We start from the raw sequence: 224,293 nt of genomic DNA on the forward strand, positions 1-224,293 counted from the left end.
TACAAGCAGGGGGTCGCAGGTTCGAGCCCTGCTGGTCCCACCATTTGCGGCCTGGTAGTTCAGTTGGTTAGAATGCCAGCCTGTCACGCTGGAGGTCGAGGGTTCGAACCCCTTCCAGGTCGCCAAATTAAATAAGCGGGAATAGTTCAGTGGTAGAGCGCAACCTTGCCAAGGTTGAAGTCGCGAGTTCGAATCTCGTTTCCCGCTCCATAATGATTTGGGTGCATAGCTCAGCTGGATAGAGCAACGCCCTTCTAAGGCGTGTGTCCGGGGTTCGAATCCCTGTGCGCTCATTAAGAAAAGTTTACTATATTTATAGTAAACTTTTATATTGTTTAAAAAGACACAGGATACATGCATGTCACCTGTGTCTTTTTCTTTATAAATATAAAATTATATAAGAGTTACATTATATTCATTAATATTGTAATCATATTAATGGTAATGTATAATAGTCTACAAGAAGTTTATAGAAAGATTTATTGCATAGATTTAATTAATTAGTAAATAGGCTCATATACATTATACTGTATACTTTATAGTACTAAGATATTAGAATACTATTTAAATTTATAAATTAATTTCTTATACTGAAAAAGAACGATGAAATCTACTATGAAATACTAGAGATTCTAAATACTTGATAATATAGTGCTTGTAGATTATTGTATTAAATGAATTGTTATACTTATAAGTAATATATCTATGACTTTGAAATAGATAAGTTGTTTTAATTATTTTTATAATAAAAGATAATTTCTAGAAAAGATACATAATAAGATATTAATAGAACTTGATATAAATTATTTATAAGGTAAATTATTAGTATAAGATAAAAATAATATTACTAATATAATATTAATAGAAATATAGAAATAATGTTACAATTTTATATAATTAATAAATAGATTATTAAATTTATTGTAGCAAACATATATTGAAAAATAATATGTATTTTGAAATAGATTTTATAGTATAAAATTGCATCAAGGCGCGAGTACTATTTTGTATTCGCGCCTTGATGATTTGAATTATTTAAACTAGATTTAACTTTAATAAAAAATATATATTTAATGAGCAATATTTTTAATGTATTTAGAGATTATTTAACAATCTCAATCTATAAAAATAGAATTATTTACACAAAAGTTAAATAGTTTGTATAGAGTTAGATTTATATAGTATAATACATAGTGTAAATAATTAAGAAGTTATCGAACAGGAGGATAAAACTGTGTTAGATATAAATTCTTTTTTAAATGAATTTTTTAATATAATATTAAGAATGAGTATATATGATTTAATTGACATATCCATAGTAGCATATATTTTTTACAAAATATTTATGTTTATAAAAGATACAAGAGCAGAACAAGTATTTAAAGGTATAATATTTCTTTTGCTAGCAACTCAACTTAGTAACACTTTTAAATTGCATACCGTTTATTGGATATCTCTTAAGGCTCTGGATTATGGAGTTATAGCAGCTCTTATAATTTTTCAGCCAGAATTTAGAGCAGGACTTGAACATATAGGAAGAGCAAAGTTTAATTTATTTGGAAAAAATGTAAATACTTCAGAAGAAACTCTTAATAGAACTATAGAAGAGATTGTAGAAGCTTTATATTCACTTTCTAGACAAAAAATAGGAGCTCTTATCATAATGGAGAGAGAAACCAGAATAAGTGATATAATAAATACAGGAACTATAATTGATGCTGAAATTTCTAGGCAATTATTGATAAATATATTTATACCAAATACACCATTACATGATGGCGCTGTTGTAATTAGAGATTCTAAGGTAAAGGCAGCTGCATGTTTCTTGCCGTTGACAGAGAGTAAAGATTTAAGTAAAGATTTAGGCACTAGACATAGAGCGGGAATAGGTGTAAGTGAAGTATCTGACTGTATAACACTAATCGTATCAGAGGAAACTGGAGGCGTATCAATTGCTAAAGCTGGTAAGTTATATAGAGATATTTCTAGAGAAAGAATGATGAATATATTACGTAGTAATCTAAAAACGAATACGGAAACAAGAAGTTTTTTCAAAGGTGGTATATTTAAATGATAAATAGACTAAAAAATAATACCAAAATAAAAATAATATCATTTTTAAGTGCAATTGCTTTATGGATGTATGTCATGGCTGTAGTTGACCCTGAAGAAACTAGAGGGTTTGAAGATATACCTGTATCTATAAGTAATATGAGTGATTTAAATGATAAAAATCTTGTTATATATCCAGACGAAAAATTAACAGCAGATGTGTATATAAAAGGTAGTTTATCAAAGGTACAAAAAGTTAAAAAAGAAGATATACATGTATATGGAACTGTTGAAGACCCAATACAAGGTAAGAAGGAAGTATATTTAAAAGCAAATATTCCTCAAGGTGTTACTTTAGAATTTAAGCATGACGTTTTAATAGTAAATCTTGAGAAAAATATAAAAGAAAAAAGAGATATAAAGGTAGAAGTAAGTGGAAATTCTAAAAGAAATATAGATAAAATTGAACTGAATAAAAATTATGTCGATATATCGGGTCCAATGAGTCTAGTTAAGGAAGTTAAGAATATAAGAGCTAATCTAAATGTAGGTAATGAGACAGAAGATTTCTCTAAAAAATTGGATTTAATACCTTTAAATAGTGATGGAACTAAGGTTGAAGGTGTGACACTAAGTTCAAATTCTGTAACAGCAAGTGTACAATTATTAAAAGAAAAAACTGTACCAATAAGAGTAGATTTAAAGGATAATAATCAAGATAATAATACATTGAAAAATTATAAATTAAGTAAAGATGAAGTTAGCATAAAAGGTAAAAAAGAAAGTATAGACAAAATAAATTATATTAAGACAAAACCTATTGATTTAGTTGATTTAGCTAATGGAGAGGAAAAAGAAGTGAGTCTAGAGATTCCAGAAGGAATAACTATTGATGATAGCTCTATAACTATAAAACTAAATGAAACAAAACAATTAAATGCTGAGTTTGTATATAGTTCAGAAGATATTATGTTAAGAAATATTCCAGCAAATATGGACAATCCGAGTATAATTTTTACTGGAGATATTCAAGTTGTTGTAGAATCAACAGAAGATTTAAGTAAGCTAAATAAAAAAGATATTTCGTTATATATCGATTTATCAGAAGCACCTACTGAAAATGGTAAATATAAAATAAAATATGAAACAACATATCAATTTAAAAAAATAAATATAGAACCTAATATTGTTGAAGTGGAATGAACAAATATTTTGAATATTTAGTTGTTACAAGATGCGACAAAAAAATCTATAAAATTAAGTTTGTTAATTTTATGTTTTTGTTGCATCTTGTTTATTTTAGTTATATTATAAAATAAGGACAATGAGATATTTGTTAAATCTAAAAAGTGTTAGATATATGAAAAAAGACTGATAAATAGATTTAAATAAATATTTTTGAATTAAATATTTCAATTATCCCTAGGAAAACGTTGCTGAACGAGTTATAATTTAATTGAGATATAAAAGTTCTATTTCAAAAAATTCAAGATGAGGTGGAAATGCATGAGAAGTTTTGAAGAAGTAATTAAGTTTGCAAAAGAAAGAGGACCTAAAACTATATCAGTAGCATGTTGTCAAGATAAAGAAGTTTTAATGGCAGTTGAAATGGCTAGAAAAGAAAAAATAGCAAATGCCATTTTAATAGGTGATATAGAAAAGACTAAAGAAATTGCAAAAAGCATAGACATGGATATCGAAAATTATGAAGTAATAGATATAAAAGATTTAGCAGAAGCATCTCTAAAATCTGTTGAATTAGTTTCACAAGGAAAAGCCGATATGGTAATGAAAGGCTTAGTAGACACATCAATAATACTAAAAGCAGTTTTAAACAAAGAAGTGGGTCTTAGAACTGGTAATGTATTAAGCCACGTAGCAGTATTTGATGTAGAGGGGTATGACAGATTATTTTTCGTAACTGATGCAGCTATGAACTTAGCTCCTGATACAAATACTAAAAAGCAAATCATAGAAAATGCTTGCACAGTAGCACATTCATTAGATATAAGCGAACCAAAAGTTGCTGCAATATGCGCAAAAGAAAAAGTAAATCCAAAAATGAAAGATACAGTTGAAGCTAAAGAACTTGAAGAAATGTATGAAAGAGGAGAAATCAAAGGTTGTATGGTTGGTGGACCTTTTGCAATAGATAATGCAGTGTCTTTAGAAGCAGCTAAACATAAAGGTATAGATCATCCTGTAGCAGGAAGAGCTGATATATTATTGGCTCCAGATATCGAAGGTGGCAATATATTATACAAAGCTTTAGTATTTTTCTCAAAATCAAAAAATGCAGGAGTTATAGTTGGAGCTAAAGCACCAATAATATTAACTTCTAGAGCAGATAGTGAAGAAACTAAGCTTAACTCAATAGCCTTGGGCGTTTTAATGGCAGCAAAGGCTTAAATTTAAGGGGGAAATAGGCAAATGAGCAAAATATTTAAAATCTTAACAATAAATCCTGGTTCGACATCAACTAAAATAGCTGTATTTGATAATGAGGATTTAGTATTTGAAAAGACACTAAGACACTCTTCTGAAGAAATAGGAAAGTATGAGAAGGTTTCAGACCAATTTGAATTTCGTAAACAAGTAATAGAAGAAGCATTAAAAGAGGGTGGAGTAAAAACATCTGACTTAGATGCTGTAGTAGGTAGAGGTGGTCTTCTTAAGCCTATAAAAGGTGGAACTTACTCAGTAAGTGATGTTATGATAGAAGATTTAAAAGTAGGAGTTTTAGGAGAACATGCTTCAAATTTAGGTGGTATAATAGCAAAACAAATAGGTGATGAAGTTAATGTTCCTTCATACATAGTAGACCCAGTTGTTGTGGATGAACTAGAAGATGTTGCTAGAATTTCTGGTATGCCTGAAATAAGTAGAGCAAGTGTAGTACATGCTTTAAATCAAAAGGCAATAGCAAGAAGATTTGCTAAAGAGATAAACGCAAAATATGAAGATATAAATCTTATAGTTGCACATATGGGTGGAGGAGTTTCTGTTGGAGCTCATAAAAATGGTAGAATAGTAGATGTTGCAAACGCATTAGATGGAGAAGGTCCTTTCTCTCCAGAAAGAAGTGGTGGATTACCAGTAGGAGCATTAGTGAAAATGTGCTTCAGTGGAGAATACACTCAAGACGAAATTAAAAAGAAAATAAAAGGTAATGGTGGATTAGTTGCATATTTAAATACTAATGATGCTAGAGAAGTTGAAGAAAGAATTGAAGCTGGTGATGAAAAAGCTAAATTAGTATATGAAGCTATGGCATATCAAATCTCTAAAGAAATAGGAGCTAATGCAGCAGTTCTTAAGGGAGATGTAAAAGCAATATTATTAACTGGTGGAATCGCATATTCAAAAATGTTTACAGATATGATTGCAGATAGAGTTAAATTTATAGCAGATGTAAAAGTTTATCCAGGTGAAGATGAAATGATTGCATTAGCTCAAGGTGGACTTAGAGTTTTAATTGGTGAAGAAGAGGCTCAAGTTTATGATAACTAATGATAAAAGAATAAGAATCATAACAGGTCACTATGGAAGTGGTAAAAGTGAATTTGCGATGAACTATGTTGTTAAATTAAGAGATATGGTTTCTGGCAAAGTTGCTATAGCTGATTTGGATGTGGTGAATGTATACTTTAGAACTAGAGAAAAGAAAGAGTTAATGAAATCTTTAGGTATACAACCAATAGATAGTTCAATTAATGCTCCAACATTAGATTTACCAGCAGTATCAGCAGAAGTAATGTCACCTATGGTTGATCATTCATACAATTCTGTTATAGACTTAGGCGGAGATAATGTAGGTGCTAGAGTTATAGGAAGATTTAGTCATTTATTAAAAGAAGGCGACTATGACATGCTTTTTGTAATAAATGCAAATAGGGAGAAAACTCAAACTTCTGAAGAAGTTATCCAATATATAAAGGAAATAGAAAAATCTTCTAAACTAAAGGTAACAGGTCTAATTAATAATACTCATCTTATTAGATTTACTACTATTGATGATGTATTAAGAGGTCAAAAAGTTGCAGAAGAAGTTTCTAAGGAGTGTAATATACCTATAAGATATGTTGCATGCTTAGAAAATCTTGTTGAACAATTACCAAAAGATTTAGAAGGAGAAATTTTTCCAATAAAATTATATATGAGAGAAGACTGGATGTAGTTTGAGCTCAAATATATAGAAAGTTTAAGGAGGCTTAGGTAAATGGCTAAAGGAAAAGTATCTTTTAATCAAGAACGTTGTAAAGGTTGTGGATTATGTGTTGAAGCATGTCCAGTAAAAATCATACAATTAGACTCAAACACAATAAACAAAAAAGGGTATAACCCAGCAACTGTTTCTGAAATGGAAAAATGCATAGGATGTGCAAGTTGTGCGACTATGTGTCCAGATGTAGTTATAACAGTAGAAAGAGATTAATTTAAATTAATATTTAAGGGGGAATTTTAATGGCTAAGATACTTATGAAAGGTAACGAAGCATTTGGAAAAGCAGCTATAGAAGCTGGTTGCAAATATTTCTTCGGTTACCCAATAACTCCACAAAGTGAATTACCAGAATATTTATCAAGAGAGTTACCTAAAATAGGTGGAGCGTTCGTTCAAGCTGAATCAGAAGTTTCTGCGATAAACATGGTTTATGGTGGAGCAGGTGCAGGAGCAAGAGTTATGACTTCTTCATCTTCACCAGGAGTTGCTTTAAAACAAGAAGGTATAACATATGCAGTAGGAGCAGAAGTTCCTTGTGTTGTACTTAACGTAATGAGAGGTGGTCCAGGACTTGGAAGTATACAACCTTCACAAGCTGACTACTTTATGTCTACAAGAGGTGGAGGAAATGGAGACTACAGAACTCCAGTATTCGCACCAGCTACAGTTCAAGAAGCTGTTGACATGATAATGGAAGCTTTTGATGTTGCAGATTACTACAGATCACCTGTTATGGTAGTTGCAGATGGTATGATAGGTCAAATGATGGAGCCAGTTGAATTCAAAGCTCCTGAAAAGAAAAGAGAATTGCCTCCTAAAGATTGGGCAACTGTTGGAACTAAAGGAAAAAGAGTACCTAATGTAATAAACTCTTTATACTTAGAGCCAGAAGTATTAGAAGATCACTGTTGGCACTTAGAAGCTAAATTCAATGAAATGGAAAAAAATGAAGTACAATATGAAATGTACAAAACAGAAGACGCTGAATTTATATTTGCAGCTTATGGAACTACTTCAAGAATAGTGAAAAGCGCAATTGATATATTAAGAGAAGAAGGAATAAAAGCAGGTCTTATAAGACCTAAAGTATTATGGCCATTCCCATTTGAAGCATTTGATCAAATCCCTAGTGCTAGAAACATATTAACTGTTGAAATGAGTATGGGACAAATGGTGGAAGATGTAAAAATGGCAGTAGAAGGTAAATTACCAGTTTACTTCCATGGAAGACCAGGAGGAATGACTCCAACACCAGCAGAAATAGTTGAAAAAGCTAAAAAAATTATTGCCGGAGAATTGGTTGCAGGAGGTGCTAGATAATGGCTGTTGTATTTAAGAAAACTGAAGGGTTACAAGATACTCAAACTCACTACTGTCCAGGATGTACACATGGTATAATCCATAGATTAGTTGGTGAAGTATTAGAAGAATTAGGAGTATTAGGTGATGCTGTAGGTGTTGTTCCAGTTGGATGTTCAGTTTTAGGATATAAATATTTTAACTGTGACACTCAAGAAGCAGCTCATGGTAGAGCACCAGCTGCTGCTACAGGAATAAAAAGAGTTCATCCTGAAAACACAGTATTCACTTATCAAGGTGATGGAGACTTAGCTTCAATCGGTACTGCTGAAATAGTTCATGCAGCTGCTAGAGGAGAAAAAATAACTACTATATTTGTAAACAATACAACATATGGTATGACTGGTGGACAAATGGCTCCAACTACATTAGTTGGACAAAGAGCTACTACTGCTCAATCAGGAAGAAATGCTGAAACTCAAGGTTATCCAATAAGAGTAAGTGAAATGTTAGCTACATTAACAGGAGCTGTATTTGTAGAAAGAGTAGCAGTTGATACTCCAGCTCATGTTAGACAAGCTAAAAAAGCTATAAAGAAAGCATTCCAAGTTCAACAAGCAGGATTAGGATTTGGAATAGTAGAAGTATTATCTACTTGTCCTACAAACTGGGGACTAGCTCCAAATGATGCTTTACAATGGTTAAGAGACAATATGATACCATACTATCCATTAGGAAATTTCAAAAATGTTGAAGTTGAGGAGGTGAAGTAAATGTCTACAGCTAGAGTAATATGTGCAGGCTTCGGAGGCCAAGGTGTTATGTCTATGGGACAATTACTTACTTATGCAGGAATGTTAGAAGGTAAAGAAGTTTCTTGGTTACCATCTTATGGACCAGAAATGCGTGGAGGTACAGCAAACTGTGCAGTAACTGTATCTAGTGAACCAGTTGGTTCTCCACTTATAACAAATGATGCAACTGCAGCTATATTATTAAATATACCAGCATTTGAAAAATTTAAAGATGATGTTGTACCTGGTGGAAAAATAATAGTAAATAGCTCTTTAATAAAAGAAAAAGTTGAAAGAACAGATGTAGATGTTTATTATATCCCAGCAAATGAATTAGCTGTTGAATTAGGTAATGATAAAGTTGCTAATATGATAATGCTAGGAGCTTACTTAAAAGTAGCTGATACAGTAGATATAGAGTCTGTATTAGAAGCATTTAAAAAAGTTTTCGGACCTAGAAAAGAAAAATTTGTTCCATTAAACAGAGCAGCTTTACAAAAAGGTATGGATGCTACATGTTGCGGAGCAACTAACTAATAAAGAAAAAAGATGTCAAAAAAAAGACAATAGAATTATTTCTATTGTCTTTTTTGCTGAGAAGTATTAAAATATTTTTATGACTGAAATTAAGAATATAATAGTATTTTATGAATTATAAAAATATAATACAAATTACAAGCTTTTCAATTATGAAAGGAGAATATTTAGTGAGAAAGTATTTTGGAACAGATGGAGTTAGAGGAATAGCAAATACAGAATTAACATGTGACTTAGCATATAGACTTGGTAGAGCTGGTGGATTTGTTTTAGCTCAAGGAGACCATAGAGTAAAAGTAGTAGTAGGTAAAGATACTAGAATATCAGGAGATATGCTGGAGGCATCTTTAATAGCAGGTCTTATGTCTGTTGGATGTGATGTTATTACTGTTGGAATAATACCAACCCCTGCAGTTGCATATTTAACTAGAAAATATGGTGCTGATTGTGGTGTGGTTATATCTGCATCTCATAATCCTGTTGAATATAATGGAATTAAATTCTTTAATAAGAATGGATATAAATTGGATGATGAAATAGAATTAAAGATAGAAGAATATATAGATGACATGGCTAAAGTAGATTGTATGCCAGTTGGTGAAAATGTAGGACGAAGATTACATGAGCATTATGCACAAAGAGATTATGTAGATTATTTAAAATCAATAATTAACACTGACTTTAGAGGATTAAAAGTGGTTTTGGACTGTGCTAATGGTGCATCGTATAAAGTAGCACCAATAGTATTTGATGAATTAGGAGCAAGTGTAATTTCAATAAATAGTTCACCAGATGGAAACAATATAAATTATAAATGTGGCTCTACACATCCAGAACAACTTCAAAAGGCTGTTTTGGAACATAATGCTGACTTAGGTCTTGCGTATGATGGAGATGCTGATAGATTAATTGCAGTAAATGAAGAGGGTCAAATTGTTGATGGAGACCATATAATGATATTGAGTGCTTTAAATTTAAAGAAAAATAATAAATTAGCACAAGATACTTTAGTAGTTACAGTTATGAGTAATATAGGATTAACAATAGCTGCAAAAGAAAATGGAATAAAATTATCTACTACAGCAGTTGGAGATAGATATGTTTTAGAAGACATGGCTAAAAATGGATATAATCTTGGTGGAGAACAATCTGGACACATGATATTCTTAGATTACAATACTACAGGAGATGGAGTTCTTAGTTCTTTAATACTTGCAAATATAATATTGCAAGAAAAGAAACCTTTATCAGAACTTGCATCAATAATGAGTCAATATCCACAAGTACTAGTGAATGCAACAATAAAAAATGAAAATAAAACCAAATATATGGAATATCCAGAAATAAAAGCTGAAATAGAAAGAATAGAATCTATTTTAGATGGAAATGGTAGAGTCTTAATAAGACCATCAGGAACTGAACCATTAGTTAGAGTTATGTTAGAGGGTAAAGAGGAAGGTCAAATAAAAGAATTAGCAACAAATTTAGCTAATCTTATACAAGAAAAATTATCGTAATTTATAAGGGTATTCTCAGATATAAACCCTGAGGACACCTTTCTAAGCGCCAGAACTTAGTTATAGGCACAAGAATTAAGTATTATTGGAACTAAGTTGACGAGGTCAGAGTTAATCGAATTGTCGGCGGATGCTCTGCGGTGTGTTTACCATCGAAAGACTTCTTTAAATAATAGGAGTAATCCTATGGACAAAGGGAAGCCAAAGTAAACTTATATGACCTAACTCTTAAAATATATAAATAATATTTTTAGGAGGACACAAATAATGTGTGGAATAGTTGGATATTTAGGAAGTAGAAAGGCAGCAGAAGTTATCATAGAGGGGCTTTCTAAGCTAGAGTACAGAGGTTATGACTCAGCAGGTGTAGCAGTTAATGGTTCTAATTGTGATGAACTTAATATTAGAAAGTTCAAAGGTAGACTTTCTGTGCTTGCAGAAGATTTAGAAAAAAATCCTATTGATGGAAATTTGGGAATAGGACATACAAGATGGGCAACTCATGGAGAACCATCTGATGTAAATTCACATCCTCATTTTAATCAAGCTAAAACAATAGCAGTTGTTCATAATGGGATAATAGAAAATTATATGGAAATCAAAGAAGAATTAATTTCTGAAGGTGTTAAATTTGAATCTCAAACAGATACAGAAGTAATAGCACATTTAGTAGATAAATACTATGAAGGTAACTTATTAGACGCTGTATATAAAACTATATCAAAATTAAGAGGAGCTTATGCATTAGGTGTTATATGTAAAGAACATGGAAATGAATTAGTTGCAGTAAGAAAAGATAGTCCTCTTGTAGTTGGTGTGGGTGAAGGCGAAAACTTTATAGCATCAGATATACCTGCTTTATTAAAATATACTAGAGATGTTTATTTCTTAGAAAATGGAGAGATAGTTCACCTAAAAGATGAAAATGTAACAATTTATGACTCTAATAGAAATGTTGTAGAAAAAGAAGTATTCCATGTAACATGGGATGTAGAAGCTGCATCTAAAGGTGGATATGATTACTTTATGTCAAAAGAAATACATGAGCAACCAACAGGAGTTAGAGAAACTCTAGAAAGAAGACTTGATGATAATGGAAATATAATTTTAGATAGTATAAATATTTCTAAAGAAGATTTAGATAAAATAAATAAAGTTTATATAGTAGCTTGTGGAACGGCATATAATGCTGGATTACTTGGTAAGTATGCTATAGAAAAATTTGTAAATATACCAGTAATAACTGATATAGCATCAGAATTTAGATATAGTGACCCATTTGTAGATGAAAACTCATTAGTAATATTAGTTAGCCAATCTGGTGAAACAGCAGATACTTTAGCAGTACTAAGAGATTCAAAAGCTAAAGGAGCAAGAATACTTTCAATAACTAATGTTGTAGGTTCATCTATAGCAAGAGAATCAGATGATGTTTTCTATACTTGGGCAGGACCTGAAGTAGCAGTTGCATCAACTAAGGCATATACAACTCAAATAACTTCTTTATATATGATAGCTTTAGATTTTGCTATTAAAAAAGGAACAATAACTAGAGAGTTTTATGATGGTATGATTACTAAGATGAAAGAAATACCATCAAAAATACAAGAAATATTAGATAATGAAGAATATATAAAAGAAGTTGCTAAAACAGTTGTTAGCTCTGACCATGCTTTCTATTTAGGAAGAGGTATAGACTATAGTTTAGCAATGGAAGGTTCATTAAAATTAAAAGAAATATCATATATACATGCAGAAGCTTTTGCAGCAGGAGAATTAAAACATGGAACAATAGCATTAATAGAAAAAGGAACTCCTGTAATTGCTATAGCTACTCAAGAAAAATTATTTGAAAAAATGGTTTCTAATATGGAAGAAGTAAGAGCAAGAGGAGCTTATGTTGTAGCAATTGCTCAAAGTCATAATAAAGACGTTGAAAAAGCTGCTGAAAAAATAATTTATATACCAAACTCAGATGATATTTTATCACCAATATTAGCAGTTGTACCAATGCAATTACTTGCTTATCATGTTTCTGTATTAAGAGGTTGTGATGTAGATAAGCCAAGAAACTTAGCTAAATCAGTAACAGTTGAATAAAAATATATTAAAAAGTGCATAGATAATATCTATTAGAAAAAACTCATTCTATTTGTTATAATTTTATAGAATGAGTTTTTTATTATAGAAAAAAGCTATTAATCAATATGGAGGTGTATTTGTATAAAAGAGGTAAAGTTAAAATTAGAGACGTTAAAAAAAATCGAAAAAAATAACAATGATTGTATAAATTGCAAAAAATGTTTTAAGGTATGTCCTATGATGAAAGAATTTGGAGACTCACCAAGAGAACTTATGATAGACATTTTGCAAAATAAATCAATAAATAAAAATATACCATATTCTTGCATGTTATGTGGAATATGCAAGGTAGAGTGTCCAAAAGATATAGATTTAAAAGAAATGTTTTTTGATGTAAGGAAAGAAATATTTCATAGCAATCAAAAAGAATTAAATGATATAGGATATAGAACAATAAAATTTCATCAAACTAATAGTTTCTCTTCATTATTCTCAAAAAAATTTATTAAAAAAAACACCAAAAAGATTTTTTTCCCAGGATGTAGCCTTTCTAGCTATAGTAGTGACTTAGTATTAGCAACATATAAATATTTAGAAAATCATATAGAAAATATATCCTTAGCTTTTGAATGTTGTGGCAAGCCAACTTTAGCTATGGGAGATACAAATAAATTTGATAAATACTATTCTAAAATAGACAAGCTATTTAGAGAAAATGATATAGACGAAGTAATCGTAACTTGTCCAAATTGTTTTAATACTATAAGAAATAATAGTGATATAAAAGTGACTTCAATATGGGAAGTGATAAAAGAATATGGACTTCCAGAAAATCTAAAAAATCATTATGATGATTTAAATCAGGAATTTTTATTACATGACCCATGCCCTATAAGAAATGAGCATAATATACATGAATCAGTCAGATATATACTAGGTTTTATGGGAATAAAAATAATTGAATTTGAAAAAAATAGAGAAAACACAGAGTGTTGTGGCTCTGGAGGTATGGTAAGAGTTACTAATAATGAAGTTGCTATAAACCAGACCAAAAATAGAGCAAATAATGAAAAAACAGATTATGTAATCTCATACTGTCAATCTTGTTGTGAGTCTATGTTAATGGCAGATAAAAAAGTACTACATGTATTAGATTTAATTTTTGATGTTGATGTTATAAACAAAAATAAATTAACCCAGAAAAAAACATCATCTATTAAAAAATGGAGTACAAGGTATAAAGGAATAGAAGTAGCAAAGAAGATGAATATAGAAACTTAATAAATTCCCATAAAAAGTATATAAGCTAATGAAAGGAAATAATATGTTAGATACACATGCAAGAAAATATGTAGAGCCATTTATAATCAAAGGAGCAGAGTTCTTTTTAAAACTTAAATTAACTCCAAATAACGTGACAATAATAGCACTTATAGTTGGAATATCTACGTCTTTATTTATATATCTCGATATGAAAGTGCTAGCAATAATTACATTATGGGTTTCAGGATACCTAGATGCTGTAGATGGTGATATGGCGAGAAGTAGTAATAAAACATCCTTATTTGGAACATTAATGGATATTACTTTTGACAGAATAGTAGAAATAAGTATGATTTTAGTATTTGGCTTGAAGATGATTGATGTAAGGTTAAATCTAATGATTCTTTTAAGTAGTATTCTTATGTCAATGACTATATTTTTAACTGTTGGGGCCTTAACTGATAAAAAAGGTATGAAATCATTTTATTATCAAGCTGGTGTAGCTGAAAGGAGTGAGGGATTTATACTTTTTACTTTGATGATTTTATTTCAAAGTTATATTGGAACGATAGCAAATCTATTTTCTATAGTCGTTTTATTTACAGCAGTTCAAAGACTACTAGAAGCAAAAAAAATATTATAAATTAATTTTTGAGAGGGGAAAAAATGAAAAAGAGGATATTAACAATATTATTATGTTTAGGGCTTGTATTTGGATTGATAGGGTGTTCAAATAACGATAAAAAAGAAGAGCCTCAAAAAGATATATTAAAAAGTAGCAATGAAGAGATTTTAAAATCTGCAAAAGGTACAACAGTTAACTTTTATGGATATGGTGGAAATGAAGTAATGAATAAATGGTTTGATAGTTATGTAATTCCAAAGATGAAAGAAGACTATGACATAACTGTAAAAAGAGTAGGAATGGATATAGAAAACATTCTTAATAAACTATTGTCAGAAAAACAAGCTGGAAATGCTAAGGGTACTATAGATGTGGTTTGGATAAATGGAGAAAACTTCAAAACAGCAAAAGAGAATAAATTGCTATTTGGACCTTTTGTAGAGAAACTTTCTAATTATGAAAAGTATGTTGATTCATCTTCTGAAGATATTACTACAGATTTTGGAGTTAAGGTAGAGGGGATGGAAGCTCCTTGGGGTAAATCTCAATTTGCAGTTGTAACAGACACATCTAAGATTAATACAAAAATAACTGATGCAAAAACACTAAAAAAAGTAATTGTATCTAATCCTGGAAAATTTACCTATCCAGCCCCACCAGATTTTACAGGAAGTGCATTTGTCAGAAATATAATATATGATGTAGTAGGATATGATAAAGTAAAAAATTTACCAGAAGATGAAGCTAAAGTAAAACAAGTCATACAACCCGCTATGGAGTATCTTAAAGAAATAAAACCATACTTATGGAATAAAGGTAAAACTTATCCTGCGACATCTTCTCAGTTAGATAATATGTATTCAGATAATGAAACCTATTTTACAATGACTTATGCTCCCAATGTATTATTAGGAAGGATAGAAAGTGGAGAGTTTAGCAAATCTACAAAAGCAATAGAATTTGAAAAAGGAAATATAAGTAACACACATTTTGTTGCTATACCAGATAATTCTCAAAATAAAGAAGGTGCAATAGTGTTAATAGATTTTTTGATGAGTATAGATGCACAATCCTCTAAGACAGAAACTAAAAATTGGGGAGATACATCTGTTTTAGATATGAAGAAGATTCCAGGTGAAGATGTTAAGAAATTTAGTGAAACTATAGTATTAAAAAATTCAGTTCCAGAATTAAAAGCGGGAATAGTTCCAATAATAGAAAAAATATGGACTAAAGAGGTACTAGAAAGTGAAAAGTAAAATAATTAATGATAAAATAATTCCATATTTATTAATAGCACCTGTATCTATCATCCTGATACTTATAATGGGTGTAGGAATTATAAATTGCATCTCACAAAGTCTAGGATTTTTTCCTCAGATTGGTCTTGAGCAAATTACATTAAATTATTATAGAGAAATTTTTAGAGATTCTAATTTTTTAGAATCTCTTATCTTTAGTTTGAAGATTTCTTTAGTGTCATCAATTTTGGCTATTATTATAGGTATACTTTTAGCATATATAATGTCTCAAAATAAATTTTCTAAAGTTAGATATATGATTCTAAATGTTCCGCTAGTAGTTCCACATATAATAGCTGTATTATTGGTATTTATAATATTTTCTCAAACAGGTATAGTTTCAAGAGTATTTTATTTTTTCAATATAATAAAGGATTCATCTGAATTTATACCAATGGTTTCTGATAAAAATGGAATAGGGATAATTTCAGTTTATTTGTGGAAAGGAATACCATATATAACACTAATGGTTTATAATATATTGAAAAATATAAATGATAATCTACAACAAGTGTCTATAAATTTAGGTGCAAGTAAACTTCAAACGTTTAGATATATAGTGTTGCCGCTTGCTATGCCTACAATAATTTCTTCATTTATAATAATTTTTGCCTTTTCATTTGGTTCTTTTGAAGTACCTTTTTTAATAGGTGCATCAACTCCAAAAGCATTACCAGTTCAAGCATATCTGAGTTATTCTAGTTCAGATTTAATGCAAAGACCAATCTCAATGTGTATCAATGTTGTATTATCTGGAATAAGTTTTATACTATTAATAATTTATGATAGATTTTTTAATAAAATATCAAAATATAATGTATAGGAGTATCTATGAGTAAAAAATTTAATATAATTCTTAATATCATGTTTGTAGTTATTATAGCTCCTATAATATTATTGTCAATATGGGGAGTTGTAAATACATGGCCATTTCCAAATCTTTTACCTAAGGAATTTTCATTAAGAGGATTTAGATATATTTTGGATATAAATAATCTGAATATCATTTTGAGAAGTATTATAATATCAATAACTGTAGTCTTAGTTACTATTTTATTAAGTATACCAGCATCTAAAGCGTTAGCACTATACGATTTTAAAGGAAAAAGGTTTTGTGAGTTACTGATATTGTCTCCAATTATAATTCCACTAATATCTGTTGCTATGGGCATACATATAGCATTTATTAGAATAGGTCTGGCCAATAATATTTTGGGAGTAATTATTATAAATATACTTCCATGTATACCATATTCAGTTCGAATAATAACAGATGTTTATAAATTAATAGGTGATAATTTAGAAATACAAGCGAAAGTACTTGGAGCAAGTAGATTTAATACATTTAGATATGTAACTTTCCCTTTGATTTTGCCAGGGATATTGGGTGCATCAAGTATGTCTTTCATAATATCCTTTAGTCAATATTTTTTGACTCTTCTTATAGGCGGAGGTAGTGTCATAACTTATCCAATGATTATGTTTCCATATATACAAAGTGGAGACAGGACAATCGCATCTTTGTATAGTATGCTCTTTTTAATAATAAGTTTATTTATCTTGATAATAATAGAATACAATGTAAAAAAGAACTATAAGCATATTCAAAATACAAGGCTATTTTAGTATGATTGGAGGTGTAATAATTGTCATCAGTTAAACTTATAAATTTATGTAAGAGTTTTAACAAAATCAAAGTTTTAAACAATATGAATTTAGATATAAAAGAAGGAGAAATAGTTTCTCTTTTAGGTCCATCAGGTTGTGGAAAAAGTACTACTCTAAAATTAATTGCTGGTATTTTACATCCTGATTGCGGAGATATACTTTTAAATAATGAATCAGTATTAGATATACCTATAGGAAAAAGAGATACTGTAATAGTTTTTCAAGATTATTTATTATTTCCACATATGACTTTATATGAAAATATAGAATTTGGTCTTAAAATGAAAAAAATAAATAAGAATATAAGAAAAAGTAAAGTAAACGAGCTTATAAATTTAGTTAAGTTAAAAGGATATGAAAATAAATATCCAAACGAACTCTCAGGAGGACAACAACAACGTGTTGCAATAGCAAGGTCTTTAGCAATAAATCCAAAGGTACTGTTATTAGATGAGCCATTTTCAAATTTAGATATTAATTTACGCAATGAAATGAGGGAATTTGTATTAGGATTACAAAAACATCTAAAGATAACAACGATATTAGTAACACATGACAAAGAAGAAGCGTTAATGATGAGTGATAGAATAGCAGTTATGTTAAATGGTGAGGTTAAACAATTCGACACACCTGATAATCTTTATGAAAATCCCAAAAGTAAAGAAGTTGCAAATATATTTGGAGAAAAAAATTATTTAATCGGAAATATAAGAAATGGAGAATTTGTAAATGATATAATTTCTATTAAATTAGATAAATATAAAAATATAAATATAGATAATGTAGAGTTAATGATACCAAAAGAAAGTATAATCCTAAAAACGATTGATAATGATGTAGGAAGACAAGGGTCTATATTAAAAAAAAGATATGCAGGAGATAAAGTTTACTATGATGTAGATATTGATGGAACGGTATTAAAAGCTAGTAGCAACAATAATTTATATGAAATAAATGAAAAGGTAGATGTGTTTATGGAACAAAGAAAAATTCTATTCTTTCCTGTTGAACTATAGAAAAAAACTATGGCTGTAAACAAGTAAATAAGTATCAAATATATTTTAATTTTGTTATAATGAATTCGAATACTATAATAAAATAAGATTTTATATCAAAAAAGGGAATATTTTTAATATTTGGAGGGTAATTTTATGAAATTTAGTAAAAGATTTAAAGTTTTAGCTATTGGTTTAACTTTAGTATTAACATTAGGGAGTGTAGTTGGTTGTGATTCTAAAGAATCAGAAAAACCAAAAGAATCTTCTCAAAGTCAAGATAAGGCTAGTTATAAAGAAGCCACAGGTGAAGAGGCTGTAAAAATGATGAAGAAAAATAAAGAATTATTGATATTAGATGTAAGAGGTGCAGAGGACTATGCTAAAGGTCATATTATAAATGGTATAAATATATCAGTAGATGATTTAGAAGATAAATTAAGTGCTTTAGAAGGATATAAGGATAAAACTATATTAGCGTATTGTAACTCAGGTAAAAAAAGTGCAAAAGCTGCTGAAATATTAGTAAAAAATGGATTTAAAGATGTTTATAATGTAGAAGGTGTGAAAGATTTTGATTATGAATTAGTTACATATAATGATATAACTGCGCCTGAAATGTTAAAGTTAATAAGCGAAAATAAAGATTCTATAGTAATAGATGCTAGAAAGTCAAAAGAATTTGAAACTGGACATTTAAAAGAGGCTATCAATATACCATTAGAAGACACAGAAAAGAAAATGGGAGAACTTGATAAAAATAAGGATATAATCTTATACTGTAGAACTGGAAATAGAAGTGGGCAAGCAGCTAAAATACTTTCAGAGAATGGATTTACAAAAGTATATAATTCAGTTGATGGTGTGGATGAATATGATTTTGATTTAGTTAAATAGATTTAAAATAATAAAAGATTGATTAGAAATCGGAGTACAAATTATGTCGAAGAAATTAAGAGAAGAAATAGAAGAAGGTTTTTGTGCTAATGTTAAATCAATTTCTACAGAAGATTTGAAAGAGAAAGTACAAGATGAATCTTGGGTTATAGTTGATACTCGTTTAAATGATGCATATAATGGCTGGAAATTAGATGGAGTAAAAAGAGGTGGGCATATAAGAGGAGCAGTAGATTTTTCTGCGAATTGGTTATATGTAGACTCAGATAAAAAAGACAAAGTATTAGAACAAGCACTAAAAACAAAAGGTATTGATTTAGATAAAAATATAGTACTATATGATGCTAATGGAAAAGATGCTTTACTTGTAGCTACTTACTTATCTAAAAAAGGATATAAAAATCTATATAAATATGATATTAAACAATGGGCAAATAATGAAAATCTTCCAATGGAAAGATATAAAAATTATCAAATGATAGTACCTGCTTCCATAATAAAAGATATCTTGGATGGAAAAATTCCAGAGACATTTGAATATTCTAAGAATATAAAAATGATTGAAGCAAGTTGGGGAGAAGAAAAAGAATCTTATGCAAAAGGGCATATACCTACAAGTGTTCATATAAATACTGATATTATAGAACCTCCTCCAACATGGATGCTTACTAACAATGATAATTTGGCCAAATTTGCTTTAGACTATGGATTTACAAAAGATGATACTGTGATAGTTTCAAGTAGCGCATCTATGGCTTCTTATAGAATTGCTATTATATTACGATATATAGGAGTAAGAGATGTAAGAGTTTTGAATGGTGGAATAAACTCATGGTTATCAGAAGGATATGAGCTGGAGTTAACTAGCAATCCAAAAAGTTCATGTACTACTTTTGGAGCAAATATACCAGCTAATCCACAACTAATTGTTAGTATACCAGAATTAAAGCAAAAACTAAGAGATAAAAATAAATTTACATTAGTGGACAATCGTTCTTGGGATGAACATATAGGTAAAATATCTGGATATAGCTATTATGATAAAAAAGGTCGTATACCAGGAGCCTTATATGGTCATGCAGGTAGTGACAGTGTATCACTAGAAGAGTATCGTAATATAGATAACACAATGAGAAATCAATATGAAATATTGGCAATGTGGGATAAAGAAAATATAGATACTAATAAACAACTTGCATTTATGTGTGGCAGTGGATGGCGTGCTGCAGAGGTATTAACATATGCAAATGTTATGGGATTTGAAAATACTTCTCTCTATAGTGATGGATGGATGGGATGGAGTCTTGATGATTCAAATCCAATTGAAACAGGAGATTCAAAATAGAATTTTGTAAAAAATATAATATAATTGTTTAAAATGAAGGTATATTCAGTTTATTAAGTTGAATATACTTTTGTTATGTTTTAAAATATAAACATAGTTAGAATATGCTTATATGGATGTGCACTTATTTAAACATATTATTAGCAATATAGAATTATAAAATTATATATTATGAGGTGTGAAATATGATTAGTAAAGATGAAAAAGCAAGGTTAAAAGCTGAAGGTATATTAGCCCAAAGCCAAGAAGGGTATTTCTCAATAAGAATATTGAGTAGAGCGGGAAACTTTACAGCAGAACAGCTTATCAACTTATCAAAGTTATCTGAAAAATAGGGTAGAGGTTATTTAGGTGTTACTACTAGATTAGCTGTTGAAATACCATGGATAAAGTATGAAGATATAGATTTAATGAAGGAAGATTTAAAAGCTGTAGGGCTAAAGCATGGTGGTACGGGTAAAAAAGTAAGACCATTAGTTGCATGCAAAGGTACTGTATGTCAACATGGAATATATGATACACAAGAATTATGTGGAAAGTTACATGATTCATATTTTGGATATGATTTACCATCTAAAACTAAAATTACACTAGTTGGATGTCCAAATAACTGTGCAAAAGCAAATACTAATGATGTGGGTATAGTAGGTCAAGTATACGTAAAATTTAATGAAGATAAATGTAAAAATTGTGGATTGTGTACATCATCTTGTAGACAAAAATCAGTTTATATGGAAGATAAGAAATTAGTGTGGAATAAAGAAGAATGTGTAAATTGTGGAAAGTGTGCTCAAGCATGTCCATTTGGAGCTATGGAAGTTGATAAAAAAGGACTAGCTGTTTATCTTGGTGGTAGAATGGGAAGAGGCTATAGATTTGGAGATAGACTTAGTAATTTGTATACAGAGGATAATATAGAAGAATTAGTGCAAGATGTATTTTATACATATAAACAATTAGCAAGTCCAGGAGAAAGAATAAGTAAAGTATTAGAGAGAATTGGAATCGAAGAGTTTGAAAAACATTTATTTAATATAAAATTACAAAATGCATAAAAATACATATTGATAAAGTATATCTCTCTTAAATTTGTTAATAATTCTGTTATAGAGAAAAACAAATTTAAGGGGGATTTTTATTATGAAGATAATAAAATTAGTTGTAAGTTTTTTTATGTTAATGGCTATAGGCATGACAATATCTTATGCAGATGCAAATATAAATACTAGATATAATAAATTAATTAGTGCTCTTGAAACTTCAGAAGCCGATTTTAAATATTATAATATAAAAATTAATTCTGTTATAAATTACAATTTATCAAATAAAGAATTACATAATATTTTTCTAGAAATAATTAACAATCTAAAGTTAGATGAAAAAGGAATAAATTGGAACCAAAAAGGGTATGGCGATGAAATACAATTATATGCTACTATAAAAGATAGCGATAAAGAAATTTCTATAAAAGGAATAAATAAAAATAATAAAGAAAGCTACATAATAGTTGACATATTGGACAACAAAGTATATAAACATAAAGAGGATATTTATAGTAGTGTAGAAAACGTGTTAAATAAATATTCATCTCAAGTAGATGTATCTGCTTGTATTGTTGGAGAATACACAAAAAGGTTACAAAACCACAAATATGATGATATTTTACAAAAAATATTATATAATATGAGTGCTAAGCAAATAGATAAAGTGAAAGACGTAAACTTTTTATCTATAACAGCATATAGTAAAGTATTAAATGATGATGATTTAGAATATTTAGGGGAAAAAATCAATTTAAATATAGGAATTAAATATAATGAGGACGATGGAAAAACACTCATATATATTGCCACACCAATTATAAAATTAGATTATTAATTATGAGGAGATCAGAAAATATGGCTAAGATAATAGTAAAAAAGAGTAATCCACTTAAAGGTAGTGTTAAAATAGATGGCGCAAAAAACGCAGTTTTACCAATAATAGCAGCAACTTTATTAGCAAACGGGAAATCAACTTTAAATGGAGTTCCAAATTTAAGAGATGTTCATGTTATATCAGATTTATTAAGACATGTAGGAGCAGAAGTTGAATATAAAGAAAATACACTTACTGTTGACGCAAGTAATATAAGAACTTGTGAAGCTCCATATGAGCTTGTAAGAAAGATGAGAGCTTCTTTTTTGGTTATGGGACCATTACTTGCTAGATTTAATAGTACAAAAATTTCTATGCCAGGAGGATGTGCTATAGGAACGAGACCTATAGATTTACATTTAAAAGGATTTAAAGCTTTAGGTGCAAAAATAGAAATGGACCACGGTTTTGTTGAAGCAGCAACAGAAAAATTAGTAGGAAATAAATTGTATTTAGATTTCCCATCTGTTGGAGCTACTGAAAATATAATGATGGCAGCTTCTTTAGCAGAAGGAACTACAATAATAGAAAATGCAGCAGAAGAACCAGAAATAGTTGACTTAGCTAATTTCTTAAATGAAATGGGAGCAGATGTTAAAGGTGCAGGTACTAACACTATAAAGATAAAAGGTGTTAAGGAGTTAAAAGGAGCAGAACATAATGTAATTCCAGACAGAATAGAAGCAGCAACTTATATGGTTGCAGCAGCTATGACAAAAGGTGATATAACAGTTGAAAATGTTTTAATGGAGCATTTAAAGCCAGTTGTAGCTAAATTAAGAGAAGCTGGTTGTGAAATTACAGAGATGGACAATTCTGTTAGAGTAGTAGGTCCAAAGGTATTAAAGCCAATAGACATAAAGACTTTACCACATCCAGGGTTTCCTACAGATGTGCAAGCTCAATTTATGGCTATGCTTACTGTAGCTAATGGAACTGGTGTAGTTATAGAAACTGTTTTTGAAAATAGATTTATGCATGTTGCTGAATTCAATAGAATGGGTGCTAATATAAAAATAGACGGAAGAAGTGCGGTTGTTAATGGAGTAGATGAATTACACGGTGCAGCAGTGAATGCTACTGATTTAAGAGCAGGAGCAGCGCTTATTTTATGCGGTCTTATAGCAGAAGGAGAAACTCAAATAGGAGAAATATACCATATTCAAAGAGGTTATGTTGATATAGATAAAAAGATAACAGCATTAGGTGGTCAAATCAAAATAGTAGAAGATTAATAATCGGTTTAGATAAGTAAGTTATAAATTGATAGGGTTGTTCATATACTTAAATACAAGGTTTTAAAAGCTAAGGAGGAGAGTATATGAAGAACCCATTAGTTGTTTTGTTAGGATTTGTAACTTGCTCTGTGTTAGTCCCTTCATTGATAACTTTAGTTTCTTACAAAAATGTGGAGCTAACTGAAAAACCAGAGAAAGTAGTTTCCATAAACAAAACCATTAAAAAAAATGATATTAAAAATGAAGGTAAGAAAGAAGATAAAAAGGTAGTAAACTATGAAACTGTAGACAAAAAAACACCAGTTATAAATGTCTATAATCACATGTCAGGTAAAGTTGAAAAAATGGACATGGAAAACTATTTATGTGGAGTACTAGCTGGTGAGATGTCCTCGGATTTTGATATAGAGGCCTTAAAAGCCCAAGCTGTAGCAGCTAGAACGTATGTAGTATATAAGCAAGAACATGGGAAATCAAGTAAACATAAAAATGCAGTGGTATGTACTGATTATAAACACTGTCAAGAATACAAGAGTTATGCGACTCTTAAAAAGTTGAATGGTGAAGAATGGATTAAAAATAAGTATTCTAAAATTAAAAACGCAGTTAAAGGCACTAAGGGGCAGATAATAACTTACAATGATAAGGCTATACTTCCTCTTTATTTCTCTACCTCATCAGGGAAAACAGAGAATAGTGAAGAGGTATTTTCATCAAAATATCCTTATTTAAAATCTGTAGAAAGCCCATATGATAAGTATTCTCCCAAATTTGCATCAACACTTAAAATAAGCAACACAGATTTTGTTAAGAGCCTTAGAAAGTCTTATAGTAGCATTGTGATAGATGTAAATAATTTGAGTAAACAAGTTGCAATAACTGAAAGAAGCGATGCTGGAACTGTAGAAAAAATAAAATTAGGAAACAAAGAAGTCACAGGAAAAGATGTGAGGACTGTTTTTAACTTAAATTCTGCAAACTTTGATATAAAATTTGGAGAAGGATACATAGATTTTGTAGTAAAAGGATATGGTCATGGAGTTGGTATGAGCCAATGGGGAGCTGAAGGTATGGCAGAAGAAGGCTATAAATACTATGATATATTATCACATTACTATACTGATACAAAAATAAAAGATATATACTAATAATTGTATAAAATACCAAAAACACGTCAATAATCCAAATGTAGAAATATATTTGGAGGTGCGAAATGAAGAAAAAACTGTTAGAAAAAGATGGTTTTTATTTATCTTTATTTGTATGTGTTTGTTTATTAGCAGTAGGTGGAGTTTGGTTTACAAATAATAATGTAGATAAATTAGCTTCTAATAAAGGCATGATAGAAAAATCTAATAAAGATAGTGAAGAGGAAATACATTTAATTGAAAAAGATAAGAAAGATGCTATCCCTACTGCGACAGATTCAAAACAAAACTTAGAAAAAGCTAAGGCAAAAGAAGAAAATAAGTCAAGTACAACAAAATTAAATTACATTGGTGATAAGATAATAAGAGAATATTCAGAAAAAGAACCTAGTTATTCTAAAACATTGGATGTTTGGGAAACTCATAAAGGTATAGATGTTAGTTGTACTAAAGGTAAAGAAATAAAATCTCTATTAAACGGAATGGTAGTAGATGTATTTGATGATGAAGAATATGGAAAATCAGTAAAAATAAAAAGCGACAATAATACTGTAGTAGTATATTCAAATCTAGATGAAAATGTTAGTGTTAAGAAGAATCAGAAAGTAACAGAAGGACAATCATTAGGGACTGTAGGAAGTACTTCTCAGATAGAAAGTGAAGAGGGTATACATGTGCATTTAGAAGCATATAATGGAGAAAAATCTATAGACCCAATGAGTCTAATTAAGTAAAAGTATAACAAGTTTAATCATATTTGGTTAAGCTTGTTATATTTTTTGGTGTTTTTACATATATATCATTAAAGCTATTATGTGAGGGGGGTAATCTTTGAGATCTCATATAGAGGAAAGAGCCATAGTGGTAGCAAAATATATACTTGAAAAAAACACTACAGTAAGACAAACAGCCAAGACATTTGGAGTAAGTAAGAGTACAATTCACAAGGATGTTACAGAAAGATTAAAGGAAATAAATCCATCCCTTGCCAAAGAAGTTAAAAGTGTGCTAGACAAAAATAAATCAGAGAGACATATTAGAGGGGGATTAGCAACGAAATTAAAGTATGAGAAGGAACATAAAAAAATGTAGGTTAAAAACCTACTTTTTTTATTACATTAAATTATTGTAAGAAATATATTATATAATTATAAATAGCAAAAGAATAATACTCTCAAAACATTTATTTTCTCTTGATTAAAGCGAGATTTTTGTATATGCTTTATTATAGGAGTATTAATAAATAGGCTTATAATATAATCTAATATATAAATGAAGGAGTTGAAAAAATGGCTGGAGCTGATATAGGCATAGATTTAGGTACTGCAAATGTACTTGTTTATGTTAGTGGTAAGGGAATCGTTTTAGAAGAACCATCTGTTGTTGCAATAGACAACAGAACAGATTCTGTTTTAGCTGTAGGAGAAGAGGCTAAAAAAATGATAGGAAGAACACCAGGAAATATAGTTGCAATAAGACCTTTAAGAGATGGTGTAATTTCAGATTATGATGTAACTGAGAAGATGTTAAAATCTTTTATAGATAAGATAGTTGATAAAAAGGGATTTGGAAGATTTTTCATGCCTAGAATTATGGTATGTGTGCCAACAGGTGTTACAGAAGTAGAAAAGAGAGCAGTAGAGGATGCTACTAGACAAGCTGGGGCTAGAGAAGTGTATATCATAGAAGAGCCAATAGCAGCAGCTATAGGAGCTGGTGTAGACATATCACAACCTAATGGTAATATGATTATAGATATTGGTGGAGGAACTGTAGATATAGCCGTAATATCACTAGGGGGAGCAGTTGTAAGTGAATCTATAAAAGTTGGCGGAGACCGATTTGATGATGCTATAGTTAAGTACATGAAAAAACAACATAATCTTCTTATTGGAGAAAGAACCGCAGAAAAAATTAAGTTTGAAATTGGTTCTGCATTTAAGAGAGAAGAAGAAAAGTATATGAAAATAACAGGAAGAAATCTGATTACAGGTCTTCCTAGTTCTATAACTATAAACTCAGCAGAAATGTTAGAAGCCCTTAGAGAATGTGTTGAACAAATAGTTGTTGCAACTCATGCTGTTTTAGAAAAAACACCACCTGAATTAGCAGCAGACATAGGTGATGTTGGTATAATAATGACTGGCGGAGGCTCATTATTATATGGATTAGATAAGATAATAGAACAGAGAACAGGAATAACTGTTACAATAGCAGATGAACCACTATCTTGTGTTGCGAAAGGAACAGGGATTGCCTTAGGCTCAATAGATTTACTTGAAACAGGTGGGTCTTTCAAAAGAAAATAATTAGGAGAGTTTAAAATGTTAAATATAGATGAAATAAAAGAACTAATACCACATAGATATCCATTTTTATTAGTAGACAAGATTACAGAGTTAGAAGTTGGAAAAAGAGCTGTTGGTATAAAAAATGTAACAGTTAATGAACCATTTTTTCAAGGTCATTTTCCAAATTACCCATTGATGCCAGGAGTGCTGATAGTAGAAGCTCTAGCACAAGTGTGTGGAGTAGCAATGATGTCTTTGGAAGAAAATAAAGGGAAATTAGGTGTATTTGCTGGTATTGATAAAGTTAGAATCAAGAGAGAAGTAAGACCAGGAGATACATTGACTATGGAAGTTGAAATGACAACGCTTAGAAGAAATATAGCAAAAGCAGATGCTAAAGCTTATGTTGGTGAAGAACTTGTCTGTAAAGGTGAGTTAATGTTTGCTCTAGTAGAGAAATAAAATTTTTAAGAATGAAAAGCATTAAATAAAATAGAAGAATAAATATCAAAATAAAAAGGTAGATAATTTGGAGTATTTATTAAATTAAATACTCTATAGTATCTACCTTTTTAATACAAAAATTTTTATCAGTTACCTTATATAAGATTTAAGTAGATACCAATAGTGCTAAGGCTATTGTTTCAGCTAAATCTAGTATAAAGCTAAGACGTATATTATTAAATGAAAGTCTGTTATTTTCATCAATTTTATCTACAATTCCTACTATAGAATAATTTCCTATTTGAGGTAGTTTTTTTCCCACACCTTTTCCGGGCAGGATAGGTCCTTCTCTAATCTGTATATTGCCTATGTTACTCTGTGACCCCAAGCAAGCATCTATAGCCAAGAAGTTACCTTGCATATGTGTATTTTTTATAGTATCTAAAGACTCATATATATTTAAGGCGTGAATAGGGTTATCTAGTGTACCGTAAACGGGGTATTTAAATTTACTGTTTTTAAGTATTGTTCCAACTAAAGGGCCTAAAGTATCACCTATAGCCCTGTCTGTTCCTATGCAAACAACAATCGTATTTTCATTAATTATGGTTTTGAGAACTGAACTTAGCATCTGTATAACATCATCATCGCTGTAATTTACTTTAGCTAAATACAATAGGAACACCCCCTTCAAAAAAATATATGAATAAAAAACACTAAAAAGACCTAACTTTAAATTTCAGATAGAGATAATATTTTATTTGTCTCACAAAAAAAGTAATGGCAAAAATATGACTAAAAATCTTGACAAAATTTAAAAAAAATAGTAAGCTAATAAAGTAAAATAAAACTTAAATCTTGATTACCTTATCAAGAGCGGCTGAGGGATAGGCCCTGTGAAGCCCAGCAACCACCCAAATGGGAAAAGGTGCTAATTCCTACAAGACAAAAGTCTTGAAAGATGAGGTCAGTTAATTAGTATGCGATTACGATTATTAACCTCTTCTTATAAGGAGAGGTTTTTTATTTTGAGTAAAATTTCTAAGAATTGAAGATAAGGTAAAACCTATAATAAAAATTAAGAATGAATAAGGAGGAACAAAAATGGCAAGACATTTATTTACGTCAGAATCAGTTACAGAAGGACATCCTGATAAGATATGTGACCAAATATCAGATTCAATATTAGATGCATTGTTAGAAAAAGACCCACAATCTAGAGTAGCTTGTGAAACTACAGTAACAACAGGCTTAGTTTTAGTAGCTGGAGAAATAAGTACATCTGCTTATGTAGATATACCTAAATTAGTAAGAGAAACAGTAAAAGAAATTGGATATACAAGAGCAAAATATGGATTTGACTGTGACACTTGTGCAGTTATAACTTCTATAGATGAACAATCTGGAGATATAGCTATGGGAGTTGATGAAGGTCTAGAAAGTAAGACTGGAGAAGAAATAGAACAAGAAATAGAAAAAGTAGGAGCTGGAGACCAAGGTATAATGTTTGGATTTGCATGTAATGAAACTCCAGAATTAATGCCACTTCCAATATCATTAGCTCATAAATTATCAAGAAGACTTACAGAAGTTAGAAAGACAGGTTTAGTTGATTATTTAAGACCAGATGGAAAAACTCAAGTTACTGTTGAATATGAAGGAAATAAAGCTGTAAGAGTACATACAGTTCTTATATCAGCTCAGCATTGTGAAACAGTATCAAATGATAAGATAAGACAAGATTTAATTGAGCATGTTATAAAATCAGTTATACCAGCTGAATTACTTGATGAAGATACTAAAATTTATATAAACCCAACAGGCAGATTCGTTATAGGAGGACCTCAAGGGGATACAGGTCTTACAGGAAGAAAAATAATAATAGACACTTATGGTGGATATTCTAGACATGGTGGAGGAGCTTTTTCAGGAAAAGACCCTACAAAAGTTGATAGATCTGCTGCTTATGCTGCTAGATATGTTGCTAAAAATATTGTTGCGGCTGGACTTGCAGATAAATGTGAGATAGAACTTGCATATGCTATAGGTATAGCTAGACCATTATCTATATTTATAGATACTTTTGGGACAGGTAAAGTTTCAGAAGAGAAGCTTGTTGAACTAGTAAACAAACACTTTGATTTAAGACCAGGAGCAATAATAAGAGATTTAGATTTAAGAAAGCCTCTTTACAAAAAGGTTGCTGCTTATGGTCACTTTGGTAGAACGGATATAGATTTACCATGGGAAAGAACTGATAAAGTAGAACAATTAAGAAAAGATGCATTAGGTGAATAATGCTTAGATAAGAAGCTGCTAGAATGTAATTTTAAAATTACGTTTTAGCAGTTTTTTATTTTATGATTAAATATATTTAATAAATACTAATTTTCAATCATATAATAAATAAACATTATTTAGTGAGATTAATATATTTCATTATATAATATTGCATTAAATTAATACATAGTAGAAGGAATATGTTAAAAACTGGTTAAGATTTCGTTAAGTAATGTTAAATAATTCAAAAAATATTGAAAAGCATCAATAATACAACTAATATAGTCTTAATAAACTTACATTAAATTTTACTTATTAAAAAATTTATTTTATTTAGGAGGGAGTAGTGTGTATGTCGGATAAAATAAACATCAAAATGGTTATAAGTTTTGCTGGAGCATATGTAGCGACTGTAATAGGTTCTGGATTTGCAACTGGTCAAGAGATAGTACAATTCTTTACGTTTTATGGGTATGCTGGAATTATAGGAGGAATAATATCTATGGTATTATTCTCATGGTTTGGAGCAGAAGTTATAGAAAAAGGGAGAGAATTAAAGCTTAAAGAACCAATAAAGATTTATCAGGTATATTGTGGAAAATATCTTGGTACATTTTTTGAGTGGTTTGGACCATTGTTTTTGTTTGGTACATTAGTAATAATGATTGCAGGAGCAGGAGCTACATTATCAGAGTATTATGGTCTAAATCCATATGTAGGTAGAATTGGTATGGCAATCGTTTCCCTAATAACTGTATCTCTAGGTTTGACAAGGATTTCAAAGATACTAGGTAATATAGGTCCTATAATAATAATATTTACACTTTTAGTAGGAGCAATTAGTTTATTTAGTAATATTGGTGCTTTATCAAATGCAGGAGCTATAATTGATAGTCTAAACGTTAAAACTGCTACATCAAATGGATATTTCTCAGGTGTACTTTATACTTGCTATAATGTAATAATAGTAATAACATTTTTAACTGGAATGGGAGCTTCAGCAAAAAATAAGAAAGATGCTGTATGGGGAGGTATAGTAGGTGGAGTAGCCCTTATGGCAGCTGCTATAATGATGAATCTAGCATTACTTTCAGATGTAGGAAATATATACACAAAAGAAATACCAGCTCTTTATTTAGCTGACAAGATATCTCCAATTATAGGTATTTTATTCTCAGTAGTACTTTTATTAGGAATATATACTACAGCTGTACCATTATTATGGTCAGTAACTAATAGATTTGTGGAAGATGACCATCCTAAATTTAAAATAATAACAGTAGTAGTAAGCATATTAGCATGTATAGGAGGATTATTACCATTTGATAAGCTTGTAGGGACATTATATCCATATACAGGTTATATGGGAATTTTAATTTTACTATGTATGCTTTATCGAAGAATTACCAAAACTGAAGGATACAAGGAAAATAAATCTGAGGTAAATTAATATCAAAATAAATTTGTGAAATTTAATCTATGTTTTAGAAGTAAGCTGGTTGAAATAAAATAATTATTTATATATGGTACCTTTACTTTAAGGTACCATATTTTTAGGGTGCAGATTTTTTTTGTTTCTGATAAAATGTATAATAGTTAGAAATTAAGTTAAGTATAAAAATATAGAAAAATTTTCTGATAGAATCCTATCATAGAACTTAATATATTTAAGTATACTAACATACGAACGGAACAATTATTAGTATTTTTAGGAGATAAAAATGGAAAAATTAGAAGGAATGATAAGTGAGATAGTCTTTAAAAATGAAGATAATGGCTATACAATAGCTCATCTGGTAAATGAAAATGATGAAATTGTTGTTGTAGGATGTATGCCTACTTTAGCAATGGGAGAGAGTATAGAGGTTGAAGGTAAATGGGTAAACCACAAAATTTATGGAACTCAATTTGAAGTGAATAGTTTTATGCCAGTGACACCATCATCTTTGGAAGGAATTTATGTTTACTTATCTTCTGGTATGATACATGGAATTGGCGAAAAAATGGCTAAGAGAATAATTGATAAGTTTGGTGTTGACACACTAGATATAATACAAAACTACCCAGAAAAATTACAAGAAGTAGAGGGGATAGGTAGTAAAAAGGTAAAGCAAATAGTAAAGAGTTATGAAGAAGATAGAGAACTAAGAAACATAATAATTGAACTATCTCCTTTTGGAATAACACCCAATTACTGTCTAAAAATATATAAAAAATATAAAAGTAGTGCAATAGAAATTATAAATAAAAATCCATATCAGCTTGCTGAAGACATAAGAGGAATAGGGTTTAAAGTAGCTGATAGTATAGCTAATAAAATTGGTATAGATAAGAATTCTAAAGATAGAATATGCCAAGGAATATTATATACCTTAAATAAATCACTAAGTAATGGGCATACATATTTGCCAGAACATATTCTAATACAAGATTCGGAAAAATTGTTGGAGCTAAGTGGAGACATAGTAAAAGAATGTGTAATGATGTTGGTATATAATCAAAAAATACATATAGAAAAAGTAAATAATGAAAATCTCATATATCTTATGCCCTACTATTTGTCTGAAAATGGAGTATGTAGTCAAATAGTAAAATTGTCGCAGTATGAATTTGAAGATTTGAATATAGATATAGAAAATGAAATTAAAATTTTAGAAGATGATAAGAATATTAAGTTAGCAGAGAAGCAAGTTTTAGCAGTTAAAGAATCTGTGAACAGTGGCGTATTAATTATAACTGGTGGGCCAGGTACTGGAAAAACTACCACTATTAATGCAATTATAGATATATTTGAAAATAATGGGAAAAGTGTAACTTTAGCTGCTCCAACGGGAAGAGCAGCTAAGAGAATGAGTGAAACTTCTAATAAAGAAGCAAAGACTATACATAGATTATTAGAAATGGGATTTTCAACAGATGATGATTTAACATTTTTTAAAGATGAAGAAGAACCAATAAATTCAGATGTAATAATAGTCGATGAAGTATCAATGGTAGATATTATCTTAATGTATAATTTACTTAGAGCAATAAAATTAGGAACAAGAGTAATATTAGTTGGGGATAGCGACCAATTACCTTCTGTAGGTGCAGGCAATGTACTTAAGGACATGATAGATTCAAATATTATAAATGTAGTCAAATTAAATGAAATATTTAGACAAGCTCAACAAAGTATGATAATTGTGAATGCGCATAAGATAAATAATGGAGAACCACTTCATTTAAATACAAAGGGAAAAGACTTCTTTTTTATAAGAAAATCAACAAATGAAGAGATATTAAATGAAATAATAGGTTTGGTAAATGAAAGATTACCTAAATTTTATAATGTCGATAAACTAAAAGATATACAAGTGTTATCTTCAATGAGAAAAGGAGAACTAGGAGTTACCAATCTTAATATAGAGTTACAAAAGTATCTTAACAAAAAGGAGAAGTTTAAAGTAGAAGAAAGTTTTTCTAAAAGGTTGTTTAGAGTTGGTGACAAGGTAATGCAAGTAAAAAATAATTATACAAAAAAGTGGGAGACAGAAGACCAAAAGGAAAGTGGGGAAGGTATATATAATGGAGATATAGGCTATGTATATCATATAGATAAGGATAAGAAAACTATTTATGTACTATTTGACCAAACTAAAATTGTATCATACTTATATGATGAATTAGATGAGATTGACCATAGTTTTTGTACAACCATACATAAAAGTCAAGGAAGTGAATTCCCAGTCGTAGTGATACCAATAACTTGGGCTCCTCCTATGTTACTAAGTCGTAATTTATTATATACAGCAGTGACAAGAGCAAAAAAATTAGTTGTGTTAGTTGGAGATGTGAAATATTTGGAATATATGATAAAAAATAACAGAGTAAATCAAAGATATTCAAACTTAGGATATAAGTTAAACAAATTCAAACAAGAAGGGCTGTTGATAGAGTAAATATGAAAATATGCAATGATAATTTTATTAAGAGTCTTAGAAATCTAATTAATAAATGTCTGGATTTTATTTATCCTGAAAATATAAATTGCATAATTTGTGATAAATCAATAAAAAAAACTAATACCTATTCAGTCTGTAAAAGTTGTTTTAATGAAATGAATTTTATACTAAATGGGTGTATAAAATGTGGAAAGCCAATCATACATCATTCACTTGAAAAAGAATTTATTGAAGGATGTAGCTATTGTTTTGATAAAAGTTTTTATTTTGACAAGTCAATCTCCTGTATTGAATACAATGATATAACTAAAAAAATAATATTAGGATTAAAGTACAATCAAAAAACATTTATGGCTAAATACATAGCGCAAATAATGAAAGAAAAGTTGGATTTAGAAAATGTGAAATTTGATTATATATTATTTGTTCCACTTCATAAGAAAAGACTTAATAAAAGAGGATTTAACCAAGCACAAAAAATAGCTTTGAGTTTGAGTAAAATAATCAATGTTCCAATGTTAGATTGTATATCCAGGGAAAAAAATACAAGGATGCTTTATAAGTTAAGTAAACAAGAGAGAAAAAAGGAATTAAAAAATGTGTTTGTTGTTAACAAAAATATTAAATTAATAAATAATAAAAATGTACTTTTGATAGATGATATATTTACAACTGGCGTGACAACAAATGAAATATCTAAGATTTTAAAGTTATCTGGTGTTAATAAGGTTTTTGTAATGACGTTGCTTACAAGAGCAAATGACAACTACGTTATGGAATAATCTTATATATTGACAATTTTACTTTAAAATATTAAAATGAATAAGTGATATTTAGGTCTGTGGTTGAAAGTCCAAGCCAGTCGCAGGCAAAAGGATCCACGTAAGTTAACACTAAAAATTGGGTTAATGAGCATGGTGCGGCTTAGAAGTAAGACCTACCGATAATAAAATCGAGAGAGAGTAGTAGTGCGGCGAACCCAAGCGAACCCTCCAGTAGGCGAGTGTGGGGTCAAAGACCAGGTCAGCTAAATATCATATTAAAAGAGAGCTAGCATAATGTTTTTATGTGTAGCTCTTTTTTATATATAATAAATTTAGATTGAATCATAAAGAGGTGATATATATGAACAAAAGACAAGAGAACTTGTTGACAGTATTGCTATTGAAAGAAGAATTTATAAATATCAATGATATTGCTAACGATTTTGAGTGCTCGGAGAGAACAATAAGAAATGATTGTAAGTACATTGATGAATGGTTGTCTACTTTTTGTAGTGCTTATATTAAAAGAAAGCCTAAAATAGGAATTAAGTTTAGTGGAGATGATACAGATAAAATAATAGTAAATCAGAAGTTAAGAGGTGAAGTTAAAAGAGTAAATAGTGAACTCCATAAACAAGTTGAGATATTGAATCTATTACTTTGCAATAATAAGAAGATTACCTTAAATGATTTGTCCAATAAATTGTATATAAATAAAAATATTGTTAGGGAAGAAATAAATACATTATCAGTAGAATTAAGTAATTATAATTTGAAAATTTCAACTAAAACGGGCAGTGGTATATGTATTGAGGGAAATGAGAAAGACATAAGGATAATGTTAGTGGCATTTTTATTTAAATATATAGATAAATACAGACTAAACATGGATGAAATAGAATATTTCCATATAGTAGACATAATAGTTGTCAAAAATATAATGTCTATAATAGAAGATAAAATGGATATAAGACTTACAGATGTTTCATTCAGGCAATTGATGTTATTTTTACTTATAAATATCATACGAATAAGGTTGGGGAATTCTTTTGAAATAGTAAATATTAAAAAAGAATTAAAGTTAGAAATTCTTATATTAGATATAGAAAATGAGTTGAAATCCAGTCTATCTATAGTATTAAACCATGAAGAAAAATTATTTATAGAATCACTAATACTTGGCATGAATAAACAAATAAATAGTAAAGATACTAAAAAATCACTATACCTTAATGAAGAATTATCAGAGTATACAAAAAGAATTATAAATCTGGTATCAGAAGAATCGGGTATAAACTTTAATAATGATATATTGCTTTATGACCAATTAATATGTCACTTAAATGTTACAATGCACCAAATGCAAAGTAACGTTTATTTGGAAAATCCACTTTTAGATAATATAAAAAATAAATTTTGTTTTTTATTTACAGTAATTTCAAATTCAATAGGAATTGAGCAAAAAGGAACACAAATAACTGAAGATGAAATAGGTTATCTTACTCTTCACTTTCAAACATCTTTAGAAAGAAAAAGTAATAAGAGAGAATCAACTAAAAAAGCAAGTATCGTGTGCCCATTTAGTTTTGGAGTAAGTATGTTACTAAAAGTAAAGATAGAAAAGAGATTTAATAATATAGAAATAGTTGAAACACTAAGGGAAGAAGATTTAAGAAGAGATAACTTCAATAAAATGATAGATTTTATAATTGCATTTCAAGAATATGAAAATGTACAAAAGCCAATTTTTATAACAACACCACTATTTACTGATGAAGATGAAAATAAACTCAAAGAATTTACCAACAAAATAAAAGAAAAAGATACATCATATAAACTTATGAATAGATTAATGATGTCTGATTATTTAATAAGAGAGCTAGAACATAATGATATTTATGAGGCTATAGCATACTTAACTAATTTATTAATCGAAAAGCATTATGCAGATAAAGAATATTTAAATTCTATTATAGAGAGAGAAAAGGCATATCCAACTAATGTTGGGAAAGGAATATTATTTCCTCATGGAGATATGAAGTATATAAAACAATCTGTCTTATGTTTTGCAAGATTGAAAACACCAATAAAAATTAGAAATGGAAAATACATAAAGATTATACTTTTATTAGCTTATAAAAAAGAGGATGATAGAAAAGTATTTAGAGAATTATTCAAAGAAATATCTAAATTGACAGAAGATGAAAATATGCTTGATGTGCTAAGTAATTGTGATATTAAAAATATAAAAAATATTCTTATATAAATTTATATCAAAATGTGAATAAGCACAAAATTTTCCATGTAGTGGAAAAAGTTGTGCATGTTTTTTTGTTTTTATAAGATATTATATATCTATCAGATAGAAATCAGTTAAAAGTAGACAAGTAATTTAGGAGGAAGAAATGGAAGAAATAGTATTAAAGATTATAATTCATGCTGGAAATGCAAAATCTATGCTTTATGAAGCTCTTGATTGTGCAAAGGAAAACGATTTTGAAAAGGCTGATGAATTAATCGAAAGTGCAAATGAAGAAATATTAAAAGCACATAAAGTACAAACAGAACTTATACAAAAGGAAGCAGGAGGAAATAAATCAGATATATCTATTTTACTAATTCACTCTCAAGACCATTTAATGACTTGTATGAGTGAAAGAAACCTTATAAAAGAAATGATAGTGCTAAGAAAAGAAATTCAAAAATTAAAATAAAAAGTAATTAAGGGGGATTTAAGATAATGAAGAGAAAAGTATATTTATTTTGTAGTTTTGGTATGTCAACAAGCTTACTTGCAGGAAAGATGCAGAAAGTAGCAGATGATCACAATTTACCAATAGAAGTAGAAGCATTTCCAATAGCAGAAATTGATAAGATAGTTGCAGAGAAGAATCCAGATTGTATATTGTTAGGACCTCAAGTTAAATACATGCTAAAGGAGTTAAAGCCAAAGTTTGAAGCTCAAGGAAAACCTGTGGATATAATAAACGAAACTGATTATGGAACTATGAATGGAGAAAAAGTACTAAAGCTTGCTATAAAATTAATAAAATCTAAACAAGCTTAAAATATAGTAAAAAGATACTGAGAAATGAGGGTGGATAGATGAATAAATTGGAAAGAATACTTATGCCGTTAGCTGAAAAAATAGGTAAAAATAAATTATTAATTGCAATTAGAGATGGTTTTTTAGTATCATCACCATTATTGATAATAGGGTCATTATTTTTATTAGTAGCAAACTTCCCAATAAAAGGATGGGACGAATTTGTAGGTCAAATTTTTGGTCCAGATTGGGCAGTAAAATTACAACAGCCAACTATAGCGACTTTTGAAGTAATGACTTTACTTGCAGTTTTAGGAATTGGTTACTCTTATGCTAAACAAATAGATGTAGACCCAATTGCATCAGCAGCAGTTGCAATAGTCGCCTTTTTTATAGTTACACCATTTGTAATACCATATACACCAGAAGGAACAAAGTCAGTCTATATGGTAACTGGTATCCCATTAGGTTGGATGGGTTCTAAGGGAATGTTTGTAGGAATGATAACCGCAATAACATCTGTTAAGTTATTTGCAGTAGTTGTCAAAAAAGGGTGGACATTGAAGATGCCAGATGGAGTTCCTCCAACTGTTTCAAAATCATTTGCTGCATTAATACCAAGTGCAATAGTTATGGTAGTTTTCTTTTTAGTTAAGATTGCTTTTGAAGCTACACCATATGGAAGTATACATGAATTTATATTTAAGTTTTTACAAATGCCATTATTAAAATTAGGAAATAGTTTAGGTGCTATGGCAATAGCTTATATATTCTTACATTTATTCTGGTTCTTTGGAATAAATGGTAGTAGTGTTGTTGGAGCTGTCTATAATCCAATATTAAAAATTTTATCAGCTGAAAATTTAGCGGCTTTTCAAGCTGGTTCAAAAATACCAAACATAATAACTGGTCAATTCCAGGATATGTTTGCAACATTTGGTGGGGCAGGTAGTACACTATCCTTAATTATAGCTATGTTACTTATATGCAAAAGTAAACGTATAAAATCAATGGGTAAATTATCAATTTTACCAGGGATATTTGGAATAAATGAGCCATTAATATTTGGTCTACCAATAATGCTTAACCCAATATTATTGATACCATTTGCAATAGTTCCAACAATAAACATAATAATAGCCTATTTCTGTATGTCAGCAGGATTAGTACCACTTACAAATGGAGTTCAATTACCATGGACAACTCCAATTATATTCTCTGGATTTCTAACAACAGGATGGCAAGGTGCTTTATTACAAATAATACTTCTTGTACTAGGAATATTTATGTACATGCCATTTATAAAGATGTTAGATAAACAATATTTAAAAGAAGAAAAAACAAATGTTGAAGAGGAAGATGATGATATATCTTTTGATGATTTAGTATTATAGGAGGAAAATTATGAAGAAAATAGTTATGATATTGGATCAAATACAAGCAGGTGCAGGTGGGAAAGAAAAAAGCAATATACCTCCTGCTGGAAAATCAAGTCCATTAGGTCCAGGTGTAATGATGGAACCATTTTTAAAAGAATCTAAAGTAATAGCGACACTTTTCTGTGGGGATGAATTTTTTATAAACAATGAAGAAGAAGTGACAAATAAAATGATAGCTATGGTTAAAAAGTTAAATCCTGATGTAGTAATTTGTGGACCAAGTTTTAACTATGAAAATTTTTCTAAGATGTCAGCAATATTATCTAAAAATATAAATAATAAAACAGATATACCAGCTTTTGCAGCTATGTCAGAAGAAAATACATACGTAATAAACGAATACAAAAATGATATATGTATAGTTAAGACACCTAAAAAAGGTGGAATTGGTCTTAATGATTCACTAAACAATATATGTAAATTAGCAAATTCAATAGCAAATAAAGAAGACATAACTTTAATGAAAGAAGAATTTTGTTATTAATTAACACTTTACTAGGGGACAGGTTTAAGTAAAATATTATTTACATTAAAGTATGTGGATAGAGTTTCTATAATTAAGGAGGGATTTTCTGATATGTGGGGAATGATAGCAACATGGAGAATGGCTATAGAAGGAATCACTGAAGCATCAGAACATTTAGAAAAAGGAATGGAAGCAGGAGATGCTGTAGAACTTGCTGTAAGAAGAGTCGAAGATTATCCATTCTATAAATCGGTTGGATATGGAGGACTTCCAAATGAAAATTGTGAAGTAGAACTTGATGCTGCATTTATGGATGGAAACACATTAGATATAGGAGCAGTTGCAGGTATAAGAGATTATTCTAACCCTGTCAGCATAGCTAGAAAACTAAGTTATGAGAAAGTGAATAATTTCTTAGTTGGAATAGGAGCTGAAGAATATGCCCATAAAAATGGATTTGAAAGAAAAAATATGTTAACAGATAGAGCGAAACTACATTATAAGAAGAGAAAAAAAGAAACTTTAGATAAAGGATTAAGCCCATATGCTGGTCATGATACTGTTGGGATGATATCTTTAGATAGAGATGGAAAGATGTGTGCAGCAACCTCAACAAGTGGTCTATTTATGAAGAAAAGAGGTAGAATAGGAGATTCTGCACTATCTGGTTCGGGGTTTTTCGTTGATAGTAACATAGGAGGGGCTACAGCTACTGGTCTTGGAGAAGATTTGATGAAAGGGTGTATATCATATGAGATAGTTAGACTTATGAAAGAAGGAAAACATCCACAAGAGGCATGTGATATAGCAGTAAATGAGTTAGATGAACAACTTATCAAAAGACGAGGAAAAGCTGGAGACTTATCATTAGTTGCTATGAATAATAAAGGAGAATGGGGAGTAGCTACAAACATAGCTGACTTTACATTCTCAGTAGCTACTAAAGCAGAAGCACCTACAGTGTATATATCAAATAGAATAGATGGTAAAACTATACATAAGGTTGTGTCAAACGAGTGGATGGAAGCATATGAAGCTAGGATAAAGGCTCCAATAGAAGTGAGTGAATAAAGTTTGTATTTATGCAGTAAAGTAGAGTCTTTAATATTTAAAAGGAGATTTTTATGAATATTATAAACAATAAAGTAGACGAGATAAAAGAACATTTATTAAGTGATATTGTAGATATTGTAAAAATACCTAGCGTTGAAGGGGAGTCAGAAAATGACTTCCCTTTTGGCGAAAAGGTAGGAAAAGCACTCAATAAAGCACTAGAAATTTCAAGAAAATTAGGATTTAAAGTTAGAAACTTAGACAATTATATTGGTTATGCAGAATATGGAGATAGCGAAGATTATATCTGTGTAATTGGCCACATAGATGTAGTACATGAAGGGGAAAATTGGATATATCAACCTTATGGAGGAGAAATATATAATGGAAAAATCTATGGTAGAGGGGTATTAGATAATAAAGGACCTATAATGTGTGCTTTATATGGATTATATGTTATTAAGGAATTAGGTTTAAAGTTAGATAAAAAAGTTAGGATAATTTTTGGCACAAATGAAGAAAGTGGATTTAAAGATATACCATATTATTTAAAAAAGGAAAAACCTCCTATAATGGGGTTCACACCAGATTGTAAATATCCTGTTGTATATGGTGAAAAAGGTATGGCGAAAATTATAATCAAAAATAACTGTAACTATAAGGAAGATACATTTCTAAGCTTTATAGAAAATATGTCTGAAAAGGTGATTGTCACAAATCAAGAGTTACATAAAGAGAATAGTTACATAATACTGGAGATAAAGGTAAAATATGAATTTAGTTATAAACTAGAAGATGTCTTAGATGAAATAAAATCTAATTTTCCCAATGGTACAGAGATAGAAGTAATTTCTAATTTTAATCCTGTATATTTTGATAAGGATAGTGAGCTTGTTAAAAAACTTCAAATAGCTTATGAAAGAGTAACATCATTAGATGGTACTCCAGTAACAACTAATGGAGGTACATATGCAAAAGTAATGCCAAATATAGTTCCATTTGGACCTTCGTTTCCAGGACAAAAAGGAATAGCACATAATCCTGACGAATATATGGATATAGATGATATAATCTTAAATGCAAAGATATTTTCAAATGCAATATATGAATTAGCAAAGGAGTAGTTATGCTAGAGATAATAGGAATGACAGTAGAAGACGCTAAGATTATAGAAGATTGTGGCGCAGATAGAATAGAATTAGTTAGTGCTTTAACTGAAGGAGGGCTAACACCAAGTTTTGGACTTATAGAAAGTGTTGTTAACAGTGTAAAGATACCTGTGAACGTAATGATAAGACCACATGCTAAAAGCTTTGTATATAGTAAAGAAGACATAAATATAATGTTAAAAGATATAAATACAGTCAAAAAGATTGGAGCTAATGGAGTTGTATTTGGAATGTTAGACAAGAATAATAATATAGATGAAGAAAATTTAAATTTTTTGTTGCAATATTGCGATAATCTTGATGTTACATTTCATAGAGCAATAGATGAATCAAATACAATAGAAAGTGTTAATCTTTTAAAGAATTATGACAGAATTACAAATATATTAACGTCAGGGGGAAAGGGAAGTATAAGAGAGAATATAAAAATTATAAAAGATATGATGCTTAACTCTAATAATATAAAAATTCTTTTAGGTGGAGGTCTTAATTTTAATAATATAGTTGAAATAAAGGGAGTAACTAAGGCAAATAATTTTCATTTTGGTACAGCTGTTAGAATAGATAAAAATCCATTTGAAGATATAGACAGACAAAAGCTAAAACAATTAGTGGATATAATTTCGAAATAATATAAACATATATAATTTATATAACTTATTAGATTAAATAAAGAGTGTTAGTCAATTGTAGTTTGGGTATATGAATATTATGAGTATTGATTAAGAAATTATTGTTATGATGCTTTACTATTTTTAGATAATTTTGAAGTTAAACTAAATAGTGAAAGAAAAAATGAAATATGGAGGTCTTAGAAGGTGGATAACTATGAAAAATTTATAAAAGTTAAGTAACATATAATACATATAATTTCCTAAAATTACCACTTTATGACATGAATTCACATATTAATAAACAATTATTGGAGATATTTGTGGATAGAAAGGATAATAAAAATAGCTTTAAATACACAGGAACAAGAGTTATTAACAGTTTTATCCACATTATCCACAGGGTATTGTTATAATATTAATCCACATAAGCATTAAGGTGATTAAAAATGAAAAATAATTCTATCAATTGAATAGAAAAAATCACAAAAGTTAATAATAAAAGAAGGATTATGAGATTTCGTGTAGAATATATTATTAAGTATAAATTTTCTTATACTGGCATAATTGAAGGGAGATGTACTTATGAACATAATTATATCTGGAAAACAAATCGAATTAACTGATGCAATAAAAAATAAAATCGAAAGCAAGTTAAGTAAGTTAGATAATTACATTCATCCAGACACTGATGTAAAGGTTACAGTAAGTGCTAAAAAAACAAGACAAAAAATAGAAGTAACAATAGCTACTGTAAATGGTCCTATAATTAGAGCAGAAGATATGCAGGAGAATTTATACACAGCTATAGATGTTGTATATGATAAATTAAGCAAACAATTAAAAAAATATAAAAAGAGATTACAAGATAAGCATCAAGACAATAAGAGTATAAGATTCCAAGATGCAGAGATAAATCTAGCAGATGAACAAGAAGATTATGAAGATGAAAATCAAGATATAGTAATTCAAAGACGTAAGAAATTTAGTGTTAAGCCAATGAGCGAAGAAGAAGCTGTATTACAAATGGAATTAGTAGGACATGATTTCTATATGTTCAAGAATATAGATTCAGATGAAATAGCTGTAGTTTATAAACGTCATAATGGCGGATATGGTATAATAGAACATGAATAAAGCAATTTAGATTTAATCATATTAGCTATCGATAAATTATTTATCGATAGCTTTTTAAATTAATATTAAAAGTATAGTTTTTATGGTAAAATGAATAATAGTACAATAAAGAACGAGGAGAGATGTAAAATATGAGCTTTATGGATAGTTTATTCAACATGGCAGATAAAAAAGAATTGAAAAAGTTCAATAAGACTGTTGATATAATAGATTCATTAGAACCTAAATTTGAATCTATGGCAGACTCGGAACTTAAAAATATGACAAATACATTTAAAGAAAGATTAGAAAATGGAGAAAGTATAGATGATATACTTCCAGAAGCATTTGCAGTAGTCAGAGAGACTTCTAAAAGAGTATTAGGTCTTAGACACTACAGAGTTCAAATGATTGGAGGTATAGTATTACATCAAGGAAGAATAGCTGAGATGAAAACAGGTGAAGGTAAAACTTTGGTTGCAACTGCTCCTGTTTATTTGAATGCTCTTACTGGAAAAGGTGTACATGTTGTAACGGTAAATGATTATCTTGCAAAACGTGATAGAGACCAAATGGCAAAAGTTTATGAGTTTTTAGGAATGAGTGTAGGTGTTATTGTACATGGTCAAAATCCAAAAGTTAGAAAAGAACAATATGATTGTGATATAACTTATGGTACAAATAATGAATATGGATTTGACTATTTAAAAGACAATATGGTAATACACAAAGAGCAAAGAGTTCAAAGAGGATTAAATTATGCGATAGTGGATGAGGTCGACTCTATACTTATAGATGAGGCTAGAACACCACTTATTATATCTGGTCCTGGAGATAAATCAACTCACCTATACTCGGATGCAAATACATTTGTGTTAACTTTAAAACCTGATGACTATGAATTAGAAGAAAAAGATAAGGCTGTATCTCTAACAGCATCAGGTATACAAAAAGCAGAAGTATATTTTAATGTTGATAATATAACAGATATATCTCATACAGAGTTATATCACCATATAAATCAGGCTTTAAGGGCACATGTAATAATGAAAAAAGATGTTGATTATGTTGCTAAAGATGGAGAAATAGTAATAGTTGATGAGTTTACTGGTAGACTTATGTTTGGTAGAAGATATTCAGAAGGCTTGCATCAAGCAATAGAAGCAAAAGAAGGTCTTAAAATACAGAGAGAATCTAAAACACTAGCTACTGTAACATTCCAAAATTACTTTAGAATGTATAAAAAACTTTCAGGTATGACTGGTACAGCAAAAACAGAAGAAGAAGAGTTTAAAGCAATATATAAAATGGATGTCTTCCAAGTGCCTACTAATAAGCTTATGGTGAGAGAAGACTTGCCAGATTGTGTATATAAAAGTGAGATAGGTAAATTTAATGCTGTAGCTGAAGAAATAATTGAAAGACATAAAGTTAATCAACCAATACTTGTAGGTACAGTTTCGATAGAAAAGTCAGAACTACTATCACAAATATTAAAGAAAAAAGGTATTAGACATGAAGTATTAAATGCTAAACACCATGATAAAGAAGCAGAAATAATAGCTCAAGCAGGTAGACTTGGAGCTGTTACAATAGCTACTAACATGGCTGGTCGTGGTACTGATATAGTTTTAGGTGGGAATCCAGATTTCTTAACTAAGAGAGAAATGAGAAGAAATGGATTTAAAGAAGATGTAGTAAATAGAGTTGATACTCCAATAGAAGGAATACCTGTGGCAGGAAATGAAATTTTATTTGAAGCTAGAGCAGAGTACGAAAGATTATATAAACAATTTAAGCAACAAACAGAAGACGAACAAAAACAAGTAGTAGAAGCAGGTGGACTTGCTATAATTGGTACAGAAAGACATGAATCTCGAAGAATAGATAACCAGTTAAGAGGTCGTGCTGGTCGTCAAGGTGACCCAGGTAGCTCAAGATTTTATATAGGTCTTGATGATGACCTTATGAGATTGTTTGGAAGCGATAGAATATCTGGAATCGTAAATAAAATAGGTCTTGAAGAAGACATGCCTATAGAACATAGAATATTATCTAAGTCTATTGAAGGTGCACAAAAGAAAGTCGAAGGTAAAAACTTTGGAATAAGAAAACATGTACTTCAATATGATGATGTTATGAATAAGCAAAGAGAAATAATATATGCAGAGAGAAAACGTGTATTAGAAGGTGAAGATTTACAAGAGCAAGTACAATCAATGACTCATTCTATAATAGAAGAATCAGTGACTCTTTATACACAAGATAAAGGATTTGATGAAGAAGGATTTAAGGAACATATGTATAATCTGTTCTTACCAAAAGGTAGTATAGAAATCCCAGAGATAGAAAAGCTTAATCCAGTTGAAATAACAGAAAAAGTTTATGAAATAGCTATGAAGATATATACTGCAAAAGAAGAACAAATAGGTTATGAAAGAATGAGAGAAGTTGAGAGAGTTATCTTACTTCAAGCTGTTGATAATCATTGGATAGACCATATAGATGCAATGGATCAATTACGTCAAGGTATAGGGCTTCGTGCTGTAGGTCAACAAGACCCAGTTATTGCTTATAAAATGGAAGGTTTTGATATGTTTGATGAGATGAATAAACATATTAAAGAAGATACTGTAAGATATTTATTTAATATAACAATAGAGGCTCCAGTAGAAAGAAAAGCAGTTGTAGATGTTGAAAATCTAACTTCTCCCTCAGATGGAACTCTTCCAACAAGCAAAACTATTAAAAAAGATGAAAAAGTTGGAAGAAATGATTTATGTCCTTGTGGAAGTGGTAAGAAATATAAAAACTGTTGTGGAAGATAGTTTTGGAGGATTAAATGTTAAAGATACAAGAGTATAGACATAGTGTGGAGCAAATAGCTTCAAATTTAGAAGAATTGAGGGTTTCTCTTTGACGTAGCTTCATTGATGGAAAAGATAAAAATTAATGAAGAGAAGATAAATAAACAAGATTTTTGGAATGACAATGAAGTAGCGCAAAAAGTACTTCAAGAAAACAAAGCTTTAAAAGAAACTATAGATGAATATGAAAGTCTAAAAAACTTATTAGAAGATGTAGAAGTATTGATTGAAATAGGCCTAGAAGAAGAGGATGATTCTGTTGAAAAGGATATAGAAATGTCTATAGAATCAATAGAAGAAAAATTATCTGAGATGAAAATAAAAACTCTTTTAAATGGCGAGTATGATAAAAATAATGCTATATTATCTATAAATGCTGGAACTGGGGGTCTAGATGCTCAAGATTGGGCTCAGATGCTTTTAAGAATGTATATAAGATGGGCAGAAGGTAAGGGTTATAAAGTTAAGCTTTTAGATATAATATCAGACCCTGAAGCGGGAATAAAGACAGCTACAATTCTTGTAGAAGGAACCAACACTTATGGATATTTAAAAAGTGAAAAAGGGGTTCATAGATTGGTAAGAATATCTCCATTTGACCCATCAGGAAAGAGACATACTTCATTTGCTTCTATAGATGTAACACCAGAGTTAGATGAAAATATAGAAGTAGAAATTAATTCATCAGATTTGAAGATAGACACATATAGAGCGTCTGGTGCTGGAGGACAACATGTAAACACAACTGATTCAGCTGTTAGAATAACACATATTCCTACTGGTGTAGTGGTTCAGTGTCAAAATGAAAGGTCTCAACATTTAAATAAAGATAGAGCTATGAGACTTTTGATGGCAAAATTGATAGAGTTAAAAGAATTAGAGCAAAAGGAAAAAATAGAAGATATACAAGGCAAATACTCACAAATAACGTGGGGTAGCCAAATTAGGTCCTATGTTTTCCAACCATATAAGTTAGTCAAAGACCATAGGACAAATGCTGAGTTTGGAAATGTAGATAGTGTGATGAATGGAAATATAGACTTGTTTATCAACGAATACTTAAAAATGAATAAGACAGTTTAATAAACAATGTACAGTAATTAGGATAGATATATAAGAAGGTTAGTGCTTACTATGCACTTTACAGCACTTAGGCTGAGGACTACAACCCTCAGCCTTCGTTCTGTTTGTTATACTTATGAAAAAACTAACATTAGGAGTGAAAAAAATTGGATATAAATCAAATCTTAAAAAATGAATTTAATCTCAAAGATGAACAAATAAATAATACGCTAAAGCTTATTGATGAAGGAAATACAATACCATTTATAGCTAGATACAGAAAAGAAATGACTGGTGAGATGAGTGATGTCACATTAAGGGAATTCTATGAAAAATTGATGTATCTAAGAAACCTTCAAAGTAGAAAAGATGATGTAGTTAGATTAATAGATGAACAAGGAAAATTAACAGATGAGATAACACAAAATATAGAAAAAGCAAAAACACTACAAGAAGTAGAAGATATATATGCTCCATATAAACAAAAGAAAAGAACTAGAGCAACAATAGCAAAAGAAAAAGGGTTAGAAAATCTAGCAGTATCAATACTAGAGAGTAATCTAGATAATATAGATTTAGAGGCGAAGAGTTATATAAATGAAGAAAAAGAAGTAACTTCTGTTGAGGATGCCTTAAAAGGTGCAAGAGATATAATTGCAGAAACAGTTTCAGATGATGCGAAGATTAGAAAATACATAAGAGAGCTTGCTTTAAGAGAAGGAATGATAGTTAGTAAAAGTTCTACTGATGAGAAATCAGTTTATGATATGTATTACGATTATAGTGAAGCAGTGAAAAGTATGGCTCCACATAGAGTTTTAGCAATAAATAGAGGAGAAAAAGAGAATTTTTTAAAAGTTAAATTAGAAATAAATAATGATAAAGTTTTAAATTATATAGTAAATGAATATGTAAATGATAAAAACTTTAAGAATAAAGATGAAATTGTAAATTCAATAGAAGATTCATATAAAAGATTAATTTTCCCATCGATAGAAAGAGAAATAAGAAATCATCTGACAGAAATAGCTCAAGAAAGGGCTATAAGTGTATTTGGAAAAAATGTTAAAAGTTTATTACTTCAACCACCAGTTAAAGATAAAGTAGTTATGGGATTTGACCCTGCATTTAGAACTGGTTGCAAAATAGCGGTTGTAGATAAAAATGGTAAATTATTGGACTATACAACAGTATATCCAACAGACCCTCAAAATAATGTAGAAGGGGCCAAGAAGACTTTAAAAGAATTAATTGAAAAATATAATATAGACATAATTTCAATAGGAAATGGGACAGCATCAAGAGAGTCAGAAACATTTGTGTCAGAAATGATAAAAGAGATAGATAGAGACATTCAATATGTTATAGTCAGCGAAGCTGGTGCATCAGTTTACTCAGCATCTGAACTCGCAAATGAAGAACATCCAGATATAAATGTATCAATAAGAGGAGCTATATCTATAGCGAGAAGACTACAAGACACCTTAGCAGAACTTGTGAAAATAGACCCTAAGAGTATAGGTGTAGGCCAATATCAACATGACTTAAATAAGAAGAGATTAGAAGAAGTATTAAATGGAGTTGTTGAGGATTCCGTAAATAGTGTTGGAGTAGATTTAAATACTGCATCATATTCTCTATTAGAGCATATTGCAGGAATAAGTAAGGTTATCGCAAAAAATATAATAGCATATAGAGAAGAAAATGGAGACTTTACATCAAGAGTACAACTGAAAAAAGTAAAAAGACTTGGCCCTCAAGCATTTACTCAATGTGCTGGATTTATGAGAATCTTAGATGGAAAGAATCCTCTAGATAATACAGGTGTACATCCTGAAAGTTATGATATATGCAAAAAAATGATTGAAATAATAGGATATTCTTTGGATGATGTAAAAAATAAAAATATAGAAGAAATAGATGAAAAAGTTAAGGAAATTGGTTTGAGAGAATTAAGTGAAAAATTGGAAGTAGGCCAAGTTACTTTAAGAGATATCATAGCTGAGATTAAAAAACCAGGAAGAGACCCAAGAGAAGAAGGAATAAAGCCTATACTTAGAACTGATGTCCTAAAAATTGAAGATATACAAGAAGGGATGTCTTTAAAAGGTACAATAAGAAATGTTGTAGATTTTGGAGCATTTGTAGATATTGGAATAAAAAATGATGGGCTAGTTCATAAATCAGAAATGAGTAATAGCTTTGTAAAAGACCCTATGAGTATTGTTACAGTAGGTGATATAGTAGATGTAAAGGTAATTGGAATTGATTTAAATAAAAAAAGAGTTGCATTATCAATGAAAAAATAGGTTAATTTATGTTTAGTTATGATACTTATGTGTAACAATTATAAATGTAAGTAGCATAATAAAAAATTTAAGAAATTATGAAATGAGATTGTAAAGAGATAATATTTAAAATAGTTAGTATAGTATTGAAAATCAGGAGGAAAATGAATGGTTTTTATAAAAAATGGTAATATAAATACCATAACAAATGGAATAATTCAGGGAGATATACTTATAGACCAAGGAAAAATAATAGAGATAGGAAAAGACTTAATAGCACCTTTAGATGTAGAGGTGATAGATGCAAGTGGTAAATTTGTGTTTCCAGGGTTTATAGATGCCCATACTCATTTAGGATTGTGGGAAGATGGTATAGGATTTGAAGGAGCAGATGGAAATGAAGAAACTGACCCAATAACACCACAATTAAATCCTATAGATGGGATTAATCCAATGGACAGAACATTTAAAGAAGCTTTTGAAGGTGGTATAACTTCTGTATGTACAACTCCTGGAAGTGCAAATGTTATGGGAGGTCAATGTATAGCTATAAAGACCTATGGGAAAAGAATTGATAAAATGGTAATAAAAAATCCAGTAGCATCTAAAATAGCCTTTGGAGAAAATCCAAAAAGCTGTTATGGTCAAGATGATAAATCTCCACAAACTAGAATGGCAATAGCTTCATTACTTAGAGAGAATCTTAAAAAAGCAGAAGAATATTTAGAGGAAGTCGACCTGTATGAAAGTCATGATGATGAAGATTGTGAAAAACCTGAATATGATATAAAAATGGAAAGTTTAATACCCGTTTTAAGAGGAGAAATTCCTTTTAAAGCACATGCCCATAGAGCTGATGATATGTTCACAGCCATAAGGATTGCAAAAGAGTTTAATTTAAAGCTTACATTAGACCATTGTACAGAAGGTCATCTTATAGTGGAGGAGCTATTGGAAGAAGGATTTCCTGTAATAGTAGGGCCATCATTATCAGAAAGGTCTAAATTTGAACTTAGAAATTTAACGTTTAATACAGCTGGAATACTTTCAAATGCAGGACTTGATGTATGTATAATGACAGACCATCCAGTAATACCAGTTCAATATCTTCCAATATGTGCAGGGATAGCAGTTAAGCATGGAATGAAAGAAGAAAAAGCAATAGAATCCATTACAATAAATCCAGCTAAGACTCTAGGAATTGAAGATAGAGTAGGTTCTATAGAAGTTGGTAAAGATGCAGATATAGTAATTTGGGATAATTCTCCACTAGAGATTCAAAGTAATGTACTTTACACTATAATAAATGGGAAAGTAGTGTATGAAAAAAAATAACTTGACAATTATTAAAAAATTAACTAATATAAGAGTGTAAGGAAAATTAAAAAATCAAAGAAGATCTTCGGGGCAGGGTGAGATTCCCTACCGGCGGTATAGCCCGCGAACTACTTATGTGGTTGATTTGGTGAAATTCCAAAGCCGACAGTAAAGTCTGGATGAGAGAAGATATTTATGGAATATAAATAAGTTTATTTTAGTTTGTTTAAACTATATCCATAAAAACTCGAAGATAAGGTCTTCGAGTTTTTTGTTTTTCCTAAAAAAATATAAATATATTTATTAGGAGGATAATAATTATGCAAAGTACAGCAAAAAGAAGTAATATGATTTCAACAAGAACTTTAGTAGTAATGTCAATTTTATCAGCAATATCTTATTTACTAATGTTTATTCAAGCACCAATACCAGGTATATTTCCAGATTTCTTAAAAATTGACTTATCAGATATTCCAGCAATATTTGGAGGGATGTCTTTAGGACCATTAGTTGGATTTGGAATAGTTGTAGTAAAAAATATACTACAAGCGATTACAGCAACAACAACTGGAGGAGTAGGAGAGTTTGCAAATATATTAATTGGTGGTTCTTATGTAATGATACTTTGTTATTCATATAAGAAAAGTAAAGATTTAAAAGGCATATTAATTGGATTTGTATTAGGAACAATAGCTATGACTATAATTGGCTCAGTGTTAAATTACTTTGTAATGTTACCACTTTATGGTCAATTTATGGGACTAGATGCTATAATAGGGTTAGGTTCAGCTATAAATCCTAAGATTCATGACCTATTTACTTTTGTAATTTGGATGATAGCTCCATTTAATGTACTAAAAGCTGTGATAATATCTTTAGTAACATTACCACTTTATAAAAAAATGGGAAATGTAATAAAAAAATAATCAGACAAGAAAATATAAAATTTTAAAATTAAATATATTGGAAAGCCATAATTTATTTATAACTTCAGTCTCATGTTGTGATTGATGTATTAAATACATTATGGCTTTATTAATTTATCAAAAAATGTATTTAAAATAAGAAATATTTAGACAGATTTAATTTTTAAAATAAAGGAAGAATTAAAACGATTAACTATTAAAATACTAAAAAGGTATCTACAATATGCAGAGCGAATTCATAATAGACAAAAAATAAAGTTATTATTAAGAATAAATAATGTTTTGAATTGTAATTCTTAATAATAACTAATTTAATGATGATAGGAGAGTAGATTTATGAAAGTATGTAAAAAAATGAAAAAAGTATTTTTAGACGATAAAGGGTATTATTTTAATAGTGATTGGGAAAATATTCATATAGGCATTGATAGTAAAATGTTAGGAGATTCTTTAAAGTATATTACGAATGAATATATTGAAAATATGGAAAGAGTGAAGTATGACTATCATGAATTAGAAAATATAAATAATCAAACAGATGGTATGTGTATTTTAGCTATAAGACAGAATTATAAAGCTTTGAAGTATGTAAAAGAGCAAACAGAAGAATTATGTTTAGAAGCTATAAGGTACAATTATAGAGCACTTGAATATGTAAAAGAACAAACTGAGTATATATGCCTTGAAGCAATAAAAAAGGATTGTAATGCACTTAAGTATGTAAGAAATCAAACAGAAGAACTTATTATAAAAGCAATAAGATGTTCTTCTAATATAGATGTTGTAAGTATATTAAAAGCTTTAGAGGTTCAAACAAGAAAAATATGTTTAGAAGCAATTAAAAAAGATGGCAGGTGTCTTGCATATGTTAGAGAACAAAGTGAAGAATTATGTATAGAAGCAATAAAACGAAACTATAAAGCACTTAAATATGTACAAAACCAAACAGAAAAAATGTGTATTGAAGCTGTAAGTCAAAATGGTATGGCATTACAATATGTAAATCAGCAAACAGAAAGAATATGTTTAGAAGCAGTTAAACAAGATGGAAGAAGCCTACAATTTGTTAATAATAAGACAGAAGAAACATGTATAAGAGCTATAAGATACTTGGATAAAAAGTACAATATTAAAGATGTACTAAATTACATAGATAACTATACAGAAGAGATATGTACAGAGATTGTAAGACAAAATGGAAAGATGCTTATGTATATAAAGAATCAAACAGAAAAAATGTGCATTGAAGCAGTAAAAGAAAATTATAAATCTCTCAAGTATGTAAAAGAGCAATCAGAGGAAATATGTAAAGAAGCCCTGAAACAAAATTGTAAGGCAAAAGAATATGTAAGGATTGCTATTGATGATTATATATAAGTTTTAATAGAATCATCAATATTGAAAGATAAACAAAAAAGATAAATAGAAGTACTTTATAATAGTTGGGGCTTATACTATAATTAATTAAGCAGTGATATAAATTCACACGACGATTATATCAAGATGGAGATGAATTAATGGCAAAAATATATTTAGAAAATGAAAGTAAAACTAGAGAAATAGGATATAAATTAGGTAAATTATTAAAAGAAGGTAGTGTAATTTGTTTAGTGGGGGATTTAGGAGCTGGAAAGACCACAATGACACAAAGCTTAGCAGACTCATTAGGTATAAATGATTATATAACAAGCCCAACTTTTACTATAATAAACGAATATGAAGGAAAAATACCTTTGTATCATTTTGATGTTTATAGAATTGGTAGTAGTGATGAAATGTATGATATTGGATATGATGAATATATAAATTCAAATGGAATCTGTATAATTGAATGGGGTAATTTAATAGAAGAGATACTTCCAAAAGAATATTTAAACATAGAATTAAGGTACAAAGATGAAGGAAGAGAAATGATATTAACTCCAAAAGGAGATTATTATAAAAGTATAGTTGAGGAGTTGATTAAATAATGAAGATATTAGGTATAGATACATCTTCTATGGCAGCAAGTGTAGCAGTTGTTGAAGATGATAATTTAATCTGTGAGTTTACAGTAAATAACAAAAAAACTCATTCACAAAAGCTTATGCCAATGATAGAAAATATGTTGGATATAAGTGATTTAAACATAAAAGAGATGGATTTGTTAGCTATATGTATAGGCCCTGGTTCATTTACAGGTCTTAGAATAGGTATGGCTACAGTAAAAGCTATAGCCCATGTAAATAATCTACCAATAATAGCAGTAAATTCTTTAGAATCTTTAGCAGGTAATATGAATTTATGTGAAAGAAAAATATGCTCTATATTAGATGCACAAAAAAATCAGGTGTATTCAGCTAAATATAAGTTTGAAGATGGAGAGTTAATAGAGTTAGATAGTGTCGATGTTGTAGAATTTGAAACTTTACTAAAGGAAATTAAATCAAGTGATGAAGAATTTATAATAGTTGGAGAAGCTGTTTATAAATATAAGGATGAGCTAGAAAACGTAAAAAATATAAAGATACCTTCACCAGCTCATAATGTATCTAAAGCAGGAAGCTTATGTTCTGTAGCACTAAATAAATATAGTAAAAATATAGATGTACATACTTGTTATACAATAAACCCTATGTATATCAGAAAATCTCAGGCCGAAGTACAATATGACGAAAAAATGAAGAGGATAAATAATGAAAGATAATACAAAACAAATAATAGATGATGTAAAAATAGAAGAAATGACTATTAAAGATATAGATGAAGTTTTTGAAGTGGAAAAAAATTGTTTTGAAGATTATTGGTCAAAAGAATCTTTTAGAAAAGAGTTATCTAATGAAGTAGCAAAGTATATAGTAGCAAAACTAGATGGAAAAGTAGTTGGATATGTTGGAATTTGGCTTATACTTGATGAAGGTCATATAAATAATGTGGCTGTTCATAGTGACTATAGAGGCAAAAAAATAGGAGATAAGTTAATAAAAAGATTAGTTGATTTATGTAAAGATAATAATATTGCGTCTATGACATTAGAAGTTAGAGCATCAAATAAAATAGCACAAAATCTATATAGAAAATATGGATTTAAAATGGGTGGAATCAGAAAAGAATACTATAATGATAACAAAGAAGATGCAATTATAATGTGGAATCAATTAAAAGAGGTGTAGAGTTTATGGGTGATATAATAACATTAGCTATAGAGAGTAGCTGTGATGAAACAGCTGCATCAGTTTTAAAAAATGGTAGAGAAGTACTTTCAAACATAATCTCTACTCAAATAGAAACACATAAAAAGTTTGGCGGAGTAGTACCAGAGGTGGCTTCAAGAAAACACGTTGAAAATATTGATATAGTTGTTCAAGAAGCTTTAGATGGGGCAAATATAGGATTTAATGATATAGACCACATTGCAGTTACATATGGCCCAGGACTAGTAGGGGCTTTATTAGTAGGATTATCTTATGCTAAAGCACTTGCATATACATTGGATATTCCTCTTGTAGGAGTAAATCATATTGAAGGACATCTAAGTGCAAACTATATAGAGCATAAAGATTTAAAACCTCCTTTTATAACATTAATAGTATCTGGAGGTCATACTCACTTAGTAGAAGTTAAAGATTATGGTAAATATGAAATTTTAGGAAAGACTAGAGATGATGCATCTGGAGAAGCCTTTGATAAGATTTCAAGGGCTATGAATTTGGGGTATCCAGGAGGACCTATTATTGATAATTTAGCTAAAAAAGGGAATAAGCATGCTATAGAATTTCCAAGAGCTTATTTAGAAGATGATAGCTATGACTTTAGTTTTAGTGGTCTAAAATCTTCTGTATTAAATTATTTAAATGGAAAAAGGATGAAAAACAAAGAAATAGTAGTTGAAGATGTTGCTGCATCTTTTCAAGAAGCAGTAGTTGAAGTTTTAGCTACTAAAGCATTAAAAGCGACAAAAGATAAAGGTTATGATGTTATAACTCTTTCTGGTGGAGTTGCTTCCAACTCTGGTCTTAGAGCTAAAATAACAGAACTTGCAAAAGAGAGTGGAATTATAGTTAAATATCCTCCTTTAATTTTATGTACAGATAATGCTGCTATGATAGGTTGCGCAGGATATTATAATTTTATAAACAATAAAACACATGATATGAGTCTGAATGCAGTTCCGAATCTTAAGATAAACCAGTAATATAAACTAAGTTTAAAAATATATTGATCAAGTATTTTTATAAAATTAAATATAGTATATGTTAAAGCTTAAAACAAGACAATGGACAATCTTTATATTTTAATAAATCAGTAGGTTTTTAGATATTTAGATATAAGGTAAATTTATGGTCTAAAATGTTTTAAGTTTTATTTTTTTGTAGAAAGATTATTTTAGAAAGTGGGTAATAGACTCTTTTTTTCCCTTCTTAAAAAGTTTTATACTAAGTATAGAAAGTTTAAGGAGGGGAAGAAATGAGTCAAAGTAAAGAAGATAAAATAAGAAGTATTTTAGAAGCAAAAAATATTAAAGCAAATTTTCAAAATCAGGAAAATTTAGATGAACTTAGTGAAAAAAAAGCAAGTAAAAGAGCAGATGATTTATTGAATGTATATTACAATACATTGTCTACAGCTGATATGGAATTTCCATATTGGTACAATAGAGAATATAGAAAATCAGATGGGGATATAGCAGTAGTTAGAAGAGCTAAAGCTCTTAAAGCTGCTTTTTCTCATATGACACCAAATATAATACCTGGTGAGAAGATAGTAATGCAAAAAACACGCCATTATAGAGGTTCTTTCCCAATGCCTTGGGTAAGTGAAAGTTTCTTTGTTGCTCAGGGAGAACAAATGAAAGAAGAAGCAAAGAAATTAGCTAGTAATACAGCAGATGAGCTTACAAAATTTGGTTCTGGTGGAGGAAATGTAACTGAAAGTTTTGGAAATGTTGTTTCAATAGCTGGTAAATTTGGAATGAGAAAAGAAGAAGTACCTGTTCTTGTAAAAATGGCAAAGGAATGGGTTGGAAAATCAGTTGAAGATTTAGGATTTCACTATGAAAAGATGATGCCAGATTATGATTTAAAAGAAAATTTAATGAGTACACTTATATGTATGTTTGATTCAGGATATACACTTCCTCAAGGTAGAGAAGTTATAAACTATTTTTATCCTTTAAATTATGGATTAGATGGAATTATAGAAATGGCAAAAGAATGTAAAAAAGCAGTTGCAGGAAATGCATCTGGAGATGGGCTTATCGGAATGGATCGTCTATATTTTTATGAAGCTGTTATTCAAGTCATTGAAGGGTTACAAGCTTGGATTTTAAACTATGCAAAACATGCAAAATATTTAGAGAGTATAGAAACAGATTTAGAATCAAAAAAAGAATATTCAGATTTAGTAGAGATATTAGAACATATTGCACATAAACAACCTCGTACATTTAGAGAAGCTCTTCAATTGACTTATACAATTCATATAGCATCAGTAAATGAAGATGCTATATCTGGTATGTCTATAGGTCGTTTTGGTCAAATTTTATATCCTTGGTATGAACAGGATATGGAAAAAGGACTAATTACAAAAGAAGAAGTTATCGAATTATTAGAACTTTATAGAATAAAAATCACTTGTATTGACTGTTTTGCTTCAGCAGGTGTAAATGGAGGAGTCTTATCAGGAAATACATTCAATACTTTATCTATAGGTGGGTTAAGAGAAGATGGTTCTACAGGAGCTAATGAATTAGAAGAATTATTATTAGAGGCAAGTATGAGATGTAGAACTCCTCAGCCTAGCTTAACTATGTTATATGATGAAAAACTTCCAGAAGATTTTTTAATGAAAGCTGTTGAATGTACAAAACTTGGTTCTGGTTATCCAGCATGGGTAAACAATTCAAATGGGACAACATTTATGATGAAGCAATTTGCTGATGAAGGAATGACTGTTGAAGAAGCTAGAGCATTTGCATTAGGTGGATGTCTGGAAACATCTCCAGGATGCTGGAAACAACTGACTTTAAATGGAAAGACATATTCTATTGCAGGTGGAGCAGGACAATCTGCTGGTTCTGGAGTTCACTTTATTGCTAATCCTAAAATATTAGAACTTGTTCTTATGAATGGTAAAGACCATCGTATGAATATACAAGTATTTGAACCTCATAATAAGCCATTAGATACTTATGAAGAAGTTGTAGAAGTATTTAAAGACTATTATAAACAAGCAATAAATGTTCTTGAGAGAGCAAATAATATTGAGTTAGATATATGGAGAAAGTTTGATACTTCTATAATAAATTCTCTATTAAAACCAGACTGTTTAGATAAAGGTCAACATATAGGAAATATGGGATATCGTTATAATGCAACATTAAATGTAGAAACTTGTGGAACTGTTACTATGGTTAACTCATTTGCTGCACTTAAAAAACTTGTATATGATGACAAAGCTTTTACAGTTGAAGAAATGAAGGATGCTGTATTAAATAATTTTGGATTTAAAGATGCATTAGAAGTTGGTAATTATTCTATGGCAGACCAAGTAAAAGTGGATAAGACTGGCAAATATGATGCTATTTATAAGGCCTGTCTTGATGCACCTAAATATGGAAACAATGATTTGTATGCAGATATGATTCTTAAAAATTATGAAATATGGCTAGCAAAAGTGTGTGAAGAAGCACAATCTTTATATGCTAAAAAAATGTATCCTTGTCAAATTTCTGTATCTACACATGGACCACAAGGAGCTGCTACTTTAGCTACCCCAGATGGTAGATTAAGTGGAACAACATATTCAGATGGTTCAGTTTCTGCATATGCAGGAACAGATAAAAATGGTGTGTATGCATTATTTGAATCTGCGACTATTTGGGATCAAGCAGTAGTTCAAAATTCTCAAATGAATTTAAAACTTCATCCTACAACTATTAGAGGACAACAAGGAACAAAAAAATTGTTAGATTTAACAAGAAGTTACTTGAGAAAAGGTGGATTCCATATTCAATACAATGTTGTGGACTCAGAAACTTTGAAAGACGCACAAAAAAATCCTGATAATTATCGTCAACTAATGGTACGTGTTGCTGGATTTACTCAATACTGGTGTGAACTAGGGAAACCAATACAAGATGAAGTAATTGCTAGAACAGAGTATGAAGGGGTGTAAAATATGAGAAAACATAGTGATTGTATGAATTTTTGCGCAGTAGATGCGACTAAAGGGATTTGTAGATTATCAAAACAAATGATTAATTTAGATGATGGAGCATGTTCAGAAATAAAAGTAATGCCAAAATGTAAAAATTGTAAAAATTTTGTTGATGCTAATGATGAAGGTATAGGTAAATGTGTTGGGCTAGAGAATGAAGATTGGGTATACTCAACATTAAACGCAATTACTTGTGAAGGGCATGTGTTTAATGAATAGTCAAAGACAATTAGAAGGAATGATTTTTGATATACAAAGCTTTTCAGTTCATGATGGGCCAGGTTGTAGAACAACTGTGTTTTTAAATGGATGTCCACTTAGTTGTAAGTGGTGTGCAAATCCTGAAAGTTGGACTGTTAGACCACATATGATGTTTAGTGAGTTGTCTTGTCAATATGAAAATGGATGTACTGTATGTCATGGTAAATGTAAAAATGGTGCATTGAGTTTTGACCTTGACAATAAGCCAGTCATAGATTGGGGCATATGTAAGAATTGTGAGAGTTTTGAATGTGTCAACTCGTGTTATTATAATGCGTTTAAATTATGTGCAAAGCCATATACTGTAGAGGAACTTGTAAAGGTGATTAAGCGTGATTCTAATAACTGGAGAAGTAATGGAGGAGTAACATTTAGTGGAGGAGAGCCACTACTTCAACATGAATTTTTACATGAAGTGCTATTAAAATGTCATGAAACAAATGTGCACACTGCTATTGAAACGAGTGCATGTGTTTCAAATGAAATTTTTAATAATATATTTAAGGATATCGACTTTGCATTTATTGATATAAAACATATGGATAGAGAAAAGCATAAGGAACAAACAGGTGTGTATAATGATTTAGTATTAGAAAACATATCAAATCTTGTGAACTCTGACTGGGGTGGAAGATTAGTACTTAGAGTACCAGTTATTTCAGGATTTAATGATAGTATAGAAAATATAAATGATATTATATCTTTTATGCATAAAAATAATTTAGTAGAAATTAATCTGTTACCATTTCATAGACTAGGAGAGTCAAAATGGATTCAATTAGGTAAAGAATATGAGTATTCTGATAAAGGAGATGTTGATGAAGAGCATCTTGAAGAATTACAGGACATATTTTTAGATAATGGCATAGCCTGTTATGTTGGGCATGAGACTGCTTTTTAGAAATAAATATTATGAAAATTAAATATTAGTTTGTAGAATCGAGTTATCGCATGAGTAAATTAAATTTGTTCTGTGATAGCTCTTTTTTACGTATTTTAATTAAGTATATTTTAACTTGTTTTATATAAAGTTTATATTTTAAGTTAAAAATATGTACGAGAATAAAGGTATACAAATACTCTTTTTTAGATAATATTTGAGTATAAATAATATATTTAGAATATTTTTTTTAATAAGGAAATATCAACAAAAGGGAAAATACTAAGAATATAACCATTACTATTCATGCTTTACTATGTAGTTCATCAAGTATTAATTAAAAATATAATGGACATAAAAAATATCATAAATATGTGATAAGATAAATATATAGAAATATTTTACTTATTTTTGGGTTGTTATATATTTAGGTACTGGGGTGATATAGTTGAACCAAGAAATATTTTTTAAAGTAATGAATGAAATATTGGAAAATATTGATGAAGGGGTACATTTTGTTAATAAAGAAGGGAAAACTATAATCTACAATGATTCTGTACAAAAAATGGAAAAAATGAATAGACATGATGTTTTAACTAATTCATTTTTTGATATAGTCAGCAAAATGAAAATAAATAGAAGTACACTAGTAGAAGTTTTGGAAAAAAGGGAAATTATTAAAGACAATATTCAAAAATATCTAGATAAAAATGGAAAAGAAATAACAGCAATAAATACTACGATACCAATTGATATTAAAGGAGAATTTGTAGGGGCACTTGAAATATCAAAGAATATGACAACTATAGAAAATTTATTAAACAGAAGCTATAAAAAAAATTTAATTAATAAAGTTGACAATAAACAAAAAAAGGGTTATGAATTTGATGATATTTTAGGGGAAAGTAATCTGATTAAAGAGGCAATAGCAAAATCTAAGAAAGCTTGTAAGTCTGATGCCTCAGTATTTATATATGGTGAAACTGGGACAGGCAAAGAGCTATTTAGCCAGTCCATTCACTATGGAAGTAATAGAAAAAATTATCCATTTATAGCACAAAATTGTGCAGCTTTACCAGAATCATTATTCGAAGGAATACTATTTGGAACTGCTAAGGGAGGATTTACAGGGGCAATAGACAGGCCGGGTTTATTTGAGCAAGCTAACAAAGGGACATTATTATTGGATGAAATAAACTCCATGCCTATTATGTTACAGGCTAAATTGCTAAGAGTTTTGCAGGAAGGTTATGTAAGAAGAGTTGGAGGGACTAAGGATATACCTGTTGATGTAAGAATTATTGCAACAACAAATGAAAGTCCAAAAGTTATTTTAAATGAGAATAAAATGAGAAAAGATTTATATTATAGGCTTAACATAATAGATATAAAAATTCCTCCTCTTAGAGATAGAAAAGAGGATATATCTGTATTATGCAAAAAATTTATTTCAAAGTATAATAAAAAGTTAAATAAAAAAGTAGTAGGTATTTCAGATGAAGCTATCAGGGTTTTAAAAAATTATGACTGGCAAGGGAACATAAGAGAACTAGAAAACATAATTTATTGTACTATGAGTATGATGGAAAACGAGATACAAATAGAAACAAGCATGATTAATTTAAATGACTATTACAATCTTAAAGAGAATAAAGAGCGTAATAATTATTCTTTAAATGATTTAGAGAATAAGACACTTAATAATGTTCTCAGTGAGATAGAAGAGAAGTATATATATGAATCATTAGAAAAGGCATCATATAATATAACTAAGGCTGCATCAATTTTAGGTATGAATAGGCAAAATTTACAATATAAAATAAAAAAATATAATATTAAAGTCCTATAAAGAAGTAAAATAAAAAAGAAAAATAAAGGCGCAAAATTATTATAAAAGAGCAAATTTTTTTGCTCTTTTTTTGTTTCTCAGAAAAAATATTATTTTTTATTTATGAAAATACATAACAAGATAATTATAGTTTCAACGTTCTAATAAATATTTATTTTTGTTTTGAAGTTGGCACGATTCATGCTTTAACTAATAATTAAGAATATAAATTTTTAGGAGGGTGTATATATGAGAAAAGTAAGAGTTGGTATATGGGGATTTGGAGCTATGGGGATAGGCATGGCTAATATGATTTTAAAAAAAGAAGGTATAGAAATAGTATCTGTTTGCAGTAGAAGTACTTCAGGTAAAAGTATGTATGATGTCCTAGGAATTGAAAGAGGAGAAAGAACAGAAGTTATTATCAATGGAAATTATGAAGAAGTTTTTAAAGAAAAAAGTGTAGATGTTGTTTTATTAGCAACTGATTCATTTACTAAAAAGGCTTTTGATAAAATAATGTTCTTATTAAATAGAAAAATAAATGTTATATCAACAGCAGAACAAATGGCATATCCACAAGCTGATGATGCAGACTTGGCTAAGAAAATGGATGAAGTTGCAAAAGAGAATAGAGTAAGTATTCTTGGAACAGGAATCAATCCAGGGTTTGTACTAGATTTACTAGTATTAGCGCTTTCAGGTACTTGTGAAGAAGTTAATGGTATAAAAGCGAAGAGGGTAAATGATTTATCACCATTTGGAAAATCTGTTATGGTAGAACAAGGTGTTGGAGTAACAAAAGAAGAGTTCATAAAAGGTGTAGAAAATAATACTATAGCAGGTCATGTAGGATTTGTAGAATCAATAAATATGATAGCTGATGGATTAGGATGGAAACTAGATAAGATAGAACAAACAAAAGAACCAATAATGACTACAGTAGATAGAAAATCTAAGTACGGAGAGGCATTGGCTGGAAATGTTGCTGGTTGTAGACAATGTGGATATGGATATGTAAATGGAGATGTTTTAATTGAAATGGAGCATCCACAACAGATAATACCTGAAGCAGAAGGTATTAAAACAGGAGACTATGTATCAATAAAAGGGATACCAAATATTGATTTACAAATAAATCCTGAAATACCTGGAGGGGTAGGTACTTATGCAATGATAGTAAACTCTATTCCATTAATAATAAATGCTAGACCAGGCCTTAAAACTATGTTGGATATACCAGTACCTAGAGCAATAATGGGAGATATAAGAAATCAGATAGAAATTGAGTTAGAAGAAGAGTCAAAAGCAAATTAATAAAATAACAGTTAGCTGATAAGGGGATGAAAAAATGGATGCTAAAATTAATGATTGGGTTATTATACACAATATAGTGTTGACTCCAGAAGAAAGAGCTCCACAAGTTCCAGAGGATACTAAGAAAGTATCCTTAGAAATGTGGGTTAAAGGGTTTATACAAAAGGATGCCTCTATAGGTGATTTAGTAGAAGTTAAAACAATTACGGGTAGACTTGTAAAAGGTGATTTACTTAAAGTAAATCCATATTATACTCATGATTATGGTAAATGTATACCTGAGTTACTCCAAATAGGAATACAGGCTAAAGAAATATTATTTGGAGGTGTATATAATGAATAATGCAGCATCAATGAAAGATATGAGCTATCAAGCTGTCATGGGAAGAAACAATGAAATAATGAAAAACGCAATTGGATTGGATTACTCATCTTTTGAACAAGAAGGAATAGGATTTGACTATGAAAAAATGATGGGTGAAACAGGATATACATTACAAGATATTGAAGCAATTCAATCACAATATGCTGTTGGAAATACTCCTATAATAGAACTTAAAAATTTAACTAAGTTGGCCAGAAGATGTGCTCCAGAAGGTAAAGGTGCTAGAATATTTGTAAAAGATGAAGCAATGAATGCATCTGGTAGTTTTAAAGCAAGAAGAGCAGCTACTGCAGTATATCATGCTAAAAAAATGGGATATAAAGGTGTAATAGCAGCTACTAGTGGTAACTATGGAGCAGCTGTAGCATCTCAGGCAGCAATGCAGGGTTTAAAATGTATAATAGTTCAAGAATGTTATGATTCTAATGGTCTAGGTCAACCTGAGATTATAGAGAAAGCAAGAAAATGTGAGGCATATGGTGCAGAAGTTATTCAATTAACTGTTGGACCAGAATTATTTTATACATTCTTAGTCCTACTAGAAGAAACAAGCTATTTTAACGCATCGTTATATTCACCATTTGGAATTGCAGGTGTAGAAACTTTAGGATATGAGCTAGCTATTCAATTTAGAGAAAAATATAAAAAAGACCCTGATGTAGTTGTTTGTACAAATGCAGGTGGAGGTAATCTCACTGGAACAGCAAGAGGACTAATAAAAGCTGGTTCTCTTAACACAAAAGTAGTTGGAGCAAGTGTTGATTTAAAAGGATTACACATGGCTAGTGATAGTCAATTTAATAAAAAATCATTTACAACAGGACATACAGGTTTTGGTATACCATTCTGTACATGGCCTGATAGGTCAGATGTACCTAGGTCTGCAGCTAGACCACTTAGATATATGGACAGATATGTGTTAGTAAAACAAGGAGAAGTTTTCTATACAACTGAATTATTGGCACAGTTGGAAGGTATAGAAAGAGGACCTGCTGGAAATACATCTTTAGCAGCAGCATTTTCCTTAGCACAAGAATTGGATGAAGATAAAGTTGTAGTAGTACAAGAGACAGAGTATACAGGTGCAGGTAAACACATATGTCCACAGCTTACATTTGCAAAAGAAAATGGAATAGATATAAAATTTGGAAATCCAAGAGAAGAAATTGCAGGAGTAAACTTAATATTACCAGAAAGACCAGAATTATTAAAATGTGTTGATATCGACATAAATAAAATAAGAAAATCATTTATAAAAAATTGTATATCTCATAATGGTATTGATGATGTTAATAGTCTAAGTAATGAAGATATAGAGTTTCTAATGAAAGAAGTAAAAAGTTCAAGAGATTTTGTTATTGATACGTTAGATAATTTATAATAATTACTATTTTTTAATTTAACATGAAATGAATAGTTGGAAAATTCACTTAAATTAATATGAATGGGGGAATGTTCATGAAAAAAAGAGAGGATGATTTTGAGGTTAGAAGAAAACATCTTCAGAAATTGAGCGATGATGAGTTAAAAGAAAGATTTTGGAGTTTAGCTGCCCAGATAATAGAACCAATGATAGACCTTGGCAAAAAGAATACAACGCCATCAATAGAAAGGTCTGTTTTGTTAAGAATGGGATTTTCTTCTCTTGAGGTAAAACCTATTTTAGAAGGTGTTATGGAAAGAGGTCTTATAGGTAAGGGAGCAGGGCATGTAGTTTATAAGCTTGCTAAATCTAAAAATATATCAGTTAGAGAAGCTGGTTTATTATTAGTTAATGGTGAATATTGGGATGAAGTTACATGTTTATTTAGAGAAGGGGTAGAATCATGTTAAAGGAAAATAAAAAATTAGATATAGACTATATATTAAAAGATTTGGATAAATATAAACCAAAAAGAAGAGGTTGGGTTTGGAGAGAACACTTGGAAAATCTTGAAATGGGACCTTTTGAATATAAAGACTGTACAAAACCTTTAAAGAAGAGTGTAGGGTTACCATCATCTAAATATTTTAATAATATAGACCCTCAACCAAGCCCAATTATTACTACTGAAATAGCTTCTGGAAGATTTGAAGATGATATAAGAAGAATGAGGATGGCAGCTCATCACGGTGCTGACCACTTAATGGTCATTAGAACTGCTGGGCAATCACATTTTGACGGACTTATAGAAGGAACCCCTCAAGGTATAGGAGGTGTTCCAATAACAAGAAAACAAGTAAGAGCTCAAAGAAAAGCTCTTGACTTTATAGAAGAAGAAGTTGGTAGACCTATTAATTACCATTCATATGTAAGTGGTGTTGCGGGTCCTGAAGTAGCAGTAATGTTTGCTGAAGAAGGGGTCAATGGAGCACATCAAGACCCACAATATAATGTTCTATATAGAAATATAAACATGGTAAGATCTTTTGTAGATGCTTGTGAAGCTAAGCAAATAATGGCTTTTGCAAATATAGCTCAAATAGATGGAGCACATAATGCTAATGCTACGGCTAGAGAAGCATGGAAGGTAATGCCTGAACTTATGGTTCAACACGCTTTAAATTCTATATTTTCAGAAAAAATAGGAATAGATAAAAGTAATATATGCTTATCAACAGTGCCACCAACAGCCCCTCCAGCACCATGTTTAAGAATAGACTTACCTTATGCTGTTGCACTTAGAGAATTATTTAGTGATTATAAGATGAGAGCTCAAATGAATACTAAATATATGGAATCATCAACTAGAGAAGCAACAGTTACTCATGTATTAAATTTATTAACATCAGTACTAACTAGAGCTGACATACAATCAACTATAACACCTGACGAAGGTAGAAATGTACCTTGGCATATATACAACATAGAAGCATGTGATACAGCAAAGCAAGCTTTAGTTGGCATGGATGGTCTTATGGATATGATAGAACTTAAGGATGTTGGAGAATTAAGATACAAAGCAAGAGAGCTTAAAGAAAGAGCTGTACTATATATGGAAGAAATCTTTGAAGTTGGAGGATATTTTGAATCAGTAGAACAAGGATTCTTCGTTGACTCAGGAAATTATCCAGAAAGAAATGGTGATGGTATATCTAGAAAAATAAAAGGCGGAGTTGGTGAGGGTACTGTTTATGAAAGAGATAAAGATTATTTAGCACCTGTAACTGCTCACTTTGGATACAATAATGTAGCTCAATATGATGAAAAAGCTATAGATAATCCATCAATATTAATAGATGGATGTACATTTGAAAATCCAAACAAAATAATATATATCGATGAACTTGATGATTTTGATAATGTAGAAAATAGACTAAAAGAATCAGAGGAATACAGAGGTGGAACTAAAATCAAACCTGAAATGGAATGGTGTGCAGATGGAATTGTGATGATAACAATGATGCTTCCTACTGATAAAAGAACAGCTGAGTTTGCAGCATTGGAATTTGTCAAAAAAATGAATTTACAAGAAGTTGAAGTTATAAGTAGAGAAGTTATGCATGAATCCGAAGGCACTAGGATAGAAGTGAAGGGAAGAGTTCCATTTGATATAGATTTAAATGACTTAGTAATACCAGAAGAACCTAAAGTACTAACTGATGAAGAAATAAGAGCAGATATAGAAGAAAAGCCTATGAAAATAGTTTCAGCTACAGTTGGAGAAGACGAACACTCAGTTGGTTTAAGAGAAATAATAGATATAAAACATGGTGGTATTGAAAAATATGGTATAGAATGTCATTACTTGGGAACTTCTGTACCTGTAGAAAAATTAGTAGACGCAGCAATAGAGCTAAATGCAGATGCAATACTTGCATCTACAATAATAAGTCATGATGATATTCATTATAAAAATATGAAGAAATTACACGATTATTGTGTAGAAAAAGGTATAAGAGATAAAGTAATGATTGCTTGTGGAGGAACACAGGTAACACCTGAAATAGCCATTGAACAAGGAATAGATGCTGGATTTGGAAGAAACAGCAAAGGTATACATGTAGCCACTTTCTTAGTTGAAAAAAGAAGAGAAATGAATAATAAATAATGGAGAATAAAAAAGTTTCTTTAAAAATAGATGTGTTGGTAGCTGAAATAGGAAGTACTACCACTGTAGTAAACGCTTTCCATAATATTGATTCTGATAATCCTGTATTTTCGGGTCAAGGTCAGGCTCCAACAACAGTATTTGAAGGTGGCGATGTAAGAAATGGCTTATCGGGTGCTATTAAAGATTTAGCTAATAAATTATCTGTAGATGATATAAAGTATAATGATATGTTTGCAACTTCTAGTGCAGCTGGTGGATTAAAAATGACTGTTCATGGATTAGTGTATGATATGACAGTAAAAGCAGCTAAAGAAGCTGCTCTAGGAGCTGGAGCTGTTATTCGTCAAGTAACATCAGGTAGAATTAAAAGAACTGATTTAAAGAAAATAAAAGAAATAAATCCCAACATAATCTTAATAGCTGGTGGAGTTGACTATGGAGAAAGAGATACAGCTATTTATAATGCTGAAATGATAGCTTCTATGAGTTTAGGTATACCAGTTATATATGCTGGTAATGTTGAAAATCAAGAAGAAGTAAGGTTAATATTTGAAGATACGAATTATAAGCTTTATATAACAGAAAATGTATACCCTAAAATAGATTTATTGAATATAGAACCTACAAGAAAAATCATTCAAGGTGTGTTTGAAGACCACATAACTACAGCGCCAGGAATGAGGTATATCAAAGAAATGGTTAATGAAAATATTACCCCAACTCCAGGGGCTGTAATGGAAGCTTCTAAACTTTTATATAAAAATATTGGAGATTTATTAACTCTAGATGTAGGTGGAGCAACTACTGATGTGCATTCTGTTACATATGGGAGTGACTATATTAATAAAATATTAGTTAATCCTGAACCTGTAGCTAAGAGAAGTGTTGAGGGAGATTTAGGTGTATATGTAAATATGAAAAATATAGTAGAAGTTATAGGCAAAGAAAATTTACAAAATGAATTATCTATAGATATTGATAAAGTAATAGATAATTATCCACCAATACCAAAATCAAAAGAAGAAATATTATTTGTGGAGAGATTGACAAAAGAAGCTGTTATTAAAGCTATGTTAAGGCATTCAGGGAAAATAAGAAATATTTATGGAACAACTGGAAAAACCAAAATTGCAGAAGGAAAAGATTTAACAGAAGTAAGATATATAGTGGGTACAGGGGGAGCACTTACTAGGCTCCCTAGTAGAATTAAAATATTAGATGGTATAACTAAATACAATAAAAATAAAGAATTACTATTTCCAAAGGAAAAAACAAAGATATTGATAGATAATGACTATATTATGGCATCTATAGGGGTTTTATCTAAAAAATACGAAGAAGCATCTCTTAAGCTCCTACTAAAAAGTTTAAACTTCAAGGAGGAAGGACTATGTACCCTAGATTAGAAATAGATATAGAAAAATTAAGACATAATGCTAAAGTAATTTTACAGAGTTGTCATGAAAGAAACATTAAAGTATCTTTCGTAACTAAATCATTTTGTGCACGAAAAGAAATAGTAGAAGCAGTATATAATGAAGGAATAGATCATATAGCAGATTCAAGAATACAAAACTTAAAAAAGTTACAAAATATAAATTTACCTAAAATACTAATTAGAATACCCATGATAAGTGAACTAGAAGAAGTTATCAATTATTGTGATATAAGTTTTAACTCAGAATTAGAAACTATAAAGAAATTAAATGAATTATGTGAAAGTAAAAATATTATTCATAATATAGTTCTTATGTTTGACTTAGGAGATTTACGAGAAGGGTATTTTTATGAAGAAGACCTCTTTAATAGTATAAAAGAGATAGTAAAACTAAAAAATATTAAAATAATTGGTATAGCTACAAACTTAACTTGTTATGGAGCTATTATACCATCTAAAGAAAATACAGGTAGGCTAGTAAGTATAGCTCAAAAGATAGAAGGTAAATTTGGAATAAATCTAGAAATAGTATCAGGAGGTAATTCAAGTTCTATACATTTAATGACAAGTAATAATATGCCAGAAGGTATTAATAATTTGAGAATAGGTGAATCTATTTTACTTGGTAGAGAAACGGCATACGGTAAAAATATAAATGGGACATATCAAGATGTATTCAAATTAATATGTCAAATAGTTGAATGTAAAGAAAAACCATCAGTTCCTATTGGAGAAATAGGAGTTGATGCGTTTAGAAATAAACCTGTTTATGAAGATAAAGGAATCTTAAAAAGGGCAATTATAGCCATAGGTAAGCAGGACATAAATATTGACTCTTTAATTCCAATAGACACTGATATAGAGATATTAGGGGCAAGTTCAGACCACATGATATTAGATGTAAGTAATACAAAATGTGATTATAAATTAGGCGACAATGTAGATTTTTTATTAACTTATGGAGGTATCATGTCATCTAGTACAAGCGAATATGTTTCAAAGAAAATTATAGTATAGTGTTCAAATAATTAGGAGGAAATTATTTTATGAAAGAGCGAGAATGTAGAAAAGCAAATCTGTTTGATGCAATGATACCAATTACTTGCTTGATATTATTTTTAAGTTTAGGGGTATTAATGTATGGCTCATCACCTCATGTACCACTAATAGGAGCTGCAGCAGTAGCAGGCCTTGTAGCTGTATATAGGCTTGGATTTAAATGGAAAGACCTAGAATTAAGTATGTTTAATAGTATAAAGATGGCAATGCAAGCAATCTTAATCATAATTATAATAGGTGTGCTTATAGGAACTTGGATAGTAAGTGGAGTAGTTCCATGTATGATTTACTGGGGACTAAAAATTTTATCACCAAATATTTTTTTAGTAGCATCCACATTAGTCTGCTCAATAGTGTCTCTTGCAACAGGGTCATCTTGGAGTACAATGGGTACAGTAGGCGTGGCACTTTTAGGAATTGGGCAAAGTTTAGGTATGCCAACTGGATTAATAGTGGGTTCTATAATATCTGGAGCTTACTTTGGAGATAAACTATCACCTTTATCTGAAACGACTAACTTAGCACCAGCAATGGCAGGAACAGATTTGTTTACACATATAAAATATATGTTATATTCAACTATACCATCATTATTAATTTGCTTAGTAATTTATGGTGTAATCGGAATGAAGTATTCAGGTCAAGCATTAGATATAAAACAGATAGAGCTAATTAGGTCTACATTAGATTCTACATTTAATACTTTATCACCAGTATTATTATTAGCTCCAGCAATAGTAATTGGATTGGTTATATTCAAAGTTCCTGCTATACCAGGGCTTATAGTAGGTGCTGTATTAGGAGTATTGTTTGCAGTAGTTTTCCAAGGAGAATCTATGAATGTAATATTAGATGCAGCACAAAATGGATATGTTTCATCAACACAAGTAGAAGAGGTAGATGCTTTATTGTCTAAAGGTGGGATTATGAATATGATGTCTACTGTATCTTTAACAATATGTGCCTTATCTCTTGGAGGTATTTTAGAAAAAACAGGCATGCTTGAAGCAGTAGCTTCTTCTTTACTAAGGTTAGCAAAGGGTGTATTTGGAACAGTATTATGTACAATGGTAACTTGCACAGTTACTAACATAATAGCAGGAGAACAATACTTGTCTATAGTTATACCAGGAAGAATGTATAATAAGGAATATAAAAAGAGAGGTATACATCCTAAGATGTTATCAAGAGCTTTAGAAGATAGTGGAACTTTAAGTTCTCCATTGGTACCATGGAATACATGTGGAGCGTATATAACAGCAACATTAGGTGTATCTGCATTAACGTATGGTCCATATGCATTATTAAATATCATAAATCCATTGGTATCTCTAGCATTAATTGCATGTAAGTTTAAAATAGCAAAAATAGAAGATGAACCTGAAACTTGTTTGAATTTTGATGTTTGATTATAGTATTTGATATATGTTACTTATTATAAAAAATAAAGGCCTAAACTTTGTGTAAATAATAAAGTTTAGGTCTTTATTAACTTTTTCTATAGATTTTAAATAAAAAAGAATGTCAAGCAATCTATAAAATATTACTGAATTTTTTCTCTTGGAACATATAATTTTGAATCTTCTGACTTATCTTTGCACTCACATTCAATTTTTTTGTTTTTTTTCATAAGTACATATAAAGGTGCTATCAATAACATTGCTCCTAATCCTATCAAAACTCTATTTTGAGTTATAGGTTTTGACATATCTTCAACCCAAGCTTGTTGTAACAGCCATAAACTACCTAATATAGCTACTGTTGGTATAGCAGGGCCAAAAGGAATTTTAAATGAAGCCTGGATATCTGCTTTTTTTCTTAAAACTATTACGGCTAAACAAGTTGGTATGTATTGAGCAAATCTGGCAATTACACTCATTACTGCAAGCTGTTCAAAACTTCCAGTTAATACAAGTGGTATGCAGAAGATTAAAGATATTATTATTGCTACATATGGAGCATCATATTTATTTGTTTTTCCTATAAATGCTGGAAGAGAGCCTTCTTCTGCTAGAGCAGAACCACACTTGGGAGTTACTATTGAAGAACCTATATTTATTCCAAATATAGATATTAATGTTGCTACAGATATAAATACTTTACCATAATTGCCTAAAAATACGCTTGAAGCGTCTGCGATTGGAATACTATTTTCAAATAATTTGTCTCCAAGTATACCCATACAGACAACTTGAATTAAGATATAAATTATTGCACATATAAATATTGTAGTTATTAATGCTATTGGAAGATTTTTTTTAGGATTATCCATTTCTCCACTTGCTACAACAAATGATTCAAATCCAGTAAACGCGTAAAATACTAATATTATAGCTGGTCCTATACTAGAATTTACAACATTGCCTGAAGGAACAACATTACCAAATTTTATAAAGAATATTCCTACTATTACAAAAACTATTAATGGTACTAATTTAGCTATGGTTATTACATTATTCATTATCTTTGTACTTTTAATTCCAAATAAGCTGTTTATTGAAAGTAATGTTACTAATGCCACTGCGATATATCCTTTATATTCAGTAGCAGCTTCTGGCCAAAATGCACCTAAAGCTGTTGCAAATCCTACTGCTAGTGTAGACCATGATATGATTCTAATAACCCAAGACATTGTACCAACTTCAAAACCTATAAAATCACCAAATGCCTTTTTGGAGTATAAATATGCACCTCCATTTTTGTCAAACATACTTCCAGCCTCTGCAAAACATAAAAGTATTGATAGAACCAGAAGTGTAGCAAAAATATATATAAATATACTATTTTGGCTCGCTAGATTGTAAACTTTACCTGGTAGTAAGAATATACCTGAACCTATGATACTATTAATTCCTAATAATATCATACTAAATAACCCTAATTTTTTAGCTTTTTCCATATTAATTTATCTCCTATTCTTTTATTAATTACCATATTAATTAAAATATAAAGTATTCATTACATGCATCATAACTCCTATTGGAAGACAATCCTCATCTACATTAAATTTAGAGGTATGAAGAGGTGAAGTCAGTCCTTTTTCCTCGTTTTTGCACCCTAAATGGAAGAATGCTCCTTTGCAATGTTCTGTATAAAAAGAAAAATCTTCACCACCTAATGAAGGGTTTGCTCTCAGTATAAATTTTTCTTCTCCAAGTAATTCCTTAGTACTTGAAATAACAGTATCTACTAATTCCCTTTCATTTATAACAGCAGGGTAATTTTCATCGCTCACGTGTAATGTTCCAATACATCCAAATGCAGATGCTGTATCTTCAACAATTTTAGTAATCTTATTAATTACAAAATCTCTTGTCTCACTATTTAAAGTTCTCAATGTACCCTCTAATTTTACATCTTCACATATTACATTATGTGCATCACCACCATATATTTTGCCTATAGTCAAAACTGCAGCATTATTTGGTTCTAGGTTTCTACTTATTATGGTTTGTAGTGATGTAACAATTTGTGAAGCTGTGACTATTGCATCAATACCATTTTCAGGATACGCACCATGAGCTCTTTTACCCTTAACACTTATTTCTATAGTATCAACACTTGCATTTAATGTGTCGTATTTTGTTTCAATAAATCCTGTTTTAATGTGTGGCATGACATGAAGCCCAAATATATAATCAGCTTTAGGGTTTTCTAAACACCCATCCTCAACCAAGAACTTTGCTCCACCAAAACCTTCTTCTGCTGGTTGAAATAAAAATTTTACATTTACATTTAGATTATCTTTCATTGAATAGAGTACTTTGCATGCTCCAAGTAACATTGTTGTATGCGCATCATGACCACAAGCGTGCATTTTTCCATTATGTATTGATTTATAAGGTATATCGTTTTCTTCTTCTATAGGAAGCGCATCCATATCTGCTCTTATACAAATAGTTTTATCTGCATTTTCTTTTAAAATGTATGCCATAATTCCATTGTGTTTTGTAAATTCCATATAATCAATTCCTATTTCTTTTAAATAAGAAATGACTTTTTGTTTTGTAAGATTTTCCTCAAGAGCTAATTCTGGTATTCTATGTAATTCTCTTCTAACATCTATTAACCAAGGTTTTATAGAATTACAACTTTCTATTACAAAATCTTTTTCTAATTCTTTAACTTGATTTTTTAATTTTAAAGCTGGTTGCATTTTTATTCCTCCAATTACTTTTTATTGTCTTGTTAATATAGTTAAGCAATTATTATGCCATGTTTTTTTACTTAAGAATTTTGTTTTTTATAAAAATATTGAATAAAAAAAATCATTACATTGTATGAAAAGTATGAAAAATAAATATTATATTGCAATTTTCAGTAAAAAATTTTGTTTTGGATAAAGATTGCACTATATATGAGTATTTATAAAAAAAATAGGAAAATTGTTATTTATCCTATTCCTATTAATTCCTATTAATTAGATAAAAATAGACTATAATTTTGATGTATTTAGCAAACAAAAAAATCTACTAAGGAGACAAACTATTCCCTAATAGATTTTTTATTTAATAGTTGATAAACTTATAGAGTTTCATACTTTAATTTACTATAAAAGATTTCTCCTTTTTGAGTTATTTTACTTCCATATCTTCCCGAATTACAAATTATAAATTCTTCTTTTTTTAGATATTCAAATATTTTTTTTATTTTACCTTCAGTAATTTGAATATTTTTATCTAGTAATCTTTGCAAAATTAGTCCTCTACCAATACCAACATCTGATTCTTTATTTAAAATCAACAATTCTAGTATATTTAAAATATCATTTTTATTATACTTTAGTTTTAATGGGGAATTCTTATTATCTAAAGTCCTTAAGTTTGGAGGTAAGTCCTTTTCAAGTACAATATCATCACACATAATATTTAAGTAAGATGTTACATTTTGGAGTTCTCTTATATTACCTTTCCATTTATAGTTTTGTATAAGTTCTTTTGCCTCTGGTGTAATCAATAACTTTTTATTAATTAAATCTTCCATAATAATTAAGATATCTTCTTTTCTCTCCCTTAAAGGAGGTATATTTATTGGAATTGTATTTAATCTATAATATAAATCCTCTCTAAATCTACTATTATCAATCATTTGTTCTAGGTTTTTATTAGTAGCTGATATGATTCTAACATCTATGTTAATTATATTATGAGAACCAACAGGCATTATTTGTTTTTCTTGGAGAACTCTAAGTAGCTTTGTTTGTAGTTCTAAGGGCATGTCGCCAATTTCATCTAAGAATATAGTTCCATTATTTGCTAATTCAAATAATCCCTGTTTTCCTTCTTTTAGCCCCCCAGTAAAAGTACCTTTATCATATCCAAATAACTGACTTTCTAGTAAGTTTTCAGGAACAGCTGCGCAATTTACTGCTATAAATGGCTGATTTTTTCTAGTTGAATTATTGTGTATAGATTGGGCTATGAGTTCTTTACCAGTTCCACTTTCACCTCTAATAAGTATACTTAAATCAGATTTAGAAACTTTTTTAGCTAAATCTATGCATTCAAGCATCTTTGGGCTATTTGTTTTTATATCTTTGAATGTATATTTCGCTATTTGCCCTTTTTCTCTTAATTTTTTAGTTAAATTTTGTTCCAGCTTTTTTATGTATGTTATTTCTTGTAAACTGTAATATGTACCCATTTTTTCATCTTTATTGTATATGTTTTTTTTATTTACATTTATATACTTTTTATCAAATATAATAACCTTGTCCAATATCTCTTTTTCATTTAATAAAACCTTTAAACTATCTATAAACACTTCTTGAATATATTTACCATAGATATCCTCTTTTATGTTTAAGATGTCTTTTACTTTACTATTATATGTATTTATTACACCATCTTTTGAAGTAAATAATATTCCATCTTTTGATAAGTTCAATATTGTATCTAATTCTTCTATCTTTAAAAACAGTTCTTTATATTTATCTTTTATACCTGTGTCTAAACTTATTATTTCTTCTGAGTATTTAACCAGATTAGATTGTATTTCTTTTGAGTCGATTTGTAATAAGTTTATTATTTCTATAAAGGTAGAAATATCTATATATCTATGACCTAAATCAAAAATATCTGAGATAGAACTAGGGACTTTTTCTGGAACTCCTGGAGTTATAGCTATCTTTATATCTTTATAATTATTTTCGTTCATATATGGAACTGGTCTAATATTAGTTACTCCAATCTTATAAAATAAGCTTATAGTCTCTAAAGTAGTTTCATCAGAATCATTTACAATTAAAGCATTTGTACCTTGTGGTAAGGATAATAAATCATATACTTTATCTTCCTTAAAAGTTCTTCTTATTACAATAACTTTTTTCTTGTCTAATATATTATTTATAATTTTGTCTAATCTTTCTACAGACATTACCAATATTACATCATCATTTATAATATCATCATTATTTATTTCATCTATAAAGTATCTGTTAATTTTTATGTAATCTCCAAAAACTAACTTTAAGTTATTTTCCAAAAAATCTATTAAATCTTTTCTGCTATCATTTACTAAAGCTACTGATTTTTTCATTGATTTCTCCTTATTTATATAATAAATAGTTTTTAATAATATTTACAGGAAGGTTATTTCCATAATCAATATATCTTATTGTATCTAAAATTGTACAAAACTTATATAATATTAATACTTAAACTATTAAACATTATTAATACTATAAAATAATTTAATTTTAATATCTTTTTTATATAACATCAATAACTTTATATCTAACCTTTTAAATTTAATAGCGTTTTATACAAAAAAGAAGGTGCCTAGATATGATTTTTTGAGAATCATACATAGAAACCTTCTTCCTTATAATTAAATCTTGTCACCAAATCCCCCTAATTGTTGCTTAAAATTCAAAATGTATGTATATTTTTCATTTCTATTCGATTAAATTATAATATACATCTAAAAAATTTATTTTAACAAATTCTATTGATAATACAATTTCATAAATATAGAATTATATTAAAATAAATAATATATGAAAATATATATGTATAAGTTTATTCTGCTTGAGTAGAATAGATTTGTCAAGATTAATTTAATTGTTATATTATCTTTTGTTAAAAATTAATCTAAATTAAAATATATAAATAGAATATTTTATACAATATATCATAAAAGGAGAATTTAATGAAAGCAGAAGAGACGAGCATATACCCAATTATTAAAAATAATTTAAATCAAGTATCCATTGTTGAATATAAAAAAGGGCAAAGATTTGTAGCATCAGATGAAGATTTGCAAGAAGTCTTTTTTATAATAGAGGGAGTTGCATTAGTAGAATGTTCCACTAGAGGAGGAAATAAATTTCTTGTTGATATTGTACCAGAAAATGAATTTATAGGTAAAATTAGTTATATATATGAACATAACTTGAAATGTGATATATTTGCAAAAACTAATATAAGATTATTTAGATTTAAAAAAGATGTATTTGATGAGTTATATCTTAAAAGAGATTTTATTGAATTATTTCACAGTAAATGTACAAGAAGAATATATGAGTTGTACAAAACTAGAATGGTAAGAGAATTATTTTCTTGTACGGAAGTTATTGCTTATTGTATCTTAAAAAAACAAGAGCATAGTATATGTAAAGCAAAGCATATTCGTAATTTTAGTGAAATTTATTCAATCAGTAGAAAAAGTAGATACCACTCCCTATTGAATTTAATTGAAAAGGGTATAATTAAAAAAATAGATAGCACATATGAAGTTTTGAATTATGATAAATTACATAGATTAGCCTTTGAAGTAAAGGAATTTTTAGAAGATAAATAGTTATTAATATTATTGTTATTTAATTAAAATATAATATAATAATTTATATAAAAAATAAAAAATAGCTTCACTGAAAACTAGAAATAATTTAGCTGTTTTCAGTGATACTATTTTAAAGTATTATATACTACTAAAATACACTATTGTTATTAATCAATTTCCTTAACTATGTTAATAGCCCATTTTTTAGATAATGCTCTAGGTACCCCAAATATAAATTTTACAACTTCTTCACTGTAAGTGAGTAGAACAAGGATGAATATAGGTGCACCTTTAAATGCAGCTATAAAAGTTAAAGGAAGTGAAGCTAACCACATACATCCTAATTCTAAAAATAGAGCATATTTAGTATCTCCACCACTTCTCAAAATACCAATTATAATTAATGTATTAAATGATTTTAGAGCCATTAGTATACCCATTATAAAAAATATTTTAGTTATATCAGAAGACAAGCTATCAGAAACACTGAACATCTTTAATAATAATGGGATATTTAAAATTAAAATAACTCCAAGTATTAAACCAGCTAAAAACACTAGTATAGAAAATTTCTTAGCATATTCAATGGCTCTTTTGATATGGTCAGCACCAAGTTCATTACCAAGCATAATAGATGCACCAGATGCAATACATACAGCAGTCATTATAAAGAAGTTACCTGTACTAGTTGCTATTTGACTTGCTGCTATAGCAGATGTACCTGCTCTTGAATAAGCAACAGAATACAGGACAGTTCCAACTGCCCATGCAGAGTCATTTACAAATATAGGGAAACTCTTTGATGAAAAAGATTTGATAAAAATCTTATCGATAGCCTTTAGATTTTTCAACCCAAATTTTAATATATAGTCTTTTTTATAAAAATACACATAAGTAAGCATTAAAATTAATTCGCATATTCTTGCAATTACAGTTGCTAAAGCAGCTCCTTTTACGCCTAATGCAGGAAGCCCTAAATTACCAAATATAAATCCATAATTTAAAATAACATTTGTTACAAGAGCAAATGCACTGCAAATCATACCCAACTTAGGATTCCTAACACCTCTAGAACCAGTACTAAATACTGTACTTATAGCTATCAATGGATAACTAAATACTGCGATACTAAAATAGTCTATACAAAGTCTTACAACCTCTGAATCATAAGAAAATATGTGTATTATTGGTTTTGGTGTTAGTAGAGCAGGGATAACAAATACAAAGCTTAAAGCAAGTGCTAATATACAGGTAAGACCTGTAACCTTTCTTATATTACTAATATCTTTTTTTCCATAAAACTGTGAAATAAAAACTCCAGCCCCGCCTGTAATACCAGACAGAGACATATTAAAAAGAAAGAAAAATTGGTTTGCAACTCCAACTGAAGCTACAGATACTTCACCTAAACTACTTATCATAACTGTATCTATTACATTTACAGATGTAGAAATTAAGTTTTGTATGATAATAGGTATACATAAAGATAGAAGTATCTTGTAAAACCTTTTATTTTCATCCTTTAAAGAAAACAATGCTTGCAAATAATCCTCTCCTTTTTACATAAACTCTTCCCACTCATCATATAGAGAGGAAAGTTCATTTTCTAAACTGATTTTTTCTTGACTGACTTCTTTAGCTTTCTCAGGATTAGAGTATACTTCCTCTTGACACAATAGCACATCTAATTCTTCAATTTTAAGTTCTAGTTTTTCAATTTCTTTTTCTATACTTTGCCTTTTTATTCTATTTTTCTTTTCTGATTCTCTTTGCTCTCTTTCTTTTCTTTTTTCATCTTTTATTTGAGTCCTTGTTTTTTCTTCTTTCTCTTCAACAATACTCATTTCTTGAACTTGTCTTTTCTTATCAATATAATAATCATAGTTACCTAAATATTCAGTAACTCCATCTTCATCTAAAACAAGAATCTTATCTACAACAGTATTTAGAAAATATCTATCATGTGATATTGTAAATATAGTACCATCATAATTAGTTAATGCTTCCTCAAGAACCTCTTTAGAATCAATATCTAGATGGTTAGTAGGCTCATCTAACAATAAGAAATTTGCATTTGATAATATAAGTTTAAGTATAGCCACTCTAGCTCTTTCTCCACCACTTAATGTAGAAATTTTCTTGAAAACTTCTTCATCAACAAATAAAAATGCTCCTAACATATTTCTTAAAGTGGTTTGAGTAAGATGATTATTGTTTTCCCAAATTTCATCAATTATAGTGTTATCCAAATTAAGAGTTTTTTGTTCCTGATGGAAGTAAGAAACATGGACATTAGTTCCAAATTTAATATTACCATTAATAGGTTGTAGCTCATTAGTTATTATTTTAAATAATGTAGACTTACCAATGCCATTTGCACCTATGAGAGCAACTTTCTCTCCTCTATATATGTCTAAGTTTAAATCTTTAAAAAGTATTCTTTTTCCATATCCCATAGAGACGTCTCTAATTTGAAGGACATCATTCCCACTTTGAACAGATGGAGTAAATTGTATACGAGCTTTTTTTCTATAAGCTTCTGGCTTATCCAAAACATCCACTTTATCCAATGCTTTTTCTTTGCTTCTTGCACGTTTTAGGTGCTTTTCCCGACCATACGCTTTTAGTCTTTCAATAGATTCTTCTTGTTTTTTTATTTCTTTTTGTTGGTCTTCGAATTTTTTTAGTTCTAGTTCTTTTTCTATTTTAGACAGTTCAACAAATTTAGAATAGTTACCATTATATACTCTAAGTCTTTTATTGTGAATTTCAAAAATTCTATTTACAGCTTGGTCTAAGAAATATCTATCATGAGATATTAGCATAACAGTACCTTTGTATTGTTTTAAAAATACTTCTAACCATTCTATTGCTTCAGAATCTAAGTGGTTAGTAGGCTCGTCAAGTAATAATAAAGTTGGTTTTTTAAGAAGTAATTTTCCTAAAAGAACCCTAGTTTTTTCACCACCAGAAAGTATACTTATTGGTTTATCCATATCATTGTCACTAAATCCTAATCCTTTTAAAACTCCCTTAGCTTCAGACTTATATCCATATCCATTTAAATCTGAAAATAATTCCAACTTATGTGAATATTCATCCATGATTTTTTCTAAAATTGGAGAGTTTGTTTTTGTGCTTTCCTCAGATATTTTAACTTCCAATTCTCTTAAATAGGACTCCATATCTATCAAATCTTTAAAAACTTCCAACACTTCTTCTAAAATGGTATTATCCGAATAAAAATTGGTATTTTGTTCTAAATATCCGATTTCACAATCTTTAGAAGTGTAAATATCTCCACTATCATAGCCATAAATTCCTGATATTATTTTAAATAAAGTAGTTTTTCCAGTACCATTAATGCCAATTATACCAATTTTATCGCCTTCATTTACTGTAAAACTAATATTTTCCAATATAGAATCTATACCAAAACTTTTATTTAAGTTGTTACATGACAAAACAATCATAAATTTCTACCTCCTTGAACTATCTAAAATTATAATGTTTTGATATAATATAATCAAGGTTATATGTATTAGTTTTGAAAAAGAAATATTTTATTGTGAATCAAACAAAAAAGAGGACACTTTTAGGAGGTGAAAATGTTGGGAAATAAAAATATATCAATGGCAGTTATAAGAAGGCTCCCAAAATATCATAGATATCTTGGAGACTTATTAGATAGGGATATACAAAGAATATCTTCTAAAGAATTGAGTGATATAATAGGTTTTACTGCTTCTCAAATAAGACAAGATTTGAACAACTTTGGTGGATTTGGACAACAAGGGTATGGTTATAATGTAGAGGCCCTTCATACTGAGATAGGTAAAATACTTGGATTAGACCGACCATATAATGCAGTTCTTGTAGGAGCAGGTAACTTAGGACAAGCTATAGCCAATTATGCAGGATTTAGAAAAGCTGGATTCGAGATAAAAGCTTTATTTGATGCAAATCCTAGAATGATAGGTTTAAAGATAAGAGAATTTGAAGTGTTAGATTCAGACACTTTAGAAGAGTTTATAAAAAACAATGATATAGATATTGCTGTATTATGTATACCTAAAAATGGAGCACAAGAAGTTATTAATAGAGTTGTAAAAGCCGGAATAAAAGGTGTATGGAATTTTGCACCATTAGATTTAGAAGTTCCGAAAGGTGTTATAGTTGAAAATGTAAACCTAACAGAAAGCTTATTTACTTTATCATATTTGATGAAAGAAGGAAAGTAGACAACTTAAACATATTAATAATAAGTAACTATGAAGAGTATTGAGAAAGTCAGAAGATTTAATATTAAATCATCTGGCTTTTTAAAATATTAGGATAAAAGTTTAAATAATGTATGCAAATAAATAATATTAGGGAGCGTGAGTTTTGTGGAGGAATTATGGAAAAAAGCAATTGAATTTCATGGTCATGAATGTCCAGGTTTAGCTATAGGATTTAAAGCAGCACTTGCAGCAAGAGAATATTTAGGATGTAAACAATCAGGAGATGAGGAAATTGTATGTATTTCTGAAAATGATGCATGTGGAATAGATGGTATACAAGTTGTATTAAGTTGTACAATGGGTAAAGGGAATTTGCTGCTTAGAATGACAGGGAAATCAGTATACCATTTTTTTAATAGGGAAAATGGAAAGTCTATAAGAATATATGTAAAGTCAAAACCATTTGATATGGATAGAGAAGGGTATAAAAAATACTTATTGGAAAGTGAATTTGAAGATATATTTGAAATTACAGACACAAAATTAAGACTTCCAGAAAAGGCAAGAATATTTAAGTCTCTTAAATGTGAAGTGTGTGGAGAGTTTGCACCTGAGCAATATATAAGAATTCAAGATAGTAAGAAGGTATGCCTTGATTGCTTTAGCAAATACGAAAGATTTTATGAAGAGGGAAAAGAAACATCAAATTAAAGATATTAGGTTTATACATAACAATAAAAGAGTCAAAGAAAAGGATTATATACAATACTATTAAATTTATACAATAGAAATAAATGCTTTATTTCAATGGAGTAAAGTAATGATATTTAAAAGTAAATGTTACTTAATTTATATATAATAAAAAGAGACTGATTAATATTGATAAAATCAAATTAAGCCAGTCTCTTTATGAATATTATTATTCTGGTTGAGGTGCATCTACAGGACAAGCTCCTGCACAAGAACCACAGTCTATACAAGAACCAGCATCTATAACATATGCGTCGTCTCCAGCTGATATACAGCTAACAGGGCATTCAGCCTCACAAGCACCACAGCTTATACAAGCGTCAGTAATTTTATATGCCATTTTGAAATCCTCCCTTTTATATGTATTGTAATTCAATAACATTATAACAAATATTATTGAATATAACAATTAAATTAATTCTACAACAAAAACTTTATTATGATATTCTTATTTTAAAGTTTTACAATAAAGTTTAATCTGCTTATATTTTTATTTATCTTAGAGAAGTTTACCTTAAAAATAAAATTAAAGTTTAAAAGCTATGTATGGAGTACATTTAAAAATGTTATACTTTTAAAAGAGTATATTTTATTAAGAATTTATTGCTTTAAAGGAGATTTAACATGAAAAATAAGTTAGTTTACATATGTATTATGAGTTTATTGTTATTTGTAGTAGGGTGTTCTAATAATTCTGAGAAGGAAAATAACATTAAAAAAGATTCTAATAATAATCAAAGTCAGGTTGAAGAACAAAAAAGAGAGCCTATAAAACAAGATATAACTATAAGTTTTGCTGGTGATGTAACTATGGGAAACTATAAAGGTTCATCATACTATGGTAGTTTCGACCATGAATTTGAAAGACAAGGAAAAGATTATGATTATTTTCTTAAAAATGTAAAATCTATATTTGAAAAAGATGATTTAACAGTAGTTAACTTAGAAGGTCCTCTTACTAATGAATCAAAGGCGAAAGAGAAGAAGTTTGCATTTAAAGGCAAACCAGAATATATAAACATTTTGAAGTCTGGAAGTGTAGAAGCAGTAAGTGTTGCAAATAACCATTCAGAGGATTATTTTGAGGAAGGTATGAAAGATACAAAGTTCATACTGGATGAAAATAAGATAAATTATTTTGGTTTAGGTAAAGACGCAGTAATAGATGTTAATGGAATTAAAGTAGGTTTATTGGGATATAATGGATTGTCAACTGAATACAATGAAAAAAACTTAAAACAAATGGAAGATGATATTAAAGCCATAAAGGAGAAGTCAGATGTTGTTATGGTTTATTTTCACTGGGGAATAGAACTGGAATATTCTCCAGATAAAAAACAAAAAGATTTTGCTCATTATGCAATAGATAAGGGTGCAGACCTGGTTATAGGTTCTCATCCTCATGTAGTTCAGGGGATAGAAAAGTATAAAGATAAGTATATAGCTTACAGTTTAGGAAATTTTTGTTTTGGAGGAAATAAGAATCCTTCTGATACAGATAGCTATATATATCAACAAACCTTTACCTTCTCAGATAATAAACTATCTTCAATTAAAGAGCCAAATATAATACCAACAGCAATAACATCTAGCAGCTCTAGGAATAATTATCAACCAAAAGTACTAGATGGAAGTGAGAAAGATAGAGTTTTAAATAAGCTAGAAAAAATAAGTAAAGATTTAAATAATTAAAAGTGTAAAAAAAAATAAATATATATATTTATTTTAATAATTTATATTTTGTTTTAAAGTTGGGAAAACGTGGTATTAAATAAGTAGATTTTAATAGTTAAATTATAGTCAATTGCTATAATACTATCAAATCTACTTTTTTAATATAAAAATATAAGGGGGAATTTGTAATGGCTTGTAACACTTGTAAAATGTGCGAAAGTGCGGACAAGAAATTAGAAAGTTTTGTAGCTTCAAAGGATGTTGAAACAGCATTTCATAGAACAGAAGATCAAAAGGTTAAATGTGGTTTTGGACTTCAAGGAGTCTGTTGTAGACTCTGTTCAAATGGACCATGTAGAGTAACTCCAAAATCACCAAGAGGTGTATGTGGAGCAGATGCAGATACTATAGTAGCAAGAAACTTTTTAAGAGCAGTAGCATCAGGAGCAGCTTGTTATTTACATGTGGTAGAAAATACAGCTAAGAATTTAAAAAATGTTGGAATAACTAAAGGTGTTATTAAGGGAGAAAAAACATTAAATCAATTAGCAGAGATGTTTGGAATAGAAAGTGATGAAAAATACGATAAATGTATAAAAGTAGCTGATAAAGTTATAAATGATTTATATAAATCAAGAGATGACAAGATGGAATTAGTAGAAAAAATAGCTTATGCACCTAGAGTAAAAAAATGGAAAGAGTTAGGCATAATGCCTGGTGGTGCAAAATCAGAAGTATTTGATGCAATAGTAAAATCATCAACAAACTTAAACAGTGACCCAGTAGACATGTTAGTTAACTGTTTAAATTTAGGAATATCAACAGGGTTATATGGTCTTACTCTAACGAATCTTTTAAATGATGTTATGTTAGGAGAACCAGTTATAAGAATGGCTCCTGTAGGATTTAATGTAATAGATCCAGACTACATAAATATAATGATAACAGGTCATCAACATTCAACATTTGCAAATTTCCAAGATAGATTAAAAGATGAAGATGTTATAAAGTTAGCTCAATCTGTTGGGGCAAAAGGATTTAAGTTAGTAGGATGTACATGTGTTGGTCAAGACTTACAATTAAGAGGAGAACATTATCAAGAAGTATTTGCTGGTCATGCGGGTAATAACTTTACAAGTGAAGCTGTTTTATCAACTGGAGCAATAGATATAGTTCTTTCTGAATTTAACTGTACTATACCTGGACTTGAGCCAATAGCAGATAAGTATAAAGTAAAAATGGTTTGCTTAGATGATGTTGCTAAAAAAGCAAATGCAGAATATATAGAATTAGATAGAAGTAATTTAGATGAACTTAGTAATTCATTAATACAAAAATCACTAGAATCTTATAAGGAGAGAAGAGGAAGTGTTGAAATAGATATACCAAAAGACCATGGATTTGAGCAGTCTTTAACTGGTGTAAGTGAAAAGAATTTAAAAGCATTTTTAGGAGATTCATGGAAACCTCTTATTAATTTAATTGCAGAAGGAAAAATTAAAGGGGTTGCAGCTGTTGTAGGATGTTCAAATATGACAGCAGGAGGTCATGATATAAATACTGTTGAATTGACTAAGGAGTTAATTAAAAAAGATATTATAGTACTTTCAGCAGGATGTTCTACTGGAGGATTAGAAAATGTTGGTCTTATGTCACCTGGAGCAGAAGAATTAGCAGGGGAAAACTTAAAAGAAGTATGTAAGACTTTAGGAATACCACCAGTATTAAATTTCGGGCCATGTTTAGCTATAGGTAGACTTGAAATAGTAGCAACAGAGTTAGCGGCTGAGCTTGGAATAGATTTACCACAATTACCATTAGTGCTTTCAGCTCCACAATGGTTGGAAGAACAAGCATTAGCTGATGGAGCTTTTGGACTTGCTCTTGGTTTACCTCTTCATTTAGCATTACCTCCATTTATAACAGGAGGAAAGTTAGTAACAGAGGTATTAACAGAAAAATTAAAAGACTTAACAGGAGGACATGTTATAGTGAATCCAGATCCTAAATCTTCAGCTGATCAATTAGAACAAATAATAATAGACAGAAGAAAAAATTTAGGGTTAAAGGATGTGGAATGTAATGCATAGAATTTTTATAAATAAAGATTTATGTACAGGCTGTAAAAGTTGTGTATTAGCTTGTATGTTAAAGCATAATAAAGATTATAACATGTATACTCTTGATTTAGAAAATGTAGATAATGATAGTAGAGGGCATATAGAACTAGATAGCAAACATAATAATCCAGTTCCAATTCTTTGCAGACACTGTGATGAGCCAGAATGTGCTTTAGCATGTATGAGTGGTGCAATGCATAAAGATAGTCAGAGTGGAATCGTTTCATATGATGAAGAAAAATGTGGTTCATGTTATATGTGTGTAATGTCTTGTCCATATGGATTATTAAAACCAGATGATAGAAGCAAGCAAAACATACTTAAATGTGATTTATGTAAAGATGAAGAATATCCTAGATGTGTAGCTAATTGTCCAAGTGGTGCAATTGAATTACAGAAGGAGGAAAATGATGAATTATGTAGTGTTAGGGGCTAGTGCTGCTGGTATAAATGCAGCAAAAACATTGAGAGAATTAGATAAAGATTCTAATATAGTGGTAATTTCTAAAGATGAAAATATATACTCAAGATGTATGCTACATCATGTTATATCTGAACACAGAACTTTAAAGCAAATAAACTTTGTTGATGAAGACTTTATGGAGAAAAACAACATAAACTGGATTTCAGGTAAAACGGTTAAAGGAATAGATACAGATAAAAAACTAGTTCAAATGGAAGACATCGCTGTAAATTATGATAAGCTTTTAATAGCTACAGGTGCATCTTCTGCTATTCCTCCTATAAAGAATTTAAGAGAAGGAAATTTTGTATACTCTGTAAGAAACATAGATGATATTTATAAAATAAAAGAGAAGGCAGAAAAATCAAAGAAAGTTGTTATAATAGGGGCAGGATTAGTTGGAATAGATGCTTTAATTGGTCTATTTAAATATGAACAGCTGGATATTTCAGTGGCCTTTATGGAAAAATATATTCTAGATAGACAATTAGATGAATATACAGCATCAGTATACGAAAATAAATTTAAAGAAAAAGGCGTAAAATTTTATCCAAGTGCATCAATACAAGAAATTGTTTTAGATGATAGTAAAGATGTTAAAGGCGTTGCATTTTCAAATGGAGAAATTCTTGATGCAGACATGGTAATCGTAGCTACAGGAGTGAAACCTAATGCTGACTTTTTAGATGAAACAGGAATAGAATATGACAGAGGCATAATAATAGATGATAGATGCCAAACAACACAAAAAAATATCTATGCAGCAGGGGATGTTGTAGGTAAAAATGCCATTTGGCCTATAGCTGTAAAACAAGGAATTATAGCTGCACACAATATGGTTGGAAAAGATAAAAAGGTAGAAGATGAATTTGCTTTTAAAAATAGTATGAATTTTATGGATATACCAACCATTTCTATAGGAATGAATACACCTGTAGATGATAGTTATAAAGTATTAACTAGACATGGAAATGATTGTTATAAAAAGTTTATTTTTAAAGATAATATAATCTATGGAGCAGTTATACAAGGAGATATTTCATATGTAGGTGTATTAACTTATTTGATAAAAAATAAGGTTGAAATATCTGATTTAGAAAATAGGATATTTGATGTGTGTTATGCAGACTTCTTTAACATAAAAGAAAATGGAGAGTTTTGTTATAGTGTATAATACATAGCTGAATAGAAGCTTATAAAGAATATAATAAATAGAGCTATTTTAATATAGAGAATTTTTACTTTATAAAAATCTTTACTTAAAGATAGCTCTATTTTTATAATTAAGTTCAAAATTTGATTAATTTATAAAAATATCTATTTTGAACAAGAATACATGTAATCTCTAGTTAGAGGTAAATCATTTTTTATGCCTTTAGTGAAAAGTATTTGATGTATATCTATAATGCCAGTATTAAAAGCAGCAGCACAAGAACAAAGATATAAATCCCACATTCTTATAAATTTATCATCAAACATTTCTTTAATCTTAGGAAGATTATCATAGAAATTTTCATGCCAAGATAATAAAGTTTTTACATAATGTAATCTTAAACTTTCAACATCTATAGTATGATAGTTATAATCGCTACAAATATGTATCATTTCTCTTAAGCTAGGGATAACTCCACCTGGGAAAATATATTTTTTTATCCAAGGGTCTCCATAAGATTCTTTTAAGCCACTTATATAGTGAAGCAAAAATAATCCACTATCTTTTAGGACAGCATTTACATTTTTAATAAAAAGTTCATAGTTTTCTCTGCCAACATGTTCAAGCATACCAACGCTAACAACTCTATCAAATGTAAGGTTTGATTCTTTAAGTTCTCGATAGTCCATAAGTTTTACTTCAAGGTAATCTTGAAGATTCTCTTCTTTAATTCTAGTATTAAACTCTTTAAATTGTTCTTCGCTAAGTGTAATTCCCACACCATGAATTTTATATTTTTTTGCAGCTTCTATTAATAGAAATCCCCATCCACAACCAATATCAAGAAGACTCATACCTTCTTCTAAATTTAGTTTAGTTAATATGTGATGAACTTTATTAACCTGAGCTTCGTAAAGATTATCATTATCATCTTTAAAATATGCACAAGAATAACTAAGTGTTTTGTCTAGCCATAAACTATAAAAATCATTTCCAATGTCATAATGAGCGTGTATTTCCTTCTTTTGATGTCTCATCGAATTAGATGAATGTAGCAAATGTTTTACAGCTGAGTTATCAATACTAAATTTGTCTATTTGTTTTAGAAGTAGATTTAAGGTTAAAAATAAATCTCCTTCAATTTCAATGTCTCTATTTATATAGGCCTCTCCAAGTGCTAAAGATGTACTTTTTAATAATTCAGATTTGCTAATATCATTATTTACAATAACTTTAAATTGAGGAGAGCTATCTCCAACTAGAAATTCTTCCCCGTCTTTAAGCCTAACTAGAAATGGTGTTTCATTAAATTTTTCTAAATAGTCTTTTAAAAAATTTTTTGTAATGTTCATATTACCAGCTCCTTTTAATGTAAATCCAGTAAGTTTTCCTTGCTTTAAAGTATATTATATTCCTTTTTTTTAAAAAGTAAAATTTTTTTTGTTGATTTTTCGTTGAATCAACTTTTTACTTTATAAAGGAATCTTATCTTTTAGTATTTTATTTATTTTATAAATTTTAGTATTGGATATAATATTCAATTAGTAGTGATATAATAACTTTAATTAATAATAAAGTTTTGAAGCAATTAGTCTGAAACTATTTAATAAAGGAGATATCAAATGGAAGTATATGCTTTAGTTGGGTCAAGTGGTACAGGAAAAAGTTATAAGGCACTAGAGTTTGCATATGAAAATGACATAGATTATATAATTGATGATGGTATTTTAATATATAGAAATAAAGTTTTAGCAGGTATATCAGCAAAACAAGCAAAGACTACTGTTGAGGCAGTTAAAAGAGCTATTTTTTATAATTTAGAACATCGGCAGAAGGTTAGAGAGGTAATAGAGAAGGAAAATATAAATAAGATTCTTGTTATAGGAACTTCAAAAAAAATGATTAATCAGATTGTAGATAGATTATCAATCGGAAAAGTTTATAAATTTATAAATATTCAAGATATAAGTACTAAATATGAAATAGAAATAGCAAAACAATCTAGAAAAGAAGGAAATCATGTAATTCCTGTTCCAGCAGTTGAAATAAAAAATATGACAAGTGGTCTTAGTATAAATCCATTAAAAAGGCTTTTTAGAAAAGGAAATAATATAAATATGGTCGTTTTAGAAAAGACAATTATAAGACCTACTTTTAGTTATATTGGCAAAGTTTATATTGATGCAGATGTAATTAAACAAATAATTGAATATGAAGTGTACAACTTTGGAAGCATTGATAGAATAAATAAAATCAATATAGAGAATTGCAATAATTTTATGAATATTTTTGTAAGTATAAATATCAATGATTTAGAAATTATAAAAAAAATTGAAAGTATGCAACAGATAATAAAAAAGTCTATTGAGAGAATGACTTTAGTTAATGTACAAAAAATAGATATTAACATTCATAAAATTAAAAAAATAAACTTCCTCCCATGTTAAAAAATAAACTGAAAAAATGATATACTAATTTGCAATAAAGTGTGCTATAATTAAACTGTAAATTTAGGAAATGGTTTTTCTAAATGGAGTATACATAATTATAACGTATTTATAAGGGGGCTTTCAAATGTCAGGAAAAGATGTAAATGTCTTCGAGATGGCGCAATCTCAAGTAAAAAATGCATGTGATAAATTAGGTATGGAACCAGCAGTTTATGAATTATTAAAAGAACCTATGAGAGTTATTGAGGTTTCAATTCCAGTAAAAATGGATGACGGTTCTATAAAAACTTTTAAAGGATTTAGATCACAACATAATGATGCAGTAGGGCCAACAAAAGGTGGAATAAGATTCCATCCAAATGTTTCAAGAGACGAAGTAAAAGCTTTATCTATATGGATGACTTTCAAATGTTCTGTAACAGGTATACCATATGGTGGAGGTAAAGGTGGAATAATAGTAGATCCATCAACTTTATCTCAAGGTGAATTAGAAAGATTAAGTAGAGGATACATAGATGGAATATATAAATTAATAGGTGAAAAAGTTGACGTTCCTGCACCAGACGTAAACACTAATGGACAAATAATGTCTTGGATGGTTGATGAATATAATAAATTAACTGGACAAAGTGCTATAGGTGTTTTAACTGGTAAACCAGTTGAATTTGGTGGTTCTTTAGGAAGAACAGCTGCTACTGGATTTGGTGTTGCTGTAACTGCAAGAGAAGCTGCTGCTAAATTAGGAATAGATATGAAAAAAGCTAAATTAGCTGTTCAAGGTATAGGAAACGTTGGTTCTTACACAGTTCTTAACTGTGAAAAACTTGGTGGTACTGTCGTAGCTATGGCTGAATGGTGTAAATCAGAAGGTTCTTATGCTATATACAATGAAAATGGGTTAGATGGTCAAGCTATGTTAGATCATATGAAAGAGCATGGTAACTTATTAAACTTCCCAGGAGCTAAGAGAATATCTTTAGAAGAGTTCTGGGCTTCAGATGTTGATATAGTAATCCCAGCTGCATTAGAAAACTCTATAACTAAAGAAGTTGCTGAATCTATAAAAGCTAAATTAGTTTGTGAAGCTGCTAATGGACCAACTACTCCAGAGGCTGATGAAGTATTTGCTGAAAGAGGAATAGTTCTTACTCCAGACATATTAACTAATGCTGGTGGAGTTACAGTTTCTTACTTCGAGTGGGTACAAAACTTATATGGATACTACTGGTCAGAAGAAGAAGTAGAGCAAAAAGAAGAAGTAGCTATGGTTAAAGCATTTGAATCTATTTGGAAAATCAAAGAAGAGTACAATGTTACAATGAGAGAAGCTGCTTATATGCATTCAATTAAGAGAGTTGCTGAAGCTATGAAATTAAGAGGATGGTACTAGAATTTACTCTTAATAAATAATAGGATATAATTATTTAATATATAAAAAGGGCTGTACTATGTACAGTCCTTAAAAGTTATATGACTCAAAGTGATTTGGGTCATTTTTTATTTTGTAGAACATATTAATGTAACTTATGAAAAAAATTAAATATAATTAGAAGCAATAAACTAAAGTTGATGCAATTAAAATTATTTACTTTCAAAACATTTATAATGTAATATTAATGGGTTTTAGATAGAGTCTATATTTATGACTTAAACTAATTCTTGTCAATTGACGTGCTAATTATGAATAAGCTATAATTAAATAAAAATAGTTTTATAAACTTAATTGAAAAAATATTAAATAAAAATAAATATATTTCTAAAATAAATATGATTTAAATAAAAGAGGTTTTGTAAAGGAAATCAAAAACTAGTTTAACTTTAGTTAAATCTCCATGTTTATATAGAATCAATACACATTGAAGTAAGATGGACATTTATTATTACATAAAATGTCATAGAAAGAAGTTAGAGAGATAATTAAATTCAAATACAAAATACTAATAAATAAGTTAGGTGAAGATATATGGTTAATTCAATTCTAAATGGGATTTTTAGAACTGTTATAGTAAGTAGTTTAAGTATTCTTCTGATATTGATTTTCAAGAAAAATGTATTTAAAAGATTTAGTAAAAAATTTAATTATTACATATGGATGATAGTTGTTATTAAGCTGTTGTTGCCTTTTACATACTATACCTTTACAATAAACATCTTGAGAAGCAAAGAAAATATCAATATTAATAATATTAATTTAGAGGGATTCAATAATATTTCAACTTTAAAGAATAGCATTTTATTGTATGCTTGGCTTATAACTGTAGTAATATATTTAATTTATAATATCTTTAAATACATAAAACTTAAAAACTTAATAAATGATTTATCCTATGATGTTGAGGATGAAGAAGTAATAAATCTTTATAAAGATATATTAAAAGAATTTAATATAACAAAAGATATAAAATTAAAATATTCTTATGAAGTTGAAACACCAGCATTTTTTGATTCATGTGTACTTTTACCACCACATGACTATAAGCTAAAAGAACTTGATTGGATTTTTAGGCATGAACTTATGCATTTCAGGAGTAAAGACCTTTGTCTAAAGTATGTAATGATATTTTTGAAAATAGTATATTGGTTTAATCCATTTGTATATATAATGGACAAACATATAGATTTAGATTGTGAACTTTATTGTGATGAAAGAGTTTTAAAAAATCGTAGTGAAGAAGAAAAACAAGATTATGCTCTAACAATTATAAATGCAATGAGAAGAGGTTCAAACATTTCAAATAAATTTGTGGCTGGATTACATAAACAATCTGATATTAGAAAAAGAGTAATGAATATGTTTAATGAAAAATATAAAAATGGTATTCTAATGGCATTAACTTTATGCTTATTATCTTCTATTACTTTTCTGAAAATTAGTTCAACCAGTATTGTTAATTTAAATGTATTACCTAAAAATATGGAAGAAACACAAATTATTGGTAGTACAGTAGTTTTAACTTTACCATTTACATATGCAGATGCTCCTGAAAAAGTTAGAGAAAGATATAAAAAAAATTGTGAAGCATTGGGCATGATTCCTAAAGATTCTGATATTATAGATACTCCCATACAATATAATGATGTATTAATGCAATAGTTAAATTGTCTAGAGTCATCAATTAAACCTTCTTATAGATACTCAATTATGATATGGGTATAGGAATTTATCCATATCAAATAATAAAATATAATTATCCAAGGTATAAAAAAATTGTATTGTGTACAAGCATTAAAAATTAGATGAATCAAAATTATTTAAGACATTTTTCAACTGTTATTTATAATATTATGATAAAATATTATAAATAAAATTTATAGATAATTATTTTAATTAACTAATGAAAATTGTGAGCTAATTCTTGCTAAGTTATAATTAAACAAAGATTATTTATTATTATAACTTATGATAATTCAAAACAATAAGAAATAGATATATTAAAGAGTAAAGAATATCTAATAAAAACAAGAAATAATATATATTTAATATGCTATTAAATGTATATAAATATTAAAATAATTTTATTAAATAAACATTTAAATTGAAAATTTAAAAACATTTTATGAAAAATTTAACAAATAATTAAACTTAAATATAAAATATTAAAAAATAAGATGGGTGAGAATTAATGACTAACTTAATTCTAAATGGGATTTTTAGAACTACTATAGTAAGTAGCTTAAGTATTTTTCTGATATTGATTTTTAAGAAAAATGTATTCAAAAGATTTAGTAAAAAATTTAATTATTACATATGGATGATAATAGTTATTAAGTTGTTGTTACCTTTTACATACTATACATTTACAATAAACATCTTGAGAAACAAAGAAAATATCAATATTAATAATATAAATTTAGAAGGCTTTAATAATATTTCAAATTTAAAGAATAATATTTTATTATATACTTGGCTTATAACTGTAGTAATATATTTAATTTATACTATATTTAAATACATAAAACTTAAAAATTTAATAAATGATTTATCCTATGATGTTGAGGATAAAGAAATAATAAATCTTTATAAAGATATATTAAAAGAATTTGATATAACAAAAGATATAAAATTAAAATATTCTTATGAAGTTGAAACACCAGCATTTTTTGATTCATGTGTACTTTTACCACCACATGACTATAATTTAAAAGAACTCGACTGGATTTTTAGGCATGAGCTTATGCATTTTAAGAGTAAAGACCTTTGTCTAAAGTATGTAATGATATTTTTGAAAATAGTATATTGGTTTAATCCATTTGTATATATAATGGATAAACATATAGATTTAGACTGTGAACTTTATTGTGATGAGAGAGTTTTAAAGAACCGTAGTGAAGAAGAAAAACAAGACTATGCTTTAACAATTATAAATGCAATGAGAAGAGGTTCAAATACTTCAAATAAATTTGTGGCTGGATTACATAAACAATCTGATATTAGAAAAAGAGTAATGAATATGTTTAATGAAAAATATAAAAATGGTATTTTAATAGCATTAATTTTATGCTTATTATCTTCTATTACTTTTTTAAAGATTAGCTTAACTAGTATCATTGATTTGAATATATTGCCTAAAGATGTAAAAGTTACAGGAAACATTTTTTCTATGACAGTTTCAACCATACCATTTACATATGCAGATGCTCCTGAAAGTATGAGAAGAGAACATAAAGAAAACTGTGAAAGTATAGGATTAACTCCTAAAGATTCTGACAGAATGGAGATTGTTGTAGAATTTTATGATATACTAGTAGAACCATAATCAAATTTAAAAAAATTATAATCTAAAAGTCACTTTTATAAAGGTGACTTTTTACTTAGAATAAGTTAAAAAATTCACTATATTTCTAACTTTATAGAAGTTTTATTAAAAAATATACGATGCATAAAAACGCACAAAAAAACACATAAAACAATATTTATGCGTACTTTAGCTTCAAAAGGTACAAAATTCTTTACTTTTACAAACTCATATTATATAATGAAGTAAATAATGTATATTTAGGTGACATATTGGATAAACTAATTAATTATTATTTATTAATATAATGATACTATAAAAGTTATATAAAGAGGTTTACAAAAAAGTTACAGATAGAGCTTTTATTAATGTATTGTGTATTAGTATTTTATCCTTAGGTACTCTTCACCTACAAAATAGAATCATAAGATAATTATGGGAAAATTTTAGGAGGTTTATCGTGAAGAAAAAGATATTAATACCAGTATTTGCATCAGTTATGGCATTATCAGTAAGTTCAATTGTAAATGCAGATGAAATAAATGATTCATCTCAAAATAAAGATGATAAAACAAATACTGAATTAAATTTAGGCGAATATAAAGAAGTAAAATATAAAGTTGCAAGAATAAAAGATGGAGTAGCTATAAAGATAAGAGAAGAAGGTCAAGTTCAAAATATAGCTTATTCTGGAGACGAATTTACAGTTCTAGGAATTCAAGGAGAATGGGTTAAAGTTAAAGTTGAAGATGGCGAAGGTTGGTTAGCTACTAGATATGTAGATATATCTGAAGGGGTAGGATATACTAACGCTGATAAAGTAAACTTAAGAAAAGATAAAAGTGAAAATTCAGAAGTAATTGGAGAGCTAGAAAAAGGAAGCTCTTTATTGGTTTTAGAGGAAAATGGAGATTGGTTGAAAGTTAAAGATGGAGAAACAGAAGGATATGTAAAATCATCTTATGTAACTGATAAAGCTCCAGTAATAGAAGAACCGCAAGTAGACCAAAATGTTACTCAAAATGGAGATTCTACAAACACAAATAACACTCAACAAAACAACACAAATAATAATCAACAAAATAATAATTCAAATGTGCCAACAGCTAACTCTAATGCAGTTCAAGCTGTACTTAATTTGGCTTATTCTAAGCAAGGTTGCCCATATGTTTGGGGAGCAGAAGGGCCAAATACTTTTGACTGTTCAGGATTCACACAATATGTATACAGAAATGCAGTAGGAAAGAAGATACCAAGAACATCTAAGGCACAATCTAATTATGGACAAACTGTAAGTAAGGCAAATTTACAGCCAGGAGACTTAGTATTCTTTACAACTAATGGTTCTGGTTCTGTTAGTCATGTTGGTATATATGTAGGTGGAGGTAATATGATACATTCACCATCAACAGGAAAAACAGTCCGTGTAACTAGTATAAATTCAGCATACTATACAGCGAGATTTGTTACAGCAAAAAGAATCTTATAATCGATTTGTACTATAACAAATTGATAAATACATAAATACAAATGCTCTATATTATATTTAATTTAATCAGGAAATATAAAATGATTATATGTTAAATGCAATATAGAGTGTTTTTGTATTATCTTAAATTTTGATGTGGACTTATATTAATATTACTATTAAATAGTATTCTTTCCAGATAATGATTATTTGCGCAATACCTTGACAGGATAAGGTAAAGGTGATAAGCTACTAACAGTACAAAAATACTTTTAATTTTAGTTCAGAGAGGCTAAAAAAGGAGGACGAAAGATGTTAAAATCAAGAAATTTAATCCAACCAGAAGACTTTTCTATAGAAGAAATAGATGAAATATTAGAATTAGCTCAAAAAATAATTGACAATCCGTCAAAATATTCTCATATATGTGAAGGTAAACTATTAGCTACATTATTTTATGAACCATCAACAAGAACAAGATTAAGTTTTGAATCTGCTATGAACAGACTAGGAGGTCGTGTCGTAGGTTTTTCAGAGCCAAATTCATCATCTGCATCAAAGGGTGAAACTTTAGGTGATACGATGAGGATAGTATCTAGTTATGTTGATATAATAGCTATGAGACACCCTCAATCAGGTGCAGCTACAGAAGCATCAAAATTTACAGAAGTACCATTTATAAATGCAGGAGATGGCGGAAATCAGCATCCAACCCAAACACTTACAGATTTACTTACTATAAAATCATTAAAAGGAACTTTAGAAAATCACACAATAGGATTATGTGGTGATTTAAAATATGGAAGAACTGTACATTCTTTAGTTAAGGCTATGGCGAGATACAAAAATACTAAGTTTGTATTTATAGCACCTGAAGAACTAAAAATGCCAGACTATATAAAAGAAGCTATAAAGGGACATGCTTACTATGAAACTAATAATTTAGATGATGTTATAGGAAGTTTGGATGTTTTATATATGACTAGAATTCAACAAGAAAGATTTGAAGATAAATCAGAATACGAAAGACTAAAAAACTATTATATTTTAAATAAAGCTAAATTAGAAAAAGCATCTGAAAGTATGTTAGTAATGCATCCACTACCAAGAGTAAATGAAATAGATGTTGATGTAGATACAGATGATAGAGCTGTTTATTTTAAGCAAGCTAAATATGGAATGTTCGTTAGAATGGCATTAATAATAAAGCTTCTAGGTGTAAATGAAGGTTAGTAGTTACATTATATAATAGTGAAGTAAAGGAGATTTTGGGATGTATAAAATTCTAGAAAATATATACATAGGTGAAGATATGTATAGAATGAAAGTAAAAGGCGCTTTTGAAGGTAAGATGGGGCAATTTTATATGCTAAGAGCATGGGATACTTATCCAGTCCTTTCAAGACCTATAAGTATACATGATATAGATGAAGAAGGTATAACTTTTCTTTATAAAGTAGTAGGAGAAGGAACTCAAATTATTAGTAATTTAAAAGTAAACGATACTATAAAACTAGAGGGTCCTTATGGAAATGGATATAGTAAAGTTGATGGAAAAGTAGCTCTAGTAGGTGGTGGAATCGGTATAGCACCATTATATTTAGTTGCTAAAAACATAAAAGACTGCGATGCTTATCTTGGATTTAGAGAAGATGTTATATTAGAAAATGAATATAGAGAAGTTTGCAATGAGGTATATACAACAGTAGGAAATAAGTTTGTAACAGACATAATTGATGTAGAAAAATATGACTATATATTAACATGTGGGCCAACTCCAATGATGGAAAAATTGGTTAAAATGGTAGAAGGTACTAAAACAAGGATTATGGTGTCACTTGAAAATCATATGGCATGTGGAGTAGGAGCGTGTTTAGTATGTACATGTAAGACTACTAAAGGAAATAAAAAAACTTGCAAAGACGGTCCAGTATTTTGGGGAGAGGACGTGATTTTTAATGGCTAATTTAAACGTAAAATTTGGAAATATTGATTTTAAAAATCCAGTAATAATGGCGTCTGGGACTTTTGGATTTGGAAGAGAATATAATGAAATTTATGATATACAAAAACTTGGTGGTATAAGTAGTAAAGGTCTTACTTTAAATAAAAAACCTGGTAACAATGGTATGAGAGTTCATGAGACGCCATCAGGTATGATGAACAGTGTTGGACTTGAAAATCCTGGAGTTCAAGGATTTATAGACAGTGAACTTCCTTTCTTCAGTGAGTTAGATTTAGTTAGAATTGCTAATGTTGGAGGTGGAACATTAGAAGATTATCTACTTGGGGTTAAGCTGTTAAATGATAAACCTATAGATATTATTGAATTGAACATATCTTGTCCAAATGTCAAAGCAGGAGGAATGGCTTTTGGTATAAAAAATGAAGTGGCAAGAGAAGTTGTTCGTGAGGTAAGAAACGCAACTAAACTACCTCTAGTAATAAAATTATCACCTAATGCTGAAGATATTGTGGGTATGGCAAAAGTTTGTGAAGAAGAAGGTGCTGATGGAGTATCTTTAGTTAATACTTTTAAAGCAATGGCAATTGATATAAAAAATAGAAAGCCAGTATTTGAAAATGTATATGCTGGATTATCTGGACCAGCTATAAAGCCTATAGCTCTTAGAATGGTACATGAAGTTTGTAAAAATGTAAATATACCAGTAATGGGAATGGGTGGAATAACTAAAGCTACAGATGCGATAGAATTTATAATGGCAGGAGCTACTTGTATTCAAGTTGGAACTGCAAATTTCATGAATCCTAAAATTGGGCTTGAGATAATAGATGGAATCAATGAATTTATGGATAGAGAAGGAATAAAGAATTTAGAAGAAATAAGAGGAATTATATAGGTTACAGGTATGACAAATAAGTACAATTAAAGCAAAGAATATAAATTAAAATAAATATAATTTTATAATATTTAACATGGAGGAAAAAATAATATGAGTAAAGTAGATGTAGTAGATATATTAAAGAAAAGTGATGCATTATTAGAAGGACATTTTTTATTATCTTCAGGAAAGCACAGTAACAGATATGTGCAATGTGCAAAGCTATTAAGATTTCCAGAGTATGCAGCTGAGGTATTAAATACAGTTGTTGAACAAATAAAAGATTTAGATATAGACTTAGTAGTTGGTCCAGCTATGGGTGGAGTAGTAGTTTCTTATGAGCTAGGAAGACAATTAGGAAAAGAAGCTATATTCACTGAGAGAAAAGATAATACAATGGAGTTAAGAAGAGGATTTGAAGTTAAAAAAGGTGCAAAGATAATAATTGCTGAAGATGTTGTTACTACTGGTAAGTCAACTATGGAAACAAAAAGAGTATTAGAAGCGTTAGGTGGCGAAGTTATAGGTGTCGCTTGTATAGCTGATAGAACTAATCATGACATAGGTATGCCTATATATAGTGCAATAAAACTTGATATTCAAGTTTATGAAGCTGATGAATGTCCTTTATGTAAAGAAGGAAAATTACCAGTTGTTAAACCTGGAAGTAGAGAATTTAAAGAATTAGGAATGTAATAACCAATTAATTAAATTTAACATTATTTTAGTAAATACAAATTTTTTTACTAAATAAATATCAATTTAAATATATAAATAAGATATAATAAACAGCTAGCTTTCATTTAAAAAGCTAGCTGTTTTTTGTTAAAAATATATTTACAAAACAGTAGCTGGTAGCAGTACAATATAATTATAAGATAAAAAATTATTATATATATTGGGGAGGGTTTCGGTATGAGTAATCAATTAAAGAAAAATCAAAAAAAGGTTGTATTTTTTGGTGTTGGTGCTGTTGGAGCTACCTTTGCAGAACAATTTTTAAATTCTAAATATGATTTTAAAATTCTTTGTGACCAAAAAAGAAAAAAAAGATATTTAGAAGAGGGTTTTATAATAAATGGAAAAAGATATGACTTCGATTATATAACTAAAGATGAATATAAACAAGAAGCTGATTTTATAATTATAGGTTTAAAATATAATAACCTAAAAGAAAATATAGAAGAGTTAGATGGATTAGTTGGAAAAGATACAGTACTAATGTCTTTACTAAATGGAGTTAATAGTGAAGAGATAATAGGAGAAAGATTTGGAATTGAAAAAATGGTATATTCATATGTAACAAATATAGATGCAAAAAAAATAGAAAATAATATTATACATACTACAGATGGAATAATTGTATTTGGAAATAAAGATAATAGTGAAGATAGAAAAACAGATATAATAACTGAAGTTTTTGATAGTGTAAATATAGAATATGTATTATCAAAAAATATTCAACGAGACATGTGGTGGAAATACATGGTTAATATTGGGGTGAATCAAACTTCAGCTATACTTGGCGCTTCTTATGGAGTATTTCAAGATTCTGAATATCTAAGAGAGTTAGCAAAATCTGCAATGAGAGAAGTGGTTGATATAGCTCAAGTAAAAGGTATATGCCTTACGGAAGATGATGTAGAAAATTCATTACATAGAATACTAGAACATTCAAGAGAAGGTAGAACATCAATGCTTCAGGATGTAGAGGCTCATAGACTTACAGAAGTAGATATGTTCTCTAAGAATATTTGTGAGCTTGGAAGAAAGTATAACATACCAACTCCTATAAATCAGACTTTTTTTTATATGATAAAAGTAATTGAAAGTAGATTTTAGAAAATTTTTAGAAAAAATTGAGGCTGTAAGTAAATCTGTGCAAAACAAATTTATCTACAGCTTTTTTAGTAGACATAATTGATAAAAATGGAAGCAAACTGTCTTTTAGTAGAGTATCATGAAGCAAAAGTAAAACAAGTATTCTGTGAGAAATATGATAAATATTATTCTACAAATATTTGTATATTTCTTATAGCTATATTCTCTTATTTAGGATATGAGTTTTCAGAGGTTATCCATGTGAACTATTCTATTGTATGTCTTGTTGTTGGTGTTCTTGTAACTCGTATTGGTATTGTACCAAAAGACATCTTAGAAAAAGGAAAAATCAAAGGTTTTATCAACCTGGTTGTGTTCGCAGCTGTTATTCCTTCTTTAGCAAAAGTTTCTTTGACAGGTTTAATCAGTCTTTTTGTACCAATTGTAGGTATGTTTGCAGTTTCTATTATTGATATATTCATTATGATGAAGGTGCTTCCAGGTTGGAAAATCATTGGTTCTAAACCTCTTGCTTTTGGAGTAGGGTTCTGTCAGATGTTAGGATTCCCAACAACATATTTGATGTCTAAAATAAAAATTATCTTTTATCTAAAATAAAAAACACCCAAATATGACTAAGAGTGGTTTGAAATTCAATGTTAATTTAATTTTAGAACTATCCATCTTATAATATATCAAATGCGAATTAAAAAATATTTTTAATAGCTACAACTATTGGGATTACTTATTTTTATATTAAATACTATATCATAAAATAACAAAAAAATCAAGTCGAGTAATCTCTCTATTTCAGTGATATACTAGGTTTTAATAGTTTTTTATAAATATAATGTAACTAGAGGACAATCTATGTTTTTTAATTTTTTTGATTAAATTTACCTCTAGCTCAATACTTATAAGGAGAAATATTATGAATTTAAAAAAAGGATTAGATATTTTAGAAATTCCATCAAGTATATTAGGCAAAGATAAAGTTATATATATTCCAGTAATCTATACAGAAGATGAGGTAACTCTTGTTGATACTGGACTTCCTGGTCAAGGAGATTTAATAATTGATGCTCTTAATAATAGTAATACAAGTTTTAATAAATTAAAAAATATAGTAATAACTCACCATGATATAGACCATATAGGAAATATAAAATATTTAAGAGAAAAATCTAAAAATGATATAAAGGTATATGCATACAAAAGTGAAGTCAACTATATAACAGGGGAAGAAACCCCATTTAAACTTTGCATGTTAGAACAAGAAATAGATAGTCTTAATGATAAAATGCTTGATATGTTAAATGCTATGAAATTTGGATTTAAGTCATCATATACTACAGTAGATGTATCTTTAAACAATCATGAAGTTTTAAATTTAAGTGAAGAAGTAGAGGTTATACACACAGGAGGTCATACTAGGGGTCATATATGTCTTTATTTAAAAAAATCTAAAGTACTTATTGCTGGAGATTTATTAGATATAAGAGATGGTAAACTTAGACCAGTTGATGTAATGCATAGTGATAAGCAAGAATTGATAAAAGCTATTAAAAAATTAAGTAACTATGATATAGAGGAAATAGTTTTTAGTCATGGTGGATTATATAAAAAAAACATAATGGAAACATTAAAAAATATAGTTATTGAATAATGTTACATGATTGAAAATACTATCCAGTTCTTTATGAAAAGTTTATTTAAACAATAATTAAATATGAATAGGAAAGAAACAAAAAATTTATAAATAATTACTTACTTAATATTTTGAGAATAAAAATATTACTGGAATTAGAAATTTCCAGTAATATTGAGTAAGAAAAAATATATTTACACAAATCTATAAACATTCTCAAAAAACTTATAATTTATTGTTAGCTTTAAATTATATTAATCTTTTATGCTATTTAAATTACTAAATACTTTTAACTCTTCAATGAAAATACTTGCTGCTTTTGATAAAGTTATATCTTTTGGAAAGATATATGAAAAATGTCTGTTATAGTTGCTTCCAAGTTCTATGACAGACAGTTCGTTGTTTAAAACAGGTAAGCTTGTTACGAGATTAGATACTATTGTAATTCCTAAATTATTTCTAACTGATTCTTTGACAGCATAATTACTTCCAAAGACCATCATACTTTTTGGAATAATTTCCTTAATGCTTAAAAACATATCTAAATAATCTCTAGTTCCAGAACCATCTTCTCTAACTATCCATTTTTGATTTTGAAGCTTATCAAAACTAAAATCTTTTAATAAAGGGCTATTATACGGAAGTGCTAAAACCATCTTATCTTCAAAAAAATATTCTTGCATAAATGAGGGAGAAGAACAAGTCCCTTCAATAAGTCCAATATCTAAAATATAATCCTTAACATGAGAAGATACAATGGATGTATTTTCTATGAAAATTTCTACATCTATATCAGGATACTTTTGAGAAAATAGTGCAAGAAAATTAGGAAGAATATATTCTCCAATAGTTAAACTTGCGCCAATCTTTAAACGCCCAGTTATAGCATCTGAAACCTGATTTACATCGTGATATGTAACACTTAAAAGATTTAGTATTTCCTTGGCTCTTTTATATAATATTTGTCCACTTTCTGTAATAAAAATAGTTTTCTGTTTAATAGATCTATTTATAAGTACAACCTTAAAGTAATTTTCTAAGTTTTTAATATGTTTACTTACACTTGGTTGTGATAAATTTAGGTATTCACCAGCTTTGGTGAAGTTTTTATATTCAACAACAGCAACAAATGTTTTTAATTCTTCAAACAATTTTTTACATCTCCTTTGCATAATAAAAATTTTGTATTTTTTATCAGTTACTTACAGATAATTGTAATATATACATTAATCATTAAAATTATTAATCATTACGATATTATATATTTATTTTACTTATGGTTATTACAATTATATACTATTATTGTAAAGAAAACTATATTAATTAGAAGGTAGGTATATTATGTTAAAGAATAAAAGCAGTTTTACATTAAAGAATATAAAAGAAATATTACCTGGGTTGGTTGTATCTGTATTAGTAGGTTATATTAGTATATTTATTTCAACATTAATACCTAAAGTAGGAGCAGCATCAATTTCTATATTTTTAGGTATGTTTGTAGGAAATTTATTTTTAAATCAGAAAGTCTTTCAAAGGGGCTATAAATTTTCAGAAACAGATTTGCTATCATATTCAATAGTATTATTAGGAGCAACCCTTAGTATATCTACTCTAATAGATTTAAAAATTTCAGGTATATTGTTTATAATATTACAAATGACAATAACAATAGTATCAGCACTTTATATAGGTAAAAAGCTAGGTTTTGGTGAAAACTTTAGATTTCTTATGGCAAGTGGGAATGCAGTATGTGGTTCTTCTGCTATAGCAGCAACAGTTCCAGTAGTTAATGCTACAGACAAAGAAAAAGGAATAGCAATAACTATTGTCAATGTTACTGGTATATTTCTTATGTTTTTACTTCCAATAATATCTCAATTCTTATATAGTCATGAGCTTGTAAAAACATCAGCAATGATAGGTGGAACATTACAATCAATTGGTCAAGTTGTGGCAAGTGGAGCTATAGTTGGGGAAAATGTAAAGGATTTAGCAACTATTTTCAAAATAGTTAGAGTAATATTCTTAGTTGTAGTTGTTTTAGTATTTGGACATTTGAAAAATAAGTCTAACAGTGAAATTATTGAAGAAGAAAAAGATGAAATAAAAAAGAAAAAAATAAATATACCATGGTATGTAATTGGTTTTTTCATAACTTGTGCACTTTTTTCAATTAATATTATACCAAAAGAAGTATCTGTATTGTGCAAAGAAATAAGTAATAAATTTGAAATAATAGCACTAGCAGCAATTGGATTAAAAGTTAATGTAAAAGACTTAGTAAGACAAGGTAAAGCAGTTTCTTTATATGGTCTATTTGTAGGAACAATACAAGTTATATCAGCGATAGTTTTGATAAAAATATTTATATAGAATAGAAGTATTGATTATAATATCAATTTACTTAATCAAAATAATATGTTATTAATAACTGATAATATAAATAAAAAATGAATTCTAATAAGTGTAGATGGGTATAAGCTTATTGGAGTTCATTTTTTATTTATAGTGAAAATTTAAAGTAAAATATTATTTTACATAATAATAACATTATAAATTTTGAAATTACTTATCTTTGTGTTAAAATAAGAAAAATGCACATATCACAGTTAAATATTTAAGTAGATAAATAAAATAAAAATATAAATATTAAGGAGATTTTTTATATGAATGTTTATGAAAAGAATAATGTAGTTATACTAGAAGGAGTAACAGATTTTGATCCAAAACATATATTTGAGTGTGGTCAATGTTTTAGATGGCATAAGCAAGAAGATGGCTCATACACAGGAGTTGCAAAAGGTAGAATATTAAATGTAAAAAAAGAAGATGATAAAGTATATTTAAATAATACAAATTTAGAGGAGTTTAATAGCATTTGGTATAATTACTTTGATTTAGGGACTGATTATACAGAAATAAAAAACAATCTAAAAAGTATGGATGAATATTTAAATAAAGCTACTGAATTTGGATGGGGAATAAGAATTTTGAGACAAGATGGATGGGAAATGCTTATATCATTCATAATTTCTTCTAATAATAGAATTCCTATGATACAAAGAGCTATAGAAAACTTATCAAAAAGTTTTGGTAAATACATAGGTGAGTATGAAGGTAAAGAATACTATGCATTTCCAACACCAGAAGAGTTAAATAAAGCCTCACAAGAGGAAATAAGAGCATGTCAAACAGGTTTTAGAGACAAGTACATAAAGAGTACTACACAGGCAGTTATAGAAAATAATGATAAGGTATCTGAATATGTAAATTTAAGTACAGATGATTGTAGAAAAGAGCTTTTAAAATTTAATGGAGTAGGTCCAAAGGTATGTGATTGTATTGCGTTATTTGGTATGCAAAAATATGATTCTTTTCCAGTTGATGTGTGGGTTAAGAGAGTTATGCAAGAGTTCTACATAAATGAAGATATGAGTTTACCTAAAATGAGAACTTATGGGATTGATAAATTTGGAGAAATGTCTGGGTTTGCACAACAATATCTATTTTACTATGCAAGAGAGTTGGGTATAGGAAAATAGACTTAAGGGGGAAGGAATTATGGGAGTGATAGGCACAATATTTCTGTTCTATTTAATTATATCATATCTAGCTGGAGCCATAATTTCTGTAATTATATTACTTGAAAATAGAGATCCTGCAAAAACCATGTCTTGGTTATTGATGTTTATCATATTTCCTGGGATAGGGTTAATTATATATGCTATTTCGGGTAGAAATATTAGAAAACGAAAATTATTTAAAACTCAAAAACTAGCTAATAATATAAAAGAAAAGAAACTTTTTGATACATTAGAAAAGATAACAGAAATTGTTGAACTAGAAAAAGAATCTATAAGGCAAAATAAGCTTTTAAGAGATGAGGAAGATGGTAGCTATAGAAAAAGAGTCATAAGTATGCTACTAAAGACTGGGATGTTTCCATTTACTAAGAACAATAAAGTAGATGTTTTTGTAGATGGAAATGAAAAATTCAAGAGACTTATAGAAGATATAAGAGAAGCTAAAGACCATATTCATTTAGAGTACTTTATAATCAAAGACAGTGAAATAGGTAGGGTGTTAAAAGAAGAGCTTATAAAAAAAGCTAAGGAAGGTATTAAAATAAGAATTTTATATGATGATGTAGGGTGTTGGAGATTTTGGTTTAATAGAAAATTTTTCCGAGAAATGAGAGAAGTAGGTATAGAAATAGCAGCTTTTTTACCTACAAAATTCCCTATAATAGGAGGAAAGTTAAACTATAGGAATCATAGAAAAATTGTTGTTATTGATGGAATAATTGGATATACAGGTGGAATAAATATAGGAGATGAATATTTAGGAAAAAATGAGAAGTTTGGGTATTGGAGAGATACTCATATTAGAATTAAAGGAATTTCTGTATATATGCTTCAAATGACATTTTTGATTGATTGGTACTATACAACAAAAGAGGTTTTAGTTACTAAAAATTACTTTCCAAGTGTCGGAAATATAGGTGAGAGTATGATACAAGTTGTAGCTAGTGGACCAGATAGTGATTGGGAAGACATTCATTATGCTTATTTTTCTGCTATATGTCAAGCTAAACAAAGTGTTTATATAGAGACTCCATATTTTATTCCAGATGAGAGTCTGCTGAAAGCTATAAAAAGTGCTGCGCTTAGTGGTGTAGATGTAAGAATAATATTTCCTAAAATTGCAGACCACAAAATAGTTAATATAGCATCTTATTCATATTTTGAAGAAATATTAAGAGCAGGTGGTAAAGTTTATTTGTATAAAAAAGGATTTATACATTCCAAAGTCGTAATAATAGATGATAAAATTGCTTCTGCAGGTACAGCAAATATGGACCTAAGAAGTTTCATGCTTAATTTTGAAGTAAATGCTTTTATCTATGATGAAGATGTTATTAAAGTAATGACAGATGATTTCTATGAAGATTTAAGTCATTGTGAAGAACTTAATTTAGAGGTATTTAAGAACAGAAATATTGTACAAAAAATTAAAGAATCTGTAGCCAGATTGTTTTCACCAATATTATAAAAAATTATTAAAAAAGGTATTGAAAATTATGTGTGATTGGTATATTATAATAATTGTTAGCACTCTAGTAGATAGAGTGATAATAAATAAAAAGTATATATATAAATCTACATATAAAAGTAGTATTAATTTAAAAATAACTAAAAACATAGGCAAACTAGTCTATACTTAATATTTTAGGAGGCGTGAATAATGAAAATAATACCATTAGCTGACAGAGTAGTAATTAAAAAAGTGGAAGCAGAAGAAAAAACTGCAAGTGGAATAGTTTTACCAGGAGCAGCTAAAGAGCAACCTCAAATAGCTGAAGTTGTAGAAGTTGGACCAGGTGGGATAGTTGAAGGAAAAGAAGTAAAAATGGAATTAGCAGTTGGAGACAAGGTTATATTCCAAAAATATTCTGGAACAGAAGTTAAAATAGAAGGACAAGAGTATACAATACTAAGACAAAGTGATGTATTAGCTGTTATTGAATAAATATAGAATAAATTTATTAGGAGGGGTTTAAAATGGCTAAAGAAATTAAATTTTCAGAGGAAACAAGAAGAGCTTTAGAAGCTGGTGTAAATAAATTAGCAGATACAGTAAAAGTAACATTAGGACCTAAAGGAAGAAATGTTATATTAGATAAAAAATTTGGTTCTCCACTTATAACTAATGATGGTGTAACTATAGCAAAAGAAATAGAATTAGAAGATAGATTTGAAAATATGGGTGCTCAGTTGGTTAAAGAAGTAGCAACTAAAACTAATGATGTAGCTGGAGATGGTACTACAACTGCTACAGTTTTAGCACAAGCTATAATCAGAGAAGGTTTAAAAAATGTAACAGCAGGTGCTAACCCAATACTTTTAAGAAAAGGAATACAAAAAGCAGTAACAGTAGCAGTAGAAGAATTAAAAAATCAATCAAGAATAGTAGAAACACAGGAAGCTATATCTCAAGTTGCTTCTATATCTGCTGGTGATGAAGAAGTTGGAAAATTAATAGCAGAAGCTATGGAAATAGTAGGTAAAGATGGAGTTATAACTGTTGAAGAATCTCAAACTATGAATACTGAATTGGATGCTGTTGAAGGTATGCAATTTGACAGAGGATTTGTTTCTGCATATATGGTTACAGATGTAGACAAGATGGAAGCAGTTTTAAATGACCCATATATATTAATTACTGATAAAAAAATATCTAACATACAAGAGCTATTACCAGTTCTTGAACAAATAGTTCAACAAGGTAAAAAGCTACTAATAATTGCTGAAGATGTAGAAGGTGAAGCATTATCTACATTAGTTGTTAATAAATTAAGAGGAACATTTGATGTAGTAGCAGTTAAAGCTCCAGGATTTGGAGATAGAAGAAAAGAAATGCTTCAAGATATAGCTATACTTACAGGTGGTCAAGTAATATCAGAAGAATTAGGATATGATTTAAAAGAAGCTGATTTATCTATGTTAGGTAGAGCTTCATCTGTTAAAGTAACTAAAGAAAACACTACAATAGTAGATGGTTCTGGAGATAAAAAAGCTATAGAAGATAGAGTAAATCAAATCAAACATCAAGTAGAGCAAACTACTTCAGATTTTGATAGAGAAAAATTAATGGAAAGATTAGCTAAACTTGCTGGTGGAGTAGCTGTTGTAAAAGTTGGTGCTGCTACAGAGGTTGAGTTAAAAGAAAGAAAATTAAGAATAGAAGATGCTCTTAATGCAACTAGAGCTGCTGTAGAAGAAGGAATAGTAGCTGGTGGAGGAACTGCTTTTGTTAGTGTTATACCAGCAATAGGAACACTAGTTGAGAGTTTAACTGGAGAAGTTAAACTAGGTGCTCAAATAGTTAAAAAAGCATTAGAAGAACCATTAAGACAAATAGCTATAAATGCTGGTCTTGAAGGTGCTGTAATTGTACAAAATGTTGTTAACGCTGAAGCAGAAACTGGATTTGATGCTTTAAATGAAAAATATGTAAATATGATAGAAGCTGGTATAGTTGACCCAACTAAAGTTAGTAGAAGTGCTCTACAAAATGCTGCATCAATAGCAAGTACTTTCTTAACTACTGAAGCTGCTGTTGCTGACCTTCCTGAAAAAGAAGATGTAGGAATGCCAGGAATGGGTGGCGGTATGCCAGGAATGATGTAATCTTAAAATATTTAAAAATATAAATTTTAAGATAGAGAACTATTTTGACTTAGATTTTAGTATCTAAGTTGAAATAGTTCTTTTGTATATATTTAATTTTTTTATGCATTTACAATTTTAATATATATATCTGGATAATTAGTATCTGGATTATAATAATATCTTTGAAGTTGTATTGTTATTTTTTAGGTTATGATGTTAGATATATATTAATTAAGGTATAATTGTTGATAGAGAATAAATCAAAGTTTAAAAGGATGCGATAATATGGACTTAAGAAAATTGCTTGAACAGGTTAAAAATGAAAACATTGATATAGATGTTGCATTAGAACAATTAAAAGATTTACCCTATGAAGACCTTGGATATGCCAATATAGACCATCATAGAGAATTAAGAAATGGATATCCAGAAGTAATTTATTGTGAAGGTAAAAGTGATGAACATATTTTAGGAATTATTGATAAAATGAATCAAAAAGGTTCTAATATATTGGGGACAAGATGTAGAAAAGAAACATTTTTAAAAGTTAAAGAAATTTATAGTCATGCTGAATACGAAGAATTATCTAAAATTCTTAAAATTCAAAATCATGCTATAGAGAATCTTGGAAAAGGCAAAATTGTAATTGCAACAGGAGGAACTTCTGATATACCAGTAGCAGATGAAGCATATTATACAGCTAAATTTTTAGGTAATGATGTTGATAGAATATATGATGTTGGAGTGGCTGGTATACATAGGCTTTTAAATAAGAGACACAAAATAGATAGTGCTAGAGTAGTAGTAGCTGTTGCAGGAATGGAAGGTGCACTTGCAAGTGTAATTGGAGGTCTAGTTGATGTTCCAGTAATAGCTGTACCAACATCTGTTGGATATGGAGCCAATTTTGGAGGATTAGCAGCATTATTGGCTATGTTAAATAGTTGTGCATCTGGAATATCTGTTGTAAATATTGATAATGGTTTTGGAGCAGGATATTTGGCAGCTATGATAAATAAATTATAATAGGTATATTGATATAAATTAAACATAAATTATACGATGTTAATCTAATGTTTATTAGATTTTTCATTATTAAAACTGAGGAGAAATATATGAGTGAAAAAATACTTTATTTTGATATAGTAAGTGGTATATCAGGGGATATGACCCTTGCAAGCTTATTAAATTTAGGTGTACCTGAGGAAATTTTTTTGGAGGAAATTCATAAACTAAAAATGAGCGATGAATTTAATATAAATATAAGCTCAAAAAATGAAAGTGGAATATCAGGTATAACAGTAAAAGTAATTACGAAAGAAACACATATGCACAGGAATTTAGTGGATATATTTGAAATTATAGATGAAAGTGATTTAAATGAAAATGTAAAAGCTAATGCTAAAAAAATATTTATGGTAATTGGAGAAGCAGAAGCAAAGGTTCATGGAACTACAATAGATAAGATACACTTCCATGAGGTAGGAGCTATAGATTCAATTGTAGATATCGTAGGAGCATCTATATTAGTTGATTTACTTTGTATAGATAAGATTTATTCTAGTACAGTATCTGTTGGTTCAGGATTTGTAAAATGTGACCATGGAGTCATGCCTGTACCTGCACCTGCAACTATGGAAATATTAAAAGGTGTACCAATCAAATTAAATAATGTAAAAGGAGAATGTACGACTCCAACAGGAGCTGCAATAATAAAAGTTCTGTGTGATGAATTTGTAGAGGATTTTGAGTTTTCTCCAATAAAAATTGGATATGGAATAGGTCATAAGAAATTTGAAGTACCTAATATGTTAAGAACAGTATTAGGAGAAAAAAAAAAGAAGAATTAATTTATGAAATTAGTGCAAATATTGATGATATGTCTTCAGAAGTATATTCTTATTTGTATGAAAAAATATTAGACGAGAAAGCGTTAGATATTTATACAGAAAGCATTTATATGAAAAAGAATAGACCTGCAACAAAAATATCGATTTTATGCAATAAAGTAGATTTAGAAAAATTTATTGAAATATTGCTTTTAGAAACTAGCACTTTTGGAGTACGATATAATGCTTACAACAGAGAAATTTTAGATAGAAAGTTTGTAAAATTAGACACAAAATATGGATTAGTTACAATAAAACTAGGGTATTACAAAGATAAATTAGTTAAAGCTACTCCAGAATATGATGAATGTAAAACTATAGCAAAAAATGAAGATATTCCTATAAAAAAAGTGTTTGCTGATATAAATTTTAGAATAAAAGAAGAATTTAGTGAAAACTTATTGACATAAGTAATAAATTTTGATAAATTAATACTCAGCTTTAATAAATAAAAGCAAACAGAAAAAAATATATAAAATATAAACTCACTCGTATATGCTCAGAGATATGGTCTGAGAGTCTCTACCAAGATACCGTAAATATCTTGACTATGAGTGAAATTATTATACCAAAAGACCTAGTTAAGTAAATGTGTAGGCTGAGTTATACTCCCTATATGTTGGCTATAAGATAAGGGGCATTTTGGAAGCCTGTATAGTAATTTCACTTTTGCTAGAAATTATGGAAGTTACTATACAGGTTTTTTGTGTAAAAAGATTTAATATAATTTAGACTGTATTGTGTTAAAATAAATATATATAAAAACTATATTATACAAGGAGAGATGGAAATTTATGAAACATGAATTAGTACTTGTAATAGATTTTGGAGGTCAATATAATCAGTTAATAGCTAGAAGAGTTAGAGAAAACAACGTATATTGTGAAATACTTCCATGTACTGCAAGCATAGAAAGAATAAAAGCAAAAAATCCTAAAGGGATAATATTTACAGGTGGGCCAAATAGTGCATACTTAGAAGATTCTCCAACAATATCAAAAGAAATATTTGAACTAGGAGTACCAATACTTGGTATATGTTATGGAGTTCAAATAATGTCTCATGTATTAGGTGGAGTTGTAAGAAAAGGCAATAAACAAGAAAAAGAATATGGAAAAACATCTATAACTTATGGAAAATCATCATTATTTGAAGGGATTACTACAAATAGTGTTTGGATGAGTCATACTGATTTAATAGAAAAGGCTCCAGAAGGATTTACTATAGTTGCAAATACTAAAGATTGTCCAGTAGCGGCTATGGAAAATGTAGAACAAAAACTATATGGAGTTCAATTCCATCCAGAAGTAGAACATTGTTTAGAGGGAGATAAGATACTTAAAAATTTCTTATACAATGTATGTGAAGTAAAAGGTGACTGGACTACAGATTCATTCATAGAAGATAAAATAAAAGAATTAAAAGAAAAAATAGGTGACAAAAAAGCTTTATGTGCTTTAAGTGGAGGTGTTGACTCTTCTGTTGCTGCAGTTCTTATTCATAGAGCAATTGGAGATAACTTGACTTGTATATTTGTTGACCATGGTTTACTTAGAAAAAATGAAGGTGACGATGTAGAAAGAATATTTAGAGAGAAATTCGATATAAATTTAATAAGAGTTAATGCAGAAGATAGATTCTTATCTAAACTAAAAGGAATTTCTGAGCCAGAAGCTAAGAGAAAGATAATTGGTGAAGAATTTATAAGAGTATTTGAAGAAGAATCAAATAAATTAGGAAAAATGGATTTCTTAGTTCAAGGAACAATTTATCCAGATGTTATAGAAAGTGGACATGGAAATGGTGCTGCTACTATAAAATCTCACCATAATGTTGGTGGAATTCCTGAAGATGTGGATTTCCAAGAAATAGTTGAGCCATTAAGAGAACTATTTAAGGATGAAGTTAGAAAAATAGGATTAGAACTTGGTATAGAAGAAGGATTAATATTTAGACATCCTTTCCCAGGGCCAGGTCTTGGAATAAGAGTTATAGGTGATGTAACTAAAGAAAAATGTGATATATTAAGAGAAGCAGATGCTGTTTATATGGACGAGCTTAGAAAAGCTGGTTTATATAGAGAAATATGGCAAGCTTTTGCAACATTACCAGATGTTAAGACTGTTGGAGTTATGGGAGATGAAAGAACATATGCTTATTTAGTTGGTTTAAGAGCAGTTACTTCTTCTGATGGAATGACTTCTGACTGGTATAAGATGCCTTATGATGTGTTAGAAAAAATTTCTAATAGAATAATTAATGAAGTTGATGGAGTAAATAGAGTAGTTTATGATATAACTTCTAAACCACCTGGAACAATAGAATGGGAATAGTTGATAGTGAGCCAGAAATTCTTTAGATATAGCATTTCTGGCTCTTTTCTATTTTTTCATATGTGTCTTCCTATATGTAGTGATGTGTGATTATTCTTTTAAATTACATTTGTATTTAACTCATATTTGTAAAATTCATAATACATTTTAGCTTGTTTGACACTAAAAAGTTGCTATTGATATAAAATGTTCAAAAGTCTACCTTGATCTTTACATTTTTCATATTTCCAATGATTTTAAGGGATTGGACTGTGTTAAGTCTAAAATAAGTAATCTATCCATTACTAATGAGAATAAACCTTGGTTTTATCTTACATAAAATGATTTCTTTAATGATTAGGGGTATATAATTCTAAAGTGAATATAGATAAATTTTATTTTATTGAGTTATATTTTGAACTATAAATAATTATTTTACTCATAGTATTTTTCTTCTCTTTCAACTCCTGTATATAGTTTTGTAATCATTTGATAAAATAGGCTGATTTCTTCATTTGAATAATCCTGAAATATATTGTTTAATTTCTCAGTATGGAGTTCCTGTACTTTTTGTGAATATTCATCTGCTTTTTTTGTTAGTACAATAGAAGTATTTCTTTTATTATTGGGTTCATGTTCAATAGTTATAAAACCTTTGTTTTCAAGAGAAACAGCTAGTTTTTTTATATTTTGACGTGAAGACCCTAAGAGTTTCCCAAGATAAGTAAAAGTAGTTTTTTCATCAGCATGCTTTACCATTGTAAGAAGCATAAATTGTTTTAAAGTAAGATGTTCATCTGCTTTATCAAAAATAGTTTGTAATCGGTTTTGTAAAATAAATATGCTTGCAAAAATACCACGAACTTCATTATTTCTTTCACCACTAAAATTTCTAATCATGTTTTTAATTTGCATAAGATACTCCTTTCATGTGAAATCTACTATTTATATTATAGTAATAAGTTGCTATAGTGTAAATAGTAACTTATTACTATGGATTTATACAAAAGATTTTTCAGTTATACTAACTGATAACATTTAGAGTCTTTAAACACTTTACCTTAGGGAGGAAATTAAATGATAAAGAAAAAACAAATGACCTGGCTAAATATTTCAGCAACCATTATATTCATATTATTGCTAATCATTACAGTTTGTGGAATATTTTCATTTTCTATAGATAATAAATATGAAGCAATAAACCTATATGGGCAGGTTATTGAGATGTATGGTACAGGTATTTATCAATATGACTCATATTTCAAGGCACCTATATTGATAGGTTCAGACTTAACAATGCTTTTAATTATCGTTCCAGTCACTGGTTCATACATATTTCGTGATATAGATACAGTAGAACAAAAAACAAATTTTCTAACAATTCTAGGCATCATTTTGTATTATGCTTTTAGTATTTCATTTGGAGTTGCACATAATCAATTACAACTAGTATATATTTTGTTAACTTCAATTTCATTTTTCACCCTATTTACTTTACTGCTAGAGCTTTATGGAATATCATTTTGCTACAACTGTTCTTTCTATTTAAGAAAGATAGAATTAGTATTTTTGATATTGGCAGGTGCTTCAAATATTATTGCATGGTTACCAGATGTATTACATTCATTATTTAGGTAGTACACTTGCTATAATCTCTATTTATTTTGATAAGTTAAATAAAAAAAGAGTTACAGCGATTCTATCAAATAATGATTTTTAAATTCATATGATACAAATTCATATCAATTATTTAAAAATGACTAAATAAATAATATAATTATGAATTGTCATACAAATATGGTTTGTGTTATGCTTGGTGTATTGAAGATATAGTAACTACACACTTGTTAAAAAAAATCATTATAAAAAGAGACTGCATATGCCAACTGAAAGATATAAAATCAGAAGATTTCAAGAAAGCTATATTGATTCTTTTATGTCTTACCGAAATAATGAACAAAAGTTTATACAAGTATTAGCAAGTGCTTTATCAGATAATCTGGCTTCAAATAATTTATTGAAAAAAGTAGATTTTAAATTTAGCATTTTTGATTCAATGAATAATGAAAATATCTATAGTATAGATTTGATTTAAGTAGAACCTATAATTATATACTAACTTTGTATTTGCAAGATGTAAGTAAATTAAATATTCAATAAGATAGTTTCATTGAGTATTTAATTTTTTATATTACAATATAAATATGGAACAATATTAATAACAAATATTATTTTTAGTTAATATACTAATATATTTTAGGAGGTTGGGATGACAGAACGTGAAAAGATGTTGGCAGGAGAATTGTATGACTGTGGAGATAAAGAATTATTATGTCAATGGCACAAAGCCAAGGATTTAACAAAAGAGTATAATAGTTTGAAATCAGATGATAGTATTAACAAGGAACGTATCTTAACAGAACTCTTAGGTGGAAAGGGAAAAAATATATGGATTACTGCACCTTTTTATGCTGATTATGGAAATAATATTTATTTTGGTAATAATTGCGAAGTAAATATGAATTGTACATTTTTAGATGATAATGAAATCATAATAGGTGACAATGCATTGATTGCTCCTAATGTACAAATATATACAGCATTTCATCCAACTAATGCTAAAGATAGATTTGAGGAAAGAACTGAGGATGGATTTAGTTTTTGCAAAACTATAACTGCACCAGTGAAAATTGGTAATGATGTTTGGATTGGTGGAGGGAGTATTATTTTACCAGGAGTAACAATAGGAGACAATGTAACTATTGGTGCAGGTAGTGTTGTAACAAAGTCAATTCCATCTAATACTATAGCTTATGGGAATCCTTGTTGTGTTATTAAAGAAAATAAGTGAAGGTTTAATAATATATTTAGTTATGAGATATTAGAGATATTAAGTGTCTCATTAAAATAAAGAGCTATCTTAAAATATGGGATAGCTTTTTTGATATAAGTATATAGAATTTGTTAGTCTTGAATAAATAGAAACATAAACTTAGATTATGGAATTTGTTTTTAAACAATATTCTACAGCAGTTTAAGGAAAAATATTACATAAATAAAATCAATAAAATGCTTATTAATGAATTATTATTGAAATATAAAGGAGTTTTGTTGAATATTGATAAGTAGAATATTATAATATAGTGTGAATAGTTTTTTGGTAATGAAATTTGTAGAGTTAGTATTTATGCTAAAAATGGACTTATAGTTTGGAGGACAAAAAATGAAATTATCAAGGTACGAAAAAAACAATATGGTTTTGTCTGTGGTTTTATGTGCACTTATTATTTCAATTCTTGTAATTACTGTTTTTACTACTGTAAAACTGTACAACATATCTAATAAGCAAACTAAAAACTATCTAAATGATGTATCTACACAAGTTGTAACAAATGTTGATAATCAAATTAAGTTTATTTTATCTGATTTAAGGCTAATGGCAGATTTTATTAAACAATATGAAGGTGATAGTCGATATGATTACTTAGCAAAAAGAAAAACTAGTTATAAATATTCTGATATTGGAATAATAGATTTAAAAGGTAAAACAAAGTTTTTAAGTGGAAAAGAAGCGGATTTAAAGAATACTATTTCATATAAAAAGGGGATAGAGGGAAAGGAATACACAGAACTTATAGAGTCAATAGATGTTGTACTCTACAGTGTACCTATATTTGATTATAAACATGAGGTATCTAGTATTTTAGTAGGTGTTTCTCAAAAAGAAAGTGTGAATAATATTCTTGGTATTGACAGTTTTAACGGAGAAGGAACTATTGAAATTGTTAATACTAAGGGGAAACCTCTCTTTATAGGTAAAAATAGTGAGTTGATAAAGGACCTTAGTCATAAATATAAAGGTGCTACAAATGAGCATTGGGTTCCCAAAATAATGGATGACTTTAAGAATGAAGAATCAGGAGAAATTACAATAACTTCGTCAAAAAATGTAAAGTGTCTGCTAACGTATCATCCAGTAACAAAAGATTTAAATGATTGGTATTTCATTCTTATAGTGCCTGAAGAAGCTGTTTTAGGTGAATTGAATAAATTAAACATTTTTACAATAATAATGACCTTTATAATTATTTTTATTATTGGAATTATAACATGGATTTTATATACTATTAGAAGAAAATACATAAAACAAATTGAAGATATTGCTTATTTAGATAATATAACAAATGGTATTAATTCAACAAAATTTAGTATGTTAATAAAACCTTTAATTTCAAAATCTCCTGATAATACTTATATGATGATAGCAATAAATATAAAGGATTTTAAGCTAATAAATGACTGTTTTGGTAGTGAAAAAGGAAATAATACACTTAAATATATTTATAATGTTTTAGAAAAAAATATTGCTAATGATGAGGAGTTTGTATGTCGGCATGATGCAGACCTGTTCTATCTATTTATGAAGAATAGACCAGTATTAGAAGTTTTAGAATTACTGTATAAAATAGAAGATGAGATTAATTATTTTAACAAAGGAAAAGAAAACCCATACTTTTTAAGAATATCAGTAGGTATTTACGCAATTGAAAATCATGACGAAGATTTAATTACAATACAAGACCATGTGAATACAGCAAGAAAAAGTTTTAATAAAGCACATAAAAGTGATTTTAATTTTTATAGTGATATAGAAAAAAAACGATTGATATTTGAAAAGGAATTGTCAAATTTAATGGAAAAAGCTCTTGATGATAAAGAATTTTTTATATGCTTACAACCAAAGATTGATATAAAAACTGGAAAGGTTAGTGGTGCAGAATCTCTTGTTCGTTGGAATAGCCCAGAGAAGGGGATGATTTATCCTAGTGATTTTGTTCCCATTTTTGAAAAAAGTGGATTTATATGTGAGTTAGACCTATATGTTCTTGAAGAAACATGTAAATTGATTTCTAAATGGATAAAAGAATGTAAGGAGTTATTAATAATTTCTGTTAATGTATCAAGACAACATTTAAAGGATAAATCATTCTTAGAAAAATATGAGATGATATGTATTAAATATAATGTACCTACATCTTTAATAGACTTAGAACTTACAGAATCTATTTTTTTAGAAAATCCAGAAGCAATTTGTGTAATAGATGATATCCACAGTAAAGGCTTTAAATGTTCTATAGATGATTTTGGATTTGGATATTCATCATTAGGGATATTAAAGGAGTTTAAAGTCGATATAATTAAATTAGATCGTTCATTTTTTGTTAGTAAAAATAATATAGAACGTGGTAAAGTTGTTGTGGAATCTATTATTGAACTTAGCAGGAGACTTGGTATGAAAGTAATTGCTGAAGGTATTGAAGAAGTTGAACAAGTATATTTCTTAAAAAGTATTGGATGTGATTATATTCAAGGTTATGTTTTTTCTAAACCATTATCAATACATGAATTTGAAGAATTCGCATATAATGGTGATAAAGTAAAAAATTTAACAATACCTAATGATTAGGTTTATAAAATTAAATATTTAGGCAAGTTATATAATTTAAATATATAGCTTGCTTTTTTTATTTGTATGTTTAAATCTACAGATATAGTTTTACTTTTAAGTAAAACTTTTAACTATTTTGTTGTTACCCATATAGTTAAAGATATGTAGCAGTTATTAGTAAAGCGTTGAAAATACTATGTAATGTTAAAATATATTGTAATTAGTAGGTGATATAAAGTTTTAAATATAAATATTATATTTTTTAATAAAAATATGTCTACAGATTTTGTAAAAACAATTTTCAAATATTGTAAGTTGTAGTTAAAGCTTTATTGTATTATTCTGAATATAGAAAGATAGTTACTATTTTTAGACATAAAAAAACTTAAATATACAGAATAACATAAAATTTGCAGTATTAATAACTCTAATTATTTTGAAAGGAGGGAAAATATGATAAGTGGAAGAATGTTACTCATTATGAATTTTCTAAAAGGAAAAGAGAAGACAAGTTATAAGGAAATTAGCCAACAATTAAGTATAGAAGAAAGAAAAGTTAGATATGACATAAATAATTTAAATATAGTTTTACAGTCATTAAATAAACCATTAATACAAAAAATAAATAAAGGTGTACTAATTATTCCTAAGAATTTCCAAGTAGTATATATAGATAATAATGAATATGTATTTTCTTTAACTGAGAGAGTATCTATTATGAAGATTATATCAATGTTTAAAATAGATAAGCTAAATTTAGAAAAGTTGAGCAAAGAATTCCAGGTTTCTAGAAGTTCAATTAAAAACGACCTTAATGTTCTATCAAGTGAATTAGAAAGAAACCAAATAACTATTACATATGATAAGACTTTCAAAATAAGTGGAGATGAAAACACTATATATAAACAAAGACTAAGTATATTAAAATTATATTCTTACCTATTTGGTAAAGAAAAGTCTGATTTAAGTGTGTTTGAGCAGTACTTAGTGAAAATTATTGAACAAATATTCAAGGGGATTTCCTTGAATAATATATATAATTGGTCAATAGATTTACTTTCCAAAATGGATTGGATTTTAAATGATGAATCTTTCACATGGTATGTTTCAAATATTTTTCTTTTTACATGGTACATACATTCAGATGAAAAACATCCTTTGGAATCTTCCTCATTAAGTGAACCATATTTTGAAAATAAATTTGACCAAGAATTTGAACAAATCATTCAAAAGAAATTGACTAAAGAACAAATTTTATTGCTAAAAAGTTTTGTGTTTTTTACAAATAAATATGCAAGTTTAAATGAAGATATGGATTTGATTAGTACAGAAATAATAGTTCAAGATTTAATTTACAATATGTCAGAAATATTGAGTGTTGATTTTAAAGAAGATATGATTCTTTATAAAGGATTGCTTAATCATATTGCCCCATTAATAGAAAGAATCAAGCAAAACATACAGATTTATGAAGAACTATTTCATGTAATACCAGATAAGTATCAATATGTACTTGAAGCTACTAAGGTTTCTATACAAAAAAATAGGATGTTAAATCAAATAAAAAATGAAAATGAAATAATACTTTTAGCAATACACTTTTTAGGAAGTGTACAAAGAAATGAGAGAAACAATTATAAAAACATATTATTAGTTTGTGGATTTGGATATGGTGTAATTGCTATGTTAAAAGATACTCTAATAAATGATTATCAAATAAATATAGTGGATAGTATTCCAGCATATAAATTACAAGATTATAAGGAATGGGAAAATATCGATTTTATTATAACAACATCAAAGATAGTTGTAACTTTGCCTAAAGTAGTTATTGAGATTAATCCATTTTTGCAGGAAAACGATTATTTAAAACTCGAAGAAAAAGGAATAAAAAGAAAGAATGTCTTGACTAACTATATATCAATCAAAAAAAGGCTGGATTTCTTAGAAGAAGATGCTCAAAAAAGAGTATTGAGTATCATATGGCAGGAGCTTGGATATAGTGATGAGAGAATATTATCTAGACAGCTTAAATTAAGTGATTTAATAGGTGCTGATACTATCAGTATAATTGATAGAGAAGTTAAGTGGGAAGATGCTGTTAAAATTAGTTCAAATATACTTGCTAATTGTGATTTTGTATCAACACAATATGCTGAGAATATTATAGATATTTTAAATAATGTAGGTTTCTATGCTGTAAAAGATGAAGAGTTTGCTTTATTGCATGGAAATGACAGTTCATTAGTTAAAGTAAGTTCAATAAGTTTACTAATATGTAAAGAGCCAATTAGTTTTGGTGATAAAAAGGTTAAAGTTATATTTTGTTTAGCAAGTAGAGATAAGAAAGAGCAAATTCCAGCAATAATTAATTTAACTAAAATGGTTTATAAGACTAATTTTATTAGTATGTTAGAAAGTGCAAGGACAAAAGAAGAAGCAGAAGGTTTAATTCATAAATATGAGGAGGAGGTCACTGTATGAGTAAATTAGTCAATGTAAAATGCTCATTCAAAATGAAAGCAGATTCAAAAGAAGAAGCTATTACATCATTAGTGGATGTAGTATCAAAAGAGGGGTATTTAAGAGATAAAAATCAATTTTTAGAAGATGTTTTAAAGAGAGAGGAAACATTATCAACATATATTGGGCATGGTATAGGTCTACCTCATAGTCAAAGTATAGGTGTCAAAGATTCTTGTATTACAATTGGAAAGTTTGATGTTCCTATTGAATGGACAGAAGAAGGTGAAAAAGTAGACTTGATATTTTTAATATCAGTAACAAAAGATAATGAAAATAATCTTCATTTAAAGATTTTATCAAAACTGGCACGTTTATTGATGCATGAGAGTTTTAGAAATCAAATTAGAGGGGCAGATGAACAAACAGTTTATAATCTTATAAAAGAAAAGATAGGGGAGGAAGATTAAAATGAGGATTTTAAAGTTTTTACAAAAACATCTTATGACAGCAACATCATATATGATTCCATTTGTAGTTGCTGGGGGAATATTATTTGCTTTATCAGTAACATTAAGTGGACAAGCTGCTGTTCCTGAAACTGGATGGTTAGCTAAACTAAATCAAATTGGTGCTGCAGGTCTAGCTTTATTCATTCCAATATTAGGCGGATATATAGCATTTAGTATGGCAGATAAGCCAGGGCTAGCACCAGGTATGATAGGTGCATATTTAGCAAAAGAAGTAAATGCTGGTTTTATAGGTGGTATTATAGCAGGGTTCATAGCAGGATTTGTTGTATTACAACTGAAGAAAATAAAATTAGCTCCTACAATGAGAACTCTAGGTTCCATATTTATTTATCCTTTGCTTGGTACATTGATTACAGGTGGTATAATTGTATTTTTAATTGGAGAACCTATAGCTTCTTTTATGGCATGGATGACGAACTGGTTAAATGGAATGTCTGGTGTTTCAAAGATTCCTTTAGGGGGTATTTTGGGAGGAATGATAGCTTCTGATATGGGTGGTCCTATAAATAAAGTTGCTGCGACTTTTGCTCAAACACAAGTTGATACACTTCCATACTTAATGGGAGGGGTTGGAGTTGCGATTTGTATACCTCCAATTGGATTAGGGTTAGCAACATTATTATTCCCAAAAAAATTTAGTAAAGAAGAAAGAGATTCAGGAAAAGCATCACTTCTAATGGGATGTGTTGGAATCACGGAAGGAGCTATTCCATTTGCAACAGCGGACCCTGTTAGAGTAATTCCTTGTATTATGTCTGGTTCAATTATTGGAAATATTATGGCTTTTTTACTGGGATGTTTGAATCATGCTCCTTGGGGAGGATTGATAGTACTTCCAGTTGTTGATAACAGGTTGGGTTATATAGCATCTGTACTAACTGGAGCAGTTGTTGTCGCAATATTGATGAAATTAGTAAAGAAAGATGTAAAAGAAGATGAAGAAATTGAAGAAGATATAGATGATTCTATTGAACTAATATTTGAAGAATTATAGATATATAAAATAATAAATTAATTTATATAAAATTGTAAGAAAATTATATAGAACTATAAATTTAAAGGAGATAAAGATATGAAAATTGTAGCAGTAACATCTTGTCCTAGTGGAGTGGCCCATACTTATATGTCAGCTGAATCACTTGAATTATCAGCAAAAAAATTTGGTATAGAAATAAAGGTTGAAACTCAAGGAAGCTCTGGAATAGATAATGAGTTGTCAATTAAAGAAATTGAAGAAGCAACTTGTGTAATATTAACTAATGATGTTGAGATTAGAAATATGGAGCGTTTTAAAGGCAAGAAAGTAGTAAGAATGAGTGTGTCTGATATTATTAAAAAATCTGATGCATTAATTAAGAAAATAAAAGATACTTTTCAATAAAGTTTGATTTATTTTACATATAACATAAAGATGTTTTTATTGAAGATTTTATTAAAAGCATCTTTGAAAACATCTTAAAAAATAGAATAAAAGGAGATATAGTAATGAAAAAATTACCAATAAAAACTGTCGTACAACGATTACTAGACTTACAAAAAGAGGGGAAAAGTGCAACACTTTTAGGGATTGGTCCTATGTCACCTAATTTGTTACAAGCGAGTTTTGAATTAGCAAAGGATGATGATTTTCCTTTAATGTTTATTGCAAGTAGAAATCAAGTAGATGCAGATGAGCTAGGAGGAGGTTATGTAAATGGTTGGAATCAAGAAACATTTACAAGAGATATTAAGAAAATAGCTGATGAAGTGGGATTTGATGGTTTATATTACTTATGCAGAGACCATGGAGGACCATGGCAAAGAGATAAAGAGAGAAATGACCATTTACCTGTTGACAAAGCTATGGAATTAGGAAAAAAATCTTATTTAGCTGATATTGAGGCAGGTTTTGATTTATTAATGATTGACCCTACAAAAGACCCATTTGAAATGGGAAAAGTGATTCCATTGGATATAGTGTTAGAACGAACTGTAGAATTAATTGAATATTGCGAAAAAGAAAGAAAAAGACTTAATTTGCCAGAGATAGGATATGAAGTTGGGACAGAGGAAACAAATGGAGGCTTAACTTCAACTGAGACATATGAAACATTTATAACTAGATTAAAGGTTGAACTTGAAAAGAGAGATTTGCCAATGCCGACATTTATAGTTGGTCAGACAGGTACTCTAACTAGAAAAACAGAACAGGTAGGCACTTTTAACTTTAAGAATGCTTATGATTTAGCTCAAATGGCTAAAAAGTATGGAGTTGGGTTAAAGGAACATAATGGAGATTATTTGGATGATGTGACTTTATTAGAACATATACCATCTCAAATTATTGCGACAAATGTTGCTCCTCAATATGGTACTGAAGAGACTAGAGCATACTTAAAGCTAGCAGAAGTTGAAAGAAAACTAAAGGAAGAAGGATTAATTGAAAAGACTTCAAATATTAGACATGTTCTTCTTGTAGATGCTATTGAATGTGGACGTTGGAGAAAATGGGTGATAGGAGAACAGAAAAATCTAACTACTGAAGAAATCTTTAAGGATGAAGTTTTATCTAATGAAATATTAGATATTGCAGGTCACTATACATTCAATAATGATGATGTTAAAAGAGAGATAGAAATGCTTTATAGTAATTTAAGAAAAAATAACATCAATGGTCAAAGATTTGTTGTAGACCATATTAAGCGTCCTTTACGTGATTATGCAGAATGTTATAATCTAAAAGGTGTAACTACTAGAATTTTAAATAAATAATAGGACTTATAGTGGTAGGTATTGTTATACTAGGTATTTATAGTTATAATTATATTTACCACTATTAAATTTTGGAGGACTAATATTTTGATTAATTTAATTTTTGATGTAGATGATACTTTATACAATCAGTTAACACCTTTTTATATCGCATATGATAAAGTATTTTCTTCAATAAAGAATATTTCTGTTAAAGATTTATATATCAGTAGCAGAAAGTATAGTGATGAGGTATTTCATTTGACTGAGAGTGGAGAGATGCCAATTGAAAAAATGCATGTGTATAGAATAATGAAAGCTTTTGAAGAGTTAGGAAACCCCATTACAGAAAAAGATGCTCAAAATTTTCAAGATGAGTATATATATCAACAATCACAAATAACTCTAATACCAGAGATGGAGCAAGTTTTGAATTTTGCTAAAGAAAAAAATATTAATATTGGAATTATAACTAATGGACCATCTTCTCATCAAAGAATGAAATTAAAGCAATTAAATATTGAAAAGTGGGTTGATGAAGAGAATATTTTTATTTCTAGTGAAGTTGGCTTTTCTAAGCCAGACATTAATATTTTTAGATTAGCTGAGAAATTTATGGGTTTAGATAGGGCAAATACATATTATATAGGTGACTCTTATAAAAATGATGTAGTAGGTGCTAAAAAAGCTGGATGGAAGAGTATCTGGATGAATCATAGGGGGAATAGTTTAGAAGATTTGATTTATGAGCCTGATTTTGTAATTTTAGATTATCAAGAAATGAAATTGTTATATAAAAGATTATTTAAGGATGATTAACTATTGGCAAGATATGAATTTATTGATAAAATACAGAATTAAAAACGGCACTTTATATTTTTAAATTAACAACTATAAAATTATACACTAATGAAAAGGAAGATGATTTATAATAATTAACTTCCTTTTTTAGTATAGACTCTGATACAAGTATGTATAGAAATGAGTATCTTACTGAATTATAAATCTTATAATTTAAAAAATACTATGCAAGTTTACTTTAAAATTATATAAAATATATTTATTTATCAAAAAATAATAAATAAATGAAAAGTAATTTTATTAGGTATCAAAAAAAGCGAATAAAGTTCGATATGGGGCGAATAAAAAAAATACAAGTAATATTTTTTTTAAAAAATTTCAAAAAAGAGTTGATAATATATGTATATTAATATAAAATTTAAGGTGTATAATTCGTATAATGATACGAATGATTTAAAATGTAAAATAACTTATAAACGGAGAGGGGAAGTCTAATGAAAGTAGCAGTAGTTATGGGTTCAAAATCAGATTATCCAAAATTAGAAGAAGGGATAAAACTGCTTGAAAAATATGGAATAGAAGTTGTAGCAAGAGCATTATCTGCTCATAGAACACCAGAACAACTTTCAACATTCCTAAAAGAAATAGAAGATGATACAGATGTAATAATAGCAGCAGCAGGAAAAGCAGCACATCTACCAGGTGTAATAGCTTCACAAACTCTAATTCCAGTAATAGGATTGCCTATTAAATCATCAACTATGGATGGATTAGACTCACTTTTATCAATAGTTCAAATGCCAAAAGGAATACCAGTTGCAACAGTTACAATAGATTTAGGTTTAAATGCAGCTTTATTGGCATTACAAATAATGACTCTAAAATACCCAAAATTAAAAGAAGATTTGAAATCATATAGAGAAGAAATGGCACAAAAGGTGCTAGAAGACGACAAGAACTTAAGGGGGTAACAGAAATGTTATTATATGAAGGAAAAGCAAAACAAGTATATTCTACAGATAATGAAAACGAATATGTTGTTTATTATAAAGATGATGCAACAGCATTTAATGGAGAAAAAAAAGCAGAAATATCTTCAAAAGGTATACTAAATAATAAAATATCAACAATAATCTTTGAAATGTTAAAAGAAAATAATATAAATACACACTTTATAAAAAGTTTATCAGACAGAGAAATGCTAGTTAAGAAAGTAGAAATTTTACCATTAGAAGTGATAGTAAGAAATATTGCTGCTGGTTCTATCTGCAAAAGAGTTGGTCTTGAAGAAGGTGTAGTTTTCGATGAGCCAATCTTTGAAATAAGCTATAAAAACGATGATTATGGTGACCCAATGCTAAATGACGATTATGCAGTGGCAATGAAATTAGCAACTAGAGAAGAATTGAAATTCTTAAGAGAAGAAACTCTAAAAATAAATGAATTGCTAAAAACATTCTTCTTAAAATTAAACCTAAAGTTAGTTGACTTTAAAATAGAATTTGGTAAAGATTCAGAAGGAAACATAATATTGGCAGATGAAGTATCACCAGACACTTGTAGACTTTGGGATGTAAACACAAATGAAAAATTAGACAAAGACAGATTTAGAAGAGACCTTGGAGACCTTGTAGAAGGTTATATGGAAGTACTTTCGAGAATGAATAATAAATAGGAGGCAAATGTATGTGTGGAGTTTTAGGGATTTACTCTAATAAAGATGTAACTAAAGAACTATATTATTCTTTATATTCTATGCAACACAGAGGGCAGGAAAGCTGTGGTTTAGCTCTTTTAGATGATGGAGAAATTAAGTACAAAAAAGATATGGGATTAGTTGGAGATGTTTTTAAGGAAAGTGAATTATCTAAGTTAAAAGGAAATATAGGTATTGGACATGTTAGATATTCAACAGCTGGAGGAAGTCATGTTTCTAACTGTCAGCCTTTAGTTGGAAGTTGCAGAAAAAGACAATTAGCTATAGCTCATAATGGAAATCTAGTAAATGCAAATTATTTAAAAGATATGCTAGAAGAAGATGGATATATGTTCCAAACTAATTCAGATACAGAAGTAATTTTATATATACTTGCAAGATATTACAAAGGTGATATAGTAGAAAGTTTAAAAGTAACAATGGACTATATCAAAGGTGCATATGCCCTTGTAATAATGAGTCAAGATGAATTGGTTGCAGTTAGAGATCCACATGGATTCAGACCTCTTGTACTTGGTAAAAAGGGTGATGAATATATATTTGCATCAGAAAATTGTGCAATAGACATACTTGGCGGAGAAGTTATAAGAGATGTAGAGCCAGGAGAAATAATAGTAGTTAAAGATGGTGAATTAAAATCATATTTTTATTCAGAAAATTATAAACCAGTTAAGAAAAGTTGTATATTTGAACACATATACTTTGCAAGAAATGATGCAACTATAGATAATGTAAATGCATATGAGTTCAGAATTAAATGTGGGGAAAGATTAGCTCAAGATGAAAATGTAAAAGCAGATGTAGTAGTTCCAGTTCCTGATTCAGGTTGGCCAGGAGCTATTGGTTATGCAAATGCTAGTGGATTAAAAATAAGTGAAGGTCTAGTTAAAAATAGATATGTAGGAAGAACATTTATAAAACCTACACAAGAGGAAAGAGAAATAGCTGTAAAAATAAAATTAAATCCTCTTTCAACAGTAATAAAAGGAAAATCTATAATTTTAGTAGATGATTCAATAGTAAGAGGAACTACATCTAAACAGTTAGTAAAATCTTTAAGAGAAGCAGGAGCAAAAGAAATTCATCTTAGAATAACATCTCCTCCAGTAGCTTACTCTTGTTATTATGGAATAGATACTCCAAATCGCTCTAAGTTAATTGCATCAAGTAACAACGTAGAAGAAATGAGAGAATATATTGGATGTGATAGTTTAAAATTCCTAGATATAGAAGGAATGTTAGATGCAGCAGAACATAAGTCTACTTTCTGTAAAGCTTGTTTTGATGGAGAATACCCAGTTAAAAAAATTGATAAGGAGGAACTACTTTCATGTTAACATATAAAGAATCAGGTGTAGATATAGATGAAGGAAATAGAGCAGTAGACCTTATAAAAGGTAAAATTAAAGGAACTTATGATGGAAATGTAGTTGGAGATTTAGGAAACTTTAGTGGATTATACAGTTTAAAAGATTTTGTGGGAATGAAAGAACCAGTTTTGCTTGCATCTACAGATGGTGTTGGGACTAAGTTAAAAATAGCTCAAATGATGGACAAGCATGATACTGTTGGAATAGATTTAGTTGCAATGTGTGTAAATGATTTAATATGTCAAGGTGCTAAGCCATTATTCTTCCTTGATTATATAGCTCTTGGAAAATTAGTTCCTGAGCATATAGAAAAAGTAGTTGGTGGAATAGCAGATGGCTGTAAGATGTCTGGTTGTGCACTAATTGGTGGAGAAACTGCTGAAATGCCTGGAATGTATGGAGATGATGATTATGATTTAGCAGGATTCTCTGTAGGTATAGCTGACAAAGAAAAGATTGTTTCTGGAAATGATGTTAAATCAGGAGATGTATTAGTTGGTATATCTTCAAGTGGAGTACACAGTAATGGATTTTCTTTTATAAGAAAGATATTCTTAGAAACTTATGATTATAAGATGGAACAATATGTAGAAGAACTAGGAATGACAGTTGGGGAAGCACTTTTAACACCAACTAAAATATATGTTAAGTTAGCTTTAGATGTATTAGCTAAACATGATATAAAAGCTATAGCTCACATAACTGGTGGAGGGCTTATAGAAAATATAACAAGAGTTATACCTAAAGGATTAGGATTAGACATCAATAAAAAATCTTGGGAGAAGCCTCCTATATTTAAAATGATAGAAGGTTTTAATGCTGTAGATGAGAGAGAACTTCATAAGAGTTTTAACATGGGTATTGGACTAGTTTTAATAGTAGATAAAGAAAATGCCAACGATGTTGTAAACTTTATAAATAATAGAGAAAATGACAATGCTGCTTATGTAGATAAAAAGTATAGTGAATTATTAGAAGATAAAGCATATATAATTGGTGAAGTAGTAGATAGTCATGAAGGTGTAGAATTATGCTAAATATAGGAGTTTTGATATCTGGTGGAGGAACAAATTTACAAGCAGTTATAGATGGTACTGAGTCTGGAAAAATAAAAGGTCAGGTTAAAGTAGTTATCTCAAGTAAGCAAGATGCTTATGGTTTAGAGAGAGCTAAAAATCATAACATAAAGGCAATTTGTGAAACTAATGAAGACAAGATAATAGAAATTCTTAAAGAAAATAAAATAGATTTAGTAGTTTTGGCTGGTTATTTAAAAATAATCAGCCCAAAGCTGGTTAATGAGTTTAGAAACAAAATGATAAACATACATCCATCATTAATTCCTTCATTTTGTGGGGCTGGATTCTATGGAGAAAGAGTCCATCAGGGAGTAATAGATTATGGGGCTAAAGTAACTGGTGCTACAGTTCATTTTGTGGATGAAGGTGCTGATACTGGACCAATAATAATGCAAGATGTAGTTAAGGTAAATCAAGATGATGATGCAAAAACACTTGCAAAAAGAGTGTTAGAAGTTGAACATAGGATTTTGGAAGAGAGTTTAAGTCTTTTTTGTGAAAATAAATTAAAACTTCAAGGTAGGAGAGTGTTTATAAATGAGTAAGAGAGCTTTAATAAGTGTAACTGACAAAACAGGTGTAGTTGAATTTGCTAAAGAATTAAATAAGTTAGACTATGAAATTATATCTACAGGAAATACTTTTAAGACATTAAAAGAAAATGGAGTTAATGTAATGCAAGTTGAAGATGTTACAAACTTCCCAGAAATATTGGATGGAAGAGTAAAAACATTAAATCCATATATACATGGTGGAATACTTTATAAAAGAGACAAAGAATCTCATGTAGAAACTGTGAATGAACATAAAATACATTCAATAGATTTAGTAGCTGTAAATCTATATGATTTTGAAGGAACTTTAAAATCTGGAAAAAGCCACGATGAAATGATAGAAAATATAGATATCGGTGGACCATCTATGATACGTTCTGCTGCTAAAAACTATAAAGATGTAATAGTAGTAGTAGATATAAAAGATTATGATTCTATAATAGAAAAATTAAAAACAGAGACAATGACATTAGAAGATAGAAAAAAATTATCATATAAAGCTTTCTCAACTACAGGAAGATATGATGCTTTAATATCTAGCTATTTTGCTGGAGAAGTAGGAGATACATATCCTGACATATTAAATTTAACTTTCCAAAAAGAACAAACTTTAAGATATGGAGAAAATCCACATCAAAATGGTTTCTTATATTCACAATCAAATGCAAAAAATCCAATCTTAAATTATGAACAACTAGGTGGGAAAGAACTTTCTTTCAACAACTTAAATGATTTACATGGTTGCTTAGAAGTTATGAGAGAATTTAAAGACAGTGAAGAAGTAGTTTCAGTAGCTATAAAACATGCTAATTCATGTGGTGTAGGATTAGGAAAAGATGCTTTTGAAGCATATACAAAATGTTATGAAGCAGATAAAGTATCAATCTTTGGTGGAATAGTAGGAATAACTTCTACTGTAGACAAAGCTACAGCAGAGAAATTAAATGAAATATTCTTAGAAATAGTAGTAGCATACGATTTTGAACCAGAAGCATTAGAGATACTTAAACAAAAGAAAAATCTAAGAATCTTAAAATTAGCTAAGATAGAAAATAGTTTACAACCATATGAAATGAAATACTTAGATGGAAAATTATTGATACAAGATAGAAACAATACATTAGCAGAAAAAAGTGAAAATGTAACAAAAGCAAAACCAACAGATGAGCAACTTAAAGACATGGAATTTGGTATGAGAGTGGTAAAAAATATGAAGTCAAATGCAATTGCAATAGTAAAAAATGGTCAAACTCTAGCTCTAGGTTGTGGACAAACATCAAGAATTTGGGCATTAAAAAATGCTCTTGAAAATAATAAAGATAAAGATTTTACAGGAGCTGTTTTAGCATCAGATGCATTTTTCCCATTTGATGATTGTGTAACATTAGCTCATGAATATGGAATATCAGCAGTAGTTCAGCCAGGTGGTTCTATAAAAGATAAAGATTCAATAGAAGCTTGTGATAAGTATGATATGGTTATGGTATTTACAGGAATAAGACACTTCAAACACTAAGGAGGATATTATGAAGATATTGGTTGTAGGCGGTGGCGGAAGAGAACATGCTATATGCTGGAAATTAAGCAATGAAAAAAATGTAGAAAAAGTTTATTGTGCGCCAGGTAATGCAGGAATCGCAAATGTAGCAGAATGTGTAAATATAGGTGATACTGATGTAGAAGGGCTTTTAAAATTTGCCAAGAATAACAAAATAGGTCTAACAATAGTAGGTCCAGAAGTACCACTAGTTATGGGAATAGTAGATGAATTTGAAAAAGAAGGTTTAAGAGTATTTGGACCTAATAAAAAATGTGCTCAACTTGAAGGAAGTAAAGCTTTTTCAAAAGATTTTATGATAAAGCATAACATACCTACTGCAAAATATAAAGAATATACAAACTTAGAAGAAGCTATATCAGAAATAGATAGCTTTGGGTATCCAGTAGTAATAAAAGCGGACGGATTAGCTGCTGGAAAAGGTGTTGTAATACCTGAAAATAGAGAAGATGCTATAGCAACTTTAAAAGAAATGATGTCAGATAAGAAATTTGGAACTGCTGGAGATAAAATAGTAATTGAAGAATTTTTAAAAGGTATAGAAACTTCTATCTTGGCATTTGTAGACAATAATACAATAGTTCCTATGGCAAGTGCAAAAGACCATAAAAAGGTAAACAATTATGAACAAGGACCGAATACAGGTGGAATGGGAACTTTTTCACCTAGTGAAATCTATACAGAAGAATTAGCAAATAAAGTAAAAGAAACAGTACTAGAAAAAACATTAGAAGGATTCAAAAAAGATGGACTTAACTTTAAAGGTATTTTATTTGTTGGTCTTATGATAACTGATGATGGAGAGAAAGTACTTGAATATAATGTAAGATTTGGAGACCCTGAAACACAATCTGTTTTATTTAGATTAGAAACAGATTTACATGAAATAATGGAAGCTATACTTGATAATAAGTTAAAAGACATAGAAATAAATTATAGTGATGATGAAGCTGTATGTGTTATGCTTACATCAGGTGGGTATCCAGACAGTTATGAAAAAGGAAAAGTTATAACTGGTCTTGAAAATTTAGATGATGATATAGTAGTATTCCACAGTGGTACTAAGATGCTTGACGGCAATTTAGTTACTAATGGGGGAAGAGTAATTGGTATAACTACAAAATCAGCTACAGTTAAAGATGCAGCAGAAAAAGTTTATGAAAATATAAAAAAAATAAACTTTGAAGGAATGCACTATAGAACAGACATAGGTAGATAATTTTTCAAAAATGGAGGATAAGGTATGTTGAATACTGGAAATAAAGACTCAATGGTTAGAAGAGTACTAGTTGAAAAAAGAGAAGGTTTTGACCTTGAGGCTAAAGCTTTAAAAAAGGATTTAGTGGAAAGCTTGCACATAAGTAGTATAGAAGATTTAAGAATATTAAATAGATATGATGTAGAAGGAATATCAGAAGATGTTTATGAAAATGCAGCAAAGACAATCTTTTCTGAGCCAAATCTAGATGTAGTATACTATGAGGAAATACCAGAATTAAATGGAGAAAGAGTATTTGCAATAGAGTTCCTACCTGGTCAATATGACCAAAGGGGTGACTGGGCAGCTCAATGCGTCCAAATAGTAAATCAAGGTATAAGACCTGCTATTAATACAGCAAAGGTTTATATATTATCAGGTAAAATAACTGATGAAGAATTTAGCAAAATAAAGGATTACTGCATAAATCCAGTGGATAGTAGAGAAGCATCTTTAGAAAAACCAGAAACATTAAAAATGGAAACTGAGATACCAACAGCAGTTGAAATATTAGATGGATTTATAGATTTAAATGAAGACGGATTAAAATCATTTGTAAGTGACAAAGGATTAGCAATGACTTTAGGAGACTTACAACATGTTCAAAAATATTTCAAAGATACAGAAAAGAGAAACCCAACTATAACAGAAATAAAAGTTCTAGATACTTATTGGTCTGATCATTGTAGACACACTACTTTTATGACTGAAATAGAAAATGTGAAAATAGAAGATGGTAAATTTAATGATATAGTAAAAGAAGCGTATCAAATGTATCTTAACTCAAGAGACAATGTATATGTAAATAGACATAAAGATATATGCTTAATGGATATAGCTACAGTTGCAGTAAAAGAATTAAAGAAAAATGGTAAGTTAAATGATCTAGATGAAAGTGAAGAAATAAATGCATGTAGTATAAATGTGGATGTTGAAGTTGATGGAAAGATGGAAAAATATTTAGTAATGTTTAAAAATGAAACTCATAACCATCCAACTGAAATAGAGCCGTTTGGTGGAGCAGCTACTTGCCTAGGTGGAGCTATAAGAGACCCATTATCAGGAAGAAGTTATGTTTATCAAGCAATGCGTGTTACAGGAAGTGCTGACCCAAGAACAACTTTAGAGGACACTTTACCTGGAAAGCTTATGCAAAGAAAAATAACTACAGAAGCAGCTCATGGATATAGCTCATATGGGAACCAAATAGGTCTTACAACTGGACAAGTTGCAGAAGTATATGACGAAAACTTTGTTGCAAAAAGAATGGAAATAGGTGCAGTTATAGCAGCAGCACCAAAAGAAAATGTAGTAAGAGAAAGACCTGAAGCGGGAGATGTAATAGTTCTTCTTGGCGGAAAAACAGGAAGAGATGGCTGTGGAGGTGCAACTGGTTCATCTAAAGAACATAGTGAAGAATCAATATTAACTTGTAGTGCAGAAGTCCAAAAAGGTGATGCTCCTAACGAAAGAAAAATACAAAGATTCTTTAGAAATAAAGAAGTTGCTCAAATGATAAAAAGATGTAATGACTTTGGAGCAGGAGGAGTTTGTGTTGCTATAGGTGAGATTGCTGATAGTTTAGATATAAACTTAGATTTAGTGCCTAAAAAATACGATGGGCTTGATGGAACTGAACTTTCAATTTCAGAATCACAAGAGCGTATGGCAGTAGCTATAAAAAAAGAAAATAAAGATAAATTTATACAATTAGCAGTAGAAGAAAACTTAGAAGCTACACATGTAGCTACAGTAACTGACACAGGATATTTAAGAATGTTCTGGAATGGAAAAGCAATTGTAGATATAAATAGAGAGTTTTTAGATACAAATGGAGTGAAACAAACTACTGATGTCCATGTTACTAAAGTAGATGAAGAAAACACATTCTTTAGCTCTAATGAAATAGTAAAAGATGTTAAGTGTGCAAGTATGAAAGACAAATTTACAAAAGTATTATCTGACCTTAATGTTTGTTCTCAAAAAGGATTAGTAGAGATGTTTGATAATACAATTGGTGGAAATACAGTACTTATGCCATTTGGTGGAAAGTATCAAGCTACTCCAACTCAAGGTATGGTTGCTAAGATACCAGTTCTTGGTGGAGAAACTAATACTTCTACAATAATGACTTATGGATATAATCCAAAAGTAGGGAAATGGAGTCCATTCCATGGAGCTTTATATGCAGTAGTAGAATCTGTATGTAAATTAGTTGCTATTGGAGGAAATTACAGTACAACAAGACTTACATTCCAAGAGTACTTTGAAAAACTTGGTAACAATCCAGAAAAATGGGGCAAACCATTCTCAGCACTTTTAGGAGCATTTTATGCACAAAGTAAGTTTGAAATACCTGCTATAGGTGGAAAAGACAGTATGTCTGGTACATTTAAAGATATTGAAGTTCCACCAACATTAGTTTCATTTGCTGTTGATACAGTAGATGCTAGAAAAGTAGTATCTCCAGAATTTAAAAAAGCAGATTCAAAAGTAGTAATGTTATGTGTAAATAAAGCAGAAAATAATGTTATAGACTTTGAAGAACTAAAGAAAAACTTAGATAAAGTAAGAGAACTTATACATGAAAATAAAGTTTTATCAACATATGCATTGGGATTTGCAGGTGTAGGTGAAGCAATAAGTAAAATGGCTTTTGGTAACAAAATAGGATTTAAGTTTAATGAAGAAGCTGAAAAAGTATATACAGATGATAAATTATTTGAAGCTAGTTATGGAGATATAGTACTTGAATTAGCAAATGATGATTTAAGCATGTTAGATGGATATAATTACATAGTGCTTGGAAGTACAGTTAAAGATGCTAGTATATTCATTAAAGGTGAAGAACTTTCATTAGATGAATTATATAAAGCACATTGTAGTACTTTAGAGCCTATATTCCCAACTAAAACAGAAGAAGTAAAGTCAAAAATAGAGACTATAAGCTATATATCACAAGGAGAGGCTAAAAAATCATCATTAAGTATAGCTACTCCAAGAGTATTTATACCAGCATTCCCTGGAACAAACTGTGAATATGACTCTGCAAGAGCATTTGAAAGAGCAGGGGCTAATGCAAATATAAGAGTATTTAAGAATTTAACTTATAAAGACATAGAAGATTCTATAGATACAATAGTGAATGAAATAAAATCTTCTCAAATAATAATGTTACCAGGAGGATTTAGTGCTGGTGATGAGCCAGATGGTTCTGGTAAATTTATAGCTACTGTATTTAGAAACCCTAGAGTTCAAGAAGCTATAAATGAGTTTTTAACTCAAAAAGATGGTTTGATGTTAGGTATCTGTAATGGATTCCAAGTATTAATTAAGTTAGGTTTAGTTCCATATGGAGAAATAAGAGTTCCAAGTGAAAGTGCACCAACACTTACTTACAATAATATTGGACGTCATCAAGCTAAGATTGCTAGAACTAGAATTTCATCTAATAAATCTCCTTGGCTAGCTCAAACTAATGTTGGAGATATTCACAATATAGCTATTTCTCATGGAGAAGGTAAATTTGTTGCTAGTGAAGATGTTATGAGAGAATTAATTGCTAATGGACAAGTAGCAACTCAATATGTTAATTTTAATAATGAAGCTACTTATGATATTGAATTTAATCCAAATGGTTCATTCTATGCTGTTGAAGGTATAACTAGTGCTGATGGTAGAGTGTTTGGTAAAATGGGACATTCTGAGAGAATTGGTGAGGAAGTATTTAAGAATATCATAGGTGAGAAAGATCAAAAGATATTTGAATCTGGAGTTAAGTATTTTAGATAGGATTCTGGTAATTAATTGGTAATTACAATATATTTTATATATTTAGATTTAAAGGGATGTAATAATGTGATGATAATCATTTAATGTTACATCTCTTTTTTTATTTATATAAAAATAATATATATTCTACCTAAGTCAAAATATAAGCTATGTTATAATTAATTATTAAGAGGAATTGAATATTTATTGGAGGGTAAAACAATCAATGAAAATATTAATAACAGGATCTAATGGTCAATTAGGGAGAGAATTGGTCAATCAATTAGAATCAATTAATCAAAGTATAAAACAAGTAAAATATGATATATTACCTACAACAAGAGATGATTTAGATATATCTAATCAAGCTAATGTAGATAGCTTTATAACATATAATAAACCTGATGTAATTATAAACTGTGCAGCATATACAAAGGTCGATGCATGTGAAGACAATATAGAAACTTCATATAAAATAAATTCTTTAGGAGCTAGGAATTTAGCAATAGCATCAAAAAAAGTGAATGCTAAACTTGTCCACATATCAACTGATTATGTATTTAATGGTATTTCTAAATATCCATATAAAGAAGATAATAAAACTGAACCTAATTCTATTTATGGAAAAAGTAAACTTATGGGAGAAAAATTTGTGGAACAATTCTCACATAAGTACTTTATATTGAGAACAGCATGGCTATATGGTGATGGAAATAATTTTGTAAAGACTATGATAAAATTTTCTAAACAAAATAAAGAAGTTAATGTCGTTGATGACCAGTTTGGGAGTCCAACAAGTACAGTAGACTTAGCAAAGGTTATAATAAATATTATGGAAACAGAGAATTATGGAGTTTATCATGCCACATGTGAAGGTGAGTGTAGTTGGTATGATTTTGCTAAAAAGATATTTGAGTTAAAAAATATAGATATAAAAGTAAATCCAATTAAAAGTAAAGATTTTAAGAGTAAAACTCAAAGACCACAATATTCTGTACTTGATAATTTTATGCTGAAATTAATTGGATTAAATTCATTTAGAAAATGGGAAGAGTCTATAGAAGAGTATTTAAAAGAATATGATATCAGTAGAAGGTAAATATTCTATTTATAAAAAATAAAATAAGATATTACATAAAATATAAATATTTCTTTTATTTATCCGATAATCATTATATGACAAAGTAAATTTAAGGATGGAATAAATATGAAAGGAATTATTTTAGCAGGAGGGTCTGGAACAAGACTATATCCTATAACAAAATGTATATCAAAACAAACACTTCCAATATATGATAAGCCAATGATATATTATCCAATGTCAGTTCTTATGTTGGCAGGGATACAAGAAATACTTATAATATCTACACCAAGAGATATAATAGCTTTTGAGGAATTATTTGGAGATGGAAGTTCATTGGGACTTAAAATAGCATATGCAATTCAGGAAAAACCAAATGGGATTGCAGAAGCATTTACAATAGGAGAAGAATTTATAGGAAGTGATAGTGTTTCTCTTGTATTAGGTGATAACATATTTTATGGATATGGATTTAGCGAAAGATTAGAGAATGCAGTTAAAAGAACTGGAGCAACCATATTCGGATATCATGTTAGTAATCCAAATGCGTTTGGGGTTGTGGAATTTGATGAAGAGTTTAATGTTTTATCAATAGAAGAAAAACCTAAAATACCTAAATCTAATTATGCTATACCAGGGTTATACTTTTATGACAATGATGTTGTAGAAATAGCAAAGCTTGTTGAACCATCAGATAGAGGGGAACTAGAAATAACTTCAATAAATAATGAATATCTAAAACGAGGAAAACTAAAAGTAGAACTTTTAGGAAGAGGTATGGCTTGGCTTGATACTGGTACACATAAGGGGCTATTAGATGCTTCTAATTATGTTGAAGTAGTTCAGACAAGACAGGGATTGTATATAGCATGTTTAGAAGAGATTGCATATACAAAGGGATATATAAGTAGAGAGAAGTTAATTGAACTAGCTAGACCACTGATAAAAACTGAGTATGGCCAGTATCTATTAAAACTAGCCAATGAAGATATGTAATATGAAATAAAATTTATTATAAATTTTATTTCAATAAAGGAGTTTATTGTAATGGTAAAATTCAATTTTATAAAGACAAAAATAGAAGGGCTATATATAGTCGAACCAAATGTGTTTTATGATGATAGAGGATATTTTTTTGAGAGTTATAATAAAAAAGATTTTATGGAGTTTGGACTTGATATGTGTTTTGTTCAAGATAATGAATCTAGCTCAAGGAAAGGTGTATTAAGGGGAATGCATTTTCAAAATAGATATCCTCAAGGAAAATTAGTTAGAGTTACAGAGGGAGAAGTTTTCGATGTTGCAGTTGACTTAAGGAAAGATTCACAAACATTTGGAGAGTGGGAAGGAGTAATACTGTCTGATAAAAATAAAAAGCAATTTTATATTCCAGAAGGATTTGCACATGGATTTTTAGTTTTATCAGAAAAAGCTGTATTTAGTTATAAGTGTACAAATTATTATTATCCAGAATTTGAGAGTGGTTTTATGTGGAATGATAAGCAAGTATCGATTGATTGGCCTTTAGAAGGAATTGAAGAAATATTCTTATCAGTAAAGGACAAAAAACAAAAAAGTTTTAAAGATATCTGTATAGAACGTTAATAAAATTTATTAGAATTAATATTTAGGAGAAAAATATGAAAAAAATACTGATAACTGGAGGAGCAGGATTTATTGGGAGTAATTTTGTACATTATATGCTTAATAAGTATCTAGATTATTCTATTGTTAATCTAGATTTATTGACTTATGCTGGTAATTTGGAAACATTAAAAGAAGTACAAGATAAGCCCAATTATAAATTTGTTAGAGGAGATATTTCAGATAGAGAGCATGTCTATAAATTATTTGAAGAGGAAAAGTTTGATATAGTTGTTAACTTTGCGGCAGAATCTCATGTAGATAGGTCAGTTGAAAATCCACAATTATTTATACAGACAAATATTATAGGAACACAAGTACTTTTAGATGCATGTAGAAAATATGGGATAAAAAGATATCATCAGGTTTCTACAGATGAAGTCTATGGTGATTTACCAATTGATAGAAGGGATTTATTCTTTACAGAGAAATCAGCTATTAATCCAAGTTCCCCTTATTCAGCGTCTAAAACAGCAGCAGATTTATTGGTTAACTCTTACTATAGGACATATGGACTTCCAACAACTATATCTAGATGTTCAAATAATTATGGGCCATATCATTTTCCTGAAAAATTGATACCGCTTATGATTTTAAATGCTTTTGAAGACAAACAATTGCCAGTGTATGGAAATGGAGAAAATATAAGAGACTGGTTACATGTATACGACCATTGTACTGCTGTAGATTTAATAATACATAAAGGAAAAATTGGTGAGGTTTATAATATAGGTGGTCATAATGAAAGAAGTAATATAGAAGTAGTAAAAACTATATTAAATATTTTAGGTAAATCTGAGGATTTAATATCCTATGTAAATGATAGACCTGGTCATGACTTAAGATATGCTATCGACCCATCTAAAATAGAGAATGAGTTAGGTTGGAAGGCAAAATATGATTTTGATTCAGGTATAAAAGAAACAGTTAAATGGTATATAGAGCATGAATATTGGTGGAAATCTGTTCTATCAGTTTAATTTTGAAGTTTATAAAATTTAGAAAGGGGAGTTTTATATTGAATGAGATAAGTTCATTAATTAATATATTGGCATTAACTCAATTATCTGGTAGCAACACTACAAATCAGTGTAACTGTACATATAATAATTCATCTGGATTTGACATGGTTATGATGACATTGTTAAAAGCATTGTCACAAAATAATCAACAGACTTCTAATGGATATAATTTATTGTCTAATTCTGAAAATTTATTTAACGAGCTTGATAATGCAGTAAATAATACATCTAGTAGGTTTATAGATGTTGATACAAAAGATAAAAATTTAAAGTCAAGAATTGAAAGTGCTGTAGAGCAAGCATCAAAAAAATATAATGTGGATGCGAACCTTATAAAAGCAATAATTAAAGTTGAATCAGATTTTAATCCAAATACTGTATCTTCTGCTGGTGCGAAGGGTCTTATGCAACTTATGCCGGAAAATTGCAAAGATTTGGGTGTTACAGACCCTTTTAATATAGAACAGAATATAGATGCTGGAACTAGACACATTAAGGAATACATTGATATGTTTGGAGGGAGCATAGAAATGGGATTGATGGCATATAATGGTGGTCCTGGAAGGATGAAAAGCAGAGGGGTAGAATCAATTTCTGACCTGTATAAAATGCCAAAAGAAACACAAAATTATATTCCTAAGGTTATGAAATATTATAGAGGGTAGGCTTTATTATGGGTATAAATATAGATAAGCTAAACATAAGTCCAAGTAGAAATATAGAGGTTAAAAAACTAAAAGAGAATAATAAATTTTCTGATAACTTAAACTCTGTAAAACAATCTTCTTCAATGGAAGATATAAAACGAAATCTGGAAAGTGTAAAAAAGGCGGGGGAAAGGCTTGTACTTACTCAAAACTATGGTGATATTAGTATATACAAAAATGCAGTAAAAGAATACCTAAAATCTGTTGTAGATAATATGTATTCACTTGATAAAAATAGCAGTTTTTGGGAGCATCAATACTATAAGAATGTAAAGATTGTTGATGATAAACTTGAGGATATGACTAGTAAATTACTTAGTGAAGAAAAAGAAAACATAGATATTGTTTCTACTGTTGATATGATACAAGGCTTGTTGATAGATATGTATAGATAAGGTTATACAAGGAGAAAAGTTTTATGAATAGCAAAAAAGAGGATATATATGAATTGAATTTTGGGCAACTAATAGAAGAAAAGACTGGCGTTATAGAAGAAAATCAAAATGTTTTTAATGCAAAAGTAAATGTAGCTGTTTCTATAGGAAATACAACAGAAACAATAAAAAATATATTAGAATTAAAAGAAGGTTCTATAATAAAACTAAATAAGAATGTGGATGAAAAATTAGATATATATGCAAATGATAGATTGTTTGCTTATGGAGAAAGCATTATTACAAATGAGAAATTATCTGTAAGATTATCTAAAATAGAAGATTCAGATATAAATTAGCATTTTAAATAGTATCCCTTTAAGCTGTTCTGTATGAGTTTAGCTAAGGGGATATTTTTATAAAAAATTTAAAATATGTTTGAATCATATAAATGTTTTTATTTTTTGAGCGATAACTAAATTATAAGTATGTAATTTTGGAGGTGAAAATATGGATATTAAAAATGTAAGTTCAAATATTGTAATAAATAATTATTTAAAGAATACATCAGGTGTAAAAAAAGTGGAAGAAGTTCAAAAAACTAGTAAAACAGACAAGATAGAGCTATCTAAATTTGCAAAGGAAATGGCAAGTGTATCAAATATGAGTGATGAGACTATTAGAAATAAAAAAATCGATGAAATAAAAAATGCATTGGAAAATGGAACTTACAAAATAAAACCAGAAGAAATTGCGAAAAAAATGATAGAGGATATGCGAGGATAAAGTCATGATTACAGACTTAAAAGTTATAATATATGAAGAAAAAAAGATACTTAGTAATATGATGGAATTATTAAAAGAGCAATTTGACTATATAGTTGCAAAAGATATAGAAAATTTAAATAGGTTAAATCCTAAATTAGAAGATATTAGTAGGGAACTTGCATCTATAGAGATAAAGAGAAGACAACTTTTTAATGAAGATATTTCAATGAGTGAAGTTGTTGAAAATAGTAATGATGAATATCTAAAAGAAATATATACAGATTTAAAGAACATTATTGCTTTGGCTAAAAATCAACAAGAGTCAAATGATTCTCTAATAAAGAAAGAACTTATCTTTACAAAAAAGATGATTAATTTTATAAAACCAATGGACAAACAAACTACAACTTATAATTCTTATGGAAATATTAGAAAATAGATATTAGGAGGAAAAATATGGCAGGATTATTTTCCATTTTAAATACAGCCAATTCAGGAATGAATGCACATCAAAAAGCAATACAGACGATTTCTCATAATATAAGTAATCTAGATACGGAAGGTTATTCTAGGCAAAGAACAGAATTTGCCACAAATAGCCCTATGTATATGCCTAGCTTGAACAATGCAATTGGGAGAGGTCAATTAGGTACAGGTGTACATGTAACAGATGTAACAAGAGCTAGAAATAGTTTTTATGATTATCAATTTAGAGCAGAAGCCCATAAATATGGTAAGACAGTTTCAAAGTATGACTATTATAATACTATAGAAACTATAATAAATGAACCATCGGATTATGGAATATCTGCAGGTATAGATGACTTTTTTAAAGGATGGGAATCATTAGCAAAAGATATAAATAGTGACAGTAAAAAAAGTCTCGTGGTAGAAAATGCATCAAATTTAGCAACTTTAATAAGTGAAAGTTATAAGAAGCTTGATAAGTTAAAAGGAGATATAGATGACAATATAGACTCTGAGATAAAACAGATAAATGACATGTTAAAAAGTCTTGAAGATTTGAATAAATCTATTGATGTTATATCTGGCTCTGGATCTACCCCAAATGATTTACTTGATGAAAGAGATAGAATCTTAGATGATTTAAGTTTTAAGCTAGACCTTGAAAATAGTGATGTTAAAAATATGCTTGCAGATGGGAAATTAGAACTTAATGAATTAAAAAATGCAGATGGAACTTGGAAAAAAGGTGTGTCGGGTACTTTACAAGGGTTGTTTGAAATGCATGGTAAGATTGATACATATAAAAGCGATTTAAAAGACGTATCTGATGGATTAGCTAAACAGATAAATGATGTTTATAATACATCTGCTGGAATAACAGTAACAGATTTTTTTATAACTTCAAATGTAGCTGGTGAAGATATTATAAAGGTAAATCCAGCTATAAAGAGTAACCCAAATGAATTAAAGCTTACTGCTGATGAGGCTTCAAAGATTGCTAAGCTAAAAGATGAAAAAATAGATATTGGGGTAGTTGGTGGAAAAGTAAGTACGATAAGTGACCACTATAAAGCTTTTGCAGAATCAATAGGTTTAGATTCTAAAAAAGTGAATCAAGATGAAGTGAATCAACGTAAAATTATAAATAATATTGATAGTTCACGAATGAGTGTTTCAGGAGTATCCTTAGATGAAGAAATGACAGAGCTTATAAAAGTACAACGTTCATATCAAGCTAGTGCAAAAGTTATGTCAACAGCTGTACAACTGTTGGATGTTGTGATAAATGGGATAATTTAGTAGAAGGGGGAATTTATAATGAGAGTTAGTACAGGTATGATGTCTAGCAGTTATCTAAACTCACTACAAGATAATCTACAAAGGTTAGATAAAGTTAATAGACAAGTTAATACAACAAAAGAAATAAACAAACTATCTGATAATCCATATAAAGCAATAAAAATATTGAACTCAAAAAGTGAAATAAAGACTATGGAGACTTATATTGAAAACTGTAATGATACAGGAAATTGGTTAGAAACTACTGATACTGCATTAGATCAACTTGGGAAATTATTATCAGATGTAAAGAAAACTTTGGTGGCAAGTGGTGATGGTGCATATTCAGAGGATGAACTAAAGACTCTTAGTAATTCAACTAATGAAAAAATGAAGGAAATTGCAAATGCTTTAAATGCAACACATGAAGGTAAATATATATTTTCAGGATCAAATACAGGTACACCACCTGTTCAATATGTTGAAAATGCAGATGGTTCTGTAAGCTTAAAATTTAACAGTGGTATAAATTTAAACAAACTAAAAGATTCTTTAAGTATGAACATAGCTCAGGGTATAAATGTAGAATATAATGTCAAGTTAAGTTCTCTTGGTTTTGACCCAACAAAAACAGATCCATTTGAAGATTTAAATAATATATCGAGAAAGTTAATAAATCCTAGTGATGCAGATATAAAAGACTTGACAACGACATGTTTAAGCGGTGTAGATAAGTTGATTGAGAATACAGTGAATACTAGATCTATATATGGAACTAAAGCAAATACTGTAGATGCAATGAAGGAAAAGAATGATGAAAATTTGATTCAGTTAAAGGATATTCTATCACAAAATGAAGAGATAGATTATGGAGAAAAACTTGTCCAATTAAAGGCGGCAGAATTAACTTATCAAGCTTCACTACAAACAGGAGGAAAGTTATTTAATGTATCTATATTAGATTACATATAGTAAAATAACGAAGATATGATGAAAATTACATTAAAAAAAGGTATACTAGGGTTTGAAAATCTAAAAGAATATGAGCTTTTAGATATAGAAAATAATAATACTTTAAAAGAATTTAATTCTATTGAAGAAGATTGTATAGGATTTATTGTTGTATCACCATTTGAGATTATTGATGAATATGAGATAACTTTAAATCAAGATATAATAGAAAAACTCAAAGTAGAATCCCCTAATGATATTATAATATTTAATATATTAACTCTTGGGCCAACTTTAAAAGAATCAACTGTGAATATGAAAGCTCCTATAATAATAAATATAAAAAATAATTATGGAATGCAAATAATCTTACAAGAAGAAAATTACAGTATAAGACATCCATTATTGAGAGGTGATGATGGATGTTAGTGATTTCTAGAAAAAAGGGAGAGTCAATACTTATAGGAGAAGATATTGAGATTAAGGTAGTAGGTGTTGATGGAAAGAATATTAAATTGGCTATATCAGCACCAAATGATATAGGAATACTAAGAAAAGAAATTTATGAAAAGATAAAAGATGAAAATATAAAGGCAACAAAGATAAATATAGAGATTTTAAGTAAATTAAAATAAAAGTATTTGGAGGAAGTAGTATATGTATGGAGAAAACCCTTATAATTCTTATAAGCAAAATTCAATATTTATGGCATCAAAGGAACAATTATTACTTATGCTTGTAGATGGTGCAGTGAAGTATACAAAGATAGCTAGACTATCCATTATAGATAAAAATATGCAAAGGGCACATAAAGAACTTGTTAGAGTCCAGGATATATTTACAGAGCTAATGGTTACGTTAGATCAAAGTGCAGGTAAATGGGCAAAAGATATGTATAAAGTTTATGATTTTGTAAGATATGAATTATCAAGAGCTAATATAAGAAAAGATATACAAGTAATAGATGAAGTATTACCAATAATAGAACAAATTAGGGATACTTGGTATGAAGCAGATAAAAAAAGTAAAGATGAAAGAACAAGAGGATAATTAAATGAGTTTAAACATAGAAAAATTACAATATTCTTCGCAAGAACAACTATTACTTATGCTTGTAGATGGAGCAGTAAAATATACAAGAGTAGCTAGGGCTGCTATTGTTGATAATGATATGGATAGTGCCCATAAGGAGTTAATTAGGGTACAAGATATATTTGCAGAACTTATGGTTACTTTGAATCAAGATGCAGGTCAGTGGGCAAAAGATATGTACAAAGTGTATGATTTTATAAAGTATAAATTGTCAAATGCAGATTTAAATAATGGTATACAAATAATAGATGAAGTTTTTCCAATAATAGAGCAAATTAGAGATATATGGTATGAGGCAAGTAGAAAAAGTAGAGAGTAATATAAGGAGGGTTATTATGTCAAATATAAGTCCAATTAGAGTTACAGGTCTCTCAGGTAGTTTTGATATGGAAGGTGTAATAGAGGCTAGTATGATAAAAGATAAAGAAGCTGTTGACAAAGCTAAACAAGCACAGCAGATAGTTAAATGGAAACAAGAAATTTATAGAGAGGTTATTCAAGATTCCAAGAATCTATATGATAAATACCTTAGTGTAACATCAGAAAATAGTATACTAAATAATAAAGCTTATTCATCACTGAGCATAAAGAGTTCTGATGAAAGTATAATATCAGCTAGTGGTTCAGCAGGAGCTGATAAGATAAATTATCAATTTGCAGTAAGTCAAATGGCTGAGCCTGCTAAACTTACAATAAAACTAAATACAACTTCTCCAATTGTTACACAGTTTCCTCCAAATGCGAGTGGTGCTAGTTCATTGACTATAGGTGATGTAAATATACCAATAACAGAGCAAGATACAACAAGTACTATAGTTAGTAAAATAAATTCTCTTTGTTCAGATACAGATATAAAAGCATCATATAGCGAAATGACAGGTGAACTAATTATTTCTAGAAAACAAACAGGTTTAGATTCAAAGATTGATTTAAAAGTAACAGGAAATGATGCATTGGCCAATCAAATATCAATAGAAAATGGTGTTGCTTCCACAGATGATGGAAGTGGGAACAAAGATTTTGTATTGGTAGGAAAGAATTTAGAAGCTAAAGTTACAGATTCTAAGGGTAGAGATACATACATAAGCAAATCTGAAAATGTATTTACTATAGATAATGTAGATTATACAGTTAATGGAAAAGGGAATGCAAAACTTACTTCTGTGACAGATACTGAAAAAGCAGTAAAGAATATGAAGGATTTTGTTGAAGATTATAATAAATTAATGGATAAAGTATATGGCTTAGTAACTACAAAAAAATCTCCAGATTACCCGCCTCTTACAGAAAGACAAAAAGAGGATATGACAACTGAGGAAATAGAGAAGTGGGATAAGAAGGCAAAAGAAGGAATACTTAGAAATGACAGTGAATTGAGATCCTTTGTTGAAGATATCCAAAAATCTTTTTTTGGCTCTTCAAGTAATATTAATCTTTTAAAAAGTATGGGTATAAGCGAACACGCGGATTACAATAAAAAAGGTCAGATATCATTTGATGAAGAAAAGTTTTCAAAGGCACTTGTAGAAGATAGTGATAAGGTTTATAAAAATTTGGCTGGATTTTCTTCAAATTTTGAAGATAAAGGTATGTTTGAAAAACTAAAAAGTATTGTGTATGAATATGCTGGTAGTTCTGGGTCGAAATTGGCTGAGAAATCAGGTATAGCAAAAACTGCATCTGCTAGTGAAAATATATATTCTAAAGATATTGCTGATAAAGAAAAAAATATAAATAGGCTTGTAGAAAAAATGAATGCTAAGGAGGCTAAGTTGTATAGCAAATATTCAGCTCTTGAATCTTTACTAAACAAATACAATTCTCAGATGAACTATTTTTCACAGAATAAATAAGAGTAGGAGGTATCATGAATGAATTAGAAGAAAAGATAAATCTATACAAAATTATATCTGAGCAAATTTTAAGTATGATTACAAATAACAAATATAAGGATATAAATAGCAAGCTGGATGAGAGACAAGATATTATAAATGGTATAAATGAAATTGATAAAGATTCTTTTATAGAAAAATACAATGAATTAGGAATGCTTGAAATCGATAATGAGATTAAAGGAATTCTTAATGAACAGTTAGCAATAGTGAAGAAAGAATTGTATGAATATAGACTAACAAAACAAGTTAATACGATGTATTCTAATTCAAACAGAGAAAAAATAAATATTTTCAATAAAAAAGTATAAAGTTAAGCACAATATGTCCGATTATATAATTAGATAAAATAATAGTAGAAATGACAAGGATGTCAATAACACTAAGGAGGGTAAATAATGAGAGTTAATACAAATGTAAGTGCTTTAATAGCAAATAACCAAATGGGAAGAAATGTAAGTGGACAAAGTAAATCTATGGAGAAATTATCTTCTGGGGTCAGAATAAAAAGAGCAGCAGATGATGCAGCAGGTCTTGCTATATCTGAAAAAATGAGAGCTCAGATTAAAGGTTTAGATCAAGCTGGAAGAAATGTTCAAGATGGTATATCAGTTGTACAAACTGCAGAAGGTGCGTTAGAAGAAACTGGTAATATACTACAAAGAATGAGAACTTTATCAGTTCAGGCTTCAAATGAGACTAATACTAAAGAAGAAAGAGAAAAAATATCTGATGAGTTAAGCCAATTAAATAGTGAAGTTGAAAGAATATCAACATCAACATCATTTAATGGAAAAACATTGTTAGATGGTAAGGCTACAGAAATAAAATTACAAGTTGGAGCAAATGATGCAAGTGATAACCAAATAACAGTTAATCTGATTAATACTGCAAGTGTAATGAGTACAGCTGGAATAACTGCTAGTGCAATATCAAGTTTAAATGATAGTGGAACAGTGGGTACTGCTAGTGCTAAAACAATGGTATCTAATCTAGATAAAGCACTTGCATCTATAAACTCAGCAAGAGCTAAATTAGGAGCACAACAAAATAGACTAGAATCAACTCAAAATAACTTAAATAATACATTAGAAAATGTAACTGCTGCTGAATCTAGAATAAGAGATACTGATGTAGCATCAGAAATGGTTAATTTGTCTAAGATGAATATATTAGTACAAGCATCACAATCAATGTTGGCTCAAGCAAATCAACAACCACAAGGAGTATTACAACTATTAGGATAATATAAAAAAGTAAGGGATAAAGAGTAAAGCATTGCTTTACTCTTTATTTTTAATAGTTTATCACAGAAAGGAATATAATTATGCTACTTAGTATTGTAATGATGGTTAAAAACGAAGAAAAATTTCTAGAAAAAACACTGAAATCATTGATTCCTGTTATAGAAAGTTTAGATAGTGAGCTTGTAATACTAGATACAGGTTCTCATGATAAAACTGTAGAAATAGCAAAAAAGTTTACAAATAATATCTATTTTCAAAAGTGGAATGATAATTTTTCAGATATGAGAAATAAATCAATATCTTATTCAAAGGGGGAATGGATACTTATAGTAGATGCAGACGAGATATTAACTAAGTATGAAGATTTATTAATGTTTTTTGAAACAGGAATGTATAAAAAATATAATTCTGCCTCAGTAAACCTAAAAAATATATTTGCAAATTTTGAGTCTGATGAGAGATTGACAACAACTGTGACACTAATGAGATTATTTAAAAATGATAATTTTAAATATGAGGGAAAAATTCATGAACAACCAATATATGAAGAACCAATATATAAAAACATAGCTGAATTTGATCATTATGGATATTTTTATGAGGACGAAGAGTTTAAACTTAATAAAACCAAAAGAAATGGAATATTATTATGTGCAGAGTTAAAAGAAAATCCTGATAATCCATATATAAATTATCAAATGGGTAAGAACCTAGTATCTGAAGGTGAAGAAGTAGAGTCACTTGAATATATAGAAAAAGCATATAAACTATATAGAAAACATGGAGATGTACCAGAATATGTATACACAAGTTTGGCAAATAGATATATTGTAAATGGAAAATATAAAGAGGCTGAAGATTTATGTACTAGATATATATCAAAAGATAAAAATAATATTGATATATATTACTATCTAGGTAATGTACAAAAATTTCTTGGAAAAATAAAAAACAGTATTATATCGTTTGAGAGATATATTTATCTTGTAGATAATTATGATATTAGTACACAGTCAAATTCTTTATTTGCTGATGGGAATTGTATGTCTAATAGAGATAATATCCTTTGCGAAATTATATTTATGTATTATGCGATGGAAGAATACAATAAAGTTATACAAAAGTATAATAATATAAATAAATATATATATAAAAGACAAGTAAATAAATTTTTATTTGCATCTTTAGAAAAAGTAAATAAGTTGGATGAAATATTGGAGTATTATAATAAATTACCAAATTCTAATGTAGAAAGAGATAGTTTTTTTTATGGACTAGAACAGTTAATCAAAAGCTTAAAGAAAGAGAAAAAGTTAAAACTTTATAGTATGCTTTCTGCTATAGAGGGAAATTATGGAAGATTAAATTATATAAGATTAAAAAATGAAATATCATTAGATGAATGCAAAGAAATATTAAAAAATGAAAAAAATCCTATTTATGGAGTGCTCATTAATGTAGCATATGAAAATAAATTAGATATATTTAATACAGTAAATGATTTAGACGTAATCTGGATAGAAAAATATATGAGCTATGCTATTAAATATGATAATGAATTTGCTATCAGTTTATATAATTATATAAAATATGTTCCAACTACTTTTGAAATTGAAAAGATAAAAATTTATAAGGTAATATCTAAACTTATTTTAGATAACTGTAGTTTAGAAGAAAATAAATATATAGAATTATTTTATTTCTATATAGTATATTCTTATGAGTATATAAGGTTTTTATATAAAGAATTTGAGGATGCTGATTTATTAAAATATTTATGTAATGATATAGACAGATTTACAATAGAATTCAAATGTATGCTTTATAATAATGATAGTATAAATAATTTGGAGTATATTAATAAAATAAAAAACTTGATTAATGAGTATCCTTACTATAAAAGAATAATAAAAATATTAATAAAGGATTTTGAGGAAAGTTTAAATGAAAGTAATGAATTTAAGAAATTAAAGGATGAGTTTATTAATAATATAGAATGTATGATCAATAATGGAGAATTAAAAAGTGCTAAAATATTAATTGATGAATATTCCAGAACATTTAAAGATGATGCAAGAATTTTAAATATAAAAAGTATAATAATGATTATAGATAAAAATTTTAATGAGGCTGAGTTTATGTTAAAAAAAGCCTATTCTTTGGATATGTCAAATGAAGATACTTTATATAATATAAAATATCTTCATGAGTTGAGATATAATATGAAATAAATTTAATTTGAGAGGATAGTAATAAATATGAATGGATATATAAATTTGGATAATTCGATTGATTTTGTGGAAAAATATCAAATTAAAAATCAAGATGTACAAAATTTCACAAGTATAATTATATTAACTTATAATCAGCTAGAGTATACTAAACTGTGTATAGCAAGTATAAAAAAGTTCACATATGAAAATTCATATGAGATTATTGTTGTTGATAATAATTCAACAGATGGAACTGTGGAATGGTTAAAAAAACAAAATGACTTAAAAATCATATTCAATAATGAGAACAAAGGGTTTCCAAAAGGGTGTAATCAAGGAATTAAGATATCTAGTGGTAGAAATATAATTCTTTTAAATAATGATGTTATAGTAACTCCAAACTGGCTTTATAACTTGGATAAGGCATTATGGAGTAACAAAGATATAGGAGCAGTTGGAGCAGTTACTAATAATTGTTCATATTATCAAGAAATAAAAGTGGACTATAATTCTATAGAAGAATTAATTGAATTTTCAAGTAAATTTAATCAAGATAATGAGAACTATTGGGAGTATAGAATTAAGCTAGTTGGATTTTGTATGGCTATAAAAAAAGAAGTCCTAGATAAGGTTGGTCTATTAGATGAAATTTTTTCGCCAGGTAATTTTGAGGATGATGATATATGCTTTAGAATGATACAAAATGGATATAAATTAATTCTGTGTAAAGATACTTTTGTTCATCATTTTGGAAGTACTTCATTTAAAGAAGATATATGGAGATACAATGAAATATTAAACAACAATAGAGAGAAGTTTAGGGAAAAATGGAAATTTAGTGTTGAATATAGTAATAATATTAGATTTGATTTAATTGATATGATAGAAGAAGAAAAAAACAAAGAACTACATATATTGGAAGTAGGATGTGGGACAGGCGCAACACTTTTAGAACTAAAGAATCAATATAAAAATGCCAAAGTATATGGTATAGAATTATGTGAAAGCCCTGCTAAAATAGCGCAAAATATAACCAATGTATTAATTGATAATATAGAAACAATAAAAATTCCGTATAAGAAAAAATATTTTGATTATATAATTTTAGGAGATGTATTAGAACATTTAAATAATCCATGGGATGTGCTGCGTTCGTTTAGAGATTACATGAAAAAAGATGGCAATATAATTGCAAGTATTCCTAATATAATGCATGTAAGTGTGTTAAGAGAATTAATTTGTGGAAATTTCACATATGCTGAATGGGGAATTTTAGATAAAACACATTTAAGATTTTTTACATTAAGTGAAATTCAAAAACTATTTTCTGGAAACAATTATGATATAAATAGTGTATCTGCATCTATAGTTGGATTAACAGAGGAAGATGAAAAACTTATCGATTGTCTGTGTTCAATGTCAGGTGAAAATATGAGGGATCAGTATCAAGCGTATCAGTATAAAATAAAAGCAACATATGCTGTAGATCTAAATAGAGTTTATGAAGATAGTGATTTGATAGATTTAAAATACAGACTGATAAGAATTGACAACGAGATAGATATAGAAAGTAGTTTAGAGTATATATTTGGCATAGAAAGTAAATATGGCGACGAATTTATTGATTATGCAAGGTTCTTGATTGATGCTAATGTAATAAATAAGAATAAGGTTTTAAATAGAATTGGTGTAGAAGCTTATAATATAGGTTTATATGAATTATGTGTATCTATATTTATGTTGTCACTTGAATTTGATAGAAATGATGTTGACACAATCTACAATATTATTTCAATTTTTAATATTATGGGTGAAAATGAAATAGCAATGGATATACTAGAGAACAGTAATGAATTAATTAAGGGAAATAGTGACATTCAAGAACTGATGTTTTCATTTCAATAGAAGGATTATATAAGAAAAAATTTAGTACAAAAGGAGATTTGTGATAATGAATTATAATATGAGCTTGGATAATAATATGATAAATATTATAAGTGAATATGAATATAATAATGACAAAGTAAATACGAATTTTACAAGTATCATAATTTCAGTTCATAATCATATAGAATATACAAAACTATGTATTGAAAGCATAAGGAAATTCACATCTAAAGGAACTTTTGAAATAATAGTTATTGATAATGCATCAACTGATGGTACAATCAAATGGTTAAAATCGCAAAATGATTTGAAAATAATACAAAACAAAGATTATCCTATAGAAATGTTTACAGGGTATATTAGGGGAATAGAAGCTTCTAAAGGAGAAAGCATATTATTTTTGGAAAATAAAATTGTGGCCACACCGAATTGGTTAGATAATTTAAGCAAAGCTTTATATAGTGACAATAATATAGGTATAGTGTGTGCAGTATCAAATGAAGATTCTATATGTAAAAACATGAATTTAAAATATGACAATATATTAGATATGTTAGATTTTTCTAAATGCTTTAATGTGTCTAATAGTAAACTATGGGATTATAAATTTAGTTTATCTACTAGTTGTTTTTTAATCAAAAAAGAGGTATTGAATCAGATAGGAGAGTTAGATAAATTATTTACTTTGGAGCATTATATATTTCAGGATGTATTTCTGAGAGTAATAGATGAAGGATATAATTTACTTATGTGTAAAGATACATTTGTTCATTGCTTTAATAAAATACTTCACTATAGAGATGATGAGTTAAAATATATTAAAGAGATAAATAATGAAAGATTAAATTCAAAATGGAATTTTTATATGAAGAACAGTTCTAAAAATTATTCGGAAATTATACAGATGATTAAATCACGAAAGAAGGAGTCTATAAATGTATTAGAAATTGGATATGGTTTAGGAGAGGCTCTATTAGAATTAAAAAATATCTATAGGAATGCTAATACTTATAGAACAAAAATTAATATAAATTCTGGAGAACTTGGAGAAATAGTATTTAATAATTTAATGCGAAACACAGAAGGAATCAATCTGAAAAGTATGTATGGATTATTTGATTATATTATATTTCCAAATACATTAAACTGTTTAAGAAACCCATGGGATGTATTAAGAAATATATATGAATATCTAAAAGAGGATGGATATATACTAGTCAGTGTGCCAAATATAATGCATATAAGTGTTATTAAAAAACTTATAAATGGGTCATTTTCATATTCAGATTCTGAAGTTTTAGATAAATCATACTTAAGATTTTTTACATTTAAAGAGATACATAAGTTATTTAAAGAAACAGGCTATGAAATAGTTGAAATATATTATAGTAAAACAGATATGGAAAGTGAAGAATTACAATTGATTGAAAATCTAAGTGATTTACTTACTAAAGATATTAAAGAGGAATACTTTGTAGATAAGTATTTCTTAAAAATACGCAAAAAAAATAAAAAATGTCTAGAGAATGATATAAACAAGTATAAAATGTACATAGATTATATACATAATAAGAACTCTTTTTTATCAGAATATAGTAAAGATATAAGATTAGATTATGAATTTAATAAAATAGATAGTAAACTCATAGCATACTATTTACCCCAATTTCACTTAGATGATAACAATAATGAATGGTGGGGTAGAGGAAGTACAGAATGGGATAATGTATCAAGAGCAATTCCACAATATATTGGACATTACCAGCCAAGATTACCTAAAGATCTTGGATTTTACAGTTTAGAATCTATAGATACATTTAAACGTCAAATACAATTGGCAAAAGGAAGTGGTATTTATGGATTTTCAATATACTATTATTTGAGTGGAGATGTAAAATTACTTAGAAAGCCATTAGATATCCTTTTAAATAATAAAGATTTGAAGATACCTTTTTGTTTATATTGGGCAAATGAAGACTGGACAAGAGGGTATAAAAGTGATAATAAGGAGATATTAGTAAAACAATTAGATACAAAAGAGGATTATAAAAATGCTATTTATGATATGAAAAGATACTTAGAGGATGATAGATATATTGAAATAAATAATAAAAAAGTTATAATGATATACAGACCGTTAAATATTCCTGACCCTATTGAAGTAATTGGTTTTTGGAGGGAATACTGTAAATTAAATAACATTGGGGATATTTACGTAATTGCTACAAAAGAACCTTGGGGTAAAGATAGCTCCTATTATCATCAGTGTGGGTTTGATGCAGCTAACGAATTTAGCCCACATGGAAATATAAGTACTGATTTATCTAAATATAGTATTATAAACAAAGAAATTGATTTTATAAAAGATAATTATGAAGGTAGAGTTTTTGATTATAGAGAATATGTTGAAAAGAGAAACTATATAGACTATGAATGTAACAAAATCTATAAATGTGTTACACCAAGTTGGGATAACACCCCAAGGAAAGCTGAAAAGTCGTGGATATTTGAAGGTTCATCTCCAAAATATTACTACATGTGGCTTAAAGATATTATGACTATGAATAAAAAAAATAGAAACTTAGATGAAGATATAGTTTTTATAAATGCATGGAATGAATGGGGAGAAGGTGCTATACTAGAACCATGTTCTAAATATGGATATGCATATCTTAATTCAACACAAAAAGCTATCAAGGATGTTAGGAGAGAATTCTTTAAATATGAATAATAAGAAAATTTGTTTTATAACAGCAGTTAATAATACATTGTCATATATAGAGTGTCTTTTCTATATAAGTAGACTAAAGAGACCTGAAGGGTTTGAAGTAGAAATAATATCTATAAGAGATGCATCATCTATTGCAAGTGCATATAATAATGCTCAGAGTAAATCTGATGCTATCTATAAAGTATATCTACATCAAGATGTTTTTATAATTAATGAAAATTTTATATATGATATTATGAGTATATTTGAAAGTAATAAATCAGTTGGAATGATTGGAGTTTGTGGTACAAAAAAATTATTTTGTGAAAATTATTGGCAAGTTGGAAAAGTATACGAGTCAAGTGTTACAGGAAAAATGTCATTATTAAGCTATGATGAAGTAGAGCAAGAATATGAAGAAGTGCTTGGTATTGATGGTCTAATAATGATAACTCAATATGATTTGAGATGGCGAGAAGATGTATTTGATGGATGGGATTTTTATGACTTATCTCAAAGTATAGAATTTATAAAAAATAAGTATAAAGTTGTAATACCAAACCAAAAAAAACCGTGGTGTGTGCATGATTCTGGGTTATTATATATTTCAGATGAATACTATAAATATAGAAAAATGTTTATTGATATTTATTCTGAGTTTATTGACACTGATAAAGTATAATAGTTTTTTAATATAAAAGCTATTTAAATTAAGATATGTGGGTTAATTATTCCATTCCCAATAAAATATTTAAACTAATAGATTAAATTTTATTGAGAATGGAATAAATGTTTTTGTTCAAATCTTATAAGATTACATTCAAAAATAAACACTATATCATACATTAAAAATTAAATTATAAAATAAAACAGAATAATATACACAAAAATATATTTAAAAAATTTGTTATTTATTGTATACTTAAGTTAAAACTAAATTGGCAAAACTAGAGAAATTTAGTGACGCAAAGCTATAGGGGCTAAGGTTTGTATATAAACTATGTCAGCCAGTTGCCAAAAAGAGTCCTAAGTATACTGTATATGTAGGATTAGTCGAATTGACTGCCTTTTTGGCGGTCATTTTGTTATGAAAAAATTACTTTATTACAGTAGAAAGTATATATAATAACAAATTTTACCAATTTATAATTTAAAATAAAGATAAAGCATATAAAAAGTGACTATTTTACAAAAAAAGGCAACTTTATAAAGAAATATTTAAATATATATTAAAATTTTTTTATATTTTTACTGGAGTTTACTAAGGGGAAATTTGTTTTCTTACTAAAATGATACATTATTATATTAATGTAATAGAAATGTAATTAATTTGAATAAATAAAGAAGTCATTTTTTGTAATATAGCAACTCTGTTTTTAATTAATAAATAGAGTAGATGAAAATCTTTTAAGGAGGAGTGAGTATGAATACATATGACATTATAAAAATGGGATTAGATGCAACTAATTTAAGAAGTCAGACAATAGCAAATAATATAGCAAATATAAATACTGAAGGTTATAAGAAACACTACGTAACTTTTGAAGAAACATTAAATGATGCAATGCCTAAAATAGAAGAAAAAACAGACAATTCCAAAGGATTAAGAGTGGATGGTAATAATGTAGATATAGAAGAAGAAAAAGTAAATCAAGCAATGACAACGTTACAATACAATGCTTTGATAGGTTTTGCAAATGGTAAAATAGCAATGACCAAATCAATAATAAGTGGGAGGTAATTAGAAGATGAGTGTATTCAGTGGAATGGAGATATCTGCTAGTGGTTTAACAGCAGAAAGCTTGAAAATGGATATCATATCATCTAATGTAGCTAACATAAACGCTACAAGAGGTCCAAATGGGGAAGCATACAGAAGAAAAATTGTTTCCTTTGAAGAAAATTATGATAACAAATTAGGTATGCTAGGAGTAAAAGTCACATCTGTTGAAGATGATAAATCACCTCTTAAAGAAGTATATGACCCATCTCATCCAGATGCAAAGCCAAATGGATACGTAGAATATCCAAATGTAAATATATTGGTTGAAATGACAGATTTAATAACAGCTTCACGAGCATATGAGTCTAATATAGATACATTAAATGCTCAGAAGTCTATGATAGCAAAAGCACTGGAAATAGGAAAGTAGGGATAAATTATGCCAATTACACAAATTAACAATTTAATGCAAGGTGCAAAGTTAGATAATTTAATTGGAGAAACAAAACCATTAAATTTTAATAATAAAGAAGAAAAAAAGAATTTCGAAGATGTAATAATGGATACTATAGATAAAGTCAATTTTCAGCAAGTTACAGCAGATAATATGAAAGAAAAATTTATAAAAGGCGAAGATGTTTCTATGCATGAAGTTATGTTAAAAGGTCAAGAAGCACAACTATCTATGCAATATTTAATAGAAGTTAGAAATAAGATTCATGATGCATATCAAGAAATGAATAAAGTACAAATTTAGCCTTTTGAACAGGAGTAATAATCAATGATAGCCAGTTTTAAAAATAAGATTAAGGAGCAAGTTGCTAAATCTAGGACAAAAATAAGTTCCCTAAAAAAGGGAACTAAGATAGCATTAGGTATAGGGATTGTTGCTATATGTTTAGCGCTAGTATTTACAGCAATATCTGCAAGCAAAAATAAGTATGCAGTCTTATTTTCAGAACTAGATGTTCAAGATGCTGCAGATATATCAGCAGAATTAGAGTCTAGAAAGATAGATACCAAGGTAAAAGGAAGTACAATTTATGTTCCTAGAACAGAAGTTGATAAGTTGAGATTAGAGTTAGCTCCAAGTTTGACAAGTGGTTCTAAAGGATTTGCACTTATGGATGATAGTTCATCAATAGGTCTTACTGATGAAGAGTTTCAAATTAAGAAGCAACGAATGATACAAGGAGAAATAGAAAAAACAATTAAGAGTTTTCCTCAGGTGGAAGATACTAGAGTACATATAACATTTGGTGAGTCTTCTGTATTTGAGAAGGAAGCTGTTCCAGGGAGCGCAGCAGTTTATTTGATGCTAAAGCCAGGGACTACTTTAGAGAAGAATCAAATAAAATCTGTTATGGCACTTGTATCAGGAAGTGTTACAAATATACCAGAGAAAAATGTTCAAGTTATTGATAACAAAATGAACTTATTATCTGAAGGCATCTTAGATAATGAAGAAGTTGATGAAAACAATCAACCGATAAATGGTGCTATTAGTATTGATAAAAATAAGGCATCTGAGCAGGCGCTGAATAAACAATTAGAAAAATCTATTTTAGATATGTTAGAACCAATATTTGGTACAGGAAAAGTAAAAGCTACAGTAAATGCTGATTTGAGTTTTGATACAGCTGAAAAAACTGAAATAAAAATTGACCCTGATAAAGTTGCTATAAAGGAAACAAGGTCAAAAAATTCATCTAAATCTGCTACAAATAATGTCCAAGGTGTAGATGCTAATATGAATAACCAAGGAAATAAAAATGGTACCAATACAGAAGATAGTTTGGATGAGAGTTTTGAATATGAAACAGGTAAGATTGAAACTCACACTATAGTTGCGCCTGGAGAACTTAAAAGATTGACAGCTTCTGTTGCTATAGATGGAAAAATAGCTAAAGGTGTTCAAGCTGATGTGGAAGATATTGTTAATAATGCTATAGGCATGGATGGAGCTAGGGGAGATACTCTTAGCGTTGTTTCAATGGTATTTGACCCTAAAGGTAAGGCAGAAGCTAAACAAGAAATGGAAGATATTAAAAAAGAAGGATTCAAAAACAATATAATAAAAGCAGTTGTTGGAGTAATAGTAGTTGTTGCAGTAGGTGTTATTGGATACTTGATATATAAAAAGAGAAGCGAACAAGAAGATATGGATTATGAAGATGAAGTTTATAGTACTAATTCTAATTCTATTGATAAGAAAGACAATCCTCTATTAGGGGATGACCCAGAATTGACATTAGAGGAAGCTGTTAAAATGTATGCAGAAGAAAAACCAGACCAAGTCACAGAGATAATAAAAACTTGGTTAAACGAGTAAGGGGGATAGAAAGTGTCCGCGGAAATTACAAATGTTAATGCGTTTGATTTAAGTGATATAAGTGAAAATGATAAGAAAGAGAAGGTAGAAGGTGAAGGTTTAAAAAAAGCCGCTGTACTGTTAATGACATTAGGTCCAACTGTGGCTAGTGATATAATAAAAAGTCTACCAGATAAACAAGTTCAAAAAATAGGTTTGGAAATTGCAAATATTTCTTCAATAGCTTCAAAAGAAAGAAGAGAAATATTAAAAGAGTTTGTAGAAATAAATAAAGCGAAAGATTATGTTATAGAAGGCGGGCTTGAATATGCCAAAGAATTGTTAAGTAATGCTCTGGGAAATGCCAAAGCAAGTAAATTACTTGAAGGTATATCAATAGATACAAGTACAAAACCTTTTAAACATATTATAAAACTAGATGTAAAGAAGATATTAGAAATACTTAGAAATGAAAGTGCACAGACTATAGCCATTTTACTTGCACATATGGAACCTGAAAATGGTGCAGAAGTTTTAGCTTATTTAGATTTTGATTTACAAAATGAAGTAGCTATGAGAATAAGTTCAATGGGTTCAATATCTCCAGATGTTATAAGTGTAATTGAAAGCTCATTAGAGGATAAATTACATTCAATAAGTGGTGAAGATTTTAAAGACTATGGAGGAATATCTACATTAGTTCAAATATTACTTAATTCTGATAGAAAAACAGAAAAGAATATTTTAAATACTATTGAAGAAAAAGACCCAGCCTTAGCAGCTCAAATTAAATCTAATATATTTGTATTTGAAGATATTGTCAAGTTAGATGATATAAGCATACAGAAAGTACTGAAAGAAGTAACTATGAAGGATTTAGTATATGCTTTAAAAGGTGTGGATGATGAAATATCAGATGCTATATATAGAAACCAATCTTCTAGAGCAGCAGAAGCACTTAAAGAAGAAATGGAAATGGTTGGTGTCATAAAGGTTACTCAGGTTGAAGGTGCTCAACAAAAAATAGTAAGTATTGTAAGGAAACTTGAAAGAGAAGGTGCCATAACTATTGTAAGGAATTTTGGTGATGACTTTGTCGAATAATAAAATTATTAAAAGTAAAAAAGCATCATATAAAGGAGTGCTGGACTTATCTATAATAGATAAAGCTAGATTGGGAGAATCAAATATAAACGAGGATAATGATTGTAGATTTAGAGATGAAGTAATAAAAGAAGCTATAGAATCTGCTGAGATAAAAAAGAATGAGATATTGGAAGAAGCAAAAATAAACGCACAAAATATAGAAAAGCAAGCATATGAAAAAGGATATAGTCAAGGTCAGAAAAATGGATATGAGGATGGATATAAAGAGTCGTATAATGAGTATACCCAAAAAGCTAAAGATGAAGCAGATTCTATAAGAAATCAGGCAAATTTAATCTTATTACAAGCTAATGAGAAAATGACTGAGTACATAAAAGAAAAAAATAAAGAGATTATAAGACTTGCTATCAATATGGCTAGTTCTGTTCTAAAAAAGCACTTTGAAGATGAAAAATCTATGAGTGATTTGTTAAAGCAAATTATTCAAGATTATGAAGGAAGTAGTTCATTCATAGTAAGATGTAATTCTTTCTATAAAGATAATATAGAGAAAGAGTTTGAATTATTCAAAGAAGAAACATCATTAAAGTCGAGTGTATTTGTTATTGCAGATGATAGTATAGATAAAGGAAATGCTATTATACAAAAGGAAAATGGAAGAATAATAGTTGGTATTGATTGTGCTATGGAAAAACTAAAAGAAGAATTGCTTGGTGAATAAATTATGTATAAAACTGATATATCTATAGATTTTGACAAAATAAATAAGAAAATAGAAAATTTAGAACTCACTATATCAGAAGGTAGAGTTAAGAAGATAATAGGACTTACTGTAGAAGTTGAAGGAATAAAAGCTTTTGTTGGAGAGTTATGTGTTATATATAATCAAGTCAATAAGCCAGTGAATTGTGAGGTAGTAGGATTTAAAGATAAAGAAGTAATATTAATGGCATTAGGAGAGTTAACATTAATATCACCTGGTTGTAAAGTTATTTCTAAGGGGATACCTCTAAGTGTTATGTGTAGTGATAATTTACTAGGTAAAGTACTTGATGGTCTTGGAAATCCTATAGATAACTCAGAAGTTGTTTTAGGAGATAGATACAACTTGAATAATGAACCTCCTGACCCAATGAAGAGAAAAAAGATACGAAATATAATGGAAACAGGTGTAAGAGCAATAGACGCATTTACTACTTGTGGTGAAGGACAGAGAATAGGAATATTTGCAGGAAGTGGAGTAGGTAAGAGTACAACGCTAGGTATGATTGCTAGAAATGCAAAAGCTGATGTGAATGTAATTGCCCTTGTTGGAGAAAGAGGAAGAGAAGTATTAGACTTTATTGATAAAGACTTAGGTGAAGAGGGAATGAAAAAATCTGTTGTTGTATGCGCAACATCAGATAAAGCACCATTAGTTAGACTTAAAGGTGCCCTTACAGCCACTGCAATAGCCGAATACTTTAGAGACCAAGGGAAAAAGGTAATACTTATGATGGATTCTGTGACTAGATTTGCTATGGCGCAAAGAGAAGTAGGAATAGCCATAGGAGAGCCACCAGCACAAAAAGGATATACACCATCTGTATTTGCAATTTTACCAAAACTCATGGAGAGAACAGGGACATCAGATAAAGGCTCTATAACCGCTTTTTATACAGTATTAGTTGATGGAGATGATTTTAATGAGCCAATAGCAGATACTACAAGAGGAATACTTGATGGTCATATAGTTCTATCTAGAGATTTAGCTAACAAGAATCATTATCCTTCTATAGATGTTTTAAATAGTTTAAGTAGACTTATGAATGAAATTGCTTCAAAAGAAGATATAAAAGTAGCATCATTTGCAAGAGATATGCTCTCTGAATATAGAGAAGCAGAAGATTTGATAAATATAGGTGCATATGCTTCAGGTACCAATAAAAAAATAGATGAAGCAATCTATTATCATGAGCATATTATCAATTTTTTAAAACAAGGGATAAATGAAAAGAGTTCTTTTAACGAAACTATAAGTAGTTTGAAAAGAATATTTGAATAAATAACTTAAAAAAATATTTGAATAGGTTGTGATAGAGTTGGATAAGAACTTTAAGTTTAGATTGCAGAAGGTTTTAGACTTAAAAATGAAAGATGAAGAGAAGATAAAAATGGAATTTGCTAAGATTCAACAAAAAAAAATAGATATAGAAAATAATTTAGAAAACCTGGAAAGTAATTATATCAAGTATTCAATAAGTAAAAATAATGATAGTATTCAAAATCAAAAAATAACTATTAACTATTTGTTAGCTTTAAATAACTCTATAAAAGATTTATCAGAGGAATTGGACAAGTCAACAAATGAACTTGAAAAGGCTAGAAAACAACTTATAGATAAGCAGATAGAAAGAAAATCATTAGAAAAACTAAAAGAAAAAAAATATGGCCAATATTATAAAGAAGAAAATTTAAAAGAACAAAAAACTAATGATGAGTTTGCAAGCATGAGTTATTTGAGAAAGAGACAAGTTCTATAAGAAGAGTAGGAAGTGAGGATATTATTGTATGAAGATACAAGCAGATTCTTATAATGTTATCAAAGATATTGGGAGTAAAAAGAGTTCATCCAAGAATAAAGATGTGAAAAATGATAAATTTGAAGATAATCTATATAAGGCAACAGACAATAGGAAAGTTGAAGACAAAAAAGAAACAAGTAATCAAAATATCAGCTCAAATAAATCAGAAGATAGTGATAATGAGTGTCATTCAGATGTAGATAAAAGTAATCACTTAGAGGATGAAAGTACATATGAAAAAGATTGTAGTAAGAATAATGAGATTTTACAACAATTATTGACTCTTTTAAAAAATAATAATGAAAAAGATAAAGATATAAATTCTATATTGAATGGTATGGAAAAACTAAACATATCGGATGAATTGAAACAAGGGCTTAAACTTAATAAAAATATATTGAATAATATTGTAAAGCAAAATGCAGAGTTAAATAAGGCTGACATGAATAACTATAATGATATGCAAAATTTAGACATGATGAAGTTAAGAGAGTTTTTAGATAATAATGTTAATGAAAACTTTGAAGTAATTAGTAAAACTACAGAGGATGATAATAAAAGCATAGATTTATACAACTTTGATAGTAATAGAATGGATAACCTTAATTCAAATAAGAAAAGAGATGATAACTCTGATATTTTGGAAAAACTAGCAGGTATTAATGGAAATAAAAGTGGAAACTTTGGTCAAGTAATAAATAAAAGCATGGATATAAACAAAGTTAAAAATGATAATGTTGACTTAAAACATATAGAATCAAATGTTATGGATGATTCTATCAAAGCTATTAAACATATGAAAACAAATGACATCCAAGAATTAACAATTAGATTAAGGCCAAAAGAATTGGGAGATATGAACATACAATTATTGAAAGATAACGAAAGTATGAAAGCTGTTGTGACTGTTTTTAATAAAGACGTATTTGACTCTATAAATAAAAATATAACAGATTTAAAGCAACATCTTGAACTTACGAATGTAAATATAAAAGATGTATCTGTGCAAATGCATAGTGATAATAGAAGTACATCAGATACTTTTGATAAAGCATTTGAACAACAGAATAGACAAAATAACCAAGAAAATATGAATAAGCAAAATACAAATAATAAGCGTAACAATATGGTCATAGAAGATGAAATTAAAGAAAATATTGATGATGATAGAGTAGATTTATTAGCTTAATAAGGGGGAAATACTGTATGTATGGAGTGGCAACAGCTTTAGCAGGGGTTCAAGGAAACTATAGGTCAAATAACTTGAGCCAACTTGAAAGAAATATTAATGATATTGCTAATAAACAAGTTCGAAGTAAAGGAAATCAGACAGTAACAGATAATGGAACTCCAATTATAGGACAGGGTGATGATGCTGATAAAGACTTGTTTATGAAAATACTTGTAGCACAAATGGGTAATCAAGACCCAATGAATCCACAAGACCCAACAGAGTATGTATCACAATTAGCTCAGTTTGCAACTTTAGAAAAGATGTCAGCTATGAACGACAAGCTAGATATACTCTTAGCTTTAAGTAACTCTACTCTAATAAACTCTGCTTTGAGTATGGCAACGTCATTAATTGGTAAAGAAGTAGAAGTATCCGGAGAAGAGAAGGAAGATGAAAACATTGTAGGTGTAGTAAAGTCTACATATATAAAAGATGGAGAGGTACACTTAGAACTGAAAGTAGATGGTAGTGATAAAACTGTAGATGTTAAATATGAAAAATTACTTAAAATAGGAGAAGTAGATACAACTTCAGGAGAAGAAAATAACCCACCAGAGCAAGAATCTCCTGAACAAGAATAATATTAAATTAGAAAAGAGGTAAATTCATGATAAAAGCGATGTATTCAGGTGTAAGTGGAATGAAAGCAAATCAAACTAAACTAGATGTAATAGGTAACAATGTAGCAAATGCTGGGACTACTGCTTTTAAGAAAAGTTCAGCTAGAATAACAGATTCATTTTATCAAACTGTACTATATGCAAGTGCTCCAACAGCTGCATTAGGGGGAACAAACTTAGGACAAGTAGGTGTAGGTAGTAAGATATCAAGTATAAATAAAGATATGACACAAGGAAATGTACAGCCAACTAATAGACCATCAGATTTAATGATAGATGGAGATGGGTATCTTCCAGTAGTAAGGCAAGGTACAGTTATGTATACAAGAGATGGTTCTTTTAACTTAGATACAGGATTTAAAGCAACAGCTGGACCTCTGAACGGTGTCAAAGGTGGAAGACTTGTAAATGGAGATGGGTATATGTTACAAGGTGAGGTTTATAAGGGTACATATAATGCTACTACTGGTGAATTTACTAAAAATGCTACTGCAGAAGGAAAAGAACCCATTGTAATTCCTCTTCAAAGTATAAGTCCTAAAGATGGTACAGTACAAAATGTACTGGAGTACAATATATCAAAAGATGGAACAGTAGAATTTTTATTGAGTGATGGTCAAAGAACTCAGTTTGTGTATGATATTCCTGACAATTCTGAAGTAGGAAAAGTACCAAATCCTGCAATAGCAACTAATGATGGAAAACTTCAAAAAGTACAAACATATGTATTCCAAAATCCAGCAGGATTAGATGCAGAAGGAGGAAACTTATACAAGCCATCAGCAAACTCAGGAGACCCACAAATAGCAGGAGCTACAGGAACAATAATACAAGGAGCAATAGAAGCTTCCAATGTAGACATAGCAGAAGAATTTACAGAAATGATAATAGCAAGTAGGTCTTTCCAAGCAAACAGTAAAATAATATCTACATCAGATGAGATACTTCAAGAAATAATAAGTCTTAAGAGATAGTAGGTACATAGTATGATAAGAGTAACAGACTTAAACGGAAGAAGCTACATATTAAACTCAGACCTTATAGTAAGAATTGACTCCGTTCCAGAAAGTAGAATATTACTTACAACAGGAGAAAAAAATCTTGTAAAAGAGTCTGTAGATGAGATAGTAGATAAAGTGATAAAGTATAAAAGGAAAATAAATGTAGGTTATATTAGGAGCGAAAAGTAATGAAAAAAACAGATTCACTGACATTCATTGGACTAATATTATCTACAGTATTAGTTTTATTTGGAGCAGTAAAAGGAAGTAGTTCAGGATTAAAAAGTTTCTTTGATTTTTCATCAATATTAATAACAGTATTTGGGTCATTTGGAGCGTTGATGATTACATTTACTATTGATGACATGAAACTTATAAAAAATGCATTACAATACTCATTTAAAACAACGAGTATATCAAGATTAGACTTATTGAATCAATTTAAAGCACTTTCAAAAAAAGCAAGAAGAGAAGGTCTTTTGTCAATAGAAAGTGATGTAATGAAAATACAAGACCCATTTATGAAAAAAGGATTAGAGTTATGTATTGATGGTCTGGAAGTCAATGAAATAAGGTCTATATTAGAATTAGAGATAGATTCTGTTGAAGATACAAATAACAGATATTCAAAGATATTTAAAACTTGGGGAACATTCGCACCTGCATTTGGAATGTTGGGGACTCTAATCGGTCTTATACAAATGCTATCTGACCTTACATCACCAGATTTGATTGCTTCTGGTATGGGAAAGGCGTTAATTACAACATTTTATGGTTCTCTACTTGCAAATATTGCTTTAAATCCAATTGCATATAACATAGATGAAAAAACGGAAAAAGAAGTTTACATAAAAGAGATGATGCTGGAAGGTATAATAAGCATACAATCTGGTGAAAGCAGTATAGTAGTTGAGGAACGTTTAGCGACATACCTTTCAAAAACTGAAAAATTACAGTTTATGAAATCCAATAAAAATACAGAAAGAGCAATGAGTAATGGCGCGTAGAAAAAATAAAAAAAAAGATGAGATAAATCCAGATGCATGGTTGGCCACTTATGCAGACACAATAACTCTAATTCTTACATTTTTTGTACTTCTATATGCAACATCAGTTGTAGATATGGAAAAATTTAAAAATATATCAGATGCATTAAAAGGTCAGTTTTCTGGAGTAAGTATGTTTAACACAGGTTCAAGTACAAGTGCAAAGTCTCCAATAGATAGTGGTTTAGTGGATAAAAATGATAAGTCAGATTTAGAACAAGATTTAAAAGATAAGGTTAATAATTCTAACTTGCAAAATAGTGTAACAGTTAAGGATGATAGTAGAGGGATTTTATTAGAGTTAGATGACTCAATATTATTTGACTCTGGGAGTTCGGAGTTAAAAGTTGATAGTAAAGCTACTCTAAATAAAGTATATGACATGATAAAAATGATGAAAAATAAGATAGTTATAGAAGGTCATACTGATAATGTACCTGTAAAATCAAGTACACATGAGTCCAATTGGGATTTATCTTCTAGTAGAGCAGTAAGTGTTGTAAGATACTTTGTAGAAGAAAAGGGCATGGACCCTAAATTGTTTTCAGCAACAGGATGTGGAGAGTATCAACCTTTAGTTTCAAATGATACAGCAAAGGGAAGAGCTGAAAATAGAAGAGTTAATATACTTATAACTATCGACTAGGAGGAAGAGTTTTGTTCAAAAATAAAAAAATTATTCTAATTATTTTGATACTGATTGTTTTCTCAGCAGGAGCAGGGTTTTTTATATTAGGTAAAGGTGGAAGTGGACAAATTGATAAGATTATAGGTTTGTTTATTCCAACAGGAAAAGCTAAAGATGAAATAAAGACAGAAAATCTTGATTTAGAAGAAATGGTATTGAAGCTAGCTGATGAAGGTGTAAGATATTTAAAGGTGTCAATAACTGTATCTTATGATGCTTCATATAAAGATATAGAAAAAAATACACCTTTAATTAGAGATAATATTATAAATTGCCTTATGGCAAAAAGAGCAGATGATTTTGCTGCTGAAAACCTAAATAATATAAAAGATGAAATAAAAAATACTTTAAATACAAATTTAGGTGGAAATGTAATACAAAACATATATTTCACAAATATATTAGTACAATAAAAGGATGGTAAGACATGATACTTTATTTATTAAAGATATTAATATGTATTCCAATAATTTTAATATTGATAGTCTTATCTTTAAAAATTAGCCAGGGAACTTTATTAAAAAAATACAATGACAAATATGTAAAAATACTAGACATTGTAAGTATAAATAAAAACAATAGCATAATAATTTTAAAAGTAGGTGAAGAAGGATGTATTATTGCATCTTCTTCAGCTAGTATGAATAAGATAAAAGATTTGACCAAAGAAGAAATATCAAAAATAGAAGATGACATTAAAGAGAGAAATTTTAAAATCCAAGATTTTAAAATGGAAAAAATCAAAGCAAAATATGATTTCAGTAGATATATTGGAAAATTTACAAAAAAGGAAGATAAGTAAATGGAACTATTATCAAAATTACCTTTGTCTGACGTACCATATACAAGTTCAATGCAATTGTTTTTATTTCTAACGGCATTAATGTTTTTACCATTTGTAATGTTCATGATGACAAGCTTTGTTAGAATAGTCATAAGTTTATCATTTTTGAAATCAGCATTAGGAGCACAACAAGCAATTCCAAGTCAAGTTTTGGTAGGGCTTGCGATAGTATTGACAATATTTATAATGAGACCAGTATTAAATGAAATAAACGAAAAGGCATTACAACCATATATGAAAGAAGATATTACTATGGAAAAAGCCATGAAAGAAGCAGAAGTACCTATTAAAGAGTTTTTACTAAAGCAAACTAGACAAACTGACTTAGATTTATTTGTAGAACAAGCAGGGTTAAAAGAAAAAAAATTAACTCGTGAAAATATACCCTTATCTGTTGTAGTTCCAGCTTTTGCAATAAGTGAACTAAAAACTGCTTTTCAAATAGGTTTTTTAATATACATACCATTTTTGATAATAGACCTTGTTGTAGCAAGTGTTTTAATGTCTATGGGAATGTTTATGTTGCCTCCAGTTATGATATCATTACCATTTAAGTTGTTATTATTTGTAATGGTGGATGGATGGAACTTGATAGTAAAAACATTGATATTGGGATTTGGATAGGAGAAAAATAATATGAGTGAATTTATGATAATGAGTGTTCTTAAAAATGGTATGTTTACAGGAGCTATGATTGCAGCTCCAGTACTCATTGTTTCTCTTGTAGTTGGACTTTTAATAAGTGTATTTCAAGCTACAACTCAAATCCAAGAGCAAACTTTGACATTTGTACCAAAACTAATAGCAATTCTTTTGGTAGTAGCTATTGGTGGAAGTTGGATGTTACATACTCTTATTAGTTTTACTTCTGAGATATTCAATATGATGTCTCTTATAACTAAGTAAGTAGGATACATATGATTTTTGTATTTATTAGAATAGTAGCCTTCTTTGGAACATTGAGAATGCTATTTCCAGCTGGTACGCCTGCTTTATTTAAGTCACTCTTTGCAATCATTATATCAATATTGATTTCAAGTACTATGCAAATTGAATATGTAACAAATATAGACAATATTGTAATGTTTACTTTATATGGTATAAATGAGACTATAACAGGGATTATTCTTGGATATATAACGAATCTATGTTTTTACAGTATCAGAATGGCAGGTTCTATGATGGACCAACAGATGGGATTATCAATGATTAATATGTTTGACCCAAACTCAATGACTCAAACAACTCTAATTGATAATCTTATGAACTGGACAGCAATTATGATATTTTTTAGCATGGATGGTCACCATATTTTAATTCGAGGTATAAGGTATAGTTTTGAGTTAATTCCAATAGGGAAATCATTTATAGATAATAATATAGATTATATAATAAACATATTTGTGCAGTGCTTTATAACTGGGTTTAAAATAGCAATACCTATTGTACTTTGTCTGCTTATGGCAGATTTTATATTAGGTCTTATATCAAGAAGTGTACCTCAACTAAACGTAATGATAGTTGGTATGCCATTAAAAATATTGGTTGGTATAGCATTATTTATCATATCAATACCTTTAATTGTCAACCAAATAAGTCATTTATTGAGTCAAATACCAAAGATGTATGAGGGAACTTTTGCATTAGCCCCTATGTTTTTTATGGGTTCAACAGACAAAACAGAAGACGCTACTCCAAAGAAAAGGGGAGAACAAAGAAAAAAAGGTAATATAGCAAAAAGTAGAGAATTACCTGTTGCAATGACCTTATTTGCATTCACTTTGTTAGTCCCTACATTATTTTCATATGTAGTAGACACACTTAAATCTTCACTCAATCATTTTTTAAGCGTGAATTTTTATATGAACATAAATTATTCAAACCTAGAAAACTTAATTATAGTAGGATTAATGGATTTTTTCAAGATATTTTTGCCTATAGCTATTCCATTTTTGGTCTTAGGTGTAGTAGCTAACCTATTTCAAGTGGGAATATTATTTACTGGGGAAACTTTGAAACCAAATTTATCAAAATTAAATCCAATTAGTGGATTCAAAAACATGTTTTCTATGAGAAGTTTATCAACTTTAATAAAGGATACAGCAATTATATCTGTCTTAGCTTACATAGGATATAAATTTTTTCAAGATAATTATTTAGATATCTTAAAACTAGGGAATATATACTTACCAACTTTAATGTATACAGTTAAAGACTTAGTATATTCCATATTAAGTAAAATTTGTATAGCTATGATAGTTATAGCAGTTGCAGATTATTTTTATCAAAGGTATAGTCATAAAAAACAACTGAGAATGACAAAACAAGAAGTTAAAGATGAATATAAAAACTCAGAAGGAGACCCAGAAATAAAAGCTAAGATAAAACAAAAACAAAGACAAATATCATCTCAAAGGACTATGCAAGCAGTACCAAGCGCTACTGTAATAGTAACCAATCCAACTCACTTATCTATAGCAGTGAGATATGAAAAAGGGAAGGACCAAGCTCCAGTAGTAGTGGCAAAAGGTGCAGATTATTTAGCTTTTAAAATAAGGGAAATCGCAAAGGGAAATGACATCCCAATAATAGAAAATAAACCCATTGCTAGGTTGTTATATAAGCAAGTAGAAATAGACCAAGAAATTCCAGAGGACATGTATCAAGCTTTTGCAGAGATCTTAGTAGCAGTATATAAAATCAAAAATAGATACAAAGTCCCAAAAAGGTAGGATAAGTAATGAATAAGTTTAATCTAAAAGAACATATGGACGTAATAGTGGCTTTTGGTGTTGTAGGAATTGTTCTTATGATGATAGTGCCATTACCTACATTTATATTAGATATTTTACTGGCAATTAACATAAGTTTATCTGTGCTAATTTTATTAATGACATTATTTACAACAAATGTACTTGATTTATCTATATTTCCAACAGTGTTACTTGTTACAACACTATTTAGATTGGGATTAAATCTTTCATCAACTAGATTAATTTTAACTCAAGGATACGCAGGTGAAGTTATAGAGGCATTTGGAAGTTTTGTTGTAGGTGGAAATTACGTAGTAGGGATAATTATATTCCTAATTATATTAATTGTTCAATTTGTCGTTATAACTAATGGTTCTGGAAGAGTATCTGAAGTAACAGCTAGATTTACGTTAGATGCCATGCCAGGGAAGCAGATGAGTATAGATGCAGATTTAAATGCAGGAGTTATAGATGACAAAACTGCTAGAAAAAGAAGAAAAGAACTCCAACAAGAAGCTGATTTTTATGGTTCTATGGATGGTGCAAATAAGTTTGTAAAAGGAGATGCTATAGCAGGTCTTATAGTAACAGCAATAAATATAATAGGAGGAATTGTAATAGGAGCTGTAATGCTAAACATGACTCTTATGGGTGCAGCTCAGACTTATGTAAGACTTACTATAGGTGATGGACTTGTAAGCCAGATACCAGCTCTACTAATATCCACATCAGCTGGTATAATCGTAACAAGAGCTTCGACTGATGAAAACTTTGGTGACTTAGTAGGTAAGCAATTAACAGCAATACCAAAAGCAGTAATGATGACTGGTTGTGTTTTAATTATACTTGGTATGATGCCTGGATTACCCAAGCCAGCGTTTTTTTCACTGGGAATAGGTGCAATAGCAGCAGGTTACTTCTTAGGAAGAGAAAAGAAGGATACCTTAGAAGATTTAGATTTTGAAAAACCTGATATGGTAAATCCAGACAAAAACGAAGTAGAAGATGTAACAAACTTAATAAATGTAGAAGCTATAGAAGTAGAAATTGGATATGGCTTAATATCTTTAGCTGATGAATCAGCAGGAGGAGATTTACTTCAGAGAATAGCATCAATAAGAAGACAATGTGCCATAGACATGGGTATAGTTGTACAACCTATAAGAATAAGAGATAATTTACAACTAAATCCAAACCAATATAACATAAAGATAAAAGGTAATGTAGTTGGTGGATATGAGATAATGCCTAATATGGTTTTATGTATGGACCCTATGAATCAAGGTTTTAATATATTTGGAATAAAGACAATTGAGCCTACTTTTGGAATAGAGGCACTTTGGATAGAAAGTGATAAGGTAGAAGATGCAGAGTTAAAAGGTTATACAGTTGTAGATTCATCCACAATACTTATAACCCATTTACTAGATATAATAAAATCCAATGCACATGAGTTACTGGGAAGACAAGAAGTTAAGACTATTATAGATGCAGCAAGAGAAAATTATAGTGCTGTAGTTGATGAGTTGATACCAGACTTAATGACACTTGGTGAAGTTCAAAAAGTACTTAAAAATCTGTTGAGAGAAAAAGTAAATATAAAGGATAGGGTTACAATCCTTGAAACACTTGCAGACCAGTCCAGGAACACAAAAGACATAGAGCTTCTTACTGAATATGTGAGAATAGCTTTAGCTAGAAGTATTTGTACGAATTTGGTGGATGAAGATAAGTCAATTGTAGTGGCTACATTATCTCCAGAAACCGAGGAATTGGTATCTAATAATTTACAAAGGTCTGTAAATGGAACTTATCCAGCTGTTGACCCAGAAAACACAAACAAAATATTTGAGAGTATACAAGATGTAATAGGTAATGTATATTTCAATCATAATATACCAGTAATAGTAGTATCACCAAAGATAAGAGCACCATTTAGAAAACTAGTTGAGATTGTATATCCTAATTTGACTGTACTATCATTAAATGAAATACCTAATGATGTTAAAATCAAAGCAGAAGGTGTGGTGAGCATATATGATGACGAAAAAGTATACAGCTAATACAATTCAGGATGCTATGAATCTAGCCAAAATGGAATTGGGTGACAATATTACATTAATAGATAAAAAAGAAGTAAGAAAATCTGGAATACGAGGTATTTTTTCAAAGAGAGATATCGAATTAACTGTCGGATGGGAAAAGAGAGATAATGTAGAACAAAATGACTTGAAACGAGAGGTAGAACAATTAAAGTCAATTATAAGTAATATGGGGTTTGATAATAAGAATGACAATGATATAGATAAAATATGTAAGAACCTACTAAATCTAGAGTTAAATGAAGAAATTGTAGAGTCCATAAGAACTGACTTACAAGAGATGAAGTTCAATGGAATTGATACAAGTAAAAATTTAGTGGAAAGTCTAAAGAAAAAGATTAAAATAGAAAATCCAACGATAAATGGGAAAATCGCTCTAGTCGGACCACCAGGAGTAGGTAAGACAACTACAATAGCAAAGTTAGCCGCAAAATTAGTATTTGAGGAAAATAAAAAAGTAGGTGTAATAACTATAGATACCTATAGAATTGGCGCTGTGGAGCAGTTAAAGATATATACTGACATAATGAATATTCCTTTTAAAGGAGTAATAAGTCCCGATGAGATGGAGTTGGCACTTGATGAGATGAAAGATTGTGATGTTGTATTAATAGATACTACAGGTAGAGGATATAAAAATTCTATGCAAATACTAGAAATCAAAAATCTCATAGATAAAGCTGAAACTGATAATATACACTTAGTTTTGAATTGCACAACAAGAGAAAATGATACAAAAGCAATTATAGATTCATATAGAAATGTGAACTTTAAAAGCGTAATAATTACAAAGCTGGATGAAACAATCACGTATGGTTCCATCTTTAACATAGTGAATTATGCACAAAAACCAATATCGTATATTACAATAGGGCAAAGTGTTCCTGATGACATTATAAAACCTAATGAAGATAAGATTATAAGATTACTATTAGGAGTTGAAAGTATATGATTGACCAAGCTCAAATCTTGAGAAAGATGGCAATAGAAAAAAGAGGACTTGATGAATTTATAGTGGAGAATGGGAATGCACCTAAGATAATTACAATAGCTTCTGGGAAAGGTGGTGTTGGAAAGAGTAATCTCGCTACAAATTTGTCTATCTGTTTGACTAGGCTTAATAAAAAAGTTCTTATATTAGATGCAGATATAGGAATGTCAAATATAGATATAATAATGGGTGTAAATGTAAAAGGTACGATAATTGATGTAATTAATGGAGAAAAAAATATAGAAGATATAATTTCACGTACTAAATATGGTGTGAATATAATTTCTGGAGGTTCTGCACTTAATCATATAGAAGATTTTACAGAAGCTCAAAGAAATAAGTTTATACATAGCATAGAACAGATTCATGATGTCGATTTTATAATAATTGACACAGGTGCTGGTATGAGTAAAAGTCTATTGTCATTTATATATTGTAGTACTGAATTTTTCTTAATAACAACTCCAGAACCAACATCATTAACTGATGCATATAGCTTACTAAAGGCCATAAGTAATTTTGGGATAAAGAGAAGTGCAAACATAATAATCAACAGGGTAATAAATTTAGAAGAAGCAAAATCTACATACAACAGAATAAAGATGGTTGTAGACAAATTTTTAAATCTTAATTTAGAGTTATATGGATATATAATAGATGATAAAAAAGTAGGAATATGTGTAAAAAAGCAGATACCATTTATTCTGGAATATCCTACAAGTAGCGCTTCAAAGTGTATTATATCTATAGCAAAGAGAATGGTAAGTCAGTCAAGAGAAGATATTGATGAGAATAAGGGTCTACTAAGAAAAATGTTTAGTATATTTAAAAGCTAAGGAGGCGTAGTTAATGAATAGAGAAGAATTAATAAAAGAGAATATGCCTCTTGTAAAGAGTATAGCAAGAAAATTTTTTATACCTGGGAAAGGCTTTGAATATCAAGATTTAGTAAATAGTGGAGTTATTGGATTGATTGATGCAATAAATAAGTTTGATGTTGAAAAAGGAGCAAAATTTTCTAGTTACTCTTATATAAAAATAAAATCAGCTATATTAGATGAAATTAGAAATCAAAGTCCAATCTCTAAGCATAATTTAACTAAAGTAAATAAATATAATAGAGTAGTAGAAAAATTGCAGGCTGAGTTATTAAGAGAGCCAACTTCATATGAAATTGCGAATGAATTAAATATTTCAGAAAAGGAACTTTATGATATCGAAAATAATATAGACATGCTAAATATTGTATCATTAAACCATGTAATCTTTGAAGATACAAATGAAACTGTACAAGATACAATAAGTGACAGAGATGAAGATATTCCAGCAAATGTAATAGAGGAAGAAGAAAAACTAGAAATTTTATCTCAAGCAATTTGTAATTTAAAGGAAAAGGAAAAATTAATACTTTCACTGTACTATTATGAAGATTTAAATCTAAAGGAAATAGGAAAAGTGCTAGGTGTTTCAGAATCAAGAGTTTCACAACTCCACAGAAAATCAATAAGAAACTTGAGAAGTAAAATAAAAGAACTTAAATATTCTATATAGATGGTGATTGATGTGATGATACAAATTATATTAATAGTAGTGTCTATTTTGATAATAGTAACTATAATAGCAAATTTACATAAGGAATCGAAAAACAAAGATAACAGGTACTTTGACAAAATATTTGAACAGGAATATGAGGCAAATGATAGATTGATAGTTGCAGAAAAAAGAAGATTCTTTTTAGATAAAGTACTTGCTGAAAAAAGAAGTAATAATCATATAAAAGTTTATGAAAATTATAACTTAATAAAAACTAATGAAAAAAAAGAAGATATCTTTATAGAATCAAGACAGGAAATAAAACAAGAAAATGAGCTATCTCTTAAAGTGAAACATCTTATAAATTCTGGTTATGATGATGTGGAAATATGCAAGATGCTAGATATTGGAAAGGGTGAGCTGTCATTAATAAAGAGTTGTTACAAAATATAAGAATATTATTATTTGACAAAAAAGTACTTTTAGGAATAGGGATTGGTATATTAATATCGACTTTATGTATAATGCTTTTTAGTAATAATGATATGAGCAAAGCAGAGATAGAAAAAAAGGCCAGAGCATTAGGGATGAAATATTCAAGTGAGATGAAAGTTTTAGAATAAATAATCTTGTTAAACAATTTACGAAAAAGGAGGTCATGATGTGATAAGAGGATTATATACAGCTGTTTCGGCTATGATAACAAATCAACAAAAGCAAAATGTTGTTGTCAATAATCTAGCCAATATGGACACTAATGGATATAAAAGTAAACAGCTTTTAACCAAGAGTTTTGATTCATTGAAATTAGAAGCTTACAATAACTACGTAAATGGAACTAAACAAAAGCAAGAGATAGGTGAAATAAGTCCAGGTATTTCCATGGATGAAACTATTACAAATTTTAACCAAGGTCCTATAAAGCAGACTGATAATAAAATGGATGTAGCTATTCAAGGTAAGGGGTTCTTTTTGGTTAGTGATGCAGCTGGGAATCAGTTTTATACTAGAAATGGTAATTTTAGGACAGATAATCAAGGAGACCTTATAACTAGTGAAGGATACTATGTTCTTGGAACAAATACTGTAACTGGTGCTGTGGGTCATATAAATGTAGGAAATAAGAAATTTGAAGTAGCAAATGATAATACAATATCACTGGACGGAAATGCTATGTACAAATTTAATATGGTAGATTTTAATGACTATAATAAGCTAAAAAAAGAAGGCGATAACCTGTATTCTGGAGAAGGAGCTATAAAAGCAAATAATGCATATACAATACAAAATGCTATAGAGTCGTCTAATGTAGATATGGTATCTGAAATCAATAATATGATGACAATTTCAAGAGAATATGAAGCAAATCAAAAGATAATTCAAGCTATGGATTCTAAATTAGCAAAAATAGCAAGCGAGATTGGTTCAGTAAGATAGATAATAGGAGGTGAATTTTTATGTACACAATGTTTTATACTAGTAAAACAGCTTTATCAGCAAATCAAAGTAAACTAGATATAATATCTAATAATATAGCAAATACTGATTCCACAGGATATAAAAAGCTAAATATGGAATATTCTGATTTAGTAGATGAAGTACTAAATAGACCATCTTACCCGACAAATGGTAAAGATATATCAACTGGAACTGGCTCTAAAGCCTCAGCTCCTATGAGAAATTATGAACAAGGAGCATTAGCTCCAACAAATAGTAAAAGTGACTTGGCAATAGATGGAGAAGGATTCTTTAGAGTCATAAGAAATGATGGGACATATGCATATACAAGAAATGGTGGATTTAATGTAGATGCTTTAGGTAAGATTGTAGATGATAGTGGAAATATACTAGATGTCCAATTTGATGCAGGTTATAACTACAATAATACAAATATAACTGATACAAACTTAACCGTTTCAAGAAATGGAGATTTATTTGTAGATAATAAAAAAATAGGAACGATAAATTTGTATGAGCCTACAGGAACTCAAAATTTTATATCTGAAGGAGATAGCCTATTTGTTGCAACTGATGCAGGAGAAGTCAAACAAGTTGGAAAAGTTGATATAGTTCAAGGCTACAGAGAAAGGTCAAATGTTTCTTTACAAGAAGAATTTGTTGATTTAATAGCTACTCAAAGAGCATTTCAAATGAATTCAAAAGGAATAAAGACAGCTGATGAAATGTGGCAAATAGCTAATAATTTAAGAGCTAAATAATTATGTAAGGTGAGGAATATTCATGTATGATATGAAAGATTATGATTTCGGCAAACCTCAGAGTTATTCAAGAGAAAATTTAACTTGCTTAAATTTTTTATTAGCTGAATTCTGTAAAAAATATAAAAACTATATAGTTTATGAACTTAAGTGTAATTCTAGTATGGTGGTTGAGAATATAGACCAAGTAAATTATCAAACTTTTTTAGATAAAGTGACATCTTCATGTTTAGTAGTACAAAATTCGATGGAACCTATTATGAAAAACTTTTCTTTTAGAATAGATAGAAGTGTAGCTGATATGTGGATTGATATAACATCTGGAGGAAATGGAGTTACAATAGATACTAACAGAGAACTTACAGAACTTGATAAGAAATTACTTTTACATCTTATGGAGGATTTAGTAAGAAATATGCATTTATTTGAAGGCTTTGAAAACATACAAGTGTTAGATACACATACACATATTAATTTACCACAATTGTGTTCACCAACTGCACCTGTATGTGTTGTAGATTTAAAAGTGCTAAATGATAATAAGCATATTGGTAATGTTTCACTTTGTTTCCCATACAATGCTTTAGAGGCCGTTTTGGAAAATATTTCTGTAGTAGAATTTTTAGATATGGATGCAGGGGATAATTCAGAGGAATTCACTAAGAAAATCTATGATAGTGTATCTAATATAGAATTATCAGTTATTGCAGAGATAGGTAAAGTATCAATTAATGTTGAGGATTTACTTAAACTAGAAGTTGGAGATGTAATAGTAACAAATAAAAAGATAAATGATTATATAGATGTATATGTAGAAAATTCAAAATCATACACAGCAACACCAGGATTTATATCAAGTAAAAAGGGTGTGAAAATAAATGATGCTGTCAAAAAAGAGGTGTAGTTATGGATAATAGTAATCTTATTTCAGATGAAGAAGCAAAAATGTTACTGAATGATAAAATTGAAAAAGAAATTAGTGGAGATAATGAATTAGCTTTAGAAATTTCTGAAACTAATAGAAATAATATAGATAGAATACTTGACCTTAAGTTAGAGTTATCTGTAGTTATAGGAAGAACTAAGATGAGTTTGAGAGATATTTTAAATCTAAATAAAGGTTCTCTTATTGAACTTGATACTTTAGCAGACCAAGATGTAGAAATACTAATAGACAATAAAGTACTGGCTTATGGAAAAGTGGTAGTGGTAGACTTAAACTTTGGTGTAAAAGTAACAAGTATAGTAAGTGAAGAGGACATGGTAAAATCTCTTGTTTAGAAACAAAATCAATTAATACTTATGGCATGAGGTGGTATTTATTTTAAACTTAAATGATGTAAAGAAAGATATATTAAAACTCAATAAAAAAGACTCATGTGTTCTATATAATGAATCTATCGATAATATAAATAATAATTGTATATCAAGTGGATTAAACTTTTTAAAAGAAGCAAGAGATTTAAGCCCAAATGATGTAGATATTTTAAATCTTATAGGTCTTGTAAACCTACTAAAATGTAATTTTGATGAGGCTGTAGAAAGTTTCTATAAGAGTTCCCTTTGCGAAAAAACTGCTCTGTGTGAAAAGTATATAAATATGCTTACATCTGAGGAGTTTTTAATTTTCTTTGAAAAATATAATCAGCTTATAAGATTCATAAATAAAGGAATGTACAAAGAAGCTATACAAGGTTTTAAATTTATAACTGAGCAATATAGTGACTTAATAGAGCCTTATGAGTTACTTGCTTTGATTTATGATAAAGAAGAAGATTACATAAAATTTGATGAATGTTTAGAAGTTTTAAAAAGAATTGATAAAGAAAATCATTTATTAAACCAAGAGAATAATATATTAGATACATATAATAAAAAAATTAAAAGTAATGCAGATGTAGATATTTATGAAAGTGAATTTTCACATAAAAATATTAAACACTCTAAATTTGATGGAACTAAAGATGTTGTTAAGAAAGATAATATAACTGAAAAACAGAAAAATTTAACTTCTAATGAGAAAAAAAGTATTAAAAAAAATAAATATCTACATTTAGCAATAATATTAGGTATATTATTAATAGGACAAAATATATATAGCTCTTATAAGATGAATAATTTAAAAAATCAGATGTCTGAAAACACTAGTGTTAAAAATGAAGAAAAATTAAATTCTAGCTTAAATGATAAAGAAAATAAGGATAAGACTTCTAATGCAAATAATAATGATAGAAGTGATGACAAAGAAGATGTAAATTCTGAAAAAAATACTGTAGACAATGAAAGTGATAAAAATACTGATTTATTTACAGAAGATGAATTGATGTCTAAAGCGAATAATTTAAAGAAGGAAAAGAAAACCAAGTCCTCTATACAATTATATAAAAAGGTAGTAGATACTGGTGAAAATAAAGGCAATACATCAGAGGCAACTTATCAAGTAGCTATTCTTAGTGAAAAATTAAAAGACTATAATACTGCTGAAGAATATTATAAAATGTATGTAGAAAATTACTCAGAAGAAGATGCCTATTTTGATGAATCGTATTATAATTTAGGTATGATGTATTATAATAAAGGTGATTTAAAAAACTCTAAATTGACATTAAAAAAACTAGTTAATAAGGTTCCTAATAGTATGTATAATAACTCAAAGGTAAAGGAAATTTTAAAAGAGGAATAAAAAAATAACTAAGAAAAATAAATTATTTTATTTTAAAATAATTTGTTTATAATATATTGACATACTATTTTAAAAAATTTAAAATAGTAATTATAAAATGAGGAGGGATAAAAATGGAGTTTGAAAAAGGAAGTATTTCAATTCATACAGAAAATATTTTTCCTATAATTAAAAAATGGTTATATTCTGATAAGGACATATTTATAAGGGAGCTTATCAGTAATGCATGTGATGCAGTAAGTAAACACAAAAGACTTATATCATTAGGAGAAATATCAGAAAATAATCCATCAGATTATAAAATTACTGTATCTGTAAATAAAGGTGAGGGTACACTTAAATTTATTGATAATGGAATAGGTATGACTGAGGAAGAAATAAAAAAATACATAAACCAAGTTGCCTTTTCAGGTGCAGAAGATTTCTTTAATAAATATAAGGATAAAATGGAAGAGTCAAATGACATAATAGGTCATTTTGGGTTAGGATTTTATTCTGCATTTATGGTGTCTAAAAAAGTACAAATAGATACACTTTCATATATGGAAGGAGCAACTCCTGTAAGATGGATATCTGAAGGTGGTACAGAATATGAAATATCTGAATCAGATAGTAGACATGACAGAGGAACTACGATAACACTATTTATTGATGATGATAGTAAGGAATTTTTAGATGAATTTACTGTAAGAGGAATAATAAACAAATACTGTTCTTTCCTACCAGTAGAGATATATTTAGAAGATGTTGAAAGGTTAGAAAGAGAAGCTAAGGAAGCTGAAGAAAAAGCTAAAAAGCAAAAAGAAGATGGAAAAGAAGAAGAAGTTATAGATGCAAAGGTAATTGAACCATTAAATGATACTAATCCTTTATGGCTTAAATCTCCAAAGGATTGTACTGATGATGAGTATAAAGAGTTTTATAGAAAAGTATTCAATGTATTTGATGAACCTTTGTTTTGGATACATCTAAATGTTGATTATCCTTTCAATTTAAAGGGTATACTTTATTTCCCTAAATTAAAAAATGAATTTGAATTGACAGAAGGAAAAGTAAAATTATATAACAATCAGGTCTTTGTAGCTGACAACATAAAAGAAGTTATACCAGAGTTTTTACTTTTATTAAAAGGTGTAATAGATTGCCCAGATTTACCACTAAATGTATCAAGAAGCTTCTTACAAAATGATAGAGATGTAAGTAAAATTTCTAAACATATAATTAAAAAAGTAGCAGATAAGTTAAAATCTCTTTGTAAAAATCAAAGGGAAGAATACAACAAGTTCTGGTATGATATACAAATATTCATTAAATATGGTTGTTTAAAAGATGAGAGCTTCTATGAAAAAGTGAAAGAATGTATATTATTTAAAACTATTGATGATGAGTATATAACACTTCAAGATTATTTAGAAAAATGTAAAGAAAAACATGAAAATAAAGTATTCTATGTAAGTGATAAAGAGCAACAATCACAATATATAAAATTATTTAAGGAATATGACCTAAATGCTGTGGTATTAAATTCATCAATAGATACTCATTTTATTTCATTTATGGAATACAAAGAAAATGGTGTTAAATTCAACAGAATAGATGCAGACCTTTCTGATGTATTAAAAGACAAAAATGAAAATAAAGATAGTGAAGAAAATAAAGAAGAGATAGCTAAGATAGAAGGGTTATTTAAAGAAGCTGTCGGAGAAAGAGTGAAAAATTATTCTGTAGAGGGATTAAAAAACGAAGAAACTCCAGCTATGATTTTAGTATCTGAACAATCTATTAGAATGGCAGAAATGCAGTCAAGATTTGCTGGAATGGATTTAGGAATGAGCTTTGAGGAAGAAAAAACTCTTGTAATAAATGAAAACAGCCCGATTATCAAAAAATTAGTTTCTCTTAAAGATGATGAAGAAAAGAAAGATAAAGTAGCACTTATATGTAATCAAATAGCTGATTTAGCTTTACTTTCTAATAAAGAATTAAAGCCAGGAGAATTAGATTCATTTGTACAAAGAAGTAATAAACTTATGAATATGTTAATAGAGTTATAGACTTAAAATATAGGAAAATAAAGTTTAAAAAATTTGTATGATACAAAAATGAAAAGAGTTGTCTTAAGATGATTGAAATTATCTTTAGATAACTCTTTTTTATTTTTATAATTTTTAGTTAAGTTTTAATCATTTAATGGTACTTCAGCAAGAAATATATTTGATTAAATAGAGTTAACTTGATATGAAATAAAATAATACATATAATTAAGTAAAAGATTATTTTATAAATTATGTTTCAATACATAATTATACTTTTATTAAAAAATAAAGTTATTACTAAAGTAGAAAAATAGGAGGTTTTAGCATGAATTTTAATTATAGTTTGCCAGTAAATATTTTATTTGGAAGAGGAAGAATTAATGATGTAGGAATAGAAGTATCTAAATATGGTAAAAAAGTATTAATTGTAACTGGGAAAAACAGTACAAAGAAAACAGGGTTACTTGATAAGACAATAGATTTGCTAAAAGGTGCTAAAGTAGAATATGAAGTTTTTGATAGAGTAGAGCAAAATCCTCTTATAACTACTATATATGCAGGCGTAGAAGCTATAAAAGAAACTGGTTGTGATTGTGTTTTAGGTCTTGGTGGTGGAAGTATAATGGATGCAGCTAAAAGTATAGCTTTTTCTTATAAAAATCCAGGTGATTTAAATGATTACATATTTGGAATTAAACAAGGTGAAGAGGCCCTACCTATAGTTTTAGTTCCAACAACATCAGGCACAGGTAGTGAAGGGAATTGTTTTGCAGTGCTTACAAATTCAGATACTAAAGATAAAAAATCTATAAAAAAGAATAGCATGTATGCAAAAGCCTCAATAATTGACCCAGAGCTTATGGTAACAATGCCAAAACATATAATTGCATCAGTTGGATTTGATGCACTTGCTCACAACATAGAAGCATATCTTTCTAATGGAAGAAATCCTCTTGCAGATGTACAGGCTATCTATGGGATTGAACTTATATCAGAAAGCTTAGTAAATGTATACAATAATTCTGATGATTTAGAAGCTTGGGAGAAAATAACACTTGCAAGCACTATTGGTGGGATGACAATTGGTACAGCTGGAACAACTCTTCAACATGGAATGGAGCATCCTGTAAGTGGTCTTAAAGATGTAATGCATGGAAAAGGGCTTGCAGCTTTAACACCAACTATTGTAGAAAGTTCATGGGATAGTGATATTGAAAGGTTTGGAAATATATCAAAAATATTGGGTGGAACTTGTGCAGAAGATTGTTCAGGTGCAGTTAAAAATTTCCTTAAAAAGATAGATTTAGATATAAAGCTAAGTGACTTAGGTATTGTAAAATCAGATATTGATTGGTTAACTGATAACTGTATGAAAATATCTGCTACAAATATTAAGAGACATCCAAAGACTTTTAATAAGGAACAAATAAGAGAAATATACTATAAATCTTTGTAAATTAAATTTATAAATTAAATTTTAGATAAAAATTGGTTGTGTTAGTTGTTATAAGTAAATAAACTTGTAATTAGTTAATGCAAAAAAATAAATTTATCTCAAATGTTTATTTTACTTTCTGATAAATAAAGAAACTTAAAAAGGGGAAGATTAACTAAGTAATATTTTATAAAAATCTTCATTTTAAAAACTTTAAGTAGAGGTGAAATAAATGTTTAATCCTAAAAGAATAATATTTGAAAAGGGTAGCTTAGATACTGATATTGGGAAAAACATATATGATAAATTTAAGGATAAAAAAGATGTAGAAATAATTAAGATATCATCAAATAGGATTAAGGAACATATCCCAGGAGAAAATTTATATGAACAATATAGAAATGGAAAACAAACCATGGTAGTTGGTACTAGGAAAAGCTTAAAATTTCAAACATGTAAACCTTCTGCTAATTATCAATTACCACTTGTCAGTGGATGCATGGGAAGATGTGAATATTGTTATTTAAACACACAACTAGGTGATAAACCCTTTATAAGGGTGTTTGTAAATATAGATGAGATACTTGAACAAACAAAGAAGTATATTGAAGATAGAAAACCACAAGTAACCATATTTGAAGGAGCAGCTACATCAGACCCTGTTCCAGTAGAGCCATATACTAATTCATTGAAAAAGACAATAGAGTTTTTTGGAAAAGAAGAAAAGGGAAGATTTAGATTTGTTACTAAATACAGTGATGTAGATAGCTTGTTGGATGCTGAGCATAATAACCATACAGAGATAAGATTTAGCATAAATACACCTAGAATTATAGATGGACATGAGCATTATACAGCTTCTGCAAAGAAAAGAATAGAATCAGCTGTAAAGCTTGCAAAAGTTGGATATCAGATTGGATTTATAATAGCTCCTGTGTTTTTATATGAAGGTTGGGAAGAGGAGTATAGAAGTCTGATTAGAAGTATAAAAGAAGCTCTTCCAAAAGATTTTGATAGAAAAATTATATTTGAAGTTATATCTCATAGATATACAACTAAAGCTAAAAATAGAATATTAGAAATTTATCCAGACACATTATTGCCAATGGAAAATGATGATAGAAAGTTTAAATATGGTCAATTTGGATATGGAAAATATGTATATACTAAAGAGCAGTTGGATGATATGAAGGAATTTTTTAGTAAAGAAATAAATACAGTGTTTAAAAACAATTTAATAAAATATATAATATAGCAAATCTTCAAATAAGATTTGCTATATTTTATTTTTACTGCAATACTTTATGTTTACAATAAAATATTGTAATTGTCATATAGCCTATTATTAATATTACAATATTTAACATAGAGTAGAGAACTAATAACCACTTATGATATTACTTAGAAGTGGGAGAATACTTGTCTAAAGATAAGTTAAATAAGTTTAAATAATCTTGTTGGTAAGTATTGTAAAGATTAAAAAAGGCACTGTATATCAAGAAGAATTTTTATGATTTTGATAATATAAATATAGAAGCTTAAGATAACTATAAGGAGGAATTATAATATGCATGCATGGGAATCCATTCAAACTACACTAGACTTGATAGAAGAAAGGTTATCAGAAGAAATATCTATTGATGATTTAGCAAATGCAGCTAATTTATCACCATTTTATTATCAACGATTATTTAAAAGGTTAGTTAATAAGACCGTAATGGAATATATAAAGCTTCGTCGCCTTGCAAAAGCTTCAGAATACTTAGCAGAAAATAAAAATCGTATACTTGATGTAGCTTTAAATTTTGGATTTGATAGCCATGAGACATTTACACGTGCTTTTAAAAAAGCATATGGATTAACTCCAGAGGAATATAGAGCAAATCCAGTAAAACTTAATCAATTTGTTAAGCCAGAATTAATTTTAAATTATGTTATGGTTGATGAAGGTGTGCCACTGATTGCCGATGATATAGTAATTGAAGTAACTCGCAGAAGATTGAGTAACTCAAGGACTTTTATTGGAATAGAAAAAGAAATACCTATTTGCCAGTTGATGGGTGGTGAGACAACTGGCATAGCGATAGCAAAGGAATTATGGATGAAACTTGGAAGTCAAAAACACAATATACCAAATAAAATCCCAGGTGGAAATGAATTTGCTGCTCTTTATATGGGAAGTGCAAAAGAAGGTAATTGTATGTATATGGCAGGTATAGAAGTGGAGCCAGGTACATTGGTGGAAGGATATAGTATTTTTGAGTTACCTGCTAAAGAATATTTAGTGTGTGGATTTGAAGCAGAAAATTTTAATGAGTTAGTTGATTCAGCTGTTTTTAAAGCGGATAAGTTTATGGAAAGATGGATGAAGAATCATAATTTAATAGCCACTGATTTTGCGATTGAAATGTATTATCCTACTACACCTGAAGTGGCATATATGGAACATTGGACTATTCCAGTGTCTATTGAACAATAGAAAGGGTGATGAATATGGATTGGCAAGATATGTTTTTTCAAGATAATAAACCAACACCTGAACAAATCAAAGCGTTTATAAATAGTCCATTATGGGACAATCTAAATAATGCTTTGACTTCAACTTATGATGTAGAGCCTAAGCTTGAATATAGTAAATGTTCAATGCAAAGAGGTTGGAATGTAAAATACAAAAAAAGAGGTAAATCATTATGTACTTTATATCCACAAGAAGGTTCTTTTAAAGCTTTAGTCATTGTAAATGAGAGTAATAGAGTGGAGGTTGACTTATTTATTAATACTTGTTGTGATTATATCAAACAAATATACAGTGAGATAGATTTTTTTAAGGGTAGTAAGTGGTTAATGATTCAAATAGATAATACATCTGTGTTGAATGATACACTTGAACTGATTAAATTTAGAGCTTAATATATAAAACAGGATGACTTATATACTCATCCTGTTTTATATATTAACTTTTAAAAAATATTTAAAATATAATATGGTAGATACACCATTTCAAATTCTTAATTATTTTTCTAAGCAATATAGTTTTAATTTTATCATCTATTAATTGTAATATTGAAATTATTTAGTTTTTTATAAAATTATAATTTAAACTAAAAATTTTTGTAAACGTACTATAAATGGCTCAATCAATATAAAAGTAATTTAGAACTTGAAAACATTAAATTAGCAGCTTTGATAACTAAGATATATGAAGAAAAGAATGGGTTTTTTTGGCTCTTTAAGGATGACTCTGCAGTTAAACTGAGAGTATAAACTTAATGTCAATCACAAGAGAGTGTACAGACTAATGAGAGGCGTAGGTTTAAGGTCTGTTTGTAGAAAAAAGAAATTCAGTTATGTTAAATGTACACCAGAAGTAATCGCTGGAAATGTATTAAGTAGAAAATTTAGTGCAGATAAAACCTCTTAAAAATGGTTAACAGATGTAACTGAATTTAAATTAACCAATGGGATGAAGGTCTATTTAAGTGCAATTCTAGATTTAGGCGATAGAAGTATAATTTCATATGTAACAATAACTTGGTGTTCGAAACTTTTGATAAAGCAATAGAACTATATCCAAATGCAAAACCTATTTTTACATGTTTTAACTGTATAAAACAGTGGGTACAGTTCACGAAAGAGTAGCTTTAGTTTTGAACTAAAAGTTAAGTTCAAAAAGAATAATCAATAATTTCTGGACTCTACTCTACAACAATAAAGTATAGTCCTTCTTGATTTTTATTATACCACAAAATGTAAAATAACGATTAGATTTTGAAGAGCTACTTCTATATCCATATTTAAATTTATGAAGTCCTTTATTAGATTGATTTTTGCCGATTTAACTGTTCTATATAAATTAAACTAAGAAATTATTTTACTTAAAATAAAGTAAGGTATGTATTATTTTTATTATACCATAAAACATAAAATGGCTATTTTTAGATTGATATAAATATATAATAATCTGTTTTAGATAAGAATGAGCTAAAAATTAAATGTAGAAATATTATTTTAAAAACCACTTTTTTACATCTAATGAAAAGTGGTTTTTAAAATGAGCAAATTATTAAAATTTACATAAAAAGTAATTTTATTTTACTTATATACCATAAGGACTACTCTTATATATATTAAAACAGGTATTTTATCAATATTATGGACAAATATAAAAAGCCTCTATGTCTAGAGATTTATGTATTTATAGACTAGTTAGAACTTTCATCATAGTTATTAGTTTTGTACTCTCTAGTAAATAAGAATGGTAAAAACAATATAGCATCAACTAGAATACTCCATAATAGTGATTCTAATGTAAATATAGATTCGGTACCTCCTTTAAGTATAATATAAACATTGTTATTTACTAAGTGGATTAATATTGGTGCCCAAAGGTTTTTGGTCTTCATATAGGTATATCCTAAAAATATTCCTATAAAGGTACAATATGATATATGGGAAATAACACAATAAAATGGGGTTTCGGGACTGTACAAAGTGACACAAAGAGGAAAATGCCAAATTCCCCATATAAAACCTAAAATTAATACACCAAATTTTTTGCCATAAATCTTTTGTAGTCTAGGTTGAAGAAAGTATCTCCATCCAAATTCTTCTCCAAAAAATAAATTAAAACCAAAACATAAATTTATAATTATATTTATAAATACTGTGAAAAATTTATTTACAATATTAATTGATAAACCTTCTTTATCAATAACACTTCTAACTATAATTAATATCAAGAATATTAATAGAATACCTAAAACTTTTTTGAAATTTTTACTTAAAGATAAATTTAAAACTTCAAATTGAAATTCATTGTAAAGAACAACCGCTAAAAGATAAAAAGATGTTAATGTATCTATTGTTGAAGAAATAATACTACTATGGATTAAAAATGTTTCAGCTATAGATATTACTATTCTCACAATTGTAGTTATAGCAAAAAACTTTAAAAATTTATCCACTGTTGAATCAAACTTGTAATTAGAAACTTTTTTTAGGACAACAATTGCTGAAAATGCAGGAATATACATAAATAATACGGAGAAGCTTGATATAAGTTCACTATTATTTGGTTTTGATATTGACCAAAATAAAAATATTGATGTAAAAGCAATCAGTAAAAAATTTATTAATAAGAAATAGTTTATTTCTTTTTTTATTATTTTGATATTATTTGACATATTAATTCCCCTTATCTTAAATTTTAAAATTATATATAATAACAAATTTTATATAGAAATAAATATATATAGCAAATATTGAAAACTAACAAAAATATTTTTATATATTATTAAAGAACTAAAAAAAAGTTTGTAATGATTGTATATTATATGATTAAGTTATTTTTCGACATTCCTTACAATTAAGTCCGCATGTGTTTTTCTCCTGCATATTAATAGCGCCCCAATTAGCAAATTGTTGTAAAATAGGCACAATACTTTTGCCTTTACTTGTCAATGTATATTCAACTTTTGGAGGAATTTCATTGTATTGTTTACGATGAACAATACCATCAGACTCTAAATCTTTTAATGATTGAGCTAGCATAGTATTTGTAATTCCATCTAATTTTCTTTTTATACTACTATACCTAATTGGATTATCAACTGCTAACATACATATAATAGGCAATTTCCACTTTCCACCAACAATATCTAATGCGTAACGTATAGGGCAAGTTAATCCTTCAGCATTTTCAGTTATATTATTTTTATTATCCAAACTCATTTTAATTCACTCCTCAATTCCAATAGTATCTTTTTTATACTTTATCAGAAAAAACTGCATACTTGTTTTTTTCTTATTTTATATTAAAATTATATCAAAGGATAATCCTTAATACAAGTATTTAAAAGGGGTGTAGTAATTATGAAAGTATTAGAATTTTTGAACAAAGCAGGAGTTTATTATTTAGCAACAGTTGATGAGAACAATCAAGCACATGTGCGTCCTCTAGGATTTGTTATGGAATATGATGGCAAACTTACATTTTGCACATCTAATCAAAAAGATATGTTTAAGCAACTTATTTTTAATCCAAAGGTTGAACTTTGCTGTATAGACCAAAAACTTAATACTCTACGTATTTTGGGTGAAGCAGTATTTGTTACATCAAAAGAAACACAAGCTAAGGCACTTGAAATAATGCCAAGTTTAGGTCAGATGTACTCTGTAGGAGACGGTAAGTTTGAAATATTCTCTATTGATAAGGCAAAAGTTAGTTGTTGTTCAATGAGTGGTAAAAAGATTGATGTAGAGCTTTAATTATAATAGAATCGACATTCATATTGAAAATAAAGAAAACGATATTACTGAAATGTCGATAAATTTAACTTAAATTCAATAAAAAAGATTTTTAAATAGTGAATGTATAAAAATATTTAGTTATTAGAGTTGTATTTCAACAATGACATATTGTCTTGAATAATTACATAATAAAAATAAGAACAATTAAAATTTGTTTTCTGATGAAGTAAACTTTCTTTAAAAAAATATTTTAACTACGAGTGACTTTTCTTAAATATGAAGAAAATATGATAATTATAAAAAATTGCTACTTATTATTTGTATATTTTTTCATATAAATAATAAGTAGCATAACTTTATAAATTAATAGTGATAGAATATAAACTAATAGATAAGATATAATTTTAAAAGGAGTGATATAAAATGAGCAAATATAGTTCTTTATGGGAATATGTCAAGAAAAATGGTAATCAATCATTTAAATTAACTTTTGAAGAAATAAAAGATATTGCAGGAATAGAGATAGACCATTCGTTTTTAAAATATAAAAAAGAATTAAATGAATATGGATATCAAGTAGGAAAAATCTCTTTAAAAGAGAAGTCTGTTATTTTTAATAAAATTGATTAATATATTAATAATTACATATAATAAAATAATTTGTATTGACTAACATTAAAATTAAAAATAAAGTAAATCTTATATAAGACTTACTTTATTTTTAGTTGATGCCTTTTTAAGGTTTATACTATAAGGTATATATAAAACTGCACCTATTAAAAATGTTATAATTTCTGTTACTGTCATAGACCATATTAGCCCATCAAGTCCATAAAAATAATTAAGCAATATTACTATAGGTATATACAATCCACCTTGGCTTATAGACATTATACCTGTTTCAATGCCTTTTCCTGATGCTTGATATATTGTCATAAATAAAGATGTAACTCCATTGAATAAGGCAGATACTAACATAGCTACCAATACATACGTTCCTATTTCAATAACTGACGTATCAACTGAGAATGTTTGTATTACTTGGGTTCTAAATATATAAACAACTCCTGAAAATACAACTGCGATTACAAATATGAATAAAGCAGAATACTTTATACTTTCCTTTAAACGAGGTATATTCTTATTAGAAAAATTATATGCTATAAGTGGCATTACACCTAAAACAATACCCATAACAAAGAATTCTGGAATTTGAGCAATTCTAAGTGCTATACCAAAACTAGCAACTATGTTATTTCCATATTGCATAGAGTAGTTATTGGATAATAATGTGGTCACAATTAAGAAAGAGCATTGGATTAATTGGGATACACCAACTTTATATATTTCAACTTGACTGTTTATGCTGATTTTTATGTAATGTAAAAACCCTCTAAGGTTCTCGCTTTTAACATTTAAATACCAAACATAATAAGCACTAGATGCAATGTTAGAAAGTATCATTGATAATGCAGCACCATACACATGCATATTAAGAACTAGTATAAATAAAACATCTAATATGATACTAACTATTACACTTACAAACATACCATACATAGATTCTTTTGATGCACCTTCAGACCTTACAATTTGTTCAAGAGAGAAGTTCAATATAATAGAAAATCCGCCAACAAATAGTGTAATTGCATATTGTTTTGTATATTCAAATGTAGTCATATCGGAACCTAATAATCTAATAATAGGATTCATTAGTAAGTAGCCAATTAGACCTATCAATAGACCTGTTATAATACTTGCATAAAAAGTATATCCAGCAATTTTCTTGGCTTCATCACTATTATTTTGTGCAATTAGCCTAGTTATGAATGTACTACCACCAACGCCAAACATATTTCCAAAAGCCATTAGAATTGTAAATATAGGGAGTCCCAATGTTATTGCACTAAGCATAGCTGTGTCATGAACTAAACCTATAAAGTAGGCATTAATTACATTATAGATAGTTCCAGCTGACATTCCTATCATCATAGGAATAGATAAATAAAGAATAGTTTTTTTTATTGGTTCTTCTTTTAAATATTTAATGTTTGATTTTTCATTTTCCATGTTATCCTCCTAAATAATATGATTTATAATGATAAGGCACCTTATGAAATATATTATACAGGTACCTTAATAATTTTGCAACATATTTATTAAGGTACCTGTATATTTATTTTATATTTAGACAACATATGGATTTAAAAATGAGGTTTTTGAAAATAGGAGTTATTTTAATGAATATGGAATGTAGGGTATTAAAGAGATGTATAAGACTTTAAAATAAATAAAAGAGTAAAGTGATAAGATAATAAATATCTAACCATTTACTCTTTTTGTTTTATTTATTTAACTCTTTTTATTTTGAGTTTTAGAAGTGAATAAAATATACAATAACTATGGTTTCTTTTATATTTTATGACTACAATACATTTTATTCAAAGTAAAATAAATCTTCAAATTTTTTATCTAGAGCTATACATAAAATAAGTGCTAATTTTGCTGTTGGATTAAACTGACCTGTTTCTATTGAACTAATAGTGTTTCTTGACACGCCGACCATTTCAGCTAGCTGACTTTGAGATAATTTTTTCTCTGTTCTTGCTATTTTTAAGTGATTTTTTAATATTAATTCTTCATTCATATTGCTTACCTTAATGATGATAAAACAAAATTAGTTAATGAGAATATAGTTGTAATTAAGAAACCAATAGCCAAAATTAAATTCTTTTTTTCATGTGTGAATTGGTATTTTGCTATATTTTCAGCAAGACCAAATGTCCAAAATAAAGCAGATACTGCATCACTCTTTTGTCCAATAAAGGCGTTAAATATTACAATGAAAGCGAAGACACATATGAAAATTGAATATCCTATTTTTCTGCCTTTATTTTCAATATACTCTAAGCCTTCATCTTTAGTGGATTGACGACTCTTACTTAAAATTTCTTCTTTATTCATGTAAGATACCTCCTATTTGGATGCCAAGTTTACTTGGTACTTTTATTATACTTATGACAAGTTTACTTGTCAAGAACTTTGACAATAAAACTTGAAATGAGTATAATAAAAATCAATAAAAAAAGACAAACTTAATTAAATTAAAAATGTCTTTTTTATTGAAATACTATAATAATATTCTATTGAACTAATAACCAAATTTAAACTTAGAATCTAACATACAGTCTTTATTATCTTAGCAGGGATACCTGCAACCACAGTATTTGGAGGTACATCATTTGTGACTACTGCTCCTGCAGAAACAACAGTATTTTCACTTACTGTAATATCTGGCATAATCATTGCTCCTGCACTTAATCAAGCATTCCTCTTTATAACTATGGGTGTAGACACAGTGGAATGTCTTTCTGAGGGCTCTAAAGGAGGGTTTATTGTTATAAGATTTACCTTAAGGTCCAATCAGTACATCATCTGCAATCGTAATTCCACTTCTATCCATGAATGTACAAGCATGGTTAATAAATACATCCTTTCCAACTCTTATATTTTCTCCAAAATCTGTATAAAATGGTGGTATTAAATATAGGCTTTCATCAACATTAACACCTGTAAGTTTAGAAAACAATTCCCTTATTTCTTTTTTAGTATGATATGATTTATAAACTGTATAATATCTCTACATAAAACTCATTATGTTTTACTCAATTCTTAAATAGAGTATACTACTTGGAGTTAACTACAACACAAGCCTTTTTTTATTATTTAAGAATAAATAATTAATTTTTATTAAAAAATCTATAATTAAATATTAATATTAGTATTGTTCATATAGAATGATTCATCATGTATGTAAACTAAAGTTTACATGTTTCAAACTTTGCTTTGTAGAACCATTGAGTTTAATACTTTATAATTGAAATATAATTATTTTTACATTGAAAGGAGTTTAATATATGAATTTAGGAGACAAGATTACAAAACTAAGAAAGAAATATAATTATTCTCAAGAATTGTTGGCTGAAAGACTAAATGTATCTAGACAAACTATTAGCAAGTGGGAATTAGGGCAAGCTAAGCCAGACTTAGAAAATATAAAAAATATATCAAAGCTATTTAATATTACTTATGATTACTTAATCGATGAAAGTAATTTATGTTCTAAAGATGTAACTGATAATATTAGTAAGGATGTTGACTGGACAAAAGCATGGAGCTCTAAGTATCCTATTTTAGAAACATATGTTGACATAGAAGGGATAGAAAAGTATCAAATAGCTATTGAAGAATTATATTCAAGATTTGAAAAGGAATACAGGATGAGCAATGAGAATAATGTACTCATATTAAAAGATATTTTATACAAGACGTTTAAAAAACATGATAAATAAAAAATATATTTGGATATATTCATATGTGGTTTTGTATAAAAATGTGGAAATGATTGGAATAAATAAAAAATTATATAAATTGAATTTAAAAATATATTTAAGCAGGTATCTAAGATACCTGCTTATTTGTTTCTCTATGGTTGATTTTTTCATCAAAAGTCAACTTCAAATCGCTTGTTAGGTTTATGGATTTAAGGATATAATTATACAAAGGAGGTGTTGATATGAATGAATTAAACATTGCAAAAACACTAATTTTAAAGCGTAAAGAAAAAGGAATTACACAAGATGAACTTGCAAATTATATAGGTATCTCTAAAGCTTCTGTGTCTAAATGGGAAACTGAGCAAAGTTATCCTGATATCACTTTTTTACCACAACTCGCGACATATTTCAACATTACAGTTGATGAATTAATTTGCTACGAACCACAAATGATTAAGGAAGATATTAATAAACTATATCAGCGATTGTGTAAAGATTTTACTGTTAAACCATTTGATGAAGTTATGGATGAAATAAGAGAAACCATAAAAAAATATTATTCATGCTTTCCTTTGATTTATCAGATGGGTATTTTGATAATTAATCATTATGATCTTGTAGATGAAGAAAAACGTGAACTATTAATTAGTGAAGCATTAGAAATTTTTATTCGAATACGAGGAACAAGTGATGATATAGAAATTTGTCGTCAGTCAAAAGGTATGGAGGCAACTTGTTATATCTTGTTAAATCAACCTATAGAAGTTATTGATTTATTTCAAGATAGCAATTTTCCCATGGTAAATGAAAGCATACTTCTTGCACAGGGACAAATGATGAATGGTCAAACTAATGAAGCTAATGAAACGTTACAGATTGGAGCATATCAGAATCTTACATTATTAGTTCAAGATTTAGTGGGACTTCTGCAAAACTCAGATAAATCACAAATTGAAGAAATAGAAAGACGTATTTTAATAATTTCAGATACATTTGACCTTAATGAATTATCTCCTGGTGTTATGTTTTCTGTATATTTGACTCAGATACAAATGAATTTAATACATGGAAATACTAAAGGAGCTATTAAGTCGTTACAAAGATATGTAGATTTGGCAATAAGTGATATATATCCAATTATGCTACATAGTGATGACTTTTTTAATCATATTGATTGCTGGATTTCTGAGATTGGAACAGGTATTACACGTGATGATACAATTGTAAAGGCAGGTATTGTTGCTGCTATTAAGAATAATCCTATGTTCTCTGTATTAAATGAGAACAAAGAATACAGATTTCTTATAGAAAAATTATCTTTATTGGAGGAATAAGATTATGGAAAATTTAATGGAATATCTACCACTTTTACTTCCTGTTATTATTTTAAATTTAATACTTGTAATTACTGCACTTATTCATATAATAAAACATCCAAATTATAAAATTGGTAATAAGGCAATATGGATTATTTTAGTGCTATTTATAAGTATAATAGGTCCAATTTTATATTTCACTATAGGAAGAGGTGATGAATGATGAATATTGTTTCAATAAATGGGTTATCAAAAAGTTTTGGTAATCGAAAGATAATAGATAAGCTAAATCTTACTGTACCAGAAGGGTCAGTATTTGGATTTGTAGGTAAGAATGGTGCAGGCAAGACTACAACAATGAAAATGGTGCTTGGGTTACTTGAAGCAGATAGTGGAACTATAAATGTTTTTGGTGAGAAGGTGACTTATGGAAGAACAAGTTCTAATCGCCATGTAGGTTATCTACCTGATGTTCCAGAGTTTTATAACTATATGAGACCACTTGAATATCTTTCTCTTTGTGGAGAAATCACAGGGCTTTCAAAACAAGAAATAAAGTTAAGAAGTGAAGAGTTGTTGACACTTGTGGGACTTGGAAATGAAAAGAAACGAATAGGTGGATTTTCTCGTGGAATGAAGCAACGTCTTGGGATAGCTCAAGCATTACTTTCACGCCCTAAATTACTTATTTGTGATGAACCAACAAGCGCACTTGACCCTGTTGGGAGAAAAGAAATATTAGATATTATGTTTAAAATCAAAGACTCAACAACTGTAATATTTTCAACACATATACTGTCTGATGTTGAAAGAATTTGTGACCATGTAGCTATATTAAATAACGGAAGCATTGCTCTTAGTGGTACACTTTCAGAAATAAAAAGTATGCACGGAAAAGATAGACTTTTATTGGAATTTTCAAGTAATGATGAAATCCAAGCATTTAAGTCTAGTAGTAGCATTAAATCCTTACTTAAAGATTCAGAAGAGACTAATATGGAAATTATTTTCCATGGTAAAGATATAAAATCAATACAACAAACAGCCATATCTACACTTGCAGAAATGAATCTTTGTCCAATAAAGATGGAATTAATAGAATTGTCACTTGAAAATTTATTTTTGGAGGTAGTAAAGTGAGAGAATACATAGCATTTACAAAAAAAGAATTTGTAGAGAACGTAAGAAATTATAAATTATTTAGTTTGATTATTTTATTTTTAATATTTGGAATAATGAGTCCTCTTTCTGCTAAATTTATGCCAGACTTGATTGCTCATTTTGCCCCAACTTTAAAAGTTACTGCTCTACCAACTGCTTTAGATTCTTGGACACAGTTTTCTGGCAATATTTCTGGTCTTGGAATGAGTTTAACTCTAATTATTTTTTGTAATATTTTATCAAACGAATATTCTAAAGGGACACTTGTCATTATGTTGACTAAAGGATTGTCACGTTCGTCTGTAGTATTGTCTAAATTTTCTATTGCAGTAATTATTATGACCATTGGTTTCTGGCTGAGCTTTTTATGTACTTATGGTTATACAATGTATTTTTGGCCAACTGCAAATCTTAATCATGTTGTATTTTCAGCATTTAACTTATGGATAATTGGTATTATGTATATTACTATATTAATTCTTGGATGTGTACTATTTAGACCAGCATTTGCAAGTGTATTACTTGTATTAGTAGTAACTCTTGTTTTGAGTTTAATTTCTATTCCTAAACAGGTTGCACCTTATACGCCTAATTTCATATTATCAAAAAATATAGATTTGATTTCAGGTAAAGTGACAGCTCCAGAATTTATTATTCCAATCATTGTAACAATTATTATTTCGATAGTGTGTCTGTTATCAGCTGTTATTTTATTTAATAAAAAACCAGTTTAATGATATCTTTATTATAAATGTAAATAGCACTGTATTGTGTAAAAATATACTTAGTAATATATAAGAATATATCTAAGTAAAAAAGACTTGAACTTAAGTTTCAAGTCTTTTTTTGTTTTAGTCGTACTCATTATATTTTATAATAATTAAATTATTAGCTTAAGGAATTGTTTAAAAATAAAAAAGGAGATAGATTATAATCTAGTGATTATCAGTTATTTAAGATATGCTATAGTATATAGAGCCTAAACTAATAAAGAATTAAAAAATGTAGTAAGGAGTTAAAATAATATTGTTTTTATTAAATAAAGATAAGAATCTTTAATTGTGGTAAAATATACTAAAAAATTACTTTAAAAGTGATAAAATTAATTCAAGTAAATATTTTAAAGGGGTGTAGATATGGAAAAGTCAAAAGTATATTTTTGTGACTTATACTCAAATTCGCAAAATAAAAATGTGCCAAACAATGTAAAAAGATTATTTGATACAGCAGGATTCAAAGATTTAATAGAAAAGAATGACCAAGTAGCAATCAAACTTCACTTTGGAGAAAAAGGAAATACTACATATATGAGTCCTGTAGCAGTTAGACAAGTGGTTGATAAGATTAAAGATTGTGAAGGAAAGCCATTTTTAACAGATACAAATACATTATATACAGGGAGTAGAACAAATTCTGTAGACCATCTTACAACAGCTATAGAAAATGGTTTTGCCTATGCAGTGGTAAATGCGCCAGTAATAATTGCAGATGGATTGTACAGTAGAAATTATGAAAATGTACAAATAGATAAAAAACATTTTGAAAGTGTGAAAATAGGTGGCGAAATTTATAATTCTTCTGCAATGATAGTAATGAGTCATTTTAAAGGTCATGAAGCAGCAGGTTTTGGAGGAGCATTAAAAAATTTAGCTATGGGGTGTGCAAGTGCAGCAGGAAAGCAAATGCAACATTCTGATGTTACGCCAGTAGTAAAAGAGAAGAAGTGTGTAGGATGTGGAAAATGTGTTAATTCTTGTCCTACAAAAGCTATAAGTATAGTAGATAAGAAGGCAATTATAGATTCTGATGTGTGTTATGGATGTGGAGAATGTCCAACTGTCTGTCCAACTAGAGCAGTAACTATACAATGGGAAAGTGACTCAGATGTATTTGTTGAAAAGATGGCAGAATACGCTTATGGAGCAGTATCAAACAAAAAAGATAAGGTAGGATATATAACTTTTGTTATGAATGTGACTCCACTTTGTGATTGTGTGCCTTGGTCAGGTAGACCGATTGCACATGATATAGGAATATTAGCATCAACAGACCCAGTAGCTATTGAACAAGCATGCTATGATTTGGTTTGTAAGGAAATGGGTCATGATGTGTTTAAACATGAGCATCCTCATGTAAATGGAACTAGAATAATAGACTATGCGTGTGAAATGGGAATGGGAAATAAAGAATATGAATTAATAAAATTATAAGAATAGTAGGACTTAAATGCATATAATTATTGTAAGAGAAATTTAAAAGTATCAAAGGAGTATGCATTTATGAAAATTTACTATGAGAAAGAAAATAGCAAGAAAGCTAATGTAAACAATATTCCAAGTGTATTTGCATTTAATTTTCTAAGAAACTTTTTAACTAGCAAAGAGTATGAGGAAACTAGAAAAGAATATTTTATAAATAATCTAACAAAAAGTCAGGTTAATCAAGCTATGAAGGATTTAAAATGGCTATTTAGAGAGTATGAAGGTTTAGAGGTTGTTACAATAGAAAGCTTGGATGGAGTTAAGACAAGGATGGTTTTATAAATTAATAAGAATGATTCTTTAATAAAAAATACTGTTTTAATAATGATACGTATAAGATATTATACAAATACTATTTTAGAACAGTATTTTTTTTTCGTAATAGTAAACCTATATATAAAATAAAGTTGACCAATAAATGTTGTCTATGTAATACTATATATAATAAGTAAACTATATAAAAAATATAAGTTGACAAATAGGAGGATATATGGAAAAATACATAGTCAAATTAAAAAATAAAATATTGAGTGGAAAAGAAATAAATTATGAAGAAGCTCTTAATTTAATAAGTATTGACACTAATAACAAAAACAATTTTGATATCTTATTAAAATCTGCAAATGAAATGAGAGAATATTTTATGGGAAGAAAAGTAGATTTATGTACAATAATGAATGCTAAGTCTGGCAAATGTAGTGAAGACTGTAAATTTTGTGCACAATCATCTCATTATAAAACTGGGATAGAAGAATATTCATTACTAGATTATAATGAGATTTTAAAGAGAGCCAAAGAAATGGAAAGTAAAGGAGTACATAGATTCTCTTTAGTTACAAGTGGTAAAGGTATAACAGGAAAAGAGTTTAATGATATTTTAAATATCTATGAAGGATTAAGAGAAAATACTAATTTAAAATTATGTGCATCTCTAGGAATTATAGATTATGAGCAAGCTAAAAAGCTAAAATTAGTAGGTGTGACTACATATCATCATAATGTCGAGACATCTAAAGATAATTTTGATAATATATGTACAACACATACTTATCAAGACAGAATAAGAACAATTAAAGAAGCTAAAAGGGCTGGATTAGATGTATGTGTAGGTGGAATAATTGGGATGAATGAAAGTAAAGAACAAAGACTACAAATGGCTTTTGAAATACGAGAATTAAATACCAAATCAATTCCAATAAATATTTTAAACCCTATTAAGAATACTCCTATGGAAAATTATGATGTATTAGAGCCTATGGAAATATTAAAAACAACAGCAGTATTTAGATTTATAATTCCTAATGTATACATAAGATATGCTGGTGGAAGGCTATCTTTAAAAGGGTATGACAAAATTGGATTTAATGGTGGTGTAAATTCTGCAATTGTAGGTGATTATTTAACAACTGTAGGAAATGGAATTGAAAATGATAAAAAAATGATTATAGAACAAGGACTTGAACTTTAATAAAGATTACTTAAATTAATTAATGTACTTTTAAATAATTATAAAAGTATATTAATTTTTTTTTGTATATTAATATAAATATTAAATTTGAATTTATAAATTGCAATATTATGAAAAATAAGAAAAATATCAAAATTTGTATAAAGTAGTTGCAAAGCGAAAAAAGATATGATAGTATCTAGGTAACCGGTTAAGTAAAACGGTTTCCTAAATTGTGGGGGTGAACTTCTTGAGTATAACTATAAAAGAGATTGGCGAATTGGCTGGTGTTTCCAAAACAACTGTATCAAAAGTCATTAATAATAAAGATGAAAATATAAGTCAAGCAACAAGAGAAAAGATTTTAAAAATAATGAAGGAAAAAAATTATGTTCCAAATAAATTAGCACAAAGTTTAGTAACTAAAAGAACAAATACAATAGGACTTCTTATACCAGATATACGAAATCCATTTTTCACAGATGTATCAAGAGGTGTGGAAGATAAAGCTAATGAGGAAGGTTATAATATAATTTTATGTAATACAGATGAAGATGCCAAAAAGGAATATGAAGGGATAAGAACATTATCAGAAAGAATGATAGATGGAATTATATTTGCAGCATCATCAAATACAAACTGGAAAGAGGCAAATTACAAAGATATAAAAATACCAACAGTATTAATCGATAAGAAAATAAGTATGAATAAAGAAACCTTAAAAGGCATAGTTAAAATAAATAACTTTGAGGGTGCATATATAGCTACAAAACATTTATTAGATATTGGAAATAAGAAAATAATATACTTGAGTGGTCCACTTCAAAATGAAATAGCAATAGATAGATTAGAAGGATATAAAAAAGCTTTAACTGAGTGTAATTTAGATTACAATTCTAATTATGTATTTGAAGGAAAATATAAGATTGAATGGGGGCAAGAATTTATAAAAAATTTAGAAGTGATAGATTTTAATGCGATATTTTGTGCAAATGATTTAATTGCAATAGGTGTTATCAGAGGTCTTCAAGAAAGAGGATTAAATATACCAAACGATGTAAGCGTTGTGGGATTTGATGATATTCAAACTTCTAGTTTAATAAGTCCTCCACTTACAACAGTACGACAACCATCTTATGATATAGGATATAAAGCCAGTGAAATATTAATAAATTGTTTAAGAGGAGATAAGAAAGAATCCTTTGATGAATTAATTTTTAAGGCAGAACTAGTGATAAGAGCTTCAACTAAAGAAAGTAATTAACAGCATGAAAAGCATAAATAGATATGTAAAGGAGTAACGTAATGGGAAACATAGTTGTCATAGGAAGTGTAAATATGGACATGGTATGTTCTGTAGATAAAAGACCAGAAAAAGGAGAAACAATACTAGGTAATAGCTTTTTTACATCACCTGGGGGAAAAGGTGCTAACCAAGCAGTTTCAGCATCTAAGTTAGGTGCAAATGTAAAAATGATATCTTGTGTAGGGGAAGATAGCTTAGGCGAAGAATTGATACGAAATTTTAAAGAGAATAAAGTTGATTATAATTTGATAGCTAGAAATAATCAAAAAAGTTCTGGTGTTGCTGTCATAACACTATGTGAAAATGATAATAGTATTGTTGTTGTGCCAGGAACAAATGAACTAGTAGATATAAACTTAATTAAAAAGAATGAAGAAGAGATAAAGAATGCAGATATAGTATTACTACAGTTAGAGATTCCACTAGAAACAATAAAATATGTAGTAAATTTCTGTTTTGAAAATAATATAAAGGTTTTATTAAATCCAGCACCAGCAATAAGATTAGATGAAGATATAATAGAAAAAGTAACCTATTTAACACCAAATGAACATGAATATAAGATAGTTTTTGACACAGAGGAAAGTATAGAAGAAGTATTAAAAAAACATCCAAATAAACTTGTAGTAACAGAAGGAAAAAATGGAGCTAGATTTTATGATGGTAAAGAAGTAAAACATGTGTCTTGTATAAATGTTGATGTTCAAGATACTACAGGGGCAGGTGATACTTTTAATGGAGCATTGTCAGTAGCTATAACAGAAGGCAAAGACTTATATACAGCAGTAGGGTATGCTGTAGTAGTGTCAGGACTATCTGTAACAAAATTAGGTGCTCAATCTGGAATGCCTTATAGGGAAGATGTTGAAAAATATTTAGATATTAATAAATAAAAATTAAAATTGTTCAAATCTAAAACTATTAAAAATGGAGGGTAATTATGAGAAAAATTTTATCTTTAGGAATTGTTGCAACACTAGCAGTAGGAATGTTAACAGGATGTTCAATGGATGGACCAGGTAAATCAGAAAAGAAGGATAATTCAGCTAAGAAAGATTTAACTATAGGGGTATCTACAATAACTCTTCAACATCAATTTTTTATAGACATTGATGAAGGGATAAAAGAAAAAGCTAAAGAACTAGGTGTAAAAGTCATAGTAAATGACCCAGACCAAGATGTAGCTAAGCAAACATCAGCTATAGAAGATTTTATACAACAGGATGTAGATGGAATGATAGTACTTGGAACAGATAATTCAGCTATAGTACCAGCTGTAGAGGGAGCATTTGAAAAAATGCCTGTAGTTACAGTAGATGCTGTATTAAATACTGAAAATATTACAAGTTATGTTGGAACAGTTAGTTACGATGCTGGTAAAAAATTAGGCGAATACACTAAAAAGTATATAGATGAAAACTTAGGTGGAAAATCAGAAATTGCAATAGTAACAGATTTAAAATCTCAAATACAAATGCAAAGAATAGATGGGTTTAAAGAGGCATTAAAAGGTTCAGCTAATGTTAAAATATTAAACTCACAACCAGGATATGATAGAGAAGAATCTCTTAATACTGTAGAAAACTTAATTCAATCTAATCCAAATGTAGATATAATATATGCAACAGCTGAAAATAGTGTATTAGGAGCTAAAGCTGCACTTGAATCTGCAAAAAATAAGGATGTTAAGATTGTAGGATTTGATTTAACTGATGAAGCAGCAACTGGAATAACAGATGGAACTGTTCTTGCTATGATTCAGCAACAACCTAAAGAAATGGGACGTTTGGCAGTAGAAGCAGTAGTAAAGGCTATAAAAGGTGAAAAGGTAGAGAAAAATATACCAGTACCAGCCTTACTTTATGATAAAGAAAATATAAAAGACTTTAAGAATTAATAAAAAATAAGATTATTTAAAAGAAATCCTATCTAAAAAGGAGTGTCATTATGAGTAATATAATTCTAAAGTTAAGTAATATTGCTAAGGAATTTCCTGGAGTTAGGGCGTTGGATAATGTTAATTTTGAGTTATTTCATGGCGAAGTTCATGCACTACTGGGTGAAAATGGTGCTGGTAAATCAACAATGATAAAGATTTTAACTGGTGCACATGCAAAGACTGCTGGTAAATTTATTTTTGAAGGAAAAGAGATAGAAAATATATCACCAGATATTTCTAAAAAAATAGGTATAAATGCCATATATCAAGAATTAACAGTATTTGATGAATTGACAGTAGCACAAAATATTTTTATGGGAAAAGAAATAAATGGCAAGGTCTTAACTAATGATAAAAAAATGAATGAAGAATCTAAAAAGATTTTTGACAATATGGGAATAGATATAAATCCAAGTAGCTTAGTCAAAGAACTTAGTATAGCTCAAAAGCAAATGGTTGAAATAGCAAGAGTTTTATCATCAGAAACTAAGGTATTGATAATGGATGAGCCAACATCTTCAATAAGTAAAAAAGAAACTGAGATACTTTTTAGACTTATAAATGATTTAAAGAGTAGTGGAGTTAGTATAATATATATTTCTCATAGAATGGAAGAACTTTTTGAGATTTGTGACAGAATAACTATAATGCGAGATGGGAAAATGATTTCGACTTTGAATACCAAAGAAGTATCATCTGAGGAAGAATTAGTTAATTTAATGATAGATAGAAAATTAGACCAATTTTTCCCTAAAAGAAAGGTAGAAATCAAAGAAGAAATTATGAGGGTAGAAAATCTAACTAAAAACAATGTTTTTAATAATGTCAGCTTTAATATAAGAAAAGGAGAAATTTTAGGAATAGGTGGATTAGTTGGAAGCAAGAGAAGTGAAATCGTAGAGGCTATATTTGGACTTAGAACATATAGTTCTGGGAAAATATATTTAAATAATAAAGAAATTAAATTTAAAACACCATCGGATGCAATTGAAAATGGTTTAGGTTTGATAACAGAAGATAGAAAGGGCACTGGATTATTTTTACAGATGAGTGTCAAAGAAAATACAACTATGGCAGGATTAAAGAAAGTATCTAAATTTAAATCAGTTATAGATAGAAAAAAAGAAAAAGAAGTTTTAGAAAAATACATAGAAGCTTTAAAAATAAAGACTCCACATATGAATCAGGTTATACAGAGCTTAAGTGGTGGTAACCAACAAAAAGCTATAATAGCCAGATGGCTTTTATTACAACCAGACATATTAATTATGGATGAACCGACTAGAGGTATAGATGTAAATGCTAAAGCAGAGATATACAATCTAATGGGTGACTTGGTAGAGGATGGCGTAAGTATCATAATGATATCTTCAGAGATACCAGAGTTGATATCAATGAGTGACAGGATAATGGTTATGAGAGAGGGTCATATAAGTGGCTTTTTAGAAGGTGAAGAAATGGTTGAAAATAATGTATTAAAATTGGCTTTTGGAGGTAAAATTAATGAGTTCAATAACTAAGCATAAAGAAAATGCTTCATCTCCATTATTATCAAAATTAACAAGTGTATTTAAAGACCAGGGGAGTGCAGCTATAGGACTTGTAATAATTTTTATAATAATGAGTGTAGCTTCATCTAATTTTTTAACTTTAGATAATTTAATTAATGTTGGAAGACAAATATCAATAAATGCAATTCTTGCAGTAGGGATGACTTTTGTAATAATTACAGGAGGAATAGACTTAAGTGTAGGAGCAGTAATTGCTTTAGTAGGTACATTTTGGGCTACAACAGTAGTGAATTACAATGCACCTGTATGGGTTGGTATGTTACTGGCATTAGCAATTGGAACAATACTAGGTATCATAAAAGGTGCAATTATTTCGACACAAAAATTACCACCATTTATCGTAACTTTAGCTATGTTGACAATAATAAGTGGAGCAAGCTTTGTGTTTACAGGAGGGAGACCTATATCAGTAAACACAGATGCATTTAAGATGCTTGGTAGAGGATATGTTGGACCAATACCAATACCAGTTATAATTATGATTATAGTCGTAATAGCAGGACATTTTCTCTTAAAAAGAACTGATTTTGGACGCCATGTACATGCTGTAGGTGGGAATGAAGAAGCAGCTAGACTATGTGGAGTAAAAGTAAATAAAGTTATAGTTAAAGTATATGCCTTAGCTGGATTATTAACAGCTTTAGCTGGAATAATATTATCTTCACGTTTAGCATCAGGTTCACCAACTGTTGGAGATGGAGCCGAATTGGATGCTATAGCAGCAGTTGTGCTTGGAGGTACTAATATGATGGGTGGTTCTGGTTCTATAGTAGGTACATGTATAGGTGTTGGAATAATAGGAATATTAGGAAATGGATTAAACCTATTGAGTGTATCTTCATATAATCAGATGATTATAAAAGGTTTGGTAATGTTATTTGCTATATGGATAAATAACATAAAATTAAAAAAATCAGCTAAAGTAAAATAATAAATATTACTTAACTAGTAAGCTATAAGAATTATTAGTTTTGCATAGATGCTAAATAAAAAGGATAGGTATTAAATAAAAAGAAACATTGTAATTTAAGCAGAGGATATTAACTTTGAAATCTTAAATGTGAAAATAAATCTTAGGAGGAAATATGAAAAAAATTCTCTTAGATACATTAAATAGCAATAAAAAAGAATATATAGACTATTTAAAAGAGCTTGTAAGTATCAAAACCGAAGATGTAGGTCATGGAATACTAGGTGGATTTGAAAAGGAAGGTCAAGAATATATTGAAAAACTTGCAAATTCCATAGGTTTTAGTGTAAATAGGCAAGAAATGAGCGAAGATTTAATTAAAAAGGCAAAAGACATATATAAAGAAGGTAATCTAGGTCACAATTATGATGATAGATATAATTTAATATGTAAGTACAGTGATAATTTGCCTGGTAAGACAATAGTTTTTAATGGTCATGTAGATACTATGCCACCTGGTGATATAAAAAAATGGAGATATAATCCATATTGTGCTACAGAAGATAAAGGTAAGCTTTATGGACTTGGAACTGCAGATATGAAATCTGGTCTAATAGCTTCAATATTAGCTGTAAAACTTATAAAAGATAGTGGCTTAAATATACCTGGCAATATAAAGGTAATGTCGGTGGTAGATGAAGAAGGCGGAGGAAATGGAACTATAAATGCAGTTATGAATGGAATTGATGGAGATTACTGTGTAATTTGTGAACCATCAGAGAAGGACATAATAATTGCACATATGGGATTTGTATTCTTTGAGGTTGAAGTTAAAGGTGTATCTCTCCACTGTGGAAGTAAGTGGGAAGGTGTAAATGCTATAGAAAAGGCAATGTTATTACTCCAAGATATAAAAGAGTTAGAACATAATTGGCTTATGAGATATAAACATGCTTTATTACCTCCACCTACAATAAATCTAGGCGTAATAAATGGTGGAACAGCAGGCTCTACTGTACCAGATAAATGTGTATTTAATTTATGTGTACATTTCTTGCCAAATACAATGAGTTATGAGCAAGTTGTGGAAGATATAACTAAGGTTATAATGACAAGAGCTGATGGAGATTTGTGGCTTAAAGATAATAAACCAGAGATAAATATATATCAATCAGGATTAGGTTTTGAGATGGACAAGCAATCTGAATTTATAGTTAATACTCAAAAGATATTAGAAGAAACCTTAGAAAGAAAGCTAAATATAAAGGGGTCAACGGCTGGAAATGATGCAAGACTGATGAAAAACTTAGCTAAAATCCCAACACTAATATTAGGGCCAGGTTCAATAGAACAATGTCATTCAATAGATGAGTATGTTGAAATTCAAGAGTATTTAGACAGTATACTTATGTATGCCAGTCTAATATTAAACTTATAAAAGTAGGAGGAATATATAGATGAAAAAAGTATTAATAGTAGGGGAATCGTGGGTAAAAAATATAACTCATATAAAGGGATTTGACACATTTGTTACAACACATTATGAAGAAGCAGTAAAATGGTTAAAAGAAGCAGTAGAGTCTGGAGGATATGAAGCAGTTCATATGCCTGCACATGTAGCAGCAGACAGTTTTCCATATAAATTGGAAGAGTTAAATGAGTATGATTGTATAATATTATCTGATATAGGTTCTAATACATTCTTATTATCTAATAGTACATTTATAGATTGTAATAGTAAACCAGATAGACTTGAGTTAGTTAAAGAGTATGTAAATAGCGGTGGAGCATTAATCATGGTAGGTGGATATATGTCATTTACAGGTATAGATGCAAAAGCTAGATTTGGAGAAACTGCTATCAAAGATGTATTGCCAATAACAATGATAGATAAAGATGATAGGGTTGAAAAACCAGCAGGAATAACTCCAGTCGTTGTTGATTCTGAACATCCAGTTTTAAAAGATATACCAAAGGAATGGCCACAGTTTTTAGGATATAATAAGACAATAGCTAAAGATAATTGTCCTGTGCTAGCGACTATTGGAGGAGACCCATTTGTAGCTGTTGGCGAATTTGGAAAAGGAAAATCTGCTATCTTTAGTTCTGATTGTGCACCTCATTGGGGTCCAAGAGAATTTACTGATTGGAAATATTATAATAAATTATGGGTTAATATGCTTGATTGGTTAACATGCTAAAAATTTTATAAATTTAAAAGACCTCTTACTTGATAAAGTGTAATTTACAAGTCAAGAGGTTTTCTTATATAAAATGATTATAATATAGAAGCTATTTAAAAAATAATTATTTTATATAATCAAATAATATAATTATTAGTCTTATGGAGGAGAATATGGTTAATATAAATGATTCAAATAAAAAATTTATAATGGATTATATAGATAAAATACAAGGAGAGTTAAGAGATATATCAGATAAAATATGGAAAAATCCAGAACTTCAATATAAAGAATATTATGCTTCAAACTTACAAAAAGAATATTTAAAAAAACATGATTTTAGTGTAGATGAATTAGAGGATATGGATACAGCATTTGTAGCTAGCTATGGAGAAAGTAAGCCAGTTATAGCAGTTTTAGGTGAATATGATGCATTAGATGGTTTGTCTCAAAAAGTATCCATTACAAAAGAACCTATTTCAGATGGTGGTTCGGGTCATGGTTGTGGACATAATTTACTTGGTACGGGTTCAATAGGAGTTGTAATTGCAATAAAGGAACTAATCAAACTAAAAAAATTGAAAGGAACTATAAAATATTATGGATGTCCAGCAGAAGAAGATTTGTCAGGAAAAGTATTAATGATAAAAAAAGGTTTCTTTAATGGAATTGATTGTGCATTTAGTTGGCATCCATTTGATATAAACACTCCAATAAGAATTCCAACTCTTGCTAATTATTCTGTAAAGTTTAGATACAAGGGTGTTAGCGCACATGCAGCACAAGCTCCTTATAACGGAAGAAGTGCACTTGATGCAGTGGAACTTATGAACATAGGCTGTAACTATTTAAGAGAGCATATATTTGATAGCTGTAGAGTTCATTATGTAACTACTAATGGTGGAAAAATGCCAAACATAGTTCCAGACTTTGCAGAAGTATGGTATTACATAAGAGGAGTTAAAATGGAGCATGTAAGAGATGTATTTGACAGAATTGTTGATATAGCAAAAGGAGCAGCATTGATGACTGGTACTAGTATGGAATATAATATTGTAAGTGGAGTATATGACTATATTCCAAATACAATATTAACAGATGTTTTATCAAAAAACATGAAATTGATAGGAGTACAAAAGTATGATGAAGATGATTACTATTTTGCAAAAAAATTAGTTGAAACAGTTTCTATAGATAAAAGAATTAGTGTGTCTAGTGTATTAAGTGGAAACAAGGAAATTACTAAGATGAATCTACATGATGAAGTTACAGATGATACCTTTACTCATAATAACTGTATATCACTATCATTAGATATTGGAGATGTTAGTTACATAACTCCCACAGCACAATGTTCTTGTTCAGTTTGGCCTATTGGTATTTCTGCTCATACATGGCAATCTTGCGCTAGTGCAGGTTCTGACATGGGATTTAAAGCGATGTTGTTAGCATCAAAATCTATAGCATGTTCAATAAATGATGTAATGCTTGATGAATCTATTGTAGATAAAGCAAAAAAGGAATTAAAAGATACTTTAGGCAGTTTTGAATATACTCCAATTATTTAAAAATTAACTTAATGTAAGTAAGATTGAATTGTATGAATTAGTATAAATATATATTGAGAGCCATAGGAACGATTAATTCTAAGACACAAACAAAAGTAAAAATAATTGATTATGATGGTATACATATACTTTAAAAGAAATACAGGAAAGTTATTTACCAGGGTTGAAGGAAAAGAATTTAATTTCAGGCTCAATAAAAGGACTTATAATTTATAAGTCCTTTTATTATATTTATTCTTTGTTTGTAATTAATTTGATTATCTTAGGCTCAGTTAAATTATAGATTCCTCTGAGAAACAGCATGTAATCTATTATTAAAAATATGTAAGAATAGTTTATAAATATTTGGTTTTCAATATTATTTATTATATCCATTTTATTGATGGATGAGGAATGGTTCTGCCTTCCTTAATTACAGATGTTGTAGGGAAACCGATTGTACAGGCATCAAAGCCATATTCATCTGTTGGTACTCCTAAAATATCGCAAAAATCTTTATTATTACTTAATCTTCCTATTACACTAACAAGTTCAAAACCTAATCCTAAAGCAGTTGCTTTAAGCCACATATTCTGCATAACATGAGATAATGACTTTTGTTCTATGGCTGGTATTCCACGACGTTCTGCCACAATAATAAGATAAGGTGTTGACCCTACACCAAGAACCCCTTTTTTAACTTGCATCTTTAAAGAAGTAATGAAGGATTGTAGAGCGATGTCGTTCTCAGCCTTCTTCTCATGGGTTGATATTTGAGTTTTAATAACATCAACAAGAATAGTTTTTATTTTATCCATTTGTAAACTGTTATTAGAGATAACAAAGAAATGTCTGAAATCTGTTTGTTTTGCTACTGCAAGTATTGCATAAGGTGCAAGTCTTCCAGTTTCAATTATTTTTTCAACCAGTTCTTTTGAAGGTACTTCTTTTGTAAAACTTCTTATGGATCTTCGAGTTCTTAATAGCATATCCAAAACTTCATTAACATTGTTTTTATCTAAATTGTTCATTTTTATCCTCCATTAATACTATTCTTAAGATATCCCATAATGCATCCATATAAAGGCGAAATTTTAGGTCATATTAAACATTTACTTCAAATCAATTTGCTATTTTTTATGAACACATTGTTGATTAATAATCTATATGTATATTATAATATGTATATTGATTTATGCAATGAACAATAATATTTAAATTGTTAAGTAATAAACATTTAATATAAAATTGTCAATTAAAATTAAAAAAATTTATATAGAGCGAGGAAATAATTCATGAAAAAAGTATCTGTTGATAGAAGAACAATACGTACTAAAAAAATGATTAGGTCTGCATTAGCAGAGTTAATAGATGAGAAAGGATTTAACAATATATCAGTTACTGACTTAACTCAAAGGGCAGATATAAATAGAGGAACCTTCTACCTGCATTATGTTGATAAGTATGACTTGTTAGAGAAAATTGAAAATGAAATAATACAGGAAATTGAAGAAGAGACTAAGCACCTTGATTCAGTCAACATGATGAACATGGATGCCTCAAATGAACCTCTTCCATTTATGGTAAAGCTTTTTGAATATTTTAGAAAAAATTCAGTAATTATTAAATCTATTTTAGGTCCAAAAGGTGACCCTACCTTTGAAAGAAAAATAAAAAAATTTATTGAAATCAATCTGTTTGAGAAACAAAAATTAAAAAATTTTAACATAGATGAGGCAATAATTTCGGAAGAATATTTTATACAATATATACTTTCAGCGGACTTAGGTGTAATTCAATATTGGCTTGAAAAAAACATGAAAGAATCTCCTGATGAAATGGCACTGATACTTGCTAGAATGTCGTTACTTGGTCCATTAAGAGCAGTAGGTATTCGTAAAGACTCATAAAAACCATCAGAAAAATAATTCTAAACAATGAATTATAATTTTATTAATGATATAATAATAATTAATAAAAAATAGAGAAATAATGACTTGTTCAAATGCAAAGGATATACTACTGTTAAATGATATAAGTAACTTAGAGATAACACATAGTAAGTCAAAAGGATATATAACATTAGTAAGTAAAAAAGAGTAAAAACTTACATAATGTACTATATAATAAATGATTTAGAAAATAAATATAATGAGTTTATAGATAACAAAGTAAATATTTATGTAAGTCACAATACTTTTTATAAACCATAAAGAAGTATTGAGAATATAAAAGAGTTAAATGTGATATTTATAGATATAGATTGTTACAATACAAATTATAATTTATTATATAAAAAGTAGTACAAGAAGGAGTATTTATGTTTGGATATGTTAAAATAAACAAAATGGATTTAACATTTAGAGAATATGACCATTACAAAGCTTATTATTGTGGGTTATGTAAATATCTAAAAAGAAATCATGGAGAAATCTCAAGGTTTTCTTTAAACTACGATATAACATTTTTAATTATTCTATTAACCTCAGTATATAAGCCAGAGTCTATAAGTACAGAAGAAGTGTGTGTAGTCAGTCCATTTAAGAAGAAAAAGATAATAACAAATGATATTACCGAATATGCAGCAAGTATGAATGTTCTTTTAACGTATTATAAATTGGAAGATAATTTAATGGATGATAAACGCATAAAAGATAAATTAGCATATTATATATATAAAAACAAATTAAACTTAGCCTATGAGAAATATCCTGAAAAAGCTGAGTATATAAATCAACAATTAAATGAATTAAATAAGTTGGAAAAGGACAAAAATATAAATATAGATGAAGTGTCTAATGTCTTTGGAAATATAATGGGAGAAGTATTTGCATATAAAAAAGATGAAAATGAGAGAAATCTAAGAATGATAGGCTTTAATATAGGTAAATATATATATTTACTAGATGCATATGAAGATTTAGATGAAGATTTTAAGAAAGGAAGATATAATCCTTTTATAGAATATATAGATAAAAATGATGAGTTAAAAGAAAAAGTAAAAAAAATAATTGTAACATCATTAGGTTTTTTAGCTAGGGGAATTGATAATTTAAATCTAAATAAAAACGTTGGAATAATAGAAAATATAATTTATTCTGGAGTTTATTTAAGATACATGAATATATTAGAAAGTAGAGGTGGAAAGAATGTACAGTAATACTTATAATAATGAAAATTTTATGAGAGCAAGAGCTTTTATGGAAAATAGTGAATTTAAAAAAGCCTATGATTTTTTAAAAACATTAACTGACAAATGTGCAGAGTGGTATTATCTAACTGGTTTTTCTGCGATGAATATTGGATATTATGAAGAAGGAGAAGACTTCTTAAAGAGAGCAAAATTCATGGAGCCTGAAAATCAAGAATACAATGATGCACTTAGAAGTTATACACAATATAGAAATGAATATAACAATAGAGCTGATAATTATAATAGAAGAAGACGTAATGATTTAGATGGATGTTGTTGCTGTTGTTGTGATGACTGTTGTTGCTGTCTAGGTGATGATTGTTGTGAAAACTGCGCTAAACTTTGGTGTCTAGATTCCTGTTGTGAATGTTTTGGTGGAGATTTAATATCTTGTTGTTAGGATGATAAATATGAGTATAAAAGTTGCTTATGGAGGAGTTTTATTAGCATTAAATGTGATACTGTTAACTCTTACAAATATTATTCCTGTAAATACATTGTTTATTATGGGGTTAGCATCGCTTTTAGTATCAATTGTAATAATGGAATGGGGATTTAAAAGTGGAATTGCTTTTTATATAGGTTCTGTAGCATTAGGATTTATAGTAATGGCAAGTAAATCTCAATGGATTGTATATTCTCTTACTTTTGGGATATATGGTATTGTTAAATATTTTATAGAAAAAGATAGGTCAATATATATTGAGTATTTTATGAAAGTAGTATTTGCAAATATAATGATAGTTATATTGTACTTTATATTAAGGACAATAGTTTATATTCCAATAAATATTATTATAGTAGCTTCATTTGAGGTAGCCTTTATAATATACGATTATGTATATAGTTCTTTTATAGATTATTACAATAATAGACTAAGAAAGATGTTATTTAAAAATAACAACTGACTTAATGTTTTACTTTAGAATGGTTTTAATTTTTATATGAATAATACATTTGCAAAGGGACATTGAAATATAAAAATAAAATTAACATATGTATGAGTTTATTTAATAAAAAAGGCTTTGATTTTTATATCAGAGTCTTTTTATGTTGTTATACAAACTTTTAATGTTTTAGCAATAACAATTTTTATATTTGAAATAGATACTTACCATCTATGAACTAAAATATATAATATGAATAAAAATAAAGGATATCACTTCAATGATGACATCCTTTATTATAATAAGACTTTTGTTGTATAAGTCTTTAAAAGAGCTAATATAAATTAAATATCTACCATATTCACATCTGTAGATAAAGAATAGATAATGTCTTTTCTTTCTACTATTATTTCAACATTTTTAGAAATTTCCTTATTAAGTGATATTTGAGCCAAAAGTTCTTTTGTAGGATTTATTGCGATTGGATTTCCAACTCTTTTTAGCATATTTATATCGCCATTAGTATCTCCATAAGCGTACGAATTTGATAGGTCTAAATCATATTTTACAACAAAATCATTTATAGCGTTATTTTTACTTATAGAATCCCACATTGGTATGACTGTTCCTGTAAATATATCATCTTCAAATACATAATCACTTCCTAAGAAGTCAGTTACATTGTATTTTTTAGCCATTTTTTCAACCAAAAACCCAGGGCTGCCAGAAATAAAGATAACTATGTGACCTTGATTTAAATGCCAATCTATTCTTGAACGTGTGTATTTATAAACTCTATCTGCTTTTAATTTAATTACTTGGTCACTTGTAAAATTAATGCAAGTTTTGTCTAAGCCTTTTAAGGAGTCAACATAAAGATTACATATTTCTAGTAAGTAATCATCATAGTTGCCTTGTCTTTTATCCCAATCCATAAATGTATCTCTGGCGTGTTTATACCAATTTTTTTGGTCAATTATATCATATTTAATTAATTTCTTAAAATGTTCAACCATAAGAGAGTCCCTATAAAGAGTACCATCTATATCAAAAAAAGCTGCTATATTTTTCATAAAAACCACCTCAATTAATCATTTCCTTATATTATATTATAAATTATACCTAAGTTGTTAAAATATATGTATAATAATTTATATATTAAAAAACAAAGATTTTAAATTTTAAAGGACGTGATTGTATGAATTTTAATTTTGCAAAGGTTACAAATTCTAGACTTATGGGGAGCTTGGGTCTTATAATAAATTGGATAGACAATAAAAACAATCACTTTTGTCAATATTTTTTATTGGATGCAGAAGGATTAGGTCTGGCGGATTATGTGAGTTTAAAAAATCCAACACAAGAAGAAGCTTATAGGGAAGAAGAAAGATTAATGGGTGGATTTGGCTCAGATAGAATTGGATTAACAGAGGAGGAATCTCTGTTTTTAGTATCTTATTTTGGAAATAAGAATATTTGTTATAACAAGATATTGCCAGGAGATAAATGTGAATACATTGACATTATAAAAAATTATAAAACAGATTTAACTATAGAAAAATTATATAATAAAATATGTAAAAGAGTTGATGAGGAAGTTGAATTCATAAACTATATGACTATGAGGTTTATAGCATGGGATAGAGAAAGCTTAAGATACTTTTCAGGAAGTGAAGAGATTGCAAATATGCATATTACAAATATCAATGGTACATTACTTAAAAATACAGTAAGTAATAAAGGACAAGGTAGGTATATTAGTGAGGCTTTATATGAAGATAATGATGGGTATTATACATGTAAAATAGCCTTTTGTATAAGTAAATGTAATGATACTGGTTTTAAAATCAATTCTATGTTAGTAACAGATAAAGAGCCTATGTACGATTTTGAAGTTTTTGATGAAATTTCTAAGAGTGAATTTGTAAGTGTATATAGCGTAAGTTCACCTGAGGAATTTGCAAAAGTATTTTATGAAGAAAATCCGTTCTTATTAAAAAGTAATATGAATGAAGGTATATTTTTTACTAGATTTAATTTTAATAATGACCATGTTAAAGAAAATGTATATATAATAAATAATGATATGAAAGCTATATATTACTTAATGGGAAACAAGTTTTTTATAGGGACTTATAGTGATAATGATTGTAATTGTATTAATGAAATAAGTCAGTCTAATTATAGCAAATATATTAAATTTGAAGAGAAATTTTTCTTTGAGCAAAATGCTTTATACGATTTTGCAGAGTCAGATTCAATAGACTTTGATGATTTTTTGGAATAGTATATGATTTTTGACATTATTTAAGCGAGATTAACTGAATTTAATCTCGCTTAAATTTATTTCTATAATATTGGGGGAATATTATGAGGAATACATTTATTATTGTGGTCAATTATTAAAATTTTATACAATTTATATAAAAATATTTTATTTCTTTTTTTTATAATATTTGCCAATATTGGTTTTTAGCATACCGTATCTAAACATATTACTAGATATATAGGGAGTAAGATATATTTTATGATTGTTATATGATGAAGCAATGAAGTTTTATAATGAAAATAAAATAATCTTAAAGAGTCATGAATGATAGTTATAATAGAATTACTAGCTTTTATTTATTTGTAAATATATTAGAATCATACCAGTTCCAGAAAAGTAAAATACACATATTTTATTCAAAATAATGCCTACTATAAACAAGATAATGACTTGTTAGAGTCATTATAACATAGAGTTAGTAAACTTAAGTTGAGAACTGCCAAATAAATCCAAAAAATATGAGAAAGAGTGTAGACCATGTATCCTTGACAATCTAAAAGAGAAGAAAATGCCAGCATGTTTTTTGGTATAGTTAATGAAGATATAAGTGATGTAATTGATTACTCCATTCAAGGATTTGTGGGTTACTTCCATAAACATCAAACAAATAGTGATATGCAGGGATATTTTTTAAGTATTAAGTTAAATGTAAATAAAAAATCAGATAAAATTTTATTTTATCTGATTTTTTATTTACATTTATTTTATTAGATTATGTTAATATTTTTTGACTAAATAAAAGGATATTCAATCAAAATTTTATACCTATAATAATATTGGGGGAATATTATGAGGAATACATTTACTATTATATTCAATTATTAAGGTCTTATACAATTTATTTAAAAAATAAAAATATTTTACATTTCTTCCTCATCAAACTCCTCAATATTAGTTTGTGGCATGCCTTGTATAGACATATTACTAGAACCATAAGGAGTCGGATACATGTTAGAAGGCATATTACTAGGCATAACTACAGGCATACCATTCATTGTATTATGACATATAACACCTGGTATCATCATAAGTACATTAGGAGGCATATTTTGATTACATGATAAGTTAGGAATACCCATGTTATTCATATTATATCCCATATTATTCATGTTGCCAGACATGTTATTCATATTATACCCCATATTATTCATGTTGCCAGACATATTGTTAGGCATACCCATATTGTTATTCATGTTACCAGACATATTATTAGGCATACCCATATTATTATTCATATTACCAGACATGTTATTAGGCATACCCATATTATTATTCATGTTACTAGACATGTTGTTAGGCATACCCATATTATTATTCATGTTACCAGACATGTTGTTAGGCATACCCATATTGTTATTCATGTTACCAGACATATTAGTGGGTACACCCATATTGTTCATATTATTAGATGTATTATAGTTCATGTTGTTAGGCATATTGTTTGGAGTAGATGTGTTGTAGTTCATATTTCCAGATGTATTATTTGTGTTAGGCAAGTTGTTTGGAGAATTACTACTTTTAGGATAATTATTTACGCTATTAGGATAAATGTTACTTATATTCTGATTATTAGGTATTTTTGTATAACCACTAGGGATTTGTGGGTCATTTCTCAACTCATCTTGAGGAATTTCTTCATTAGTAATATAATCTGCATAATTAGCAGGGTCTAAGTAAGGCATGTAGCTAGTATCTAAGTTCTTTTTTTTCTTATTACTCATATTAAACTTGCACCTCCTAGAAAAACTATAAAAAAGTTTACAAAAACTTATTCTAATAATATATATATTAAAAAACTCCATAATATGTGCATTCTAATTATTTTAAATAAATAAAAAAATATTGTTGCGAAATTAGATATAATAGCATATAATGAACATATGAACAGTTATTCATATATTAAAATAATGGAGGATTATATAATGAGAGAAGAGATAAATGATTGTAGTTGTAATATAATACATGAGGAAATAGTAACAGAAGCTAAGTCAACTATGCCAGATGAAGAAATGTTATATGATTTAGCAGAATTATTTAAAGTATTTGGAGATACTACTAGAGTAAAGATATTATATGCATTATTTGCAAATGAAATGTGTGTATGTGATATAGCAAGTTTATTAAATATGACTCACTCTGCAATATCTCACCAACTTAGAGTATTAAAACAGGCTAGGTTAGTAAAATTTAGAAGAGAAGGAAAGACGGTATATTACTCATTAGATGATAGCCATATAAGTCAAATATTTGACTGTGGATTAAATCATATTAGAGAGACTTATAAATGATAAATGAGAGGAGTGAATATATATGGAAGCAAATAATATAATTAAAAAGGAATTTGTATTAGGAGGATTGAATTGTGCGCATTGTGCAGAAGAGATTAACAACAAAGTTTCTAAGCTACAAGAGGTTAAGTCTTCTAATCTAAATTTTATAAATAAAAAACTTACAGTAAATATAGAAAATAGTTTTGATGAAGAAAATACTATAGAAAAGATAATAGAGATAATAGATTCAACAGAACCAGGACTTAATATACAAATAAGCTCTAAAGACAATACAATAGCCAACAAAACATCAGCTAAAAAGGAGCTTATATTAGGAGGGTTAAATTGTGCACATTGTGCAGAAGAGATTAACAACAAAGTTTCTAAACTAAAAGAGGTTGAATCTTCTAATTTGAATTTTGTAAATAAAAAACTTACAGTAAACATAATAAGTACTTTTGAAGAAGATGCTGTTATAAATAAAATAAAAGAAATAATAGACTCAACAGAACCAGGGCTTGATATACAAGTAGAGTCTTCTGACAAAACAAAATCTAGAACGGTTGAAAAGTCAGAAACTGTGAGCGATGCAAATAAAAAAGAATTAATTCCACTTATAATAGGAGCTCTTGTATATATTTTTGGTATATATCAAACAGCAACAGGATTTGAAAGTCAATTTAGCAATATAGTATTTATAGTTGCTTATGTGATAGTAGGTGGAGATGTACTTTTAAGAGCAATAAGAAATATATCAAAAGGAAGAGTATTTGATGAAAACTTCTTAATGGCTCTAGCAACAGTAGGGGCATTATTAATAGGAGAACTATCAGAAGCAGTAGGAGTTATGCTTTTCTATAAGGTAGGAGAGTATTTACAAGGTGTTGCGGTTGGAAAGTCTAGAAAGTCTATAACTTCACTTATGCAAATAAGACCAGATTATGCAAACCTAAAAGTTAACTCTGAAGTGAAAGTAGTATCTCCAGAAGAAGTAAATATAGGTGATATAATAGTAGTAAAACCTGGTGAAAAAGTGCCATTGGATGGTGTAGTAGTAGATGGAGTATCTATGTTAGACACTTCTGCACTTACAGGTGAGTCTGTATTAAGAGAAGTTGAAAAAGGAGACGAAATTTTATCAGGTGTTATAAATAAGAATGCTTTACTTACTATTGAGGTTACAAAAAGCTTTGGAGAGTCAACAGTTTCAAAGATACTTGACCTTGTTGAAAATTCTAGCATTAAAAAATCAAAAACAGAAAATTTTATATCTAAATTTTCAAGATACTATACTCCAGTAGTAGTTATAGCTGCTTTATTGATAGCATTTGTACCACCACTTGTTATTTCAGGTGAAGTATTTAGTGATTGGCTATACAGAGGGTTGATATTCTTAGTTGTTTCTTGTCCTTGTGCATTAGTTTTATCAATACCACTTAGTTTCTTTAGTGGGATTGGATTTGCATCTAAAAATGGAATACTTATAAAGGGAAGTAATTACTTAGAGGCTTTAAGAAGTGTAGATACAGTAGTGTTTGACAAAACAGGAACTCTTACTAAGGGTGTATTTAATGTAACTAAGTTAAATCCTGTAGGAATATCAGAAGAAGAATTATTGCAATATGCAGCTCTTGCAGAAGTAAATTCAAATCACCCAATAGCAAAGTCTATATTAAGCTACTATAATAAAAAAATTGATTTAAATACAATAGATAGTTATGAGGAAATAGCAGCCTATGGAATCAGAGTAAAATACAATGGTCAACTTATATTGGCAGGTAATGAGAAACTTATGAAAAAGGAAAATATATTCTATTCACCAGCTAAAGAAGTAGGAACAGTAGTGTATATTGCTGTTGATAAAATGTATAGAGGTTATATAGTTATATCTGATGAGATAAAAGAAGATAGTAAAAATGCCATAAGAAGTTTAAAATCAATAGGAGTAAAAAAAGTTGTAATGTTAACTGGAGATAATGAAAAAGTAGCAAAAAACATTGCTAAAGAGTTGGAGTTAGATACAGTTTACTCTAATTTACTTCCTAATGAAAAGGTAGATAGACTAGAAGAGTTGTATGAAGGTAGAACAGAAAAAGAAAAAATAGCTTTTGTTGGTGATGGAATAAATGATGCACCAGTTTTAGCCAGAGCAGATGTTGGTATAGCAATGGGAGGTTTAGGTTCAGATGCAGCTATTGAAGCAGCAGATGTGGTACTTATGACAGATGAACCAAGTAAAATATCTAAAGCCATTGAAATAGCAAATAAGACTAATAAGATAGTATGGCAAAATATAATATTTGCTCTAGGTGTAAAAGTTATAGTTATGGCATTAGGAGCTGGAGGAATAGCTACTATGTGGGAGGCTATATTTGCTGATGTAGGGGTAGCACTTATTGCAGTACTAAATGCTATGAGAGCTATGAGATAATATGTAAGTTAAAAATGAATAGATTATAATATTAAAAGATAGATAATAAAAGAAGAAGTATTGATAAGTTTATTCTAACTGTATTAATACTTCTTCTTTTATTATTATATTTATTTACATTTATTTCTATATTCTTATTTATTGTCTGTATTTTCTACTGTATTTTTTCAATCTATATAGGGATAATTCTATTATAACTGTTGAATTTGTATATAGAAATATTTAAAATATTAATAGTTAAGATAAGCAAATGTGATTTTTTATAAAAAATTATAAATATATTAAAATTGATTGAGACTATGGTATTACTACATTATGATAGAATATATGACAATGGAAATTAAAAAAACTTAAAAAAATAATTTAAAAAGTGTTGACGAATTATTTTTAAGGTGATATAGTATTACTTGTCCTTAAGAAAAGGGCAAACATGAAAAATGAACTTTGAAAATTAAACAGTAGGTTAATTTATAAAAACAAGAAACAAACCATAAAGCCAGATATTTAGATAACAATAGTATCTGAGCCTGATAAACTTTTATTTGAGAGTTTGATCCTGGC

The 224,293-nt window shown here is 28.6% G+C and carries 210 protein-coding genes, 3 tRNA genes, 2 pseudogenes and 4 riboswitches; of the genes and pseudogenes, 195 read left to right on the forward strand and 20 right to left on the reverse strand.

What is annotated here, in order from left to right:
- Positions 1-48: 48 nt before the first annotated feature.
- The 31 genes from IC219_RS13075 (at position 49) to fabZ (ending at position 27,655) form a co-directional block, all read left to right on the forward strand.
- Positions 49-125 (forward strand) — tRNA-Asp (locus tag IC219_RS13075).
- Between the two features lie 10 nt (positions 126-135).
- Positions 136-210: transfer RNA gene (locus IC219_RS13080), tRNA-Gly, on the forward strand.
- Between the two features lie 9 nt (positions 211-219).
- Positions 220-293, forward strand: a tRNA-Arg gene (locus tag IC219_RS13085).
- A 941-nt stretch (positions 294-1,234) separates the two neighbouring features.
- Complete coding sequence (gene cdaA, locus IC219_RS13090) at positions 1,235-2,074, forward strand: diadenylate cyclase CdaA (RefSeq protein WP_227434523.1); 840 nt, start codon at positions 1,235-1,237, stop codon at positions 2,072-2,074.
- Positions 2,071-3,255, forward strand: a complete 1,185-nt coding sequence (locus IC219_RS13095; protein WP_227831460.1) for a CdaR family protein — start codon at positions 2,071-2,073, stop codon at positions 3,253-3,255. The genes cdaA and IC219_RS13095 overlap by 4 nt, the downstream gene beginning before the upstream one ends.
- Positions 3,256-3,558: 303 nt before the next feature.
- Positions 3,559-4,461, forward strand: a complete 903-nt coding sequence (gene ptb, locus IC219_RS13100) for a phosphate butyryltransferase (protein ID WP_227434525.1) — start codon at positions 3,559-3,561, stop codon at positions 4,459-4,461.
- Positions 4,462-4,482: 21 nt separating this feature from the next.
- The gene (gene buk, locus IC219_RS13105) at positions 4,483-5,562 is read left to right on the forward strand and encodes a butyrate kinase (protein ID WP_227434526.1); all 1,080 of its coding nucleotides are present in this window, start codon (positions 4,483-4,485) and stop codon (positions 5,560-5,562) included.
- On the forward strand, positions 5,552-6,229 hold the full coding sequence (locus IC219_RS13110) for an ATP-binding protein (protein WP_227434527.1): 678 nt from the start codon (positions 5,552-5,554) through the stop codon (positions 6,227-6,229). The genes buk and IC219_RS13110 overlap by 11 nt, the downstream gene beginning before the upstream one ends.
- Before the next feature lie 42 nt (positions 6,230-6,271).
- Complete coding sequence (locus tag IC219_RS13115) at positions 6,272-6,487, forward strand: 4Fe-4S binding protein (protein WP_227434528.1); 216 nt, start codon at positions 6,272-6,274, stop codon at positions 6,485-6,487.
- Between the two features lie 29 nt (positions 6,488-6,516).
- Entirely contained in the window at positions 6,517-7,596 is a 1,080-nt protein-coding gene (locus tag IC219_RS13120) for a 3-methyl-2-oxobutanoate dehydrogenase subunit VorB (protein WP_227434529.1), read from the forward strand.
- Positions 7,596-8,348: a thiamine pyrophosphate-dependent enzyme gene (locus tag IC219_RS13125; RefSeq protein ID WP_003420710.1), complete on the forward strand. Its 753-nt coding sequence runs from the start codon at positions 7,596-7,598 to the stop codon at positions 8,346-8,348. Before IC219_RS13120 ends, IC219_RS13125 begins: the two co-directional genes overlap by 1 nt.
- Positions 8,349-8,906: a 2-oxoacid:acceptor oxidoreductase family protein gene (locus IC219_RS13130; protein ID WP_227434530.1), complete on the forward strand. Its 558-nt coding sequence runs from the start codon at positions 8,349-8,351 to the stop codon at positions 8,904-8,906. It begins immediately after the preceding gene.
- Between the two features lie 170 nt (positions 8,907-9,076).
- Positions 9,077-10,423 carry a phosphoglucosamine mutase gene (gene glmM, locus IC219_RS13135; protein ID WP_227483570.1) on the forward strand — a complete coding sequence of 449 codons (1,347 nt, stop codon included), beginning with the start codon at positions 9,077-9,079 and terminating at the stop codon, positions 10,421-10,423.
- Between the two features lie 267 nt (positions 10,424-10,690).
- Positions 10,691-12,523: a glutamine--fructose-6-phosphate transaminase (isomerizing) gene (gene glmS / locus IC219_RS13140; protein ID WP_227434532.1), complete on the forward strand. Its 1,833-nt coding sequence runs from the start codon at positions 10,691-10,693 to the stop codon at positions 12,521-12,523.
- Between the two features lie 186 nt (positions 12,524-12,709).
- Positions 12,710-13,786, forward strand: a complete 1,077-nt coding sequence (locus IC219_RS13145) for a (Fe-S)-binding protein (RefSeq protein WP_227853333.1) — start codon at positions 12,710-12,712, stop codon at positions 13,784-13,786.
- Positions 13,787-13,829: 43 nt separating this feature from the next.
- Positions 13,830-14,411, forward strand: coding sequence for a CDP-alcohol phosphatidyltransferase family protein (locus IC219_RS13150; RefSeq protein WP_227434533.1), 582 nt, complete (start codon positions 13,830-13,832; stop codon positions 14,409-14,411).
- Between the two features lie 23 nt (positions 14,412-14,434).
- A complete protein-coding gene (locus IC219_RS13155) occupies positions 14,435-15,652 on the forward strand; it encodes an ABC transporter substrate-binding protein (protein ID WP_227434534.1) in 1,218 nt (405 codons plus the stop codon).
- Complete coding sequence (locus IC219_RS13160) at positions 15,642-16,517, forward strand: ABC transporter permease subunit (RefSeq protein ID WP_227434535.1); 876 nt, start codon at positions 15,642-15,644, stop codon at positions 16,515-16,517. The genes IC219_RS13155 and IC219_RS13160 overlap by 11 nt, the downstream gene beginning before the upstream one ends.
- A gap of 8 nt (positions 16,518-16,525) precedes the next feature.
- Positions 16,526-17,320: an ABC transporter permease gene (locus IC219_RS13165; RefSeq protein ID WP_227483567.1), complete on the forward strand. Its 795-nt coding sequence runs from the start codon at positions 16,526-16,528 to the stop codon at positions 17,318-17,320.
- Between the two features lie 20 nt (positions 17,321-17,340).
- The gene (locus IC219_RS13170; RefSeq protein WP_227434537.1) at positions 17,341-18,378 is read left to right on the forward strand and encodes an ABC transporter ATP-binding protein; all 1,038 of its coding nucleotides are present in this window, start codon (positions 17,341-17,343) and stop codon (positions 18,376-18,378) included.
- Between the two features lie 135 nt (positions 18,379-18,513).
- Entirely contained in the window at positions 18,514-19,254 is a 741-nt protein-coding gene (locus tag IC219_RS13175) for a rhodanese-like domain-containing protein (RefSeq protein ID WP_227434538.1), read from the forward strand.
- Positions 19,255-19,297: 43 nt separating this feature from the next.
- Positions 19,298-20,599, forward strand: a complete 1,302-nt coding sequence (locus IC219_RS13180) for a rhodanese-like domain-containing protein (protein ID WP_227831459.1) — start codon at positions 19,298-19,300, stop codon at positions 20,597-20,599.
- A 185-nt stretch (positions 20,600-20,784) separates the two neighbouring features.
- On the forward strand, positions 20,785-20,934 hold the full coding sequence (locus tag IC219_RS22035; RefSeq protein ID WP_413926947.1) for a hypothetical protein: 150 nt from the start codon (positions 20,785-20,787) through the stop codon (positions 20,932-20,934).
- 75 nt (positions 20,935-21,009) lie between these two features.
- Positions 21,010-21,654 carry a 4Fe-4S binding protein gene (locus IC219_RS13185; RefSeq protein WP_413926948.1) on the forward strand — a complete coding sequence of 215 codons (645 nt, stop codon included), beginning with the start codon at positions 21,010-21,012 and terminating at the stop codon, positions 21,652-21,654.
- Positions 21,655-21,739: 85 nt separating this feature from the next.
- Positions 21,740-22,477, forward strand: coding sequence for a YwmB family TATA-box binding protein (locus tag IC219_RS13190; protein WP_227483563.1), 738 nt, complete (start codon positions 21,740-21,742; stop codon positions 22,475-22,477).
- Positions 22,478-22,497: 20 nt separating this feature from the next.
- A complete protein-coding gene (gene murA, locus IC219_RS13195; protein ID WP_227434542.1) occupies positions 22,498-23,751 on the forward strand; it encodes a UDP-N-acetylglucosamine 1-carboxyvinyltransferase in 1,254 nt (417 codons plus the stop codon).
- An 86-nt stretch (positions 23,752-23,837) separates the two neighbouring features.
- The gene (spoIID, locus tag IC219_RS13200; RefSeq protein WP_227434543.1) at positions 23,838-24,902 is read left to right on the forward strand and encodes a stage II sporulation protein D; all 1,065 of its coding nucleotides are present in this window, start codon (positions 23,838-23,840) and stop codon (positions 24,900-24,902) included.
- Between the two features lie 65 nt (positions 24,903-24,967).
- Positions 24,968-25,636: a M23 family metallopeptidase gene (locus tag IC219_RS13205; protein ID WP_227434544.1), complete on the forward strand. Its 669-nt coding sequence runs from the start codon at positions 24,968-24,970 to the stop codon at positions 25,634-25,636.
- Positions 25,637-25,733: 97 nt separating this feature from the next.
- Entirely contained in the window at positions 25,734-25,994 is a 261-nt protein-coding gene (gene spoIIID, locus IC219_RS13210) for a sporulation transcriptional regulator SpoIIID (protein WP_044212029.1), read from the forward strand.
- A 197-nt stretch (positions 25,995-26,191) separates the two neighbouring features.
- The gene (locus IC219_RS13215) at positions 26,192-27,211 is read left to right on the forward strand and encodes a rod shape-determining protein (protein WP_227434545.1); all 1,020 of its coding nucleotides are present in this window, start codon (positions 26,192-26,194) and stop codon (positions 27,209-27,211) included.
- A 15-nt stretch (positions 27,212-27,226) separates the two neighbouring features.
- Positions 27,227-27,655 (forward strand): 3-hydroxyacyl-ACP dehydratase FabZ, encoded by a 429-nt coding sequence (gene fabZ / locus IC219_RS13220; protein WP_227483562.1) that lies wholly within the window; start codon positions 27,227-27,229, stop codon positions 27,653-27,655.
- A 148-nt stretch (positions 27,656-27,803) separates the two neighbouring features.
- On the opposite strand, the gene yyaC is transcribed toward fabZ, so the two are convergent.
- A complete protein-coding gene (gene yyaC, locus IC219_RS13225; protein WP_021382545.1) occupies positions 27,804-28,313 on the reverse strand; it encodes a spore protease YyaC in 510 nt (169 codons plus the stop codon).
- 188 nt (positions 28,314-28,501) lie between these two features.
- Positions 28,502-28,605, forward strand: a riboswitch (SAM riboswitch).
- 136 nt (positions 28,606-28,741) lie between these two features.
- On the opposite strand from yyaC, the gene metK reads away from it, so the two are divergent.
- The 35 genes from metK to nhaC all read left to right on the forward strand — a co-directional run bounded on the left by metK (position 28,742) and on the right by nhaC (position 71,793).
- Entirely contained in the window at positions 28,742-29,935 is a 1,194-nt protein-coding gene (gene metK, locus IC219_RS13230; RefSeq protein ID WP_227434547.1) for a methionine adenosyltransferase, read from the forward strand.
- Between the two features lie 334 nt (positions 29,936-30,269).
- Positions 30,270-31,367, forward strand: coding sequence for a hypothetical protein (locus IC219_RS13235; RefSeq protein WP_227483561.1), 1,098 nt, complete (start codon positions 30,270-30,272; stop codon positions 31,365-31,367).
- Between the two features lie 271 nt (positions 31,368-31,638).
- On the forward strand, positions 31,639-33,858 hold the full coding sequence (locus IC219_RS13240) for an ATP-dependent RecD-like DNA helicase (protein ID WP_227831458.1): 2,220 nt from the start codon (positions 31,639-31,641) through the stop codon (positions 33,856-33,858).
- A 2-nt stretch (positions 33,859-33,860) separates the two neighbouring features.
- Entirely contained in the window at positions 33,861-34,643 is a 783-nt protein-coding gene (locus tag IC219_RS13245; protein WP_227831457.1) for a ComF family protein, read from the forward strand.
- Positions 34,644-34,986: 343 nt separating this feature from the next.
- Positions 34,987-36,891, forward strand: coding sequence for a BglG family transcription antiterminator (locus IC219_RS13250; RefSeq protein WP_227483560.1), 1,905 nt, complete (start codon positions 34,987-34,989; stop codon positions 36,889-36,891).
- 139 nt (positions 36,892-37,030) lie between these two features.
- A complete protein-coding gene (locus IC219_RS13255) occupies positions 37,031-37,339 on the forward strand; it encodes a PTS lactose/cellobiose transporter subunit IIA (RefSeq protein ID WP_227483559.1) in 309 nt (102 codons plus the stop codon).
- Positions 37,340-37,365: 26 nt separating this feature from the next.
- Positions 37,366-37,692 (forward strand): PTS sugar transporter subunit IIB, encoded by a 327-nt coding sequence (locus tag IC219_RS13260; RefSeq protein ID WP_227831456.1) that lies wholly within the window; start codon positions 37,366-37,368, stop codon positions 37,690-37,692.
- Positions 37,693-37,730: 38 nt separating this feature from the next.
- On the forward strand, positions 37,731-39,065 hold the full coding sequence (celB, locus tag IC219_RS13265) for a PTS cellobiose transporter subunit IIC (RefSeq protein WP_227831455.1): 1,335 nt from the start codon (positions 37,731-37,733) through the stop codon (positions 39,063-39,065).
- Between the two features lie 10 nt (positions 39,066-39,075).
- Positions 39,076-39,594, forward strand: coding sequence for a GrdB-related putative oxidoreductase (locus IC219_RS13270; RefSeq protein ID WP_227434555.1), 519 nt, complete (start codon positions 39,076-39,078; stop codon positions 39,592-39,594).
- Between the two features lie 93 nt (positions 39,595-39,687).
- Positions 39,688-40,647, forward strand: a complete 960-nt coding sequence (locus IC219_RS13275; protein ID WP_227831454.1) for a N(4)-(beta-N-acetylglucosaminyl)-L-asparaginase — start codon at positions 39,688-39,690, stop codon at positions 40,645-40,647.
- Between the two features lie 53 nt (positions 40,648-40,700).
- Positions 40,701-41,753 carry a Sapep family Mn(2+)-dependent dipeptidase gene (locus tag IC219_RS13280; RefSeq protein ID WP_227831453.1) on the forward strand — a complete coding sequence of 351 codons (1,053 nt, stop codon included), beginning with the start codon at positions 40,701-40,703 and terminating at the stop codon, positions 41,751-41,753.
- A gap of 2 nt (positions 41,754-41,755) precedes the next feature.
- Positions 41,756-42,430, forward strand: a complete 675-nt coding sequence (locus IC219_RS13285) for a copper homeostasis protein CutC (RefSeq protein WP_227434558.1) — start codon at positions 41,756-41,758, stop codon at positions 42,428-42,430.
- A gap of 564 nt (positions 42,431-42,994) precedes the next feature.
- Positions 42,995-43,546, forward strand: a complete 552-nt coding sequence (hpf, locus tag IC219_RS13290; RefSeq protein ID WP_227434559.1) for a ribosome hibernation-promoting factor, HPF/YfiA family — start codon at positions 42,995-42,997, stop codon at positions 43,544-43,546.
- A 131-nt stretch (positions 43,547-43,677) separates the two neighbouring features.
- Entirely contained in the window at positions 43,678-46,353 is a 2,676-nt protein-coding gene (secA, locus tag IC219_RS13295; protein WP_227831452.1) for a preprotein translocase subunit SecA, read from the forward strand.
- Positions 46,354-46,367: 14 nt separating this feature from the next.
- Positions 46,368-47,475 (forward strand): peptide chain release factor 2 gene (prfB, locus tag IC219_RS13300; RefSeq protein ID WP_227434561.1). Its coding sequence is split into 2 segments (ribosomal slippage): positions 46,368-46,442 and positions 46,444-47,475, totalling 1,107 coding nucleotides; the frame shifts between segments, so codons are not numbered across the junction.
- Between the two features lie 146 nt (positions 47,476-47,621).
- Entirely contained in the window at positions 47,622-49,763 is a 2,142-nt protein-coding gene (locus IC219_RS13305; RefSeq protein WP_227831451.1) for a Tex family protein, read from the forward strand.
- Between the two features lie 147 nt (positions 49,764-49,910).
- The gene (locus IC219_RS13310; protein ID WP_227824879.1) at positions 49,911-51,077 is read left to right on the forward strand and encodes an amidohydrolase; all 1,167 of its coding nucleotides are present in this window, start codon (positions 49,911-49,913) and stop codon (positions 51,075-51,077) included.
- 59 nt (positions 51,078-51,136) lie between these two features.
- Positions 51,137-51,254: riboswitch (FMN riboswitch) on the forward strand.
- Between the two features lie 125 nt (positions 51,255-51,379).
- A complete protein-coding gene (locus IC219_RS13315) occupies positions 51,380-51,985 on the forward strand; it encodes an ECF transporter S component (protein ID WP_227434564.1) in 606 nt (201 codons plus the stop codon).
- A 336-nt stretch (positions 51,986-52,321) separates the two neighbouring features.
- Positions 52,322-53,362, forward strand: a complete 1,041-nt coding sequence (locus IC219_RS13320; protein ID WP_227434565.1) for a DUF4116 domain-containing protein — start codon at positions 52,322-52,324, stop codon at positions 53,360-53,362.
- A 140-nt stretch (positions 53,363-53,502) separates the two neighbouring features.
- Positions 53,503-53,955 (forward strand): tRNA (adenosine(37)-N6)-threonylcarbamoyltransferase complex ATPase subunit type 1 TsaE, encoded by a 453-nt coding sequence (gene tsaE / locus IC219_RS13325; protein ID WP_227831450.1) that lies wholly within the window; start codon positions 53,503-53,505, stop codon positions 53,953-53,955.
- Positions 53,955-54,671 (forward strand): tRNA (adenosine(37)-N6)-threonylcarbamoyltransferase complex dimerization subunit type 1 TsaB, encoded by a 717-nt coding sequence (tsaB, locus tag IC219_RS13330; RefSeq protein ID WP_227483550.1) that lies wholly within the window; start codon positions 53,955-53,957, stop codon positions 54,669-54,671. The genes tsaE and tsaB overlap by 1 nt, the downstream gene beginning before the upstream one ends.
- Entirely contained in the window at positions 54,661-55,137 is a 477-nt protein-coding gene (gene rimI, locus IC219_RS13335; RefSeq protein WP_227824877.1) for a ribosomal protein S18-alanine N-acetyltransferase, read from the forward strand. Before tsaB ends, rimI begins: the two co-directional genes overlap by 11 nt.
- 5 nt (positions 55,138-55,142) lie before the next feature.
- The gene (gene tsaD / locus IC219_RS13340) at positions 55,143-56,159 is read left to right on the forward strand and encodes a tRNA (adenosine(37)-N6)-threonylcarbamoyltransferase complex transferase subunit TsaD (protein WP_227831449.1); all 1,017 of its coding nucleotides are present in this window, start codon (positions 55,143-55,145) and stop codon (positions 56,157-56,159) included.
- Positions 56,160-56,431: 272 nt separating this feature from the next.
- The gene (hpdB, locus tag IC219_RS13345; RefSeq protein ID WP_227434570.1) at positions 56,432-59,140 is read left to right on the forward strand and encodes a 4-hydroxyphenylacetate decarboxylase large subunit; all 2,709 of its coding nucleotides are present in this window, start codon (positions 56,432-56,434) and stop codon (positions 59,138-59,140) included.
- A 3-nt stretch (positions 59,141-59,143) separates the two neighbouring features.
- On the forward strand, positions 59,144-59,401 hold the full coding sequence (gene hpdC, locus IC219_RS13350; protein ID WP_227831448.1) for a 4-hydroxyphenylacetate decarboxylase small subunit: 258 nt from the start codon (positions 59,144-59,146) through the stop codon (positions 59,399-59,401).
- Complete coding sequence (gene hpdA / locus IC219_RS13355) at positions 59,394-60,344, forward strand: 4-hydroxyphenylacetate decarboxylase activase (protein ID WP_227434572.1); 951 nt, start codon at positions 59,394-59,396, stop codon at positions 60,342-60,344. The genes hpdC and hpdA overlap by 8 nt, the downstream gene beginning before the upstream one ends.
- Before the next feature lie 427 nt (positions 60,345-60,771).
- Entirely contained in the window at positions 60,772-62,172 is a 1,401-nt protein-coding gene (locus IC219_RS13360; RefSeq protein ID WP_285891632.1) for a sigma 54-interacting transcriptional regulator, read from the forward strand.
- 228 nt (positions 62,173-62,400) lie between these two features.
- Positions 62,401-63,468 (forward strand): 2,4-diaminopentanoate dehydrogenase, encoded by a 1,068-nt coding sequence (gene ord / locus IC219_RS13365; protein WP_227831447.1) that lies wholly within the window; start codon positions 62,401-62,403, stop codon positions 63,466-63,468.
- 34 nt (positions 63,469-63,502) lie between these two features.
- Positions 63,503-63,811, forward strand: coding sequence for a 2-amino-4-oxopentanoate thiolase subunit OrtA (ortA, locus tag IC219_RS13370; protein WP_227831446.1), 309 nt, complete (start codon positions 63,503-63,505; stop codon positions 63,809-63,811).
- Complete coding sequence (gene ortB / locus IC219_RS13375; protein WP_227483548.1) at positions 63,804-65,234, forward strand: 2-amino-4-oxopentanoate thiolase subunit OrtB; 1,431 nt, start codon at positions 63,804-63,806, stop codon at positions 65,232-65,234. The genes ortA and ortB overlap by 8 nt, the downstream gene beginning before the upstream one ends.
- A gap of 77 nt (positions 65,235-65,311) precedes the next feature.
- Positions 65,312-65,686: an ornithine aminomutase subunit alpha gene (locus IC219_RS13380; RefSeq protein ID WP_227831445.1), complete on the forward strand. Its 375-nt coding sequence runs from the start codon at positions 65,312-65,314 to the stop codon at positions 65,684-65,686.
- Positions 65,680-67,884, forward strand: a complete 2,205-nt coding sequence (gene oraE, locus IC219_RS13385) for a D-ornithine 4,5-aminomutase subunit OraE (protein ID WP_227831444.1) — start codon at positions 65,680-65,682, stop codon at positions 67,882-67,884. The genes IC219_RS13380 and oraE overlap by 7 nt, the downstream gene beginning before the upstream one ends.
- Positions 67,884-69,293: a GlmL-related ornithine degradation protein gene (locus IC219_RS13390; RefSeq protein WP_227831443.1), complete on the forward strand. Its 1,410-nt coding sequence runs from the start codon at positions 67,884-67,886 to the stop codon at positions 69,291-69,293. Before oraE ends, IC219_RS13390 begins: the two co-directional genes overlap by 1 nt.
- Complete coding sequence (gene orr / locus IC219_RS13395; RefSeq protein ID WP_227483545.1) at positions 69,278-70,342, forward strand: ornithine racemase Orr; 1,065 nt, start codon at positions 69,278-69,280, stop codon at positions 70,340-70,342. The genes IC219_RS13390 and orr overlap by 16 nt, the downstream gene beginning before the upstream one ends.
- Before the next feature lie 29 nt (positions 70,343-70,371).
- Positions 70,372-71,793 (forward strand): Na+/H+ antiporter NhaC, encoded by a 1,422-nt coding sequence (gene nhaC, locus IC219_RS13400; protein WP_227434580.1) that lies wholly within the window; start codon positions 70,372-70,374, stop codon positions 71,791-71,793.
- A gap of 134 nt (positions 71,794-71,927) precedes the next feature.
- On the opposite strand, the gene IC219_RS13405 is transcribed toward nhaC, so the two are convergent.
- The 3 genes from IC219_RS13405 to IC219_RS13415 form a co-directional block, all read right to left on the reverse strand.
- The gene (locus tag IC219_RS13405) at positions 71,928-73,283 is read right to left on the reverse strand and encodes an APC family permease (RefSeq protein WP_227831442.1); all 1,356 of its coding nucleotides are present in this window, start codon (positions 73,281-73,283) and stop codon (positions 71,928-71,930) included.
- 36 nt (positions 73,284-73,319) lie between these two features.
- The gene (locus tag IC219_RS13410; RefSeq protein ID WP_227434582.1) at positions 73,320-74,540 is read right to left on the reverse strand and encodes a M20 metallopeptidase family protein; all 1,221 of its coding nucleotides are present in this window, start codon (positions 74,538-74,540) and stop codon (positions 73,320-73,322) included.
- A 368-nt stretch (positions 74,541-74,908) separates the two neighbouring features.
- On the reverse strand, positions 74,909-76,921 hold the full coding sequence (locus tag IC219_RS13415; protein WP_227831441.1) for a sigma 54-interacting transcriptional regulator: 2,013 nt from the start codon (positions 76,919-76,921) through the stop codon (positions 74,909-74,911).
- 612 nt (positions 76,922-77,533) lie between these two features.
- Between IC219_RS13415 and IC219_RS13420 the strand changes: the two genes are divergently transcribed.
- Positions 77,534-78,184, forward strand: coding sequence for a Crp/Fnr family transcriptional regulator (locus IC219_RS13420; RefSeq protein WP_227434583.1), 651 nt, complete (start codon positions 77,534-77,536; stop codon positions 78,182-78,184).
- A gap of 149 nt (positions 78,185-78,333) precedes the next feature.
- Here IC219_RS13420 and IC219_RS13425 read toward each other — a convergent pair whose 3' ends face one another.
- Positions 78,334-79,710 carry an MATE family efflux transporter gene (locus tag IC219_RS13425; RefSeq protein WP_227434584.1) on the reverse strand — a complete coding sequence of 459 codons (1,377 nt, stop codon included), beginning with the start codon at positions 79,708-79,710 and terminating at the stop codon, positions 78,334-78,336.
- Between the two features lie 15 nt (positions 79,711-79,725).
- Positions 79,726-81,639, reverse strand: coding sequence for an ABC-F family ATP-binding cassette domain-containing protein (locus IC219_RS13430; RefSeq protein ID WP_227483540.1), 1,914 nt, complete (start codon positions 81,637-81,639; stop codon positions 79,726-79,728).
- A 135-nt stretch (positions 81,640-81,774) separates the two neighbouring features.
- Between IC219_RS13430 and IC219_RS13435 the strand changes: the two genes are divergently transcribed.
- Both IC219_RS13435 and IC219_RS13440 read left to right on the forward strand, forming a co-directional pair.
- Positions 81,775-82,407, forward strand: a complete 633-nt coding sequence (locus tag IC219_RS13435; RefSeq protein ID WP_227434586.1) for a redox-sensing transcriptional repressor Rex — start codon at positions 81,775-81,777, stop codon at positions 82,405-82,407.
- Positions 82,408-82,554: 147 nt separating this feature from the next.
- The gene (locus IC219_RS13440; protein ID WP_413926949.1) at positions 82,555-83,100 is read left to right on the forward strand and encodes an FmdE family protein; all 546 of its coding nucleotides are present in this window, start codon (positions 82,555-82,557) and stop codon (positions 83,098-83,100) included.
- Positions 83,101-83,308: 208 nt separating this feature from the next.
- Here the strand turns inward: IC219_RS13440 and IC219_RS13445 are convergent, their stop codons facing one another.
- Complete coding sequence (locus IC219_RS13445; protein WP_009888017.1) at positions 83,309-83,479, reverse strand: DUF362 domain-containing protein; 171 nt, start codon at positions 83,477-83,479, stop codon at positions 83,309-83,311.
- 284 nt (positions 83,480-83,763) lie between these two features.
- On the opposite strand from IC219_RS13445, the gene IC219_RS13450 reads away from it, so the two are divergent.
- From IC219_RS13450 to IC219_RS13465, 4 genes are all read left to right on the forward strand, one after another.
- Complete coding sequence (locus tag IC219_RS13450) at positions 83,764-84,831, forward strand: CapA family protein (protein WP_227831440.1); 1,068 nt, start codon at positions 83,764-83,766, stop codon at positions 84,829-84,831.
- A gap of 170 nt (positions 84,832-85,001) precedes the next feature.
- Positions 85,002-86,903 carry an anaerobic carbon-monoxide dehydrogenase catalytic subunit gene (gene cooS / locus IC219_RS13455; protein WP_227434598.1) on the forward strand — a complete coding sequence of 634 codons (1,902 nt, stop codon included), beginning with the start codon at positions 85,002-85,004 and terminating at the stop codon, positions 86,901-86,903.
- The gene (locus IC219_RS13460) at positions 86,896-87,369 is read left to right on the forward strand and encodes a 4Fe-4S dicluster domain-containing protein (protein WP_227434599.1); all 474 of its coding nucleotides are present in this window, start codon (positions 86,896-86,898) and stop codon (positions 87,367-87,369) included. Before cooS ends, IC219_RS13460 begins: the two co-directional genes overlap by 8 nt.
- Positions 87,344-88,570 (forward strand): FAD-dependent oxidoreductase, encoded by a 1,227-nt coding sequence (locus tag IC219_RS13465; protein ID WP_227831439.1) that lies wholly within the window; start codon positions 87,344-87,346, stop codon positions 88,568-88,570. The genes IC219_RS13460 and IC219_RS13465 overlap by 26 nt, the downstream gene beginning before the upstream one ends.
- A gap of 143 nt (positions 88,571-88,713) precedes the next feature.
- Here IC219_RS13465 and IC219_RS13470 read toward each other — a convergent pair whose 3' ends face one another.
- Positions 88,714-89,901 (reverse strand): SAM-dependent methyltransferase, encoded by a 1,188-nt coding sequence (locus IC219_RS13470; protein WP_227434601.1) that lies wholly within the window; start codon positions 89,899-89,901, stop codon positions 88,714-88,716.
- A 270-nt stretch (positions 89,902-90,171) separates the two neighbouring features.
- On the opposite strand from IC219_RS13470, the gene IC219_RS13475 reads away from it, so the two are divergent.
- The 12 genes from IC219_RS13475 (at position 90,172) to IC219_RS13530 (ending at position 103,533) form a co-directional block, all read left to right on the forward strand.
- Positions 90,172-90,996: an ATP-binding protein gene (locus IC219_RS13475; RefSeq protein WP_227434602.1), complete on the forward strand. Its 825-nt coding sequence runs from the start codon at positions 90,172-90,174 to the stop codon at positions 90,994-90,996.
- Between the two features lie 127 nt (positions 90,997-91,123).
- Positions 91,124-92,389 carry a Glu/Leu/Phe/Val family dehydrogenase gene (gene gluD, locus IC219_RS13480; protein ID WP_227434603.1) on the forward strand — a complete coding sequence of 422 codons (1,266 nt, stop codon included), beginning with the start codon at positions 91,124-91,126 and terminating at the stop codon, positions 92,387-92,389.
- A gap of 573 nt (positions 92,390-92,962) precedes the next feature.
- Positions 92,963-94,093, forward strand: a complete 1,131-nt coding sequence (locus tag IC219_RS13485) for a M56 family metallopeptidase (protein WP_227831438.1) — start codon at positions 92,963-92,965, stop codon at positions 94,091-94,093.
- A 529-nt stretch (positions 94,094-94,622) separates the two neighbouring features.
- Positions 94,623-95,756, forward strand: a complete 1,134-nt coding sequence (locus tag IC219_RS13490; protein ID WP_227824861.1) for a M56 family metallopeptidase — start codon at positions 94,623-94,625, stop codon at positions 95,754-95,756.
- Between the two features lie 439 nt (positions 95,757-96,195).
- The gene (locus IC219_RS13495; RefSeq protein WP_227483535.1) at positions 96,196-97,224 is read left to right on the forward strand and encodes an NlpC/P60 family protein; all 1,029 of its coding nucleotides are present in this window, start codon (positions 96,196-96,198) and stop codon (positions 97,222-97,224) included.
- 291 nt (positions 97,225-97,515) lie between these two features.
- Positions 97,516-98,436 carry an aspartate carbamoyltransferase gene (gene pyrB / locus IC219_RS13500; protein ID WP_227434607.1) on the forward strand — a complete coding sequence of 307 codons (921 nt, stop codon included), beginning with the start codon at positions 97,516-97,518 and terminating at the stop codon, positions 98,434-98,436.
- Positions 98,437-98,476: 40 nt separating this feature from the next.
- Positions 98,477-99,169, forward strand: a complete 693-nt coding sequence (locus tag IC219_RS13505; RefSeq protein WP_227434608.1) for a dihydroorotate dehydrogenase electron transfer subunit — start codon at positions 98,477-98,479, stop codon at positions 99,167-99,169.
- Positions 99,162-100,064 (forward strand): dihydroorotate dehydrogenase, encoded by a 903-nt coding sequence (locus IC219_RS13510; protein ID WP_227434609.1) that lies wholly within the window; start codon positions 99,162-99,164, stop codon positions 100,062-100,064. The genes IC219_RS13505 and IC219_RS13510 overlap by 8 nt, the downstream gene beginning before the upstream one ends.
- Before the next feature lie 93 nt (positions 100,065-100,157).
- On the forward strand, positions 100,158-100,742 hold the full coding sequence (gene pyrE, locus IC219_RS13515; RefSeq protein WP_227434610.1) for an orotate phosphoribosyltransferase: 585 nt from the start codon (positions 100,158-100,160) through the stop codon (positions 100,740-100,742).
- Between the two features lie 219 nt (positions 100,743-100,961).
- Complete coding sequence (locus IC219_RS13520; protein WP_227831437.1) at positions 100,962-101,888, forward strand: ketopantoate reductase family protein; 927 nt, start codon at positions 100,962-100,964, stop codon at positions 101,886-101,888.
- A 78-nt stretch (positions 101,889-101,966) separates the two neighbouring features.
- Positions 101,967-102,485 carry a hypothetical protein gene (locus tag IC219_RS13525; protein WP_227831436.1) on the forward strand — a complete coding sequence of 173 codons (519 nt, stop codon included), beginning with the start codon at positions 101,967-101,969 and terminating at the stop codon, positions 102,483-102,485.
- Positions 102,486-102,798: 313 nt separating this feature from the next.
- Positions 102,799-103,533 (forward strand): MBL fold metallo-hydrolase, encoded by a 735-nt coding sequence (locus IC219_RS13530; protein ID WP_227831435.1) that lies wholly within the window; start codon positions 102,799-102,801, stop codon positions 103,531-103,533.
- A 236-nt stretch (positions 103,534-103,769) separates the two neighbouring features.
- On the opposite strand, the gene IC219_RS13535 is transcribed toward IC219_RS13530, so the two are convergent.
- Entirely contained in the window at positions 103,770-104,666 is an 897-nt protein-coding gene (locus IC219_RS13535; RefSeq protein WP_227483533.1) for a LysR family transcriptional regulator, read from the reverse strand.
- A 190-nt stretch (positions 104,667-104,856) separates the two neighbouring features.
- On the opposite strand from IC219_RS13535, the gene IC219_RS13540 reads away from it, so the two are divergent.
- From IC219_RS13540 to guaA, 8 genes and pseudogenes are all read left to right on the forward strand, one after another.
- Positions 104,857-105,888, forward strand: a complete 1,032-nt coding sequence (locus IC219_RS13540) for a YeiH family protein (RefSeq protein ID WP_227434615.1) — start codon at positions 104,857-104,859, stop codon at positions 105,886-105,888.
- A gap of 293 nt (positions 105,889-106,181) precedes the next feature.
- Positions 106,182-107,057 carry a DNA glycosylase gene (locus IC219_RS13545; protein WP_227434616.1) on the forward strand — a complete coding sequence of 292 codons (876 nt, stop codon included), beginning with the start codon at positions 106,182-106,184 and terminating at the stop codon, positions 107,055-107,057.
- 19 nt (positions 107,058-107,076) lie between these two features.
- On the forward strand, positions 107,077-108,567 hold the full coding sequence (cls, locus tag IC219_RS13550; RefSeq protein ID WP_227434617.1) for a cardiolipin synthase: 1,491 nt from the start codon (positions 107,077-107,079) through the stop codon (positions 108,565-108,567).
- Positions 108,568-108,759: 192 nt separating this feature from the next.
- On the forward strand, positions 108,760-109,044 hold the full coding sequence (gene groES / locus IC219_RS13555) for a co-chaperone GroES (RefSeq protein WP_227831434.1): 285 nt from the start codon (positions 108,760-108,762) through the stop codon (positions 109,042-109,044).
- A 32-nt stretch (positions 109,045-109,076) separates the two neighbouring features.
- Entirely contained in the window at positions 109,077-110,705 is a 1,629-nt protein-coding gene (gene groL, locus IC219_RS13560; RefSeq protein WP_227434619.1) for a chaperonin GroEL, read from the forward strand.
- Between the two features lie 267 nt (positions 110,706-110,972).
- Complete coding sequence (gene larB, locus IC219_RS13565; protein ID WP_227824852.1) at positions 110,973-111,713, forward strand: nickel pincer cofactor biosynthesis protein LarB; 741 nt, start codon at positions 110,973-110,975, stop codon at positions 111,711-111,713.
- Positions 111,714-111,853: 140 nt separating this feature from the next.
- Positions 111,854-112,986: pseudogene (gene larC, locus IC219_RS13570) on the forward strand (nickel pincer cofactor biosynthesis protein LarC).
- A 59-nt stretch (positions 112,987-113,045) separates the two neighbouring features.
- A riboswitch (purine riboswitch) is annotated at positions 113,046-113,147 on the forward strand.
- A gap of 223 nt (positions 113,148-113,370) precedes the next feature.
- Positions 113,371-114,909: a glutamine-hydrolyzing GMP synthase gene (gene guaA / locus IC219_RS13575; protein WP_227434621.1), complete on the forward strand. Its 1,539-nt coding sequence runs from the start codon at positions 113,371-113,373 to the stop codon at positions 114,907-114,909.
- Positions 114,910-115,323: 414 nt separating this feature from the next.
- Here guaA and IC219_RS13580 read toward each other — a convergent pair whose 3' ends face one another.
- Positions 115,324-115,803 carry a MarR family winged helix-turn-helix transcriptional regulator gene (locus IC219_RS13580; protein ID WP_227434622.1) on the reverse strand — a complete coding sequence of 160 codons (480 nt, stop codon included), beginning with the start codon at positions 115,801-115,803 and terminating at the stop codon, positions 115,324-115,326.
- A 162-nt stretch (positions 115,804-115,965) separates the two neighbouring features.
- On the opposite strand from IC219_RS13580, the gene IC219_RS13585 reads away from it, so the two are divergent.
- The 76 genes and pseudogenes from IC219_RS13585 to IC219_RS13960 all read left to right on the forward strand — a co-directional run.
- A complete protein-coding gene (locus IC219_RS13585; RefSeq protein WP_227831433.1) occupies positions 115,966-116,526 on the forward strand; it encodes a hypothetical protein in 561 nt (186 codons plus the stop codon).
- A gap of 241 nt (positions 116,527-116,767) precedes the next feature.
- On the forward strand, positions 116,768-116,983 hold the full coding sequence (locus IC219_RS13590) for a hypothetical protein (protein ID WP_227434624.1): 216 nt from the start codon (positions 116,768-116,770) through the stop codon (positions 116,981-116,983).
- Between the two features lie 174 nt (positions 116,984-117,157).
- Complete coding sequence (locus IC219_RS13595; RefSeq protein ID WP_227831432.1) at positions 117,158-117,739, forward strand: sugar O-acetyltransferase; 582 nt, start codon at positions 117,158-117,160, stop codon at positions 117,737-117,739.
- Positions 117,740-118,111: 372 nt separating this feature from the next.
- Positions 118,112-120,355, forward strand: coding sequence for an EAL domain-containing protein (locus tag IC219_RS13600; protein ID WP_227434626.1), 2,244 nt, complete (start codon positions 118,112-118,114; stop codon positions 120,353-120,355).
- Between the two features lie 435 nt (positions 120,356-120,790).
- The gene (locus tag IC219_RS13605; RefSeq protein WP_227824849.1) at positions 120,791-122,821 is read left to right on the forward strand and encodes a BglG family transcription antiterminator; all 2,031 of its coding nucleotides are present in this window, start codon (positions 120,791-120,793) and stop codon (positions 122,819-122,821) included.
- Positions 122,818-123,270: a PTS sugar transporter subunit IIA gene (locus IC219_RS13610; RefSeq protein WP_227434628.1), complete on the forward strand. Its 453-nt coding sequence runs from the start codon at positions 122,818-122,820 to the stop codon at positions 123,268-123,270. Before IC219_RS13605 ends, IC219_RS13610 begins: the two co-directional genes overlap by 4 nt.
- 1 nt (position 123,271) lies before the next feature.
- A complete protein-coding gene (locus tag IC219_RS13615) occupies positions 123,272-124,327 on the forward strand; it encodes a PTS fructose transporter subunit EIIC (RefSeq protein WP_227831431.1) in 1,056 nt (351 codons plus the stop codon).
- Positions 124,328-124,405: 78 nt separating this feature from the next.
- Positions 124,406-124,714 (forward strand): PTS fructose-like transporter subunit IIB, encoded by a 309-nt coding sequence (locus IC219_RS13620; protein WP_227434630.1) that lies wholly within the window; start codon positions 124,406-124,408, stop codon positions 124,712-124,714.
- 104 nt (positions 124,715-124,818) lie between these two features.
- Positions 124,819-126,084 carry a class II D-tagatose-bisphosphate aldolase non-catalytic subunit gene (locus tag IC219_RS13625; RefSeq protein ID WP_227434631.1) on the forward strand — a complete coding sequence of 422 codons (1,266 nt, stop codon included), beginning with the start codon at positions 124,819-124,821 and terminating at the stop codon, positions 126,082-126,084.
- An 87-nt stretch (positions 126,085-126,171) separates the two neighbouring features.
- Entirely contained in the window at positions 126,172-126,882 is a 711-nt protein-coding gene (locus IC219_RS13630) for an HAD family hydrolase (protein WP_227434632.1), read from the forward strand.
- 476 nt (positions 126,883-127,358) lie between these two features.
- Positions 127,359-127,835, forward strand: coding sequence for a 5-(carboxyamino)imidazole ribonucleotide mutase (gene purE, locus IC219_RS13635; RefSeq protein WP_003420964.1), 477 nt, complete (start codon positions 127,359-127,361; stop codon positions 127,833-127,835).
- A gap of 5 nt (positions 127,836-127,840) precedes the next feature.
- Positions 127,841-128,539: a phosphoribosylaminoimidazolesuccinocarboxamide synthase gene (gene purC, locus IC219_RS13640; protein ID WP_227483465.1), complete on the forward strand. Its 699-nt coding sequence runs from the start codon at positions 127,841-127,843 to the stop codon at positions 128,537-128,539.
- A gap of 11 nt (positions 128,540-128,550) precedes the next feature.
- A complete protein-coding gene (gene purF / locus IC219_RS13645; protein WP_227434634.1) occupies positions 128,551-129,918 on the forward strand; it encodes an amidophosphoribosyltransferase in 1,368 nt (455 codons plus the stop codon).
- The gene (gene purM, locus IC219_RS13650) at positions 129,912-130,988 is read left to right on the forward strand and encodes a phosphoribosylformylglycinamidine cyclo-ligase (RefSeq protein WP_227434635.1); all 1,077 of its coding nucleotides are present in this window, start codon (positions 129,912-129,914) and stop codon (positions 130,986-130,988) included. Before purF ends, purM begins: the two co-directional genes overlap by 7 nt.
- Positions 130,982-131,575 (forward strand): phosphoribosylglycinamide formyltransferase, encoded by a 594-nt coding sequence (gene purN, locus IC219_RS13655; protein ID WP_227434636.1) that lies wholly within the window; start codon positions 130,982-130,984, stop codon positions 131,573-131,575. Before purM ends, purN begins: the two co-directional genes overlap by 7 nt.
- A complete protein-coding gene (gene purH, locus IC219_RS13660; protein ID WP_227831430.1) occupies positions 131,568-133,100 on the forward strand; it encodes a bifunctional phosphoribosylaminoimidazolecarboxamide formyltransferase/IMP cyclohydrolase in 1,533 nt (510 codons plus the stop codon). Before purN ends, purH begins: the two co-directional genes overlap by 8 nt.
- 10 nt (positions 133,101-133,110) lie before the next feature.
- On the forward strand, positions 133,111-134,361 hold the full coding sequence (gene purD / locus IC219_RS13665) for a phosphoribosylamine--glycine ligase (RefSeq protein ID WP_227831429.1): 1,251 nt from the start codon (positions 133,111-133,113) through the stop codon (positions 134,359-134,361).
- A gap of 24 nt (positions 134,362-134,385) precedes the next feature.
- Positions 134,386-138,192 carry a phosphoribosylformylglycinamidine synthase gene (locus tag IC219_RS13670; protein ID WP_227483463.1) on the forward strand — a complete coding sequence of 1,269 codons (3,807 nt, stop codon included), beginning with the start codon at positions 134,386-134,388 and terminating at the stop codon, positions 138,190-138,192.
- A 205-nt stretch (positions 138,193-138,397) separates the two neighbouring features.
- Complete coding sequence (gene rfbD / locus IC219_RS13675; protein ID WP_227831428.1) at positions 138,398-139,270, forward strand: dTDP-4-dehydrorhamnose reductase; 873 nt, start codon at positions 138,398-138,400, stop codon at positions 139,268-139,270.
- A 108-nt stretch (positions 139,271-139,378) separates the two neighbouring features.
- Positions 139,379-140,248, forward strand: coding sequence for a glucose-1-phosphate thymidylyltransferase RfbA (gene rfbA / locus IC219_RS13680; protein WP_227831427.1), 870 nt, complete (start codon positions 139,379-139,381; stop codon positions 140,246-140,248).
- A 51-nt stretch (positions 140,249-140,299) separates the two neighbouring features.
- A complete protein-coding gene (gene rfbC / locus IC219_RS13685) occupies positions 140,300-140,857 on the forward strand; it encodes a dTDP-4-dehydrorhamnose 3,5-epimerase (protein WP_227831426.1) in 558 nt (185 codons plus the stop codon).
- Between the two features lie 35 nt (positions 140,858-140,892).
- A complete protein-coding gene (gene rfbB, locus IC219_RS13690; RefSeq protein WP_227831425.1) occupies positions 140,893-141,876 on the forward strand; it encodes a dTDP-glucose 4,6-dehydratase in 984 nt (327 codons plus the stop codon).
- Between the two features lie 38 nt (positions 141,877-141,914).
- Positions 141,915-142,583, forward strand: a complete 669-nt coding sequence (locus IC219_RS13695; protein WP_227434644.1) for a lytic transglycosylase domain-containing protein — start codon at positions 141,915-141,917, stop codon at positions 142,581-142,583.
- Positions 142,584-142,591: 8 nt separating this feature from the next.
- Positions 142,592-143,020, forward strand: coding sequence for a YaaR family protein (locus tag IC219_RS13700; RefSeq protein ID WP_227434645.1), 429 nt, complete (start codon positions 142,592-142,594; stop codon positions 143,018-143,020).
- Between the two features lie 23 nt (positions 143,021-143,043).
- Entirely contained in the window at positions 143,044-143,358 is a 315-nt protein-coding gene (locus IC219_RS13705) for a FliM/FliN family flagellar motor switch protein (RefSeq protein WP_227434646.1), read from the forward strand.
- Between the two features lie 151 nt (positions 143,359-143,509).
- The gene (gene flgM, locus IC219_RS13710) at positions 143,510-143,785 is read left to right on the forward strand and encodes a flagellar biosynthesis anti-sigma factor FlgM (protein WP_227434647.1); all 276 of its coding nucleotides are present in this window, start codon (positions 143,510-143,512) and stop codon (positions 143,783-143,785) included.
- Between the two features lie 4 nt (positions 143,786-143,789).
- Positions 143,790-144,206, forward strand: a complete 417-nt coding sequence (locus IC219_RS13715) for a flagellar protein FlgN (protein ID WP_227434648.1) — start codon at positions 143,790-143,792, stop codon at positions 144,204-144,206.
- Between the two features lie 17 nt (positions 144,207-144,223).
- Positions 144,224-145,534 (forward strand): flagellar hook-associated protein FlgK, encoded by a 1,311-nt coding sequence (gene flgK / locus IC219_RS13720; RefSeq protein WP_227831424.1) that lies wholly within the window; start codon positions 144,224-144,226, stop codon positions 145,532-145,534.
- Positions 145,535-145,552: 18 nt separating this feature from the next.
- Entirely contained in the window at positions 145,553-146,485 is a 933-nt protein-coding gene (flgL, locus tag IC219_RS13725; RefSeq protein ID WP_227831423.1) for a flagellar hook-associated protein FlgL, read from the forward strand.
- Positions 146,486-146,500: 15 nt separating this feature from the next.
- The gene (locus IC219_RS13730) at positions 146,501-146,893 is read left to right on the forward strand and encodes a flagellar assembly protein FliW (RefSeq protein ID WP_227831422.1); all 393 of its coding nucleotides are present in this window, start codon (positions 146,501-146,503) and stop codon (positions 146,891-146,893) included.
- Complete coding sequence (gene csrA / locus IC219_RS13735) at positions 146,887-147,099, forward strand: carbon storage regulator CsrA (RefSeq protein ID WP_227831421.1); 213 nt, start codon at positions 146,887-146,889, stop codon at positions 147,097-147,099. The genes IC219_RS13730 and csrA overlap by 7 nt, the downstream gene beginning before the upstream one ends.
- Positions 147,100-147,121: 22 nt before the next feature.
- Positions 147,122-147,514, forward strand: coding sequence for a flagellar export chaperone FliS (fliS, locus tag IC219_RS13740; protein WP_227831420.1), 393 nt, complete (start codon positions 147,122-147,124; stop codon positions 147,512-147,514).
- A 4-nt stretch (positions 147,515-147,518) separates the two neighbouring features.
- Positions 147,519-147,875, forward strand: a complete 357-nt coding sequence (gene fliS / locus IC219_RS13745; RefSeq protein WP_227831419.1) for a flagellar export chaperone FliS — start codon at positions 147,519-147,521, stop codon at positions 147,873-147,875.
- 16 nt (positions 147,876-147,891) lie between these two features.
- On the forward strand, positions 147,892-149,409 hold the full coding sequence (fliD, locus tag IC219_RS13750) for a flagellar filament capping protein FliD (RefSeq protein WP_227831418.1): 1,518 nt from the start codon (positions 147,892-147,894) through the stop codon (positions 149,407-149,409).
- A 14-nt stretch (positions 149,410-149,423) separates the two neighbouring features.
- A complete protein-coding gene (locus IC219_RS13755; protein WP_227831417.1) occupies positions 149,424-149,759 on the forward strand; it encodes a flagellar protein FliT in 336 nt (111 codons plus the stop codon).
- An 87-nt stretch (positions 149,760-149,846) separates the two neighbouring features.
- A complete protein-coding gene (locus tag IC219_RS13760; protein ID WP_227827782.1) occupies positions 149,847-150,695 on the forward strand; it encodes a flagellin in 849 nt (282 codons plus the stop codon).
- Between the two features lie 80 nt (positions 150,696-150,775).
- Positions 150,776-152,926: a glycosyltransferase family 2 protein gene (locus tag IC219_RS13765; RefSeq protein WP_227831416.1), complete on the forward strand. Its 2,151-nt coding sequence runs from the start codon at positions 150,776-150,778 to the stop codon at positions 152,924-152,926.
- A 27-nt stretch (positions 152,927-152,953) separates the two neighbouring features.
- Complete coding sequence (locus IC219_RS13770; protein WP_227831415.1) at positions 152,954-154,813, forward strand: bifunctional glycosyltransferase family 2 protein/class I SAM-dependent methyltransferase; 1,860 nt, start codon at positions 152,954-152,956, stop codon at positions 154,811-154,813.
- A 46-nt stretch (positions 154,814-154,859) separates the two neighbouring features.
- Entirely contained in the window at positions 154,860-157,526 is a 2,667-nt protein-coding gene (locus IC219_RS13775; RefSeq protein WP_227831414.1) for a glycoside hydrolase family 99-like domain-containing protein, read from the forward strand.
- Positions 157,519-158,187, forward strand: coding sequence for a glycosyltransferase family protein (locus IC219_RS13780; RefSeq protein WP_227831413.1), 669 nt, complete (start codon positions 157,519-157,521; stop codon positions 158,185-158,187). Before IC219_RS13775 ends, IC219_RS13780 begins: the two co-directional genes overlap by 8 nt.
- 248 nt (positions 158,188-158,435) lie before the next feature.
- Positions 158,436-158,524, forward strand: a riboswitch (cyclic di-GMP riboswitch).
- Between the two features lie 404 nt (positions 158,525-158,928).
- Complete coding sequence (flgB, locus tag IC219_RS13785) at positions 158,929-159,246, forward strand: flagellar basal body rod protein FlgB (RefSeq protein ID WP_227827777.1); 318 nt, start codon at positions 158,929-158,931, stop codon at positions 159,244-159,246.
- Between the two features lie 7 nt (positions 159,247-159,253).
- Positions 159,254-159,658, forward strand: a complete 405-nt coding sequence (gene flgC / locus IC219_RS13790) for a flagellar basal body rod protein FlgC (protein WP_038811378.1) — start codon at positions 159,254-159,256, stop codon at positions 159,656-159,658.
- A 9-nt stretch (positions 159,659-159,667) separates the two neighbouring features.
- Positions 159,668-159,985, forward strand: coding sequence for a flagellar hook-basal body complex protein FliE (gene fliE, locus IC219_RS13795; protein WP_227434668.1), 318 nt, complete (start codon positions 159,668-159,670; stop codon positions 159,983-159,985).
- A gap of 24 nt (positions 159,986-160,009) precedes the next feature.
- Positions 160,010-161,560 (forward strand): flagellar basal-body MS-ring/collar protein FliF, encoded by a 1,551-nt coding sequence (gene fliF / locus IC219_RS13800; RefSeq protein ID WP_227831412.1) that lies wholly within the window; start codon positions 160,010-160,012, stop codon positions 161,558-161,560.
- A gap of 12 nt (positions 161,561-161,572) precedes the next feature.
- Entirely contained in the window at positions 161,573-162,643 is a 1,071-nt protein-coding gene (gene fliG, locus IC219_RS13805; RefSeq protein WP_227831411.1) for a flagellar motor switch protein FliG, read from the forward strand.
- Positions 162,627-163,367, forward strand: a complete 741-nt coding sequence (locus tag IC219_RS13810) for a FliH/SctL family protein (protein WP_227483441.1) — start codon at positions 162,627-162,629, stop codon at positions 163,365-163,367. Before fliG ends, IC219_RS13810 begins: the two co-directional genes overlap by 17 nt.
- Positions 163,368-163,370: 3 nt before the next feature.
- The gene (fliI, locus tag IC219_RS13815; RefSeq protein WP_227434672.1) at positions 163,371-164,690 is read left to right on the forward strand and encodes a flagellar protein export ATPase FliI; all 1,320 of its coding nucleotides are present in this window, start codon (positions 163,371-163,373) and stop codon (positions 164,688-164,690) included.
- Between the two features lie 28 nt (positions 164,691-164,718).
- Positions 164,719-165,168, forward strand: coding sequence for a flagellar export protein FliJ (gene fliJ, locus IC219_RS13820; RefSeq protein WP_227483440.1), 450 nt, complete (start codon positions 164,719-164,721; stop codon positions 165,166-165,168).
- Positions 165,169-165,196: 28 nt separating this feature from the next.
- Positions 165,197-166,399: a flagellar hook-length control protein FliK gene (locus tag IC219_RS13825; protein ID WP_227434674.1), complete on the forward strand. Its 1,203-nt coding sequence runs from the start codon at positions 165,197-165,199 to the stop codon at positions 166,397-166,399.
- Positions 166,400-166,416: 17 nt separating this feature from the next.
- Positions 166,417-167,025 (forward strand): flagellar hook capping FlgD N-terminal domain-containing protein, encoded by a 609-nt coding sequence (locus IC219_RS13830; protein WP_227434675.1) that lies wholly within the window; start codon positions 166,417-166,419, stop codon positions 167,023-167,025.
- A gap of 26 nt (positions 167,026-167,051) precedes the next feature.
- Complete coding sequence (locus IC219_RS13835) at positions 167,052-168,038, forward strand: flagellar hook-basal body complex protein (RefSeq protein WP_227483438.1); 987 nt, start codon at positions 167,052-167,054, stop codon at positions 168,036-168,038.
- A 12-nt stretch (positions 168,039-168,050) separates the two neighbouring features.
- Positions 168,051-168,254, forward strand: a complete 204-nt coding sequence (locus tag IC219_RS13840; protein WP_054268815.1) for a flagellar FlbD family protein — start codon at positions 168,051-168,053, stop codon at positions 168,252-168,254.
- A complete protein-coding gene (locus IC219_RS13845; RefSeq protein WP_227434677.1) occupies positions 168,254-169,072 on the forward strand; it encodes a motility protein A in 819 nt (272 codons plus the stop codon). The genes IC219_RS13840 and IC219_RS13845 overlap by 1 nt, the downstream gene beginning before the upstream one ends.
- Positions 169,062-169,757 (forward strand): OmpA family protein, encoded by a 696-nt coding sequence (locus IC219_RS13850; RefSeq protein ID WP_227483437.1) that lies wholly within the window; start codon positions 169,062-169,064, stop codon positions 169,755-169,757. Before IC219_RS13845 ends, IC219_RS13850 begins: the two co-directional genes overlap by 11 nt.
- 11 nt (positions 169,758-169,768) lie before the next feature.
- On the forward strand, positions 169,769-170,212 hold the full coding sequence (gene fliL, locus IC219_RS13855) for a flagellar basal body-associated FliL family protein (RefSeq protein WP_227483436.1): 444 nt from the start codon (positions 169,769-169,771) through the stop codon (positions 170,210-170,212).
- A gap of 14 nt (positions 170,213-170,226) precedes the next feature.
- The gene (locus IC219_RS13860) at positions 170,227-170,601 is read left to right on the forward strand and encodes a flagellar biosynthetic protein FliO (protein WP_227434680.1); all 375 of its coding nucleotides are present in this window, start codon (positions 170,227-170,229) and stop codon (positions 170,599-170,601) included.
- Positions 170,602-171,267 carry a flagellar type III secretion system pore protein FliP gene (fliP, locus tag IC219_RS13865; RefSeq protein ID WP_227483435.1) on the forward strand — a complete coding sequence of 222 codons (666 nt, stop codon included), beginning with the start codon at positions 170,602-170,604 and terminating at the stop codon, positions 171,265-171,267.
- A gap of 12 nt (positions 171,268-171,279) precedes the next feature.
- On the forward strand, positions 171,280-171,549 hold the full coding sequence (gene fliQ, locus IC219_RS13870) for a flagellar biosynthesis protein FliQ (RefSeq protein WP_009888090.1): 270 nt from the start codon (positions 171,280-171,282) through the stop codon (positions 171,547-171,549).
- Between the two features lie 11 nt (positions 171,550-171,560).
- On the forward strand, positions 171,561-173,375 hold the full coding sequence (locus IC219_RS13875; protein WP_227831410.1) for a fused FliR family export protein/FlhB family type III secretion system protein: 1,815 nt from the start codon (positions 171,561-171,563) through the stop codon (positions 173,373-173,375).
- A gap of 8 nt (positions 173,376-173,383) precedes the next feature.
- Positions 173,384-175,459 (forward strand): flagellar biosynthesis protein FlhA, encoded by a 2,076-nt coding sequence (gene flhA, locus IC219_RS13880; protein ID WP_227434683.1) that lies wholly within the window; start codon positions 173,384-173,386, stop codon positions 175,457-175,459.
- Positions 175,437-176,450 (forward strand): flagellar biosynthesis protein FlhF, encoded by a 1,014-nt coding sequence (gene flhF / locus IC219_RS13885; RefSeq protein ID WP_227831409.1) that lies wholly within the window; start codon positions 175,437-175,439, stop codon positions 176,448-176,450. The genes flhA and flhF overlap by 23 nt, the downstream gene beginning before the upstream one ends.
- Positions 176,447-177,325 (forward strand): MinD/ParA family protein, encoded by an 879-nt coding sequence (locus IC219_RS13890; protein WP_227483433.1) that lies wholly within the window; start codon positions 176,447-176,449, stop codon positions 177,323-177,325. The genes flhF and IC219_RS13890 overlap by 4 nt, the downstream gene beginning before the upstream one ends.
- Before the next feature lie 13 nt (positions 177,326-177,338).
- A complete protein-coding gene (locus IC219_RS13895) occupies positions 177,339-178,040 on the forward strand; it encodes a sigma-70 family RNA polymerase sigma factor (RefSeq protein WP_227434686.1) in 702 nt (233 codons plus the stop codon).
- Between the two features lie 15 nt (positions 178,041-178,055).
- Positions 178,056-178,475, forward strand: coding sequence for a flagellar protein (locus IC219_RS13900; RefSeq protein WP_227831408.1), 420 nt, complete (start codon positions 178,056-178,058; stop codon positions 178,473-178,475).
- Positions 178,460-178,645 carry a flagellar protein gene (locus IC219_RS13905; protein WP_227434688.1) on the forward strand — a complete coding sequence of 62 codons (186 nt, stop codon included), beginning with the start codon at positions 178,460-178,462 and terminating at the stop codon, positions 178,643-178,645. Before IC219_RS13900 ends, IC219_RS13905 begins: the two co-directional genes overlap by 16 nt.
- A 40-nt stretch (positions 178,646-178,685) precedes the next feature.
- Positions 178,686-179,459, forward strand: coding sequence for a flagellar hook-basal body complex protein (locus IC219_RS22040; protein ID WP_227434689.1), 774 nt, complete (start codon positions 178,686-178,688; stop codon positions 179,457-179,459).
- 20 nt (positions 179,460-179,479) lie between these two features.
- Entirely contained in the window at positions 179,480-180,241 is a 762-nt protein-coding gene (locus IC219_RS13915) for a flagellar hook-basal body complex protein (protein WP_227434690.1), read from the forward strand.
- Between the two features lie 22 nt (positions 180,242-180,263).
- On the forward strand, positions 180,264-181,145 hold the full coding sequence (locus tag IC219_RS13920; RefSeq protein ID WP_227434691.1) for a FliM/FliN family flagellar motor switch protein: 882 nt from the start codon (positions 180,264-180,266) through the stop codon (positions 181,143-181,145).
- Between the two features lie 2 nt (positions 181,146-181,147).
- Positions 181,148-181,522, forward strand: a complete 375-nt coding sequence (locus IC219_RS13925) for a FliM/FliN family flagellar motor switch protein (RefSeq protein WP_413926950.1) — start codon at positions 181,148-181,150, stop codon at positions 181,520-181,522.
- Between the two features lie 31 nt (positions 181,523-181,553).
- Entirely contained in the window at positions 181,554-182,924 is a 1,371-nt protein-coding gene (locus tag IC219_RS22045; protein ID WP_227831407.1) for a tetratricopeptide repeat protein, read from the forward strand.
- A gap of 113 nt (positions 182,925-183,037) precedes the next feature.
- Complete coding sequence (htpG, locus tag IC219_RS13935) at positions 183,038-184,978, forward strand: molecular chaperone HtpG (RefSeq protein ID WP_227831406.1); 1,941 nt, start codon at positions 183,038-183,040, stop codon at positions 184,976-184,978.
- Positions 184,979-185,285: 307 nt separating this feature from the next.
- Entirely contained in the window at positions 185,286-186,416 is a 1,131-nt protein-coding gene (locus tag IC219_RS13940; protein WP_227831405.1) for an iron-containing alcohol dehydrogenase, read from the forward strand.
- 211 nt (positions 186,417-186,627) lie between these two features.
- The gene (gene splB / locus IC219_RS13945; RefSeq protein WP_227831404.1) at positions 186,628-187,650 is read left to right on the forward strand and encodes a spore photoproduct lyase; all 1,023 of its coding nucleotides are present in this window, start codon (positions 186,628-186,630) and stop codon (positions 187,648-187,650) included.
- A 312-nt stretch (positions 187,651-187,962) separates the two neighbouring features.
- Positions 187,963-188,874 carry an AraC family transcriptional regulator gene (locus IC219_RS13950; RefSeq protein WP_227824811.1) on the forward strand — a complete coding sequence of 304 codons (912 nt, stop codon included), beginning with the start codon at positions 187,963-187,965 and terminating at the stop codon, positions 188,872-188,874.
- Between the two features lie 14 nt (positions 188,875-188,888).
- Positions 188,889-189,305, forward strand: coding sequence for a DUF3788 domain-containing protein (locus IC219_RS13955; protein ID WP_227831403.1), 417 nt, complete (start codon positions 188,889-188,891; stop codon positions 189,303-189,305).
- A gap of 361 nt (positions 189,306-189,666) precedes the next feature.
- Positions 189,667-189,816: pseudogene (locus IC219_RS13960) on the forward strand (IS3 family transposase); the annotation flags it as partial.
- 781 nt (positions 189,817-190,597) lie between these two features.
- On the opposite strand, the gene IC219_RS13965 reads toward IC219_RS13960, so the two are convergent.
- Positions 190,598-191,578, reverse strand: coding sequence for a CPBP family intramembrane glutamic endopeptidase (locus IC219_RS13965; RefSeq protein ID WP_227831401.1), 981 nt, complete (start codon positions 191,576-191,578; stop codon positions 190,598-190,600).
- Between the two features lie 154 nt (positions 191,579-191,732).
- A complete protein-coding gene (locus tag IC219_RS13970; protein WP_227831400.1) occupies positions 191,733-192,125 on the reverse strand; it encodes a winged helix-turn-helix transcriptional regulator in 393 nt (130 codons plus the stop codon).
- A gap of 141 nt (positions 192,126-192,266) precedes the next feature.
- Here IC219_RS13970 and IC219_RS13975 point away from each other — a divergent pair, with 141 nt between their 5' ends.
- Positions 192,267-192,662 (forward strand): pyridoxamine 5'-phosphate oxidase family protein, encoded by a 396-nt coding sequence (locus IC219_RS13975; protein WP_227483421.1) that lies wholly within the window; start codon positions 192,267-192,269, stop codon positions 192,660-192,662.
- Positions 192,663-193,067: 405 nt separating this feature from the next.
- A complete protein-coding gene (locus tag IC219_RS13980; RefSeq protein ID WP_227434701.1) occupies positions 193,068-193,274 on the forward strand; it encodes a hypothetical protein in 207 nt (68 codons plus the stop codon).
- Between the two features lie 69 nt (positions 193,275-193,343).
- On the opposite strand, the gene IC219_RS13985 is transcribed toward IC219_RS13980, so the two are convergent.
- The 5 genes from IC219_RS13985 to IC219_RS14000 form a co-directional block, all read right to left on the reverse strand.
- Positions 193,344-194,714 carry an MATE family efflux transporter gene (locus IC219_RS13985; protein WP_227831399.1) on the reverse strand — a complete coding sequence of 457 codons (1,371 nt, stop codon included), beginning with the start codon at positions 194,712-194,714 and terminating at the stop codon, positions 193,344-193,346.
- Positions 194,715-195,081: 367 nt separating this feature from the next.
- On the reverse strand, positions 195,082-195,291 hold the full coding sequence (locus IC219_RS13990) for a helix-turn-helix transcriptional regulator (protein ID WP_021382875.1): 210 nt from the start codon (positions 195,289-195,291) through the stop codon (positions 195,082-195,084).
- 5 nt (positions 195,292-195,296) lie between these two features.
- The gene (locus IC219_RS13995; protein WP_227434703.1) at positions 195,297-195,608 is read right to left on the reverse strand and encodes a DUF6442 family protein; all 312 of its coding nucleotides are present in this window, start codon (positions 195,606-195,608) and stop codon (positions 195,297-195,299) included.
- Between the two features lie 213 nt (positions 195,609-195,821).
- Positions 195,822-195,944 carry a hypothetical protein gene (locus IC219_RS21770; protein WP_255613004.1) on the reverse strand — a complete coding sequence of 41 codons (123 nt, stop codon included), beginning with the start codon at positions 195,942-195,944 and terminating at the stop codon, positions 195,822-195,824.
- A gap of 112 nt (positions 195,945-196,056) precedes the next feature.
- Positions 196,057-196,233 (reverse strand): hypothetical protein, encoded by a 177-nt coding sequence (locus IC219_RS14000; protein WP_227434704.1) that lies wholly within the window; start codon positions 196,231-196,233, stop codon positions 196,057-196,059.
- A gap of 328 nt (positions 196,234-196,561) precedes the next feature.
- Between IC219_RS14000 and IC219_RS14005 the strand changes: the two genes are divergently transcribed.
- The 16 genes from IC219_RS14005 to IC219_RS14080 all read left to right on the forward strand — a co-directional run bounded on the left by IC219_RS14005 (position 196,562) and on the right by IC219_RS14080 (position 212,643).
- On the forward strand, positions 196,562-196,996 hold the full coding sequence (locus IC219_RS14005) for a helix-turn-helix domain-containing protein (protein WP_227831398.1): 435 nt from the start codon (positions 196,562-196,564) through the stop codon (positions 196,994-196,996).
- A 224-nt stretch (positions 196,997-197,220) separates the two neighbouring features.
- Complete coding sequence (locus IC219_RS14010; protein WP_227831397.1) at positions 197,221-198,315, forward strand: helix-turn-helix domain-containing protein; 1,095 nt, start codon at positions 197,221-197,223, stop codon at positions 198,313-198,315.
- A gap of 4 nt (positions 198,316-198,319) precedes the next feature.
- Positions 198,320-198,520: a PLD nuclease N-terminal domain-containing protein gene (locus IC219_RS14015; RefSeq protein ID WP_227434707.1), complete on the forward strand. Its 201-nt coding sequence runs from the start codon at positions 198,320-198,322 to the stop codon at positions 198,518-198,520.
- On the forward strand, positions 198,517-199,437 hold the full coding sequence (locus IC219_RS14020; protein WP_413926951.1) for an ABC transporter ATP-binding protein: 921 nt from the start codon (positions 198,517-198,519) through the stop codon (positions 199,435-199,437). Before IC219_RS14015 ends, IC219_RS14020 begins: the two co-directional genes overlap by 4 nt.
- Positions 199,434-200,192, forward strand: a complete 759-nt coding sequence (locus tag IC219_RS14025; RefSeq protein WP_227483414.1) for an ABC transporter permease — start codon at positions 199,434-199,436, stop codon at positions 200,190-200,192. Before IC219_RS14020 ends, IC219_RS14025 begins: the two co-directional genes overlap by 4 nt.
- Before the next feature lie 402 nt (positions 200,193-200,594).
- Complete coding sequence (locus IC219_RS14030; RefSeq protein WP_227824802.1) at positions 200,595-201,668, forward strand: DUF362 domain-containing protein; 1,074 nt, start codon at positions 200,595-200,597, stop codon at positions 201,666-201,668.
- A 69-nt stretch (positions 201,669-201,737) separates the two neighbouring features.
- Positions 201,738-202,001 carry a hypothetical protein gene (locus IC219_RS14035; protein ID WP_227831395.1) on the forward strand — a complete coding sequence of 88 codons (264 nt, stop codon included), beginning with the start codon at positions 201,738-201,740 and terminating at the stop codon, positions 201,999-202,001.
- 208 nt (positions 202,002-202,209) lie between these two features.
- Positions 202,210-203,187, forward strand: a complete 978-nt coding sequence (gene bioB, locus IC219_RS14040) for a biotin synthase BioB (RefSeq protein ID WP_227831394.1) — start codon at positions 202,210-202,212, stop codon at positions 203,185-203,187.
- A gap of 220 nt (positions 203,188-203,407) precedes the next feature.
- Positions 203,408-204,430: a LacI family DNA-binding transcriptional regulator gene (locus IC219_RS14045; protein ID WP_227824800.1), complete on the forward strand. Its 1,023-nt coding sequence runs from the start codon at positions 203,408-203,410 to the stop codon at positions 204,428-204,430.
- 41 nt (positions 204,431-204,471) lie between these two features.
- On the forward strand, positions 204,472-205,365 hold the full coding sequence (gene rbsK, locus IC219_RS14050) for a ribokinase (RefSeq protein ID WP_227434713.1): 894 nt from the start codon (positions 204,472-204,474) through the stop codon (positions 205,363-205,365).
- A gap of 47 nt (positions 205,366-205,412) precedes the next feature.
- Complete coding sequence (locus IC219_RS14055; RefSeq protein ID WP_227434714.1) at positions 205,413-206,369, forward strand: substrate-binding domain-containing protein; 957 nt, start codon at positions 205,413-205,415, stop codon at positions 206,367-206,369.
- Between the two features lie 50 nt (positions 206,370-206,419).
- On the forward strand, positions 206,420-207,931 hold the full coding sequence (locus tag IC219_RS14060; protein ID WP_227831393.1) for a sugar ABC transporter ATP-binding protein: 1,512 nt from the start codon (positions 206,420-206,422) through the stop codon (positions 207,929-207,931).
- Entirely contained in the window at positions 207,915-208,913 is a 999-nt protein-coding gene (locus tag IC219_RS14065) for an ABC transporter permease (protein WP_227434716.1), read from the forward strand. Before IC219_RS14060 ends, IC219_RS14065 begins: the two co-directional genes overlap by 17 nt.
- 154 nt (positions 208,914-209,067) lie before the next feature.
- The gene (locus IC219_RS14070; protein ID WP_227831392.1) at positions 209,068-210,330 is read left to right on the forward strand and encodes an ArgE/DapE family deacylase; all 1,263 of its coding nucleotides are present in this window, start codon (positions 209,068-209,070) and stop codon (positions 210,328-210,330) included.
- A gap of 19 nt (positions 210,331-210,349) precedes the next feature.
- Entirely contained in the window at positions 210,350-211,093 is a 744-nt protein-coding gene (locus IC219_RS14075) for a glutamine amidotransferase (protein ID WP_227434718.1), read from the forward strand.
- Positions 211,094-211,257: 164 nt separating this feature from the next.
- On the forward strand, positions 211,258-212,643 hold the full coding sequence (locus tag IC219_RS14080) for a M20 family metallopeptidase (protein WP_413926952.1): 1,386 nt from the start codon (positions 211,258-211,260) through the stop codon (positions 212,641-212,643).
- Between the two features lie 365 nt (positions 212,644-213,008).
- On the opposite strand, the gene IC219_RS14085 is transcribed toward IC219_RS14080, so the two are convergent.
- Complete coding sequence (locus IC219_RS14085) at positions 213,009-213,653, reverse strand: nitroreductase family protein (protein WP_227831390.1); 645 nt, start codon at positions 213,651-213,653, stop codon at positions 213,009-213,011.
- Between the two features lie 264 nt (positions 213,654-213,917).
- Between IC219_RS14085 and IC219_RS14090 the strand changes: the two genes are divergently transcribed.
- The 4 genes from IC219_RS14090 to IC219_RS14105 all read left to right on the forward strand — a co-directional run bounded on the left by IC219_RS14090 (position 213,918) and on the right by IC219_RS14105 (position 216,723).
- Positions 213,918-214,532 (forward strand): TetR/AcrR family transcriptional regulator, encoded by a 615-nt coding sequence (locus tag IC219_RS14090; RefSeq protein WP_227434721.1) that lies wholly within the window; start codon positions 213,918-213,920, stop codon positions 214,530-214,532.
- A gap of 410 nt (positions 214,533-214,942) precedes the next feature.
- The gene (locus IC219_RS14095) at positions 214,943-215,782 is read left to right on the forward strand and encodes a DUF5685 family protein (protein ID WP_227831389.1); all 840 of its coding nucleotides are present in this window, start codon (positions 214,943-214,945) and stop codon (positions 215,780-215,782) included.
- Positions 215,772-216,215 carry a hypothetical protein gene (locus tag IC219_RS14100; RefSeq protein WP_227434723.1) on the forward strand — a complete coding sequence of 148 codons (444 nt, stop codon included), beginning with the start codon at positions 215,772-215,774 and terminating at the stop codon, positions 216,213-216,215. Before IC219_RS14095 ends, IC219_RS14100 begins: the two co-directional genes overlap by 11 nt.
- Before the next feature lie 10 nt (positions 216,216-216,225).
- Entirely contained in the window at positions 216,226-216,723 is a 498-nt protein-coding gene (locus IC219_RS14105) for a hypothetical protein (protein ID WP_227831388.1), read from the forward strand.
- Between the two features lie 323 nt (positions 216,724-217,046).
- Here IC219_RS14105 and IC219_RS14110 read toward each other — a convergent pair whose 3' ends face one another.
- Positions 217,047-217,775 (reverse strand): HAD family hydrolase, encoded by a 729-nt coding sequence (locus IC219_RS14110; RefSeq protein WP_227434725.1) that lies wholly within the window; start codon positions 217,773-217,775, stop codon positions 217,047-217,049.
- A gap of 125 nt (positions 217,776-217,900) precedes the next feature.
- On the opposite strand from IC219_RS14110, the gene IC219_RS14115 reads away from it, so the two are divergent.
- The gene (locus tag IC219_RS14115) at positions 217,901-218,989 is read left to right on the forward strand and encodes a hypothetical protein (protein ID WP_227434726.1); all 1,089 of its coding nucleotides are present in this window, start codon (positions 217,901-217,903) and stop codon (positions 218,987-218,989) included.
- Positions 218,990-219,467: 478 nt separating this feature from the next.
- A complete protein-coding gene (locus IC219_RS22050; protein WP_227831461.1) occupies positions 219,468-219,563 on the forward strand; it encodes a DUF6485 family protein in 96 nt (31 codons plus the stop codon).
- Between the two features lie 328 nt (positions 219,564-219,891).
- Here IC219_RS22050 and IC219_RS14125 read toward each other — a convergent pair whose 3' ends face one another.
- Positions 219,892-220,752, reverse strand: coding sequence for a hypothetical protein (locus IC219_RS14125; protein ID WP_227831387.1), 861 nt, complete (start codon positions 220,750-220,752; stop codon positions 219,892-219,894).
- Positions 220,753-220,953: 201 nt separating this feature from the next.
- On the opposite strand from IC219_RS14125, the gene IC219_RS14130 reads away from it, so the two are divergent.
- Complete coding sequence (locus IC219_RS14130) at positions 220,954-221,319, forward strand: ArsR/SmtB family transcription factor (protein WP_227434729.1); 366 nt, start codon at positions 220,954-220,956, stop codon at positions 221,317-221,319.
- 22 nt (positions 221,320-221,341) lie between these two features.
- Positions 221,342-223,732 carry a heavy metal translocating P-type ATPase gene (locus IC219_RS14135; RefSeq protein ID WP_227831386.1) on the forward strand — a complete coding sequence of 797 codons (2,391 nt, stop codon included), beginning with the start codon at positions 221,342-221,344 and terminating at the stop codon, positions 223,730-223,732.
- The last annotated feature ends 561 nt before the right edge of the window (positions 223,733-224,293 follow it).

Source organism: Clostridioides sp. ES-W-0018-02 (assembly GCF_020658175.1).
Lineage (GTDB): Bacteria > Bacillota > Clostridia > Peptostreptococcales > Peptostreptococcaceae > Clostridioides.

What these genes read in the sequence shown, in the direction of transcription:
- flgC (WP_038811378.1), top strand. Translation starts at nt 159,254, where the DNA reads ATGAGTGTATTCAGTGGAATGGAGATATCTGCTAGTGGTTTAACAGCA.
- purF (WP_227434634.1), top strand. Translation starts at nt 128,551, where the DNA reads ATGTGTGGAGTTTTAGGGATTTACTCTAATAAAGATGTAACTAAAGAA.
- IC219_RS13895 (WP_227434686.1), top strand. Translation starts at nt 177,339, where the DNA reads ATGAATAGAGAAGAATTAATAAAAGAGAATATGCCTCTTGTAAAGAGT.
- cls (WP_227434617.1), top strand. Translation starts at nt 107,077, where the DNA reads ATGGGAGTGATAGGCACAATATTTCTGTTCTATTTAATTATATCATAT.
- IC219_RS13845 (WP_227434677.1), top strand. Translation starts at nt 168,254, where the DNA reads ATGAAAAAAACAGATTCACTGACATTCATTGGACTAATATTATCTACA.
- guaA (WP_227434621.1), top strand. Translation starts at nt 113,371, where the DNA reads ATGAAACATGAATTAGTACTTGTAATAGATTTTGGAGGTCAATATAAT.
- fliD (WP_227831418.1), top strand. Translation starts at nt 147,892, where the DNA reads ATGTCAAATATAAGTCCAATTAGAGTTACAGGTCTCTCAGGTAGTTTT.
- IC219_RS13095 (WP_227831460.1), top strand. Translation starts at nt 2,071, where the DNA reads ATGATAAATAGACTAAAAAATAATACCAAAATAAAAATAATATCATTT.
- IC219_RS13950 (WP_227824811.1), top strand. Translation starts at nt 187,963, where the DNA reads ATGCATGCATGGGAATCCATTCAAACTACACTAGACTTGATAGAAGAA.
- IC219_RS13965 (WP_227831401.1), bottom strand. Translation starts at nt 191,578, where the DNA reads ATGTCAAATAATATCAAAATAATAAAAAAAGAAATAAACTATTTCTTA.
- IC219_RS13445 (WP_009888017.1), bottom strand. Translation starts at nt 83,479, where the DNA reads ATGGCATATAAAATTACTGACGCTTGTATAAGCTGTGGTGCTTGTGAG.
- IC219_RS13475 (WP_227434602.1), top strand. Translation starts at nt 90,172, where the DNA reads ATGGAAGTATATGCTTTAGTTGGGTCAAGTGGTACAGGAAAAAGTTAT.
- larB (WP_227824852.1), top strand. Translation starts at nt 110,973, where the DNA reads ATGGACTTAAGAAAATTGCTTGAACAGGTTAAAAATGAAAACATTGAT.
- IC219_RS13470 (WP_227434601.1), bottom strand. Translation starts at nt 89,901, where the DNA reads ATGAACATTACAAAAAATTTTTTAAAAGACTATTTAGAAAAATTTAAT.
- IC219_RS14005 (WP_227831398.1), top strand. Translation starts at nt 196,562, where the DNA reads ATGAATTTAGGAGACAAGATTACAAAACTAAGAAAGAAATATAATTAT.
- flgK (WP_227831424.1), top strand. Translation starts at nt 144,224, where the DNA reads ATGGCAGGATTATTTTCCATTTTAAATACAGCCAATTCAGGAATGAAT.
- ord (WP_227831447.1), top strand. Translation starts at nt 62,401, where the DNA reads ATGAGAAAAGTAAGAGTTGGTATATGGGGATTTGGAGCTATGGGGATA.
- IC219_RS14110 (WP_227434725.1), bottom strand. Translation starts at nt 217,775, where the DNA reads ATGAAAAATATAGCAGCTTTTTTTGATATAGATGGTACTCTTTATAGG.
- secA (WP_227831452.1), top strand. Translation starts at nt 43,678, where the DNA reads ATGAGCTTTATGGATAGTTTATTCAACATGGCAGATAAAAAAGAATTG.
- IC219_RS22035 (WP_413926947.1), top strand. Translation starts at nt 20,785, where the DNA reads ATGATTAGTAAAGATGAAAAAGCAAGGTTAAAAGCTGAAGGTATATTA.
- IC219_RS13315 (WP_227434564.1), top strand. Translation starts at nt 51,380, where the DNA reads ATGCAAAGTACAGCAAAAAGAAGTAATATGATTTCAACAAGAACTTTA.
- IC219_RS13270 (WP_227434555.1), top strand. Translation starts at nt 39,076, where the DNA reads ATGAAGAAAATAGTTATGATATTGGATCAAATACAAGCAGGTGCAGGT.
- IC219_RS13780 (WP_227831413.1), top strand. Translation starts at nt 157,519, where the DNA reads ATGAATAATAAGAAAATTTGTTTTATAACAGCAGTTAATAATACATTG.
- IC219_RS13450 (WP_227831440.1), top strand. Translation starts at nt 83,764, where the DNA reads ATGAAAAATAAGTTAGTTTACATATGTATTATGAGTTTATTGTTATTT.
- pyrE (WP_227434610.1), top strand. Translation starts at nt 100,158, where the DNA reads ATGAGTAAAGTAGATGTAGTAGATATATTAAAGAAAAGTGATGCATTA.
- IC219_RS13760 (WP_227827782.1), top strand. Translation starts at nt 149,847, where the DNA reads ATGAGAGTTAATACAAATGTAAGTGCTTTAATAGCAAATAACCAAATG.
- IC219_RS13190 (WP_227483563.1), top strand. Translation starts at nt 21,740, where the DNA reads ATGAAGATAATAAAATTAGTTGTAAGTTTTTTTATGTTAATGGCTATA.
- IC219_RS13860 (WP_227434680.1), top strand. Translation starts at nt 170,227, where the DNA reads ATGATACTTTATTTATTAAAGATATTAATATGTATTCCAATAATTTTA.
- IC219_RS13975 (WP_227483421.1), top strand. Translation starts at nt 192,267, where the DNA reads ATGAAAGTATTAGAATTTTTGAACAAAGCAGGAGTTTATTATTTAGCA.
- IC219_RS14100 (WP_227434723.1), top strand. Translation starts at nt 215,772, where the DNA reads ATGTACAGTAATACTTATAATAATGAAAATTTTATGAGAGCAAGAGCT.
- IC219_RS13585 (WP_227831433.1), top strand. Translation starts at nt 115,966, where the DNA reads ATGATAAAGAAAAAACAAATGACCTGGCTAAATATTTCAGCAACCATT.
- gluD (WP_227434603.1), top strand. Translation starts at nt 91,124, where the DNA reads ATGTCAGGAAAAGATGTAAATGTCTTCGAGATGGCGCAATCTCAAGTA.
- IC219_RS13180 (WP_227831459.1), top strand. Translation starts at nt 19,298, where the DNA reads ATGTCGAAGAAATTAAGAGAAGAAATAGAAGAAGGTTTTTGTGCTAAT.
- IC219_RS13670 (WP_227483463.1), top strand. Translation starts at nt 134,386, where the DNA reads ATGTTGAATACTGGAAATAAAGACTCAATGGTTAGAAGAGTACTAGTT.
- IC219_RS13995 (WP_227434703.1), bottom strand. Translation starts at nt 195,608, where the DNA reads ATGAATAAAGAAGAAATTTTAAGTAAGAGTCGTCAATCCACTAAAGAT.
- IC219_RS13900 (WP_227831408.1), top strand. Translation starts at nt 178,056, where the DNA reads ATGATACAAATTATATTAATAGTAGTGTCTATTTTGATAATAGTAACT.
- flhA (WP_227434683.1), top strand. Translation starts at nt 173,384, where the DNA reads ATGAATAAGTTTAATCTAAAAGAACATATGGACGTAATAGTGGCTTTT.
- ortA (WP_227831446.1), top strand. Translation starts at nt 63,503, where the DNA reads ATGGATGCTAAAATTAATGATTGGGTTATTATACACAATATAGTGTTG.
- fliS (WP_227831419.1), top strand. Translation starts at nt 147,519, where the DNA reads ATGAGTTTAAACATAGAAAAATTACAATATTCTTCGCAAGAACAACTA.
- purM (WP_227434635.1), top strand. Translation starts at nt 129,912, where the DNA reads ATGTTAACATATAAAGAATCAGGTGTAGATATAGATGAAGGAAATAGA.
- IC219_RS13610 (WP_227434628.1), top strand. Translation starts at nt 122,818, where the DNA reads ATGAGTAAATTAGTCAATGTAAAATGCTCATTCAAAATGAAAGCAGAT.
- pyrB (WP_227434607.1), top strand. Translation starts at nt 97,516, where the DNA reads ATGTTAAAATCAAGAAATTTAATCCAACCAGAAGACTTTTCTATAGAA.
- IC219_RS14035 (WP_227831395.1), top strand. Translation starts at nt 201,738, where the DNA reads ATGAAAATTTACTATGAGAAAGAAAATAGCAAGAAAGCTAATGTAAAC.
- IC219_RS13130 (WP_227434530.1), top strand. Translation starts at nt 8,349, where the DNA reads ATGTCTACAGCTAGAGTAATATGTGCAGGCTTCGGAGGCCAAGGTGTT.
- IC219_RS13810 (WP_227483441.1), top strand. Translation starts at nt 162,627, where the DNA reads ATGACTTTGTCGAATAATAAAATTATTAAAAGTAAAAAAGCATCATAT.
- fabZ (WP_227483562.1), top strand. Translation starts at nt 27,227, where the DNA reads ATGTTAAATATAGATGAAATAAAAGAACTAATACCACATAGATATCCA.
- fliP (WP_227483435.1), top strand. Translation starts at nt 170,602, where the DNA reads ATGGAACTATTATCAAAATTACCTTTGTCTGACGTACCATATACAAGT.
- IC219_RS14030 (WP_227824802.1), top strand. Translation starts at nt 200,595, where the DNA reads ATGGAAAAGTCAAAAGTATATTTTTGTGACTTATACTCAAATTCGCAA.
- IC219_RS13980 (WP_227434701.1), top strand. Translation starts at nt 193,068, where the DNA reads ATGAGCAAATATAGTTCTTTATGGGAATATGTCAAGAAAAATGGTAAT.
- IC219_RS14135 (WP_227831386.1), top strand. Translation starts at nt 221,342, where the DNA reads ATGGAAGCAAATAATATAATTAAAAAGGAATTTGTATTAGGAGGATTG.
- IC219_RS13770 (WP_227831415.1), top strand. Translation starts at nt 152,954, where the DNA reads ATGAATGGATATATAAATTTGGATAATTCGATTGATTTTGTGGAAAAA.
- IC219_RS13600 (WP_227434626.1), top strand. Translation starts at nt 118,112, where the DNA reads ATGAAATTATCAAGGTACGAAAAAAACAATATGGTTTTGTCTGTGGTT.
- purN (WP_227434636.1), top strand. Translation starts at nt 130,982, where the DNA reads ATGCTAAATATAGGAGTTTTGATATCTGGTGGAGGAACAAATTTACAA.
- IC219_RS13715 (WP_227434648.1), top strand. Translation starts at nt 143,790, where the DNA reads ATGATTACAGACTTAAAAGTTATAATATATGAAGAAAAAAAGATACTT.
- IC219_RS13485 (WP_227831438.1), top strand. Translation starts at nt 92,963, where the DNA reads ATGGTTAATTCAATTCTAAATGGGATTTTTAGAACTGTTATAGTAAGT.
- flgL (WP_227831423.1), top strand. Translation starts at nt 145,553, where the DNA reads ATGAGAGTTAGTACAGGTATGATGTCTAGCAGTTATCTAAACTCACTA.
- IC219_RS14085 (WP_227831390.1), bottom strand. Translation starts at nt 213,653, where the DNA reads ATGAACAATTTAGATAAAAACAATGTTAATGAAGTTTTGGATATGCTA.
- rbsK (WP_227434713.1), top strand. Translation starts at nt 204,472, where the DNA reads ATGGGAAACATAGTTGTCATAGGAAGTGTAAATATGGACATGGTATGT.
- IC219_RS13490 (WP_227824861.1), top strand. Translation starts at nt 94,623, where the DNA reads ATGACTAACTTAATTCTAAATGGGATTTTTAGAACTACTATAGTAAGT.
- htpG (WP_227831406.1), top strand. Translation starts at nt 183,038, where the DNA reads ATGGAGTTTGAAAAAGGAAGTATTTCAATTCATACAGAAAATATTTTT.
- IC219_RS13185 (WP_413926948.1), top strand. Translation starts at nt 21,010, where the DNA reads ATGAAGGAAGATTTAAAAGCTGTAGGGCTAAAGCATGGTGGTACGGGT.
- buk (WP_227434526.1), top strand. Translation starts at nt 4,483, where the DNA reads ATGAGCAAAATATTTAAAATCTTAACAATAAATCCTGGTTCGACATCA.
- IC219_RS14130 (WP_227434729.1), top strand. Translation starts at nt 220,954, where the DNA reads ATGAGAGAAGAGATAAATGATTGTAGTTGTAATATAATACATGAGGAA.
- IC219_RS13155 (WP_227434534.1), top strand. Translation starts at nt 14,435, where the DNA reads ATGAAAAAGAGGATATTAACAATATTATTATGTTTAGGGCTTGTATTT.
- IC219_RS13765 (WP_227831416.1), top strand. Translation starts at nt 150,776, where the DNA reads ATGCTACTTAGTATTGTAATGATGGTTAAAAACGAAGAAAAATTTCTA.
- rfbA (WP_227831427.1), top strand. Translation starts at nt 139,379, where the DNA reads ATGAAAGGAATTATTTTAGCAGGAGGGTCTGGAACAAGACTATATCCT.
- IC219_RS14125 (WP_227831387.1), bottom strand. Translation starts at nt 220,752, where the DNA reads ATGAGTAATAAGAAAAAAAAGAACTTAGATACTAGCTACATGCCTTAC.
- ortB (WP_227483548.1), top strand. Translation starts at nt 63,804, where the DNA reads ATGAATAATGCAGCATCAATGAAAGATATGAGCTATCAAGCTGTCATG.
- orr (WP_227483545.1), top strand. Translation starts at nt 69,278, where the DNA reads ATGTACCCTAGATTAGAAATAGATATAGAAAAATTAAGACATAATGCT.
- IC219_RS13510 (WP_227434609.1), top strand. Translation starts at nt 99,162, where the DNA reads ATGGCTAATTTAAACGTAAAATTTGGAAATATTGATTTTAAAAATCCA.
- hpdB (WP_227434570.1), top strand. Translation starts at nt 56,432, where the DNA reads ATGAGTCAAAGTAAAGAAGATAAAATAAGAAGTATTTTAGAAGCAAAA.
- IC219_RS13150 (WP_227434533.1), top strand. Translation starts at nt 13,830, where the DNA reads ATGTTAGATACACATGCAAGAAAATATGTAGAGCCATTTATAATCAAA.
- IC219_RS21770 (WP_255613004.1), bottom strand. Translation starts at nt 195,944, where the DNA reads ATGCCAGATATTACAGTAAGTGAAAATACTGTTGTTTCTGCAGGAGCA.
- IC219_RS13940 (WP_227831405.1), top strand. Translation starts at nt 185,286, where the DNA reads ATGAATTTTAATTATAGTTTGCCAGTAAATATTTTATTTGGAAGAGGA.
- IC219_RS13165 (WP_227483567.1), top strand. Translation starts at nt 16,526, where the DNA reads ATGAGTAAAAAATTTAATATAATTCTTAATATCATGTTTGTAGTTATT.
- IC219_RS13505 (WP_227434608.1), top strand. Translation starts at nt 98,477, where the DNA reads ATGTATAAAATTCTAGAAAATATATACATAGGTGAAGATATGTATAGA.
- IC219_RS13920 (WP_227434691.1), top strand. Translation starts at nt 180,264, where the DNA reads ATGTATGATATGAAAGATTATGATTTCGGCAAACCTCAGAGTTATTCA.
- IC219_RS13850 (WP_227483437.1), top strand. Translation starts at nt 169,062, where the DNA reads ATGGCGCGTAGAAAAAATAAAAAAAAAGATGAGATAAATCCAGATGCA.
- hpdC (WP_227831448.1), top strand. Translation starts at nt 59,144, where the DNA reads ATGAGAAAACATAGTGATTGTATGAATTTTTGCGCAGTAGATGCGACT.
- IC219_RS13215 (WP_227434545.1), top strand. Translation starts at nt 26,192, where the DNA reads ATGGCTGGAGCTGATATAGGCATAGATTTAGGTACTGCAAATGTACTT.
- IC219_RS13755 (WP_227831417.1), top strand. Translation starts at nt 149,424, where the DNA reads ATGAATGAATTAGAAGAAAAGATAAATCTATACAAAATTATATCTGAG.
- murA (WP_227434542.1), top strand. Translation starts at nt 22,498, where the DNA reads ATGGCTAAGATAATAGTAAAAAAGAGTAATCCACTTAAAGGTAGTGTT.
- IC219_RS13580 (WP_227434622.1), bottom strand. Translation starts at nt 115,803, where the DNA reads ATGCAAATTAAAAACATGATTAGAAATTTTAGTGGTGAAAGAAATAAT.
- IC219_RS13730 (WP_227831422.1), top strand. Translation starts at nt 146,501, where the DNA reads ATGATGAAAATTACATTAAAAAAAGGTATACTAGGGTTTGAAAATCTA.
- groES (WP_227831434.1), top strand. Translation starts at nt 108,760, where the DNA reads ATGAAAATAATACCATTAGCTGACAGAGTAGTAATTAAAAAAGTGGAA.
- IC219_RS13245 (WP_227831457.1), top strand. Translation starts at nt 33,861, where the DNA reads ATGAAAATATGCAATGATAATTTTATTAAGAGTCTTAGAAATCTAATT.
- purD (WP_227831429.1), top strand. Translation starts at nt 133,111, where the DNA reads ATGAAGATATTGGTTGTAGGCGGTGGCGGAAGAGAACATGCTATATGC.
- IC219_RS13285 (WP_227434558.1), top strand. Translation starts at nt 41,756, where the DNA reads ATGCTAGAGATAATAGGAATGACAGTAGAAGACGCTAAGATTATAGAA.
- IC219_RS13620 (WP_227434630.1), top strand. Translation starts at nt 124,406, where the DNA reads ATGAAAATTGTAGCAGTAACATCTTGTCCTAGTGGAGTGGCCCATACT.
- IC219_RS14090 (WP_227434721.1), top strand. Translation starts at nt 213,918, where the DNA reads ATGAAAAAAGTATCTGTTGATAGAAGAACAATACGTACTAAAAAAATG.
- IC219_RS14065 (WP_227434716.1), top strand. Translation starts at nt 207,915, where the DNA reads ATGAGTTCAATAACTAAGCATAAAGAAAATGCTTCATCTCCATTATTA.
- IC219_RS13625 (WP_227434631.1), top strand. Translation starts at nt 124,819, where the DNA reads ATGAAAAAATTACCAATAAAAACTGTCGTACAACGATTACTAGACTTA.
- IC219_RS13615 (WP_227831431.1), top strand. Translation starts at nt 123,272, where the DNA reads ATGAGGATTTTAAAGTTTTTACAAAAACATCTTATGACAGCAACATCA.
- IC219_RS13240 (WP_227831458.1), top strand. Translation starts at nt 31,639, where the DNA reads ATGGAAAAATTAGAAGGAATGATAAGTGAGATAGTCTTTAAAAATGAA.
- IC219_RS13235 (WP_227483561.1), top strand. Translation starts at nt 30,270, where the DNA reads ATGTCGGATAAAATAAACATCAAAATGGTTATAAGTTTTGCTGGAGCA.
- IC219_RS13875 (WP_227831410.1), top strand. Translation starts at nt 171,561, where the DNA reads ATGATTTTTGTATTTATTAGAATAGTAGCCTTCTTTGGAACATTGAGA.
- tsaE (WP_227831450.1), top strand. Translation starts at nt 53,503, where the DNA reads ATGGCAAAAATATATTTAGAAAATGAAAGTAAAACTAGAGAAATAGGA.
- IC219_RS13110 (WP_227434527.1), top strand. Translation starts at nt 5,552, where the DNA reads ATGATAACTAATGATAAAAGAATAAGAATCATAACAGGTCACTATGGA.
- fliE (WP_227434668.1), top strand. Translation starts at nt 159,668, where the DNA reads ATGCCAATTACACAAATTAACAATTTAATGCAAGGTGCAAAGTTAGAT.
- IC219_RS13205 (WP_227434544.1), top strand. Translation starts at nt 24,968, where the DNA reads ATGAAGAAAAAACTGTTAGAAAAAGATGGTTTTTATTTATCTTTATTT.
- purH (WP_227831430.1), top strand. Translation starts at nt 131,568, where the DNA reads ATGAGTAAGAGAGCTTTAATAAGTGTAACTGACAAAACAGGTGTAGTT.
- rimI (WP_227824877.1), top strand. Translation starts at nt 54,661, where the DNA reads ATGAAAGATAATACAAAACAAATAATAGATGATGTAAAAATAGAAGAA.
- IC219_RS13405 (WP_227831442.1), bottom strand. Translation starts at nt 73,283, where the DNA reads ATGGAAAAAGCTAAAAAATTAGGGTTATTTAGTATGATATTATTAGGA.
- IC219_RS14105 (WP_227831388.1), top strand. Translation starts at nt 216,226, where the DNA reads ATGAGTATAAAAGTTGCTTATGGAGGAGTTTTATTAGCATTAAATGTG.
- IC219_RS13955 (WP_227831403.1), top strand. Translation starts at nt 188,889, where the DNA reads ATGGATTGGCAAGATATGTTTTTTCAAGATAATAAACCAACACCTGAA.
- IC219_RS13970 (WP_227831400.1), bottom strand. Translation starts at nt 192,125, where the DNA reads ATGAGTTTGGATAATAAAAATAATATAACTGAAAATGCTGAAGGATTA.
- IC219_RS13255 (WP_227483559.1), top strand. Translation starts at nt 37,031, where the DNA reads ATGGAAGAAATAGTATTAAAGATTATAATTCATGCTGGAAATGCAAAA.
- IC219_RS13250 (WP_227483560.1), top strand. Translation starts at nt 34,987, where the DNA reads ATGAACAAAAGACAAGAGAACTTGTTGACAGTATTGCTATTGAAAGAA.
- IC219_RS13545 (WP_227434616.1), top strand. Translation starts at nt 106,182, where the DNA reads ATGAATGTTTATGAAAAGAATAATGTAGTTATACTAGAAGGAGTAACA.
- csrA (WP_227831421.1), top strand. Translation starts at nt 146,887, where the DNA reads ATGTTAGTGATTTCTAGAAAAAAGGGAGAGTCAATACTTATAGGAGAA.
- IC219_RS13775 (WP_227831414.1), top strand. Translation starts at nt 154,860, where the DNA reads ATGAATTATAATATGAGCTTGGATAATAATATGATAAATATTATAAGT.
- celB (WP_227831455.1), top strand. Translation starts at nt 37,731, where the DNA reads ATGAATAAATTGGAAAGAATACTTATGCCGTTAGCTGAAAAAATAGGT.
- IC219_RS13915 (WP_227434690.1), top strand. Translation starts at nt 179,480, where the DNA reads ATGTACACAATGTTTTATACTAGTAAAACAGCTTTATCAGCAAATCAA.
- nhaC (WP_227434580.1), top strand. Translation starts at nt 70,372, where the DNA reads ATGAAAGAGCGAGAATGTAGAAAAGCAAATCTGTTTGATGCAATGATA.
- fliQ (WP_009888090.1), top strand. Translation starts at nt 171,280, where the DNA reads ATGAGTGAATTTATGATAATGAGTGTTCTTAAAAATGGTATGTTTACA.
- spoIID (WP_227434543.1), top strand. Translation starts at nt 23,838, where the DNA reads ATGAAGAACCCATTAGTTGTTTTGTTAGGATTTGTAACTTGCTCTGTG.
- IC219_RS13830 (WP_227434675.1), top strand. Translation starts at nt 166,417, where the DNA reads ATGTATGGAGTGGCAACAGCTTTAGCAGGGGTTCAAGGAAACTATAGG.
- IC219_RS13430 (WP_227483540.1), bottom strand. Translation starts at nt 81,639, where the DNA reads ATGATTGTTTTGTCATGTAACAACTTAAATAAAAGTTTTGGTATAGAT.
- IC219_RS13280 (WP_227831453.1), top strand. Translation starts at nt 40,701, where the DNA reads ATGAATATTATAAACAATAAAGTAGACGAGATAAAAGAACATTTATTA.
- IC219_RS14015 (WP_227434707.1), top strand. Translation starts at nt 198,320, where the DNA reads ATGGAAAATTTAATGGAATATCTACCACTTTTACTTCCTGTTATTATT.
- IC219_RS14075 (WP_227434718.1), top strand. Translation starts at nt 210,350, where the DNA reads ATGAAAAAAGTATTAATAGTAGGGGAATCGTGGGTAAAAAATATAACT.
- IC219_RS13825 (WP_227434674.1), top strand. Translation starts at nt 165,197, where the DNA reads ATGAAGATACAAGCAGATTCTTATAATGTTATCAAAGATATTGGGAGT.
- flgM (WP_227434647.1), top strand. Translation starts at nt 143,510, where the DNA reads ATGGATATTAAAAATGTAAGTTCAAATATTGTAATAAATAATTATTTA.
- IC219_RS13705 (WP_227434646.1), top strand. Translation starts at nt 143,044, where the DNA reads ATGAATAGCAAAAAAGAGGATATATATGAATTGAATTTTGGGCAACTA.
- IC219_RS14060 (WP_227831393.1), top strand. Translation starts at nt 206,420, where the DNA reads ATGAGTAATATAATTCTAAAGTTAAGTAATATTGCTAAGGAATTTCCT.
- IC219_RS13310 (WP_227824879.1), top strand. Translation starts at nt 49,911, where the DNA reads ATGGTTTTTATAAAAAATGGTAATATAAATACCATAACAAATGGAATA.
- IC219_RS13260 (WP_227831456.1), top strand. Translation starts at nt 37,366, where the DNA reads ATGAAGAGAAAAGTATATTTATTTTGTAGTTTTGGTATGTCAACAAGC.
- IC219_RS14115 (WP_227434726.1), top strand. Translation starts at nt 217,901, where the DNA reads ATGAATTTTAATTTTGCAAAGGTTACAAATTCTAGACTTATGGGGAGC.
- IC219_RS13120 (WP_227434529.1), top strand. Translation starts at nt 6,517, where the DNA reads ATGGCTAAGATACTTATGAAAGGTAACGAAGCATTTGGAAAAGCAGCT.
- IC219_RS13540 (WP_227434615.1), top strand. Translation starts at nt 104,857, where the DNA reads ATGTTAAAGAATAAAAGCAGTTTTACATTAAAGAATATAAAAGAAATA.
- IC219_RS13700 (WP_227434645.1), top strand. Translation starts at nt 142,592, where the DNA reads ATGGGTATAAATATAGATAAGCTAAACATAAGTCCAAGTAGAAATATA.
- tsaD (WP_227831449.1), top strand. Translation starts at nt 55,143, where the DNA reads ATGGGTGATATAATAACATTAGCTATAGAGAGTAGCTGTGATGAAACA.
- hpf (WP_227434559.1), top strand. Translation starts at nt 42,995, where the DNA reads ATGAACATAATTATATCTGGAAAACAAATCGAATTAACTGATGCAATA.
- purE (WP_003420964.1), top strand. Translation starts at nt 127,359, where the DNA reads ATGAAAGTAGCAGTAGTTATGGGTTCAAAATCAGATTATCCAAAATTA.
- IC219_RS13320 (WP_227434565.1), top strand. Translation starts at nt 52,322, where the DNA reads ATGAAAGTATGTAAAAAAATGAAAAAAGTATTTTTAGACGATAAAGGG.
- IC219_RS13380 (WP_227831445.1), top strand. Translation starts at nt 65,312, where the DNA reads ATGAAAAAAAGAGAGGATGATTTTGAGGTTAGAAGAAAACATCTTCAG.
- IC219_RS13460 (WP_227434599.1), top strand. Translation starts at nt 86,896, where the DNA reads ATGCATAGAATTTTTATAAATAAAGATTTATGTACAGGCTGTAAAAGT.
- fliF (WP_227831412.1), top strand. Translation starts at nt 160,010, where the DNA reads ATGATAGCCAGTTTTAAAAATAAGATTAAGGAGCAAGTTGCTAAATCT.
- IC219_RS13590 (WP_227434624.1), top strand. Translation starts at nt 116,768, where the DNA reads ATGCCAACTGAAAGATATAAAATCAGAAGATTTCAAGAAAGCTATATT.
- IC219_RS13605 (WP_227824849.1), top strand. Translation starts at nt 120,791, where the DNA reads ATGATAAGTGGAAGAATGTTACTCATTATGAATTTTCTAAAAGGAAAA.
- hpdA (WP_227434572.1), top strand. Translation starts at nt 59,394, where the DNA reads ATGAATAGTCAAAGACAATTAGAAGGAATGATTTTTGATATACAAAGC.
- groL (WP_227434619.1), top strand. Translation starts at nt 109,077, where the DNA reads ATGGCTAAAGAAATTAAATTTTCAGAGGAAACAAGAAGAGCTTTAGAA.
- IC219_RS13275 (WP_227831454.1), top strand. Translation starts at nt 39,688, where the DNA reads ATGTGGGGAATGATAGCAACATGGAGAATGGCTATAGAAGGAATCACT.
- IC219_RS13125 (WP_003420710.1), top strand. Translation starts at nt 7,596, where the DNA reads ATGGCTGTTGTATTTAAGAAAACTGAAGGGTTACAAGATACTCAAACT.
- IC219_RS13925 (WP_413926950.1), top strand. Translation starts at nt 181,148, where the DNA reads ATGGATAATAGTAATCTTATTTCAGATGAAGAAGCAAAAATGTTACTG.
- IC219_RS13835 (WP_227483438.1), top strand. Translation starts at nt 167,052, where the DNA reads ATGATAAAAGCGATGTATTCAGGTGTAAGTGGAATGAAAGCAAATCAA.
- flhF (WP_227831409.1), top strand. Translation starts at nt 175,437, where the DNA reads ATGACGAAAAAGTATACAGCTAATACAATTCAGGATGCTATGAATCTA.
- cooS (WP_227434598.1), top strand. Translation starts at nt 85,002, where the DNA reads ATGGCTTGTAACACTTGTAAAATGTGCGAAAGTGCGGACAAGAAATTA.
- IC219_RS14095 (WP_227831389.1), top strand. Translation starts at nt 214,943, where the DNA reads ATGTTTGGATATGTTAAAATAAACAAAATGGATTTAACATTTAGAGAA.
- IC219_RS14070 (WP_227831392.1), top strand. Translation starts at nt 209,068, where the DNA reads ATGAAAAAAATTCTCTTAGATACATTAAATAGCAATAAAAAAGAATAT.
- IC219_RS13520 (WP_227831437.1), top strand. Translation starts at nt 100,962, where the DNA reads ATGAGTAATCAATTAAAGAAAAATCAAAAAAAGGTTGTATTTTTTGGT.
- fliS (WP_227831420.1), top strand. Translation starts at nt 147,122, where the DNA reads ATGTATGGAGAAAACCCTTATAATTCTTATAAGCAAAATTCAATATTT.
- flgB (WP_227827777.1), top strand. Translation starts at nt 158,929, where the DNA reads ATGAATACATATGACATTATAAAAATGGGATTAGATGCAACTAATTTA.
- rfbB (WP_227831425.1), top strand. Translation starts at nt 140,893, where the DNA reads ATGAAAAAAATACTGATAACTGGAGGAGCAGGATTTATTGGGAGTAAT.
- IC219_RS13595 (WP_227831432.1), top strand. Translation starts at nt 117,158, where the DNA reads ATGACAGAACGTGAAAAGATGTTGGCAGGAGAATTGTATGACTGTGGA.
- metK (WP_227434547.1), top strand. Translation starts at nt 28,742, where the DNA reads ATGGCAAGACATTTATTTACGTCAGAATCAGTTACAGAAGGACATCCT.
- IC219_RS13420 (WP_227434583.1), top strand. Translation starts at nt 77,534, where the DNA reads ATGAAAGCAGAAGAGACGAGCATATACCCAATTATTAAAAATAATTTA.
- IC219_RS13175 (WP_227434538.1), top strand. Translation starts at nt 18,514, where the DNA reads ATGAAATTTAGTAAAAGATTTAAAGTTTTAGCTATTGGTTTAACTTTA.
- ptb (WP_227434525.1), top strand. Translation starts at nt 3,559, where the DNA reads ATGAGAAGTTTTGAAGAAGTAATTAAGTTTGCAAAAGAAAGAGGACCT.
- bioB (WP_227831394.1), top strand. Translation starts at nt 202,210, where the DNA reads ATGGAAAAATACATAGTCAAATTAAAAAATAAAATATTGAGTGGAAAA.
- IC219_RS13410 (WP_227434582.1), bottom strand. Translation starts at nt 74,540, where the DNA reads ATGCAACCAGCTTTAAAATTAAAAAATCAAGTTAAAGAATTAGAAAAA.
- glmS (WP_227434532.1), top strand. Translation starts at nt 10,691, where the DNA reads ATGTGTGGAATAGTTGGATATTTAGGAAGTAGAAAGGCAGCAGAAGTT.
- IC219_RS14020 (WP_413926951.1), top strand. Translation starts at nt 198,517, where the DNA reads ATGATGAATATTGTTTCAATAAATGGGTTATCAAAAAGTTTTGGTAAT.
- IC219_RS13890 (WP_227483433.1), top strand. Translation starts at nt 176,447, where the DNA reads ATGATTGACCAAGCTCAAATCTTGAGAAAGATGGCAATAGAAAAAAGA.
- IC219_RS13840 (WP_054268815.1), top strand. Translation starts at nt 168,051, where the DNA reads ATGATAAGAGTAACAGACTTAAACGGAAGAAGCTACATATTAAACTCA.
- IC219_RS13390 (WP_227831443.1), top strand. Translation starts at nt 67,884, where the DNA reads ATGGAGAATAAAAAAGTTTCTTTAAAAATAGATGTGTTGGTAGCTGAA.
- IC219_RS13530 (WP_227831435.1), top strand. Translation starts at nt 102,799, where the DNA reads ATGAATTTAAAAAAAGGATTAGATATTTTAGAAATTCCATCAAGTATA.
- IC219_RS13465 (WP_227831439.1), top strand. Translation starts at nt 87,344, where the DNA reads ATGAATTATGTAGTGTTAGGGGCTAGTGCTGCTGGTATAAATGCAGCA.
- IC219_RS14055 (WP_227434714.1), top strand. Translation starts at nt 205,413, where the DNA reads ATGAGAAAAATTTTATCTTTAGGAATTGTTGCAACACTAGCAGTAGGA.
- IC219_RS14010 (WP_227831397.1), top strand. Translation starts at nt 197,221, where the DNA reads ATGAATGAATTAAACATTGCAAAAACACTAATTTTAAAGCGTAAAGAA.
- fliI (WP_227434672.1), top strand. Translation starts at nt 163,371, where the DNA reads ATGTATAAAACTGATATATCTATAGATTTTGACAAAATAAATAAGAAA.
- purC (WP_227483465.1), top strand. Translation starts at nt 127,841, where the DNA reads ATGTTATTATATGAAGGAAAAGCAAAACAAGTATATTCTACAGATAAT.
- IC219_RS13990 (WP_021382875.1), bottom strand. Translation starts at nt 195,291, where the DNA reads ATGAATGAAGAATTAATATTAAAAAATCACTTAAAAATAGCAAGAACA.
- IC219_RS13435 (WP_227434586.1), top strand. Translation starts at nt 81,775, where the DNA reads ATGTTGGGAAATAAAAATATATCAATGGCAGTTATAAGAAGGCTCCCA.
- IC219_RS13115 (WP_227434528.1), top strand. Translation starts at nt 6,272, where the DNA reads ATGGCTAAAGGAAAAGTATCTTTTAATCAAGAACGTTGTAAAGGTTGT.
- IC219_RS13985 (WP_227831399.1), bottom strand. Translation starts at nt 194,714, where the DNA reads ATGGAAAATGAAAAATCAAACATTAAATATTTAAAAGAAGAACCAATA.
- rfbC (WP_227831426.1), top strand. Translation starts at nt 140,300, where the DNA reads ATGGTAAAATTCAATTTTATAAAGACAAAAATAGAAGGGCTATATATA.
- IC219_RS13415 (WP_227831441.1), bottom strand. Translation starts at nt 76,921, where the DNA reads ATGAAAAAATCAGTAGCTTTAGTAAATGATAGCAGAAAAGATTTAATA.
- splB (WP_227831404.1), top strand. Translation starts at nt 186,628, where the DNA reads ATGTTTAATCCTAAAAGAATAATATTTGAAAAGGGTAGCTTAGATACT.
- rfbD (WP_227831428.1), top strand. Translation starts at nt 138,398, where the DNA reads ATGAAAATATTAATAACAGGATCTAATGGTCAATTAGGGAGAGAATTG.
- oraE (WP_227831444.1), top strand. Translation starts at nt 65,680, where the DNA reads ATGTTAAAGGAAAATAAAAAATTAGATATAGACTATATATTAAAAGAT.
- tsaB (WP_227483550.1), top strand. Translation starts at nt 53,955, where the DNA reads ATGAAGATATTAGGTATAGATACATCTTCTATGGCAGCAAGTGTAGCA.